We start from the raw sequence: 230,686 nt of genomic DNA, 5'->3' as shown, positions 1-230,686 counted from the left end.
TGGGGCTGCCCGTGCGGCTCGAACTGCATACCTTCGGCCCGCGCGACATCGAGGACCGGGCCACCCGGCGCCGGTGTCTGGAAAACGTCGAGCGGCTGCGCGCAAGCCACGGGCCGCTGGATCTCACCGTGCATGTGCCCCTGCAAAAGGTCGCGCGGGTGACGGAATCCGCGTTCGATGCCGACCAGGTGGAGGACGCCCTGCGCTTCGCGGAAGAGGCGCGGGTCCCGCGCGTGGTGGTTCACCGCTATTGGGGGCTGGTGCAGGGCGGCGCGCCACAGCGCATCGACCGGGCGGAGGCGACCGCCGCCTTCAATGCCGAGATCGCGCGGCTGGCGCGGCTCGCGCCGGACAGTCTGCTGCTCGTTGAAAACGTCGGCCACTATTCGCTGCTGCCGCGCGACGGGACGTCCTATCTCGCCGGGCCGCTCGATCACTTTTTCCCGTGGGAGATCGCGGACTTCCGCGCCTTCGTCGCGGCCGAGGGACTGACCAATGTCGCGCCCTTCGTCGACACCGCCCATGCGACGCTGTCGGCCAATCTCTTCAACTGGCGCCGGGCATATCCTGCGCACACGAAAGACGATCCGCGCTTTGGCGCCGTGCTCGACTCCGATCTCGAGCGCGCCGAGCGGCTTCACCCCTTCGATTTCGTCGACGGCGACATGCCCTGGCTGCACGTCAGCGACAGTATCTTTTATGCCGATCCGGGCCGCGCGGGGCCCGGCATTCCGCTCGACGCGCTGATCAGCGAGGGGCTGGAGGTCGGCGCCGGAAATCTGCCCTGGGCCGACTTTCCCGACCGTCTCGGGCGCGACGCCGACACCTGTCTGGTGCTGGAGGTCGAGCCGGGGGAGGGCGAAAGCCACCGCGCGAACCTTGCGCAGGCGCGGTCGCTCAAGAGGTTGCGCGGGCTGTTCGGCTCCGGCTGAGCGCCGGTCTCACAATCTGCGCGCCTCCGCCCAATGGTCGGGAATCGCGAAAGGTGGCACGCCGGCATCGCCGAGGCCGCGCGCGTTCTGGCAGCCGCAGGCCGGGTCCACCGTTTGCGGGCGGTCGGTCACGTCGAGGCACTCGGCGATGAGGTTCATCTGCATGCGTTCGAACGGCGGGTCGAAGCGCCCGGTCAGCCAGCCGATGGCATAGCCGGCGGCCAGCGTGCCGCTCACCGTGGTGATGTAGCCGACCGTGTCGATCTGCGGGATCTCATGCGCCTCCGGCGGCGGGGCGGCATCGCCGGCCGCCTCGATCAGCGCCTGCCGCTCCTGCGGCGACATCAGCTCCTGACGCATGCGCAGGTCATCCACCATGCCCCGGCAGCGCGGGCAGGGGTCGTCCGGGCGAAAGAGAACCAGCTGGATGATCTGCCCGGTCACGAGGCCGTTCGCGCCCTCGATCAGCCCGCCGCAATCGATGGCGGGCACGAGATAGCGCCGCGCCATGTCGCTCAACGCGAGCCGGCTGGTATGCTGATCGGTGCAGCCGAGCAGAACGTCGGCCCGCGCCACTTCCTCCACGATTGCGCGCTGCGGCAAACGTCCGTCGTAGGCGATGACCTCGATGTCGGGATCGATCCGTTGCACGTGATCGCGGGCAAGCGCAGCCTTCAGCGTCGGCGTTTCGATGTGTTCGGGAAAGCTCGCGTGGGTGCGTTCCAGATTGGACGGGCTGATCAGGTCGGAATCGACGATCACGATCCTGCCGACGCCGGCGCGCGCCAGCATCGGGATGGCGACCGATCCGGTGCCGCCGGCGCCGATGACGACGGCGGTGGAGCGCCGCAGCCGCTGATAGGCCTCGACGCCGAAGGAGCTGGTGAAGCGGGCGACCCGTTCGGGCGGCAGGGGCGGTTCGGCGGGCGGGTCGCCGCCATGCCAGACCGCAAGGCCCGGTTCGCCCTCGATGAAGATGCGGTCGATGTCGTGCCAGCCGCCGTCCGCGCGATGCCGGCCGGCCGCCTGCACCGTACCGTCCGCGCAGACCCCAACGAGAAGTCGCACGGTGGTGGGATCCGGCGTGTCCGCGCCGTCTTCGGCCTCCGGGAGATGGGTGTCGAGCGCGGCGCGGAACCCGGCCGCGTCGGCAAGGCCCAGGACGATGATCTCGGCGGCCGCGCCCGGGTGGTTCTGCGGCAGGCCGAGGGCAAGCGGGCGCAGGGTCCAGATGCGCGCCCCGGCGGTCTCGGTCACGGCGAGCGTCGCGGCAAAGGCGCGCGGCGGCATCTGCGGCAGGGCGTCCGCGCGCAGAGTCTCGGCGTCCCGCCTTGAAAGCCTCAGGATGGTGGTGCGCTCCGGGTGGGTCGTGGTCATCGCCGGGTCCTGTTTCGGGCGCGCCGCGCTCAGCCGCCCATGACGAATTTGCGGGTCACCAGGAAATGCATGCCCGAGCGCACGGTCAGCGCCTCGTCGCCTGCCACCGGCTCATAGGTGCGCGGTCCCGTTTCCCGTTCCACGATGGCGTTTTGCGCCGGGATGCCGGCAAGGGTGGCCAGATCGTCGGCGGTCATTTTTGCCGCGACGCCGGCCGCGCGGTCGAAGCGGCGTCGGTTGATGGTGATTTCCAGTCTGTCGTCCATCGAAGGCACTCCCTTTCAGGTCCGCAGCCGGGGGTCGAGGTCGTCGCGCAGGGCGTCGCCGAAGAGGTTCAGCGCGAAGGCGACGATCAGGATCGCCACGCCCGAGAAGATCGCCGCCCAGGGGGCGAGAAACAGGAAGTTGCGCCCCTCCGACAGCATCATGCCGAGCGAGGGCGTCGGCGGCTGGGTGCCGAGGCCGAGAAAGGAGAGGGAGGCTTCCACCAGGATCGCCGAGGACAGAAGCAGGCTGAACTGCACCAGGATGACGCTGACGAGATTGGGCAATATGTGATGCAGGATGATGCGCAGGTCGGAGGCGCCGATGGAGCGCGCGCTCATCACGAAATCGCTTTCGGCCACCACAAGCGCCGGCCCGCGCAGCAGGCGGGCGAAGATCGGCGTGTAGACGATGGCGATGGCGGCGGCTGTGGGCACGGCGCCCGGACCCATGACGGCGATCACGCCGATGGCGAGCAGCATCACCGGAAAGGCGAAGAGGACATCCATCAGCCGCATGATGATGCGTTCGGGCCAGCCGCGATAATAGGCGGCGATCAGCCCCAGCACGCTGCCGCCGAGAAAGGCGAGGAAGACGGCGCTCGCCGAGATCGAGAGCGAGGAGCGCAGGCCGTAGATGATGCGCGAAAGCACGTCGCGACCGAGCTGGTCGGTGCCGAGCCAATGGGCGGCGGAAGGACCCTTGAGGCGCTGGAGGATGTCCTGCGCGAGCGGATCGTAGGGCGCGATCACCGGCGCCGCCAGGGCGACGAGCGTCAGCGCGACGATCATGCCAAGCGCGATCGAGTAAAGCGACAGCAACGGCCGGCGCCGCTTGTGGCCCCGCGTCCCGGTCGGGCTGGCCGGCGCGCTCATTCGGAGATCCTCGGATCGATGATTGCATAGACGACGTCGACCGCGAAATTGACGAAGACGAAGCTGCAGGTGACGAGCAGGATCGTCGCCTGGATCAGCGGATAGTTGCGCTCCGCGATGGCGCCCAGGATCAGCCGGCCGAGACCGGGAATGGCGAAGACCTGTTCGATGACGATGGCGCCGCCGAGCAAGTACCCGGCCATGATGCCGACGCTGGTGACGAAGGGAATGAGCGCATTGCGCAAGGCGTGACGATAGAGCACGCGGCGCGCCGGCACGCCCTTGGCGCGGGCGGTGCGGATGTAGTCCTGCTGCATCGCCTCGAGCAGTGTGGAACGCAGCAGGCGCGCGAGATTGGCCATGATCGGCAGGCTGAGCGCGAAGGCGGGCAGGATCAGCCGGGCGATGTTGCCGAGCGGGTCCTGCGAGAAGGGCACGTAGCCGAGCATCTGGACGCCCGGCGCGATGGCCGACAGCGTCAGGATCATGATGATGCCGAGCCAGAAGGGCGGGATGGTGAGCCCCACGACAGAGCCGGCCTGCACGAAGGCCTCGCCCCGGCGCCCGCGCAGCCGCGCCATGAGAATCCCCAGCGGGATCGCCAGGATCACCGCCGTGGCGAGCGCCAGCAGCGTCAGTTGCAGGGTCGGCCAGACGTGAGCGGCGATCTCGTCGATCACCGGCTTGCCGGTCCAGATCGAGACGCCGAAGTCGCCGCGCAACACGTCGGACACCCACACGACATACTGTTCGTGGATCGGCAGGTCGAGCCCGAGGCGGGTCCGCACGGCGGCGATGCGCTCCGGCGTCACTTCGGCGTTCGCGCCCAGCATGATCGCCACGGCATCGCCCGGGATCATCCGGATGAAGGCGAAGACGAGCACCGACACGCCGACGATGACGAAGGCGAGATCGATGAGACGTCCGCGAAGCCGTTTGAGAAACATCATGGCCGGCGCACTCGGTTCGACGGGGAAGACCGCCGGCGATTGCCGCCGGCGGCCCCTGCGAGGCGGATCGTCAGTTGTCGAGCGTGACCGACTTCAGCGATCCGAGCGAGCGGTTGGGATAGATCTCGTAGCCCTCCACCGAGGTCCGCATGGCCGTATAGAGCTGGCCGTAGGCAAGGAACAGCGCCGGCCCGTCGCAGGCGAGTGCGGACTGCACCTGCGCATAGATCTCGCGCCGCCCGTCGACGTCGGTCTCCTCGCGGCCCGCGTCGAGCAGCGCGTCGAGCGCGGGATTGGAGTATTTGAACACATTGGTCGAGCCGCCGGTGCGGAACGTGCGGTAGAAATAGTCGTCCGGCTCGATTGTGCCCGAGTTCAGCGAGACGAACATGTCGAACTCGGAATTGCGCCAGTCCTGCACGAACTGGCCGATTTCCGGAATGTCGAGCGTCAGGTTCACGCCGATGGCCGCGAGCTGCTGCTGGATCACCTGGGCCATCGCCTTGGTGTCGTCGCGCGGCAGGACCAGCAGTTCAAGCTCGATGGGCGTCTCGACCCCGGCCTCGGCCAGAAGCGCCTTGGCCTTTTCCGGATCGGAGGAGAAGCAGGCGAGTTCCTCGGTGGGCAGGGCGAAGCCCGTGAGCGCCGGCGACAGCGGCCCGCCCGGCACGCCGGCGCCGAAGAGCGCGGCCTGGACGAGATCGTCGCGGTTGATCGCGTAGTTCAGCGCCTCGCGCACCTTCGGATTGTCGAGCGGCGGGCGGGTGACGTTGAGCCCGGTGAGCGAATAGGCGAGCTCCAGCGTGTCCTGCAGCTTGACGTTCGGCTGCGACTGGAGCTGCAGCGCCGTCACCGCGTCTGTGTTGGGCAGCATGTGGTACTGCCCGCTGGTCAGGCCGACCTGCCGGGTCGCGGCTTCCGGCACGATGTTGAAATTGACGCCCTCCAGCTTCGGCAGGCCGTCCTGCCAGTAGCTGTCGTTGGCCTCCAGCCGGATCGCGACATTGGGCTGCCATTCCACGAAGCGGAAGGCGCCCGTGCCGTCCGGCGCGCGCTGCAGCGTCTCCGTGTCCTCGGCGTATTTCGCGGGAACGATGGCGATGGTCGTCAGCGAGGAGAGGAGCGGCGCGGAGGGGGCCTTCAGCCGGATGACGACGGTGCTGTCGTCCGGTGTCTCGATCGCCTCGACGGCGGCAAGCCGGCTGGCGAGCGGCGAGCCGGTGTCCTCGTCGAGCACGCGGTTGAGGCTCGCCGCCACATCGGCCGAGGTCATCGTCCCGCCGCCGTGGAAGGCGACGCCCTCGCGCAGGGTGAAGGTGTAGGTTGTCTTGTCCTCGGAGATCTCCCAGGCGCTGGCCAGACCCGGCACGATCGCCAGGTCGGCGTCGAGCGCGGTCAGGCCTTCATAGATCGTGCCGTCGATGATCTGGAAGGAGGAAAAGGCGGTCACGATGTGCGGGTCGAGACCGGAGGGCGAGCTGTCCACCGCAACCTCCAGCGGAGCGGCCTGCGCCCCGAGGGAAAGGGTGAGTGCCAGCGCGGTGCCGGACGCGATGAAGGATTTGCGCAACCTGTCCATGAACCCCAAACTCCCCTCTGGATGACAATTCTTGTGGGTCCGCCTTGCCGGTGCCGGACTTCGGCTGATAGGCTAGTCCACCTCAATACCATTTACAAGCGCATTGCCGTTTCACAGGTACCAGTGAATGACAACTTCAATGGGCGACACCGGGTCGATACCGCCGCGAGCGCAAGTCTATCAGACAAACCCGCCGGATGTGACAGGCCGGTTGCAGGCACGTCTTTCGCCTGCACAGGCTGTGGCGGGCGCGTGGGCTTGCCCGTCGGGCCTTGCCGAGCCGCGTCGCCTCCGGGGGATGCCGGCGTGCTGACGATCCGGGATCTATGTCTCGAGGCGGGCGGAAACGTGCTCGTCGACGGGATCGACCTCGCCGTCGGGGAGGGCGAGATGCTCGGTCTCGTCGGGGAATCGGGCTGCGGCAAGACGATCACCGCGCTCTCCGTTCTGGGCCTGCTGCCGAGCCATGCCGTGCGCCTGACGCGCGGACATATCCTCTTCAACGGCCGCGATCTCGCGGGGCTCGGCGAGGACGAGATGAACGCCGTGCGCGGCAACGACATCTCGATGATCTTTCAGGAGCCGATGACCTCGCTCAATCCGGTGATGACCGTGGGCGACCAGATCGGCGAGGGGCTTGCGCTTCACCGCGCTCTCGACGGCGCGGCCCGCGACGCGGAGGTCGACCGCCTGCTCGCGCTGGTCGGGCTGCCGAACGGCCCCGCGCAGCGGCGCAAGTATCCGCATCAACTGTCCGGCGGTCAGCGTCAGCGGGTGATGATCGCCATGGCGCTCGCCTGCGAGCCCGCGCTGCTGATCGCCGATGAACCCACGACCGCGCTCGACGTCACGATCCAGGCGCAGATCCTCGATCTCATCGGCGAGATGCGTGCCCGCTTCGGCATGGCCTGCATTCTGGTGACCCACGACCTCGGCGTGGTGGCCGAGACCTGCGGCGCGGTGGCGGTCATGTATGCCGGGCGCATCGTGGAGCAGGGGCCGGTCGCCGAGGTCTTCCGCACCCCGCGCCATCGCTACACCCAGGCGCTGCTGAGCACCATTCCGGCGGCCAACCGGCCCGGCTCCGCGCTGCCGGCAATCCCCGGCACCGTGCCGCCGCCCGGCGCGCGGCCCCCGGGCTGCGCCTTCGCCGAACGCTGCGCGCATGCGCTTTCGCGCTGCGCCGATGAGAAACCGCCGCGCGAGGTCCATGGCGACCACGTGGCCCTGTGCTGGAACCCGGCCTCATGAGCCCGCTTCTGTCCGTCGTCGATCTGGTCAAGCATTATCCCGCAGGCGGCGCGGGCAAGGTTCTGGCGCTCGACGGCATCAGCTTCGATCTCGCGGAAGGAGAAGTGCTGGGCGTGGTCGGGGAATCGGGCTGCGGCAAGAGCACGCTGGGGCGCACGGTCATGCGCCTCGCCCGGCCGACGTCCGGGCGCATCCTTTATCGCGGCACCGATCTGGCGGGCTTGAAGGGCCGGGCGCTCAAGGCGGCGCGCGCCGACATCCAGATGGTGTTTCAGGATCCCTTCGGATCGCTCAACCCGCGCCACAGCGTGGCCACCATCGTCGGCGAGCCGCTGGTGGTGCATGGACGGCCGGATCGAGAAAAACGCGTGCGCGAGCTGCTCGACCTGGTCGGACTGCCGCAAGCGGCGGCGTCGCGTCTGCCGCATGAATTCTCCGGCGGGCAGCGCCAGCGCATCGCGATCGCCCGGGCGCTCGCCCTGTCGCCGAAGATCATCGTCGCCGACGAGGCCGTGTCCGCGCTCGACGTGTCGATCCAGTCGCAGATCATCAATCTCTTCGCCGATCTGCGCCGCGAGCTGGGCCTGTCGATGATCTTCATCAGCCACGATCTGTCGGTGGTGCGCCATGTGAGCGACCGGATCGCGGTGATGTATTTCGGGAAGTTCGTGGAGACCGCGCCGGCGGAGGATCTCTTCCGCGCGCCACTCCATCCCTACACGCGCGCGCTGATGTCCGCGATCCCCAGGCTTCCGGGCAGCGCAAGCGAGGGCGGCTCCCGGCAACGGATCGTGCTGAAGGGCGATGTGCCCAATCTCGCCCTGCGGCCCGAAGGCTGTCTGTTTCACCCCCGCTGCTACGTGATGCGCGAGATCTGCCGGCACGAGGCGCCGGCCTTGCTGCCGCCGGACGCGGAGCCCGCCACGACGCGGCTCTGCGCCTGCCATTTTCCAGGCGAGGGGCCGCCGGCGGAGGTTGAGACGAGGGACGGTCAAACACCCGCCAGTCAGACACCCGACAGTCAGACGGCGGAGAAGACCTCCGTCTCCTGACGCCGGCCCGCGATCCACACCGCCAGGAGGCCGAGGTCCGCGTCGAGCGCGAGGACATCGGCGCGCGCACCCGGTTGCAGGTGCCCCCGGTCGGCGAGGCCGAGCATGCGGGCGGGCTGAAGCGAGGCCATGCGCAGCACCTCGGGAAGCGACGCGCCGCAGGACGCGGCCATGATGCGGACCGCCGAGGCCATGTCGAGATCGGAGCCGGCGAGCGTGCCGTCGGCGATAGTCAGACGTCCGTCCTTGCGCTCCACGGTACGCCCGTTCAGCTCGAACCGGTCGGCCGGGTGCCCGACGGACGACATGGCATCCGTCACCAGCGTGAGCCGCTTTGGACCGGCGACCCGCACCGCGAGATCGAGCATCATCGGATGAACGTGATGGCCGTCGGGGATGATCCCCAGATGGACATGCGGGGTTTCCAGCGCGGCACCGGCGAGCCCGGGATCGCGGTGGTGCAACCCGCTCATGGCATTAAAAAGATGCGTCACGGACCGCGCCCCGGCGGCAAAGGCGGCCTTCGCCGTGCGGTAATCCGCGTTGCTGTGGCCGAGGCTGACGTGAACCCCGGCGGCGGCCAGATCGCGCATGTCCGAAAGCGCGGCGTTTTCCGGTGCAAGCGTGGCGACGACCGCACCGAGATCGGGGCGCGTCAGCCGCGCCCGGTCGGCGTCCTCCAGCGGCCGGATGAAGCCCGGCGCGTGGACACCGCATTTCTCCAGCGACAGATGCGGGCCCTCGAAGTGAATGCCCACGATGGCCGGATCGCCGTCCGCAATCGCCTCGGCCACGGCTTGCGCGGCCGCCTCGGTCACCTCCCGGGCATCGGTGATGACGGTGGGCAACAGCGTCGTCGTGCCGAACGCCGCGTGCGCCGCCGCGATGGCCCGGAGCCCTGCGCGCGTCGGTGTTTCGTTGAAGAGCACGCCGCCGCCGCCGTTGACCTGCCAGTCGACGAAGCCCGCGCAGAGCAGCGCCGCGCCGGTCTCGATCCGCTCAGCCCCGGCGGGGATCTCCGACAGCGGCACGACGGCGCGCACGCGCTCCCCCTCGATCACGACCGCGCCTTGCGCCTGCATCCGCGCGCCGTCGAAGACCTCTTGCGCGAGAAGCGCCGTGACGCCGCTGCCGTTCGTGTCGCTCATAGCGTTTCCGTGACCTTGTTGAGGAGTTGCGGGGCATCGGGATCGAACCCGCGCACGCCCGCCAGCGTGTCGATGAAGCGATAGAAGGCGGTGATCTGGCTGAGCGGATCGAGCAGCGGATCGGGGGCCGCGATACAGGGAAGCGCGGTAAAGGGAAGCGCGATACGGGGGAGCGCGGTTCCGCTTCGGGCCGCATCGGCGCCGAGCGGATCGACCACGAAGACACGGGCGCCGGCCGCCGCGAGGCGTTCGGCGGTCTGCAGCAGGCCCGGGCGTGCCGCGTCGCGACTGAGGAACACAAGCGCGACCAGTCCGCCGGCGGCAAGCTGGATCGGTCCGTGGATCACCTCGGCGGAACTGTAGCTTTCCGCGTGGATCTGACAGGTTTCCTTGAACTTGAGCGCCGCTTCCTGGGCGATGGCGAAGGCCGGGCCTCGTCCGATGACATAGAGCGAGCGCGCCCCGGCGGCGGCCTCCACCAGCGGCGACCAATCGCAGGAGAGCGCCAAGGACAGGCGCTCGGGAAGGGCGGCCAGCGCCTCCGGCATCTTGGGGTGCTGCGTCCAGGCGCCGACGATCCCGGCCATCGCCGCCAGCGAACAGACGTAGGACTTGGAAGCGGCGACCGCGCGCTCCGGTCCGGCGCAGATATCGATGGCGAGATCCGCGCCTTGCGCCAGCGGCGAGGGGCGGGTGTTGACCAGCGCCAGGGTCAGCGCGCCGGAGGCGCGCGCCATGTCCTGAAAGGCGTTCAAGTCGGGGCTCTTGCCGGATTGCGACACGCTGAGACAGGCCGCGCCGGCGAGCGCCAGGGGACGTTCGTAGACCGAGGCGATGGAGGGGCCGACGGAGGCGACCGGCCGACCTGCCAGCAGCTCGACGAGATACTTGAAATAGGTCGCGGCGTGATCGGACGAGCCGCGCGCGGCGGTCACGAACAATGCGGGATCGAGGTCGCCGAGTGCGGCGCCGGCGCGCGCCAGATCCGGCCCGCCGGTCGCCGCCTGACGGGCGACGCTCTCCGGGATTTCCTCGGTTTCCTGCCGCAGCAGGGTCTTGCGCGGGCCTGATGTCAACGTCATTGCAGAGCGGTTTTCGGTTTGGGAAGCGTCAGCTCGACGACGAAATCGTAGCGGTCGCCCTTGTAGTAGGAGCGGGTGAACTCGACCGTGCGGCCCGACCCGGTGCGCGACAGGCGTTCGATGTAGAGCGCGGTCTCGCCTTCCTCGCCGCCGAGCAACTCCGCCTCGAAGGCCGGCAGGCGGCAGGCATGCATGCGCTGCAGCGCCTTTTCGGGAAGCGCGCCGGCCTCCGCGAGGGCTTCATAGAGGGAATCGCCGATCTTCTCGATGGACGGCAGCAGGCTCGCCGGAACCACGGCGAGTTCCACCGCGAGCGGAAGGTCGTCGGCGAGCCGCAGGCGGTGCAGCCGCAGCACCTTCTCGCCCGGCGACAGGCCGAGCATCATCGCTTCCTGCGTCGAGGGAAGCGCGTAGCTGCGCTGCAGCCAGCGGGCGGAGGGCACATGGCCGAGCGAGACCATGTCCTCGCTGAAGCCGGTCAGGACGCCGAGCGACTGCTCGATGCGCCCCGGCTCCTCGCTCACATAGGTGCCCGATCCATGGCGCTGGTTGAGCAGCCCCTCGCGCACGAGAAGCTCCAGCGCCTTGCGAATGGTGACGCGCGACAGGCTGGTCGCGGCGACAATGGCGCGTTCGGACGGCAGCGCCTCGCCCGGCTTGAGCGTGCCGGTGCGGATCATGTCGCGCAGGCGGTTGGCCAGCTGGATGTAGCGCGGCGTCGGATTGGTCGCGTCGAAGGGCGCCTCGTCGAGGAACAGGCTATCGGTTTCTGTCATCTTTTCGGTTCCGTGGTTCCTGGTGGCCCGGGTGCTGGCGAGAGGCGGCGTCTAAGGGAGGTCTGCCGGCCAGGATGGCGGCGCCGTCGAGCGCGTCGCCGATGGGCGGGGTGAGCTTGCGGCGCAGGTCCGGCGCCAGCCATGTTTCCATCACGCTGCCGAGGCCGCCGAGCAGCGTCAGGCGCGGCGCGCCGCGATCGCGCAGCGCGCGGCAGATGCCGTCGATCTTGGCGGCCGCGTCCTGCATGAGGCGCCGGGCGGCGGTGTCGCCCTCGTCCGCGTGGCGCACCACCGCCGGCGCGAAGGTCGCGTAATCGGTTGCCGTCGCGGTGTCCATCCAGCCGACCACCTTGCGCGGATCCCGGTCGAAATGCTGGAGGATCTCGCCGAGCAGCGCGGTCGGTTCGGCCCGCCCGTCGTGGGCGAGCATCGCGAGGCGGATCGCCCGCAGGCCCAGATAGGCGCCGCTGCCCTCGTCGGAGATCGGAAAGCCGTAGCCGCCGATCTTGATGTCCCGACCGTCCACCCGCGCGATGCCGCAGCTTCCCGTTCCCACGATCACGATGCCGCCGTCGCCGCCGTCATGCGCGCCGAGGCAGGCGATCGCCCCGTCGCTGGCGAAGGCGCGCGACGCGAAGGGATGCGGGCGGGCTTCCAGTCCTTCCAGTGCACCGGCGCGCGACAGGCCGGCCACGCCGATGCCGGCGTGCACGCGCACCCCCTCGGGCAGCCGGTCGGGGGCGGCGATGCCGGCCTCCGCGAAGGCATTGGTGAAGGCGGTCTCGATTGCCGCCCAGGAGGCGTCGATGCCGAAGCGGGTCGCGGCGGGGCCGGCCAGTCCCCGGCCGAGGATCGTGCCGTCGGCCCGCTCCAGCCGGGCGCGGCAGCCGGTGCCGCCGCCGTCCACGGCCATGAAGAGGTCGCCGGACCCGATGTCTTGCGTCATTGGCGCACCCGTTCGATCCGCGCGCCGCAGCGGGTCAATTTGCCCTGAATGTCCTCGTAGCCCCGGTCGAGGTGATAGACGCGATGCACCACCGTCTCGCCCTCGGCGACGAGACCGGCGAGCACGAGCGACATGGACGCCCGCAGGTCGGTCGCCATGACCTGCGTCCCCTGCAGGCGGGGCACGCCGCGCACGGTGGCCGCGGAGCCCGACAGCGTGATGTCCGCGCCCATGCGCTGCAGTTCCGGCACATGCATGAAGCGCTGTTCGAAGATGCCCTCGCGGATCACCGAGGCTCCGTCGGCGAGGCACATCAGGGTCATGAACTGGGCCTGCAGATCGGTGGGAAAGCCCGGGAAGGCCTCCGTCGTCACGTCGACACTGTGCAGCGCGCCGGTGCGTTCGGCGATCAGACCCCGGTCGGAGGGGAAGATCGACAGGCCCGCCGCCTCGAGCAGATGGCAGGCCGCGCCGAGGTGCTCCAGTCGTCCGCCGATCACCTCCACGCGGCCCCCGGTCAGGCCGGCGGCGACCATGTAGCTCGCCGCCTCGATCCGGTCGGGCAGGATCGTGTGGCGGGCCGGGCGCCAGGCGTTCGTGCCCTGCACCAGGATCTTGTGTGTGCCCGCGCCCTCGATGGTGGCGCCCATGGCGGAAAGAAAGGCCGCCGTATCGGCGATCTCCGGCTCGCGGGCGCAGTTGACGATCTCGCTCTCGCCCTTCGCGCTGGCGGCCGCCATCAGCGCGGTGTGCGTCGCGCCGACGGAGGGCGTGGGGAACACGATGCGCGCGCCGGTCAGGCCCTGCGGCGCGGTGACGTCGATCTCCCCGGCCTCGAAGGCGACATCGGCCCCGAGCTTGCGCAGGGCCTCGAGATGCAGATCGACCGGGCGGGTGCCGATGGCGCAGCCTCCGGGGCGCGAGATGCGGGCCTGTCCGAAACGCGCGACCAGCGGCGCGAGCACGAGGAAGGAGGCGCGCATGCGCCGCACGATGTCATAGGCGGTTTCGGACCGTGTCACGCCTTGCGTGGAGAGGGCGAGGCGGCCGTTGCGCAATTCGCCGACCTCGGCGCCGAGGCCGGACAGCAATTCCAGCATCGAGCGGACGTCCGACACCTCGGGCACATTGGCGAGCGACACCGGCCCGCCGCCGAGGATCGAGGCGGCGAGGATCGGAAGCGCGGCGTTCTTCGCTCCGGCGATCTGGACCGAGCCGGAAAAGGGAGAGCCGCCGTGGATGACGAATGTGTCCATCGATGCGTCCGTTGACCCCCTGATGCGGTGCACGTGCGGTGCAAGTGCGGTTCGGTGGCGCGATGCGCTCGCGCGGTCCGGCGGGCAATCCGGCAGGAAGTCCGGGAGTCCGCGTCAGCCTTTGTAATTCCAATTATCGTCCACTTTGGCCTCTTGAGGCAAGGCGGTCCGGGTAATTGGCCATCGACGCTGCCGGCCCATCGTGATCCAATCCGGATGACATGACACGCGTACAACACCAAGAAGCGCCGAATGTGCGGGATTGCACGCGGAGGTTCTTGAAACTGTCGTCGTGAGATTGGTAATATTCTGGTCTTAATTGCAACCTGCAGACTCGGGAGTCCGGATCGATGCAAGGCTCAGGGGCGCCGCGCCCGCAAACGGAATCGCTTGGCGCCGACCACCGCGATCTGGACGACCTGCCGCTGGGCGATCTCGCCGCGACGCTGGTCGACAGTCAGGCGGCGGCCCTGACCGCGATGCGCCACGCGCTGCCGGATGTGGAGCGCGCCATTTCGACCGCGCTCGCGGTACTGCGCGCGCCGGGGGGCCGGCTGATCTATTGCGGGGCGGGGACCTCCGGCCGGGTCGCCCTGCTGGACGCGGTCGAGCTTCACCCCACCTTCAACTGGCCGAAGGACCGGATGCATGTGCTGCTCGCCGGCGGCGTGCAAAGCCTCGGCGAGGCGCAGGAGGGGGCGGAGGACGATGCCGAGGCGGCGGCGCGCGATCTCGCCGCCCTCAAGGTCGGCCGCGATGACGTCGTCATCGGTCTGGCGGCGAGCGGCACGACGCCCTTCGTGCTGCAGGCCATGGCGAGCGCGCGCGCGGCCGGCGCGACCACCATCGGCATCGCCAACAATCCCGGCGCGCCGCTGCTCGGCGCCGTCGATTGTCCGATCCTGCTGGAGACCGGGCCGGAGGTTCTGGCCGGCTCGACCCGACTCACGGCGGGCACGAGCCAGAAGATCTGCCTCAACACCTTCTCCACGGCGGTGATGATGCGGCTCGGCCGGGTCTATCGCGGGCATATGGTCGACATGCGCGCGACGAACGCCAAGCTGCGCAAGCGTGCCCGCGCCATCGTCGCGGACATCGCGGGCTGCGACGAGGACACGGCGCATCGCGCGCTGGAGACCTGCAACGAGGACGTCAAGCAGGCGATCCTGGTGCTCAAGGGCGCGACACCGGACGCGGCCGCCGCGCTGCTGGAGAAAAGTTCCGGAGACCTGCGCCGGGCGGTTTCCGCGCTCGAGGCGTCGGGCTCGTCCTGAGCGAAAGATCGTGGCGTATCAACGGTTGTCAGGACGCTCCTCAGAAAAAAAAGTCCGGGCACGCTGAAACTTTCGCGGCCCGCCTTTCGTGGCTGTGGTCGAAGCGCACGCACACCGCTGTGCGCCGACCCGTTTTGGAAAGGCAGGTTTATGAAAGTTCAGGCTCTTATGACATCGCTGATCGCCCTGGCATGCACCCCGGCCTTCGCCGACACTTCCGCGACCGTCTCCGGCTATGCCCTTGCGAATGACGGCGCGACGCTGGTCGTCATGAGCGACCTCGACAGCCCCGGCGACGTCAAGACCCATGCTCTCGGCGCGCCGCTGAAGGCGATCGCCTGGCGCCCCGTGACCGGCGAACTGCTCGGTTTCGCCGACGGGATGATCGCGCGGATCGATCCGATGACGGGCGAGATGACCGATCTGAAGGCAAGCTTCGCCGACGACACGATGATCGGCGGCGGCAAGACCGTGGCCTTCGACTTCAACAACAAGATCGACGCCGTGCGCGCCGTGACCTCGACCGGCGACAATCTGGTCTATTTCCCCGAAGGCTTCGGCGACAACGACGAGCGCGCGGGCTCCGTGCGCCGCTTCACGAGCCTGGCCTACGCGGAAGACGACCGGATGGCGGACGCGACGCCGATGGTCTTCGCCAACGCCTATACCAATGCGATCAACGGAAAGACGGCGAGCGAGACCTTCCAATACGCGCTCGACGCGGAAACCGATGCGCTGGTCAGCCTTGCCAACAATGCCGGCACCCTGCAAACCGTCGCCATGATCACCGTCGACGGCGCAAAGGTCGATCTCGCGCCGATGGGCGGCTTCGATATCGTTTCGCGCTCGGAAGGCGACAACACAGGGTTCGCCATTCTCCAGCTTGAGGGCGCGCAGACCGCCGGGCTCTATGAAATCGACCTCGACACCGGCGCGGCGACGATGAAGGCCGATCTCGGCATGGGCGGCATCACGGGCTTTGCCGCCTCGCTCGGCAGCTGACGCGGCGGTTCGACCGAAGCGCGGTGCCACGGAATGCGCAGCGGCCCGGGCGGCAAGAGATTGCCGTCCGGGCCGTGCTGTGTCAGGAAACGGGGAGACACCCATTTCTCAAGCGGTCAAGCGAGCGAATGACGAGCCGGGAGGACATCGAGACTCTGATCGGGCAGGTCGCGCTCGGCGACCGGACGGCCTTTGCCTCGCTTTACGATGCCACCAGCGGCAAGCTCTTCGCGATCTGCCTGCGCGTTCTGAAGAACCGGCATGAAGCCGAGGAAGCGCTGCAGGACATCTATCTGCGGATCTGGGACAAGGCCGACCGCTACGCGGTGACCGGACACAGCCCCATGACATGGCTGATCACCGTGGCGCGCAATCTGGCCATCGACCGGCTGCGCGCCAGGGCCTCGGGTCAGGTCGACCTCGACAGCGTCGGCGAGCTGGTCGAGCATCGCCCCGGTCCGGAGGCCGCGAGCATCGCCGCCTCCCAGCAGCGCCGGCTCAGCGCCTGTTTCGAGGAATTGCCGGCCGACCGGGCCGGCGCCGTGCGCGCCGCCTATCTCGACGGCGCCACCTATCAGGCCCTCGCGGATCGCTTCGACGTGCCGCTGAACACCATGCGCACCTGGCTGCGCCGCAGCCTGATCGCCCTGAAGGAGTGCCTTTCGCGATGAGCGACCATCAGGACATGCCGGAGGACGAGGCGCTGGCCGCCGAATACGTCTTTCGCCTGCTGGACGCGGAGGCAAGCCGCGCCTTCGAGGCACGGCTTGCGGCCGAGCCTCGGTTGCGCGCGCTCGTCCACTTCTGGGAGGCGGAAGCCGCCGGTCTCGCCGACGATCTTCCGGAGGTCGCCCCGCCGCCGGCGGTCAAGGCCGGGCTCATGGCAAGGCTCGCGGGCGAGACGCAGCAGGCACCCGTCGCGCGACGCGCGTGGTGGTCATGGCGCTGGGTCGCGCTGCCCTCGCTGGTCGCGGTCGCCGTGGCCGCGTTCCTCGTTTTCGCGCCGATGCTGCGCGGGCCCGCCTTCGACCCGGCGTTCCATGCCACGCTGATCTCCGCCGACGGGGCGGTGCGCATCGAGGCCGGCTACGCGCCGGACGGGAGCCTCTTCAAGGTGATCCCGGAACAGGGCGCGCCGCGGCCGGGCCGCGATTTCGAGCTCTGGGTGATCGGCGAGGGCGCCGACGCACCGGTCTCGCTCGGCGTGATCCCGGTCGATAGGGAAAGCCTGTTCGAGATCAGTCCGGAGATCGCCGCCCTGATCGAGGGCGGAACCCTTGCCGTGTCGGACGAGCCGGAAGGCGGATCGCCGACCGGCGCGCCGACGGGGGAGATCCTGGCGACCGACGCCTTCTTCGATGTCTGATCGCGTCGACGCCTGACGCGATCTCCGGAGGGCCAGGAACTTTTTTGCCGCCGATCTGAAACTTTCTCCCGCGCGTCCCCGTGTCTCCGGTGTTGCCGCACATGGCTGCGGCCGAAAACCCTGACGGAGGACACATGAAAACCCTTTCCAAGCTCGCCACCGCCGCCGTGGCCCTGACGCTCGCCACCGCCGCGCAGGCGGACAACCCGATGGTCGGCGGCGCCGCGATGTTCGAGAGCAAGAACATCGTCGAGAATGCCGTGAATTCGGCCGACCACACGACCCTCGTTGCCGCCGTCAAGGCGGCCGGATTGGTGGACACGCTGCAAAGCCCCGGTCCCTTCACCGTCTTCGCGCCGGTGAACGAGGCCTTCGCCGCTCTGCCCGACGGCACGGTCGACACGCTGCTGAAGCCCGAGAACAAGGAGATGCTGGTCAAGGTGCTGACCGCCCATGTGGTCGCGGGCGACTGGTCCGCCGCCGAGATCGCCCGGCGGGCGCGCAATTCGTCCGACGGTTTCTATCACTTCAAGGCCGTGTCGGGCGATGCCCTGTCGGCCCAGGTCAAGGGCGGCAACGTCTATATCTACGACGAGAGCGGCAATGCCGGTCGCGTGACCATCGCGGATGTCGATCAGTCGAACGGCGTGATCCATGTCGTCGACAGCGTTCTGGTGCCCAAGTAAGCCGCACCCGATCTCCCGGGCGGCCTCCCGCGCACACGCGCGAGGCTGCCCGGGGCTCTTTCTTCCAAGTGCCGAGTGCAGGAGTGTCGTCATGAACCGGAGAACATTCCTCTTGAGCGTCAGCGCGGCGATGATCGCCCGCCCGGTCCGGGCCGCCGAATGCGGCTTCGAGATCTGCCGCAGCGAGGCCGAGTGGCGCGCGCGCCTGAGCGACGCGGCCTTTCGGGTGCTGCGCGAGGAAGAGACCGAGCGCCCCTACACAAGCCCCCTGAACGAGGAGACGCGGCCCGGCGTCTATCATTGCCGCGGCTGCGAGCTTCCCGTCTATGACGCGGCAGCGAAATACGACAGTGGCACGGGCTGGCCGAGTTTCACCAAGAGCCTGCCCGGGGCGGTCGGCACCAAGGAGGATCGCACGCTGCTCTTCCAGGTGCGCACCGAGGTGCATTGCCGGCGCTGCGGCGGTCATCTGGGCCATATATTCGACGACGGGCCGCCGCCGACCGGCAAGCGGCATTGCCTGAACGGGGTGAGCCTCCTCTTCAAGCCGGCGGCATGATCGCCCGCGCCGAACACCTCGCCGGCCGCTGCCTTCTGGCGATACTTTTCGCCGCCGGCGCCCTCCAGAAGGCGCTGGACCCGGCCCCGGCGCAGGACCTGCTGATCGACGCCGGCCTGCCGGCGGCGCTGGCCGCCTGGCTGGTCTGGCCCGCCATGGCGTTCAATGCCGGGGCGGCGGTGATGCTGGTGGCGAACATCCGCCTCCGCCCGCTCGCCCGCGCGCTGGCGCTATACTGCCTCGCGACCAGCTATCTCCATTTCATCCCCTCCGACCCGTGGCAGATGTCCATCCTGGTCAAGAACTGGGCGATCGCCGGCGGCTGCCTGATCCTCTCGGCGGGAGAGGCGGGACGTCGCCCGACATCGAGCCTGAGGGAGCGGCGAGCGCCCCTCGGCGGATTGCATCGCGCGGCACGGAGGCCGCCAAATGACCCGAGGTGACAACGCAATCCGCGTTTTGGTCGCCTTGTCGCCGAGCAGGTGGAACGGGCAGCCAAGCCGGTTTTTGCCAGCTTAAGACTTGATCCGTCTCAGCCGTGTGATGCGATAGCTGTAGGGAGCTATCTCCTCAATCGTCACCATGTCCCCTGCGCGAATGTCATGCAGTTTGAAAAATTCGCCTATCCAGCCACGCTTGCGGAAAAAACGCTTGGTGCAATCAAGATCGGTCATCGCAACCGTTTTTCCTCCCCAGTCCACGGTAATCTCGCGCGATGCTGCCGAGGCGTGGTTCGATCCACCGATTGCGTCGACCGGGAACTTCTCGAAGAATTCCCGAAGATTGATGTAGTTGTTGTCGATACTGCCTTGCGTGATTTTTGTCGTTCCAATGTGGCGATATGTTCGCGCGCGCACTATTGAATCTGATGGCGTCACCGCCGTCGTAGGCTGAGACATAGCTTCCAAACGACCGGTGGTGTCGATAAGATCATGAGGCGCATGGCCTGCGTTTGCCACCGGGGCCTGCCTGGGTGGAGCCGGTACACGAACCGGTTGAACGCCCTCGGCGCGAAGGACAACTTCAGCGGCTGCCCGAGCATCTTCTCCAGCATCGTGATGTTCGAACACGAGGCCAAGATGCTGCTTTAGACTTGCCAGGCCGTGGCCGCCGTTTCCCCGCAACTCAGGCCAAGCGGTGCGTGCGACGTGAACGCTGTCGCGCCAGTTCCATCGCGGGATCGGGAGCCCGTTGTTTCCACAAGCCGCAGCAATCGCACTGCGATCAAAACCCGAGTGTTGGTAGACGATTGCGCCTGACAGCGCATCGCGAAGGACGTTCAGCACCTCGGCAAAGGTCGGAGCGCCCAGAACGGTTTGGGCGTTGATCCCATGCAGGTAAGTGAAAACCCATCGATCCACCAGCGGATCGACATAGGTCACCCAAGTCTCGACGGAGTTGTCGGGGCGCACACAGGCAACGCCGATCTGGCAGATGCTACCGCGATCATTGTTCGCCGTCTCGACGTCCAGTGCAAAGAAACGGAACGGGCCCACGGGAAAGGGTTTGACACGGCTTTGCCGGATGAGTGCGGCTTTCGGTGCCGGTGCCACTGCGGGGCCAACCTTCGATGCAAGGTAGCGAAGGCGTTGCCGTTCGATAGCGGCCAGTTCATTGGCGCCCCACCCTAGGCGGTGCAGCGTGGCCTCGACCAGATCGGCGGGTTCTTCGTAGGGCTGCATCCGGCGCCGATTCCAAGAAATCGCGTGGTCCGGCGCGAGAGCAAGCACCTCTGCCTCCAGGCGCCCGATATCTGCAGTGTCAGGTAGAGGGAGCCAGACAGCGCGACAGTGATCGACGACGAATTCATTGCGTAGCGCCTTTGCGATACCGCCATCGGCCTTGGTTAGCTCATCCTTGCGATCTCGCCACATTCGGCCGGTGTTATACATCTGGGAGAAGTAATGGCTCATGCCCTCCGAACCGGTTCGGTGGCGCTGGTGGATACGCTGGAAAAACGTTTGATCAGTCGAACTGGTCGAGCCGATGTACCGGAGATCGCCAAGGTGATCGACGAGGCCGTAAAGCCCGCGTGCGTCACGCGGGGCCTGTATCGTCGGACGTGGCACTGCTTCGAGTAGGGCGGACAGCAGGTCTTTGGCCGCAAAATGCATAGTTGAATTCCGTAAAAATCAAAACTCAGAGGAGACTCAAGCTGCCTTGTCCGGCAGCAGGCGTCAGTACTCACAATCGCACCGTAGGATGTGGAAGTCCTATTGTCATCAGAGACTTCGTTCAGTTTCCCCAAGGCATGACAGTCCTCGCGACGACATCCCGGATCAGTACCGGCTGCCGTCCTTCCGGAAGAAGCCGCCGCGTCCGTCGGTGCCGTCGCCGATCCAGATCATGTCGATGTCGCTGTAGATCACGCGGTCTCCGGCCTCGCGGCTGCCGATCTCGATCAGCCGCGCCGTTGCCGTGCCGGTGTTCTTGAGGTGGTGGCCGTTCTGCACGCCGGCCTTGAAGCCGAAGAAGTCGCCCGGTCCGAGATCCAGTTCGAAGGCGTCGGTGATCAGCCGGACCTGGCCGTCCAGCACGAACACAAGCTCGTCTTGCAGGGAATGCCAGTGCTTGTGGGACGACAGGCCGCCGGGTTCCAGCTCGAGCAGGTTGGTGCCGAAGGCGGTCAGCCCGAAGGCCTCGCCGAGGCGCTTGCGGACAAGCCCGCGAACGGGGTCGCGAAAGGGTTCGGGATAGGCGGGGTTGCCATGCTCGACCCTGACCGGGACGGGCGGGGCAGGGGCGAAGTCGTCACGCGATCTTCGGTTGTCCGTCACTGTCTCTTTCTCCGCTCCAGACAAGACTACGCTACGAGCGATGTCGGACCGATGTCAGGTCTCCCTTTCCCGGAAGATCCGGGTCTCCGAAAGCAGCCACGCGCAAAACAGGTCGACCGCGTTCTTCTTCAAGGAGTCCTTGCGTCTGATCAGATAGTAGCCGCCGCTCGGAGAGCCGATATCGCAAAGACGTTCGAGACGGCCGCGCAAGACGTCCTCGTGAACCAGTTCCCTCGACGCCAGAACGATTCCCGATCCCGCGCAGGAGGCCTCGATGGCCATTTCGATGGGGAGTTTCTTGCGCCGCCTGGGAAGCTGGTAGCGCGTGACATTGGCGCGGTCGAACCAGTCCAACCAGAACTTCGACCGCTCCTCGAAGATGAGCGTCTGACGCGCGATGTTTTCCGGCGACGGATCGGCGATGCAGCCCGGCGGGCCATAGGGGTGCATCGGTGAATCCGAAAGCAGAAGCGCCTCGTCCTCGAGCCGGCTGCCGGAGTGGCGAATGGCCAGATCCGCCTCGAATTTCTGCAGGTCGACCAGTTCCCGCGACGCAACGATCATCACGTCGATGTCGAGATGCTTTTCCTCGAATTTCCGGATGTTCGGAACCAGCCATTTCAGTCCGAACGCGGGTTCGCAGTTGACCACGATGGAGCAGTAATTGGTCGAACTGACCAGATCGGCCGCCTCGATGATTTCCCGCAAGGCCGGCGTGACGCGCTTGAGAAACTCGCGTCCGGCCAGCGTGAGTTTCATGCCCTGATAGGAGCGCTTGAACAGGGCGACCCCCAGATGCTGCTCCAGCTCGCGGATGTGACGGCCAACGGAGGGGTGACTGACGTTCAACTCCTCGGCCGCGGCGGTGAGGCTGCCGTGCCGGCCGGCCGCGTCGAAGGCGCGAATGGCATTCAATTTCCGCAGGATAGACGTCATGCAGGGCGCCCGTCTGAAACAATTTCCTACAGAGTATAAGGATAATTGTGTTTGCCCAAAGCACAACCTCAGATCAATGTCGCAAGCGTTTTTCAACGCAGAGGAAGGTGCGACATGCCGCCCAAAGGCCTGACACAAGAGCAGCTCGATGCTTACAACGACGACGGGTTCGTCATCGTTCGCGGGCTGTTTTCCGACGAAGAACTGGCGCCGCTGCGCACGGCGATCGACCACGATCCGACCTTCGACGGTTCCGAACAGGGCATTCCGGACTCGATGGGCCGAAAGTGGAACACGTCCGTCTCGACCGTGACCGACAACAGCTACATCGGCTGTCTGCCGCGCCTGAACAAGATGATGAACATCGTCGAGGATGTGCTGGAGGACGAAGGATACTTCTGGCACATGAAGCTGGTGCGCAAGGACAAGGACGCGGGCGGCAAGGTCGACTGGCACCAGGATTACCAGTTCTGGTACGAGACGGCGCTGACCCCGGACCTGGTGTCCTGTTCGGTTGCCGTCGACCGCAATTCGCGGGCCAACAGCTGCGTGCGCATCGCCCGCGGCACCCACAAGCTCGGGCGGATCGACTTCGACCGCGGCAACGTGCTGATGGCCGATGAGGCCCGTGTCAACGAGATCCTGTCGCGCGGGCACGAGGTGGTCGACTGCGAGATGGAGCCCGGCGACGTTCTGGTGTTCCACCCGCTCGCCCTGCATTGCTCCGAGCAGTTCGCGGAAGGGGCCGAGCGGCGCACGGTGGCCCATTGCACCTACAATGCGAAGTCCAACGTGCCGATCGCCGTGCCTGGCCAGGAACACCGCCAGTATCGCAAGACCGAACGTTTGCCGGACAATTATCTGGCGGACGGGCTCTACGATACCGTTTTCGCCGGCCACGAGTTCATGGACAACAAGAAGCTGAACCTCGTGAAGGGCACGATCCTCTATTAGGGCGCGATCCCGACCTGACGGCCTTCTCGCGGCGGCGTCGACCCGGCGCCCCCGTGCCTTCCATGCCGCAAACCATCGAGCCTGCGCGGATCCGTGCCCAGAGTGCGGTCATCGGTGCGGTCATCAGTGCGGTCATCGCGGCCGGTTGTCCGATGCCGCCTCGCGCGGTCGAGCGAAAGGAACTCCGCATGGCGGCTCGCGACAGACTTCAAGCCATCGTCGATCAGCACCTTTGCAGCAATTGCGGGCTTTGCGCGGATGTTCTCGGGCCCGAAAAGGTCCAGATGGCGGTCTCCGACCAAAAGGAACTGCGACCCAGCGCGACCGACGCCTTCGACGACGCGGATTACGAGGTCGTGGAGCGGATCTGTCCCGGACTGCGGGTCGAAGGGCCGCCGGAAGACCTCGCCCGGGAAGCCGACACCAGGACGGACCCGGTCTGGGGGCACTACAAGACCATCGTCCTGGCGCATGCCGGCAAGCCGCTGCATCGCTGGGAAGGCTCGACCGGCGGGGTCCTGACCGGTCTGGCGGCGATGATGCTCGCGACCGGCGAGGTGCGCTTCGTCCTGCATGTGAAGGCGTGCGAAGAGCAGCCGACCTTCGGCGTCTCGACCATGAGTTTCACCGAGGCCGACGTGCTCCAGGCGGCCGGGTCGCGATACGGCCCCGCCGCGCCGCTCACACGCTTGACGGAGGCGCTCGATCTCGGCCAGCCCTTCGCGTTCATCGGCCGTCCCTGCGATCTTTCGGCGCTGGCGAACCTGTCGGACACGGAGCCGAGGATCGCCGAACTGATCCGGTACCGGCTGGCCTTCGTCTGCGGCGGGCCGACCGTGTCCCTGGACATCGACCGGATGGTCAGAAACGCGGGCGTCGATCCCGACGCCCTGGTGTCGATGCGCTACCGCGGCCGCGGCTGTCCGGGACCGACAACGATGGTCACCGGCGACGGGACCGAGGTCAACAAGCGCTATGTGGACTTTCTCGATCCCGACGGCGGCAGCTGGCCGATGCCGTTTCGCTGCAAGATCTGCCCCGACGGGATCGGCGAGATCGCCGACATCGCCGTGTCGGACACCTGGATCGGCGGGGGGCCGGACGCGGAGACCGAAGAGACCGACCCGGGCACCAATGCGCTGATCGTGCGCACGGCGGCGGGGTGCGCGCTGGTCGAGGCGGCGGCGAAGGCCGGCTTTCTGACCCTTGGGGAGGAGGTCGGGCCCAGCGAGCTGAACGCCTATCAGCCGCACCAGCATGACAAGAAATACGCCGCATGGGCCCGGCTGGAAGGCTTGCGCCGCGGCGGGCGGCTGTATCCGAAAACCCGACGGCTCCGGCTGCGCCAGCTGGCCGAGGATATGCCGCGCGCGTTCAACGAGGACCAGGCCTCCGGCACCCTGCGGCGGGCGCAAGCGCTGGTGCCGGAGATCGTTCCGCCTCCAGCGAGCACCTGCCGGCGGCGGTCTTCCGCCGGTGCCTGCGGCGCTTGTGCCGGTGCGGGGGATTGATCGTGGTCCTGACCAGAAAACAGAAGGGCGTGCTGCTGACGTTGCTCGGCGTGATCGCGTTTTCGCCCGACGCGCTGCTCGTCCGGCTGATCCACACGGACGTCTATTCGATGATCATGTTCAAGGGAGGCCTGATGTCGGTGGCGCTCATCCCCTGCATCTGGCTCCTGCATCGCGGGCAACTGCGCAGGATGTGGCAGAGCTTCGGCGGGATCGACGTGGCGTTCGGCGTCATCTTCGCCCTCACCATGTTCGCCTTCGTCTCCTCCCTCGGCATGACCAGCGTCGCCAACGTGCTGGTGATGATCGCCCTGGGGCCGCTGTTCTCGGCCAGTTTCGCCAAGCTGATCCTGGGCGAGCCCGTCTCCTACCGCCTGGCGCTGACCATCATGGCGTGTTTCGTCGGCGTGAGCATCATCGTCAGCAACGAGTTCTGGCGGCAGTTTTCCGGCGCGAACGGTGCCCTCGACCTCGAAAGCCTGCTCGGCTGTCTCGTCGCCATGCTCGCATCGGCCCTGATCGGGCTGAACATGGTCCTGCGGCGGATGTCGCGGATGGAGGACAGCATGCCCGGGCTTGTGCTGGGCGGGATCGTCGCCGCGCTGATGGCGCTGCCCTTCGCGCAGGTCGGCGAGATGAACGCCACCCAGATCGGCTATGCCGTGCTGCTGGGATGCGTGGTGATGCCGCTGGCGAACACCTTCACCTTCATCGGGCCGCGCTACATCTCCGCGCCCGAGGTCTCGGTGCTCTGGCTGCTCGAGGTCGTGCTCGGGCCGCTCTGGGTCTGGCTCGTCCTGCTGGAGCGGCCCAGCCTGGCGACGGTGCTTGGCGGCAGCGTGGTGGTGGCGTCCCTGCTCGTCTACTTCCTCGGGCGTCTTCGACGCGAGACGATCCCTCTCGACAAACGCATGAAAGAAACGGGGTAAGGGCCATGGAACACACGTTTACCCATATCCCCCTGAATGCGGCGCAGGAGCGCATGGCGTTCCTCGATGCGCGGGACCCCAAGCGGACCGATCTGAACATTTCCTGCGCGGTCGAGCTGAACCGGCCGATGACCACCCGCGCGTTGCACGCGGCGCTGACGGACATTCTGCCCGCCTTTCCCTTTCTGAATGTCCGGCTCTCCCGACACGAGGGCCGGCGGGTCTGGCGGCTGTCGCCCGAAAGCCGGATCCTCATTCAGGCGGTGCTGCCGGAGATCGTCTGCCGGACCGAAGCCGATCTGGCCGCCCACTACGCGGCGTTTTCGACCGGCGCCTCGGATCTGGCCAGCCGTCATCCCTGGCGCGTCCAGCTGGTGCGGGTGGAACACCGCCAGTTTCTGCTTTGCAGTTTCCACCACGCCATCTGCGATGGCGACCGCTCGCTGATCCTGTTCCTCGATGCGCTCGCCGGGCTTGGCTCGCGCCCGGACAAGGTCGCCATTCACCCCGAGATCGCGACGCCGGGGGAGGCGAACTGGGCCGCCGTAGCCCGGTTCGCCGCCGATCTGGAAAGCCCGGCCGATCTGCGCGCGGTGTTTGCCGCGTGCGGGGCGGTCGGGTCGCTCAGCCGGGAGGTCGTTCTGCGCGCGGAGGATCGCGACTGGCCGGAGGAACAGGCGGCGGCCGCCGTGATGACCGCGCTGCAGGCGGCCACGGCCAATCTCTTGCGCGACGATCAGATCGTCATCGGCGTGCCGTGCGACGGCGTCGCGCCGGACAGCAATGCCTTCGGCTATTTCGGCACGCCCGGTCTCGGGCTCGTTCCCCCGCTCGACGCCACGCCTGACGACAGCGCCATGCCGGCGAACTGGGCCGTGACGCAGAGCCGGCAGGCGTCGCTGATCGGTGGCATCTCCTATCAGGACATCGTGTCCTCGCCGCACTTTGAAACCGTCGCCAGTCCGGAGCGGCTGTTCGATGTGCTGCTGGTCGAACGCAAGCTCTTCGGCCTGCGAAACGATCTGGTCTCCCGCGCGTTCGAGCCGGTGCCGTCGCGCACGCCGTATCTCTTCACCGTCAATTACTGGTTCGACGCGCCGGGCGATCTGGCGGTGCGGATCGAGACGACCGCCGGGCTGGTGAGCGAGGCGGCGCTGGACGATCTCGCCGATCGCCTGCTGGCGCGTCTCGGCGGCGCCGTGCCGGCACCACGGCTCGAGGTCGCGCAGCTCCGAGATTTCCAGATCGCGGACCCCGGCCCGTCATGCCCCGTTCGCCGGTTTCTCGATCACGCCACGCAGGAACCCGATGCGCCGGCGATCCTGTCGTCTGGCGCGGCGCCGGTCAGCTATGGCGCCGTCGCCGAGCGGGCGGGAACGTTGGCGGCTGCGCTGCGCGCGGCGCTCGGGGAGGGGCCGGCGACGGTCGCCTTCGCCGGGCCACGCCATCGCGACGAGATCATCGCCTTTCTCGCGACGCAGATAGCCGGCGCGTCTTTCCTGCGCCTGGATGAAACGGACCGCGCGCGGCATGCCGCCCAGATCGAGGCCGCCGGCGTCGATCTCCTGATCCGCTCCGCCGCGGACGGGTCTGGCGCGGACGACCCGGCCTGTCCGGCCTGCTTCGAGGCCCGGCCCTGTGAAGTCGCCGGTTTCCGGTTCGGCGTGGCGGAGGCTGCGGCCCACCGTGCCCGGCCCGGCGATGCCTATGTGGTGATGACGTCCGGGTCGACCGGTGAGCCGAAAGCCATCCGCTTTCCCGTGCGCCAGCTGGCCCGGCTGATCGACTGGCACATCGACCGGCTCCCGCAGGGCGAGCGGATGCTGCAACTGTCGTCGCTGATGCATGACGTCGCCTTTCACGAGATCTTCGCCGCCCTGTCGGCGGGGCGGACCCTGGTCTTCGCCGGGCCGGGCCTGAGGCAAAGCCCTTCGGAGCTGATCGCTTTCGTCGACGCGATGGCGGTGGACCGGATCTATCTGCCGACGGTGATGCTGGACGGCGTGGCCCGCGCCGCGCTGGCGCGCGATCATGCCTGTTCCGCGCTGCGCATGGTGATCGTGGCGGGCGGGGCGCTGACGGTGACCCGTCCGATCCGCGACTGGTTCGCGCGAACCGGCGCCGTCCTGGCCAATCACTACGGCATGTCCGAAACGCAGGACATCACCGCGAACATGATGTTCGGCGACCCGGAGAGCTGGCCGGATCGCCCGCATGCCGGCCGGGCGATTGCCGGAACCGAGGTGCGGGTCGTGGGCACGCGCAATCAACCGCTGCCGGCCGGGGTCGTCGGACAGCTGGCGGTCGGCTTCGCGGACATGCCGCAAGAGCGTCGCATGATCCTGGGCGATATCGGCTATGAGGGCGACGATGGCAGCATCCACGTGCTGGGACGCGGGGACCGGGTGATCAAGGTCCGGGGCTTTCGCCTCTCGCTGGAAGCGATCGAGGCGAGCCTGTGCGCGCAAGATACCGTCGACGCGGCTGCGGCCGTTGCCGCGCCGCCCGGTGCGGTGCGGCAGGATCCCTGGGTCTTCGCGACCGGAGCATGGGCCGAGGCCGACAGCCGCGTTCAGGACGAGCTTGTGGAGGGGCTCGTTGCGCGCCTCGGCCCCCAGGCCCGCTGCCGGCTCGTTCCCTTGCCGGAGTTGCCGAGGCTGAAGAACGGCAAGACCGACTATCAACATCTGATGCGGCGCGCCGAAGACCTTGCACGGGCCGCCGCCGAGAGCGTGGACACGGGCGAACCTGCGGCCGCCGGGCAGGGCGGGGACGATGTCCTGAGCGCGGCGATCCGCAAACGTGTGCCCGGGGTGGCCGTGCACGAGGCGAGCCGCCTCGGCGATCTGGGGATCGATTCCCTGGGGTTCATGGAACTGGAGGTCGACCTTGCCCCGCATTTTCCCAGGCTCACCATTGCCGACTTCTTCGCGCATCCGACCGTGGGGGCCCTGCGCCGGCATCTGACCGGGGCCGCACCGGCACCGCGCCAGCGCCCGACCGGGCGCCGGGAGGCCGACGATACCGTCAGCGTCGTCGGCATGGCCGGGCGGTTCCCGGGGGCGGCGGATGTCGACGATCTGTGGCGGGCCCTGACGGCGCGCAGCAGCGCCATCGCTTCGGCCGAAGCGGCGGGCGGCGGGGACGCGTCGCGGTTCTTCGTGCCGAGCTTCGGCCGGCTCGGCGACGTCGACGGCTTCGATCACGAGTTCTTCGGCCTGTCGCCGGCGGAGGCCTACCGCATGGATCCGCAGATGCGGCTGTTCCTGGAGCTGTGCTGGACCGCGATGGAGCAGTCCGGCGATGCCGATTGCGACGCCGACGCGCGGGTCGGCCTTTTCGCCGGGGCCGGGATGAGCACCTATCTGATGAATGAGCTCGAGCCCGCCCGCCGGGCGGCGTCCAGCGACGTCTTTCGCGAAGACAACACCCTGCCGCAACGCCTTGGAAACGACCGCAACTATCTGACCTCGGCGGCCTCCTACCGGTTCGGCTTCACCGGTCCGAGCGTGACGGTGCAGGCCGCCTGCGCCACCTCGCTCGTCGCGGTCCATTATGCCCGTCTGGCGCTCCTGAACGACGAATGCGACATCGCGATTGCCGGCGGCGTGTCGGTGATCTGGCCGGAGCCCGACGGCTACGACTACGTGGAAGGGTCGGTGCGCAGTCCGAACGGGCGGTGCCGCCCCTTCGATGCCGGCGCCGACGGGACGGTTTTCGGCAACGGCGGCGGGCTCGTGGTCCTGAAGCGGACGGCCGATGCCACCAGCTACGGGAACCGCATTCATGCCGAGCTTCTGGGCTCCGCGGTCAATCACGATGGCGGACGCAAGATGAATTTTTCCGCCCCGTCCGTGAACGGGCAGCGCGACGTGGTGACCGGCGCGCTCTCCAGGGCCGGTCTGACCGCGAGCGATCTCGATTTCATCGAGGCCCACGGCACCGGCACGGTGGTCGGCGACGCCATCGAGTGGACCTCCATCGGCGCGAGCCTTGCGGGTCGCAAGGCCGCCACGCCCTGCGTGGTGGGGTCGGTGAAAAGCAACATCGGCCACCTGGACGAAGGCGCCGGTATCGCCGGCTTCATCAAGGCGTGCCTGAGCGTCTCGAACAGGTGCTTCCCCGGAACCTGCCACTTCGAAACCCTGAACCCGACCTTGCGCGCCAACGATCACTTGCAGGTGTCGGCGGAGAACGTGCGCTTCGATGGCGATCTTCCCGTCACCGGGGGCGTGAGCGCCTTCGGCATGGGCGGGACCAACGCCCATGCGATTGTGCGCTCGCCCGGCTCTCCGCAGTCCTGACCCCGCATCCCGGAGGACCCCGAGATGGAGCATTCCGCGCAAACGATCCTGCCGATTTCGGCGCGCTCCCCGGATGCCTTTGCGTCCTACGCCGACCGGCTCGGCGGGTTCCTGCGCTCAGGCCCCGCCCATCGCAGGTCCGATCTGGTCGCCACTTTGGTGCGCGGTCGCAGGCATTTCGCGGAAATGCGAGGCGTCATGCGGCTCGACGGTGCGCGCGACAGCCAGCTGTTTCGCGGCGAGGGGCTGCGCGCGCTCGAGGGGCCCGGCTTCTCGCGCAACCTGATCTGGTGCTTTCCGGGGCAGGGCATGGCGATCGACTGGAGCGTGCTGGCACGCCTGCGCGACAGGGCCGTGTTCGCGCGCCGGTTCGACGAGGTGCTGGCGGGATTCGAGGTCCGGCTCGGCGCCGAACGCTTCGCCGAGAAGGTGGCGGCGTTCCTGCCGGGTGCCGATGGCGCGCCGCTGCGACCCGGGCCCCGTGGCACCGTGTGCGACCAGGTGCTTGTGTTCGCGACACAAGTGTCCCTGGGGGCGCTCTGGCTGGCGCAGGGGTTTCGGCCCGTCGGGGTCGTTGGCCACAGTGTCGGCGAATATGCCGCCGCCGTGTTCTCCGGTCTTCTGACGCTCGAGGAGGCCATCGCCCTGGTGGCCCTGCGCGCCGGCGACATGGATGCCGTTGCGGCCGAAGGGTTCATGTGTCAGGTCCGGGCGGAGCCGGAGCGACTGTCCGAGGTCTTGCCTCGAGGCGGGCTCGAGATCGCCTGCCGCAACGCGCCGGACCAGACGGTGGTGTCCGGGCCCGAAGCCGGCTTCGCGGCGCTTGCGGCGTTTTGCGACGCGGGCGGGGTCCGCTATCGGCGTTTGCAGGTGGCCAATGCCTTTCATTCCGCGCTCATGGCGCCAGCGGCCGAAAGCTTGCGATCCGCCGGCTTCGACCTGGGCGGGCGGGAGCCGGATCTCCCCCTGTTCGAGACCTGCCGAGCCGAGGCAACTCCGGCCGACGGTCTGGCCTACTGGAGCGCGCAATTGCGCGGAACGGTCGATTTCGTCGGGGCCGTGGAGCGGGTCCTGGACGAGATCGACCGTCCGGTGTTCCAGGAACTGGGGCTCGGCAGCGTGCTCGGCGGCTTCGTCTGTGCCATCGCAAAAGCACGGCCCGACGCGGATTGCGGGGTTGTCGGCGGCGTAGCGGAGGGCCGCGATGTCGTGGCGGACACGGTCGCGAACCTTTACTCGACCGGCTATGACGTGCCCTGGTCCGCACTGAACGGCACGGAGGCCGGCGGCATCGTGCCGCTTCCGGGATATCCGTTCCAGCGAAAGGCGGTCGCCGCGCCGCCGCGCTCCGGGCAAGCCGGCCCAGCCTCGCGCGATGCGCTTCCCCCGCTTGGAAAGCTGCCGCCGCGCAAGACCCAGTATTTCGAGATATCGCCCGCCAGTCAGGGCTGGCTCGCCGGTCATCTTGTCGACGATGCCTTCGTGGTGCCAGGGGCCGGGATGCTGGCCATGATGCTGGAGGCCGTCGCCCCGGTCGGCTGCCGGCAGGATCTGCACCTCGGCGATATCGTGTTCGAGGCGCCGATTGCCCTGAAACGCGCGCAGGACGTCGTCCGGATCGGCGTCCAGATCGAGAGCGGACCGTCGCCGCGCGTGGCATTGTACTCCCGGGCCAGGGATGACGCGCGCGCGTGGACGCGAAACGCCACGGCCGTGCTCGCGGAGGCAGGCGCGTGGCCGGATCTGCCCTCGACGCCGCCGGACATGGCGCTCGCGCGGATGCCCGCCGCGGACCCGGCACATGAGCTCTACGCACGCTTTGCCGAACAGGGGCTGGACTACTCGGACCTCTACAAGCGCGTCGAAACGCTGACGCCGAGCGAGGCGGGCGGCCATGCCCGCATCGCGCCCTTCGACGGCGCGGCGGGGCTCGCCCCGCTGGTGACCGCGCTGGATGCCATGCTGCAGGTCGCCGACTGGGCCCAGGGCGAAACGGGGAACGACACCGTGCTCCTTCCCGCCGAGATCGGCGCGCTCTCGCTGGCCTGGCGCGGCGACGCGGCGGCGGCCGGCGAGGTGCGGGCGACGGGCGGGGCGTGTCCCGATGCGCATCTGGTCGACCGGTCCGGCGCTCCGGTCTGTTCCCTGACGGATATCCGGTTTTCCGCCGAGCCGCTTGGCGATGCGCCGCCACCGCCTCTGCTGATCCCGCAGTGGCACGACATCGCACGGCTGCGCGACCGGCGTCCCGCCGGGGAGGTCTTCGCCGACGCGGCATCGGTTGGCGACCGCCTTGCCGCCGATCCTGCTGCCTGTGCGGACATCGATGCCTACTCCGGGCAGATCGCGGAGCTGGAAGCGCTGGTTCTGCGGGGGATGCATCGCCGCGTCGGCGGGCAGGATCTCTCCCGCCTCGCGGCGCAGGCCTTTTCGTTGCCGCAAGCCGCCGATCCCGCGATCGGCCGGCGTCGCCAGCGTGCCTTTGCCGATCTCGCCCGCAGGGCGCTTGCGGCGGGCGACGAGAACGCGCGAGCCGACACGGACAAGGGCCGCGAAGAGCTGCCGCTGGTGGCCCGGGAATACGATCTGGCGATGACGGCGCTCGATCTGATGCAAGACTACCTGAGCGGGGCGATGAGCGGCGAGGAGGTTCTGTTCGGGCAGGGGCGGGCGGAGACGCTGCGCGCCTACTACCAGAGTTCCTTCATCCTGCGGCGCGCGAATGACGCCGTTGCGCGGATCGTCGACCGCCGTGCGGCTTCGATGGAAACGGGACATATCCGCATTCTCGAAGTCGGCGGCGGCACCGGGGCGACCAGCGAGGGCATCCTGTCGCGGCTTCAGCAGCGTACCGGCCTGACCGTCGACTATGTGTTCACCGACGCCAGTCCCGGCCTTTTGCGCGCGGCGCAGGCCCGGTTCGGCCATATCGACGGGTTTCGGACCGAGGCGCTGGACCTGAACGATCCGGCCGCCTGCGACCGGCTGGAGGGACGCTTCGATGTCGTGCTGGGTGTGGACGTGGTCCATGCCACCCGCGACATTCGCGCCACCGTCGACCGGCTCGCGAGACGGACAGCGCCCAACGGGCTGTTTCTGCTGGTCGAGGATACCGAGAAACTCGCCTGGATCGATCTGGCGTTCGGCATGCTCGACGGCTGGTGGGACTATTGCGACGAGCGCGAGGCGCATCCGCTTCTGGGCTTCGATGCCTGGACCGCGTTGTTGGGCGAGCGGTTCGACAAGGTGCGGGGCGTCGATCTGTGCGCCGGCGGCGATCTCCCCGTGGTCGCGCGCGAAGGGCTCTTCGTCTGTTCGGCTCCGGTCGCTGTGGAAGGCGCGCGCCAAACACTGCGCATCGACCGCGCCTTTTTGGACGGTTACGACCGGACCGGTCTCGAACGCCTGCTGGCCGGCTGGATCGACGCGGGCGCACGCGAATTCGTGACGCTGGCGGAGTTCGACCGTCTGGCCGATCCCGGATTGATCGAAACCTATGCCGAGGTCTGTACCGATCTCGTCAAACTGGTCGCCGCGCGCGCGCCGGGGGCCCGGGTCATTCTGTGCGGCTCCCGCGACGCGATGCCGGTTGCCGGCGGTCTGGAGGCGGGACTGGCGCGGGTCGTCGCCAGCGAGGGGCTCGATATCGAGGTGCTGGCCTTGCAGCTGGAGAGCTTCGACGCGGCGACCGTGGCGGCGGGGATCGACGCCTTCCTGCAAAACCGTGGCGGCCATCTGAACGCCCTTGTGACCGGCGGCACGTTGTCGGTGCCGCAGCTGCTGGAGGCCGCGCGCGAGGTCAACGCCGACGGCGCGGGGCCGCGAACCGATGCGCTCGTGGCGTTCGGCGGCGAAAGCGAGATCGCGCTCGCCATCGCCCGACATCAGGTGCGCGCCGGGGTCACGCGCATCGTTCTGGCCGGGCGCGCCCCGCCGCGCCCCTCCACCCGCGCCGCCATCGCAACGCTGCGCGCCATGGGGGCCGAGGCGACCTACCATGAGGCCGATGTGACCGATTTTCAGGCCGTGCGGGCGCTCGCCGCCGGTGTCGAGGCCGACCGCCCGATGGTGGTGAACCTCGCGGGACATCTGAGCGATGCAAGCCTGCAGGACATCCGACCCGGCGATCTGGGCGCCGTCCTGGCGCCCAAGGTGCGGGGGTCCTGGAACATCGTGCGGGCCTTCGCCGGGCGAGCGGCCGAGGTGGTCCTGTTCTCGTCGACGAGCTGCTATCTCGGCAATGGCGGTCAGGCCGCGCATGCCATGGCCTGCGCCTATCTCGAGGAACTGGCCTCCGCCCGTCATCCGGGCGGCCTGAGGGTCAGATCCGTCGCCTGGGGGCCCTGGAAGACCATCGGCATCACGGCACGCATGGGACTGAATAGCCTGCTCGCCAAGGACGGCGAGGCGGCGCTCTCGACCCGCACCGGCCTGACCGCGCTCGACGTTACGGGCCGGCTGGAGGCCGCCGTCTGCGTCGCGGCGGATCTGACATCCCCGAAGCTTCAGAAACGGGACTGGTTCCGCGCGCTTCATCCTCTCGACGTGCCGCCCGAGGCGGGCGCGGGCGCCGGCGCGTCGATGGCGTCGGGCGCGGACGCGATCGGGGACACGCCGGTGACAAGCGTGGTCGCGAAGGTTCTGGGCGTGGATTGCGCGCAGCTGAAGGCGGACGCATCGCTGGACGACAACGGCGTCGATTCCCTGCAGCAGATAGAAATCCGGCTGGAGCTGGAAGAACTGTGCGGCACCCATGTGCCCCTCAAACTGCTCGGTGAGGCGGACACGCTGGCCGGGCTGGAGACCGCCTTCGCCGAGACGGTCCTGAAACGCCCCGCGCCGACAGCGGCGGCCGTCGTGGACGGGCCGGCGGAGCGCCAGACTGCGATTCGGGACGGACGCCCCGCAGTTTTCTTCTTCGAAGGGATCTTCGGCAACGTCGGCGGGGAGGCCGGGCTTGCACAGGCCCTCGGGGAGAGGGGGGAGGTGGTCCCGCTCGCCTCCGGTCGCGATCCGGACGCGGATATTCCGGCATGCGCCCGTCGTCTGGCGGACCGCATCGCGGATCTGTCGCCGGAGGGCGACGTGACCCTTGTCGGCCACTCCTATGGCGTCATGCTGGCCTATTCGGTGGCCGTTGAACTCCGGCAACGGGGGCGCGCCATCGCGCATTTCTACGCCCTCGACGGCCTGATGGTGCCGGCCTTGTCCCGTCACCACGTCGCGCGTCTGGGTGACGACGACTTCGAGGCGCTGCTGAGGGAAAGCCGCGAAGGCTCCGACGGCGGTCTTCTCGACGTCGAGCGCGCCGGGGTCAAGGATCTGCGCCGCGTGTTCCAGACCAACTGCCGGCTTGCGGCATCGCGGCAGACCTGCGGACCGCTCGATTTCCCGGTCACGCTTGTCTTGCCGGAGGAGGACACAGTGACGGGGATCACCGAGGACGTGTTCCGGGACAACCTTCACCGTATCGGCGGAGAAGTCGGCGGCACCGCGCCGCCGCCGCTGCGGGTGCTTCACGGGGCTGGCGACCATTTCTCGATGATCCGCCCCCCGTTCGTCCACGCGACGGGAGAGGCCTTGATCGCCCAGCTTTGCCCCCGCGACTGCCTTCTCGACCCTGGCGCGCCGGCAGACGCGCCCGTCGGCGAGCGCCCGGCCATGGCGTGAGAGGGCGGTGTCACAACGTCAGCGGTTGCGTGGTGCCGCTCGCTTCCAGCTCCCATCGCGCGCTCCAGCCGCCTGCGTCGCGCTCGAGCAGGAGATAGTTGCGCTCGGCGACATATCGGGTGCGCTGGCCGGGAAGCCGCTCCACGCGGATGGGATGCTCGGGCAGGGGGTCCTCGCCCAGCCGGGCGAGCGCGCCGAGCACCCGCGCCCAGGCCTTCGGCGGGGCGCGGTGCGCAATGCCGGAGGCGACCAGCTGGTTCAGGTGCAACCCGTCGCCCAGATCCATCGCAGCGCGCCCGGCGAGATGGATCTCGCCCGAGATCGCCGTGATGTCGTGGCCGTCGCGCCGCGCGAGATCGCGAACGAGGCGCAGCATGCGGCGCCATTCGTCCCGGTGAGCCCGGCTCTGCCATTGGTCGCGCAGATCGTCCTCATACTTCTGCATTCGCGGGATCAGGACCAGAAGCGTCTCAAGGAGCGACAGCCGCGGGCCGAGGAGGGGCACGCTCGACAACAGCAGCGTATGCCCCCGTGTGTCGCGTCGCGCTTCGTTGTCCATCATCGCCCAGCCGCCCGGTCCCATCACGCGGCGCCGTGTCCGCTCGGAGCGCAGGTCGGGCGCGAGGATCCGGAGGTCGGGGCCGTCGACGGTCCAGCCCAGATGCCGTCCTTCGGGGTCCGCGAAGCGTGCCGGCAGATCGCCATCGGCCGCCGCATGCTGAAAGACGAGAAAGCTCTCGCGCGCGACCGCGAACAGCGTCTGGCCGACGGGCGACTCCGTGCGCGACGCGGGCAGCGATCCCCAGCCGTCGCAGATGTCGTGATCGTCCCATTGCATGAGCGAGGGCACCCGCGCCGCGAGCCAGGCGAACTCGGGCGCGCCGTAAATGGCGACATAGCGCTCGAGAAACCGTTCGCGCAGGTGGTGTTCGAGGTCGGCCAGGGCCGCGGGCGCGGGATCGCGGGCAACGCGCTCCGGCCAGTCGCGGCTAAGGTCGTGGCCCTTCGTCACCTCGTCGGCATAGACCTGATCGCCGCCGTGCAACAGAAGCGCACAGGGCCGGCGGCGATGTTCGTCGCCGAGACGCGCCCACATGGCATTGCGCTCCGAGCCCTCGCGCGACAGGTCGCCGATCTCCTCGCCGTTGCAGGAGACATAGGCGATGCGCAGATCGCCCGTCAGATCGCCGGCGACCTCGTAGGTCGTGCCGTTCCAACGGTACTGCGACGGACGGTCCGCCGGCAGCGCGAAGCGCGCGCGCCACACGGTGGCCCGATCGTAATGCGCAAGCGGCGCGGGAGGAACCGGACCGTGCGGTGCATCCAGCGGCGCCACGGCCTCTCCCCTGGCGGCGATGAAAAGCGCCGAAAGATGCATGCGCCCGGCCTCGATATCGTCGAGGATCAGGATCGGGCCGAGCGGAGACGTGATTTGTAACTGCATCGCTATCAGCTATGGCGGCCAGCCGCGCTTTGCAATTGCCGTTTCGGGATTTCCGATCCCGCCTTGGCCGGCGTCGTTGCCGAGGGCAGGCGGAAACCCGCGGCGCCGGGACGCGCCGGCACGCGATCGATCCCGGGTTTTCAGGGTCAGGCCCGATCGACGATCGACACGATCCGGCCGTCCCGGAAACGGAACTCGCTTTCGCCTGTCACCTCAAGCGTGTCGCCGGCCTTCATGCCGTTTGGAAGATCGGTCGCGAGGGTGGCGCGATAGGCGATGCCGACCCTCAAGCCGGGATCGCCGCCATCGACGAGCGGCGTCGATGCGGTGATCGTCTGGCGCCGCGCGGCGAATATGGCCGTCGCCTTCTTCGCCTGCTCGGTGAATGCCGCAAGGCCGACGCACTCATGCGTCATCACGCCGCTGGAGATATTGCGGAAGGTCACGTCACGATGCAGCGACCCGGCCATGCCGTCGATGTCGAAGGCATTGTAGGCCGCGATGTAGCGCCGGATGAGTGCCTCTTGCCCGGACCGGTCCATGGGGCTCCTTCGGGTTTATGCTGCTGAAATCGGCCTCATCGCCGGTCACGAATGCCGCTGGCGCGGGTCATTCGGGCGACGACGACAGATCCTCGCCAAACCGCGCGACAAGCGCGCGAAGCACGACCTGCGGAGCTTCGAGCTGGGGCAGGTGACCGAGACCCGGCAAGGGGGTCAGCGGTGTGCCGACGCATTCCGCGAGCGCCATGCCCCTTTCCAGCGGGATCCAGGGGTCGTCGGTCCCCCAGAGGATCGATGTCGGGCAGCGAAGCGCGCCGTAGTGCGGTTCGATCTCCGCGGTGAAGACCTCGTCCGCCAGCTCGAACTGCCGCCAGAACGCCCTTTGTCCGGCGGGCGTGAGCCAGGGAGCGTCGAGGTGATCACGGTCCTTAGGCGGGATCGCGCGGGCCAGTGCGCTGTCGATATAGGCGCGCACGATGGCCGCGTGGATATGCGGCGGAAGCCCCGAAAAGGCGGAAACATGAGCCTTCACATGTTCGAAGAAGTCGGAGCCCCACGGCCGCATCGCCACGACATTCATCAGGGCAAGGCCGGCATAGTCGCGTCCGTGCAGGAGATGCGCCCGCAGCGCCACCGCGCCGCCGAAATCATGCGCGACCACCATCGGCGCGTCCACCCGCCAGTGATCCAGCATCTCGCCGAAAACCTCGCCCTGCACCGCAAGCGATGGCGGCCGGGCGGGGGAAAGCTCCGAGTGTCCGAAGCCCGGCATGTCGTACCAGTGGACCTTGAACCGCTGCGAAAGGGCAGGGACGAGGCGATGCCACACGAAGGACGACCACGGCCAGCCATGGGCAAGCACAAGCGGCGGCCCATCGCCCGCGCTGCCCCAGGCGACCCGTCCGGCCGACGTCGATGCGGCGCGCTCGAGGGTCCATGTCGCACCGGTGTTCCGGCCTCCGGTCTCCATTCCCGATCTCCGCTTCCCGCGCCGCCCGGCGGCCCCAAGAGGGGCGTGTTCGACCTGCGTCCGGAGAGTCATAACCCGCTTGCCATGGATAGACAAGTCGGTATATTTCGGATCATGCGCAAGACAGCCACGGACCGCCTGACCGCCACCGCCGCCCGCCTGTTTCAGGAGCGCGGCGTGACGCGTGTCGGCATCAACGAGATAATCCGCGAGGCCGATGTCGCGCGGATGTCGCTCTACAACAATTTCAAATCCAAGGAGGATCTGGCGCTGGCGGCCTATGCCGCCGTCTCGAAGGACCGTCTTGCGGCGGTCGATGCCGCCATCGACGCCTCCAGCGGGCCCGAGGCCGCGATCCTCGCCGTCTTCGATCTCGCCGCCGATCTGGCTGGCACATCGTCGTTCCGGGGGTGCGCCTTCATCAACCTCGCCGCGCATGCCGGCGTCGAGGACGCGCGGCTGCTCGATCTGGTTCGGTCCCACAAGCGCACCCTGCGCGGGCGTTTCGAAGACCTGGCCCGCGCCCTGGGCGCCCCCGCGCCGGAGACGACCGGCCGGCAGCTGCTCGCGATGTGGGACGGGGCCCTCGTCGACGCCTTCATCGAGGGCAGTGTCACGCCGATCACGGCCGCACGCGCGGCCGCCGCGAAGATCATCGCGCGCGTCGACTGATGGGGAGGACAGCCGCTCAATGGGCCGTCGTGCTGGGCCTGTCTCTGGGGCCGGCGGTCAGCAACGGCCTGGCCCGCTTCGCCTATGGCCTGGTGCTGCCCGCCATGCAGGCCGATCTTGCCTGGAGCTACACCGAGGCGGGGCTGCTCAACACGGCGAATGCGGCCGGCTATCTGGCGGGTGCCTTCATGGCCTTCGGCATGATCGACCGGGTCGGGGCGCGCAGGCTCTTTGTGCTCGGCATCCTGACGACGCCGCTGACCCTTCTGGGATCGGCGGTGGTCGACAGTCTGGCGCTGCAGTCTCTCTTTCGCATCGCGGCCGGTCTTGCCGGCGCGGCCGTCTTCATTTCCGGGGGCGCGATGGCCGCGATGCTTTTTCGCGACGACCGCAAGGCGAACGCCCTGGCGATCAGCCTCTATTTCGGCGGCGGCGGGTTGGGCATGATCCTGAGCGGCGCGGTCATTCCGGTATTGCTCGACGGGCTCGGCGACGCGGCCTGGGGCTCCGCCTGGCTGTTCCTGGCGGCCTTGTCGGCGATTGCCGTCGCGCCCGCGCTGTGGGCCGCGCGCCGATGCCCGGAGCCCGCGCGCGTGCAGGTCGCGGCGACGTCGCGCCTGCCGCTCCTGCGGATGGCGTTCAGCGTGTCCGGCTACTTCCTCTTCGCGGTCGGGTACATCGTCTATCTGACCTATCTCGCTGCGATGATGCGCGGCGAGGGCGCCTCCGCCGTTCTGGTCGCGGCCACCTGGACGCTCATCGGATTGGGGGTGATCGCGGCGCCTTTTCTCTGGCGGCCGGTTCTGTCGCGCAGCGACGGGGGCGGGGCGCTCGGCCTTGCCTGCCTCGTCACGGCCATCGCGACCCTGCTGCCTCTGGCGCTGGAAAACAGCGCGCCGCTGCTGGTATCCTCGGCCGTCCTGTTCGGGCTTTCCTTCTTCATGGCGCCCACGGCCGTCACCAGTTTCGCGCGAAAGAACCTGCCGGAGGCGTCATGGGGCCGCGCCGTCGCCCTTTATACGACCATATTCGCGCTCGGCCAGATCGTCGGCCCCGCCCTCGCGGGCTGGATCGCCGATGCAACCGGATCGATCGGGCAGGGCATGGCCGCGGCCGGTCTCGTTCTGCTGGCGGGGGCGGCACTCTCGGCGCTCCAGCGCCCGTTTCGGCTCGCCCCGTCGCCTACCGCACCTTAGAAAATCGGCCGCATCCCGCCGGCAACGACACTCGGAAGAACGCCAATGAGCCTCGATGTCCCGTCCGCCGTGACCCTTGTCGCGCCGGTCCTCGCGGCCGCGCTCGTCGCGCAAGCCAGCCCCGGCCCGGCGACCCTGGCCATCTCGCGCGAGGCGATGCTGAACGGGCGCAAAGCCGGTGTCGCACTCGCGCTCGGCGTCACGACCGGATCATGGATCTGGTCCGCCGTCGCGGCGGGCGGGATGAGTGCCGTCGTGCTGTCGCAGGAATGGGCAATCGTCGGGCTGCGGTTCGTGGCCGCCGCCTATCTCGGATGGCTTGCGTTCAGATCCGCCAAGTCGGTGTTCGCGCCCCCCGCGCAAAGGGGCGCGCTGCTGTCATCGACGTCTCCGGGAACGAGCACCTGCTACATGCGTGGCCTGTTGATCCACCTGACCAACCCGAAAGCGGTTCTTTTCTTCGCGGCGCTTTACGCGTTCGGCCTCCCGCTTGGCGCCACCACGGAAGCCGTCCTCGTGATCGCCGGCGCCGTGGCGCTGCAGAGCCTCGTCGTCTTCACAGGTTTCGCGCTCCTGTTCTCCCATCGATGGCTCGCCGAGGGCTACTGGCGGTTTCGGCGCGGCCTCGAGGCCCTTTTCGCGCTCGTTTTCGGGACCGCGGCCCTCGGCTTCCTCTCAAGCGCCCTGCGACCGCTTCTCACCCATGTGCCGTAGCCGGCGGATCGATCCGTGCCCGGCGTTGGCCGGCTCAGGACGGCCCGACGCGTCCACACCGTCAGCCGGCCGCTTTGCGGTTCACTTGTCGAGGCGAGGATGCGGTGCAAACCCGCGAACGGGGTTGCCGCGCATTTGGCTATCCGAAGACAATCCCTGTCGACCAGGGCTTGGAGTGCATCGCCCGCGCAGCGCGATCCGCAACACCTCGCCGATATCACGCATGAGAGGCGCTTCGGCGGTTTTCGCCACCTGAGCCGGATACCCCGGACGTTCCCGTTCGGGCCGATCCAGAGACGGTGGACACGTCAAGACATCACGGCGAAATCCGCATCACGCGATGGAGCGGCTTCAGCGCTGCCCCGCCGAGACAGGCTTGTGAGTTTCAAGACACAACTCTCCTGCGATATGCGCGACCCACATCGAACAAAAAAAGAATTAGAAAGGTGCGACTTCGCTTCTTAAGAGTAGGGAAGGGTGGGGATACTGCTTGCGTCAATACCATCGTCGATCGGCATCGCAACGATGAGGGGGTCGACGGGTGCGCGACGGGTCGCCCACGACGCAATCTCCTTTCGATTGATCCATATCAATGCGGTTTGCAGTCCTTGCACCCGATCGGTCTGCAATATCATTATTTATTGTGATTTGTGGCGGAATGAAATTCCTGTGTCACACACTGATGTGCTCGCGGAGCGAAATTAAATCTTTTGTCGTTTGAGTTGCTTGCTGCCCGCTGCCTAAGCTTGGCCTGGTTTTACAACCGACGAGGGCCAGGACAGTGACCAGAATTGCTCAACAATCGGCGTTCGAGATTGGCGTTGCACCACCAATACCGAACGCCGACGTCGCTGCATCTTTCAAACACATTTGCAAGGACTACAAGCTCGACCGCGTTCTCGTGAACGCGCTGCGCGACATTTCCTTCTCCATTCCAAAGGGTGAGACCACCTTCGTCACGGGGCCCTCGGGCAGTGGCAAGTCCACCTTGTTGAACATTCTCGGTCTGATCGACCGTCCGACGTCGGGCGAACTGTGGGTGTTGGGCGAGAACGTCACCAGGCTGAGCGACGCGCAAGCGGCGGACTTCCGCTCGCGGCACATCGGGTTCATTTTCCAGTCATTCAACCTGATCCCCGTGCTCAGCCTGCGCGAGAACGTCGAGTTTCCGCTGTTGCGCCACAAGATGAGCGCGCGCCAGCGACGGGAGAAGGCGGCCGATTACCTCGGCGCGGTCGGCCTTGGCGACCTGATGGACCGCCGGCCTGGCGAAACCTCGGGGGGGCAGCGTCAGCGCACCGCGATCGCGCGCGCGCTCGTGTCCGAACCCGATCTGATCATCGCCGATGAACCGACGGCAAACCTCGATACCAGGACGTCGCAAGAGATCGTGACGCTCCTCGACCGAATGAAGTCCGAATTCGAGACCTCGGTCGTGATCTGCACCCACGAGACCGATCTGATCACGCCGGAAAGCTGCCGGATCGAACTCATCGACGGCCAGCTTTCCTAATGGACATGTCATCATGATCTGGAGAATCGCTTTTCGAAATCTCATCAAGAACGGCCGCAGATCGGTCATGACCGCGCTCGCGATCGGCGTCGGGGGGCTTGCCGCGCTCTTGTTCGGCGGCTTCGTGACATCGATCTGGTTCGGGGTCCAGACCTCGATGATCCAGCAGCAGGGGCACCTGCAGGTCTATCGCGACGGGTTCCTGGAGTATGGCGCGGCCAATCCGGAAGACTACACGATCATCAATTGGCCGCAGGTGGCGGAGCGCTTGCTCGACGATCCCATGATCCGGGAAAACGTCGATGTGATTACGCCGCGCATCGACCTCGCCGGTGTCGCGGGCAACGCGGTGACCGGGAATTCGAAGACATTCATCGGGCAGGGGGTCTACCCATCCGAGATCGACAGAATGCGTCAATGGGATGGATGGAAGATCGGCCAGCCCGCGCCGGCGACCGGCCTCGATGACACCGACACCGGCAGCGTCATCGTCGGGCTCGGCATGGCCCGTATGCTGGGTGTGTGCAACGCACTCGGCGTCGAGAATTGCCAAGATCGGCCCGAGCCGCCCGCGCAGGCCATCGAAACCCCTGAGGGAACGGATATCGCCGCGCTCGTGTCGGGCGACCGGGAACTTGCGAGCCTGTCGTCGTCCGCAACCAGGCAATCGCCGCTCAACCTGATGGCGGCAAGCACCGAAGGTGCGCCGAACATCGTGCGTGTGGGGATCGACTCGGCCCAGGCCCAGGCAATCCGTGCCATCGACAATGCCTTTGTGCTGATGCACTTCGATCAGGCGCAATCATTGCTTTACGGCGACAGCCCGGAGGCGACCGCCTTGATGCTTCAGGTGGCAAGCCCGGAACGGGTGGACGCGGTCAGAACGCGCGTGGCCCAGATCCTGGACGGCACCGACGGCGACTTGAGCGTCTATCACTTCACCGAAGTGGATCCGACCTTCAACCGCATTTTCGGCATGTTTTCCTTCATCTTCGTGGTCATTTCATTGGTGCTGTCGATCGTCATCATCTTCACGATCGTCAACACCGTGTCGATGACCGTTGTGGAGCGGGTGAAGGAAATCGGCACGATCCGGGCGATCGGCTTTCGCAAAAGCTTCATCAAGAAGCTCTTCTTCGCCGAGAGCGCCCTGACGGGGGTGTTCGGGGCGTTCGTCGCGCTCGTGCTTGCCGTCGGCGTGTCGAGCTTCGTCAATTCGGCCGGTCTGCAATGGACGCCGCCGAGCAATGCGACACCGCTCACCGTTCAATTGATGGTGTTGAAAAACCCCGTCTTCGCCGCGTCCGTGGTGGTGGTTCTGATTGCGCTCGCGGTCCTGGCCACCGTCCTGCCGACTTTCCGTGCCGCGCGCATGAACATCGTGGAAAGCCTGCACCGGTCTTGAGCGTGCCGCGCAGGGAAAGGACCCAGAGATGACTGTCAATCGCCGTGATTTCAACCGCCTCCTTCTGACCGCCGCGGCATCCGCCGGGGCGACGGGGCTTGGCCTTCCCGCCGTCGCCGCGCCCGACGCAACGGCAATCCTGCGAAAATCGGATGAAATCCGAAACCCGCAGAGGTCGTTCGTGGTCGATGTTCACCTGCTGAACTACGAGAACGGCAAGCTCGATGGGCAAACGAAGGTCACCACCCATTCGCGCAAGCACAGTGGGCAGTTCCAGACGCTGGTCTATATCACCGCACCGAGCGTCGATCGCGGCAAGATATTGCTGCGCAACGGCAACATCCTGTGGCTCTACGATCCCTCCTCGCGCGCATCGGTCCGCATTTCCCCGCGCCAAAGACTGTTGGGCAACGCGTCCAACGGCGATGTCGTGAGTTCCAATCTCGTCGGCGACTACAATCCGGTTCTGGAGGGAACGGAAACGATCGCCGACGGAGATCGCAACAACCGTCAGTGCTACCGATTGAAACTGACGTCGGCCAACAGTTCGACGCCCTACAGCGCGATCACCTTTTGGGTCGACGCGCAAACGTCGCAACCGATCAAGGGCAAGTATTACACCAAGAGCGGATCGCTCATCAAAGTCGCGTGGTACCGAGCCTGGAAGTCGCAGATGGGCGCGGTGCGCCCGACCGAAGTGGTGATCGCGGACGCCTTCGATCCGAAAAAGGTGACCTTGATGCGCATGAACGCCTTTCGGCCTCAGGACTTGCCGGAGTCGTGGTTCCGCAAGGAGTGGTTGCCTCGATTTGAACTGCAGGGCAATTCCTGATGACGAAACGCCTTGCGGTCTTGTGTTTCGCGATCGCTCCGATGCTGCTCACGGGCATCGGACCGATGCGTGCGCAGGATTTCGACCTGCCCCCCATGCTGGACGGCGAAAACGCGCCGGCAGCATCCGATACCGGGATCGGGCCCGCGCCGACCGCCGACGAGGATGCCGACGTGGCGACCGTGCCGGACGTGGGGGCAGCGCCGCCGCAGATCGACGACATTCCCCTTCCCGACATCGCGGTCGGTGAAATCCCGCCGATCGAGGACGAGGCGGATGCGGACACGGTGGCTCAACAAGGCGAGGCGGAGAGCGGAGAGGCAGGGCCTCCCATTCTCCCGATCGGGCGGACGTCGTCGCTTCACCTTGAAACGCGCGGGTTCCGCAACGAGGACAGGCAAGGTGAAGACCGCTTCGCCGGGCGGTTTTCCGCCCATTGGTTCGGTCGTGGCACTGTCAGCGACAACCTCAGCATCCTGTTCAATCTGCGCAGCCGTGCCGGCTGGCGCGAAAGCCGCGGCTTTCGGGCAGAAGACGACATCAATCTCGATGTTCAAGAACTCGCCGCGGCGTGGGACACCGGCAACAATCTTCTCCTTGAAGCGGGGCGCATCAACGTGCGCAACGGGGTCGCGCTCGGCTTCAACCCGACCGACTGGTTCAAGGCCGACAGTCTGGTGACCATCGACAGCCAGGATCCCGGGGATCGGCGTGAAGAGCGCCTTGGCACCGTGGTTGTCAGTGCCGCGACAAGCCTTGGCAGCACGCTTGTTCAAGCGGGATTCCGGCCCGACATTTCGGCCGCGCGCGATACGGTGGTCACGGACGCGGACATCGTGGGGCTCAATCTCGACCGCACGAATCCGTCGCCGGCCTTCTATGCGAAACTGTCACCGAACCTGGGCGGGAATATCTCGCTGACGGGCAATGTTCTCGTCGAGAACGGACGTCTTGGCGGGGGCGCGGAAGTCAGTGGCACGCTCGGCAACAATCTCGTGCTCTACGGAGAAGCCTTTATTCAACACCGGCTGAACCTTGCGGCGGAGGCGCTTGAAGACGGCACTGGAAGCGCCGCCTTCCGAAGCCGGATCGGCGCGGCCGATGGCTACGAGACGGCGGGTCAGCTCGCGATCGGCGGCACCTATTCACTGCCGGAAGCGATTGCAAAGACCGAGGATATCTCGCTTTCGCTGGAATATCACTACAATGGCGCCGGATTGACCGGCAGACAACTCTCCGCCCTGGCGGGGGCGGCGGGCGCGGATCGGGCCGCTGCCGGGCGGGTCCGTGCCTTCGCGGCGCGCGCGCAGGAGCCGCTCGCCCGGCATCAGGTCTTCGCCCGGTTCGCCTGGAATGACTTCCTCGGGGACGCGGATTTTTCGGCCATCGCCTATTATGTGCCGGACGACCGCAGTGCCTTGGCGCAAATCGCGGCCAGCTACCCCTACAACGACAACGTCGAAATCAGCCTGCGTGCGTTCTCCGTCTTCGGCAGCGACACCTCCGTCTATGGATCGAATCCGTTGCGGAATTCAATCCAGCTGGCGGTGAAATACACGTTCTGACCGAGGCCGGAGCGCGGGAAAGGCGCGGGAAAGGAAGGCAGACTTTGAAAGTCCTTTTGATCGACGACGATATCGAACTCGGGCAGGTCTTGACGCCAGCGTTGCGCAAGCACGAAATAGTGCTGGTGCAAGCCGAGACACCGCACAAGGGTCTGCAGATGTTGGCCGACGGCGGCGCCGATGTCATGTTGCTCGATATGATCCTTCCGGGAACGGATGGCATGGCCGTATGCGAGCATATCCGTCAGTCCACGGGCGCCCTGCGCAATTTGCCGATTATCGGTCTGTCGGCACGCGCGGATTTGACCGATCGCATCGTCGGTCTGGAGCGGGGGCTGGATGATTACATCGCCAAACCGTTCGACATTCGGGAACTGATTGCACGCGTGCGGGCCATGACCCGCCGACCGGGACGCGGCCAGGCGGCGAAGTCGCCCACAGGCGTCGTCCTCGACGAGCTTTGCATGGTCGCACGGCTTGGTGAGTTCTCCATCAATCTGACGGGCATGGAAGCGCAGATCCTCAAGGCCCTGGAGGAGGCGCGCGGGCACGTCCTGAGCCGCCTTCAGATATTGGAGCGTTTGCGGCGTCCCGAGCACGCGGATCCTGCCCTTATCGACACGGTGATCTACCGTTTGCGCCGCAAGTTCCGAAGATCCGGCTTTACCGGTGACTTCATCGTCACCGAACGCGGTCGCGGTTACCGGCTCGTCGGCGACAGCGCGTAGGTGACACCGTGATGGCACGGCTGAGCAAATGGATCGCATCGCGATCGGTCTTCAGTTTGCTGGTGATCACCACCGTCGCGTCGACGTTGGTGCTCAGCTTCGTGCTGGTTCTCGCGCTCCAACGCGTCGCTGACGAGCATCCCCGTCGCTACCTGGCGCGCGCGGTATTCCATACGCTCGTCGATTTGTCGGCTGAAATGGGCGGGCAGCCGGTTTCCGTGAATGGTGTAACCCTGGTCCAGATGTCGCGCGCCGACGCGGAAGTGTCCGAGTTTCGGGAATTGTTCCGCATGGCGATGGATGATCCCGATGGCATAGCGATCTCGCCCCACAACGATTATTACGCCGCCGGCGGAATCGACGGTGATCGCTTCATCGTCCTGCCGCGCTTTGGCGCTTCGATCTCGACATTCGCGCTTTTTCTCGTTGGCGTCGTGATAAGTGCGATCATCGGCGTGATCCTGTTGATCTACTATTTGATGCGCCGGCTTACGCATCCCTTCGTCGTCCTCTCGGATGGGATCGCGCGGGTGGAAGAGGGGGATCTCAGCTATCAAATCCCGCTCGATCGGACGTTTGGTGAGTTTCGAAATTTCGCAATCGGATTCAATACAATGGTCGCCGAACTGCAACGCATCCATGAGGCGCGGCGCCATATGCTGCTGGCGTTGCCCCATGAACTCCTGACCCCCTTGTCGCGGCTCAAGGTGCGCAAGGACCTGGTCGAGGATGCGTCCCTGCGCGACAAGATCAACAAGGACATTGCGATCGTGGAGGAGATTCTGGCCTCCATCCTGGCGACCGAGAGACGGCATTCCAACGAGGACTCGTCGGAAATCGTGGAGATCGTCCCGTTTGCCCACCAGCAGATCGCCTTGCAGATCGACGATCGCAAGAATATCCGCGTCGAGAACGCCACGGGCTTCGAGTACGCGTTCTTCGATCCCTTCGTTGTGAGCGTGCTGATCAAGAACTTCGTTTCGAATGCCGTGCGCTATGGGGATGGCAATCCGATCGCGGTTCGCTTCGAGGTCGATCGGGAGGATCCCGCCGCATTGTGCATTTCCGTGGAGGATCAGGGGATCGGGATCGCCGAGGATCAGCTCAAGTACCTTACGGAGCCGTTCTGGCGGGTCGATGAGTCCCGTGGGAGGGCGTCGGGTGGATATGGCCTCGGCCTCTATTTGTGTCGAAAGATCACGGAAGGACTCGGCGGGCGCATGATCATTCAAAGCAAACTGGGCGAGGGCACAACCATCTTGGCCATCATTCCCAACGCAATCTGCAGAAAAATCGAGGACATGGCGAATGACACAAGCGACCCTTTCGGAAACGTCGTTCCTTGACTACTGCGCACCGGAAATCACGCGATTTCTGGATAAGCACCTGAAGGACACGGCCGCGGACAAGCGCGCTCAGGCGGTGACGCTCTACTATGCCGTGCGCGACAAGCTGTTCTACGAGATCTATGATGCCGACTTCTCGGAGGAAGGTTTGACGGCGAGCGCGATCTTGCGCAAGGGATCGGGATTGTGCATTCACAAATCGATCGTCTATGCCGCATTGCTCCGGCGTATCGGCGTTCCTTCGCGGCTGTGGTTTACCGATGTTCGCAACCACTTGTGTTCCGAGCGCTTGACGCGATTGATGGGCGACAGCGTGTTCCATTATCACTGTCTGGTGTCGATGGAACTGGATGGCGATTGGATCAAGGCGACGCCGGTGTTCAACAAGCGTCTTTGTCAGCTCTTCCGCATGACGCCGCTGGAATTCGATGGTTACGAAGACAGCCTGCATCATCCGTTCGATGAGAATGGGCATGTGTACATGGAAATCCTCAAGGATCATGGCGAGTTCGACGATGTGCCGCACATGATGATTCTCAATGGCATGCGTGAAAAACATGGCGAATTGTTCGCGACCGCAACCCGGTTTCTCTCCGGCGCGCTGAAGCAGGACGCGCTCGTCGGGGCCCGTTGATCACGCCAACCCGAGAGCCGAGCCCGCGCCTTTGAAGCGCCCCCTGTGAGGGGCGCTTTTCTGTTTGATGCCGGCGAATGACCCGATGTGACGGCGACTGTGTTCACGCGTGGAACGCAACTGCATCACGTGATTTTGCACGTCGGGTATGTCTCATATTTGATCGCACTGAGAACATTATTTTACAAAAAATCAAATTTAAATCAGCTTTCTTATTATACAATTGCCTCAGAAAAAGTAAGAAAATCCGAATAAACGCTTTCATCGCTTTGGCGGAAGTAAAAAGTCAAGCCGAATATGTGATGAAAAGGGGCTTGAGCTCCATCTCTTCGTCCGATTTTCGGATGTCGGATCAATGAAATTCTTTGAGCGCCGGTCGCGAGTCTGAATGAACTTGCCAGGGGATTGGTCCTGATGAAACCTTCCATCGTGATTTCCGCAATTGCAATGGACTTTGCAGATGGGACCAGCCTCCCGCCCGATCTGCAGTCGTCGGACGCGTCCCCTGGCCATTTTTCTTTGTTCCGATTGGATCGAAGCGCGTTCGAGGCACATGATGCAAGGGAACGCCGCCGTCATACGATCGTGTCGTTTCGGTTGTCTCGGCTCGTGACTGAGGTTCTGGCGCGGGGGGGCTTGTCGCGGGATATGGCCGCGGGAGCCGGCACCGGATTGGTGTCAGGCTCGCGATACGGCTGCTCGATCGTGTTCGATATGCATCGCCGGCTTGCCAGACATGGGCCCAAGGGGATCGACGCGGTGCGTTTCGCCCAGGCAACGCACAACTACCCGGTATCCGCCTGCGCGATCGAGTTTGGCTTCAAAGGCCCTTGCACGACTTTGGTGAGTTCCAGGGCGGCCGGGATGGAAGCACTCCAATGCGGCCTCGATTGGCTCAACGACAGCCGGTGCGACCGCGTCATCGTCACCGGTTTCGAGGACTTCGGGTCGCCCATCGACGACCACATCCGTCGCGCGTCCTGGTCCGGGGGACCGGTGCGGGAGGCGATGGTCTGCGTGCTTCTGGAGCGCGCCGATGTCGCGACGGCGCGTGGGGCAAGGGGCCTTGCCGATGTCACCGGGTCGGCTGCGCTCAATCGGGCGCGCGGTCGAGGTGCCGGTCTGGAGAGACGCGTGTTCGGGCGCGACGTTGAGTCCTTCGGCTTTGCCGTCAGTCACACCTCCGAGGAGTTCTGCGATCACGTCACGCCCGCCGCGCGTCTCGATGCCGGCGAGTGCATCGGGGCAAGCGGATTGGTCGAACTGGCGCAACTTCTGACGCGTGACCGGCCTCTGGATGGCGCGACGATCCCGCAGCATTGGATGATCGGCGCCTGCGATCCGGCAACCGGCGGAATTGCCGCCGGAATAAGACTGAATTGAACGATGGAGGCACCGATAAAACCCGCCGTAGCCGTAACCGGACTGGGTGTCGTCGTTCGCGACGCCATTGGTCTTCCCGCGTTCACCGCCTGGTTGATGGGCGGCGGGGGTCTGCCGGATCGGCCGGCCCATTTCGACACCCACGCGTTTCGCGCGCAAAAGGCCTATGCGACACATCCCGACACGGTTCGCGAGGCCCTGGCGCAATATCTGGAAGTCTACGACATCGCCCGCCTGTCCGATGCGGATCTGGAATGTGCCGCACATGGTCTGCGTGCCGGAGCCGAAGCGCTCGAAAACGCGCAGATCCTGGGCCCGAAGGCGGATCAATGCGGGATCGCGCTTGCCACGACCAGCGGCGGCATGATGGACAAGTTCCTCGACACGCTGGCGGATGACGGCGGATCCGAGACCGGGCGCAGCGCATCCTACCTGGAGGCGGCGGTGCCCGCTTCCACGGCGGCCATCATGGCGCGGACATTCGGCCTCAACGGACCGTTCGCGAATTTCTCCTGCGCCTGTGCGAGTTCCTCGCTCGCGATATCCTATGCCTTTTCGCGGATCCGAAGCGGCGACGCGCCGATCATGCTTGTCGGCGGGTCGGATCGCATGCGCGCTGCCGACTATGCCGGCTTCAACGCCCTTCGGGCGATGGATCGCGAGAGTTGTCGCCCCTTCGACAAGGGACGGCGCGGCATGGTCATCGGGGATGGGGCCGCGATGCTGGTCCTGGAGGATGAAGCGCATGCGCGGGAGCGGGGCGTTGAGCCGCTCGCCTATTTGGTGGACGTGGGTCTCAGCATCGATGCCCATCACATCACGCATCCAAGTCCGGACGGTTTGTCCCAGGCCATGCGGCAGGCGCTGCAACGCGCGGCGGTCGAGCCCGACGCGGTGGGGTACGTCAATTGTCACGGAACCGGAACGCCCGTGAATGACAAGGCGGAGACCGAGGCGCTCGACCGGATTTTTCCCGCGCAGGGCAAACGCCCGCTGATCAGTTCCACCAAGGGGGCCACCGGGCATCTTCTCGGCAGCGCCGGGGCGATCGAGGCATTGATCACCGTTCTCGCCCTTCGCACGCGCTCCGCCCCGGCGATGAACACAACCGTGACACCGGAGGACACGGGGTTTCCCATGCCGGGTCCGGACGGCCCGGCGCCGATACATGGGCACTTCGCCATGAGCAATTCGCTCGGGTTTGGCGGGATCAATTGCAGCCTCCTCTTTCAGGCACGGGAGCACGGATCACCATGACACTTGTCCAGCCTCCGCGCGCGCCGCGTCCCCATCGCTCGGAGCTCGTCGCCGACTTGTGCGACGGTCTCGAGCGTTGGCGCGACGAGTTGAACGGCAATTGGATCACGGATGATCAGGCGGGCCGCTTCGACCCGGCCCGGTGGCAGGCGCTTTGCGATGCCGGGCTGACGGCGCTCACCGTGCCTGAGGAGTTCGGGGGGCTTGGCCTGAGCGCAACCGAACTCGCCGAAGTGCTGATGCGTTTCGGCAGACTTTGCCCCGATAGCGGTCTCGGCTTCACGCTCGCAAGCCATCTTTGCAGCACGTGCATTCCGATCGAAAAATTCGCGAGCCGGGACATGCAGGAGCGGCTTCTGCCGGACCTGGCCGCCGGCACGCGGATCGGCGCCCATGCGATCACGGAGCCGGACAGCGGATCCGATGCCTTCGCCATGAAGACAGCGGCGAAGGTTGTGCCGGACGGGTATCTGGTACGCGGCGAGAAATGCTACATTTCCAATGCGCCGATCGCCGATGTTTGTGTCGTTTACGCCATCACGAACCCGAGCAAGGGGGCCCTTGGCGGCTTCAGTGCGCTCCTGGTCGATTGCGCGGCCCCCCAAGTCACGATCGGCAAGCCGCGCAAGAAACACGGGTTGAGAACCGCGCCGATGGCGGACATGCATTTCGATGATGTCCCCGTCGCCGGTGCCGACCGCATTGGGCGCGACGGACAGGGCTTTTCCATTCTCGACTACGTGATGAAGTGGGAAATCGTATGTGTCTTCGCGCTCCAGGTCGGCGAGATGCAGACGCAACTTCAGCGGTGTATCGAGCACGCCAAGACACGACAGCAGTTCGGCAGCGCGATCGGAAGCTATCAGGCCGTTTCCCATAAGATCGCCAACATGCATCTGCGGGTCGAAACGGCCCGCATCTGGCTGACGCGCGCGCTCGGCGCGCTGAGCGGGGGAGGGCGTGCCTCCCTGGACATCGCAACCGCGAAGCTCGCGATTTCCGAGGCCAATGTCGCCAACTCGCTCGACGCGATCACCCTCTTCGGTGGGGCCGGCTACATGGCGGAAACCGGCATCGAGGCCGGGCTGCGAAACGCGGTCGGCGGTCTCATCTACTCCGGGACATCCGACATTCAGCGCAACCGCATCGCCGCAATGCTTGGACTGTGAGGGACCACGTCATGCTCGATCGTGTCATGTCGCCGCACGCCCTCGCGCCACAGGATCTTGCCGACAGGCTGTTGGCCGATCTCGCCGGGGGGGCCGCCGGAACGATTTCGGATTCAACCGAGACCGTTTCATTCGACGGCATCCGACGCGCGGCTCTGCGTATCACAGGGCATCTCGAGCCCCTTGGCACTGGCGCGGTGGCGGTGTGTGCGCAAAAGCACCCCGCGACGATCGCCGCCGTGCTTGGCGTGCTCGCGGCCGGCCGCGCCTATGCCCCCCTCGATCCGACCCATCCGAAAGGCCGCTGGATCGATATTCTCGCCGGTTTGAGGCCCAGCGCCGTCATCGTCGACGCATCGACCCGCGAAAAGCTACAGGGCTGGGCCGCGGAAACAGGAACCCCTCTTCTGGATCTCGGGGAAGCGGAAGACCTGGAGGCCGGCGTCAACGGATGTGCGATGCCGGCCGGCTGTGCCGCCGTCCTGCATACGTCCGGCTCGACCGGGGTTCCGAAACAGGTTCGCATCGGCGCGGATGCGATCGGCACGTTTTGCGAATGGGTCGCCGCGGAGTTCGGCGTGTGTTCCGGTGACGTCCTGCTCAGCCATTCTCCGCTGGCGTTCGACCTTTCCTTCCTGGATATCTTCGTCGGCCTGTCGCGGGGCGCGTCGCTGGTTCTCGCGGACTCCGCGGCGGCGCGCAGTGGCGCACGGCTGTCTGCGATGATCGCCGACCATGGCGTGACGGTCCTTCACGCGACACCGTCCGCGCTCGGCATGATCGTCGATGCCGCCGGTGGACGGGTGTTTCCGAGCGTGCGTTGCGTGCTGTTTGCCGGCGAACCGATGTCGGCGGCGCGTCTGGCCGGGATCGCCCGCGCCTTCCCGAACGCCCGCCTGACGAATATCTACGGTTGCACCGAGACGAACGACACGTTCTTCTACGATGTGCCCAGGGATCACGTGCCCGATCCGCTGCCGCTCGGCCGCCCCTTGCCCTACACGGACCATCTGGTGATGACCCCCGACGCGCGGCGCGTCGAACCGGGCGAGGAAGGAGAGCTTTGGGTTCGGTGTCCTACCATGATGATCGGGTATGCGGACCCCGAGCTGACCAGGCGCGTCAGTGGACAATTCGAGGGCAAGACCTACTACCGGACCGGGGACCGTGTGCGCATGGATGCCGATGGTCTCGTCTATATCCTTGGACGGATCGACAGCGTGCGAAAGGTCAACGGCTATCGTGTCGATCTTGCCGAGATCGAGGCATGTCTCATGCGCCATCCGGGCGTGCGCGAGACCGCGGTTTTCCTCGGCGAAAACGATCAGTTGGCGGCCGTGGTGAGCAGCGACGACCCCGAGGTGAAGAGCCTTGGATTGCGCATGCACGCGATGCAAACCCTTCCCGCCTACGCGATCCCCAAATCGTTCTGTCTGACGTCCGATCCGCTTCCGAAGAATTCCAACGGAAAGATCTGTCGGAAGACCATCGCGGCATCGCCGAATTCGGCCGCCGCTTCCACTGCCTGAAGACAAATCATGGAGGATATGATGAGCCAATTGACGGTCGTGCGGGAATTCATCACCAACGAATTCGCCCCCGACATCAGCCCCGCGGATCTGCCGGAAGACCTTGATCTCATCGAAAGCGGGATCATCGACAGCCTGGGCGTCCTGAGGCTGGTCGCATTTCTCGAGGACGAACTGAGCGTTGCGATCGCCCCCGAGGAACTGGATGTCGATCTGTACAAGTCGCTGAACTCTATCGGATCCCTGCTCTCCGCGAAGAGCTGAGGGCGCAAGCGCACAACGCCGGGAGAGGTGACATGTCCCACGACGCGACCGCTGCTGCGATCGTGGCGGGCGAAACGCCTGACATCGATAGCATGGTCGAGTACTGGAGGGCCACCGACGCCGGGGCGCGTCCAAAACCGGAGACGGTCGCGGTGCTTGCCGCGCTGTCGGCGACACCGTTCACCCATGAACGGGTCGTCGGCTTCGTGCGGTATGTCGAGGAGACGTATCCGCCGATCGATCTCCCCGCGTCGGACGAAGCCGTGAACATTGTCGGGACCGGCGGCGGACCCGCGACCTTCAATATCTCGACAACGGCCGCTTTCGTGGCGGCGGCAGCCGGGGCGAAGGTTCTCAAGTCCGGATCTCCCGCGTTTTCCAGCCGAGCCGGCTCCTTCGATGTGCTCAAAGTCCTGGGCCTTGCCAAGGCGCAGTCGGATGAGGCTTTGGCGGATTGCCTGGAGACAGTGGGCATCGGCTTTGCGCCGGCGACCGGCTACGCGCCGATCTGCCGACGGCTCGCCGTGGCGTCCATGCCGCTTGAGTTCAAGATGATCGGTCGGTTCGTGAATGCGCTCGGTCCGCTCATCTGCCCCTATCGGACGCGCGGCGCCGTGGTCGGCGCTGCAACACCGGTGTTGTTCGACATCATTCGAACCGTCTCGGCGGAGTTCGGCCGGTCCGTGCTCACGGTGCGGGCTGAGTGCGGCATCGACGAATTCGTTTCGATTGGCCCGATGCGCGTCGCCTGGCCGGACGACGCGGCCCCCTCCATCGTCGATCCGGAGGATCTCGGTCTTCGCCGCGGGCGCCTCGATGCGCTCGCCGGGGGAGACGTCGAGCACAACGCACGGGAGCTCAAGGCAATCCTGAACAACGAGGGGGGCGCGCAAGCGACGGAAACCGTCGCGCTCAATGCCGCGGCCGTTCTATGCATGAGCGGTCACGCGGCCGATCTGGGGGAGGGCATCGCGCGGACGCGCGAGGCCATTCGCACCGGTGCCGCCGCCCGAAAACTCGCGGATGCGCAGGCCCGCGCGAGCGAGCGCTCCCGGCGACGGGTCGCGTGATGGTGGACTTCCGGACGGCGCTCGCCGGCGCCAACGCCCCCTTGATCGCGGAGGTGAAGCCATCCTCGCCGAAGGTCGGCGCGCTGTTGGGCGCCATGTCGATCGCCGAGATCGCCCAGGCCTATGCCAGAGCCGGCGCGGCGTGTCTGTCCGTCACGACCGGCACGTGGCACGCCGGATCGATCGACATGATCGCCGACCTGGCGGAAACGGGATTGCCCGTCCTTCGCAAGGACTTCATCGTATCCAACCGCCATTTGAAGGACAGCCTTGACGCCGGCGCGTCCGCCGTGCTCCTGACCTGCGCCTTGCTGCGAACGAAAGACGTGATGCGTCTGGCGGAGCGGGCTCTTGAACTTGGCCTGACGCCCTTCGTGGAGGCGGCGACCGCTGCTGAGCTCGACGGCCTCGACCTTCCCGCCGGCGCGATCCTCGCCATCAACAACCGGAACATTCGGGTGCGCGAAACCGATGATGGGGGCGTTGCGCACAGTCTTGCCCTTTATCCAAAGGCGCGTGCCCTTCATGCGGGCCTCCTGGTCAGCGCGAGCGGGTTTCTTTTCCCGGGGGACGCTGCGCGCGCCCGGCATTGCGGGTTCGACGGGATCCTCGTCGGGACCGCATTGTTGTCGGGCCCGCAGAGCCCCGAACGCATGGCGCGCGCCTTTATGGACGCGATTGCCTTGGATCATCCGGTGGCGGATGCCGCCGGCCCGCGCTGACAAGAGCCGCCGCGCGCATTTTCCGGGCCTTCACTGCGTCCGGTGTGATCGCGTCGAGGTGGCACGGACACGGCCCCCTCGACCTCATTCGTTTTTGTGACTGGCCCGGCGCCAGGTCGCGATGCTCGTCATGGCGCCAACGCCGACCGCCAACAGGCCGCAGCTAAGGGCAAAGGCGAAGACGGCGAAGGGAGTAACCGCTCCGAAACCGTGCAGGAGCGTCGCGAAGGCAACCGCGAAGACCTGGCCGCAGTAGAGCGCGGATGCGACCCAACCGGACTTCGCCTCGCGCCCACCCGGTTCGGCGCGTTCCATCACCATCAGGATGGCGAGCGGCAGGATCAATCCGAATCCACCTCCGATGAGGACGGCCGCCACGGTCGCGATGAGCGGCCCCGTCGCAAGGACCATCATGAGGTTTCCCATTGCCATAACCGCGATGCCTGCAAGGCTTGTGGGCAGGCGTCCGATCCGCTGCGCTGCTCTCGGGGACAGCATGGCGAACGGGGCGCTTGCGAGCGTTCCCGCACCGATGACGAGGGCCGCTTGCGCCGGACCGTCGATCCGGTCATGGAGAAATGGAACCTGTGTCGGAAGAAGATAGAAGCCCCCCATGGCCAGCACGACCAGCGCCAGGAGGGGGAGATCGTGTCCGATGCCGCTCGCCGGGCGTGCGTCGATCGTGCGCCCGGTCGTGGCCCCCCATTCCTCACGCCAGGCAAGCGCGGCGACGGGCAGGGCGAACAGGTAGACGAGGAACGCGAGGCGCCAGTCGACCGTCGCGAGCAGTCCTCCGCAGACGATGAAAACCACACCTGACACGGTGTTGCAGGCGGTTTGCGCCGACATCATCCGCCCGCGCGCCGGCCCGTCATAGAAGCGCAGGATGGCCGCGGTGGCCGCGCATAACACGGCCGCCGTTGCCAGGCCGAGGATCGTGCGCGTGAGGAACAGCCAGGTGTAGCCGGACGCGAGGCCGCCGATCGCACCGACAACGGCCAGTACGACAAGGCTTGCGCAGAGAAAGATCCGTGGTGGGACACGCGATGCCAGATGGCCGATCGCCGGACCCAGGAACAAGATGACGATGGCCGGCAGGATGAGGACGAGACGATCCACACCCTCGCCGGTTCCCATCGAAAGATCGGCGTGCATGCGCCCGAGCGCAGGCGCGATCGCGGCGCCGCTCATGACCGTCATCGCGCCGGCCGCAAGGATCAGCGAACCGCGCAGCGTGGCAGGATCGTCGGCCATCAGGCGGCCTCGCGAACCGTTTCGGCCTTTGCAAGGAGCCGCTGGACCGCAAGGTCGGCGGAGGCAAGGCATCCTTCCATTGTATGGCCTTCGAGGTAATCGCCGGCGATCTCCAGCCCCGAAATGGTCTCGACGCCGCGCAGGAGGTCACGTTTCACCCGCGTGAAGTGGGGCGCGTACCCGCAAATGCCGCCGTCGTGGCGCGTCACACGGCTGAAGACGCGGTTGGCCTGAATGGGAAGACGACGCGAGAACTCACGTTCCGCGATGTCGAGCAAGGTCTCGTCGTCCGCGTCGAGCACCTCCCGCGCCGCCCTGCCGGAGAGCGTGAAGCGCACATGGTAGGGTTGATGCAACCGGTTCGCCGAACAATGACCCAGCGGCGACCCCGGCTCGAACATGATCGAGTGGATGTTGTCGCGAAACACGTCGCGATCGTAGACGGCGTTGATCATGACGAGGGGGTGATAGCGCACCGCGTCGGCCGCGACCCGGGCGTATGCGGGAAGCCGCAAGATCCGTTTGAGAACATGCAGCGGGACACAGGACACCACTCGCGTCGTCGCCACCCGGCTGCAGCCACCCGAACGCGACGTCAGGTCGAGGCCCACCACGCGGCCGTTTTCCACGGCGATGCTTTCGACGCGTTCCCCGAAGCGGATGGATTTGCCTTCGGCGAGTGCGCAATGAAGACGGCCGACACCACCGCGAATGGCGCGATGCTCGCCTTTGCCGAACCCCGACGCGAACAGCATGAGCAACGAGGGATAGAGCTCGTCGGGTTCAGCGGCCCCCATGATGATCGAAAACAGGCGCAATGGGCCGTCACTCAGCGTACGCGTGAAATGGTGATCGATGGTTGCATGGTCCCATTGTCGTTCGATGTCCTCGATGAGGCCCGAGGTGTAGTTCAAACGATCGGCGTTCGCCCGGGCACGCGCCAGGAAGTTGCGCAGCTGCACCGCAGATTTGAGCCCGAGACTGGCCGCCAAACGCAGGTCGCCCGAAAGGGTCTTGCTCTTTTCCAACGCGACCAGCCTGTCCCGCAACACGATATGAAATCCCGGGTGCTGGGGTTCGGAATCTTCAAGACCGAACTCCGACAGGAGCGACGTGAAGCGCTTCCATCCCGTCGAGTAGTTCTTGCCGCCGACCTCGAAGACATGGCCGTTGCGGCGATAACAGCCGGCCCGTCCGCCGATCTCGTCGCTCGCCTCGTGGATGACGGACGGTATTCCGTTCCGCGCGAGATAATGGGCCGTGCCAAGGCCTGCAATTCCGGCGCCGATGATATGTACAGGCTCCACGATCGTTATCCTCGTCCTGTCAGGCGGATTTACGCAGCATCCCGGTGCGTGCGGTGATCAGGCAGCATTCCGCGAAGGGAATGCCGGCCACGGTGAGTGCGGCGGTGCGCGTGGCGCGCCCGCCGGGTGTCGGCGCGAACTGCGAGCGACCGATCACCTGCATCGGCGCGGAGATGTCGCGAACCGGCCGTTCCTGCGCGATATGCACCCCGGTCAAGATATCGCGTATCCGCCCGGGCGCCGGATCCTTCGCATTCAGGTAGCGCTGGACCTGCATGAAGCACTCCAGCAAAAACAGCGGGTGCACCATGCACAGGCTGTCGGCCAGGAGGCAGGCGCCCGAACTCGGCAGGATCTCGGCCGTGATCTCACCCGCGTCGATTTTCGGTTCGCCGATCAGGACATTGTCGGCATTGACCTTGTTGAGGAACTCGCCCCGGCAGGCGGGGATCGCTTGCGAAAGATCCCGATGGCCGGGGAAGGGGACATCGTTTTCGAAGGGGAAGAGATCCACGCTCACATGCGCGCGCGTGATATCGCCTTGCGTCAAGGCCACGTCGATCCGCTTGCGACCTGAACCGGCGCGCGGGCGGGCGGTCAGAGTGATTTCACGATCGAACAACGCGAATTTCTCAAACCGCGCGTTGACGGCGCTGACGAAAGACGGCTGCTCGGCATGCTCCTGGGCGAGTTGAACGGCACCTTCAAGAAGCAGCAGGCCGGGTACGTGGTCGAGTGGGTGATCGAAAAAGAAGGGGTGATCCCGGTCAACGATCAATTCGGCCGTTGACGACACCCCCAGGACGATCCGATCCAACACCTGGTTTCGCGGATCCTGTCGCCGATCCAGTGCCGTCATCGTACCGCCTCCGCGTTGAGCGCCTCGAGCAATGCGCGCGCGGGCGCGACTTGGGCGCCGGTCTCGATCCCTGTTTCCACGGCCGCCGATATGGCGCTGCCGACGATGGCGATATCGCAGCCAAGCTTGAAGGCCTCGGCGACATTCGCCGGTGTCTTGAGGCCGAAACCGAGGGCAATCGGCAGCTGCGTGCGCTGCTTGAGGTTCGCGATCCGCGCGGCGAGATCGGCTGCCGGCATGGTTTGACCGCCCGATCGTCCGTAGGCTGCGACCAGGTAGACAAATGCGGAACTTCGATCCAAGACCTTGTGCACGACCGGTTCGGGCGAATTCACGTAAAGCGTGCCCACGATCGGTATCGTCCCGGCGGCGGCTGAATGAAAATCCGGTGCAAGCCGAGGCGGCAGACCGTGTGGAAGGATGGCCGCCGCGCCGGCCGCGCGGGCCCGCTCGCAAACCGCCGTGAAGCCGGCCGGCAGGAGCGTGTGCGAGCAATCGGCCAACAGGACGATGTCGATGCTTGCGCTGAAGTCGCGAATGAGATCGAACACGGCCGGCAAATCCAGGCCGGCGGCAAGGCCGCGGGCATGCGCCCGGCGCAATGTGGCGCCGTCCGTGAAGGCGTTCGGAAACGGGAGGCACAGTTCGACCATCGCGATGCGCAGCTCGACGCAGGCCGCCAGAAGATCCCGGGTCGTTGCAAGATCCGGATCGCCGGCCATGATCAGCGGACACAATCGATGTGTCCGGGCATCGCGTGCTTGGAGCGCCAGGGTCATGGGCGCTACGCCGTTTGCTTGTACAAGTCGGCAGGCTGACACGCTGTCATCAACAAGCGGGTCTGGCGGCGCGAGATCTTGCCGTTTTGACGCGCGGCGCTGTCTATATCGGCGGTCTCGACGAGGGCTTTTTCGCTGAGCGTCGCGACGCGCTCCGCGTTGAGGCCACCGGCGAGCCAGATGCGATGTCCAGGCAGACGGGCGAGCCACGTGTCTACGATGGTGTCGGGAAGGGCTTTTCCCGTGCTGCCGATCATCGACGAATCCTGGAACCGGTCCGCCAGGAACACATCTGCGCCCGCCTTGGCATAGGCATCGATCCAGCGATCCTCGAGGCATTTCCCGTCATCCGTCAGATGAAGGGTCTTGATCACCGTGAACCCGGCGTCCTTCAAGGTGGCGATGTCCTTGGGCGCATTGAAGCCATGAAGCTGCACATGGCGCACGGGCGTTTGTTTGAGAAGCTCAATCAGTCGTGCAACGGGCTTTCGCACGCAAACGGCCACGGGTGTGATGCGTCGGCACCGCTCAGCCAACGTCTGAAACAGCGCATCGCCCAAGTTGTAGCGGTGGCCTTCGATGCCGGTCCAAAGACCGGCATAGCGCGCGCCCTCGCTCTCCAGGAGCGCGATTTCACGCAACGTCGTTGCGCCGCAGATCTTGATTTCCATCGAACCGATCCGATTTTCCGCTACATTCGTAAAAACATGTAGACGCCTGTTTCTGTCACCCAAAAAATAGCGAAGCCGCTGGAATCTGGATGTCGAGTTTTTTGGAATTGTATTTGCCGGGCGCATCACAAAAGCGGACATAAAATCATACAGCGGAGATCTTTTCGGCGGCGGTGCGCGATCGGGTGCGCATCGACCGCGATATCCCTCCGAAGCGGATATTTCAGCGCCTCATTGAATTGCGACATTGCAAATCCGATGGAACACAACATGAGATTGTGAGTTTTTCAGAAAGGTAATTGTATATTACTTGTTTTTTCTTTTACTCGGCTTTGCGCCAGTCTGCTCCCCGTGATCAACCGCGCATAATGCGTGCATTTGCTGTCATCGGGAGAAATCATATGAAGAGTCCCACGAAAATGCTTTCCATGGCGAGCGGTATGCTTTGCCTGTTCATGGCCGCGCCTGTGTTGGCCGAGCAAGGTCTGGCTGAAGGAAAGACGCCGCTGATGGAACCTGCGGTTCCGACGTCACCGGTGTTGACCGATTGCCGTGAGGTGCTCGAGGGCGTGCAGAATCGCTACAACGGGTATGACAGCTGGCGTATCGTTCACATGAAGATCACCGACGAAACCGGCGCGGTGAAAACACGTCGGATCGCGGCGGCGCACAAGAACTACGGCATCAATCGGCGGCTGCGGTCGATCGTGTTCGATCCCGATGAGTTGCGTGATGTCGAATCCTACGTCCATGACAACTTCGTTCCGGGCATGGCCGACAAGGTCTGGGTCTACCTTCCCTCGGCCGAGAAAGTCGTCGATGTGAAGTCGGAAGATCTCAGCCAACGGCTTTATGGTTCGGATCTGGCGATTGGCGAAATGCTCATTCGCCAGGCGCGCGACTACGATTGCGAAATGCTCGGAACCGGCGTTTACAACGGGTTCCCGGTGTACAAGGTCTATGTGACCCCCCGTACCGAAGCCGAAGTCATTCGCCTTGGTCTGCGCGACGGTGAGCTTTGGGCGGACACCGAGACATTCATGCCGATGTACTCCAGCTTCAACGCCGATGCGCCGAACGAGCAGCGCGTCCTCGAAACGCTCGGTATGCGGTGGGTGAATGGCGTGTTCGCGCCGGAGCGCTATCGCGTGTCCACCATCAAGGAAGGTCGGGTCATCTCGTTTTCGGACTTCACCACCGAAGGCGAGGTCTTCAACGTCGGCCTGCCGGGCGAGTTCTTCGAACTGGAAGACCTGGGCTCCAGCGCGAGCGCCTTCCGTCACTATCGCAGTGACGCCATCACCAACTGATCTTTCCCGCGCCGGGGCGGCGGAGTCTTCCGCCATCCCCCGGCGTGCCAGCCGAAAGGGGTTGAGCCATGCGCGTCTTCGCCGCCATCGAAGCTGCCGTTTCCTGGGTCCTTTGCCTTATCTACAACCACCGGCTGAAGATGTTGCCGCTGGTTCTGCTGGCGTTGGCCGGCTACATCGTCGCGAATTTGCCGAACATCGAAAAGGACGGGCGCGTCGAAGCTTTCATGCACGCCGAAGCCCCCGCGCTGGAAACCTACTATGACATGCGCCGGGAGTTCGGGCAGGACAATCGGCTGATCATCTCGGTCACGGGCCCCGACGTCTTCGACACCGACTTCCTGACGAAATTCTCGGAGTTCCATACGGACATCGCCCACGGTGTGCCGCATGTGGCGGAAATCTTCAGCCCCTACAACATCCCGTTCATCGAGTACGAAGACGGTGGGGTCTATCTGGAGGAACTGGTTCGAAACATGCTGGTGCGGGGGCGCGACCCGCGCGAATTGCGTGATCGGATCGTCGAAACGCCGCTGTATCGCAATTTCATCATATCGGCGGACGGGCAGGCGGTGTCCATCGTCGTGGAGCCGTACCGCTATGCACCGGATGCGTCCGACTGCACTCCCGATCCGGCGAACGGCGTGAGGTGTCCCATCGTCTTCACGCCCCTGTCCGAACGCACCTTGCTCGGCGCGCCGCAATACACCGAAATGACGGCCGCGGCCCGGGACATCGCGGCCGAGTATCAAGGCGAGGGTTTCGACATCAGCATTGCCGGCGCGCCGGTGGTCAGCACGGAAATCGTACGGATGATGGAGCAGGACATGCCGCGGTTCACGCTGGCCTGCCTGATCATCACCGTGATCACCATGCTCGTGCTTCACCGCAGCGTGTTGATCGGATTGGGCGCCTTCGTCAATTTTCTGACGGGGATTCTGACAACGCTGGCAACGGTCTCGGCCGTCGGTGTGGCGGTGACGCCACCGGTTCAACTGCTTATCCCGATGACGCTGGTCGTCGGGCTTTGCACCTACGTGCATTTCACGGCCGCCTTGTTGAAGGCGCGTGCGCGCGAAAGCACGGGCCCCGGTGCCATCCGCCTCGCGGTGTCGAGGAGCAACACGCCGATCCTGTTCACGGCGCTGACCACGGCGGGGGGCCTGACGGGCCTGATTGCATCGCCGCTTGCGCCGATCACGGACCTGGGTCTCTTCGGCCTCGTGTCGGTGGGGGCTTCCTACCTCTTGTCGCTTTTTTGGGTCACGATCATCTTCCGGACCCTGCCAACGCGGTTCCTCGAGCGCCAGCAGGCGGAACCGGGACGTATCGCACGCATCATGGCCGGCCTCGCGGCGGCCAGCGCGGCGCGTCCCTATCGCGTGCTGGCGTGCGCGGCCGCCGTTCTCGTGATCGCGGCCGCCGGCATGACGCGGCTCGATTACTCGCACAACTCCTTGCTGTGGCTACCGGAAAGCAATCCGGCGCGCGTATCGACCGAGGCGATCGATGCCCGCTTCAACGGCACGGTCAACCTGGAAATGGTCATATCGCCAACCGGCCAACGCGACTTCCGCGACGCAGGAATTCTCAAGGCGATCGATGCCACGTCATACGCCGTCTACGATGACGTCGACGTGCCGATCGGACGCCACACGAGCATCATTTCCTTCATCGAGGAGACCAACCAGGCGATCAACGACGGCGATCCGGCCGCACTGCGGCTTCCGGAACAAGAGGCGATCTGGGATCAGATCCTGCTTCTGGAAGGGCAGGGGATCGACGATATGAAGCGCTATGTGAGCATGGACTACAGCACCGGGCGGGTCTCGTTCCAAACGCCATGGCTGGAGGCCAAACTCTATGCCGATGTCGTGGAGACGATCCAGACAGAGTTCCAAGCCGCCCTCGGCGACCAGGCGCGCGTCGAAGCCACGGGGTTGATCGTGCTGCTTGCCCAAACCTCGAAGGCTGTGCTCGACAGCATGTCGCGCAGTTATCTCATCGCATTGATCGTCGTCACCGCCTTCATGGCGATCGCGTTGAGATCCGCCAAGCTTGGGTTGTTGAGCATCGTGCCCAATGTCGTTCCCTTCGTGATGCTTTTGGGGATCATGGGCTTTCTGAGATTGCCGCTCGACACGTTCACGGTGTTGATCGGCGGCATCATCACCGGGTTGATCGTCGATGACACGTTGCACTTCTTTCACGCGCTTCGTCAGCGCATGGACGATCGGCGAAACATCGTCGATGCGGTGCGCGAGGGGGTTCACGAAATCGGTGGCGCCTTGTTTGCAACGACCCTCGTGGTGATGCTGAGCTTCGCGGTTTTTGGCCTGTCGACGATGTCGAACATTCAAACCTTCGGCGCGCTGATGGTGATGGGGGCCGCGATCGCGCTCTTGGCGGAGATGACGATCGGACCGGCGATTCTCGCGCTGTATCACCGCGCGAACCAGCGTGCGGACAAACCCGTCGGGGAGACCGCCTATCGCCCGTCGCAGGCAACGACCTAGAGCATTTCTCGTGAATGCAGATTCACTCAAAATGCTCCAGGTCATTGTCTTTACGCAATTTCGCGGGCGCAAAAGTCTCCAACTTTTGCTGAAATTGCTCTAGCGCATTTCTCGTGAATGCCGATTCACTCAAAATGCTCCAGGTCATTGTCTTTACGCAGTTTCGCGCGCGCAAAAGTCTCCGGCTTGTGCTGAAATTGCTCCAACCGACGGCATGCCGTGCGCGGCGCATTGGTTGCGCGGCAATGGGAGCGGGATCTCGGGGCACCCGATGCAGAAGTCATCGGGGGCCCCGTTCCTACTTGCCGTGTCCTCGATGGAAATGACGTTCCCCGGCAGCCAGTCCCCGCAAGCAGGGCTATTCGGCAGCGGACTTCTCCGTCGGGGTCAACGTGCCGAGTGGAGGCGCCAAGGGGCGATCTCCGCCCGGGCGCGGTCGTTCAACGAACGTCGCGCTCGCCGAATGTCGCACGGCGTGGAATCCCGAGCGCGGGTCCCTGCGTTCGCCCTCGACTTCGACTTCGACCCCGACTGCGCGGCGCGTGCCTTCCCAAACGGACGATTTCAATCCCATGGCCCACAACACGTGGGCGGGGATCGGTCGGGCCCTTGTTGCGAGGGGGTGTTGCGTGGCGGTCAGTTCGCCATATCGGCGATCCGACCGACGAGCGAATAGCCGCGGCCACGCACGGTCCGGATGAAATCCACATCGGATCCCGCGTCCCGGATCTTGTTGCGCAGTCTATAGATGAGCGCGTCGATACTCCGGGTATAGATCACGCAGGACCCGTGAACCCGTTCCAGCAGGTGGTCCCGGCTCAGGATTTCGCAAGGCTGTTCGACGAGGGCGGCGATCAACTCGAACTCCATCGACGTGATCGACAACTTGTTGCCGTTGACGAGCATTTGGGCCCGCTGCGGGTCGATCGTCAGGACATTGTTGTCGAGGTGGAGTTCGATCCGACTGTCGCCGCCAGACCCGTTCGCGGGGGCGGCGGACTGCCCGTTTTGCGGTCTTGGTTCCGATCGGTCCGCCCGCCGCAGCACCGAATTGATCCGCGCAACGAGTTCTCGAGGCTCGAACGGTTTCTTGATGTAGTCGTCGGCGCCGGTCTCAAGACCGACCACCATGTCCGTGAGCTCCGTGCGGGCGGTCACCATGATGATCGAGATGTCTTTATAGGGCTTCCCGCTCGTCCGGATTTCCTGGCACAATTGCAACCCGTTCACGCGCGGGAGCATGATGTCCAGAAGGACGGCATCATAGTGATTTCTGTCGAGTTCGTTCAGCCCTTCATCGGGCGTATGGACCGCGTGCAGTTCGATGCTGTAGGTCGCGAGAACCTCGCGCATGATGTTCGCCAACTCGACATCGTCGTCAACCAAGAGCACTTGAACCATTTCGCCTTCCCGTACCTTCCGTCATGGTCGAGATTGTGCATTAGAAGCAGATAATTGCATTCCTCAAAATATCAATCTAATGTTGTGTTCGCAAGGCGAAATTGTGCAGGGCAAAATAATAAATGAAAGAATAATATATGAAACAATGTGTCTTGAGATGAGGAAGACGAGGTTCCCATAAATATATGCATTAAATATATTAATGAGCAGTGTGTCGTATCGTGAATTACATTTGTAGAAATATGGCCCTCGAAAAATTCACGAGGAGATTATACTCGAGCGAGGGTGTCGAGCCGCGCTTGATTGCGCTGCAGGACGAATACAATCTCAATATCACCCTACTATTGTTCGTCGCGTGGGTGAACCGGGATGGCAACGCGGTCACGCGCGCCGATATCGATGAGCTCTGGTGCGGTCTCATGGCCTGGGACAGCGATGTCATCAAGCCGTTGCGCGCGGTGCGGCGGCGGATGAAGAGCCGTCCCGACCTTGCATTTGGCCCGACCTCGGATGCGCTAAGGGGACGGGTCAAGGCGTGCGAGATCGATGGCGAGTTGATTATGTTGGACGAACTCGATCGCGCGCATGGTCGGCGGGCGCGCTCCGAGGGCGACGCCGGTTGTGGCGCCGGTTTAAGTCTGCGGGGTGCGATCCGGCAGGTCTTCGTGACCACGACGGGTCGAACGCCCGTTCCTCAAGATGCCGAACGCGTGTTGGACCACTTCGCGTCGGTCGTCGAGGCCGTCGCCGCATCCGCCTCGGACTCCTGACGCCAACGCTTCACTTGCGGGAGGCGAAAGTCGAGCAGGTCCAGCGCACGCCCCACGGTTTGCGTCACCAGATCATCGATCGTTCGGGGCTGGGTGTAGAATGCGGGAACCGGCGGCATCACGATGGCGCCGCTTCGGGTAACCTGGTCCATGAGCGCGATATGCCCGGCGTGAAGCGGCGTTTCGCGCAGGAGCAGCACCAGTCGACGGCGTTCCTTGAGGCAGACGTCGGCGGCACGGGTGATCAGATTGTCGTCATAGCAATTCGCGATCCCGCTCATCGTCTTGACGGAACATGGCGCGATCAACATGCCGCTGGACTCGGCGGAACCGGAGGCGAGACTCGCGCCGATGTCGCGATGGCCATGAGCATGGTCGGCGAGCGCGCGGATATCGTCCGCTGAGAACCCCGTCTCCATTTGCGCCGTGCGCAGTCCCGCCGGGGAGACGATGACATGCGTTTCCACGTCGCCGAGCCCCCGAAGCAGTTCAAGGGCCCGGATTCCATATATGGCACCGGAAGCACCCGTCAGGGCGATCGTCACATGGCGCATGAATGAGACTCCCGTCCGCAAGTCCCTCCCGCTATCGGAGGATCATCCGCCTCACGCGGGCTCGTCGAGACGCAGGAAAGACGACAACACGATCGTCGCCGCGAGAAACGCAGCGATCATGCGAACGTGGTTGAGAAGCGTCCAGTCCGTTTGAAACTGGCTCCAGTAAGCCAAATTGTCGGAGATGCTTGCCGACATCGGGGCGAGTTCGCGATTGAGCGGGACATTTCCGGTCGCCGTGACCGCGAAGACGCCGCCCAGATAAACGAGGCATCCGAGCAACATCAACGGCCATCCGCGTTGACGGCGGACGACCGATAGCACGGCGCCCGCGATCGCAAGAGCGAAGGCAACCCAAAACCCGGCGGTGAACAACAGGTTGTGAACCGCGACGTTGATTTCCTGCATTGCAATCATGCCCAGTTCGGCCGGCGCCAGGGATAGGCCCGGCATGACGGTGGATGAAAACGCGAAGAAGAAACCGGCCATCAACGCGAACCACAGCGCGCTCGCCACTGAAATCATTTTCATGTCCAAACCTCCGATACCATCTGTCGGCGATTTTACGGGATCCGATTTGCCGGAAGTGTGAATTTCCTTGCAAATTCATCGCGTAAAATCACAGAGCGATAGGCCTGAAGTATTTGCCGACACGCAATCTGAGCGCCGCGCATCGCCTGCGTGGAAGCTGTAAACATTTCTTCTCATTGGAAATATTTCGAGAAAATTTAAAGATCGGAGCCCAAATCAGGAAATACACGCTCCGATATATTTCAATAATAAAATATTCCCCTATTCCTAGCTTACAAGAACCGTATCGCGGCAATTCTTTATAATAGAACTTTATATTCGATTTTATTTTATCCATGTAGACGTAATTATATATTGCCCAAAATTCAGAAACAGGAAAACAAAAAACATAACGATTTAAAACATAACGAACATCCCATCTGCGGCATAGTCGGATCGACGCCGGGGGCTCCTGGTGATTTTCACCGGGAGAATGCAATGGGAGCGGTCTGATGATTGACGTATTTATCAGGTCGACGGCAATAGACGCCGCGAGCCCGGATATCTTCTCGGCGTATATCCTGGCGACGCAAAAGCTATCTTCCAGCGAGGTTTTTCTACTCGAATCCTGCGCGGGCCCGACCGTCGATTGCCGTGACTCCATTCTCGGGGTGGGATCGCTTGCCACGATCGCCGTTTATCGCGACCGCATTGAAATCGATGCGCCCGCCGATCTGCGCGCGGTCCTGGAGGCGCGGGTCAACGACATTTGCGGCCATCAGCGGCTTGTCGACGGCGTCGGCGCCCTGACCCCTCAAGACGATGTCTGGACCTGGATCAAGGCCATCAACTCCACGTTCGTCGTCACCGGGGGAGAGGAAAACGCATTCAACTTCGGGTTTCTCGCGTGTTTCTCCTATGACGCGGCGCAATTCATAGAGACCCTGCCTCCCAAGATCGAGGGTCCCGATTTTCCGTTGATCTTCTTGCGTCTTTCCCAATCCTTCCTGACCGTATCGAGATCCGGACATGCGCGGGTGACACAGGCCTTCGCATCGGTGTTTCCCGATCCGGCTATCGACGTGGCGCGCGAAATCCTTCCTCGGTTCGCGCTTTCGGATCGTGGTGTGCTTCCCGAAGAGGCCGACGTTCGCTTCTCGATATCGCGCGACGAGTACATGCGGCGCGCTGAGATCGCCCTGGAGCACATTCGCAAGGGAGACATCTATCAGGTCCAGATCGGACACGAGATTCAGGTTCGCTCCGCGCTGGCGCCGCTGACGCTGTATCGGCGTCTGCGTGATCTCAATCCGTCTCCGTATATGTTCCTTTGCGAAATGGCCGGTCATGAGCTGATTGGCGCGAGTCCGGAGAACTACATCCGCCTGGACGACCGACACATTTCCATGCGGCCGATCGCCGGCACGGTCGGCAAGGGGGATCCGGCCGGGCATGGCGCCCGGGTTGAGGAATTGACCTCTTCCCCGAAGGAACGTGCCGAACACACGATGCTGGTCGATCTGTGTCGCAACGACATCGCCCGCGTCGCCGCCGCCAACACGCTCGACGTCAGTTCCATGATGGCGGTCGAGGAGTTTTCTCATCTTTTTCATCTGGTTTCGACGGTGACGGGCGAAATGGCCGCCGATCGCGATGTCGTCGACCTGATCAAGGCGACGTTTCCAGCCGGCACGATGACCGGCGCGCCGAAGATCCGCGCGATGGAGATCATCGAGGAGCTGGAGACGTCACGCCGTGGTGCCTACGCCGGCGCGGTGGGCCTCATGGGGCCCGGCAATTATGCCAATCTCGCCCTTTGCATTCGCATGGCCACCCACAAGGACGGTGTCTACAGCCTGCGCGCCAGTGCCGGGATCGTCGCCGATTCCAAGCCCGAGAACGAGTGGCGTGAAACGATCATCAAGATGAGCGCCATGTACAAGGCGCTTACCGATCAGGAGTTGGCCGCATGAATGTGCTTCTCGTCGATGCCTACGATAGCTTCGTCTATATCATCGAGCAGTATCTGAAGACGCTCGGCCTCGAAACCATGACGCTGCGGTGCGACGATCCGCGCCTCGTCGAGCGCATTCATGGCGGAGATCACGATTTTATCTTGCTGGGCCCCGGGCCGGGGCGCCCGGAGGAGGCGGGATATCCCGACATCATTCGCATGACCGGCGGATCCGTGCCGATCCTTGGCGTGTGTCTGGGCCATCAGGCCATTGGTCTCGCCTTCGGCGCCAAGGTCGTGCGGGCAAGACACATCATGCATGGCAAGACGTGCCGCGTTGCCAACGACGGACGGGGCGTGTTCGCCCACACGGGCCGCCAACCCATGACGGTGTGCCGCTACCATTCGTTGATCGTCGATGCGCAAAGCCTTCCGGCCGACCTGGCGGTGACGGCGACGTCCGCGGACGACGGCTACATCATGGGGCTGCGCCATCGCAGCTTGCCGATCGAGGGCATCCAGTTCCATCCCGAAAGCATCGCGACCGACCAGGGGCTCAACCTCTTCGACAGCTTCGTGCGCAGTTACCTGACCACGACCGTCGAAAGGGTCGCGGTGAACTGACCTTTCGACGCGATCACCACCAGAGCCAAGGAAGACAGAAGCTCATGACCGAAACACGCTACGATCCCGTCGCCTATCCGCTCCAGGACGTTGAGTGGACGACCTGGTCGAAGCCAGGCGCCGAAGGGCGCGTCAAGATCTTCAAGTCGAATGGCAAGCGCATTCGTCTGCTCGAACTGCCACCGGGTTTCGAGGAGGAGAATTGGTGCCTCGCCGGCCACCAGGGCTACGTCCTGAAGGGCAACTTCACCATAATTTTCGACGATCAGACCTTCGATTGTCATCCGAACATGGCGTTTTCAATTCCTGACGGGGTGCGGCATCGCTCGCGCGGCAGCATGGACAGCGAAACCCTCGTGTTCGTCGTCGACGACGTGATCGACTGATCGCGCGCCGGCCATCACCTCACGCTCATCAGACAATCCAGCAAAATTGGAAACCCCATGAACGCGCTGTCCCCGCTCATTCGCCCGAACGATTATGGCTACTTCGGTGACTATGGTGGTCCCATCGAGAACAACCAGTTGCAGATCATCATGAAGGACATCGAAATCGCCTTCAAAGAGGCGATGGAGGACCCGGAGTATCTCGCGGAGATCGACCGCCTTCGCCGGACCTACATCGGACGCCCGAGCCCGATCTATCATGCGCGCCATCTCACGCCCGAGGGCAGTGCGCAGATCTATCTGAAGCGGGAGGACCTCAACCACACCGGCGCGCATAAGATCAACCACTGCATCTGCGAAGTGCTGCTCGCAAAACGCATGGGCAAGAAGAAGGTCCTGGCCGAAACGGGCGCGGGTCAACACGGGGTCGCCCTCGCCACCGCCTGCGCGCTGATGGACATGGAATGCGAGATCCACATGGGTGTCGTGGACATGGAGAAGGAGCGCCCCAACGTCTCGCGCATGAAGATCCTGGGCTGCACGCTCGTCCCCGTGAGTGCGGGAGCGGGCACGCTGAAGGAAGCCGTCGACAGTGCGTTCGGGGCCTTCATGGAGGATCCGGAAAACATCTTCTTCGCCATCGGCTCCGTCGTCGGACCCGCGCCCTATCCGGACATGGTCGCGGTATGCCAGTCCGTGGTCGGACGTGAGGCCCGTGCGCAGTTTCTCGAGACGACCGGCGGGTTGCCGACGGAAATCGCCGCCTGTGTCGGGGGCGGGTCCAATGCGATCGGCCTGTTCAACGGGTTCCTCGATGACGAGAGCGTCGAAATCGTCGGTGTCGAACCAGGTGGCGAGGGGCTCGACGGGAACCGTCATGCCGCAACGCTGGCCTTGGGCAAACCCGGCAGCATCCATGGGTTCCGTTGCTATTACCTGCAGGACGAAGCCGGCAATCCCTCTCCGGTTCATTCCATCGCCTCGGGTCTCGATTACCCCGGTGTCGGGCCCCAGCATTGTCATCTCAAGGACATCGGCCGGGTGCGCTATGAAGTCGCCTCGGATCAGGAGTGTCTCGACGCCTTCCTGGCCCTGTCGCGCAAGGAAGGAATCATCCCGGCGCTGGAAAGCGCGCATGCGGTCGCCTATGCCCTGCGGCGGGCGCCCGAAATGACCCCGGATCAAAGCATCCTGGTCAATCTGTCCGGGCGTGGCGACAAGGACATCGACTTCGCACTCACGCGGCTTTCGCTATGATGGATGCGTTCGCCCGAACGGCGCCGGACCTGCGTTCGGCGCTGGAAATGTTGAAGCGGCATGGCGATACGCCGATTGTCGTGGAAGATCCGCTCGATCCGAACCTCGAGATCGCCCGGCACTATCTGGAGAACTTCGGCACGTCGCCGGCCCATCCCCGCTCCGGTGTCGAGCCGATGGTGCTCTACACCAATCCGACGGGTGCCAGGATGCCCGTGTTGATGGGGGTCTATGGCGCGCGCGGGCGATGCGACCGTTTGCTGGGAGCGGAGCCGGGCGGGATCGCCCGGCGCATTGCCGACGAACTCGAAAACCGCATGCCGGTCGAAACCCTCGCCCATCCCGGGCCGTCGCAAACCTGCACGCTTCCCGGCAAGCTCGACGATCTGCCGGTGCTGACCGTCACCGATCGCGATGCGGGACCCTATCTCACGTCCGGCCTGGTGATCGCGCGCGATCCGGAGTCGGGTGTGGTCAATGCCTCCATTCATCGCATGCGTGTTATCGATGGAGAGCGCCTGACCATCTGGATGCTGCCGGGGCGAGATCTCGACGTGCTGTTCCGCAAGGCGCGGGCCAGGGGCGAAGACCTTCCCATTTCGATCAACATCGGCGTCGCGCCGGCGATCTACCTGACGAGTTCGATCACGAAACCGTTTCTCGGCACCGACGAGAGCGAGCTGGAACTCGCCGGTGCCGTCGCGGGGGCGTCGATCAGGGTGTGTGCGTGCGACACCCAGGATGCATGGTGCCTGGCCGACGCGGAGATCGTTGTTGAAGGCGCGATCACGGCGGCGACGCACGACGAATACGACGATCCCGGCGCGCCCTTCGGAATGCCCGAGTTTCTTGGATACATGGGCATGGGAAAGGCGGAACTGCCGCTGGTGTCGGTGACGAAGGTCACGACCCGCGCGGCGGCCGTCTATCAAACGTTTCTGGGACCGGGAAAGGAACAATCGGAACTCCTCGGGATCCCCACGGAAGCCGGCATGCTCGTGCAGTTGGCGCGTCGGTTGTCTGACACCGCGCGTGTGATTGACGCCCATTACCTTCCCGCGGCCGGGGGACAATTGCTGTTGGCGCTTCGTATCGACAAACAGGTCGAGGACGCCGCCTTTCCCAGGCGTGTTCTGGAAACGGCCATGGAATGTCATGCGCTTCTCAAGGGGGTCCTGCTCGTCGACGCCGATATCGACGTCGCCTCGGAAAGCGATCTCTTCTGGGCCATGGCGACGCGTTTCCAGCCGAGCCGGGACCTGACGGTGCTGAGCGGACAGCGCGGGTTTCCCCTCGATCCCTCCCAGGCGCCAGGATATCTGCCGAACACCGATGCGCCCACCACCGACAAATATCTCATGGATCTCACAGTGCCCGTGTCGGAGCGCGCGAGGTTTCGCCGTGTCTCCGATCTGGTCTAACCGATGAGGCGAGGGGGTTGCATGCGGACGGAAAGAGCGGAACCGACCTTCGAGATCATCACCGGTTCGGCGCGCGCGTTCGGCAACTCCGAACAGGTCGCGGACCATATCGCGAAATTGCTGCGCGACCGGGGCGCACATGCGTCGATCCTGCGGCTTCGCGAATATGACATCGCGCCATGCGGAACCTGCGGCGAATGCAACACAAGAACGGTCGTCTGCGCGCGCGAAGACGACATGCCGATGATCATCGAGCGATTGATCGCGGCCGACGCGATTATCTATATCGCTCCGGTCCATGGTTACGGGCTTGCGCATCCCATGCAAGTCTTCATCGAACGCGCGGGTGTCGGATACCTGCGCTTCAAGCGTCCTCTCGCCAACAAGGTCGCAGGATGCGTGATCACCGGACGTCGTTACGGACATGTCGGTGTGTTCAACCAAATCATGAACAATATCCTGCTCAACCGGATGATCTTGGCCGGTAGCGGCTATCCCACGATCCTGATGGGCGGCACGCCGGGCAAGGCCCTGGAGGACGAAGAGGGGCTGAACTCGGTTCAAAGCCTGGTCGAGCGGATGCTTGGCATGGTCCGATTGCTCGGCAGCGTTCCGACAGCGCAACGCAAAGCTTTCCTGACACCTGAAACGACCAACGAACGCCTGAGCGCGAATGCCGACGCCATTGCGGCGACACGCGACGCGCCCGCGACGACACCCTCAACAACGGAGTGACCGACATGACGATACCGGCCGAACTTGCCGAGATCCGACAGAGGATCGATGCGCTTGACGACATGATCGTGCCCTTGCTCGTCGAGCGGACCGGCCTGGCGCTGCGCGCGAGCGACTACAAAACGACGACGGAGGAAATCAAGGGAGCCGATCGCGTGCGCATGGTGCTCGACAAAGTGGGGGTGCGGGCGGCGAACGCAGGGGGGCATGAGGAGGTCATCCAAAAGATATACACCACCATCATTGCCGAGTTGACCGACCTTCAACTGCGCAAGAAGGGTGTGTGAACCGACCATGAGCCGTTTCAATTATTCGCACCGCCTCGTCTCGACGTTCCCCTTCCTCGCCGTCGCCGTCTTCAAGGTCGAGGGTGTCACGACCGACGCCGATGTCACGTCGTTGGTCGACGGCAATCTCGATGTCGCCCGGGCGCAATTGGAGGCCGCGGGCAATGAAAGCCAGCTTGCGCCGATCCGGGCATGGCGCGCGGCCTACACGGCGACCGGCACCAATCCGACGAAGTACCGCATGGCCGCTGAATCCATCTTGCGGCGACTGCGCACGCGCGGGGGCTTTCCGATGCTGCACCCCCTGGTGACGCTTTGCAATTCGGTGTCGGCACGCTTCGCCATTCCCGTGGCCGCCCTCGATCTTGCACGGATCTCCGGGGATCTGAGCGTTGGCGAGGCACAAGGCGGCGAACCGTACCACGGCTTCGACGGCGTGGAGAGCGCGATGCCGGCCGGGGAGGTGACCTTCAAGGATGGTGCCGGCGTCGCCCATGCCCGCAAGTGGTCGCACAAGCAAAGCGGACGGTCCGCCGTCTCCGCCACCACGACGCGGGCGATGATTGTCGCCGAAGCCGTGCATGAGGGGGCGGCCGACGATCTGTCGCTCCTGGCCGCGCGGTTGCGTGAGGATCTTGTCGCGGCCTGGCCGGGTGCCAGCGTGGGGCACACGCTCTTGACCGGCGAAGATCTCCTGTCCGGTGTCGACATGGCGGCGGTCGCGTCGGCGAACGGGCCCGCGGTCAATGGCGACGCCGGGGGGTGATTGTCGTGAGTGGTGTGAGTGACGTGCCGATTTTTGCACGTGCACCCATGAGTGGCATTATGATAACTTAGGGTTGCCTAATGACCGGCGCCGCCCGTCACCTGACCGGGGCGAGCGCGGGCAGGCATGCCAGCGAACGCCGGGGCCAGTGTGGCAAAAAAGGGGCCAGGCGCCGCGATTGGGCGCACTTTGGAACCCTTTGGGCGCACTTTGGAATTGGACGCCCTTTGGACAGAATGACGGACGAACGACGATGACGATCGAGCAATTTGTACTGTATTGCGTCGCGATATTCGCGGTATCGATCATTCCCGGACCGAGCATGGCGCTGGCCTTTGCGGAAGGAACGAAAGGGGGGGTGAGCGGCAGTCTGCCGGCCGCGCTCGGCAATGTGGCCGCCTCCCTCGGGCAGGGTTTGATCGCCTTCTTGATCTTTCAATCCATCGTTTCACTGGATCCGCAGATCTTGCAGGTCGTGCAAACCGTCGGCGCCGTTTACATCGGTTACATCGGGTTCGTCTTCCTGCGCGATGGAAGTCGCTTCCACATCGAGACTAAACAAGTCGAGCGGACCCCGTCCATGCTGGTGGCCAAGTTTCAGGTCGGCTTCTGGGTTGCGTTCTTCAATCCCAAGGCGATCCTTTTCTTCGCCGCCCTGTTTCCGCAATTCGTCAATTCGAGCGTTGGAACGAACATCGGCGCGATCGGCGCGGTGTTTGTGCCGATTGCCTTCATCGCCTTGATCTGCTTCCTGGCTTACGGCTATCTCGGGCAGATATCGCTGCGGATCTTCGAGCGCAGCCGCCCGGCACGCGCCATCATCCCCGGGCTGGGCGCGTGTCTTGTCGTCATGGCGGTGCTCGGCCTCTACGACGGGCTTACGCAGATCCTTGGTTGATGGCGGCCCCGACGGTCGGCCTGCAACCGGATGGCCCCGCCCGGTGATCCGCGCGGCAGCATCGCGCTGGAACCCGTCCCTGAAATCGGCGGATCCCATCATCGCCTCCTTGCCTCGAACTCAGGGAAGAGGGCGTCCACAAATCCGGGGCTGTCCAGATCGTTGGCTCGACCCGCGCTCCGTCGATCAGCCGGCCGACGTGATGCCGGTCCTCACGGGCGGCCACGGCCTTCCTGAGCGCTCCCTGATTTGCGGTGGGAATGGGCACAACGCGCCGTCGAGGTCAACGGGCGGCGCGGACCGAGGCGCAAAATCGGGTTTGGCGGCAGGTCGCGTAGCACCCGAACGGAACCGGCATCGGAGTCAACGATTGCCGTGTGAATATGTTTAATATATACAAGAACTTGCAAGTCATCCACCAGTTCCGCGCGATCATCGGGTTTGGAGAAGATCGGCCGCGAGAGACCTCTTCGGGGGCACCCGGCACGCAGGACCAGTGCTCAGCCCCTCCCGCATAACCCTTGAAAACCACGGAAGAATCGGGTCGCAGCCGGACCGGGACAACGTTCGAACCCGACGGGGTCGCACGGCGAAAAGCCGCCCGAATCGCTGCGAGGCCCCGACTGGAGCGAAGAGCGACAGCGCGATGTCGGAAAATGGCGGAAGAGGTGGGATTCGAACCCACGAGACGGTTGCCCGCCTGCCGGTTTTCAAGACCGGTGCCTTCAACCACTCGGCCACTCTTCCGATCACGCCCGAGGCCGGATCGCGCCCGGAGCGTGCGTCCGGTTTCGCGTCCGCGCGCCGGCTTGTCAAGCGCGCCGCGCGCATCGGTCGACAAGATCCCGCGCGGCCCCCGTGTCAGGACGCGTCTTTGGACAGGCTGTCGCGGGACAGGCTGTCGCGCGAGGCGGTCAGCTGCTCGATCGCCTTCGCCACATGCAGCGCGCCGATGGCCTCGGCGCCGTCTGCGACGCGGATGCGATGGGCGGTCAGCATCACATCCGCGACGCGATAGCCCTCCGGCGGGGTGAAGCGGTAGCAGGCGAGTTCGATCAGCAGGCCGAGCGGGTCCTCGAAGTAGATCGAATCCATGAACCCGCGATCCTTCGGGCCCGAATGGCGGATGCCACGCGCCGCGAGACGCTCCGCCACCTGGGCGAAGGTCGCCGCGCTGACGTCGAAGGCGACATGGTGCACGCAGCCGATGTCGGTCGGGGTGCGGGTCGGGTCGGGCGTCCGGCTTTCGTCGGTGAAGATGGTGATCAGCCGCCCGTCGCCCGGATCGAAATAGAGATGCGATTCCGCCGGATTGTCGAGATTGGGCTGCTCGAAGACGAAGGGCATGCCGAGAAGCCCCTCCCAGAAGTCGATCGACGTCTGACGGTCGGCGCCGACCAGCGTGATGTGATGAACGCCCTGGGTCGGGATCTTCGGCTCAAGAGAGCGGGGGGAGGAGCGGGGGGAGGACATGACGATCTCCTGCGACGCGGTGGCTTCGGTCCCTCAGTCTACGCGTTTCGTTTGGCCAGGAAACCGGCGAAGAAACCGGGCAGGCATTTAGGGGCAGGAGCAGGGCGGGCAAAGGGAAAACCGCCGATCCGGAAGGTCGAGGCAGGGACCGGATCGGCGGTTCGGGCCGCTTCGGGGCGACCGGCGCCGGGGCAGGCGCCACATCGGCAGTGATAGACGCGATGGCGTCGCGCCGATGTGACGGCGATCACAAAAGCGTCAGCTCCGGCCCTGATCCGCCCGCGCTGCCGATACGTAATGTCGCATATTATCGGGCCTCGATGCCCGGAGAGACCGCTGCCATCGGCGCGTCGCGGGATGCTTTCGGGCATCGCCACGGGCGCTCGATGAGCCGGGACGGACAAACGGAGACACGTCATGAGAACAGGACTTCTCGCCACGGCCACGTTTGCCGCGATCCTGCTTGCGCTTCCTTCGGCAGAGGCGCGTACCCAGCTTTCGAGCGACGAGATCCGCCAGACGGTGGCGGGCAAGCGTATCTACCTCAAGACGCCACTCGGCGGCGAATTCCCGCTCTTCTACCAGCGCAACGGACGCGTCGACGGGTCCGGCGAGGCGGTCGGTCTCGGCCGGTTCATGCAGCCCAACGACGAGGGGCGCTGGTGGGTGCGCGGCAACCGCCTCTGCCAGCAGTGGCAGAGCTGGTACGACGGCAAGCGCTTCTGCTTCACCCTGTCGCGCGGATCGGGAGACACGCTCTACTGGACCCGTGACGACGGCCTGAACGGCCGGGCGCGCATCGGCGACTGATCTCCGGCGATTTCGTTCTGGATCAAGACGCGGGCAGGGGAGCCGCCTGCCCGCGTCGATTGCCGTTTTCCGCCCGCCTCTTGCGCACTTGGGAATGCCGCAGCCCCGCGACGCATCCACGCGCCCGGATGGGCCGGCCGTGGATAAACTGCGGCATATTGACGACACCTGCGAAAAAACGACGCGAAATTCCTGCCCGAAGCTCGACCGCGCTTTCACCTTGCGGTAAGGGGTTCGCGGTACGTTTGTTGCGATGCGCCAAATTGGGGGGCCGCATTACGACAACAACCACGTGTCCCTCCGGCGCGTTGAGGCGTTCTGGCGATGTGTGATGCGGCGCGATCCCGGTCCGGGGTTTGCGCGATAGTCACGCGGCGTCGGGCGTTTGCCGGTTCAAGGTATTGAGTAGGGCGGCAAAATGACGATCGGCTCGACTTCCGCGGCCATTCCCGGGTCCGCGACGCAATCCCCCGATTCCGACACGGCGGGCACTCCCCCTTTCGCGTCCTCGCGACGTCGACGCACCCTGTTGACCCTCGCGGTGTCGGGGCTGTGTCTCGCGGTTGCCGCCTGCGGCTCGTCTCCGAAGCCGCAGAAGAAAGCCAAGTTCAGCGAAGAGAAATACGGCGTCTCGGCAAGCCCGCGCGTCGTGACGGGGAGTAAGCCCGTGCCCAAGGGCGGCGGGCGCTACATGGTCGGCAAGCCCTACAAGGTCGCCGGCAAGTGGTATCGCCCCAAGCATGATCCCGATTACGAATCGGTCGGTCTCGCGTCCTGGTACGGGCCGACGTTCCACGGCCGCATGACCGCCAACGGCGAGATCTTCGATCGCAACGCCCTGACGGCGGCGCATACGACGATGCCGCTTCCTTCCTATGCGCGCGTGAAGAACCTCGAGAACGGGCGTTCCATGATCGTGCGCGTCAACGACCGCGGTCCCTTCCACGGCAACCGGACCATCGACCTGTCCGAGCGCGTCGCGACCATGCTCGATTTCAAGCACAAGGGCGTGGCGAAGGTGAAGGTCGAGTATCTCGGCCGAGCGCGCATGGACGGCAAGGACGAACCCTTCCTGATGGCGTCCTACAGTGGACCGGGTGCGGTCAATCCGGGCGCCACCATGCCGCACACCCAGCTTGCCAAGGCCACGATCCCCGGTGGCGTGATCGGCCCGGTGCCGGTGCCGACCGCGCGCCCCTATGGTGGAACCACGGTCGCGGCGCGCGGCGACTTCGCGCGCGTGGCCAGCGCCGGTGTCGATCCGGGCGCGGTATTCGAGGAAAGCGGCGTTCGCGTGGCAAGCCTGGACGCGCGCGACCAGGCGCCCGGCACGTCCGGTGCGCTCGGGTACGGCGCGCCGGCGACCGGGGACCTGCCGCCGTTCGACGGGGCGACGACCTTCGACCGCGATCCGGCCCTGTCGTCCTATGCGGCCTCGCGCCGCGTGGCGCAGGCGCATGCGGCTTTTGCAGGTGTTTCGGGCGGCAACTCGCTCGCCGAACTGGTCCGCAACCGGCAGTGATCCCGCTTGCGCGGCGGCCCGCACAAGCCGGTATGCGCAGGCGTTTGAAACGGTTATTCTTCGGCGCCGTCACGCACTCGCGGGCGGCGCCGATTTCGTGTCAGGCCGGGACGGCAGGGTCTGAGCAAGACAGCAAGTCCAGAGCAAGACAGCAAGAAAGACCCCGGTGATCATGCCCGGCGGAACACAGAGCCAAGCCGAGACATTCTGGTGGAAGGACCCGGTCGCGCCATGAGGCCCCTCAGCCGTCTTGTTGCCTGCGCGGCGCTGTGCCTTGCCCTGGCATCGGGCGGGCTGCGCGCGCAGGAGCCGCCGTCCGAGCCGCCGCGCCCCTCGCTGCTCTTCGACGTCAGCACGGGCACGCTGCTTGCCAGCGACAGCCCGCGGGTGACGTTTCAGCCCGCCTCGCTCGCCAAGCTGATGACGGCGACGGTGGTGTTCGAGGCGCTGGCGGCGGGGGAGATCGACGACGACACCGCCTTCACCGTCAGCGAACACGCCTGGCGCACCGGCGGAGCGCCCGCGGGCGGCACGACGATGTTCGCGCGGCTGGGCAGCGAGGTCCCGGTTCTCGACCTTCTCAAGGGGCTTCTGGTGCACAACGCCAACGACGCGGCGATCGTGCTGGCGGAAGGTCTTGCGGGCAGCGAGGCGGCTTTCGCCGCGCGTATGAACGCGCTGGCGCAGCGGCTCGGCATGACACACAGCACTTTCGTCAATCCCACGGGCTACGAGGCGGAGGGCGCGCGCACCTCCGCCGCCGACATGGGACGGCTCGCAAGCCACGTGCTGTCCGCGCATGCCGGGCGGTATGCCTTGTTCTCGCTGCCGGATTTTACGTGGAACGGGATCTTTCAGCGCAACAAGAACCCGCTGATCGGCGAGATCGCCGGGCTCGACGGCTTCACCGCCGGGCGCAGCGAGACGAGCGGGTTTCATGGTGTCGGGTCGGTTCTGCGGGACGGGCGCCGCCTCATCGGGGTGGTGGCCGGGCACCCGTCCGCCGATGCACGGCTTGAAGCTTTGCGCGATCTCTTCGACAGTCTGGAGAAGGACTTCGAGGATGTGATCCTGTTCGACGCGGGCGAGCCGCTCGCCGAGGCGCGGGTGTTCGGCGGTGTGCAGGCCACGGTCCCGCTCGTCGCGGACGGACCGGTGGAGGTTCTCCTGCCGCGCGGCTCGAAACGCGACTATCGCCTGCGGGTGGTCTATGACGGCCCGCTCAAGGCGCCGGTCGCGTCGGGCGTGCGCGTGGGCGAATTGCGGGTGCTGCGCGAGCGCGACGTGGTCTATCGGGTGCCGTTGCGCACGGCCGGCGACGTGGCGCCCGGCACGCTGACCGGCCGTGCGGCGGATGCCTTGCGCGAAACCCTGTTCGGGTGGTGGCTCGATGAAAGCTGACGATCCTCTCGCGGCCCGGCGCGACGCAACCGACGGCGCGCCCGCGCGCGGTCGTTTCATCACCTTCGAAGGCGGCGAGGGGGCCGGGAAGTCCACCCAGATCGCCCGGCTGCGCGCCCGGCTGGAGGCGGTCGGCCTGCACGCGGCGGTGACCCGCGAGCCGGGCGGATCGCCCAAGGCGGAAGCGATCCGCGAGCTCCTGCTGTCCGGCAAGGTCAAGCCGCTCGGCGCGGAGATGGAGGCGGTGATGTTCGCCGCCGCGCGCGCCGATCATGTGGATGCGACCATCCGTCCGGTGCTGGAGCGTGGCGACTGGGTGCTGTGCGACCGCTTCGCCGATTCCACCCGGGTCTATCAGGGCGAGGCGGGGGTCGACCCGGCCTTTCTCGACCGGCTTGAGGCGCTGGCGGTCGCCGGCTACCGTCCGGATCTGACGGTTCTGATCGACGTTCCCCCGGAGGTCGGGCTGGCACGCGTTCAGGCCCGCAGCGCCACGCCCGATCATGCGCATCCGGACCGCTTCGAGACCGACACGGGCGAGGTTCACGCCCGGCGCCGCAAGCTGTTTCTGGCGCTCGCCGAGGCCGAGCCCGGCCGCTTCGTCGTCGTGGACGGGCGACAGGATGCGGATGCGGTCGAGGCGGAAATCTGGCGCGCCGTGCGCCGGCGCTTCGCCCGCGATTTCGACCAGGCCGGCCCGGCGACGCCCGATCCGGCGCGCGACCGCTGGGATGTCGGGTGATCATGGCCGTGGAGCGTGTTGACCCGCACGAGATGGAAGCCGATGCGCTGGAGGGCGTGCCGTTGCCGCGCGAGCGCGCGGCGCTGATCGGTCACGGCGCGGCCGAACGCGCGCTGCTCGACGCCTATCGCTCCGGGCGGATGCATCACGCCTGGATTCTCGCCGGGCCCAAGGGCATCGGCAAGTCGACGCTGGCGTTTCGCTTCGCCCGTTTCGTTCTCGCGCATCCCGATCCGACCGTGGACGCCGTCCAGTCGGCGGTCGATCTGTCGGTCGCCCGAGACACCCCGACCTTCGGGCAGGTGGCGTCCGGCGCGCACCCGGGCCTGCTGCACCTGCGCCGTCCCTATGATGCCAAGCGCAAGGCGAAGGACAAGTTCAAGCAGGATCTGACGGTGGACGAGATCCGCAGGGCGGTGCCGTTCTTCGGGTCCACGGGCGCGCAAGGGTCCTGGCGGATCTGCATCGTCGATGCGGCCGACGACATGAACGTCAATGCCGCCAACGCGCTTTTGAAGGTGCTGGAGGAACCGCCGCGCCGCTCGCTGTTTCTGGTGCTGTCGCATGCGCCGGGGCGGCTTCTGCCGACGATCCGCTCCCGCTGCCGGATGCTGCGGACCGACCCGCTGACGCGGGAGGAGGTGCGCGCCGGTCTCCTTGACCTTGGCGTCTCCGACGGCGATCCCGCGCGCGCCGAACGCATCGCGGATCTGGCGGACGGGAGCCTGCGCACCGCCATCACGCTGGCGCGCGGCGAGGCGCTCGATCTCGCCGACCTCTTCCAGTCGCTGGTCGCGCGCCTGCCCGAGCTCGATCCGGCCGCCGTGCATGCCTTTGCCGAGACGGTGGGGCGGCCCGGCGCCGACGAGGGCTGGACGCTGTTTCTCGATCTCATCGGCGATCATCTGCACGCCCGGCTCGCCGATGCGGCGACAACGCCGCTGCATCGCCTTGTCTCCGTCACCGAGGTGTGGGAAAAGACCAGCCGTGCCGCGCGGGAGGCCGACGCCTTCAATCTCGATCGCAAACAGGTCGTGTTGAACGCCTTTCGCGATCTCGCCGCGGCGGCGCGTTCCTGACCCGCCTGACAGCCCTCCGCAGACAGGCACCCGCATGCACCGCGCTCCGGCGTGACCAGCCGATCCATCGGATCGCGCGCCGGACCCCCGTCACCAACGCCGGACCGAACGCCGTTCATGACCGACCGCTCGCCTTTCTTCATCACGACCGCGATTTCCTATCCCAACGGCGCGCCGCATATCGGCCACGCCTATGAGGCGATCGCGACCGACGCGCTGGCCCGCTTTCAGCGGCTCGACGGGCGCGACGTGTTCTTCCTGACCGGCACGGACGAGCACGGACAGAAGATGCTGCAGACCGCGCGCGCGGAAGGCATTCCGGTCCAGGAGCTTGCCGAACGCAACGCCACGCGGTTTCGCGAGATGGCGGCGACGCTCGGCTGTTCGAACGACGATTTCATCCGCACCATCGAACCGCGCCACCACGCGGCCTGCCAGGAAATCTGGCGCCGCATGGCCGCCAATGGCGACATCTACAAGGACAGCTACTCCGGCTGGTACTCGGTGCGCGACGAGGCCTACTATCAGGAAAGCGAGACCGAGCTGCGCGACGACGGCGTGCGCTACGGGCCGCAGGGCTCGCCGGTGGAGTGGGTGGAGGAGGAGAGCTATTTCTTCCGCCTGTCCGCCTATCAGGACCGTCTGCTCGCCCACTACGAGGCCAATCCCGAGTTCATCGGGCCGGACGAGCGGCGCAATGAGGTCGTCAGCTTCGTCAAGCGCGGGCTGAAGGACCTGTCCATCTCGCGCACGACCTTCGACTGGGGCGTGCGCGTGCCCGACGACGAGCGCCACGTGATGTACGTCTGGGTCGACGCGCTCACCAACTACATCACGGCCGCCGGCTTTCCTGACGCGGCGAACCCGCGCTGGAGATACTGGCCGGCGAACCTGCATGTGATCGGCAAGGACATCGTCCGCTTTCACGCCGTCTATTGGCCGGCCTTCCTGATGTCGGCCGGCGTCGAACTGCCGAAGCGCGTCTACGCCCACGGATTCCTGTTCAACAAGGGCGAGAAGATGTCGAAGTCGGTCGGCAACGTCATCGACCCCTTCGCCCTGGTGGAGCACTACGGGCTCGACGCCGTGCGCTATTTCTTCCTGCGCGAGGTGCCCTTCGGCCAGGACGGCAACTACAGCCACGACGCCATCGTCGCGCGCATCAACGCCGATCTCGCCAACGACCTCGGCAATCTGGCGCAGCGCTCGCTGTCGATGATCGGCAAGAACTGCAAGGGCCGGCTTCCCGAGCCGGGCGACTTCACCGACGCCGATCGCGCGATCCTCGATCAGGCCGATGCGATGCTGGAAACGGCGCGCGCCGCCATGGAGACGCAGGCGATCCACCAGATGCTCGCCACCGTGTGGGCCTGCGTCGGCGAGGCGAACCGCTATTTCGCCTCCCAGGAGCCCTGGGCGCTGAAGAAGACCGACCCGAAGCGCATGGAAACCGTGCTCTATGTCACCGCCGAGGTGATCCGTCAGGTGGCGATCCTGGCGCAGGCGGTCATGCCGGAGAGCGCGGGCAAGCTGCTCGACCTGCTGGTCGTGGCGGAGGACGCGCGCGGCTTCGACCGGCTCGGCGAGGCCGGCCGGCTCGCGCCCGGCACGGAGTTGCCCAAGCCCGCCGGCGTGTTTCCGCGCTATGTGGAGGCGGACAAGGAAGGCGAGGGGCGCTAATGCTGGTCGACAGCCACTGCCATCTCGATTTTCCGGATTTCGACGCCGAACGCGACGCAATTATCGCGCGGGCGAAGGACGCCGGCGTCGGGCTCATGGTGACGATCTCCACCCGTGTGGCTCGCTTCGACGGCATCCGCGCGCTCGCCGAGCGGTATGATTGCGTCTATTGCTCGGTGGGCACGCATCCGCACAACGCCGGCGAAGAGGCGGAACGCGCCGTGACGACCGCCGATCTGGTGCGCCTGTCGGCGCATGAGAAGGTCGTCGCCATCGGCGAGGCGGGGCTCGACTATTTCTACGACAAGTCGCCGCGCGAGGCGCAGGCGGAGGGGCTGCGCCGCCATATCGCTGCCGCGCGCGAGACCGGCCTGCCGCTGGTGATCCATTCGCGCGATGCCGACGACGACATGGCGCGGATCCTCACGGAAGAAACGCAGAAGGGCGCGTTTCCCGCGCTGCTGCACTGTTTCTCGTCGGGGCGCGATCTGGCGATGACCGGCATCGAACTCGGGCTCTATGTGTCGTTCTCCGGCATCCTGACGTTCAAGCGCTCCGACGAGTTGCGCGCCATCGCCGCCGATCTGCCCGCCGAGCGTCTGCTTGTGGAGACGGACGCGCCCTATCTTGCCCCGCAGCCCTGGCGCGGCAAGCGCAACGAGCCGGCCTATGTGGCGCATACCAACAAGGTGCTGGCCGAGGCGAGGGGCGTGGACGAGGCGGCCATGGCCGCGCAGACGACCGAAAACTTCTTCCGCCTGTTTTCCAAGGTGCCGAGACCGACCGACGCATGACCCACGGCGACACGCTCGAGTTCACCATTCTGGGCTGCGGCTCCTCCGCCGGCGTTCCGCGCGTCGGCGGGATCTGGGGCGACTGCGACCCGAACGAGCCGAAGAACCGGCGCAAGCGCTGCGCGCTGCTGGTCGAGCGCCACGGGCCGAAAGGCACCACCACGGTGCTCGTCGACGCCGGACCGGACCTGCGCCAGCAGCTGCTCGACGCCAATGTCACCGACCTCGACGGTGTGCTGATGACCCATGCCCATGCCGATCACCTGCATGGCATCGACGATCTGCGCCCGCTCGCCATCACCCATCGCAAGCTGATCGACGTCCATATGGACGTGGCCACCTCGCTCCGCGCGCATGATCTCTTCTACTACGGATTCGCGACGCCGGAGGGCTCCAGCTATCCGCCGATCCTGCGCGACAAGCGCATCCACGCCGGCACGCCCGGCGTCATCGACGGGGCGGGCGGGCCGATCCCGTTCCTGCCGGTCGAGGTCGAGCACGGCGACATCACCGCGCTCGGATTTCGGTTCAACAACGTCGCATATCTTCCTGACGTCAAAGAGATTCCGAAAGCCTCCATCGCGGCGTTCGAGGGTCTCGACACCTGGATCGTCGATGCCTTGCGGCGCACGCAACACCCGAGCCATTTCTCGCTGGACGACGCGTTGGCGTGGGTTGCGCGGATGGCGCCGCGCCGGGCGATCCTGACCAACATGCATGTGGATCTCGACTACCGGACGCTGTGCGCGGAAGCTCCGGAGGGCGTCGTGCCGGCCTATGACGGCCTGCGCTTTTCGGTGCCCATCCAGGACGCGGGCTGACGGGCGCGAGCATGGCGCGCAGCCCGAAACCGCCGACCGAAGACCGGCTCACGAAATCCGCGCTGAGCTATCTGGACCGCTACGGCACCACCACGGCGAACCTGCGGGCGGTCTTGCAGCGCAAGGTCTGGCGGGCCTGCGCGGCGCTCGATCTCGATCCGGCCGAGCATGAGGCGACGATCGACGCGGTGGTGGCCCGCTGCGAACGCGCCGGACTTCTGGACGACGCGCGCTATGCGGAGGCCAGGATTTCCTCCGAGCGGCGCAAGGGGCGGTCCGGGCGCCGGATCGCGGCCGTGCTCGCGGCCAAGGGCGTGCCGACGGACATCGCCGAGCGCCAGATGCGCGACGACGGCGTGAGCGAGTTCGCCGCCGCCTGTACGGCGGCACGCAAGAAGCGGCTCGGGCCGTGGCGCACGACGGACGCCGATCACGCGCGCCGCCAGAAGGAAATGGCAACGCTGTGCCGGGCGGGCTTCGCGCCGTCGCTCGCGCGCCGGATCGTGGAGGCCGAGACGGTCGACGCGCTCGAGGAGGACGCGGACTGACGTCACACGCCGTCGCATGCGACGCCTTGCAAGCGACTGCGCTAAAGACGGCGCCAGAGGTTGAGACAGAATTCGCGTCCTGCTGCCGGATGCTGTCGCCTGACGCTGCCGTCTGGGGCTGTCATCTGGGGCTTCGCCAGGGTCTGCATCAGGGTCTGCATCAGAAAGCACGGCGGAGCACCCGGCCAGACCCGCGTGCAGGCACCTTAAAAAATTCCATAATATATATTATGCGAATTACGGATGCGGGAACCGGCGGTGGGCTGGGTGTGTGTGTTCAAGGCTCTGTTTCTGGAAGCCCGCCTTTTCATAGTGCGCCCTGTCTCTTTGGGGCTGGCTCTTGGTGGCTGGCTCCTGGCCTCGGGCTTCTGGCGCCCTCTCTCAAGCGCTTCGCTCACGGTGCCATGTCGCGGACGCCTACATCTTCCGACTGCACGAGGATTCTCATGTCGTGGACACAATCGCCACCGGATCGGCCGGGCGCGCATATGCGAACCGCACGTCGACCGAGGGACCGGTTCTTCGTCCTCTCCGGCTGCTCGGGTGGCGGCAAGTCGACCCTTCTCGATACGCTTGCCGCGCTCGGGTTCCCGACCGTGCCCGAGCCCGGCCGGCGGATCGTGCAAAGCGAGAGCGATCCGCAGAGCCCTCGGCTGCCGTGGAACGACATGGCCGGTTTCGCCCGCGCGGCTCTTGCCTGCGCCGACGCCGATTATCGGCGCGCCACCGGGCATGAGGGGCCGGTCTTCTTCGATCGCGGTCTCGTGGATGCGGCGGTGGCGCTGTCCGACGCGACCGGCGTGCCCCTTCACGACACTCTCGGCAATCGCCCGCGCTACGCGCGGACCGTGTTTCTGGTGCCGCCCTGGCCGGAAATCCATGTCCGCGACGATCAGCGTCGTCACGGTTTTCGCGCCGCGCGGGCCGAATACCGACGGCTGTCGGCCGCCTACCCCGCCCTTGGCTATCGCGTGATCATCGTCCCGCGCACGACGGTCGCGCGCCGTGTGGCCTTCGTTCTGCGACACGTCGCACGCGCGATGCGTGACCCGGCGGCGTGAGCGCCGTGCTCAGGTGTCCGCGTCCGAAGAGAGAAGATCCCGCAGCGCATCGATCAGCACGCCCGTCGTGGCGCGCAGGTCGTCCAGCCTGATGTGTTCGTCCGCCGCATAGGCGTTCGCGGCGGCAAGCGACGCCGGGCCCGTTCCATAGAGAACCGTGGGAATGCCGGCGGCGGCATAATGGCGCGCATCGCTGAAGAGCGGCGACCCGCCGGTCGGCGCCGCGGTTTCGGGAAACCAGGCAGCGATTTGACGGTGCACCGCGTCGGCGAGCCGTCCGACCCCGGCAAGCGGGCGCAGCGGCTCGGCGAGCAGGATCCGCCGGCATTCGATCTCCAGCCCCTCGTGCGGCGTCACGGCCGCCTCCACCAGCGCGGTGAGATCGGTCTCGACCGCCTCGCCCGCGTCTTCCGGGATCAGCCGCCGGTCGACGCGCAGCATCACGCGGTCCGGCACCACGTTGGTGTTGAGCCCGCCCTGGATCATGCCGACGGTCAGCGCCGGGCGCATCTCGGGATCGAGCCGGCTGCTCGTCCCGGCCAGCCGGTCGCGTTCGTCGTAGAGCGCGCGCAGGATATCGGTCGCGGCCGCCAGCGCGTCGACACCGGTTTCGGGCGCGGCCGCATGGGCCGCGCGCCCGCGCACGATGATCTCCATCTGCAGGCAGCCGTTGTGCGCCGTGGTGACCGCGCGGCTGAAGCCGGAAGCGATGACGAAGTCCGGACGGCTCAGCTCATGACCGAGGATCCACAAGGGACCGAGCGTGCCGCCGGTTTCTTCGTCGCAGGTGAGGTGCAGTTCGATCGCACCGCTCAGCCCATCGGGAGTGTCGATCAGGGCGCGCAGCGCGAAGACATAGGCCGCGATGTCCGACTTGCCGAATACGGTGCCGCGACCGTAGACCGCCCCGCCATGTTCCTGTGCGCCATAGGGATCGACCGACCACCCCTCGCCCGCCGGCACCACATCGCCGTGCGCGTTGAGCGCGATCACCGGACCGTCGTCGGAGAAGCGATGGCGCACGATCAGGTTGGTGACGCTTTTCATGCCGATCTGGCGCACGAAGGGTTCGGCGACCGGATGACGCTCCACCTCGAGACCCAGCTCGCCGAGCGCGCTGGCGGCGGCCTCGGCGAAGGCATCGAGGTCGCCGGGCGGATTTTCGCTTGGAACCTGAACGAGGGTCTTGAGAAAGGCGACTTGCTCGGCAAAGCGCGCGTCAACAGCGGCGGTCATGATCCCTGTCCCTTTCCGGAGTCTGGCGGGAAGACCGCGTGCCGGCCGACCCGTTTGCATCCGCACGAAACCGGGCCGCACATGCCGCCCCGCTCCGTCCCCGGCGTCCGGACGCGCCGGGATATCCCGTTGCCGACGGCGCGCGCCGAAACGGGACGGGGCGCGGCGCGATCCGCAAGGTCCGCGCCGCGCCCCTTCGTGTCATACAGCCGATCCGCTTACTGCGGAAGCTGGTCGTCGATCCCCTGGACGTACCAGTTCATGCCGAGCAGGGCTTCGTCGTCGAGCACTTCGCCCTCCGCCACGGCCAGCGTGCCGTCCTGCTTCGTGATCGGACCGGTGAAGGGATGGAATTCGCCCGAGCGGATCTTTTCCGTCATTTCGGCGGCCTCCCTGGCGATCTCCTCCGGCATGTTGGTGAAGTCCGCCATCACGACCATGTCCTCGGCGAGACCGCCCCAGATGTCCTGGCTTTCCCAGGTCCCGTCGAGCACCGCCTGCACGCGGTCGGTGTAATAGACGCTCCAGTCGTCGATGATCGCGGTGAGCTGCGCCTTGGGGGCGAACTTGCTCATGTCGGACGCCTGGCCGAAGCCGATCGCGCCGCGCTCCTCGGCCACCTGCAGCGGCGCCGGGCTGTCGGTATGCTGGCTGATCACGTCGGCGCCCTGGTCGAGCAGCGCCTTGGCCGCATCCGCTTCCTTGCCCGGATCGTACCAGGAGTTGACCCACACGACCTTGATCTTGAAGTCCGGGTTGACGGACTGCGCGCCGAGCATGAAGGCGTTGATGCCGCGCACGACTTCCGGAATCGGGAACGAGCCGATGTAGCCGGCCGTGCCGGTCTTCGACATCTTCGCCGCGATCTGGCCGATGATGTAGCGGCCCTCGTAGAAGCGGGCGGAATAGGTCGACACATTGTCCGCGCGCTTGTAGCCGGTGGCATGCTCGAACTTCACGTCCGGAAACTTGCGCGCCACCTTCACGGTCGGGTTCATGAAGCCGAAGGAGGTGGTGAAGATGAGGTCGGCGCCGTCGCGGGCCAGACGCTCGATCGCGCGCTCCGCGTCCGGACCTTCCGACACGCTCTCGATGTAGGAGGTCTCGACCTTGTCGCCGAAGGCGGCCTCGATGGCGAGCCGGCCCTCGTTGTGCTGGTAGGACCAACCGTGATCGCTGATCGGGCCGACGTAGATGAAGCCGACCTTGAGCGGATCCTCGGCTTGCGCGCCGGCCGTGCCGAGCGCGAATGCCGCGGCTGCGGCCATGCTGAGCAGTTTTTTCATGCGTGTCTCCTGCGTCCCTGCTTTTGCGTTTTCGGGTTTTCGAGCCCGGTTCCGAGCCCCGGTGCCCGCCCCTTTGTGATTGGCGCGTTGCCTCCCGCGCGCTGCTCCCCGTCCCCCTTATGCGGCCCTGTTTCTATCGGTCCGGAACGAACGGTTGTCCCAGACAGGCCGGGGTGTTTATGCGTGTCAGTATGCGGTTCCGGGAGATGATGACAAGCACCACGATGGTCGCCGCATAGGGCAGCGCGGACAGGAATTGCGAGGGAATCCCGACCCCGTGCGCCTGTGCGTGGAATTGCAGAATGCCCACCGCGCCGAAGAGATAGGCACCGGCCAGCACCCGCCCCGGCCGCCAGGTCGCGAAGACCACGAGCGCCAGCGCGATCCAGCCCCGCCCCGCCGTCATGCCCTCCACCCATTGCGGCGTGTAGGCGAGCGACAGATAGCCCCCGGCAAGCCCGGCGCAGGCCCCGCCGAACAGCACCGCGAGATAGCGCACCTTGCGTACCGAGACGCCGAGCGCATGCGCCGAGGCATGATTGTCGCCGACGGCGCGGATCACCAGTCCGGCCCGCGTGCGAAACAGCACATAGGAGACGCCGACCACCAGCGCGAGCGACAGATAGACGAGAATGTCCTGCCCGAACAGAACCTTGCCGACGACGGGGAGATCGCTCAGAACCGGAATGTCGAGCCCCGTGAGCCACACGCCCGGCTGGCCGATGAAGGCCTCGCCGATCATGCCCGACAGGCCGAGCCCGAGCAGCGTGAGCGCCAGACCGGTCGCGACCTGGTTCGCCACCAGATGCAGCGTCAGAAAGCCGAACAGGAGCGCCATGCCCATGCCCGCCGCCATGGCGACCACCGCCCCGGCATAGGGTGAGCCGGTCGCCTGCGCGCCGGCAAAACCCATCACGGCGCCGACGATCATCATGCCTTCGACGCCGAGGTTCAGCACGCCGGAGCGCTCGACCACCAGTTCCCCGATGGCCGCCAGCAGCAGCGGAGTGGCCGCCGTGATGACGGTCAGGAGGATCGCTTCAAACGCGCCCATGCTCGCCTCCCTTGCCCGGGACGGCGGAGCGCCCGATCCGTATGCGGTAGAGGATCAGCGTGTCGCAGGCCAGAACGTAGAACAGAACCAGCCCCTGGAACACGCGGGTCGTCTTGTCGGAAACCCCGAGCGACACCTGCGCCGCCTCGCCGCCGAGATAGGTCAGCGCCAGCAGGAACCCGGAGAAGAAGATGCCGATCGGGTTGAGCCGCCCCAGGAAGGCGACGATGATCGCGGTGAAGCCGTAGCCCGGCGAAATCACCGGCGTGAGCTGGTTGATCGAGCCCGAGACCTCGCTGATGCCGGCGAGCCCCGCGAGCCCGCCGGCGAGCAGGAAGGCGAACCAGACCATCCTGTTGCGCGAAAAGCCGGCGAAGCGTCCGGCGCGCGGTGCCTGACCGAGCACCCGGATCTCGAAGCCCTTGAGCGTCTTCAGCAGCACGACCGACAGCACCAGCACCGTGACGACGGCGAAGATCGCGCCGACATGCATGCGCCCGTCGGCGAGCGGCGGCAGGATCGCCGCATCGGAAAACAGGCGGCTTTCGGGGAAGTTGAAGCCGTCGGGATCGCGCCAGGGCCCGCGCACCAGCCAGTCGAGCAGAAGCTGGGCGATATAGACCAGCATCAGGCTCGTCAGGATCTCGTTGGTGCCGAAGCGCACCTTCAGGAAGGCCGGGATCGCCGCCCAGGCCATGCCGCCGGCAATTCCCATCAGCAGCATCAGCGGCAGGGTCGCAAATGTCTCGAACCCGGGCAAAAGGATCGGCAGCATCGATCCGGCGAGCGCGCCGGCGGTGAACTGGCCTTCCGCGCCGATGTTCCAGTTGTTGGAGAGAAAGCAGACGGCCAGACCGCAGCCGATCAGGATCAGCGGCGTGGCCTTGACGACGAGCTCCTGCAGCGACCATGACGCGGTCAGCGGATCGATGAAGAAGACGTAGAGCGCGGTCAGCGGGTTCTGGCCGAGCCCGGCGAAGAGGATCGCGCCGGTGATCAGCGTGAGCCCGAGAGCGATGACCGGCGACAAGAGCGCCATGCGCTTGGAGCGTTCCGCGCGGCGTTCCAGCTCAAGCTGCATGCGAGCCGCCTCCCTTTTCGTCGCCCTCGTGCAGGCCGCCCATCAAGAGGCCGATGCGCTCGCGGGTCATCTGTCCCGCGGGAACCGGATCCGACAGGCGTCCGCGCGAGATCACCGCGATGCGGTCGGCGATCTCGAAGATCTCGTCGAGATCCTGACTGATCACCAGCACGGCGGAGCCCTGGCGCGAGAGGTCGATGAGTTCCTGACGGATCAGCGCCGCCGCGCCCGCGTCGACGCCCCAGGTCGGCTGATTGACGACAAGGAGCTTCGGCTTGCGGTCGAGCTCGCGCCCCATCACGAATTTCTGCAGGTTGCCACCCGACAGGGCGCGGGCTTCCGGATCGTCGTGCGACATGCGCACATCGAAATTGGTCTTGATCCGCTGCTCCAGATCGCCGGCAGCCTCGCTCTGGACGAAGCCGTTGCGCACCAGCCCGTCGCCTGTTCCGTGGCGCGTGAGCACGAGGTTTTCCGAGAGTTTCAAACCCGGAACCGCGCCGTGGCCGAGCCGCTCCTCGGGAATGAAGGCGGCCCCTGCCCGCCGCCGCCGCGTGATCCCCGTGCGGCCCAACGGAGCGTCGTCGATGACGACGGTGTCCGCACCCTCGGCGCGCCGCTCGCCCGAGATCAGGTCGAACAACTCGCCCTGCCCGTTGCCGGCGATCCCGGCGATCGCCACCACCTCGCCGGCGCGCACGTCGAGGGAGATATCCTCAAGCGCGGTGGAGAAGGGACCGTCGGCGGGGGCGTTCAGGCGGTTGAGGCGCAGCAGCGCCCGGCCCTCCTCGCGCGCCACGCCGCGTTTCAGGTCGTGCACCGCGCTGCCCACCATCAGCCGCGCGAGCGACCCGGCCGTTTCCTGGCTCGGGTCGCATTCCAGCACCACCTTGCCGTGGCGCATGATCGTGGCGTGATGGCACAGCCGCTTCACCTCCTCCAGCCGGTGGGAGATGTAGAGGATGGCGCAGCCCTCGTCCGCCAGCCGCTCCAGCGTCAGGAAGAGCTGATCGGCCTCCTGCGGGGTGAGCACCGACGTCGGCTCGTCCATGATGATGAGACGAGGTTCCTGCAAGAGACAGCGGACGATCTCGATGCGCTGGCGCACGCCGACGGGAAGGTCGGCGACGATGGCATTGGGCTCGAGCGCCAGACCGTAGTCGCGCGACACGGTCCGGATGCGCTCCGAGAGCTGGCGGAAGGACAGGGTGTCGGGCAGCGCCAGGGCGATGTTCTCGGCGACGGTCAGCGCCTCGAACAGCGAGAAATGCTGAAAGACCATGCCGATGCCGAGGTCGCGCGCGGCGGCCGGACTGTGGACGGTCACCGCCTCGCCGTCCCACAACAGCGTTCCGGAATTGGGCTCCAGCGCGCCGTAGAGGATCTTGACAAGCGTCGACTTGCCCGCGCCGTTCTCGCCGAGCAGCGCGTGGATCTCGCCCGCGCGCAGGGCAAGCGACACGTTGTCGTTGGCCAGCACCTCACCGAAGCGCTTGGAGATGGCGCGCGCCTCCAGAAGGACCTGTCCGCGTCGCTCTCGTGTCGGTGATGGGTCGGGCGGGTTTGCCGTTGTCGTCGGTGTCATGATCTCCCCCGCCTCCTTATCATACGCCGCCGAATGCGCCGGCAAGAGCCCGGTCGCGATTGCTGTGGACAGCCGACGCCGCTTCCCGGCGGATCAGCAGGTCGGCCGCCACCGAAGCGGCGATGACCGGCGGTTCTTTGGACGTGATGCCCCCGACCCCGATGGGCGAGCGGAACCGGGCCAGCGCGTCCCCGCCATGACCGGCCCGGGCCAGCCTTGCGCGCATGCGCGCGGCCTTGGTCGAACTGCCGATCATGCCGACGCCGGCGATCGCCGGATTTGCCAGGGCGCGGTCGGCGATGGCCAGGTCGAGCGCGTGATCATGCGTCATGATCACGACCTCGCTGCCGGCGGGCGCGTCGCGCAGCGCCGAGAGCGGATCGGCAAGCGCGCAAGGCCGGACGGTCGCCGGCATCGCCGGGGGGAAGATCTCGGCACGCGGATCGACCCAGGTCACCCGGAACGGCAGCGGCGCGAGCGCCAGCACCAGCGCCTTGCCGACATGGCCCGCGCCGAACAACAGCAGCGGCGTGCGCGCATCGCCGAAGGTCTCGGTCAGCACCCCGCCCGACAGACGGGCCGTCGGAGCGTCCGTGGCGCGCGGCAGGATCTCGCGCGGTCCGGGCCGCCCATGCGCATCAAGGGTCAGACGGGTCGCGAACCCGCCCGCCTCCGCTGCTCTCGCAAGGCGCGCGATCTCGTCGTGGCGAGCGTGCGAAAAGGTTTCGAACACCAGGCCGATGCGCCCGCCGCAGCATTGGCCGAGATCGGGGCCGAGCGACAGGCGCCGGTGCAGCAGGCGCTCGCCGCCCTCCTCGCGGGCAAGCCGCGCCGCCTCGTGGATCGCGTCATATTCGAGCCGGCCGCCGCCGATGGTCCCGCGAAAGCGCGCGTCGGGCCCGACGATCATCCGCGCCCCGACCTCGCGCGGGGCGGAGCCTTCCACGGAGACGACGGTCACGACCGTGCACACGTCGTGCGCCGTCAGCATCTCGCGCAGGGCCGGCCAGGGGGTCATCCGTCGCCTTCCCCGGCCCTGGCCTTGCGGCTGGCGGTCACCTGCTTCATCTCGCCCACCGCCGAAAGGATCGCCTCCGGCGTGGCCGGCGCGCGCAGGGGCGGAACATGGCCGGGCGCGAGCCCCGCGAGCGCGTCGGTGATCGCGCTGAACACCGAGATCGCCAGCATCACCGGCGGTTCGCCCACCGCCTTGGAGCGATAGACGGTCGGCGAGGGATTTCCCGGCGAGGCATGCAGCGCGACCCGGAAGTCCTCCGGCACGTCGGAAGCGGTGGGGATCTTGTAGGTCGAGGGCGCATGGGTGCGCAGCCGTCCGCTTTCGTCCCACACCAGTTCTTCCGTCGTGAGCCAGCCCATGCCCTGCACGAAGCCGCCCTCGATCTGGCCGATGTCGATGGCAGGATTGAGCGATTTGCCGACGTCGTGGAGAATGTCGACGCGGGTCACCCGCATCTCGCCCGTCATCGTGTCGACGATTACTTCCGAGCAGGCCGCGCCATAGGCGAAATAGTGGAACGGACGCCCGCTGGCGCTCGCCCGGTCCCAGGTGATGGTGGGCGTGGCGTAGAAGCCGGTCGCGGAGAGCTGGATGCGGGCGAGATGCGCCGCCTTGGCAAGCGCGCCGAGCGTGATTTCCGTCTCGCCGATGAAAACCCGATTGTCGCGGAAGTGGATGTCGTCTTCCGCAACGTCATGGCTTTCGGCGGCGAAGGCGACGAGCCGGGCCTTGATCGTTTCCGCCGCGATCTGCGCCGCCATGCCGTTGAGATCCGTGCCCGAAGAGGCCGCCGTCGGTCCGGTGTTCGGCACCTTGCCGGTGTGCGTCGCGGTGATCTTCACCCGGTCGAGCGTCACGCCGAAGACCTCGGCAACGATCTGGGCGACCTTCTGGAAGAGCCCCTGCCCCATCTCCGTGCCGCCGTGGTTCAGATGGATCGAGCCGTCGGTGTAGACATGCACCAGCGCGCCGGCCTGATTGAGATGCTTGAGCGTGAAGGAAATGCCGAATTTCACCGGCGTCAGCGCAAGCCCCTTCTTCAGGATCGGACTTTGCGCGTTGAAGGCGCGGATCTCGTCGCGCCGCGCGCGATAGTCCGACGTGCGCTCCAGCTCGTCGACGATGGCATGCAGCGTGCCGTGTTCCTCCACCCGCATGCCATAGGGCGTGACGTCGCGCCCCTCGGCGTAGAAATTCGCCTTGCGGATGTCGAGCGGGTCCTTGCCGAGGCGGATCGCCAGCGTATCCAGCATGCGTTCGGCGGCCAGCATGCCCTGCGGTCCGCCAAAGCCGCGAAAGGCGGTGTTGGAGCAGGTGTGCGTCTTCAGCCGGCGCGAGTGAATCATCGCGTCCGGGTAGAAATAGCTGGAATCGCTATGGAACATCGCCCGGTCCACGACGCCGAGCGACAGATCCGCCGAATAGCCGCAGCGGGCGTAGAAATTCAGGTCGACCGCCCGGATGCGCCCCTCGCCGTCGTGGCCGAGCGTCCATTCGGCGCGAAATTCGTGCCGCTTGCCGGTCATGATCATGTCGTCGTCGCGGTCGAGACGGAGCTTGCAAGGGTGCCCGGTCGCCTGCGCGGCGAAGGCGGCGAGCGCGGCCCAGTGGTTTGCCTGCGACTCCTTGCCGCCGAAGCCCCCGCCCATGCGCCGCACTTCCACGGTGACGGCGGCGTCGGGAACCCCGAGAACGCGTGCGACGATGTGCTGGGTCTCGCTGGGATGCTGCGAGGAGGTGTGGACGAAGATATCGCCATCCTCGCCGGGCACGGCGAGCGACACCTGCCCCTCCAGATAGAAATGCTCCTGCCCACCGATGTCGAGCGCGCCTTCCAGCCGATGCTCGGCCTGCGCCAGCCCGGTTTCGGGCGATCCCTTTCGGAACTGGTAGTCGGGAAGCACCGTCGTGTCGGCCTGGCGCGCATCCTCGATGGTGAGCACGGGCGGCAGCGGGTCGACCTCGATGCGGGCCTTCCGCGCGGCCCGGCGCGCCGCGTCGCGCGTCGTCGCCACCACGAGGAACAGCGGCTGGCCCCAATAAAGGATTTCCTCCTCGGCGAGCATCGGCTCGTCGGCGAGCGCCGGCGCCACGTCGTTGGCGCCGCGGATCTCCGCGCTGGTCAGCACCGCGACGACGCCCGGGCTTTGCCGCACGGCGTCGAGATCGAGCGACACGATCCGTCCGCGCACGGTGTCGCGGTCCCAGCCCGGCACGCAATGCAGCGTGCCGACGGGCTCGCGAATGTCGTCGACATAGGTCGCGGCGCCGGTCACATGCTTGACCGCGCTGTCGTGCGGGCTCGGCCGACGCACGGCACCGTAGCGGTCGGCATCGCTCAGGGTCGCGGCGGCGGCCGCGACAGGATCGCGGTCAGGCCGCATGGTCCGCCTCCCTGTGCCGCAGGCCTTCAACGCGGGTGCGGGCATCCGGCGTGCCGCCGATCTCCACCAGCGCCTTGGCGAGCAACGCCCGCACCACCTCGCGGCGGTAGTTCTCGCTCGCCCGCATGTCGCCGATGGGCGAGAAATCCTCCGCCAGCGCCTTCAGCGCGCCGCCCCAGCTCGACGGTTGGTCCGGGCGCGCGCCAACGAGCGCCAGTTCCGCCGCGCCGGCCCGTTTCGGCGTCGCCGCCACGCCACCGCAGGCAATGCGCGCCTCGGTGATCACGCCGTCGGCCAGCGTCACGCGGATCGCCAGCAGCACGGCGGTGATGTCCTGGTCGAAGCGCTTGGAGATCTTGAAGGCGCGAAAGGCATGGTTGGGGTCGAGGCGCGGCACATAGAGGCCGGTGACGATCTCGCCCTCCGCCCGGTCCTGCTTGCCGTAGTCGAGAAAGAAGTCCTCCAGCGCAAGCGTGCGCGCGTTCTCGCCGTGGCGCAGTTCCAGCGTCGCGCCGAGCGCGATGAGCGCCGGCGGGCTGTCGCCGATGGGCGAGCCGTTGGCGATGTTGCCGCACACGGTGCCCGAGGCGCGGACCTGTTTGGAGCCGATGCGTCGCCACAACTCGCCGAGGTCGGGATCGATGCGCGCCATATGGTCCTGCGTGTCGGCGAAGCTGGCGCCCGCCCCCATCAGGACGCCGCCGGCGGTTTCCTCCACCGCGTCGAAATCCGCGACCCGGCCGATCCAGACGATCCTGGGAAGCTCGCGCAGCTGCTTGGTGACCCAGAGCCCGACGTCGGTCGCCCCGGCGACGATGGTCGCGTCGGGATGCTCCGCGCACAGGCGCGCCAGCGCGTCGACGGAGGCCGGCGCGGCGAAAAAGCGGGTCTCGTCGCCGATCAGGACGTCGGTCTTGTCATCCAGCGCCTGAAGCGCCGCGACCGTTTCCTCCGCCCGGCGGGAGAAGCGATCCTCGACCGTGTCGAAACAGGCGGTGAGCGCGGCATCGACAATCGGCCGGTAGCCCGTGCAGCGGCACAGATTGCCGGCGAGCCAGTCGGTGACCGTGCGCCGCGAGGGCGTGGCGTCGGGCGAATGGTAGAGCGTGAAGAGGCTCATGACGAAGCCGGGCGTGCAGAAGCCGCATTGCGAGCCGTGGCACGCGACCATCGCCGCCTGCACCGGGTGCAGCCGGTCGTCCTCGGCGAGATCCTCCACCGTGACGAGTTCCGCGCCATCCAGCATGCCGAGGAACTGGATGCAGGAATTCACCGGGCGATAGGTGAGCCGCCCGTTCACCACGCGGCCCAAGGCGACCGTGCAGGCGCCGCAATCGCCCTCCCCGCAGCCTTCCTTGGTGCCGACGAGCCCGCGGCGCAGGCGCAGATAGTCGAGCACCGTTTCGGTCGGCCCGACGTCGGCGAGCTCGACGGTCTCGCCGCGATGCAGAAAGCGGATGCGCGCGCGCATCGCTCAGCTCCCGCGATAGGTGGAATAGCCGAAGGGCGAGAGCAGCAGCGGCACGTGGTAATGGGCCTCCGCCTCGGCGATGCCGAAGCGGATCGGGATCACGTCGAGAAACGGGGGATCGGGCAGTTCGGCGCCACTGGCCCTGAGATAGGCGCCCGCCTCGAAGCGCAGCTCGTAGGTGCCGGGCCAGAAATCGTCGCCGTCCAGAAGCGGCCGGTCGACGCGCCCGTCGGCGTTGGTGGTCGCCGTGACGATCCGCTCGAAGGTATCCGGGGCATCGCCGCGCGCGCGCCACAGGGACAGCGCCAGCCCCTGCGCCGGGCATCCCCGCGCCGTGTCGAGCACATGTGTCGTCAGTCGTCCCATGTCGGACTCCGTTTTCAGTCCATGTTCCCGCGTCGATCCGGCACTTCCGCCATCCGGGTTCGAGTCGCATCGGCCCTTCTTCGCATCGGCCGGGAGGCTCGCCCAGATTGCGGGTGATCGATCTTTGCGCAAGCCTTGAAAGTGTGCACCAGCCGACCTGCCCCCACCAGAACAGATTCGCGGCACCTATGATGCCGTTTCGGCATCGATTTCACTCAAACGTGCTTCAATTGCGGTCAATGCGCTGTCGAAAAAGGCGCGGGCGGCCTGGTTGAGGGCCCGATGCGCCGAGGTCAGCACAGTGAAGCGGTCGCGGTGAAGCGGCGGATCGGCGAGCGGACGGAAGACCAGCGTGCCGTCCGCCAGGTCCCGCTCCAGTCCGACAAGGGTCTGGAAGGCGATCGTGTCGTCCTGCCGGGCGATCGCCTTCATCAGGCGCAGCGAGTTGGTTTCCACGAAGGCGAGCCCTCCCAGAGGATGGCGCGCGAGCACCACGTCGAGGCGCTTGCGCAGCGACAGGCCCGGCGCCGGCAGGCAGAGCGGATAGGCCAGACAGTCGGCGAGGCAGAGGTCCGGCCGCTCCGCCAGCGGGTGATCGGGCCGCATCACCGCGCCGATGGCGAGGTCGCGCTGGAAGGCGGGCACCAGCCGCGGGTCGTCGGGCGGCTCGAAGGTGAAGCCGAGGTCCACCTCCCCGCCGGCGACCGCCTCCGCGACCCGATCCGCCGCGCCCAGGCGCAGCGATACATGAAGTCCCGGATAGGCCCGCCGGAAGGCGGCGACGATGCCGGGCAGAAGCGTCTCGCCGACGCTTTCCACGCTGGCGATCTGCACGCTGCCGCGCCGCATGCCGGTCAGTGCGTCGAGCGCCCCGGCGGTCGCCTCGAAATCCGACAGCGTGCGCAGGGCATGGGCGCGCAGGATCTCGCCCGCCTCCGTCAGCCGCACGCCGCGCGCCTGCCGGTCGAACAGCGCGTGACCGAGGGTGTCTTCCAGCCACAGGATCTGCCGGTTGACCGCGCTCGACGCCACGTTGAGTTCGCGCGCGGCCGCCCGGATCGAGCCGGCCTCGGCCACCGCCGCGAAATAGCGCAGCGCCGGGCCGTGAAGATGTCGCGCGCGATCCATGCTGTCGCTCCTGCGCCGGTGCGACGACCGTCAACGGGCGGACGTTTGCCGCCCGCCCCTTTTTCGCCCGCCGTTCGTCGCCCTGTCCCGTCCTTACGGGATCAGCACCGTCGTGCCGGTGGTCTTGCGCCCCTGAAGATCGGTGTGGGCCGTCACCGCGTCCTTCAGCGCATACTCCTGGTTCACCTGGATCTTCACGTCGCCGGAGCGCACCACATCGAAAAGATCGTTGGCGGTCTCCTCCAGATCCGCGCGCGCGGCGACATAGGTGAAGAGTGTTGGGCGGGTCGCGAAGAGCGAGCCCTTGGGGCCCAGAAGCGCCAGATTGAAGTCCGTGATCGGGCCCGACGACTGGCCGAAGGACACCCAGAGGCCGAGCGGGCGCAAACAGTCGAGCGAGCCGGGATAGGTGTCCTTGCCGACCGAATCATAGACCACGTCGCACAGCTTGCCGCCGGTGATCTCCTTCACCCGCTCGACGAAATCCTCGGTACGGTAGTTGATCACATGCGTGTAGCCGTTGGCGCGGGCAAGCTCCGCCTTTTCCTCAGACCCCACGGTGCCGATCACCGTCGCGCCGAGTTTCGCTGCCCATTGCCCGGCGATCAGCCCGACGCCACCGGCGGCGGCATGGAACAGAAGCGTGGTGTCGGATGTGACATTATAGGTCTTGCGCAGCAGGTAGCGGGCCGTCATGCCCTTGAGCATCATGCCGGCGGCCGTCTTGTCGTCGACGCCGTCGGGAATCACCACAAGCCGGTCGGCGGGCACGAGGCGTTCCTCTGCGTAAGCGCCGAGCGGGCCGACATAGGCGACCCGGTCGCCCGGCCTGACATGCTCGACCCCCTCGCCCACCGCAACGACGACGCCCGCGCCCTCGTTGCCCGGCGTGAAGGGCGTGCCGTTCGGGGCAGGATAAAGCCCGGAGCGGAAGTAGGTGTCGATGAAGTTGAGGCCGATGGCGGTGTGGCGGATATGCGCCTCGCCCGCGCCGGGGGCGCCGACCTCGACCTCTTCCCACTTCATGACCTCGGGGCCGCCCGTTTCATGCACACGGATTGCGTGGACCATCCTGTCTCTCCCTGAATATCACCGTTGACCGGATCATGGAGGTCGACGGTCCCGCCGGCAAGTCCCTGCGCGGGCGTTTGATTTTAAGGCGCTACGAGCCCTTCAGCGCAGGGCGTCGAGAAGCTGCTGCACCGCCGAGACGCAAAGCAGATAGACGCTGGAGAGCGCCAGCATCCACTTCGCCGCCCCCTCCGCGGCCATGCCGTTGGCGATCGCGAGCCCCGCGCCGATGAACCACACCAGCGTGACGGTGAGCGTCAGAATGCGCCAGCGCGCCACCCGGACCGGATGGACGAAGCGGACCGGCGCGAAGGTGAGCGCGCAAAGCGCCAGCACGAAGAGGATCGTGAAGGTTTGCGAGGACGACAGCACCATCAGGCCGAAGACGGCCATGTTCCAGCCCGTCGGGAAACCCTTAAAGGAGCCGTCGGGCTGTTTCATGCCGTTGTCGGCAAAGTAAAGCGCGCCGGTGAAGACGATCAGCCCGCCGCAGATCCAGTTCCACGGCGTCGACAGCATGTCGCTGCCGGCCAGAGCGAAGGCCGGCAGGAAGACATAGGTCGCATAGTCGATGACGAAGTCGAGGGCCGCGCCCGACCATTGCGGCATGCGGTTGGCGATGTCGAAGCGGCGCGCCAGCGGGCCGTCGATCCCGTCGATGACGAGGGCGACGCCGAGCCAGACGAAGAGCATCGCCCAGTCGCCCTGCGCGCCGGCGAGAAGCGCCAGCAGCGCGACCGGTGCGCCGAGCGCGGTCAGCACATGAATGAGAAACAGCGGATGCCCGGCCGTCAGACGGCGCGGCGTGCCCGCATCGAGATCCGCCATGTCACAGTCTCCGCTTCCGCGCGCGCGGCGCCCGAGGCAGCCGTTCGCGCGCCTGTCCTGCCGCGTTCAATCCGTCCCCCGTATGCCCCGGGCGCGCGCCGACCGCAACACGCCTGTCTCGTCCGCAGCGGAGAAATCGGCACGCGGACAGCGTGTCGGGGCGCGTTCAGCCGGCGAGCAGCGCCCGGCCCGCGTCGGACAGGGCCAGCACGAAGCCGCCCCACAGGATCAGGAACACGCCGACGGCACGCGGGATCCACATGCGGAAGACGGTCTTCTCCACGGCCATCAGCAGTCCGAGAACGGCGATCCAGATCACGTTCATCACGCCGACGGCGAACATCACCGTCATCAGCGCCCAGCAGCAGCCGAGGCACAGAAGCCCCTGGATGATCCCGAGCCGGTAGACCTCGAGATAGCTTGCCGGGCGTTTCTCGAGAAAGAAGGGAATCGGCCGCTGGCAGCGCAGCAGGCAGGCGAGCTTCGCCGGCGTGAACTGGTAGAGGCCGGCGGCGACCAGCGTGGTTCCGGCGATCACCATCGTCGCCGGCGACATCATCGGAGACATCATCCGCGCGGCCGTCAGCACGCCTTGCGCGGCAGTGGCGAGCACCGCGTAGCCGACCCAGACCGAGAGATAGCCGAGCGCCAGCACCACGACTGGCGCGACACGGGCGCTACGGGTCGTCATCGGCTGCGGCAGTTCGGCGAAAGCGGCGATCATCGGCGCCGCGCTCGGCAGCATCATCGCGAGCGCCATCATCACCCACATGACAAAGACGAGCCCGGCATCGCCGACGCTCCAGATTTCGGCGTTGGGCATGCCGAAGGTCGAGGCGCCCTCGGGCAGGCAGATCGCAGCCAGCGCGGCGCGCGCCTCCGGCGACAGGCCGGCGAAGATGTTGAACGCGTTGAAGAGCGCCATGCCGGGGCCGAGCTCGCCCATGTCCATCGCCGGCACCATGTCGACCACCATGGCGGCGAGATAGACCCAGCCGAAGAGTGCGGCGACCGCGACCGAGGCGAAGACGACCGCGCGCGGATTGCGCGCAAGGCGACGCAACGCCGACGGGCGGCGGTCGCGCGGCGTCCCCCGTGCCGCCTCTGATTTCGTGTCGGCCTCTATGTCAGTCTGCGTCATGGCGCACTCTTGTTCGCTTGCCGGCCCGTTTGCCGGTCCGTTTGCGGAGCCTCTCCACGCCGCCTACCCGCTTCAAGACAGGAGTGCGATCCGGAAGGTTGCGAATGCGACCTTATGCGCAGTCCGGCCGCTTGCAAATCCGGGGAAGCGCGTCATCTTGAGGTCAAACGAGCGATCAACGAGCGGAGCGAACCATGACCCGGACCTCGACAGCGCGCGATCCGGCCGCGCAGGAGAGCGACCCCAGCCCCAGCCATTCGGTCCCCAGCCATTCGGTCGACGTGGCGGTGGTCGGCGCCGGCCCGTCCGGCATGGCGATGGCGATCCTGCTCGCCCGCGAGGGTTTTTCCACCGCGCTGGTCGCGCCGGCGGCCCCGGCCGATGACGACCGCACCACGGCGCTGCTGGACTCCTCGGTGGAGATGCTGCGCACGCTCGACCTGTGGGATGCCATCGAGCCGCACACCGCGCCGCTCCGGCACATGCGCATCCTGGATGCGACCGGCCGGCTCGTGCGCGCGCCGGAAGTGGTCTTCGACGCGGCGGAGCTCAAGCTCCCGGCCTTCGGCTACAACATCAAGAATCGCGACCTCAACGCCGAACTCGCCGCCGCCTGCGCGGCGGAGCGCGGCCTTCTGCGTCTCGAAGAGCGGCTGCTCGACCTGACGGTCATGCCCGATGGCACTTTTCTGAGCCTCGATGGCGGCGGGCGGGTCGAGGCCCGGCTGGTGATCGGCGCGGACGGGCGCAACTCACCGGTGCGCGCGGCCGCCGGAATCGGGACGCGCGAATGGCGCTACCCGCAGTCGGCGCTGGTGCTCAATCTCGAGCACGCGGTGCCGCACCACAATCATTCGGCGGAGTTCCACACCCGCACCGGCCCCTTCACGCTGGTTCCGCTCAAGGGGCGCATGTCGTCGCTCGTCTGCGTCGTGGAGCCCGAGGAGGCCGAGCGGCTGATGGGGCTGGATGATGCCGCCCTTGCCGAGGATCTGGAGCGGCGCGCCGCCTCGATCTACGGCAAGATGACGGTTGTCGGGAAACGGCAGATCTATCCGCTGGGCGGCGTCACGGCGAAGACGGTCGGCGAAAACCGCTGCGCGCTCGTCGGCGAGGCGGCGCACGTCTTTCCGCCGATCGGCGCGCAGGGCCTCAATCTGGGCCTGCGCGATGTCGCGGCGCTGGGCGAGATCCTGGTCGCGGCGCGCAAGCGCGGCGAGGATATCGGCGCGCCGGGCGTTTTGGCACGCTATGAACGCGCGCGCCGCGCGGACATTGCCTCGCGCACGACGGCCGTGGACCTGCTCAACCGCTCGCTGCTGAGCGATCTGCTGCCCGTCCAGATGCTGCGTGGGCTGGGGCTGTATCTCGCCGGCAAGGTGCCGCCGCTGCGCCGGCTTCTGATGCGCGAGGGCATCGCGCCGATCCTGTCGAGCCCGCGCCTGATGCGCGGCCTCTCCCTGCGCTGACCAGCGTCAGCCGGTGGGCGCTTTTGCCGTTGTGCTGCCGCGAAAGGCGCGGGCGATGGGCAGGACGGTCGCCGGAAGATCGGTGTCGCCGCTTTTCACCGTGAAATCGAAGAGCCCGCGTTCGAGGAAATGCGGGTCGCGCAGGGCGGCGTCCAGCGTCGCGAGCGGCGTGGCGCAACAGTCCGCCGCCGCAAGCAACGGCACCCAGTCGGCGCCCGGGCGGGTTGCGAAGCACGCCGACAGTCCTGCGATGGTGGCGGACGGATCGCGTCGGTCGTCGCGCAAGGGCTCGGGCAGGTCCACGGCGTCGCACAACGCCCGCCAGAACTTCTCCTCCAGCGCGCCGACGGCGATCAAGGTCCCGTCGGCCGCCGCATAAAGCCGGTAGCGCGGCGAGGCGCCGGTCAGCAGATCCGCCCCATTGGCCGGAGCGCGTCCGGTCGCTGACAGATGCGCCTGCGCGAAAAGCGCGAAGGTGAACATCGCATCGGCCATGGCGATGTCGAGGATCTGCCCCTCACCGGTGCGTTCGCGCCGGTAGAGCGCGAGCAGGATGTTGATCACCGCCGGAAAGCTGCCGCCGGCGATGTCGGCGATCTGGGCCGGCGGCAGCACGGGGGCCGAGGGCGTGCCGCAGGACAGGGCGAGCAGCCCGGTGAGCGCGAGATAGTTGATGTCGTGCCCCGCCTCGCCGGCGCGCGGGCCCTCTTGCCCGTAGCCGGTGATCGAGCAATGGATGAGGCGCGGATTGCGCGCGCACATCTCCCGCGCCCCCAGTCGGAGCCGCGCCATGACGCCGGGGCGGAACTGTTCCACCACGATGTCGGCGGTCTCGACACGCGACAGGATTTCCTCGCGCGCGGCCGGGTCCTTGAGGTCGCGTTCGAGGCAGGTCTTGCCCCGGTTGAGCATGGCGTAGAGCGCGCTGACCGGCCCGGCCTTCGGCGGAAAGAAACGCATGTCCTCGCCACCCGGGCGCTCGATCTTGATCACCGTGGCGCCGGCCTCGGCCAGCATCAGCGTCGCAAGCGGTCCGGGCAGCAAGGTGGTGAAGTCGAGAACCGTGACCCCCGACAGCGGTTGCGCGCTCATTCCCGAAATTCCCCCAACGGCCGGGGCCATGTCACCGGATCGGCAGCAGGCCCTCGGTGATCATATACATGAAGGCCGACACCGTGATCGTCGAGGCGATGGTCCCGACCAGGATCGCCGACGACGCGCGCTGGACGTAGACATTGTACTGCTGGGCGATCACGAAGACATTGGCCGCCGGCGGCAGACAGGCCATCAAAACGGCGGTCGCGACCCAGACGGGATCGAAGCCGCCGATCCAGTTGAGCAGCATCAGGATGATGATCGGGTGCACGACGAGCTTCACCGCGAGCACGATGGGCAATTCGATCGGCGTACGGCCCATCGGCTGCAGCGCGACCGTGACGCCCATGGCGAAAAGCGCGCAGGGCGCGGCGGCATTGCTGAGGAAGGTCAGCAGCGTGTCGACCGCCTCGGGCGGGCGGAACTCCACCGCGGCGGCAAGCACGCCCGCGATGGTCGCCAGAATGAAGGGATGGGTGAAGATGCGCCGCAACACGGTCAGCGCCGTCTTGAGCGGCGGCTCGTTTTCGGTCCCGCCGATGGCCATCATCAGCGGCGCCAGCGTGAACAGCAGGATGTTGTCGAAGCAGAAGACCAGCGCGGTCGGCACGGCGGCGGCCGGCCCGAGCACGGCCAGCGTCAGCCCCGGCCCCATGTAGCCGATGTTGGAATAGGATCCGGCCAGCGCCTGGATCGTCGCTTCCGGGATGTTGCCGCGCGAGGCGAACACGCCGACGCAAAACGCCAGTGCAAAGGCGCAATAGGTCGCGAAGGTCGTTGCCGCGACATAGGCGACGTTGGTGAGTTCCTCGATTGGGGTTTGCGCCAGAAGCCGGAAGAACAGCGCCGGCAGCGCGATGTAAATGATGAAGAACTGCATCCAAGCCAGTCCCTCGGCCGGGATCTTCTTCAATTTGCCGGCGGCGATGCCCAGGAAGATGAGCCCGAAAAACGGAAGCGCCAGCGAAATGACTTTTTCCATAGAGCTCTCCAGGGGACGGGAGCGGGCCTTTCGCGGCGGCCGTATTGCCTTCGTCCCGGCGCTTTTGTAATCACCGCAGGCCTAGCGGGTTCCCGCAGGCTGGTCAATGTGATGGTACGGGTCGCGCGGTTCGGGCGGGCTGGCCGGCGGCGGCAGGATGGCACGGCGCGTGACGGGCGACACGACATTGCAACATCGGATCGAGGCGGCGCTGCTGAAAGGCGGCGTGGCACTGCTGCGGCTGCTTCCGCCCGACACGGCGTCGGCTGCGATGGGCAAGCTGTGGCGCTGGATCGCCCCCCTCACCCGCCGCCAAGCGCGCGCGCTCGACAATGTCGCGCGGGCCTTTCCCGACATGGACCGGGGTGCGCGCGAGGCGCTGGTGCGCGACATGTGGGAGAACCTCGGCCGCATCGCCGCCGAAACGCTCCAGCTCGACCGTCTCGTCGCCCGTCCCGAACGCTTCGACTACGACGTCGACGATGTGCGTGCCGCCGTGGGCGACGGCGGCGCGGTGGTGGTCGGGCTGCACACCGGCAACTGGGAAGTGACGGCGCTCGGCGGGATCGCGGCCGGATGGGAGCCGGTGGGCGTCTATCAGGCGCTGAAGAACCCGGCCGCCGACCGGCTCGTCCACGACCTGCGCGCCCGCCTCTATCCCGGCGGGCTGCTGGCCAAGGGGCATCAGACGGCGCGGCGCCTGCTGACGCTGGCGCGTGGTGGCGCGCGCACCGCAATGCTGGCCGATCTGCGCGACCGGCGCGGCGTGATGGTGCCCTTCTTCGGCCGTCCCGCCTCGGCGGGGCTTTACCCCGCGATGATCGCGATCGCCGCCGACGTGCCGCTGATCGCCAGCCGCGTCGTGCGGCTGCCGGGAAACCGCTTCCGCATCGAGGCGCGGGTCGTGGCGTTCGAACGCACCGGCGACCGCCAGGCCGACGCGGAGGCCGCAACGCGCGCCTATCACGCGCTGTTCGAGACCTGGATCCGCGAATATCCGGCGCAATGGATGTGGATCATGCGCAAGTGGAGTTGAAAGCGCGGGCGCGCGCCACGTGCGGTCTATATGCAGTGCAGCAAAATGGCGCTAGTCTGCGCGCCGTTTCATCGACCGGCCGGCCCGGCCGGCGTCCGGAATTTGCGATCGGGAGGATATCTTGAAGACACCGCGGGCTTTCTATCAGCCGTTGGCCATCGGCGCGCCGACCCCCTTGCGCGAGCTGCCGGTGCAGCTTGAGCGCATGATCCATTTCGTTCCGCCGCATGTGGAGAAGATGCGCGCCAAGGTGCCGGATCTGATTTCCAAGGTCGACGTGGTGCTCGGCAATCTCGAGGACGCTATCCCCGCCGACCAGAAGACCGAGGCGCGGCGCGGGTTCATCCAGATGGCCCGCGACAACGACTTCGGCACCACCGGCCTGTGGACGCGGATCAACTGCCTCAACAGCCCCTGGGTGCTCGACGATCTGACCGAGATCGTGACCGAGGTCGGCGACAAGCTCGACGTCGTGATGCTGCCCAAGGTCGAGGGGCCCTGGGACATTCATTACATCGACCAGCTGCTCGCCCAGCTCGAGGCCAAGGCCGGGGTAACGAAGCCCATCCTCGTGCATGCGATTCTCGAGACGGCGGAAGGCGTGAAGAACGTCGAGGCGATCGCCACCGCCTCCCCGCGCATGCACGGCATGAGCCTCGGCCCGGCCGATCTCGCCGCCTCGCGCGGCATGAAGACCACCCGCGTGGGCGGCGGGCACCCGGATTACACGGTGATCTCCGATGCAACCGGGGACGGCGCGGCGCGCACCGCGTTCCAGCAGGACCTGTGGCACTACACGGTCGCCAAGATGGTGGACGCCTGCATGGCGGCCGGGATCAAGGCCTTCTACGGCCCCTTCGGCGATTTCTCCGATGCCGCCGCCTGCGAGGCGCAGTTCCGCAACGCCTTCCTGATGGGCTGCGTCGGCGCCTGGTCGCTGCATCCGAGCCAGATCGACATCGCCAAGCGGGTCTTCAGCCCGGAGCCGTCGGAGGTCGTCTTCGCCAAGAAGATCCTCGACGCCATGCCGGACGGCACGGGGGCCGTGATGATCGACGGCAAGATGCAGGACGACGCGACCTGGAAACAGGCGAAGGTTATCGTCGACCTCGCCCATCTGGTCGCGGCCAAGGACCCGGATCTCGCGGCCGCCTACGGGCTCTGATCCGGCCGGGCGAAAGATCCGGGCATCGGCTCAAGACAGGGTGAGAAGACCGGCGCGCGGAGCCCCTCCGCGCGCCGTCCTGTCTCGCGCGCGCGATCGAGACGGCTTGTCAAGCTTGCGGCGAACGCGTATGCGCAGGGGCAAGGACGAACAGATGATGCAGACGATGCGAACCGCAAAATTCATGATCGGCCAGGTCGTGCGGCATCGGGTATATCCCTTTCGGGGGATCATTTTCGATGTGGACCCGACCTTTTCCAACACCGAGGAGTGGTGGGAGGCGATCCCCGAGGACGTGCGTCCAAGGAAGGATCAGCCCTTCTATCACCTGCTCGCGGAGAACGAGGAAACCGAGTACGTGGCCTACGTCTCGGAACAGAACCTCGTGCCCGACGACACCGGCGAGCCGGTGCGCCATCCCCAGGTCGACGAGATCTTCGAACAGCAGGACGACGGCTCCTATCTGCCGCGCGACGTCGACCTGCACTGACGCCCGGGCCCGACAGGACACACGCAAAACGGCCGCCGGACTGGTCTGTCCGGCGGCCGTTTCGTTTCCGTGTTGAGCCTAGGACGCGCCGGCGTCAGTTGGAGCCGGTGACTTCCTTCTGGCGCTCGATGAGCTTCTGGCGGGCTTCCTCGGCGCGCTTCTGCAGTTCCGACTGCAGCTGCTGCTGGCGCTGCTGGAGGGCGGCCGCGTCGATCGGATCGCCGTCATAGACCTTGGTGAAGCCGGTGAGCGTGAGCTGAAACGGCACCTGCTTGGCCTGCTGGTTGAGCGTCGTGAGAACCAGGTTGGCCCCCGCCTTCATGCTGTTGACGAAGCCTTCGTCGATCACCAGCTCCGAGTAGCAGGCGTTGGGGAAGCAGATCGAGTACTTGGCCTCGCTCTGCTTGCCGCCGTCGACCTGCACGCGCAGGCCCGGCTGAATCAGCATGCCCGGCGGCACGGCGAGCAGCAGCGTCTTGCGCGCCTCGCCCACCGTCTCGCGCACCGCGACCGATGCCAGGAACTGACCCGTATCGGTGCGCAGTTCCTGCGTGACGATACAGATTTCCTTGTTCGACTGGGGATCGGTGTTGCAGATCTTGACCCACGGCGTGTCCGCCGACGGCTCGACGGTCTGCGCGCTCGCGCCCGTCGCGGCGGCGATGCTCATCGCGGCGGCGGCCGAGATGGCCAGCACGCGGTTCTTGAAACTCTCTGCCATAAAAGCGTCCCTACGTCCCTGGTGTCGATCCGGCGCGTGCAGCATGACGGCGCCGCGGGCGCACCGCAAATCCATATGGTGCCAACGTCCCCGTTCGTGTGCGCAACGAATACGGCGAGACATTGGCCTCTCGGTTACGCGGGGCATCTTTACAGCCAAGTCGCGCCGATTTCCATCGGCAACAGGGCCCCGGCGCTCGATTGCGCGCGTTTTGCATCGCCTTCGGCACGGTGCGCGCGGTCCGGACCGGGTGCCGGGGACCCGGATTTTGACGCCTTGTTAACCATACCAAAGTGATTGCACGCTAACACTGGAGCCATGAAGGCAAGGCAGGTCACGATGATTCTCTTCAAGGTGCGCAGGATGCTCGGCGTCGCGATGCTCGCGCTCGCCGCATTCGCCCCGGCTCACGCGGGCGCGGCGGACGAGGTGCCGCCGGCGCATGGGATCGCGATGCATGGCGCCCCCGCGCTGCCCGAGGATTTCTCCCATCTGCCCTACGTCGATCCGGACGCGCCCAAGGGCGGGCGCATCACCTATGGCGTGCAGGGCACCTTCGACAGCCTGAATCAGTTCATCGTGCAGGGCGGCACCACGACGGCGCGCGGCATCCGCGACGCGCGCTTCGGCGCGCTGGTGATCGAAAGCCTGCTCGAGCGCAACATGGACGAGCCCTTCTCGCTTTACGGGCTGCTGGCGGAAAGCGTGCGCATGCCGCCCGAGCGCGACTGGATCGAGTTCACGCTCAATCCGGCCGCGCGCTTTTCCGACGGGGCGCCGGTCACGGTCGAGGACGTGATCTTTTCCTTCGAGATCCTGCGCGACAAGGGACGGCCGCATTTCCGCGCGCGCTATGCCCGGATCGCCGCCATGGAAAAGACCGGCGACCGCTCGGTCCGCTTCGTGCTGGAGGACGGCAGCGACCGGGAACTGCCGCTGTTGCTCGGGCTTTCGCCGATCTTCGCCAAGCACACGATCGACCCCGAGACCTTCGACAAGAGCACCCTCACCCCGCCGGTGGGGTCCGGCCCCTATGTCATCGACGAGGTCGAGCCCGGCGCGCGGATCACCTATCGCCGCAATCCCGACTATTGGGCGAAGGATCTGCCGATCCGCCGCGGGCTCTACAATTTCGACGAAGTGCGCGTCGAATATTTCCGCGACGAGAACACGCTGCAGGAGGCCTTCAAGAAGGGGCTGGTGTCGATCCTCCCCGTCGCCGATCCCGCGCGCTGGGTCACGGGGATGGACTTTCCCGCCGTCACGGCTGGCGACGTCGTCAAGGACACCTTCGCGCTCGGCACGCCCGCCGGCATGCACGGCTTCGTGTTCAACACCCGCCGGGCGGTTTTCTCCGATGTCCGCGTGCGTCGGGCGCTCGCCATGCTGTTCGATTTCACCTGGGTGAATCGCACGCTCTATCACGGGCTCTACGCCCGCACCGGCGGCTATTTCGACAATTCCGAGCTGTCGTCGTTGGGCCGCCCCGCGGACGACGTGGAACGCGCCCTGCTCGCGCCGTGGATCGAGGACATTCCCGCCGACGTTCTGGACGGCAGCTGGCGCCCGACGCAGGCCGACGGATCGGGCCGCGACCGCACGGTGCTGCGCGCGGCGGTCAAGGCGCTTTCCGAGGCCGGCTATCGCATCGACGGGCGCACGATGCAGGGACCCGACGGCGCGCCGCTGTCCTTCGAGATCGTGGTCGCGACCAAGGATCAGGAGCGGCTGGCGCTCGCCTATCGCCGCGCGCTCGCCGCCGTCGGCATCGAGGCCGCCGTGCGCTCGGTCGACGGCGCGCAGTATCAGCGCCGGCGTCAGACCTTCGATTTCGACATGGTGGTCAACACCTGGCCCGTCTCGCTGTCGCCGGGCAACGAGCAGCGCTACCGCTGGGGCAGCGCGGCCGCCGACCAGGATGGCTCCTTCAATTACGCCGGCGTGGCCGAGCCGGCCGTCGACGCGATGATCGACGCCATGCTGGCCGCGCGCGACCGCGAGGCCTTCGTCGCGGCCGTGCGCGCCTTCGACCGCACGCTCATTTCCGGTGCCTATGTGGTGCCGCTGTTCCATCTGCCCGAAAAATGGGTCGCCAGATGGACCGACATCGCCCGCCCGCAGGCGCATCCGATCTTCGGCCCGCGGTTCGAGGCGTGGTGGTCCGCGGGCGAGGCCAATGCGGAGAACGGACAATGATCCTGACCCCGATCAAGACGATTGAAACGCATCAGCAAAGCGGCATCTGGGGCCGTGTCACGCTGGATGCCCTGTTTCGCAAGACGGCGGCCGCGCATCCCGACCGCGTCGCGCTGGTCGATGCGCCAGACCGCGCGGACCTCATGTCAGGCGCCCCGCGCAGCCTGACCTATGCCGAGGCGGACGCCGAGATCTCCCGCCTTGCCGGCTTCTTCTCCGCCGTCGGTCTCGCCCAGGACAGCGTCGTCGGACTGCAAAGCCCCAACACGGTCGATGCGGTGCTCGCCTTTCTCGCGGTGCTGCGCGCCGGTCTGGTGGTCGCGCCGCTGCCGCTGCACTGGCGGCAGAAGAACGTGCTGGAGGCCATGTCGCGCGCCGGCGCGCGGGCGCTCATCGCCGGCGAGAGTTTCGGCGGGCGCAACATCGGACACGAGGCGCGCGACACGGCGGCCGAGATGTTCTCGCTGCGCTTCGTCTTCGGCCTCGGACCCGAGGTGGCCGACGGGCTGATCGAGATCGACGAGGTGCTGCGCGAGGCGCCCGCCGACATGGCGCCGCCGCCCGCCCGGCGCGACCCCAATGCGGCCGATCACGTCGCCTCCCTCACCTGGACCCACAGCACGAGCGGCGAACCGCTGCCCATCGCGCGCAGCCACAACCACTGGATCGCCGCCGGCCTGATGCCCTATCTGGAGCTCGGCCTGCCGCAGGCGCCGCGCATCGTCGTGCCCTATGCGCTCACCGCAATGGCCGGGATCGGCGCGGGCGTCGTGCCGTGGTTGCTGAGCGGCGGAACGCTGCACCTGCACCAGCCGCGCTCCCTGCGCCAGCTCGCGGCCCACGCCGACGCGGTCGAGGCCGACATGGTGCTGGTGCCCGGCACGGTGATGCCCGCGCTCGACCGGCGGATGGAGCACGAGGGGTGCCAGCTCGTGCCCGTCTGGAGCGCCCATGCGCCCGCCGCCGCGCCGCATCAAAGCGCGCGGACGGTGACCGACATCCACATCGCCGACGAATTCGCGATGATCGCCCGGTCGCGCGCGGGCAGCGCCCTGCCGCGTCCCCTGCCGCTTGGCCGCGTGGCCTCCCCGTCGCAGGCGCAAAGCGGACCGGCGCTCGTCGACCTCGCGCTCGACACGGAGGCGCAGCCCAACACGCTGAAGGTGCGCGGGCCCATGGTCGCCGATTCGGCCTGGCCGGCCTGCAAGGTGCGGGTGCCGACCGACAAGGCCGGCTATGTCGACACGCTCATCCCGGTGCGCCATTGCGACGGCGGGCTCGCGGGTTTCGGGCAACCGGGCACGACTGCGGCCGGCCTTCCGGCCCTTCCCTCGCTCGACGCGCTCTTCGGCGCCTTTCCGGGTCTGAAGGAGGCCGCCGCCTTTCTGGTCGAGGACGGCATTCTCGGCGCGAGGCTCTACGCCGCGCTCGTGCCGCAGCGCGGCCTGATGCTCGATGTGGAGGGCTTCTTCGCCTATCTCGACGCGGAATGCGCCGGCCTGGCCGAAATCCCGCATCGGGTCCTCTCGCTTTCCGCCCTGCCGCGCCGGGAAAACGGCACCGTCGACCGCGCCGCGCTCGTCGCGCGCGTCGACCGGGGCCAGGCGGCGGTCGCCTGATCGGCGATGGGTGACGATACGGCGAAAACCGAGACCGGCAGCGCGATCCTTCCCGGCTTTTGCGCCGTCGGGGGAGCGCCCGACGGTCCCTGCGCCTGGCCGGCGCTGCACGAGGCACTCGACACCGTCTGGGGTCCTTCGGGTCGTCTCGATCTGGAAACGGCAGACAGCGTTTCGCGTGAGGAAGACCGCCATCCGGACGTGGCGATCTGGGGTGGTGAAACACATTCCTTGAACCGGCTATCGAAAATACTTAGCCGGGCGCGCAAAAAGGGGCTGGACATACCGCTCCTGATCGCGGGCCCGCTGCCGAACGAGGCATCAGGGCGCTTGCGCCCCGTTGCATATCTTGCACCCGAATGCCCGGCGGAGCGGCTGGCCGAACGTCTTCGCGACGTGGTGCGTGAGGCGGTGCGGCTGGAGGAGGCGCGGTTGCGCCGACGCTGCCTGGGCGGAAGGGGGGCGCGGACGGGGCGACAGGGCGAAGACCCCGGCGCATCGTGCGACCGTCTGTTGGTGGTCGGGCTGAGCGACCGCGTGGCCGGCGCGCTCCGGGCACAGGGACGCGGAATCGATCTTGTCGGCGCGCTGACGGCGGACACGGCGCTGGCGGAACTCGACCGCGGCGGGATCGTCGGGGCGGTGCTCGATGCGCCCGTCTCCCGCATCGAGGATGTTCTGGCGCAAATCCGCCGCGACCCGCGCCACGCGACCCTGCCGGTCCTTGCCATCGCCACAACCGTCGCGTCGGCGGAGAGACTGTGGCTGGCCGGCGCGTCCGATGTCGCGATCGCGGGGCTGGAGCCGGAGGCGCTGGCCGCGCGTCTGCGCCCGCTGCTTCTCGCCGGCGCCCGGCGCAAGCTGACACGGCACGTGCTGGCGCGCGATCGCGCCGCGCATCTCAGCGGCGAAACGGCCGTCCCCCGCGACAGGTTCGACGCCTATCTGGCCGCGCTGACCGGTGTTCTCGCCGCGCGCGGGCAAAGCCCCGTCCAGCGCCCCCTCGCCTCCTTTCATCCCGGACCGATGGCCGCGCATGTCGCCAACGATCCCGATCTGACGGCCGCCATCGGCGACCCGGTGCGTTCCGCCGCCCTCGCGGCATCGCGCGAGGAGGATTTTATTGCTACCGTCGAGGGGCTGGGCGACATCGCCGTCCTGCGCGGGCAGGCTGCGGCGGACCGCCTGTCCCGGCGGATTGCGGGGATCGTCGGCGCGACGAGCTTCGGCTGACGCTTCTCGATCCGCACCGGCCGGATGTGGACGGTCCGGCCGGATGCGGAAAGTCCGGTTGCCGGGCCGGCTTGCACTTGGCGCGTCCGGCGGGCTACATGCGCCCCTATATGGCGCGCGCGACCGCCCCGCACTTTCCGCAGGACCACGCGCGACACGTGGGACAAGGGCAGGACAACGACAAGGATGGCCAGCATGCAGGACAGCGAGCCCATGCACATCGACATCGTCTCCGACGTGATGTGCCCGTGGTGCTACATCGGCAAGCGCCGGCTGGAAAAGGCGCTCGCCAGCGTGCCCGAGATCCCGGTCGCCCTGCGCTGGCTTCCCTTCCAGCTCGATCCCACCCTGCCGCGCGAGGGCAAGGACCGGCAGACCTATCTTTCGGAGAAATTCGGCGGCGCCGAGCGGGCCGAGGCGGTCTATGAGCCCGTGCGCGAGGCCGGCCGGCAGGAGGGTATTCCCTTCGCCTTCGACAAGATCCGGAAATCGCCCAACACGCTCGACTGCCACCGGCTGATCCTGTGGTCGCGCGCCGAGGACGCCCAGACGGAAATGGCCGAACGCCTGTTCCGGCTCTACTTCGTGGAAGGCGCCGATCTGACCGACCGGGCCGTGCTGGTTCAGGCGGCCGAGGACGTCGGCATGATGTCGGATCTGGTCGCGGAGCTGTTGCCGACCGATTCCGACATGGAGAAGATCCAGAAGGATCTCGACCGGGCGCAGGCCATCGGCGTCACCGGCGTCCCCTGCTTCATCATCGACGAGCGCTTCATGGTGATGGGCGCGGAAAAGCCCGAGACGCTCGCCGCCGCGATCAAACACGCGCATGAGACGCGGCCCGGGGATGGTGCGGGGTAAACCCGCCCGCACGACACACTCCGCAAAAAGGCCGTCGGATCGCTCCGACGGCCCTGAGCTTGATCCCAACGGGTAGGAATACGCTTCACGTCATGCAGGGGCGTCATACCGGGCAAGCGTCAGCGCGACCCGGTATCGGCGAGCCGAGAGCCTGGCGATTTCGGAGAGTTTCCCACGCCTGCTCCCTGCCTCCCCGACCCCGGATCCCCGGCTCCGCCTGCGTCCGGGATGACGACCTTTCGAGGCTTTGTCAGCAGTCTGAGGGTCGCCGGATCGCTCCGGCGGCCCTTTCGGTGTTCGTGAGCGTCCGGCGACCTCAGCCGCGCAGGATCGAGCGGCCGGCGTAGCGCGCCTGGGGGCCGAGTTCCTGCTCGATGCGGATGAGCTGGTTGTATTTGGCGAGCCGGTCCGAGCGCGCCAGCGAGCCGGTCTTGATCTGCCCGCAGTTGGTGGCGACGGCGAGATCGGCGATGGTGGCGTCCTCGGTCTCGCCCGAGCGGTGCGACATGACCGCCGTGTAGGCCGCCTTGTGCGCGGTCTCCACCGCGTCGAGCGTTTCCGTGAGCGAGCCGATCTGGTTCACCTTGACGAGGATCGAGTTGGCCACGCCCTTGGCGATGCCCTCGCGCAGGCGCGCGGAGTTGGTGACGAAGAGATCGTCGCCGACGAGCTGGCAGCGGTCGCCGACCGCCTCGGTGAGCGCCTTCCATCCGGCCCAGTCGTCTTCCGCCATGCCGTCCTCGATGGAGATGATCGGATAGCGGGCGACGAAATCGGCGAGATAGGCGGCCATTTCATCCGGACCGAGCGTCTTGCCCTCGCCGGCCAGGTGATACTTGCCGTCCTTGTAGAACTCCGTCGAGGCGGCATCGAGCGCCAGGCAGATGTCGTCGCCCGGCGTGTAGCCGGCCGCCTCGATCGCCTTCATCACGAAGCCGATGGCCTCGTTGGTGGAGCCGATGTTGGGGGCGAAGCCGCCCTCGTCGCCGACGTTGGTGTTGTGGCCGGCGTCCTTCAGGGCCTTCTTCAGGGTGTGGAAGACTTCCGCGCCCATGCGCACGGCCTCGGCGAGCGAGCTCGCGCCGACCGGCATGATCATGAATTCCTGAACGTCGATCGGATTGTCGGCATGCGCGCCGCCGTTGATGATGTTCATCATCGGCACGGGCAGCACGCGCGCGCCGGCGCCGCCGACATAGCGGTAGAGCGACAGGCCGGAGGACTGCGCAGCCGCCTTGGCGGTGGCGAGCGACACGCCGAGGATCGCGTTGGCGCCGAGGCGTGCCTTGTTGGCCGTGCCGTCGAGCGCGATCATCGCCTCGTCGATCTTGAGCTGGTCTTCCGCGTCGAGCCCGCCGATCGCATCGAAGATCTCGCCGTTGACGGCCTCGACGGCCTTCTCGACGCCCTTGCCGAGATAGCGCGCGCCGCCGTCGCGCAGTTCCACCGCCTCGTGGGCGCCGGTCGAGGCGCCCGACGGCACGGCCGCGCGGCCGAAGGAGCCGTCTTCCAGATGCACGTCGACCTCGACGGTCGGATTGCCGCGGCTGTCGAGGATCTCGCGGCCGATGATGTCCACAATGGCGGTCATTCCTGTCTCCTTCTGAAGGTGCCGGCCCGGAGAGGGCGTGCCGCTTGGGGACGAAGGGCACGGGCGCGGCGTCGACGCGGGGTATGCGTCGGCGAAACGGTATGGGCGCGCTTCTAGCCGACGCGGGGCTTCAGGGGAAGAGCGCGCGGTCGCTGTCTCCCCGCGCCGCCCGGCAAAGTCCGCTGTTCGGTCCCGCGCCGCGCGGATCAAAGCGCGACGGGATGCGCCTTGGCGACGTGATCGAACTCACGCAGTTCCTGAAGAAGTTTCGGCAAGTCCTTGAGCGGGATCATATTCGGCCCGTCCGACGAAATCGTATTATCGGGATCCGGGTGCGTTTCGATGAAGACCCCGGCCAGCCCCACGGCCACGGCCGCGCGCGCCAGCACGGAGACCATGTTGCGCTCCCCGCCCGAGGAGCCGCCGCGCCCACCGGGCTGCTGCACGGAATGGGTCGCGTCGAAGACCACCGGCGCGCCGGTCGCCGCCATGATCGGCAGCGCGCGCATGTCCGACACCAGCGTGTTGTAGCCGAAGGAGGCGCCGCGCTCGGTCAGGATCACATTGGGATTGCCCGACTGGACGATCTTGGTGAGCACGTTCTTCATGTCCCAGGGCGCGAGGAACTGCCCCTTCTTGACGTTGATCACCGCGCCGGTCTTCGCGGCGGCGACCAGAAGGTCGGTCTGCCGGCACAGGAACGCCGGGATCTGCAGCACGTCTACCGCTTCGGCGACGGGTGCGCATTGATCGGCGGAATGAATGTCGGTCAGCACCGGCATGTCGAAGCGCTCGCGGATCTCGGCGAACACCGGCAGGGCGTCGGCCATCCCCACACCGCGGCTTGCGTCGAGCGAGGTGCGGTTGGCCTTGTCGAAGGAGGCCTTGAACACCACGCCGATGTCGAGCGCGTCCGCGATCTCCTTCACGGCCGCCGCGCACTCCAGGACGTGGTCGCGGCTTTCCATCTGGCACGGCCCCGCGATCAGCGAGAACGGCTGGGTCTGCGAAAAGGTGACATCGCGCACGCGGACGTCGGAATTGCAGGTGGCGGTCATGGTCAGGCGCTCGATCCAATGCGATGGCGGAGGTCTCTCGGGTCCGTGTGTAGTGCTCGCGGCGCCGCCGCGCAAGCGATGGCGGGCAGGCACGCCCTCCCCTGGCCCGGCGGCCTTGGATTGCCCGAAAATCCGGGCTAGACAGAGATGACAGGCGCGTCGCCCGTTTCGGGTCGGCGTCATCGCGTTTTCAGAACAATCGCCATCGCGTTTCAGACAACGGAAGTCTCCTGAATGACACAGCGGAAAATTCGCAAGGCCGTCCTCCCTGTCGCGGGTCTCGGCACACGCTTTCTGCCCGCCACCAAGGCCGTGCCCAAGGAGATGCTGACCGTCGTCGACCGTCCGATCATCCAGTATGTCGTCGATGAGGCGCGTGCGGCCGGCATCGAGCACATCGTGTTCGTCACCGGGCGCAACAAGCACGTCATCGAGGATCATTTCGACATCGCCTACGAACTCGAGGACACGCTGCGTGCCCGCAAGAAGCAGGGCGCCCTCGATCTTCTCGACGCGATCCGTCCGAGCCCCGGCAGCACCAGCTTCACCCGTCAGCAGGAGCCGCTCGGCCTCGGCCACGCCATCTGGTGCGCGCGCGATCTGGTGGGCAACGAGCCCTTCGCCGTGCTCCTGCCGGACATGGTGATGAAGTCCGATCCCGGGTGCCTGTCGCAGATGGTGTCGGTCTACGAGGAGACGGGCGGCAACGTGGTCTCCGTCGAGGCCGTGCCCGAGGACCAGACGCACAATTACGGGATCGTGGAGGTCGACGGCGATCCGCAGGCCGCGACCTTCTCGATCACCGGCATGGTGGAAAAACCCGCGCCCGGCACGGCACCGAGCAACCTCTTCATCAACGGTCGCTACATCCTGCAGCCGGAGATTTTCACGCTGCTGGAGAACCAGGAGGTCGGCGCCGGCGGCGAGATCCAGTTGACCGACGCGATGCTCGCCTTGATGGCGCGCCAGCGCTTCACCGGCCTGCGGTTCGACGGCGAGACCTACGATTGCGGCTCGAAATCCGGGTTTCTGGCGGCGAATATCGCCTTCGCGCTGGAGAACGAGGAGCTTGCCGGCGAGCTGCGCCCGCTGCTCGGCGATATCCTGAAGCTGTAACGCCCCCGCCTCGCCCCGGGGCGGCCGCCCCTCGCGCGACGCATCAAGCGGACTCGTTCATGAACACTATCCTCGTCACCGGGTCGGCCGGCTTCATCGGCTACCACGTGTGCCAGCGCCTGCTGGCCGACGGCTGGCATGTCGTCGGGCTCGATTGCGTCAGCCCCTATTACGACCCGGCGCTCAAGGAAGCCCGTGTCGCGCGGCTTCGGCGGAACAACCACTTCACCGAGGCGCGCATCCGGCTGGAGGATCGCGCGGCGGTCTTCGCGCTGATGGGGACCCACGCGCCGCAGCGCATCATTCATCTGGCCGCGCAGCCGGGCGTGCGCTATTCGCTCGACGAGCCCCAGGCCTATGTGGATGCCAACGTCACCGGCTTTCTGACCATTCTGGAAGCGGCCCGCCATCATACGGTGGATCACCTGGTCTATGCCTCGACCTCCTCGGTCTACGGGCTGGACGAGGACATGCCGCTCTCGCCGCATCGCGGATCGAACCATCCGGTCTCCCTCTACGCGGCGACGAAGAAGGCCAACGAGGCGATGGCGCACAGCTACGCCCATCTCTTCCAGATTCCGCTGACGGGCCTGCGGTTTTTCACCGTCTACGGCCCCTGGGCGCGGCCCGACATGGCGCTGTTCAAGTTCACCCGCGCGATCCTCGCCGGCGAGCCGGTGGAGATCTATAATCACGGCAAGATGCTACGCGACTTCACCTATATCGACGACATCGTCGAGGGCATCGTGCGCATCGCCGACCGGCCTGCGACCGCAAATCCGGACTGGAACGGCCGGGCTCCCGATCCGGCGACGAGCGCGGCGCCCTATCGGATCTACAACATCGGCAACAGCGAGCCGGTGGAATTGCTCGCCTATGTCGACGCCATCGAAAAGGCCTGCGGCATTCCAGCGAAGCGCAAGATGATGCCGCTCCAGCCCGGCGACGTGCTGGCCACCTGGGCGGATGTGGACGACCTCATCGAATCCACGGGATTTCGCCCGCAAACCCGCGTCGAGGACGGCGTGAAGGCCTTTGTCGACTGGTATCGCGACTTCTACGGCGTGTAGGGTTCCCCGCGATCAGCCGCCGTCACCGGTCTTCGCCTTCTCCGCCTTGGCCGCCGCGAAGCGGGTGCGCAGGCTGGCGCCCATGCCGTCCTTGATGACCTGCCGGGCGCGGCCGAGCGCCAGCGCATCGGCCGGCACGTCCTCGGTGACCACGCCGCCGGCCCCCAGATAGGCGCCGTCGCCGATCGTCAGCGGCGCGACCAGCGTCGAGTTTGAGCCGACGAAGGCGCCCGCGCCAATGTCCGTGTGGTGTTTCAGATAGCCGTCGTAGTTGCAGGTGATGGTGCCGGCGCCGATGTTCGCCTTCGCGCCGATGCGGGCATCGCCGATGTAGGTCAGATGATTGACCTTGGCGCCCGCCTCCACCGTCGCGTTCTTGATTTCCACGAAGTTGCCGACATGGGCCCCCTCCCCGATCCGCGCGCCCGGACGCAGGCGCGCATAGGGGCCGAGCGTCGCCTGGCTCGCGACGTCCGCCGCCTCGAGATGGGAAAAGGCGCGCACGCGCACATTGTCGCCAATCGTGACGCCAGGGCCGAAGACCACATTGGGCTCGATCACCACATCCCGGCCGATGCGCGTGTCATGGGAGAAGAAGACGGTTTCGGGCGCCACCAGCGTGGCACCCTCGGCCATGGCGCGGGCGCGGGCGCGGGTCTGGAATTCCGCCTCGACCCGGGCAAGCTGGGCACGCGTGTTGATGCCCTGGAGCTCATCTTCCTCCGCCGTCTCGACGACCACGGTCAGCCCGAGCGCATGCGCGATCTCCACCGCGTCGGTCAGATAGTACTCGCCCTGCGCGTTGTCGGTTCCGATCCGCGACAGAATGTCGGCGAAGATCCGGCCGTCGAAGGCCATGATGCCGGAGTTGCACAGGCGGACCGCCCGTTCCTCGGGGCTTGCGTCCTTCTCCTCGCGGATCGCGGTGACGCTGCCATTCGTCGTCAGGAGACGGCCATAGCCCGTGGGGGTGTCCGTTTCGAAGCCGAGCACCACAAGGTCCGCCCCCGTCTCCAGACCCGCCGAGACACGGGCAACCGTTTCCGCCGTGATCAGTGGCGTGTCGCCGAAGAGCACCAGCACCTGACGGGGCGCGTCGGCGTAGGCTGGCCCGGCGGCCATGGCCGCATGGGCGGTGCCCAGACGCTCGGTCTGCTCGTGGCATGTCGCCTGCGGGGCGCGGCGCGCGACCTCCGCCTCCAGATCCGCCATGTCGGGGCCGACGACCACGGCGATGCGCTCGATCTCGGCCGCCTTCACCGCCGCGAGCACATGCCCGACGAGCGACAGGTTGCCGACCTCATGCATCACCTTGGGATGCGCGGATTTCATCCGCGTCCCCAGTCCGGCGGCGAGAACGATGGCGAGACGGTCGGCGCTTGGCATGAGAAATCCCTGATGCGTGATGGCAATGGCGGCAGTCATCCGCTCCGCGGGCGGCAACGTCAAGTCCCCCACCCTTCGGACAAGCGAGGTTTTGTCGCAAGGCTTGCGGTTTCTTCGGATAGGTTCGGATTTCTTCAAATAGTATGGTCGGTACCAACCGGGCAGCACCGGCCGCAGCGCGCGCCGGGCCACCCGTCCCCTCACCGACGACAGTCCCACAGACCACCGGACCTTTCATCATGGATGCCGAGCTGACCGCGGCCTCACAGGCCCCCGCTCCCAAACTCGTTCATTTCCCCGTGACCTTCTTCGCCGTGGTCATGGGGCTTGCCGGCCTTGCGCTCGCGACCCATCGCGTGGAGCTCTATTTCGGAGCGCCCGCAACGGCCAGCCTCGTGCTGATCGCCGTCGCCGCGCTGGCGTTTGTCGCGATCGCGGCCCTCTTCGTTCTCAAGGGCCTGCGCCACGCGGACGCGCTCAGGGCTGAATGGAACCATCCGGTGAAGATCGCCTTCTTTCCCGCGATCACCATCGGCGTGCTGCTGATTTCGGCCGGTCTGCTGCCGGTCAGCCAGCCGCTGGCGCATGGTCTTTGGGTGTGCGCGGCCTCGGTGCATCTTGTCGTGACGCTCGGCGTGATCGCCGCCTGGATCAGCCATCGCACCTTCGAGCAGGCGCATTTGACGCCGGCGTGGTTCATTCCGGCGGTCGGCAATGTGCTGGTGCCCATCGCCGGCGTGCGGCTCGGCTATCTCGAGGTGTCGTGGTTCTTCTTCTCCATCGGCATGCTGCTGTGGCTGGTGTTCCTGACGCTGGTGTTCAACCGGCTGATCTTCCACAACCCGCTGCCCGAGCGCCTGCTGCCGACGCTGGTGATCCTGATCGCCCCGCCGTCCGCCGGCTTCGTGGCCTGGCTGCAGATCAACGGCGGCGAGATCGATGGCGTGGCGCGGTTTCTCTACTACTGCGCGCTGATGTTCACGCTGGTGACGCTGACGCAGGTGAAGAAGCTGCTGAAGCTGCCCTTCGCCATGTCGTGGTGGGCCTATTCCTTCCCGGTCGCGGCCTTCGTCATCGCCTCCGCGCTCTTCGCGGATGCGACGGGGGCCGCGTTCCAACGGGTCACCATGCTGGTCGCCTATGCGGTGCTGTGGGGGGTGATCCTGCTGCTGCTGGGAAAGACCTTCGGCGCGATCCGCCGCGACGAGATCTGCCGGCCGGAGGGCTGATCGGTTCGCGCCCGCATTACCAAAGCGTCTTGCGGGCGCGCTCGGGCCATTCGGCGTCATAGGCCGCGCCGCCGACGCGCTCCTCGCTCAAGGTGGCGAGGATGTCGCCGGGCGTGGGCAGCGTCGCCGGGTCCAAATGCGTCGCGCCATCCCAGATCCGCGAGCGCACGATCGCCCGGGCGCACTGGAAATAGACCCGCTCCACGTCGATCACGATGACCGAGCGCGGCCGTTGCCCCTCGACCTCGAAGGAGGCGATCAGCTGCGGATCGACACTGACGGCCGCGCGCCCGTTGACGCGCACCGTGGTGCCGCTGCCGGGAATGAGGAACAGCAGCGCGATGCGCGGGTCGCGCACGATGTTGCGCAGCGTGTCGATGCGGTTGTTGCCGCGCCGGTCCGGCATCGTCAGGCGTCGTGGCGTGTCGATGCGCACGACCGGCCCGCGGTCGCCGCGCGGCGAGCAGTCGAGCCCCTCGGGCCCGGAGGTCGCCACCGCCACGAAGGGCGAGGCCTCGATCAGCCGGGCGTAGTGCTCGCAAACATGATCGATCTCCTTCGCCGTGGAGGCGAGATTGGCCGTTCCATACAGCGCTTCGAGGTCGCTTTCCGAGGTGACGAGGGTCATGCGCAGTCTCCTTCGCTGGTGGCAGACGCAGCTTAGCCGTCTGTCAAACGTTGCCTTGCCCTATCGCCGTCCCATGTCGTTTGCATGACCGCGCTTTTCGACAGGGCCGAAAAGGCCCTGCACCCTGCCGTGTTCCTTGTCTTGCTTGGCCTCGCCTTTGCCGGCGCGCCCCGCGCCGCGCTGTCGCAAACGGCGGTGGATCTGGAGCTGGTGCTGGCGGTCGACGCGTCGGCCAGCGTCGATGCCGGCGAATACGCCTTGCAGATGCGCGGCATCGCGGCGGCTTTCCGCTCCGCCGAGGTGCAGGCAGCCATCGCGGGCGGCCCGCTCGGACGGATCGCGGTGGCGTTGGCCGTCTGGGCCGAGGCGGAGCGCCCGGCCGATCTCTCGCCCTTCGTGCTGATCGAGGCGCCAATGTCGGCAGAACGCTTCGCGCAAATGGCGGAGCGCTGGCCGCGCCGGGTGAACGGCGGCACGGGAATCGGGTCGGGGCTTGCGCATGCCATGCGCCATTTCGACCGCAACGGCTTCGCCGGTGCGCGGCAGGTGGTCGACGTGTCGGGCGACGGGCGCGAAACGCCGCCGCGCGACTATACGGTGCTGATCGACACCGCGCGCGGGATGGCCCTGTCGCGCGGCGTCACCATCAACGGCCTGGCCATTGAGACGGACGACCCCGAGCTTGCCGCCTGGTATCGCGCGCATGTGGCGAGCGGACCTCAGAGCTTCGTCCTCGCCATCGACGATTACGGCGATTTCGCCGAGGCCATGCGCCGCAAGCTCCTGCGCGAGATCGAGGCCCTGCCTCCGGTGTCGCGTCTGGACGCGGCACGCGGGCGGTGAACGCGGGTCACTCGGCCGCCTCGTCCGGGGCCTTCTGCTTGATCACCGGCTCCATCTTTTCCAGCTCGGCCGGCTCAAGATGGCACAGGATCCTGTGCCCCGAGCCGAAGGTGCGCTGCGGCGGCGGCGTGACGTCGCAGGTGCCGGGGATCATGTAGGCGCAGCGGGTGGAGAACGGGCAGCCCTGCGGCGGGTTGGCCGGCGACGGAATCTCGCCCTTCAGCACGATGTGGCGTTTCTCGACCTTCGTGTCGGCAATCGGAACGGCCGCGAGCAAGGCCTCGGTGTAGGGATGATAGGGCGGCGCGAAGATTTCCTCCGTCGTGCCCTGCTCCATGATCTGCCCGAGATACATCACCACGATGCGGTCGGCCAGATAGCGCACCACGGAGAGATCGTGGCTGATGAAGAGCATCGTCGTTCGGTTTTCCCGCTGGATGTCCATCAGCAGTTCCGTCACCGCCGCCTGCACCGACACGTCGAGCGCGGAGACCGGCTCGTCGGCGATCACCACCTTCGGGTTGCCGGCGAAGGCGCGGGCGATGCCGACGCGCTGCTTCTGGCCGCCGGAGAGCTGGCGCGGCTTGCGTTTGGCGAAGTCGCGCGGCAGCTTCACCGTGTCGAGCAGCCGGAAGATGATCTCCTCGACCTCGGCGTCATCCTTGGCAACGCCGAATTTCCGGATCACGCGCCCGATCTGCCCGCCGATGGTGTGCGAGGGATTGAGCGTGTCGAAGGGGTTCTGGAAGATCATCTGCAGCTTGGCGATGGTGGCCTTGTCGCGCTTGTCGACCGGCAGCCCGCCGAGTTCGACATTACCGAGCATCACCTCGCCGTCGGTGGCGTCTTCTAGGCCCATCAGCACCTTGGCGAAGGTCGACTTGCCGCAACCGCTTTCGCCGACGATGGCGACCGTTTCCGCCTCACGGGCCGTGAAACTGAGATTCTGGTTGGCCTTCACCGTCATCGGTTCACCGCCGAAGATCGCGAGCCCGCCCTCGTCGATGAGGTAGTGTTTCGTCATGTCCTCCACGGCGAGCACCGTATCGCCGGCCTCGACCGGCGGCTTCGCCTCGCCCGGCGGCAGGTCGCGGGCCCAGTCGATCTCCTGGAAGCGCTCGCAGCGCACCTTGTGATCGTCGTCACCCGGCACCGAGTGCATCAAGAGCTTGCCGGTGTCGCACACCTTCTCGCGGAAGAAGGTGCAGCGCGGGCCGAAGTTGCAGCCCACGGGCCGCTCGTGCGGCAGCGGCAACTGACCCGGAATGGCGACCAGCGGCTGCGCGTTCTTGTCCGCGCCCGGCAGCGGGATCGAGTTGAACAGGCCGCGCGTATAGGGGTGGCGCATCTCGTCGAAGACATCGTGGATGTCGCCGACCTCCACCGCCTCGCCGGAATACATCACCGTCAGCCGGTCGCAGGTTTCCAGGATCAGGCCCAGATTGTGCGAGATGTAGATCATCGAGGTTCCGAACTCCTCGGAGATCTCGTTGATCAGATCGACGATGCCCGCTTCCACCGTCACGTCGAGCGCGGTCGTGGGCTCGTCGAGCAGCAGCAGGCGCGGATTGGACAGAAGCGCCATGGCGATCACCACGCGCTGCTGCTGGCCGCCGGAGATCTGATGCGGATAGGCGTTGAGGATGCGCTCGGGATCCGGCAGGCGGACCTTGGCGAGCATCTCCTCGGCCCGCGCCAGCGCCTCGGCCTTCGACAGGCCGTCGTGATAGATCGGCACCTCGGCGAGCTGGTCGCCGATCTTCATCGACGGATTGAGCGAGGCCATCGGCTCCTGATAGACCATGGCGATCTTGGAGCCGCGAATGTGGCGCAGCTCCTCGGCGCTCATGGTGCGCATGTCGCGCCCGTCGAACAGGATCTCGCCGCCGACAATCGCGCCGTTCTTGCCCATGTACTGCATGATCGCGAGCGCGACGGTCGACTTGCCGCAGCCGCTTTCCCCGACAATGCCGTGCGCCTCGCCCGGCATGAGCTTGAGGTTGAAGTCCACCACGGCCGGGATCTCGCCCGCGCGCGTGTAGTAGGAGATGCAAAGGTTCCGGCACTCCAGCACCGGCGTCTGATCGCTCATCGACACGCTCCGGTCAGCCGCGCGCGGGCGCGGGCGGTAATCGCCGCCTGCCGCCCGGGGCACGGGTCGTCGTGATATCGCTCGCAAGAGCGCTGAAGGGTCCGTGACTTGCGCGCATGGCCTAGTCCCTCAGGCTCATTTCGCGCAGGCCGTCGGCCATCAGGTTGAAGCCGAGAATGAGGCTCGAGACGGCGAGCGCCGGCACCAGCAGCATGTAGGAGAACTTCCACAGCATCGCCGTCTTGGCGCTTTCGCGGATCATCAGCCCCCAGTCCGGATCGGGCGGCTGCAGGCCGAGCCCGAGGAAGGTCAGCGTGGTGATCGCCACGGTCGTGTAGCCGAGCCGCAGGCAGGCATCGACGATGATCGGCCCGCGCACGTTCGGCAGCAGCTCGAACACCATGATGTAGAGCGGATGCTCGCCGCGCGTCTGTGCCGCGAAGACATAGTCGCGGGTCTTGATGTCCATCGCGAGCCCGCGAACGATGCGCATGATCGCCGGCGCGGAGGCAAAGGTCACCGCGACCACGATGTTGAAGCCCGACGGCCCGAGGTAATTGAGGATCACGATGAACAGCACCATCACCGGGAAGGACAGCAGCACGTTGGCGGCGAAGGAGATCACCTCGTCCCACCAGCCGGCGAGATAGCCCGAGATGAGGCCGAACATGGCGCCGACCACATAGGCCACCATCGTCGCCGTCACGCCCCAGACCAGCACCCGCTGGCAGCCCCAGATCATGCGCGAAAGCATGTCGCGGCCCTTGAAGTCGGTGCCGAGCCAGAAAAAGATGTCCCCCCGCTCGCTGAGCGGCGTGACGAAGGGCGCGATCGGCTTGTTGGGATCGAGCAGCGGCAGGAACGGCGCGGTCACGGCCATCAGCAGCCAGAAGAAGACCAGCGTCAGCCCGATCACGGCCACCCAGCTTTCGCGGAAGGCCCGCACGCCGAGCACATAGAGCAGCAGCGTCGCGGGGATCGCCGGCAGCAGCACCGACGAGGCGTTGTCGCCGAGCGAGCCGGCGAACATCACATAGGCGGTGAGCGGCACCCACATCAAAAGCGCAAGCGCAACGAGCGGCTTGGGTCTGGACAGGCGGTCAAGCAGGGCGGGACCGGCGTCGAGTTCGGTAACGGCCATCGTGTCGTGTCCCCGTCCTCAGGCGAAGCGAATGCGCGGATTCAGGAAGGTGTAGCCGATGTCGGAGATGATCTGCGACATCACGGCCACGGCGACTGCCACCAGCGTGCAGGCCTGCACGACCTCCACGTCCGGGAAGAGCGCCGCCTCCAGCAGAAGCTTGCCGAAGCCGTCGTATTCGAAGAACACCTCGACCACGACGACGCCGGACAGCAGCCAGTTGAGCTGCAGCACGATCAGCGTGAAGGGGGCGATCAGCGCGTTGCGCAGGGCGTGCTTCATGATCACCCGGCGATAGGGAATGCCCTTCAGGATTGCGGTGCGGATGTATTGCGAGGTCATCACCTCCGCCATCGAGGCACGGGTCATGCGCGCCACATAGCCGAAATCGTAGATCACCAGCGTCAGCACCGGCAGCACCAGCTGCTTGAAGTCGAAACCGCTGATCATCGCCGATTTCGCCGGCAGCCAACCGAGACCGAGCGCCAGCACCACGGTGAGCAGGATGGCCGTCGCGATTTCCGGAATGCTGGTGGTGAACACCGATATGAAGGAAATCGAGCGGTCCTGGACCGAGCCCTCCTTCATGCCGGCGAGAATCCCGAGCACCAGCGAGATCGGGATCATGAGGGCGAAGACGAAGAACGCCAGGATGCCCGTGTTGGCCAGCCGGTCCATCAGCAGCGGCGCGACCTCCCGGTTCTTCTCATAGGAAAACCCGAGATCGCCCTGCAGGATATCGCCGAGCCAGTTCACGTAGCGAATGTAAAAGGGGGCATCGAGGCCCTTTTCCGCCAGCCAGGCGTTGTAGCTTTCGTCCGTCAGCGCCGAGACGGCGAAGCCGCCAAGTTCCTGAACGGCGAGCCGCTTCTTGAACTCCGGCGTGTCGAAAATCGCGAACAGCAAAAGCGATGCGACGGCCATGATCAGAACCATCTGAACAAGCCGCCTCAGGATCAGTTTGACCATCGTGCCCACCCGAATAAGGCCCCTCGCCGCCGCGGCGCGACGCCGGGCGGTGCTGACGAAACGACCGGGGAAAGCCCCCGGTCGCCTCTTCTCTCAGTCGTGTCAGGCCTTCCAGACCTTGTTGAACTGATGATACTGGGTCGGGTGCCCCGGATAGCCGTTCACCGACGATTTCACGATGGTGTACACCGGGCGGAAGATCGGCTGCACCATGACGGCATCGTCCTGCAGGATCTTCTCGACCTTCTCCATCAGGGCGCGACGCTTTTCCACGTCGAGGGTCGATTCCGCCTCGTCGAGCGCGGCGTCCCATTCCGGGTTGGCGTAGTTGGTCTCGTTCCACGGCACGCCGGAGCGGTAGCCGAGGGAGAGCACCATGGTGCCGAGCGGACGGTGCGTCCAGGCGGTCGCGCCGAACGGCGTCTTGTCCCAGATTTCCCAGTACTTGGAGGGCGGCATGACATTGACGTTGAGCGTGATGCCGACGTCCTTGAGCTGGTCGCGCATGGCCTCGGCGACCGTCTGGTGCCACGGGCCGTCGGTGTTGCCGACGTCGATGGTCAGCTCCAGCCCGTCCGCGTAGCCCGCCTCGGCGAGCAGCGCCTTGGCGCCCTCCACGTCGCGGGTGAGCTTCGGCAGTTCGAAATACTCGGGATGGATCGGCGCCACATGGTGATTCTCGCCGACGTCGCCGCCTTCCGGATAGACGAGTTCCATGACGCGGTTGTTGTCGATCGCCTTGACGATCGCCTGACGCACACGCTTGTCGTCGAAGGGTTTCTTGTCGACCTGGAAGCGGCAGCACAGCGTCTGCGACGTGCGCGCCGAGACGATCTCGCCATCGAGCGCCTTGGCCAGTTCCATCTGCTCGACGCCGAACTCGTAGATGGAATCCACCTCGCCGGTCGCGAAGGCGGTGAGCTGGTTGTCCTCGTCGAAATTGTAATAGTGGATCTCGTCGAGATAGACCTTGCCGCCCCAGTACTCATGGTTCTCGGCGCGCTTGAGGATGCACTTGTCGCCGACGACATTCTCCACCAGCGTGAACGGACCGGTGCCGATCGGGTTGGCCGAGAACGGCGGCTCGAAGCTGCGGTGCAGCAGCGCGGTCGGGTAGTTGTACATGTCCTCCGGGAAGGACAGCACCGGCTTGGCGAGATTGAAGCGGATGGTGTGATCGTCGATCACCTCGATCGCGCCCTCGCGCATGACCTTCTTGCCGTCCCTTTCCTCCAGCATGGCGGCGATCGAGGACAGGCCGACGTTGGACGAACCGAGGTCGGGGTTCATCCAGCGGTCGAAGTTGAACTTGACGTCCTCGGTCGTGAAGTCGTCGCCATTGTGCCACTTCACGCCCTTGCGCAGATAGAACGTCCAGGTCGTGAGATCGTCGGAGGCTTCCCAGCGCTCCGCCAGCATCGGCCGGGTAACGTTGTCCGGCCCGGTCATCGCCAGATGCTCGAGGATGTGGCGCGTCTGGTTGGACATCTCGACCCAGGAATAGGTCGCCGGGTCCTCCATCTTCTGCACCTGCATGGCGATCTTCAGGATCCCGCCGGACTTCGCGTTGGGGTCGTCCGCCGGGAACGGCATGTTGCCGTGATCGTCGGCAAAGGCCGGGCTCGGAAGGCCGGCCATGGCATAGGCAGCGCCCGCGCCGACGCCGAGAAGGGCGGCGAAACGCACGAACTCGCGGCGGTTCAGCCGGCCCCGCTCCATCTCCCGGCGCGCGTCCTCTACCTTGGGATGCAGCTTGCTCGAAGTGTCTCTGGTCGACATTGGCCCTGTCTATCTCCACCTGTTTCTTCGGTTGTTCCGGCATCCCCGGTGCCGAGGAAAACGACGCCGAGCAAAACGATGCCGAGGAAAACGGTGCCGAGGGAAACCCCGCCCTGCCCCGTGCCGGACGGCGCCCGGCTGCGCCGAACCGGCGCACCCCTCGATCCGCCCTCCATGCGGCCCGGTCGGCCTCGCCCCACGTCGCAGGCAAGACGACTTCCTTCCAGGCACCGGATGCCTTGCGGCGACACGATCGTCTGCGCGATCTCTCCGCCGCGCCTCAGGTTAACATGGAATGCCGCCACTATTGCAAAGCCCGTCGGCAGATTTTTTCAAGACCGGGAAATCCGCGCCCTTCCGCACCAACAAATGACGGGATAATCGCAGCTTGCCGGCCGTGACCGCTGCCGTCGCGGCGAAGTCTAGGTCTCAGCGGCGGTCAGGGGAAATTCTGGCATGCAACGGTTCACGTATTTGCAACGTGAGGGAATGAGTTTCCATTGCTTTGCTACGCAAGCGCATGGCTCGAATTAGACTTCCCGCTCATCTTCGCAACGGCCGTGACCTGCCACGACCGCGCCGCGTTCCCGGCAGGCCGGACAAGCCTCGGCTGCAGGCCCGGGATGCCCCCAAGCCGTTTCGTGCCCGCACGGACGGTGTGACGATGACGGGGTGGCGATGAGAGGTTCGGGGAACCGCCAGCGGTCTTGTGCCGCGCCTGCGGCGGCACGCTCACACGAGCTGTGCGGACTGGGCGGTTTGCGTCGCGGCCATGTCGCGGAAGAAGTCGACCACGTGGCGGGCGAAGGCGTCGGTCGCCTTGCCGGCCTTGCCCGCTTCCTTGAGAATCAGGTGGTACGTCCCGATGTCCGGCAACCCGTGACGCTCGTCGAGGCGCTGGAGCGGCGGCACGATGACGCTGGCGGGAAACGGCGAAACCGCGAGATCGGCGAGCAGCGCCGCCTCCTGCCCCGCGCTGTGGAAGCTTTGATAGGCGATGCGATAGGGATGTTGCGCGGCGTCGAGCGCGCTGCGCGCCGCCTTGCGCCAGGGGCAGCCCGACACGGACAGGGCCAGCGGCAGCGGCTCGCGGCTGTAGGCGACCCCGCCCTCCAGCCCCGCCCAGGCGAGCGGCTCGGTGTAGACGATCTCGCCGCCGCGCGCGGCGTCGCTGTCCGGGCGCGCGGTGTAGAGCACCAGGTCGAGGGTGCGCTCCTTCAGCCCCTTGAGAAGCCGCGGGCTGCCGTCGAGATGCACGTCGACATTCACCCCCGGATGCGAGCGGGCGAACCGGGTCAGGATGTTGGGCAGAAAGCGCGTGCCGAAATCCGATGGCGCGCCGAAACGCACCTCGCCCTCGATTGCCGGCGCACGAAACAGCGACACCGCCTCCTCGTTGAGCATCAGGATGCGCCGCGCGTAACCGAGCAGCGCCTCCCCCGCCCCGGTCAAGCGGACGCTGCGTCCCTCGCGTGCGAACAGGGAAACGCCCAACAGGGTTTCCAGTTTCTTGATCTGCATCGAAACGGCGGAGGGCGTGCGCCCGATCACTTCCGACGCCCTTGAAAAACTTCCCGTTTCGGAGATCACGAGAAAGGTTCGGTAGAGATCCGTCTCGATCAGAGGGGTTCCTTTCCCCGGCAGTTGGTCCATCCCGGCGTCCCCGCGACCTTGAGTTCAATTTCATTGATCTAAAACGTAAGTGCTTTTTGTTTGATTGAAAGGGCGAATGCGCACATATCCCGAGTATCGCAACCGGCACCCCGGTCGCGCGGCCCGAAACCCCAGCCTTGTGGAGAGTGCAATGACCTTTCTGACCAAAGTTCTCGGCAACGCCCTTGGCGTCGCCTCGCGCGTTCATCCCCTTCATGTCGCGGACACCGATTCGCGCACGCTTTCCGATCTCGGCTACCGCGGCGATGCGGCCCATCGCGCGCGCTTCAATGCCGTTCGCTTCGGCGAACCGGGCGCGTCCGACGCTGCCCGTCTCGGCGTGAACGGCCGCTAGCCCGCCAGACGGGCCACGCGAACGCGAAAAGCCGCCGGGGTCTTCCCCGGCGGCTTTTTTGTGCCTGCAACCGGGCCCCTTCCCTCGGTCGAAAGACCTCTCTCAATCGACGGGCCGGCCACGCAGTTTCTTCGTCTGGCCGCGCTGTTTCTTGGACGCGAGCCGTCGCTCCTTCGAGCCACGCGTCGGCCGGGTCGGCCGGCGCGGCTTGGGGCGTTCCAGCGCACGCTCGACAAGCGCGACGAGACGCTCCCGGGCGTCCTCGCGATTGCGCTCCTGCGAGCGGAACCGGTCGGCCTGGATCAGAATGTCGCCGTCGCGGGTCAGGCGCTGGCCGGCGAGCCGCGCAAGCCGCGCCTTGACGTCCTCGGGCAGGGTCTCATTGGCCGCGAGGTGAAAGCGCAATTGCACCGCGCTCGACACCTTGTTGACGTTCTGACCGCCGGGGCCGGACGCCCGGATGAACTCCTCGGACAACTCGCGCGCCGGGATCGTGATGCCGCGCCCGACGACGAGCGCGTCCTGCCATGTGTCCTGGCTCATCGTCCGCCTCTCTGCTGCGTCCCCACCCGGGGTACGCCAGGCGCCCTCGGCGATCAAGACGCGGACGCGGGACCCTTGGGTTCGCCGCGCGTCGGTGCTACCTCCTGCCAACCTGCATTTTCGCCAGCGACAAGGACCGCCATGACCCCGGACCGCGACATCCAGCGCCTGATCGACATCATGACCGCGCTCAGAACGCCGGGCACCGGATGCCCCTGGGATCTGGAGCAGACCTTCGAGACCATCGTGCCCTATACGATCGAGGAAGCCTATGAGGTGGCCGACGCGATCCATCGCGGCGATCCGGTGGATCTACGCGAGGAGCTGGGCGATCTGCTGCTGCAGGTCGTCTATCACGCGCAGATGGCGCGCGAGGCCGGGACCTTCGACTTCGGCGATGTGGTGGAAGGCATCACGGCCAAGATGATCCGCCGGCATCCGCATGTCTTCGGCGACGAGGAGGCGCGATCCGCCGGCATCGCCAAGGGGTCATGGGAGCGGATCAAGAGCCAGGAAAAGGACGCGCGCGCCCGCCAGCGCGCCGCGCTGGGACTGGAGGACGCCCCGCCCGCCTATCTCGACGACGTGCCCTCCGCCTTCCCCGCGCTGACGGAAGCGGAAAAGCTGCAGAAGCGCGCCGCGCGCGTCGGCTTCGACTGGGGCGCGGCCGGCCCGGTGCTCGACAAGATCCGCGAGGAAACGGAGGAACTCGCCGCCGAGATCGGCGCGGCGCCGCAAGCGCTTGAGCGCGACCGGATCGAGGACGAGCTGGGCGATCTGCTCTTCGCCGTGGCGAATCTCGCCCGACATCTGGAGATCGACCCGGAAGCCGCGCTCAAGCGTACCAACAGGAAGTTCCGCAGCCGGTTCGCGGAGATCGAGCGCGCGGCGCAGGAGCGGCGGACGTCGCTCGAGGCGATGAGCCTGGAAGAGATGGAAGCGGCCTGGCAGGCGGCGAAGCGGCCCTCCCGTCCGCAGACGCCGCCCTCGCCGGAGAGACAGGGGGATTGAGAGGCAGAGGGATTAGGAAGCAGGGGGACTAAGAGGAAGGGCGACCGAGCGCCCCGAGACCGGCGCCCTCAGGAGGTGACCGCGTCGCCCACCGGCGTCAGCCGGCCCTTGAACCGCTCCAGAACCTCGCCGCGCCGGCGCTCCGACACGCGGATGCGGAAGCGGCAGCGCATCTCGTCGTCGTCGCGCGCCAGCACGTCCGTGTTGCGATGCAGCCAGGCGATGGCCTCGCCATCCTCGACCGGCAGGGTCACGTCGAAACTGGCGCTTCCGGCCGACAATTCCGCCTCGATGCGCGCGAGCAGGTCGTCCAGTCCCTGACCGTTCTGGGCCGACACGCTGACCGGCCCGTCGCCGCGGCCCGCGCCTTGGTTGGCGGCGAGCAGCGCGGCGCTGCGCTCGCCTGCCAGCAGGTCGATCTTGTTCCACACCTCGATGATCGGCACGTCGCGCTCCGCGCCGAAGCCCAGGATTTCCAGCGTGTCGGAGACGTCCTGCGCCTGCGCCTCGGTATCCTCATGCGCGATGTCGCGCACATGCAGCACGAGGTCCGCCTCCGTCACCTCCTCCAGCGTCGCCCGGAAGGCGGCGATGAGATGGGTCGGCAGGTCGGAGATGAAGCCCACCGTGTCGGAGAGGATGATCTCGCGCCCGTGCGGCAGCGCGACGCGGCGCAGGGTCGGGTCGAGGGTGGCGAACAGCAGGTCCTTGGCGAAGACCTCGGAGCGGGTCAGCCGGTTGAACAGCGTCGATTTTCCGGCGTTGGTGTAGCCGACGAGGGCCACGACGGGCTGCGGCACCTTCTTGCGCTTCTGCCGGTGCAGGTCGCGGGTGCGGCTGACCTGGGCAAGCTCGCGTTCAAGGCGCGTGATCCGCTCCTGGATGAGCCGCCGGTCGGCCTCGATCTGGGTTTCGCCGGGGCCGCCGACGAAGCCGAGGCCGCCGCGCTGGCGTTCCAGGTGGGTCCAGGAGCGCACCAGCCGGCTTTTCTGCCACTTGAGATGCGCCAGCTCGACCTGCAGCGTGCCCTCCGCGGTGCTGGCGCGGGCGCCGAAGATCTCGAGGATCAGGCCCGTGCGGTCGAGCACCTTGCACTTGAGCGCCTTTTCCAGGTTGCGCTGCTGGATCGGCGTCAGCGGATGGTCGACGACGATGAGCTCGAGCTCTTCCGCCCGCACGATGGCGGCCAGATCCTCGACCTTGCCGCTCCCGAAGAGCGTGCCCGGGCGCGGCTGCGCGATGTTGGCGATGCCGGAGGACACGACCTCCAGGTCGATGGCCGCGGCAAGGCCGACCGCTTCCTCCAGCCGGGCCTGCGGAGACCGGCGCGCGGCGGCGCTCTCCCCGGCCGCACGACCGGTGAGCACCGGCACGATCACCGCCGCACGCGCCCCGCGGGCGTCGCGCTTGGCGTCGAAGGCGTGATCGGGTGACGGAGCGTCGTCTCGGGACGGCTTTGGTCTGTTCTGCTTTTTCAATCAGCCCGCCGCTTTTTCGCCCGTCTCGTCGGCCGGCTCGAAGAGCTGGACCGGAGCATTCGGCATGACGGTGGAAATCGCGTGCTTGTAGACGAGCTGGGAGTGCCCGTCGCGGCGCAGAAGCACGCAGAAATTGTCGAACCACGTCACGACGCCCTGCAGCTTGACCCCGTTGATCAGGAAGATCGTCAGCGGGGTTTTCTGCTTGCGAACGTGGTTGAGGAATGTGTCCTGAAGGTTCTGAGCGCGGTCAGCCATGTTTTATTTTTTCCTGCATTCGCATGAGTTTATCGGAAGCGCCGGGTGCAGCACCCTGGGCCCCGCAATCGCCTGCCCGGACGATCGCCCCACCCCTCCAGGTCATGCCGAGGAATGCGATCGCCAGCCACTTCCCGGGTCACTCTATCGCATTCGATTCCGCTTTTCTGCCCGTTTGTTCATCCGCATTCCCTCTCACACGGGTTCGCTTTCGCTGACCTCGTGGAAACGCTGGCGCAGCTCCCGGGAGAGCTCGCCGGGATGACCGTTGCCGACCGGCGTGTCGTCGATGCGCACCACCGGCATCACCAGCGTGGAGGCCGCCGTGATGAAGGCTTCCTTGGCCTGTTTCGCTTCTTCCACGGTGAAGGGGCGCTCGTCAAACGCAAAACCGTGGCGTTCAATCATATCCAGCACAACCTGACGGGTGATGCCCTTCAGGATGCCCTGCTCCGCCGGCCGCGTGACCAGCGTATTGTCCTTGGTGACGATCCAGGCGTTGGTCGATCCGCCCTCGGTCACGAATCCCTGCGTATCGACGAACCAGGCTTCCTTCGCGCCGGCTTCCTTGGCCTTCTGCTTTGCGAGCACATTGGGCAGCAGGCCCACGGTCTTGATGTCCACCCGCTCCCAGCGATTGTCCGGCACGGTGATGACGCCGACGCCGGCCTGCGCGCTGGCATCGCCCGCCCCGGCGGGAACCGAACGCGCGGTGACGACCAGCGCGGGCTTGGTGTCGGGCGAGGGAAACACGTGATCGCGCCGGGCGACGCCGCGCGTCACCTGGAGATAGACGAGCCCGTCGGAAACGTGATTGCGGCGCACGACCTCGCGCATGACCTGGCTGAGCGCGGCGCGCCCCATCGGCATGCGGATCTGCAGCTCACGCAGGGAGCGCTCCAGGCGGTCGAGGTGGCGCCGCTCGTCGACGACGCGTCCGTTCCAGATCTCGCAGACCTCATAGACGCCGTCGGAGAACTGATAACCGCGATCCTCGACATGGACCATGGCCTCGGCGTGGCGCTGGTAGCGACCGTTGACATAGGCGATACGTGACATGCGACTTCCAGGGTTCTCGGTTTGACAGGTGTCTCGGGGGTCCGGCCTCAAGCGGCACAACTTGGCACGGCCGGAGCGGCAACGCGTGCCGCAAAAGGCCGGCGCGGCCCGGTTTCCTCGGGTCGAGGGTGGCGGCGGCCGCACACAACCCTTTTCCCGTATCCGGGGCCTATATCGAACGCAATCAGAAAAATTCCAGACTGACCCGGAACATTTGCTCCACCTGCCGCACGCGTTCGGCGATGGCGAAGAGCACGCAGCGGTCGTGCGCGCGGATGACCGTGCTGCCGTCGGGCGTTATCACCTGCCCGTTTCGGAAGATGGCGCCAACACGGATGCCGTCGGGAAGGTCGATGTCGCGCAAGGGGCGGCCGACGAGCGGCGAGGTCTCCAGCGCTTCCGCCTCGATGACCTCCGCCGCGCCGTTCTGCAGCGCATGCACGCCGCGGATCCGGCCCCGGCGCACGTGTTGCAGGATCTTGGAGATCGTCACCTGCCGGGGATTGACGAAGGCGTCGATCCCCAACGCATGCGCGAAGGTCGGGTAGCCGGGGTTGTTGATCAGCGACAGGTTGCGCTTGCAGCCGAGCTTCTTGGCCATCACGCAGGAGAGGATGTTGACCTCGTCCACGTTGGTCAGCGCGATCAGCGTGTCGGCGTCCTGCACGTCGGCTTCCAGCAGCAGCGACTGGTCGAGCGCGCTGCCGTGCAGGATCACCGTGCGCTTGAGCGTGTCGGCGATGCCGAGCGCGCGCTCGCGCGACTGCTCGACGATCTTGACCTTGGCGGTCGACTGGCGCTGTTCCAGTTCGCGGGCGACGTAATGGCCGATGTTGCCGCCGCCGGCGATGACCACGCGGGTCGCCTCCGCCTCCTCGTGCCCGAAGATCGCCAGCGTCCGGCGCACGTTGTCGCGCCGGGCGATGACGTAGACCAGATCGTCCTCCAGCAACGAATCGGAACTCTTCGGCACGAAGAGATGATTGCCGCGAAACACGCCCGCGACCACGGCGCCGAGATCGGGAAAGAGCTCGGTCAGCTGCCTGAGCGGCGTGTTGACGACCGGGCAATCCTCCTGACAGACGATGCCCACCACCACGACCTGCTCGTCGGCGAAGCGCACGGTCTCCACCGCGCCCGGCAGCGCCAGACGGCGCAGCACCATCTCGCCGACCTCGATCTCCGGCGAGATGATCACGTCGATGGGCATGTTCTCGCGCGAGAACAGATCGCCCCACTGGGGCCGCAGGTAGCTCTGGGCGCGCACGCGCGCGACCTTGGTCGGCACCTTGAAGAGCGAATGCGCCACCTGACAGGCCACCATGTTGACCTCGTCGTAGAGCGTGACGGCGATCAGCATGTCGGCCTGGTCGGCGCCGGCCTGGGCGAGCACGTCCGGATGCGCTCCGTGGCCGACGAAGCCGCGCACGTCGAGCGTGTCGCGGATCGCATTGATCAGCCGCGGCGAGGAATCGATGACCGAGACGTCGTTCTGTTCCGCCGCGAGCTTTTCGGCAATGCCGTAGCCGACCTGCCCCGCGCCGCAAATCACAACTCTCATCGCTTGGCCGTCCTTGGTTGGTGTGTCGAGCCCCGAGCGCGCCCGTCCGGTCGCGGGTCAGGTCAGTCCGAGGGACTTGAGCTTGCGGTGCAGCGCGGAGCGCTCCATCCCGACGAATTCGGCCGTGCGCGAGACGTTGCCGCCGAAGCGCTTGATCTGCGCCTGCAGATAGTCGCGCTCGAACATCTCGCGCGCATCGCGCAGCGGCAGGGCCATCAGATGCTCGCCCCCGCCGTTGGTCGGCAGGCTCGGCACGTCCGCCCCGATCTCGCCCGGCAGCAGATCGGCGGTGATCACGGCTTCCGGATCCGCCCGGGTCAGGATCATCAGCCTTTCGACGTTGTTGCGCAACTGGCGGACATTGCCCGGCCAGTCATGCGCCTGAAGCACGGCCATCGCGTCTTCGCCGATGCGCCGCATGGGCAGGCCGGACGCCACCGAGATCTGCTCCATGAAGAACTGCACCAGCAGCGGAATGTCCTCGCGCCGCTCGGCGAGCGGCGGCACATGCAGCGGCACGACACCGAGCCGGTGGAAAAGATCCTCCCGGAACCGGGCCTCGGCGATCTCCTGCTCCAGGTTGCGGGCGCTCGACGACAGGATGCGGATGTCGACGCTGACCTTGCCGACCCCGCCGACCCGGCTGAAGGTCTGGTCGACCAGCACGCGCAGGATCTTGCTCTGCGTCTCGTGCGGCATGTCGGCGACTTCGTCGATGTAGAGCGTGCCGCCATGCGCCTCTTCCATCGCGCCGACCTTGCGAATGCGCCCGTCCGCGTCCTCGATCCCGAAGAGTTCCTCCTCCATCCGCTCCGGCGTGATGGTGGCGGCGTTGATCACGACGAAGGGGCTTTTCGCGCGCTGCGACATGGCGTGCAGGGTGCGCGCGGTCAGTTCCTTGCCCGAGCCGGAGGGACCGGTGATCAGCACCCGGCTGTTGGTCGGTGCGACACGCTCGATGGTGGTCCGCAACTGGTTGATCGCGCTGCTTTCGCCGAGAAGGTCCGGCGCGTCGGCGCTGCGCTGCTTGAGCTGGCGGATCTCGCGCTTCAGCGACGAGGCTTCCAGGGCGCGCTCGGTGACCAGCACCAGCCGGTCCGTCTTGAACGGCTTTTCGATGTAGTCATAGGCCCCGCGCTTGATCGCGGAGACGGCGGTCTCGATGTTGCCGTGGCCGGAAATGATGATCACCGGCAGGTCGGGATCCTGTTCGCGAATGACGTCGAGCAGGTCGAGCCCGTCGAGCCGGCTGCCCTGCAGCCAGATGTCGAGCACCACGAGCGAGGGCCGGCGCTCCTGGATCGCGGCCAGCGCCGCGTCGCTGTCGGCGGCCGTTCGGGTCGCATAGCCCTCGTCGTCGAGAATACCGGCGATCAGATCGCGAATGTCCGCCTCGTCATCGACTACCAGAATATCATAAGCCATCTGTCGCAACCGTTCGTGATGTCGTGGACGCCGATGCGGCGGGGGAGTCGGAAGACGTTTCGGGGGCCGCGCCGCCCGCGGGGTCGAGCCCGGCGGCGAGGCTGAGCCGCACCGTGGCGCCGGGTCCGCCGCCTTGAGAGAAATCGGGCGGCGCGTCCATCAGCTCGATGCCGCCGCCATGGTCTTCCAGGATCTTCTTGACGATCGCCAGCCCGAGCCCGGTGCCCTTCTCGCGGGTCGTCATATAGGGCTCGAGCAGGCGCTGGCGGTTCTCCTGCGGCAGCCCGATGCCATTGTCGATGATGTCGATGACGATGCGATCGCGCGCCTCGTCGCGCGTCAGCCGGACCTTGATGCGTCCGCTCCCCGCCTTGTCCTCCGGCAGGGCCTCGACCGCCTCGGCCGCGTTCTTCACCACGTTGGTCAGCGCCTGACCGACCAGACGCTGGTCGAAACAGGCCTCGACGGCCTCCTCCGGCACCTCGGTCGAGATCGAGATCTCCGAGTTCGCCACGCTTTGCATGAAGGCGGCCTCGCGCACCGTGTTGCGCAGGTCGCTCACCGTCATCGACGGCTTGGGCATGCGCGCGAAGGACGAGAACTCGTCGACCATGCGGCCGATGTCGCCGACCTGACGGATGATCGTGTCGACGCATTGGTCGAAGACGGCGCGATCTTCCTCGATTCTCTTGCCGTAGCGGCGGCGGATGCGCTCGGCGGAAAGCTGGATCGGGGTCAGCGGGTTCTTGATCTCATGCGCGATGCGCCGGGCGACATCGGCCCAGGCGGAGGTGCGCTGCGCCGTCACCAGATCGGTGATGTCGTCCAGCGTGACCACGAAGCCATGCTCGCTGCGCGTCGACTTCTCGCTGGTCACCCGGACGTTGACGGTGCGCTCGCGCCCCTTGCGGTGCATGGAGACCTGCGCCTCCGCCATGCGGTCGTCGCTGCGCGCCATCGCCGTCTCGATGATCTCGGCGAGTTCCGGGACGGCCTGCGTCAGCGATTCGTCCAGCAACTCGCTCTCGCTGACGTCGAGCAACTCGCGCGCCGAGCGGTTGACGAGCGAGATGCGCCCGCTGTCGTCGATCCCGACCACGGCGGAGGTCACGCCCGAAAGAACCGCCTCGGTAAATCGCCGGCGGCGGTCGATCTGGTCGTTGGCGGCGAGCAGCGCGTCGCGCTGGCCGCGCAATTGCGCCGTCATGTTGTTGAAGGTCGCGCCCAGATTGGCGAGGTCGCCGGCCGACTTGTCGGTTTCCACCTGGACGTAGAGATTGCCCTTCGACACCTGGTCGGCCGCGCCGATCAGTCGGCGGATCGGCGACACCAGCATGTTGGCGAAGCCGAAGCCGATCCACACCGCCGACAGCAGCAGCACCAGCGTCACGCCGGTGTAGACGAGCGCGAAGGCCACCTGCACGCCGAAGCGGCTTTGCTCCATGCGCGTGTACTGATTGGCGCCGTCCTCCGCGAGCCTCAGGTAATCGACCACCCGCTTGTCCATGGCGCGGGTGACATAGAGATACATCTCGTCATAGGCGGAGAGCTTCATCACGCCGCCGACCAGATTGGACACGCCCGGCGCGATGATCACCGGCTCGCCGCCGGCCGCCTGGTCGAAGGCCTCCAGTGGCGGCGGCAGGATGTCGGCGTCCGGATTGACGACGACGCGGGTGATGACGGTCCCGTCGGGCTTCATCAGATAGGCGCCGAGCAGCGCCCGCAAGGTGGTCTGGGTCTGGAAGAACGAATCGAAGCGGGTCGGCTCGAAGTCGTAGACGGCGCGCGCGCGGTCGATGTCACTCGCCATGGCGATGAGATCGCCGCGCAACACCCGCGCGTGCTCCTGAAGATAGGCCTGGGCGACGGTGAGCGCATTGTCGATGATCAGCCGGGTTCGATCCTCGAACCAGCGGTCGAGCCCGCGGTCGAGCGTGATCGTGGCCAGCACGGCAACCAGCAGCGCCGGCACCGCGGCCATCACGCTGAACAGCGTGACGATGCGCCCGTGCAGCCGCGCGGCCGCCCGCCCCCGCCGGCGCGCCTGCCACAGGGAGGCGAATTCCAGAATCACCAGCAGCAGAAGGATGGCGACCAGGACACCGTTCACCACCATCGCAGCCTGCGACACGACGCCGTCCGGCGCGATCGGCGTGACGCCCATCAGCACGAAGAAGGTGGCGGTGATCGAGATCAGCGACACGATGACCAGCACCAGTCCGAGCCGGCGCAGGCGTCGGCCTTTCCGGCCGGGCTCCGTGTTCAGGGCTGAGGCGCTCAATCGATCCGCGATCACTGTGGTGCAACCATTGTCCGAAGCCGGCCCGGGCGGGACCGTCGCGAAAGGCTGCGGCAGCCTTATCACACAATGTTGCCAAATTACGACAGGTCTTGAGGCTTGTGAATGGGCGGCGCCGGCGCGCCGCGCCGCGTCACCGGTCGCGTCACCGGTCACGTCACCGGTTCTGGCGGATCACCTGCACGTCGAGATCGCGGATCTTCTTGCGCAGCGTGTTGCGATTGACGCCGAGCAGTTCCGCCGCCTTGATCTGGTTGCCGCGCGTCGCCGCGAGTGCAGCCCCGATCAACGGATATTCCACCTCGCGCAGGATGCGATGGTAGAGCCCCGGCGGCGGCAGGGCATCGCCGAAAGCCTGGAAGTAGGTGTTGAGGTAGCGCTCCACCGAGGCCGAGAGATCAATGGGCGCGCTGTCCTCGTCTTCCTCGGCGGTCGGCGCCGGCTGGCTGAGTTCCTGATCGATCAGCGCGGCCGAGATCACGTCCTGCGGATAGAGCGCGGAGAGCCGGCGAACCAGGTTTTCCAGTTCGCGCACATTGCCCGGCCAGCGGTAGCGGCGCAGCCGGTCGATGGCCGCCTGCTCGATCTGCTTGGGCGGCAGCCCCTCCTTTTCCGCCAGCGCGAAGAAATGGCGCACCAGATCGGGAATGTCCTCGATGCGCTCGCGCAGCGGCGGAAGGCGGATCGGCACGACGTTCAGCCGGTAATAGAGGTCCTCGCGGAACAGACCCTGATTGATCAGATGGCGCAGATCCTTGTTGGTGGCGGCGACGATGCGCACGTCCGTGCGGATCGGCACGCGGCCGCCGACGGTGGTGTATTCGCCCTGCTGCAGCACGCGCAGGAGCCGGGTCTGGGCCTCCATCGGCATGTCGCCGATCTCGTCGAGAAAGAGCGTGCCGCCGTCGGCCTGCTCGAAGCGACCGGCGGAGCGCTGTTGCGCGCCTGTGAAGGCGCCCTTTTCGTGGCCGAAAAGCTCCGCCTCGATCAGATCGCGCGGAATGGCCGCCATGTTGATCGCCACGAAGGGACCGTTGCGCCGCTTGCCGTAGTCGTGCAGCGCGCGCGCGACCAGTTCCTTGCCGGTGCCCGATTCGCCGTTGATCATCACCGACAGGTCGGTCTGCATCAGCCGGGCGAGCACCCGGTAGATCTCCTGCATGGCCGGCGAGCGTCCGATCAGCGGGATCTGGTCGCCGCCCTCCTCCCGGCTCTCCACCTGCGTGCGCTTGGGCTCCGACAGCGCGCGGCCGACGATGGTGGTGAGTTCCTTCAGGTCGAAGGGCTTGGGCAGATATTCGTAGGCGCCCTTTTCCGACGCGCGGATCGCGGTCATGAAGGTGTTTTGCGCGCTCATCACGATCACCGGCAGATCGGGGCGCATCTTCTTGATGCGCGGCAGAACGTCGAAGGCGTTCTCGTCCGGCATCATCACGTCGGTGACGACGAGGTCGCCGTCGCCGGAACTGACCCACCGCCACAAGGTGGTGGCGTTCGACGTGAGCCGCACCGTGTAGCCGGCCCGCGACAGGGCCTGGTTCAGCACCGTGCGAATGGCCGCGTCGTCGTCGGCAACGAGGATGGTCCCGGTGGGCATGATTGCGGTGTTCCCTGCTTTCAGGTTCCGGCCTGTGTCGCGTAGGCCGGCATCAGGATGCGAAAGACGGTGCGCCCCGGCTGGCTGTCGCATTCGATCACGCCGCCGTGGTCGCCGATGATCTTGGCGACCAGCGCGAGGCCGAGCCCGGAGCCGTTCGCCTTGGTGGTCACGAAGGGGTCGAAGAGATGCGACAGCAGATCGTCGGGAACGCCTGGACCGTTGTCGCGCACGCAGAACTCCAGCGGCAGGCTGACGCGCTCGCGCGAGCCCGGCACCGACAGGCGGATGCCCGGGCGATAGGCGGTGGTCAGCGTGATCTCGCCGCCGGTGACGCCGGCGACGGCCTCCGTCGCGTTCTTGATCAGGTTGAGAAACACCTGCACCAGCTGGTCGCGGTTGGCATGGACCATCGGCAGCGAGGGGTCGTAGTCGACGGCGATCGGCACCTCGCGGGCGAAGCCCGATTGCGCCAGACGCTGCACATGGTCGAGCACCACGTGGATGTTGACCGGCTCGCGCTCGATGGGACGCTCGTCGGAAAACACCTCCATCCGGTCGACCAGCTTCACCACCCGGTCGGCCTCGTCCATGATCAGCCGGGTCAGCGGGCGATCCTCCTCGGCCGCCGAGGCTTCCAGAAGCTGCGCCGCGCCGCGAATGCCCGACAGCGGGTTCTTGATCTCATGCGCCAGCATGGTGGCAAGGCCCGACACGGTGCGCGCCGCCCCGCGCGACGTGAGCTGGCGGTCGATCTTCTCCGCCATGCCGCGCTCCTGCAGCATCAGCATGACGGCGCCCGGCGCATCCGTGACCGGCGAGGCGATGATGTCGACGATCTTCTCCGACCCGATGCGCGGCGTGCTGATGTCGACCTTGTATTCGTTCACCGGCGCGCCGCGATCGCGCACCTGGGCGATCAGCAGCAGCAGCGGACTGCCGAAGGGCACGAAATGCGACAGCGGATGACGGCTGAGCACCTGGAGGCTCGCGCCGAAGAAGCTCTCGGCGGCGGTGTTGGCCTGCGCGATGCATCCCTGCCGGTCGACCAGCATCACCGGATGCGGCAGGGCGTCGAGAATGGCGGTCGAAACGGACCGGGCCTCGCCGGCGCGGGCTGAAGGCGTCATGCCGCCGCCTCCACCGCGCCCTGCGCGACAAAGCGGTGCAGCGTGGACAGGACGAAGCCGGCGTCCGTCGCCGTCAGAACCGCCTTGCGCAGGTCGGCCGGCATCGCGGGCCGCGTGTCGTCGAGATACCAGGCGATGTGCTTGCGGGCGAGCCGCAGGCCCTTCTGCGCGCCATAGTGTCCGAGCATCAACTCCACGTGCTCGCAGACGAGATCGGCCTTCTCCGCGCCGACCGGCGTCGCCGGGGCCCGGGCTCCGGCAAGCTCCGCCGCGATCTGCCCGACGAGCCAGGGCCGGCCGTAGGCGGCGCGGCCGATCATCACCGCGTCGGCGCCGGAGCGCGCCATCATCTCGCGTGCATCTTCCGTGGAGCGGCAGTCGCCGTTGGCGACCAGCGGCACGGAAATCCGCTCGCGCACCGCGCGGATCGCGTCCCAGTCGGCCGAACCCTTGTAGAACTGGCAGCGGGTGCGCCCGTGCACGGTCACCATGCGCACGCCGGCGGCTTCCGCCCGCGCGGCGAGATCGGGCGCGTTCAGGCTGTCATGATCCCAGCCGAGCCGCATCTTGAGCGTGACGGGCACGTCGACGGCCTCGACCGTCGCCTCGATCAGCGTCAGCGCATGATCGAGATCGCGCATCAGCGCGGAGCCGGAATAGCCCGAGGTCACCTTCTTGGCCGGGCAGCCCATGTTGATGTCGATGATGTCGGCGCCGGCGGCCTGCGCCAGACGCGCGCCCTCGCGCATCCACCGCGCCTCGCGGCCGGCGAGCTGCACCACGTGCAAGGCGCCGTCGACGCCCTCGCTGCGCAGGCGCGTCTCCGGGTGGCCGTCGGCCAATTGCTCGCAGGCGACCATTTCCGACACGACCAGCCCGGCGCCGAAGCGATGCGCCAGCCGCCGGAAGGGAACGTCCGTCACGCCCGACATCGGCGCCAGGAAGGCGCGGCCGGCAATCGGGAGGGCGCCGATGCGCAGGTCAGTCCGGATCGCGGCTCGATCTTCTATGCTCATTTGATGTGCACTTTCAATTTTGCCTATAGAATAGACATCACATCGGCGCCCGCAAGAGAGAAATTCCCGCCATCTCCGTCCGCCCGCCCATCGGGCTTGTGAACGGCGCCGGAAGGCGGCAAACCTGCACCGGGATCTTTCGCCGATCCCCGCGCCCGCGCTCACCCCCCAACGCGTCACACAAGAAGACCGCCGCAATGACCGACACAGACCACGCCGACACGCCGCCCTCGCCCATCGTCGCCGCGCTGGTGGTCGCGGCCGGGCGCGGGACGCGGATCGGCGGGGCGGACGGGCCGAAGCAATATCGCAAGATCGGCGGAAAGCCTATCCTTCGCCACACGCTGGAGGCCCTGGCCGCCGCCCCGGACATCGACGTGCTGCAGGTGGTGATACACCCGGACGACCGGCCGCTCTATGACGCCGCCGTCGCCGGCTTCGACGCCCCGGCGGACCTGCGCCCGCCGGTGACGGGCGGGGCGACGCGTCAGCAGTCGGTGCTTGAAGGTCTGCGCGCGCTTTCCGCAGCCGCGCCGGATTTCGTTCTGATCCACGACGCGGCGCGACCATTCGTCACGCGGACGGTGGTTGCGGCCTGTGTCGAGGCCCTTGCCGCCGGTCATCCGGCCGCGATTGCCGCCACCGCCGTCGCCGATACGCTCAAACAGGTGACGCCGGACGGGATGGGGATCGCCGGCACCGTCGACCGCAGCCGATTGCGCGCGGCCCAGACGCCGCAGGGATTTGCCTTCGCCACGATCCTCGCCGCGCACGAGCGGGCCGCAGAGGCCGGCGAAACGGGCCTGACGGACGATGCGGCCGTCGCCGAATGGGCCGGGCATCCGGTCGTCTTCACCGCCGGCGATCCGGCCAATGTCAAGATCACGTCCCCGGAGGATCTGATGCACGCCGGGCGTCACTGTCAGCTGGAGGCCATGGCCGCCCTGTCCGATATCCGCATGGCGAGCGCCTACGACGTGCACGCCTTCGAGCCGGGCGACCACGTGATGCTCGGTGGCATCGCGATCCCGCACACGCGCGGGCTGAAGGGACACTCCGACGCGGATGTCGTGCTGCATGCCCTCACCGATGCCGTTCTCGCCGCCCTGTGCGACGGCGATATCGGCCATCATTTTCCGCCGAGCGACCCGCAATGGCGCGGCGCCTCCTCCGACCGCTTCCTCGCCTTCGCCGCCGACCGGGTGCGGGCCCGCGCCGGCATGATCGCGCATCTGGATGCCACCATCGTCTGCGAGACGCCGAAGATCGGCCCGCATCGCGAGGCCATGCGCGCCCGCATCGCCGGGATCTGCGGCCTTCCGGTCGGGCGCGTGTCGGTCAAGGCCACGACGTCGGAACGGCTCGGTTTCACCGGGCGCCGCGAGGGCATCGCGGCCCTTGCCTCCGCCACCCTGCGTTTGCCATGGTCCGAGGCAGAGATGGACGACGGCACGCAGGACGAGACCCGCTCATGACCGATACCAGCTCCCTGCTTGCGCAGGCCGAGGCCGTTTTGCGCCGCTACACGGAGGCGGGTCTGACCCTCGCCACGGCGGAAAGCTGCACCGGCGGGTTGATCGCCGCGCTGCTAACGGAGCTGTCCGGCGCCTCCGCCGTCGTCGAGCGGGGCTTCGTCACCTATTCGAACGACGCGAAGACCGAGCTCCTCGGCGTGCCGGCCGACATGATCGCCGCCCATGGCGCGGTGAGCCGCGAGGTCGCGATGGCCATGGCCGAAGGCGCGCTCGCCGCCTCGCGGGCCGATGCGGCGGTGTCCGTTACGGGGATCGCCGGGCCCGGCGGCGGCTCACAGGCGAAGCCGGTCGGGCTGGTGCATTTCGGCTTCGCCCGCAAGGGGCGGCCCGTCCGGCACGTCGAGCGGCGCTTCGGCGCGCTTGGACGCGGCGAGATCCGCCAAGCCGCCGTGGCGCAGGCCCTCGAAGGTCTGTTGCATTTGATCGATTGACGTAATCGGGCGTTGTCCACGGGCGACGAAGTTTGCCCGCAAGCAATTGTTTGGAAAGACGAACGAGCGCACATTCCGGGCGTCGAACAGGAGCCATCCATGCCGCGCGCCCGACTGACCGCGATCCTCTGCCTTTGCCTCGCCTCGCCCGCCTGGGCCGGGGACTTCTATGTGATTTCCCGCCAGACCGACGGCACCTTCGTGTCCAGCCACCGCGTGTTCGAGCGCAACTCCGAGTCACTGCACGCGGTGACCCTTTGCGGGCAGCCCTATTTCGCGCGCACAGCAACCGTCGCCTGGATGGGCTATGAGGCCGAGGAAGGCCGCAGCGTCGGTCTGGAGTATAACGAGGGCAACGGCTGGTTCCGCATCTGTCCGGACCCCCAGAAGCAGGTGACGCTGGCCGATATCGGTGTCGAGGGCGAAAACCACGTCGTGATGCGCGCCAGCCAGGCCGCGCTCAACCGCCAGCAGCGCTTTACACATATCCGCAAGGCGTTTCAGGGACTGAAGAATTCCGGCGAGACCACCCCGAGTTTTCACGCGAAGTAGGGCGAGCCCTCACCCGACGGCTTGGTCTCTTGGCGCGTGCTCACCCGACGCCTCTTTCTTTCGGCGCGTGCCTACCCGACGCCTTTTTCTTTTTGGCGCGTGCTCACCCAACGCCGTAGACCCTGTCTGCGCGTGCCTCGAAGGCGTCTGAGAACTTGCGGAAGGCACGGTCGAACATCGCCGACATCAGCGCGCTGAGCGCGCGGCTCTTGAATTCATAGGCAATGAAGAAGCCGACCTCGCTTGTCCCCTCATCCACGGGCGTGAAGGTCCAGCGGTTTTCCAGATGCCGAAACGGCCCGTCGAGATATTCGACCAGGATCTCGTTGCGCGCCGGATCGAGCGTCACCCGGCTGGTGAAGGTCTCGCGAAACAGCTTGTAGGACACTGTCATGTCGGCGACCAGAAGGCTGCGTCCCCCGTCGAGGTCGCGCCGGCCGCGCACATGCAGCGCCTCGCACAGCGGCACGAATTCCGGGTATTTCTCCACATCCGCGACAAGGGCGAACATGTCCTCGGCCGAATGGCCCACCTTATGCGTGGTCTGAAAGGACGGCATTCTCACTCACGTTTTCGCTCGCACACACCGCCGCACCGTCGGCGTCGGGCATGTCAGTCGGGCGTGTCACAGCTCCGGCTCACCGCTTCGAAGGGGCAAGCCTGCCGCGATTCTCCGATCCCGGCACCGTGCACTGCGGCATCTCAACCGTCGAGCCCGGTCCCGAGCTTCGCTGCCCGCGCCTTGCGCAGATCCGCGAAGTCCTCGCCCGCATGATGCGACGAGCGCGTCAGCGGGCTCGCCGACACCTTCAGGAAGCCCTTGGCATAGGCGATCTTCTCGAACGCCTTGAATTCCTCCGGCGTGACGAAGCGCGCCACCGCATGATGCTTGGAACTGGGCTGCAGATACTGGCCGATGGTCAGGAAGTCCACATCGGCCGAACGCAGGTCGTCCATCAACTGCAGCACCTCGTTGCGCTCTTCTCCGAGCCCCACCATGATCCCCGACTTGGTGAACATGGTCGGGTCGATCTCCTTCACCTGCTGCAGAAGTCGGATCGAATGGAAGTAGCGCGCGCCGGGGCGGACCGTCAGATACTTGGACGGCACGGTCTCCAGATTGTGGTTGAAGACGTCGGGGCGGGCGGCCACCACCGTTTCCAGGGCACCGGGCTTGCGCAGGAAATCGGGCGTCAGCACCTCCACCGTCGTGCCCGGAGAGCGGGCGCGAATGGCGTGGATCACGTCGGCGAAATGCTGCGCGCCGCCGTCGTCGAGGTCGTCGCGGTCGACCGACGTGATGACCACATGCTCGAGCCCCATGGTCGCGACCGCCTCGGCCACGCCGCGCGGCTCCTCGGGGTCGACCGGACCGGGCATGCCGGTGCGCACGTTGCAGAAGGCGCAGGCGCGGGTGCAGGTGTCGCCCAGGATCATGAAGCTCGCGTGCTTCTTCGACCAGCATTCGCCGATGTTGGGGCAGCCCGCTTCCTCGCACACGGTGACGAGGTTGTTGCTGCGCACCACCTGCTGCGTCTCGCGATAGACCGGAGACGTCGGCGCCTTGACGCGGATCCAGGCCGGCTTGCGCTGGATCGGATTGTCGGGCCGATGCGCCTTTTCCGGATGGCGAGGCCGCTGTTCGGCGGCAGTGGCGCCTGCGGTCGGCGTCGAAACGGTGTCGAGGATCGTAACCATGGGCCTGTAAGTGTCGTTGTTGCGGGGAAACGTCAAGTTCTCTGTGGCCGGACGTGCCGGGGCACGGCAGGCGGGCACTTTCCGCGCTTCACGCGGTGTTCGGCATGAGCCGTGTCAGATGCGCGACGGCATGACGCGACAGCGCGCGCGACTTGCGCGTCGCCTCGTCCATCTGCACGATCACGCTGCGCGCCCGTGCCGCCTGCACCCCGTCCTGGAAGACGCCCTGCGCGAGCGTCATCGAACTGCGACCGATCCGCTCCACCCGCGTGCCGATCTCCACCGTGCCCGGACAGGTGATCTCCTTGAGGAAATCGAGCTCCAGCCGCGCGATCACGAAGGCGCATCCGGGATCGGCGATGATCCCCTCCCCGCTGCGGAAGATCTCGACCCGCCCGGTTTCCAGGAAGGTCGAGAAGACCGCGTTGTTGACATGGCCCTGCGCATCCGTGTCGGCGTAGCGCAGCTTGTCCGTACTGACGGCGGGATAGGCCTCGAGACGGTCGTCGGGCAAGGGCGTCTGCGCGTCCATGCGTCAAATCTCCAGCGGAAGGGTCGCTCAGCGGAAGAGCTTGCGCCACAGGAACAGGAAGAGGATCGCCCCCAGCGTGGCGACGACGAGTTGGTCGAGAAAGCCGCCGGTCACATTGAGGCGCAGGATCTCGGCGAGCTTGCCGCCGACCAGGGAACCGAGCAGGCCGACCACCAGCGAGCCGATGAACCCGCCCCGGCTGTTGAGCACGCGATGCGCCACCGCGCCGGCGATCAGGCCGATAACGATCCAGAACAACAAGGTCACTTATCCACACACTCCCCTGTCACGGTGGCAATACAGAAGAAATTGCCCCTTCAATTTCCTTTAGGCATTTATTTGTTCTCGGCACATCTTCGCCAATCGAATCAGGCTCCCAGTTGCGCCTCCGAAATATAAGCCGCTCCGTCTTCGGCGTGTGTGCAGTATAATAAAACCAATTATCCGATCCAAAAACGTAAAAATAATACTCGACCTGATCAAAATGACGCATCCTTTTTATAATAGGAGCACTACTTTTAGCGATGCTTTTCGCATCATCAATAAAACCATCACTAATGAACACGTCGATTCGGATAAATTCCTTCTTGCCTCTCATTCCGAAGTCATCGAATTTAAAATCACTCCAAATTTTGGGGCGGCTCACCTCGCATTTCAAATCGTAAACATTCTCCTGCGCCACCATTTTGTTTTTGGCGCGCCAGCCTGGAATTGGCCCCTCGCTGTCCCAAAGCTCTATGCTTTTATCCTGCCCAATCACCCAAAACCTAGTGTTATCATCCGGATACAATATTTTTGTTCGGTTTTTTTGCTGCTTGAATATAACCTCGTCTGGAGTCCCAGAGCCGTCATGAAACCGATGATATACATACTTACGCCCATTCCATTCATATGCCGCTAATTCGCTTTTAAAAATGCCCTGATTAGGAAAATCCCAATAACCGAAAACAGTTGCCTCATCAGGAAAAAGCTTCTTGTCCCGGCCAAACGCTAACCATTCATTTTTCGTGAATCCCGTGATTTTCAAAACAAACTCACTCTGGCCCTCAGACTGCCGGTCCATTCTAGCAAGCGCCCACGCACTATTACTACGACACCCGTCAATCAAGTATCGGATAACTTTCACATTACTATAGTCTCTTTTATTTAATATATAATCAGTAACTTCTTCCAATTGCTCTAAAGAAATGCGGTCCGACAAGCAAACGGAAAGCCATCCATTTTTATCAAAATTTATATCTATAATATTTTCATTCTTGTAACCTGCTTGCACAAAATATATATTGGCAAGAAAGATAATAAAAGCCAAAAATTTCAATCTTAATACATTCATTTTAAACCTCAGAATACTCGCTATTTTATGATTTTCCAATTCGTCGGATCAGGCTCATGCCAGCGCCCGCGCGAGCAGCACGACGACGATCGCCCCCACGGCCGCGACGATCACCTGATTCACGAAGGCGTTGCCGACGTTGACGTTGACGCCCACCAGGCTGAACAGGAAGCCGCCGACGAAGGCGCCGATCAGGCCCGTCAGCAGGTACCGGATCAAACCGCCGCCGCCGATCACGAAGCTCGCCAGCCAGCCGGCGAGAATGCCGATCACGCACCAGATGAGAATATTCTTCACGTCCATAGTCTGTCCCCCGATCTCACAACGTCTTCGAAGCTACGCGATCCAGATAGTCGGGAAGGCGCGTTTCACGATCAATCATGGCCGCGTCGATCTGCTCGACTGTCAAGTTTCGTGCGCCGCGCAAGTCTGCGCCGATGAGTATCGTCCCATCGAGGTTCGCGCCTTCGAAATCGACATCTCTCAAGTCGGCATGAGACATATCCGCACGTGCGAGGTTGGCGCCACGCAGGATTGCACCACGAAGATTCGTCCGGCGAATGAAGGCGCCGCTCAGGTTCACCTTCGGCATCGGCGGCCTTGCGTGTGCGACGGTTTCCTTCATCTCCTGCGCTCCGATAGGTCCCTGAGAATGGCCGCGATCTCCTGAACGTCGACGGGCGGCGGCTCATCCCCGTAATCGTTTTGCCTGTCTCTAATATACGCTGTCAGGAGCTGAATGACAGGCTCGGCCAGATCGTCGAAGTCGAAGCAAAGCTGCCGAAGGGTGAATATCGCACCCAACCGGATTTCCAGCCGATCGTCACCGAGCTGTCCCACAGCCCGATTGAAGAGCTCGGAAACATGCCCGCGACGCGCCAGTTCGGACTGACGCAACTGCGCGTCCGCCTGCCGGTTCGCCGCGGTCACACGCAGCCACGCAAGATAGAGCCCGAAGGTGCCACCGACGACGAGAAACCAGTTTCGAATCTCCTCCGTTCGACTCAGCAACCACTCCAAGCGACGCCCCCCTCCACGACGGATCGTATCCTAGGCGTTCAGCGCCCGGCCATAGGCGTCGAGCACGCTTTCCTTCATCATTTCAGACAGGGTCGGGTGCGGGAAGACCGTGTGCATCAGGTCCTCTTCCGTCGTCTCCAGGTTCATGGCGACCACATAGCCCTGGATGAGTTCGGTGACCTCCGCGCCGATCATATGCGCGCCGAGCAGCTGGCCGGTCCTGGCGTCGAACACCGTCTTGATCAGACCGTTGTCCTCGCCGAGCGCGATGGCCTTGCCGTTGGCGACGAAGGAATAGCGCCCGACCTTCACCTCGTGGCCGGCCTCCTTCGCCTGCGCCTCGGTCATGCCGACGGAAGCGACCTGCGGATGGCAGTAGGTGCAGCCCGGGATCTTGTCCTTTTCCATCGGATGGACGTCGAGCCCGGCGATCTTCTCGATGCAGATCACGCCCTCATGCTCCGCCTTGTGGGCAAGCATCGGCGGGCCGGCGACATCGCCGATGGCATAGAGCCCCGGCACATTGGTGCGCCCGTAGCCGTCGATCACCACGCAGCCGCGCTCCGTCTTCACGCCGAGCGCCTCGAGCCCGAGGTTCTCGATGTTGCCGACGACGCCGACGGCCGAAATCAGCTTCTCCGCCGTGATCTCCTGCGTCTTGCCGTCCTTGGTCTCCACGGTGGCCGTGACGCTGCCCTTGGCCTTCTTGACGCCGGACACCTTGGCCTCGGTGAAGAATGTCATGCCCTGCTTCTCGAAGGCCTTTTTGGCCATGCCCGAGATCTCGGGATCCTCGACCGGCATGATGTTGGGCATCATCTCGACGACCGTCACCTCCGCGCCCATGGTGCGGTAGAAGGAGGCGAACTCGATGCCGATCGCGCCGGAGCCCATGACGATCACCGACTTCGGCATCGTGGGCGGCACCATGGCCTCGAAATAGGTCCAGATCGTCTCCTTGTCCGGCTCGATGCCGGGGATGACGCGCGGGCGCGCGCCGGTCGCGACGATGATGTGCTTGGCGGTGTACGTGCCCTCGCCCTTGGTGCCCTTCGGCGCGGGGTGCTGCGGCTCCACCGCCGGTTTCGACGGTTTGGAGACGACGACCTCGCCGGGCTTGGTCAGCTTCGCCTCGCCCCAGATCACATCGATCTTGTTCTTCTTCATGAGAAAGCCGACGCCGCCGTTGAGCCGGCCAGAGACGCCGCGCGAGCGCTTCACCACCGCCGCCGGGTCGAAGGACACATTGTCCGCCGACAGGCCGTAGTCCTTGGCGTGCTGCATGTAGTGGTAGATCTCGGCGGAGCGCAGCAGGGCCTTGGTCGGGATGCAGCCCCAGTTGAGGCAGATGCCGCCGAGGTGCTCGCGCTCGACGATGGCCGTCTTGAAGCCGAGTTGCGCCGCGCGGATCGCGGTGACATAACCGCCCGGGCCCGAGCCGATGATGAGGACGTCGTAGGACGTTCCGCTCATGAAGTAGTCCTCCAGATCGGGCGGCCGTCTTCGCGAATGCGGCACACGCCCTGCGTACGTGGATGGTCCGGCGCGCCCATCGGCGCGCCGGGCGCGATATCACACGAGCATGCCCATCGGGTTCTCGATCAGCTGCTTGAACGCCTGCAGCAGTTCCGCGCCGAGCGCCCCGTCCACCGCGCGGTGGTCGGTCGACAGCGTCACCGACATGACGGTGGCAATCGCCAGCGCGTCGTCCTTGACGACAGCCCGCTTCTCGCCCGCGCCGACGGCGAGGATCGTGGCATGCGGCGGGTTGATCACCGCTGCGAAGTCCTTGATCCCGAACATGCCGAGATTGGAGACCGACGTGGTGCCGCCCTGGTATTCCTGCGGCTGCAGCTTGCGGTCGCGGGCGCGGGTCGCCAGATCCTTCATCTCGGTGGAGATGGTGGAGAGCGTCTTTTCCTCCGCCCGGCGGATGATCGGCGTGATCAGCCCGCCGTCGATGGCGACCGCGACACCGACATCGGCGTGCTTGTGCAGCAGCATGCCGCCGTCGGTCCAGCTGGCGTTGGCCATGGGCACGGCCTTGAGCGCCAGCGCATGGGCCTTGATCACCATGTCGTTGACCGAGAGCTTGTAGGCTGGCTTGCCGTCCTTGTCCTTCGGCGCGGCGGCGTTCAGCTGGGCGCGCAGCGCCAGCAGCGCGTCGAGCTCGCAATCCACCGTCAGGTAGAAATGCGGCACCGTCTGCTTCGACTCGGTGAGCCGTTTGGCGATCGTCTTGCGCATGCCGTCATGCGGCTGAAGCTCGTAGGAGCCTTCCTCGAAGAGCTTGAGGATCTGCGCATCGGACTGTCCCGCAACCGGGGTCGCCGCGGGCGCGGCGGCCGGCTTCGGCGCTTCGGCGGCGGCCGGAGCCGGCTTGCCGGTGCCTTCGCTCAGCGCCTTGTCGATGTCGCGCTTGACGATACGCCCGTGCGGGCCGCTGCCCGAAAGGGCTGTCAGGTCGAGCCCGTTCTGCGACGCCATGCGCCGGGCAAGCGGCGAGGCGAAGATGCGCCTGCCAGACTGGGTAACCGGGGCCGGGGCTGGTGCCGCGGCGCCTTCGGCCGTTGCCGGTGCGGGGGCGGCCGTTGCCGGTGCGGGGGCGGCCGCCGCCGGCGCTTCGGACGCGACCGGAGCCGTGCCCGCCGCCGGGGCATCGGCCTTCGGGCCGCCGCCGTCGTTCCCGGCTCCACTCTCCGCGCCTTCCAGCGTGGAAGAATCCTCGCCCTCTTCCAGCAGGAGCGCGATCACCTCGTTGACCTTGACCCCCTCGGTGCCCTCGGAGACCAGGATCTTGGCCAATGTGCCCTCGTCGACCGCCTCGACCTCCATCGTGGCCTTGTCGGTCTCGATCTCGGCGATCACGTCGCCGGGCGAAACGGTATCGCCTTCCTTGGCGACCCATTTGGCCAGATTGCCCTCTTCCATGGTCGGCGAGAGGGCCGGCATCAGAATCTTGATCGGCATCGTTCGTTCCCCGCCTCAGGCCGTGTAGGTGACGGCCTTGACCGCCTCGATGACTTCCGGAACGCTCGGCAGCGCGAGCTTTTCCAGGTTCGCCGCATAGGGCATCGGCACGTCCTTGCCGGTCACGCGCAAGATCGGCGCGTCGAGCCAGTCGAAGGCCTTTTCCTGCACCTGGAAGGCGATTTCCGAGGAGACCGAACACATCGGGAAGGCTTCCTCGACCGTCACCAGCCGGCCGGTCTTCTGGACGGAGGCGATCACCGTGTCGATGTCGAGCGGGCGGATCGAGCGCAGGTTCACGACTTCCGCCGAAATCCCCTGCTCCGCGAGCTCCGCCGCCGCCTTCATCGTGTAGGTCATGCCGATGCCCCAGGACACCAGCGTGACGTCGGTACCGGCGCGCTCGATCTTGGCCTTGCCGATCGGCAGCACGAAATCCTCGACATCCGGCAGGTCGAAGCTCTGGCCATAGAGGATCTCGTTTTCCAGGAACACCACCGGGTTGGGGTCGCGGATCGCGGCCTTCAGCAGGCCCTTGGCGTCGGCCGCCGAATAGGGCTGCACCACCTTCAGACCCGGAACATGGGCGTACCACGCGGCATAGTCCTGGCTGTGCTGGGCGCCGACGCGGGCCGCCGCGCCGTTGGCGCCACGGAAGACGATGGGCGCGCCCATCTGACCGCCGGACATGTAGAGCGTCTTGGCGGCGGAGTTGATGATCTGGTCGATGGCCTGCATGGCGAAGTTGAAGGTCATGAACTCGACGATCGGACGCAGGCCCGCCATGGCGGCACCGACCGCCAGACCGGTAAAGCCGTGTTCGGTGATCGGCGTATCGATCACCCGCTTGGGGCCGAATTCGTCCAGCAGGCCCTGCGAGATCTTGTAGGCGCCCTGGTATTCCGCGACTTCCTCGCCCATCAGGAAGACGTCGCCGTCGCGGCGCATTTCCTCGGCCATGGCGTCGCGCAGCGCCTCGCGCACGGTCGACTGAACCATCGCCGTGCCCTCCGGCACGTCCGGCTCGTTCGAAACCTCGATCTTCGCCGGCTGCGCGGCGGGCGCGGCGGGGGTCGCGGCCGGCGCGCTTTCGCTCGCCTCGGCCTTGTTCTCGGCCGGCTTCGGCGCCGGCGCGGCATCGAGCGCGGAGGCGTCTTCATCCTCGCCCAGCAGCATGGCGATCGGCGTGTTGACCTTGACGTTTTCCGTGCCCGCCTCGATCAGGATCTTGCCAAGCGTGCCCTCGTCCACCGCCTCGACTTCCATCGTGGCCTTGTCGGTCTCGATCTCGGCGATGACGTCGCCGGCGGACACGCTGTCGCCTTCCTGCTTCACCCACTTGGCGAGCGTCCCCTCTTCCATGGTCGGCGAGAGGGCCGGCATCAGGATTTCAATCGGCATCGTGTGGTCCCACCCTCAAAGAAGAATATCGGTGTAGAGCTCGGAGGTATCCGGCTCCGGATCGGTCTGCGCGAACTCCGCCGCCTCGGCGACGATCTCGCGCACCTCCTTGTCGATGGCCTTGAGGTCGGCCTCGCTCGCCCATTCCTTTTCCAGAAGGCGGGCGCGCACCTGCTCGATCGGGTCGTGCTCGGTGCGCATCTTCTGCACTTCTTCCTTGGACCGGTACTTGGCCGGATCCGACATGGAGTGGCCACGGTAGCGGTAGGTGATCATCTCGAGAATGTAGGGCCCCTTGCCCGAGCGGCAGTGCTCGAGCGCCTTCTCGCTCGCCGCCATCACGGCACGCACGTCCATGCCGTCGACCTGCTCGCCGGGGATGCCGAAGGAGAGCCCGCGCTGCGACAGGTCGGTGGTCGCCGAGGCGCGCTCGACGCTGGTGCCCATGCCGTAGCGGTTGTTCTCGATCACATAGACCACGGGGAGCTTCCACAGGCTCGCCATGTTGAAGCTCTCGTAGACCTGGCCCTGGTTGGCCGCGCCGTCGCCGAAATAGGTCATCGAGACCGCGCCGTTCTCGCGGTAGCTGTTGGCGAAGGCGAGGCCCGTGCCGAGCGACACCTGCGCGCCGACGATGCCGTGCCCGCCATAGAACTGCTTGTCCTTGGAGAACATGTGCATGGAGCCGCCCTTCCCCTTGGAATAGCCGCCCCGGCGCCCGGTCAGCTCCGCCATGACGCCCTTGGGATCCATGTCCATGGCGAGCATGTGGCCGTGATCGCGGTAGCCGGTGATCATCTGATCCCCGTCCTTCGACGCCATGCGCATGCCGACGACGACCGCTTCCTGACCGATGTAGAGGTGACAGAAACCGCCGATCAGGCCCATGCCGTAGAGCTGGCCGGCCTTTTCCTCGAACCGGCGGATCAGCAGCATGTGCCGGTAGGCGGCAAGCTCCTGCTCCTTGGTGAAATCCACAATCGCGCGGCTCGACTTCGCCGCCCCTCCCCTGGACCGGCCCGTGCTCTTGGCACGCGTGCCCGTGGTCTTTTTCGCCGTTGCAGCCATGACCCTCGTCTCGCTCGAACGCTCCACAAGGGAGCGACGTTTCCCCTAGGATAATCAAGGGGAAGCTACACGATGGCCAACGTCAATGAAAGAACGCGATGCGTCAGTCGAATTCCGGATAAGGCACGGAGTATGAATGCCTTTTCGAAATTAATCTGAATCGAGTTAAATTCATGAGATTAACTCGATATCGATTAATTTTCGCGTCCCCGGCCCGGGCGCAGGATGGCCAGCTCGTTGGGGTGCACGACGTTGAGGTTGGCGCGCGCCCGCTCGTCGATCATGTCCGGGTCCAGGCTTTCGGGCCGCAGCAGCACGACGCGGCGCATCAGCTCCTCGCGCTCGCGCTTCAGCGCGGCATATTCGACCTCGAGCTTGGCATAGCGATGGTCGAGCCGCGCCTTGCCGACGAGACCCAGCTCGCCGTTGAGCGCATGGAACGCGAAATAGGCAACCAGAAGCCCGGCCACCAGCGGGGGCATCAGGCGCTGCCAGGGGGATTTTTTGCGATAACGTGTGGTCTTGACAGACACGGGCGGACGAGACCTGACTGAGTACGAACGGGTCAACCGACGTCATCATCGCGCAACAGCCTTAATGGCTGGTTTCCGGATGGCAGGTTTTCCTCCCCTCCTCCCGGCGCCGGCCTTCCGGGTCCGCGCAGGCCCCGCCGCCCTCCCGCCGCCCGCGATCCCGTCGCGAAACCGCTTCGATCCGCGAAGAACACAGACCCGCGAAGAGCACGATGAAACCGAAGATCCTGACGACCCTGCCCGCGTCGACGCGGGCGGATTTCATGGCCGACATTGTCGCCGGCGTGTCCGTGGCGCTCGTCGCCCTGCCGCTCAGTCTGGCGATCGCCATCGCCTCGGGCGCGACGCCGGCGGCCGGGCTCGTGACGGCCATCGTCGCGGGGTTCCTCATTTCCGCGCTCGGCGGCAGCCGGGTGCAGATCGGCGGGCCGACCGGTGCCTTCATCGTCGTGGTTCAGGGCGTGATCGTCGAGCACGGCTATGACGGGCTGGTGCTCGCGACCCTTCTCGCCGGCCTGATCCTGCTGATCGCCGGCGCCTTGCGCGCCGGGCGGCTCGTCGCCCATGTGCCCGAACCGGTGGTGAGCGGCTTCACCATCGGCATCGCCGTGATCATCGCCGTCAGCCAGTTGCCCGACCTGTTCGGTCTTTCGGGCGCGGATCTGCCGGCCGATGTGCCCGGAAAGCTCGCCGGCCTGATCGGCGCGCTCGGCTCGGTGGAGGTCGCCTCGCTCGGGATCGGCATCGCGACCATGATCGCCATCGTCGTGCTGCGCCGGCTCTTTCCCCGCTTTCCGGGGCTGATCGTGGCGGTTGCGGGCACCTCGGCGGTGGTCGCGCTGGCGGGCCTGCCCGTCGATACGATTGCCTCCCGCTTCGGCGCGTTGCCGGACAGTCTGCCGCTGCCGCGGCTTCCCGAATTCAGCCGGGAGATGGTGATCGACGTGCTGCCCTCGGCCTTCGTCATCGCCTTTCTCGCCGGCATCGAATCGCTGCTCTCGGCGATGGTCGCGGACAAGATGATCGGCGGCCGTCACAGGCCGAACGCGGAGGTGCTGGCGCAGGGCGCGGCCAATGTCGGCTCGGCGCTCTTCGGCGGGCTGCCGGCCACCGGCGCCATCGCGCGCACCGCCACCAACGTGCGCGCCGGCGGACGCACGCCGGTCGCCGGCATCGTCCACGCCGCGACAATCCTCGTTCTGCTGATGGTCGCCGCACCGCTCGTCGGACAGATGGCGATGCCGGCGCTCGCCGGGCTCTTGCTGCTCACCGCCTGGAACATGAGCGAGCCGCAGCGCTGGCGGGCGCATCTCAAGGCCCGCCCCGAGGACAGGGCGCTGATCCTCCTGACGCTTCTCCTGACCGTCTTCGCCGATCTGACGGTGGCGATTGCCGTCGGCGTTGCGGCCGGGCTTGCGATCCGCCTGTGGCGGCGCAAGGTGCCGCCTGCGGACTGGACCACGCCGGATCGCTGAGCGGCCGCCTCGCAGTCCTCAGGCGGCGGCCGTCGTGGCTTCGGCCAGGCGCACCAGCTTCATCAGCACGGCGGCCGTGCCCTTCAACCGCTCTTCCGCGCTCTGCCAGTCGCGGATGAACACCACCTTCTGGTCGGGGCGGATCTTGGCGAGCACGCCCTGTTCGGAGATGTAGCCGACCAGCCCGCCCGGATTGACGAATTCGCCGTTGCGGAAGGCGATGACGATGCCCTTCGGCCCGGCGTCGATCTTTTCCACATTGGCGCGGCGGCACAGCCCCTTGATGAAGACGATCTTGAGAAGGTGTTCCACCTCGTCGGGCAGCGACCCGAAGCGGTCGATGAGTTCCGCGCCGAAGGCGTCGATCTCCTCCGGCGTCGAGAGATCCGCCAGCCGGCGGTAGAGCGACAGGCGCAGCGGCAGGTCGGGCACGTAGCTTTCGGGAATGAGCACCGGCGTGCCCACCTGGATCTGCGGCGACCAGGCTTCCTCCAGCCCCTCCTCGCCGCCGTCCTTGAGCTGGGCGACCGCCTCTTCCAGCATCTGCTGATAGAGCTCGAAGCCGACCTCCTTGATGTGGCCGGACTGTTCCTCGCCGAGCAGGTTGCCCGCGCCACGAATGTCGAGATCGTGGCTGGCGAGCTGGAAGCCCGCGCCCAGACTGTCGAGCGACTGCAAGACCTTCAGCCGACGCTCGGCGGTCGCTGTCAGCGTCTTGTTGGCCGGCACGGTGAACAGCGCATAGGCGCGCGTCTTGGAGCGCCCGACGCGCCCGCGCAGCTGATAGAGCTGCGACAGGCCGAACATGTCGGCGCGATGGACGATCAGCGTGTTGGCGGTGGGCACGTCGAGGCCCGATTCCACGATGGTCGTGGACAGAAGCACGTCGTATTTGCCCTCGTAGAAGGCGTTCATCACGTCGTCCAGCTCGCCGGCGGGCATCTGCCCGTGGGCAACCGCAACCTTCACCTCCGGCACCGCCTCGTCGAGGAAGGCCTTGGTGTCGGCGAGGTCCGAGACGCGCGGGCAGACATAGAAGCTCTGGCCGCCGCGATAGCGCTCGCGCAGCAGCGCCTCGCGCACCACGACGGGATCGAAGGGCGAGATGAAGGTCCTCACCGCCAGCCGGTCGACCGGCGGGGTCGCGATCAGCGACAGCTCCCGCACGCCGGTGAGCGCCAGTTGCAGCGTGCGCGGGATCGGCGTCGCCGACAGGGTCAGCACATGGACTTCGGACTTGAGCTCCTTCAGCCGCTCCTTGTGCTTGACGCCGAAATGCTGCTCCTCGTCGATGATCAGCAGCCCGAGGTCGCGGAACTGGACGTTCTTGCCGAGCAGCGCATGGGTGCCGACGACGATGTCGACGGAGCCGTCGGCAAGCCCCTTCTTGGTGGCCGCCAGTTCCCTGGCCGAGACCAGACGCGAGGCCTGGGCGACGTTGATCGGCAGACCCTGGAAGCGTTCGGCGAAGGTCTTGTAATGCTGGCGCGCGAGCAGGGTCGTCGGCACCACCAGCGCGACCTGGCGCCCCGTCATCGCCGCGACGAAGGCGGCGCGCAGCGCCACTTCCGTCTTGCCGAACCCGACGTCGCCGCAGATCAGCCGGTCCATGGGACGCCCCGACGTCAGATCGTCGAACACCGCATCGATGGCGGCCAGCTGATCCTCGGTCTCGTCATAGGGGAAGCGGGCGGAAAACTCGTCATAGGCCCCTTCCGGCGGGGTGATCGCAGGCGCGGTGCGCAGGGCGCGGGCGGCCGCCGTCTTGATCAGCCCGTCGGCGATCTCGAGGATGCGCTTCTTCATGCGCGCCTTGCGCGCCTGCCAGGCCCCGCCGCCGAGCTTGTCGAGCTGCGCCTCGGTCTCCTCCGAGCCGTAGCGCGTCAAGAGTTCGATGTTCTCAACCGGCAGGAAGAGCTTGTCGCCGCCGGCATACTCCAGCTCGAGGCAATCGTGCGGCGCGCCCACCGCCTCGATGGTGCGCAGGCCGATGAAACGGCCGATACCATGCTCGACGTGAACGACGAGATCGTTCTGCGCGAGGCTCGCGGCCTCGGTGAGGACATTGGCGCCCTTGGCCTTGCGGCGGCGCTGACGCACGAGCCGGTCGCCGAGGATGTCCTGCTCGCAGACGAGGGTCAGCCCGTCGATCTCGAAGCCCTGCTCCACGCCGACCACGGCAAGCGCCGTCATGTCGGAAGGCAGCGCGCGGGCATCCGCGTCATGGGCGACCGGGACGGTGCGGTCCAGCCCGTGATCGGCGAGCACATGCGACAGGCGCTCGCGCGAGCCCTCGCTCCAGCAGGCGACCACGACGCGGTGTCCGTCCTTGCGCCGGGCCCGCACGTGCTGGGCGAGCGCGTCGAAGACGTTGACATCGCCGGCCGCCCGCTCGGCGGCGAAGCTGCGGCCCTGCCGCCCGTCGAGCGCCACCACGCGCTGCCCGCCGCCCGGGGGCACGTCGAAGGGGCTGAGGCGCAGCGAGGTGCCGTCGGCGAGCGCTGCCGTCCATGCGCTTTCGGGCAGATAGAGCGCCTCGGGCGGCAGCGGCTTGTAGGGCACGGAGCCGCCGGCGGCCTTGCTCTCCAGCGCGTCGCGACGCGCCGCGTAATGTTCCGCGATCTGGTCGTGGCGCTCGCGCAGCACGTCGTCGACCTGCGCCGCGAGCACCACCGGCACGCCGGCGGCATAGTCGAAGAGCGTTTCCAGCCGCTCGTGAAACAGCGGCAGCCAGTGTTCCATGCCGGCATAGCGCCGGCCCTCGCTGATCGACTGGTAGAGCACGTCGTCGCGGTCGGCCGCGCCGAAGCGGGCGACATAGCCCTTGCGGAAACGCGAGATCGCGGCCTCGTCGAGCACCGCCTCGCTCATCGCGACCAGATCGAGCCGCTTGATCTGGCGGGTGGTGCGCTGCGTCTCGGTGTCGAAGGCGCGCAGGGACTCCAGCGTGTCGCCGAAGAAATCGAGCCGCACCGGAGCATCCATGCCGGGTGCGTAGATGTCGACGATGCCGCCGCGCACGGCGTATTCGCCGGTGTCGCGCACGGTGGAAGCGCGGGCGAAGCCGTTGACCTCCAGCCAGGCGACCAGGGCCTTGAGATCGACGCGATTGCCGGGCTTGACGTTCCAGGTCTGCGCCGCCGCCCAGTCGCGCGCCGGCAGGCGTTGCAGCGCGGCGTTCGCGGTCGTCATCAGCACGGTGGGGGCGGACAGCGGTTCGTCGCCGGCGAGCCGGGCGAGCGTCGTCAGCCGCCGGGCGACAAGGCCTGCGTTCGGCGACACGCGGTCATAGGGAAGACAGTCCCAGGCGGGCAGGTCGAGCGTGTCGACCTGCGGCGCGAAGTAGCCGAGCGCGTCCTGCACGCTGCGGGCGTGCTGGGCGTCGCGGGCGACGAAGACGAGCGCCAGGCCGGGGGCCGCGTCGGCCAGCAGCCGCGACAGCACAAGCGCTTCCGCGCCATCGGGCACACCGGTGACGACCGCGTTGCCGGCTTGCCCAAGCAGCGTTTCGAGCCCCGTGTCTTTGCGCAATTTATCGTCCTCGCGCGGCCCCCGGGCCGCCTCGTCTCGTGTTGATTGTCGCAGGACCCGCCCTGCGCGACCCGCGGGCGGGATCAGCCGCGCTGCTTGAAGTCGACGATGGCCCGGTAGACGGGCGTGTCGAAATTCGCCGGCACCGGCACCCGTCCGATCATCCAGCTGAAGAGATCCTGATCGGGCACGTCCATGAGCCGCTCCAGCGTCTCCAGCTCCGCCTCGCTCAGGCTGTCGAGATGGGCCGCGGCGAAATTGCCGAGGAGAATGTCCATCTCCTTCATGCCCCGATGCTGGCATCGGTAGAGGATGCGCTTGCGGCGGGGATCGTCGGCGACACCGGGCGCGGCGGCGATTCCGGACGGATTTGCCATGAGCTCGTTCCTCGCTGATCGGCCCCGCGCGGTGGCGACGCCCTGGATTGCATTGCCCGCGCGGTCTTGACAGACCCGGGCGTGTTCGCGGGTTATAGCGGCCTTGCCGCGAAACACAATCCGCGCGCCCGTCCCGTCCGTCGCACCGGTTTGGCAAGACCGGTCGCCCTGCCCGGCCCGTGCCTCATGCGTCCTTCGTTTCTCGATCCCCTGTTCGCCCCCGTCTCGACCCTGCCGGGGATCGGACCGCGCACGGCACGCCACCTCGTCACGCTGCTGGGCGTCGATCCGAGCCGGGAACCGCATGTGATCGACCTGCTGTTCCACCTGCCGAGCGGGGTGATCGACCGCCGCTTGCGCCCCGGCATCGCGCGGGCCCCGGAAGGCGCCATCGTGACGCTGGAGGTGCGCATCGACCGGCATCAGGCACCGCCGCGCGCCTCCCGCGCCCCCTATCGCGTCTTCGCCCATGACGACACGGGCGAAATCGCCCTGGTGTTTTTCCATGCGCATCAGTCGTGGCTGGACAAGACGCTGCCCGTCGGCGCCGACATGATCGTGTCCGGCCGGGTGGAATGGTTCAACGGCCGCCCGCAGATGGTGCATCCGGACCACATGGTGGCGGCCGAGGAGGCCGACACGCTGCCGATGATGGAGCCGGTCTATCCGTTGACGCAAGGGCTCTCCGGCAAGACCCTGCAAAAGGCGCTCGCGGTGGCGCTGGACCACATTCCCGAAATGCCGGAATGGCGCGATGCCGAACAGGCGCGCCGGCTCGACTGGCCCGGCTTTCGCGAGGCGCTGCTCGCCCTGCACCGGCCCGACCCGGACGACCCCGGCGCCGAGCACGCGGCGCGCGCGCGGCTTGCCTATGACGAGTTTCTCGCCAACCAGCTGGCGCTGGCGCTGGTGCGCCGGTCCATGCGCCAGACGCGCGGCATCGCGCGCCGTTTCTCCGGCAGACTCAAGGCGAAGATCCTGGCCGCCCTGCCCTTCGCGCTGACAAAAGGGCAGGCGGACGCGGTCGCCGCGATCGAGGCCGATCTTGCCGCGCCCGAACGCATGCTGCGCCTGTTGCAGGGCGATGTGGGCGCCGGCAAGACGGTGGTCGCGCTGCTCGCCGCCGCGGCGGTGGTGGAATCCGGCGCCCAGGCGGTGATGATGGCGCCGACCGAGATCCTCGCGCGCCAGCACCATGCCTCGCTGGCGCCGCTGTGCGAGGCCGCCGGCATTCGCCTCGCGATCCTGACCGGACGCGACGGCGCGCGGCACAAGCGCGAGACCCGCGCCGCGCTCGAGGCCGGCGAGATCGACATCGTCGTCGGCACGCATGCGCTCTTTCAGGGCGATATCGCGCTGCACGACCTCGGCCTTGCCATCGTCGACGAGCAGCACCGCTTCGGCGTGCACCAGCGTCTGTCGCTGTCGGCCAAGGGCAAGGGCGTCGACATGCTGGTGATGACGGCGACCCCCATCCCGCGCACGCTGGTGCTGACCTTCTTCGGCGACATGGATGTCTCGCGGCTGACCGAAAAGCCCGCCGGGCGGCAGCCGATCAAGACGGTGACCGTCCCGAACGAGCGCATGGAGGAGGTGATCGCCCGGCTGCGCGCCGCGCTCGACGCGGGCAAGAAGGCCTATTGGGTCTGCCCGCTGGTGGAGGAATCCGAGAAATCGGATCTCGCGGCCGCGCAAGCCCGCTTCGAGATGCTGGCCGGGCTGCTGGGGCCGCGCGTCGCGCTCGTCCACGGCCGGCAATCGAGCGAGGAGAAGACGGCTGCGATGAGCGCCTTCAAGGACGGGCCCGTCAGCCTGCTGGTGGCCACGACCGTGATCGAGGTCGGCGTCGACGTGCCCGACGCCACCATCATCGTTATCGAACACGCCGAGCGTTTCGGCCTGTCGCAGCTTCACCAGTTGCGCGGGCGCGTGGGACGGGGCTCGGAAGCCTCCACCTGCCTGCTGCTCTACAAGCCGCCGATCGGCGAAACGGCCCGCGCGCGGCTTGCCATCATGCGCGAGACCAACGACGGCTTTCGCATCGCGGAAGAGGATCTGCGCCTGCGCGGCGAGGGCGAGATCCTCGGCACCCGCCAGTCGGGCACGCCGGGGTTTCGCATCGCCGATACCGGCACGCAGGGCGATCTGCTGGAAACCGCGCGCAACGACGCGCGACTGATCCTGGAAACCGATGCCGAGCTGAAGGGCCCGCGCGGACCCGCGCTGCGCGCCCTGCTCTATCTGTTCTCCCGCGACGAGGCGATCCGGCTGCTGCGGGCCGGATAGGCGCGCGAGCAAAAAACGTCAGTCGACGGCCTCCAGCCGCGCACTGTCGGGTTTTTGGGCAGATGGCGCCTGTTTGAGCGGCAGCGCCTTGTCGAAATCCGGGCTCACCAGGCCGGCCGAAATGACCAGTTTCGCCGCGTCCTCCACCGTCATGTCGAGCTCGATGATGTCGGAGCGCGGCACGTAGAGCAGGAACCCGGAGGTCGGGTTCGGCGTGGTCGGCAGAAAGACGGCCGTCACGTCCTCATTGTGCTCGTAGAGGTGATGCGCCACCTCGCCGCGCGCCTCCGTGGCGATGAAGACGATGGCCCAGAGCCCGGGGCGCGGATACTGGATGATGGCCGCCTTCTTGAAGCTGTTGGAGCGCTCGGCGAGGATCGTCTCGAAGATCTGTTTCAATCCGCTGTAGAGATTGCGGACGACCGGCATGCGGCCGAGCACCAGTTCCCCGTAGGACACCAGCGTGCGCCCGGCGATATTGGCCGTCAGGAAGCCGATGGTGACCAGTCCGACGAAGGCCACGATCAACCCGACGCCCGGCACCGGAAACGGCAGATAGGTGTCGGGATTGTAGATCGCCGGGATCAGGGGTTTCACAAGGCCGTCGATCCATTGCACGATGGACCAGGTGAGATAGGCGGTGATGCCAAGCGGGCCGGCGATGATCAGGCCGGTGAGAAAATAGTTGCGCAGCCGGGTCATGCCGCCCGGCCGCGGGGGCTTGGGGCCCGGACCACCCGGTCCTTCGGCGTCCTCGGATTTCGTATCGCCCGTCATCGTCCTGTCGTACCTTGCCTGTGCGATCGTGGGAATCGCCGTGTTGCGCGAACTTCAAGCAAAACCCACGCCATACAGTGGCGCCGCGCGCCTTTCGTCTCCCCAACGCCCCGGTAATGTAGGTGACGCGCGTGAAAAATGGATAGGCGGGAATGACGGCCCCGATACGACCTTCTCCAGCAAAGCGGCGACATCGTGGCGTGCGGCGCTGGGTCTACGCCGGGCTTGGGCTGTGTCTGGTCGGGATCGGCGTCGTGGGGCTGTTCCTGCCGCTGCTGCCGTCCACGATCTTCTTCATTCTCGCCGCGGCGTTCTTCGCGCGGTCCTCGCCGCGTCTGGAGCGCTGGCTCGTCAATCACCCGCAGGTCGGACCGGCGATCCGGGCGTGGCGGGCCAACGGCGCGATCCCGCGCCGGGGCAAGATGGCGGCGCTAGCGGGCATGGCCAGCGGTTTCGCCGTCTTCTTCGTCGCCGTGCGCCCGGGCTGGACCTCGGCCCTGCTGGTGGCCGGGCTGCTGATCGCCTGCGCGATCTTCGTCGCCACGCGGCCGAGCGGACCGGCCTGACGCCGCCCGATCACTCCACGGTGACGGACTTCGCCAGATTGCGCGGCTGATCGACGTCCGTGCCCATCTGAACCGCCGTGTGATAGGCGAGCATCTGGACGGGCAGCGCGTGGACGATGGGCGCCACGAAATCCGGCACGTCGGCGAGCGCGACGGTCTTCCAGGTGGGCGTGCTGCATTCGGCAAGCCCCTTCTCGTCGGTGATGAGGATGATCTTGCCGCCGCGCGCGGCGACCTCCTGCATGTTCGACATGGTCTTCTCGAACAAGGCGTCATGCGGCGCCAGCACGATGACCGGCACATCCTCGTCGATCAGCGCGATGGGGCCGTGCTTGAGTTCGCCCGCCGCATAGCCTTCCGCGTGAATGTAGGAAATCTCCTTGAGCTTCAGCGCGCCTTCCATCGCCAGCGCAAAGCTCGTGCCGCGTCCGAGGTAGAGCACGTCCTGGGCCCGCGCCAGGGGATGCGCGAGTTCCTCGATCTGCGGCTCCAGCGCCAGGGCGCGGCGCGTGTACATCGGAAGATCGTTGAGCGCGCGCACCAGACCGGCCGCCTGCGCCGCGTCGATCGTCCCGCGCTGCACGCCCGCATGCACCGCGAGGGCGGCGAGAACCGCGAGCTGGCAGGTGAAGGCCTTGGTCGAGGCCACCCCGATCTCGCGCCCGGCGATGGTGGGAAAGACGACATCGGCCTCGCGCGCGATGGTCGATTCCGGCACGTTGACCACCGCGCCGACGCGCACGCCGTTCTCCTTGCAGTAGCGCAAGCCGGCCAGCGTGTCGGCCGTTTCCCCGGACTGGGAGATGAACAGCGCGAAATCGCGCTCCGACACCGGCGCCTCGCGATAGCGGAACTCCGAGGCGATATCGATGTCGACCGGCAGACGGGCGATCTTCTCGAACCAGTATTTCGCCACCAGACCGGCATAGAACGCCGTCCCGCAGGCCGAGATGATCAGCCGGTCAAGCTTCGCGAAGTCGAACTCGGCCCCGTCCGGCAGGCGCGTCGCCATGTGCTCCAGGTCGAGATAGCTCGTCAGCGTGTGGCCGATGACCTCGGGCTGTTCGTGGATCTCCTTGGCCATGAAATGGCGGTAGTTGCCCTTGTCCACCACCTGCGCCATCGCCTGGGAGGTGACGACGGGGCGCTCCACCACGGCGTTGGAACTGTCACGGATGGTGACGCCGGCGCGCGTGAGAACCGCCCAGTCGCCTTCTTCCAGATAGGTGATCTTGTCCGTGAAGGGAGACAGCGCGATCGCATCGGAGCCCAGATACATCTCGCCGTCCCCGTGCCCGACTGCCAGCGGCGAGCCGCGTCGGGCGGCAATCAGCAGATCCGGATGGCCCTCGAAGACGAAGGCAAGCGCGAAGGCGCCCGACAGGCGCGGCAGAACCGCCGCCACGGCATCGGCCGGCGCCATTCCCCCGGTCATCGCCCGCGACACCAGATGCGCGACCACTTCCGTATCGGTTTCGCTGGCAAGCCGGGCGCCGCCCGCTTCCAGCTCCTGACGCAGCTCGAGGTGATTCTCGATGATCCCGTTGTGAACCACCGACACGCCCGGCGCGAGATGCGGATGGGCGTTCGTCTCGGTCGCCGCGCCATGGGTCGCCCAGCGGGTGTGGCCGATGCCGACGGCGCCGCCGATCGGCGCCCGCTCCAGCTTGTCCTGCAGGTTGCGCAGCTTGCCGGCCGCGCGGCAGCGCACCAGACGGTCGCCGTCCAGCGTGACGACGCCGGCCGAATCGTATCCGCGGTATTCCAGCCGCTTCAGCGCATCGACGAGATGATGGGCAACCGCACCCTGTCCGAGAATGCCGACAATTCCACACATGAAAGACCATCTCCGAAATGCTGCGCCCCGGCGCCCCCGGGCCGTTGACGCCTTCTTAGAGTCGGAAAGCTCCGGCGCACAATCAAAACCTGTTTCATTTCATTTCAGACACCGGCCCCCGGTTCTTCCCGCATGCCGCCGGCCTCACCGCGACCGCGGCCCCGGCCTGCGCCGTTGGGGATCGATGCGCCTTGCTTTAAGGCTTGTTAACCCTGTTCGGGCTTTTCTACATAAGGACGAGGCAGGACGGTCGGACCGAACGGCGTGAAACCGCTTGAGCACGATAGAAAGCAGCGCACACGCGCCTTCGCGGACACCGGCTGGATCGTCCTGTGGGGCGGTGTCGCCATGCTGTTCGCCGTCGTCGGCGTGTCCTCGGTCTTTCTGGCCGACGGTGTGTCGCAGCGTCGGGTCGCGACCGTGTTGCCGCCGAACGGCGATGTGACCACCACCGCATCGATTTCTCCCCGCGCGGAAGACGCCATCGAGGTGTTTCCCTCCAGCGGCGGCATCGAAGCCGCCCAGGCCCGTCGCCAGCTCCAGGGTGAGATGGAGGTCCTGCGTCGCGAGGTCGCCGCCCTCAAGCGGACCGTTTCCGTTTTGCGCGAACGCAAGGATCGTCTGGTGGCGGACGGGTCGCCCGGCTCTTCCGGGATCGACGAGACCCGCGTGCCCCGGACGAAGGACGATTTCAACGGACGCGTCGATGCCGCCGTCGAGGCGATCGCGGGCAAGCCGAAGCCGGTGGAAACCATGCCCGCACCCGCACAGACGCAGCCGGCGCGCCACGAGGCGCCGACCCGCGCGGCCGCGCCCTCGGCGCAGGAGCCCGTAACGGAAAGCGGCATTCCCGAAACCCTGCGCCAGCCGGTGCGCATCGTCGCGCTGCCCGGCACACCCGCTCCCGAGGCGGTTGCCTCCATCCCGGAGGAGACCGCCGGCGGCGTTCCCGTGGACGACGCCCCGGCCGAGGCACGCCTCTCCCCGGCGCCGCCGGCCGGCACCATTTCGGGCGCCGCCGGCAGCCGGATCGAGCGCAGCGACTTCGGGTTGGATCTCGGCGTGTTCGCCGATGCGGAAAGCGCCGAGGCGCGCTGGGCCGAGATCCGCGACGGCGATGCCGCCCTGCCGCCGGAGATCGGCATTCGCCAGATCGAGGAGCCGGAAAGCGGCCAGATCCGCCTCATCGCCGGCCCCTTCGCCAATGCCGCCGATGCAGCCATCGCTTGCGTCCAGCTCGCGGTGCGCGATATGACCTGCACACCGGTTCTCTTCCCGCAAGACACCGTCGCCGCGCGTCCGTAGACGGCGTCGACGGGACCGGTCGGGAGCCGGGCCGGTTGCGCGGCGCAAGCCGTCGCGGCTTTTCTCTCCTGTCTTTCCGTCCTGCCTCGAAGGTCCAGCATGTTCGATCCAGGCGATCCCCGACATCGGGCCTTCGCGCTTCTCACCGTCATGCCGCTGTTCTTCTCGTCCAATCTGGTGATCGGCCGGGCGGCGGTGGAAAGCGTCGAGCCCTGGACGCTCGCCTTCCTGCGCTGGCTGCTGGCCTTCGCGATCCTGTTGCCCTTCGCCTATGCCGGTCTCCTGCGCCATCGCGACACGCTGCTGCGGCAATGGGACCTGATCGGCCTGATGGGCCTGCTCGGCATGTGGTTTTGCGGCGCGGGTGTCTATTTCGCGCTGAAATACACCACCGCGACCAATGGGACCCTGATCTACACCTCCTCGCCGGTGCTGATCGTGCTGCTGGAATGGGCATTTCGCGGCCGCGCCGTGGGCCTGCGCGAGGGGCTCGGAATCGCGCTGGCGATCCTCGGCGTGATCACCATCGTCGTGGAGGGCTCGCTCCAGACCCTGCTGTCGCTCAGCCTGAACGGCGGCGATCTGATCTTCGCCATCGCGGCGCTGAGCTGGGCGGTCTACTCGGTGCTGCTGAAGCGCCAGTCCCTGGCCCCGGTTCCGACCCTGTCGCTGTTCGCCGCGCTGGCGCTGGCCGGTGCGGTCACGCTGTTTCCCTTCACCGTCGTCGAGATCGCCGAGACCGGTCGCTTCCCGGTGACCGGATCGGCCTGGCTGTCGATCCTGGGCGTCGCGCTGGTCTCCTCGGTGCTGGCCTTTTCCTGCTTCCAGTACGGGATCAAGGTTGTCGGCCCGGCGACCACGGGGCTCTTCATGTATCTGCTGCCGCCCTATGGCGTGCTGATGGCCGTGGTGTTCCTGGGCGAGACGCTGGCCCTGCACCATCTGGCCGGCTTCGTCCTGATCATGAGCGGGCTCATTCTGGCAACCGCGCCGCGCGCGATCCTGGAGCGGCTGCGCCCCACGCGCCTCCTGAGCAGGCTCGAGCGGCGGAGCGGGCGCGCGGGATACGCGGGAAGCCGAAGCGAAAACGGGCGGCCCGAAAGCCGCCCGTGATCTTCATCCGTGTCTTTGCCCTTGCCGGACTACGGGCGACCGGTCAGCCGAACATGTCGGCGACGATGCCCTCGTACCAGCCGATGGATTCCTCGTAGGTCGCCTTGCGCAATTCGGCATCCTCGCCGGTCTGGCTGATGAAGCCGTCGGTCTTGGCGATCTTTTCCTCCGTCGCCTCGTAGCGGGCGCCGACCTTCACGCCGTCGTCGGTGTCGATCAGGCTCCAGCAGGTGTTGGAGAAACGCGGCGGGAAGGCGCGTGCATCCAGCAGATCGGCGCGGATCGACATGGCGGCCGCCTTGGCCTGACTGTTGGCCGAGAAGCCCGACTTGGGCATGTCGCCGGCGATACAGGCGTCGCCGATCACATGAATGGCCTCGTCCATCGTGCTCTTCAGCGTTGCCGGAACGATCGGGCAGAAGCCGCTGTCGTCGGTGAGGCCCGCGCTTTCCGCGATCATTCCGGCCTTCTGCGCCGGGATGACATTGGCGACATCGGCCTTGAAGCTGTCGAGATCGGTGACGATCTCGCCGCTCGCCGCGTCGACCGACTGGATCTCGCCGAGGATCGACTGCGGCAGCCATTCGACCATCCCGGGATAGTGCTTCTGCCAACCCTCGGTGAAGAGGGCCTGCTTGGAGAAGGTCTCCTTCGGGTCGAGGATGACGATCTTGGCCGTCGGATTGGTCTTCTTGAGCTGATGCGCGACCATCGACACCCGCTCATAGGGCCCCGGCGGGCACCGATAGGGGTTGGGCGGGGCGATCATCACATAGGTACCGCCCTCCGGCATGGCCATGATCTTGTTCTTCAAGAGTGCGGTCTGCGTGCCCGCCTTCCAGGCGTGCGGCATGTGTCCGGACGCCTCGAGCGAATAGCCCGGCACGCTGTCGTAGATGAGATCGATGCCCGGCGCGACCACGAGCCGGTCGTAAGGCACCCGCCCCCCGCCGGCGAGCGCGACCTGCTTCGCGTCCCGGTCGATGCCGGTCGCCCAGTCGTGCACGACATTGACGCCGTAGTCGGAGGCGAGCTTGCCATAGGTGTGGCCGATCGACTCCAGCGTGCGGAAGCCGCCGATGTAGAGATTGGAGAAGAAGCAGGTGTAATAGCTCTTCGACGGCTCGATGAGGGTGACGTCGAGCGCGCCCTCGCTGTCCTTCGCCAGATAGCGCGCGGCGGTGGCGCCGCCCGCGCCGCCGCCGATGACGACCACCTTCGGTCTGCCCTGCCCGTGCACGGCGCGCGAAAACCCGCCCATCACGCCGATGCCGGCTACCGCGCCCACCCCTTGCGTGAAACGGCGCCTTGAAATCCCAGTCATGTCGCGTCCTCCCATCGTGAAGCCTGATGTGTCGTGGGGCCGGCTGCTCCCTTGTTTGCGAAAGCCTACCTGACGGTTTCGAAATAGGCGCCGAGCGCCGCGATCTCGTCATCCGCCAGGCTCGTCGCGATCAGTTGCATGACTTCGTTATCGCGCGCCTTGACCTTGTAGGCGTGCATCACGGTGACGAAGCGCTCCGCCGGCCAGCCCGTGATGGAGGGAATGCCCTTGTCCGCGCCGTCGGCCTGATGACAGGTCACGCATTCGGAGGAGAGATATTCGCCGTAGGCCGCATCGCCGGGAATCGCCAGCACATGGTCCGGCACGACCGGATCTTCATCCGGGGCCACGAGAGGCGCCGTCGGCGGAGCTTCGGGGATGTTGGCCGCGCCGGGCGAATATTGCCGGATGAAGGCGACGAGCGCCCGGCGGTCGTCTGCGTGCCGCAGGCCGCGGTAGTTCATCCTGGTGCCCGGCACGGCCTTTTTCGGGTCTTCCAGATAGGCCGACAGGCCCGCCTCGTCCCACACGAGGCCGGCCTGACCTGCCGCCACCATCGCCTTGGAGTAATTGTAGCCCTCGAGCGTACCCGCGCGGCGTCCGTAGATGTCGTTGAGATAGGGGCCGACCCGATGTTTCGCCTCGAGCCCGACCTGATGACAGGCCTGACACTGACGAAACACCTTGCGTCCCTGCTCCAGCAGGGCGTCGCGCGCTTCGGCCCCGCCGCCGCTCGCGAGCCACGCGACCGCGAACACCGGGCCAAGCGTTCGCCAGATCCCTCGCCGTCGTCCCGAAGATCCGCGCATGCCAGTCCTCCCTGCGCACGACTTTCCGGTGTTTGTCCGCCGTTGTCCAGTGCCTCCCGCAAGGTAAGCCGGGCGCCGTGCAAATCGTCGTCGACCGCGCCCGGTTTGCCTATCAATCGAGAGGCTTAGGGTCTCAATCGACGCTCATTCCGGCGATGTCGCCGTCCTCTTCCGGGGTCACGTCGATGATGCGCGCGCGCATGGTGATGGTGACCTCGTCCTTGCAGTCCGTCATGCAGGGCTCGCGCTCGGACACCAGCGGCGTATCGGGCCGATTGTCATCGATGAAACCGTCCTCGTTCGGCAGCCGGATCGACGCGAAGTTCTCATGCGACAGCTCGAATTCGTCGTCGGTGACCACGTCGTTCATGTAGAGCAGATAGGCGACGATGGCGTAGGTCTGGTCGGGCGTCAGCGACTGGGCGTTGCCGAAGGGCATGGCCCGGTAGATGTAGTCGTAGACGGTCGACAGATACGGCCAGTAGGAGCCGATGGTCTTCACCGGGTGCTCGTTGGCGAGCGTGCCCCAGCCCCCGGCCAGCACCGGCCAGCGGTCCACGCCTTCCGCGAAATCGCCATGGCAGACGGCGCATTGCTCGGCGAAGACCTCCTCGCCCTCCATCACCGTGCCGCGCCCTTGCGGCAAGCCCTGCCCGTCGGGCCGCACGTCGATGTCCCATCCGGCGATCTGCTCCGGCGTCGCTTCGGTCCCGAGCCCGAGCCTGTCGGCGGACGCCGGCGTCGCGAGCAGCGCGGCAAACGCGGCGGCCAGCGTCAGCTTCTCAAGAAATCTCGACATTTTCGACCCCTCCGTCGGCCATCACGTACCAGGTCTGGATCCCGTTGTTGTGGTAGATCGAATTGGTGCCGCGCACGGCCCGCAACTCGTCCTTGGTCGGCTGCACGTAGCCGGTCTCGTCATAGGCGCGCGATTGCAGCAAGAGCTCCGAACCGTCCCAGTCGAACTCGAAATAGAAGCGGTGCAGCGCCTTGGGCAGGCTCGGCCCGTCGATGCGCGCCCGGTGCCAGTTCTTGCCGCCGTCGAGCGTCACATCGACGCGCGTGATGCGCCCGTTGCCCGACCAGGCGAGCCCGGAGAGCACGGTCGGCCCCTTGCCGTGGGTGATCGGCGCCTGGGGGCTGGGATTGGTGATGACGGACTTGGCGTCCATCACCCAGGTGAAGCGCCGCGCCTTGCCGTTTTCCAGAAGGTCCGTGTATTTCGACGTCTCCTCGCGCGCATGCCAGGGCATGTCGCCGACCTCGATGCGGCGGATCCACTTGACCCACATGTTGCCTTCCCAGCCCGGCACCACCAGGCGGGCCGGATAGCCCTGTTCGGGGCGCAGCGCCTCGCCGTTCATCTTGAAGGCGATCATGCAGTCGTCGAGCGCCTTTTCCAGCGGCACCGAGCGGTTCATGCCGGCGGAATCGCCACCTTCGGGCATGATCCAGCGGGCGTTGGTCTTCACCCCCGCCTCGTTGAGGATGTGCTTCAGGAGGACGCCCGTGTACATCACGCAATGGACCATGCCATGCGTGAACTGGCAGCCGTTGAGCTGCGAGCCGCGCCACTCCATGCCGGAGTTTGCGGCGCACTCCAGGAAGTAGATGCGATTCTCGCGCGGGAAGCGCTTGAGATCGTCCATGGTGAAGATCAGCGGCGTGTCGACCAGACCGTTGATCATCAGCCGGTAATCGGTCGGATCGACCTCTGCGACGCCGCCGTGGTGACGCTCGAAGCACAGGCCGTTCGGCGTGATGATGCCGTCGAGCTCATGCAGCGGCGTGAAGTTGATCGAGCTCTCGCGCGAGGCCGTCAGCCACTCCACGGAGCGGCGCACCACATGCGCCTCGTGCTCCGAGGGCATGCCGTAAGGCGCGGCATCGACGCCGGGACCGAGGTAGCGACTCCAGTCGGCGACGTTCGGCGGCAGGTTTTCCGGGTTGCCGCCGCCCGCCCGCGCGATCCCGGCCGTCGCCGCAAGCCCCCCGGCCGCGAGTCCGGCCTTCAGGAGGCCCCTGCGCGACGGGTTGGCGAGCCCCCCTTCGTTCTTCGGTGACTTGGTCATGGTTTCACTCCGGCTCTGACGTGCTCAAATCCATCAAGTTGATTGGTCGAAACGCTCCGGCTCACACCCCGACGACCTTCACGGCGCGGTTCGGCTCGAGTTTCACGGTGCCGCGCGCCGTCAGGTGATCCTCGACGACATCCCAGATGGCGGGGCCTTCGGTGCCCTCGTTGACGCTCGCCCAGCCGGCGACGACATAGGCGCGGTCGGGATCGATGGGCGATCCGTCCTTCAGCAGGGTCATGTCGGAAATGCGGGTCCCGATCGGCTTGGTCGGGTCGATCGTGTAGGCCATGCCGCCGATGCGCACCATGTCGCCGCCCTGCTGGTAGTAGGGGTCGACGTTGAACAGGTTGTCGGCGACGTCCTCCAGGATCTCCTTGATCAGCGCCCCGCTCATTTCCGAGCGATAGGCCTCCGGGTAGGTCATGGAGGTCGCGTTGTGCAGATCCTCGCGGGTGATCGCCTGGCCAGACGGCACCGACGTCCCCCAGCGGAAGCCCGGCGACATGGCGATCTCCGCGTCGCGCTGCTCGATCAGCGCCTCGCAGATGAGATCGTCGAAGGTGCCGTTGAAGTTGCCGCGCCGATAGAGAAGCGATTCCGTCGTCGCGAGTTCGGCGGCGAGGTCCTCCGCGAAAGGCGCGCGGACCTTCTCCACCAGCGCCGTCATCTCCGCATCCGGCGCGATCACGTCGGAGAAGATCGGGATCAGCCTGTAGCGGTAGTCCTTCACCTCCCCGTCGCGCACGTCGAGATCGAGCCGCGAGAGGAACTTGCCGTTCGATCCGGTGGCGATCAGCAGCGTCTTGCCGACCAGAACGGGCTCGGGCAAGGCGTCATGCGTGTGGCCGGTGAGGATGACGTCGATGCCGGACACGCGCCCCGCCAGCTTGCGGTCGACGTCGAAGCCGTTGTGCGACAGCAGCACCACGACCTCCGCCCCGTCGGCGCGCGCCGCGTCGACGTTGGCCTGAACGTCCTCCTCGCGGATCCCGAAGGACCAGTTGGGAAACATCCAGCGCGGGTTCGCGACGGGCGTATAGGGGAAGGCCTGACCGACGACGGCGATGCGCACGCCGCCGCGCTCGAAGATCCGATAGGCGTCGAACACCGCCTCGTCCCATTCGGTGTCGCGGATGTTGCCGCCGAGAAAGGGGAACGCCAGTTCGTCGACCAGTTCCTGCACCCGGTCGCTGCCATAGGTGAACTCCCAGTGCCCCGTCATGGCATCGGGGGCGAGCGCGTTCATGACCTCGATCATGTCCATGCCGCCGGTCTTCAGCGAGGTGTAGCTGCCCTGCCAGGTGTCGCCGCCGTCGAGGAACAGTGTGTTCGCCTCGCGCTCCGCGCGGATCGACTTGAGCACCGTGGCGATCCGGTCGATGCCGCCCATGCGGCCATAGGCCTTCGACAGGGCGTCGAAGTCGACCGGCGTCAGCGCATAGGCCTCCGGCGAGCCGGGCGCGATGTTGTACATCTTCAGGAAATCGGCCCCGGTGACATGCGGCGGCAAGCCGTTGACCTCGCCCACCCCGAGGTTGATCGAGGGCTCGCGGAAATAGACCGGCATCAATTGCGCATGAATGTCGGTCAGATGGACCAGCGTTACATTGCCGAGCGGGCTGAAGCCCAGGATGTCGTCCTGCGTCAGCGCCTGCTGCGCCGCCAGACGTCCCCAGCGGCCAAAGCCGGACCCGCCCGTCAATGCGGCGGTCGCGACCGCCGCCATCAAGAATTCACGCCTCGAAATCATTGCCGCTGTCCATCCCCGTCTGCTGCCATCCGCTCTGCTGCAAGCCCTGCGCCTCACTGTCCCCGCGACGCGCCGCCGGATGCGCCGCGTCGCGGGACACGGCTTTCCCGTTGTCGCGGGCCGCAACCGCCGCGATCCATGCAACCCGCGTGTCGCTGGTGTCCTGTCCGTCGGTCTCGTGTCTTGGGCGGGGCGCGCCTTACCGCACCCCGCATCCCGTGAGCAGGCTCAGTTGCGCACCGCCGGCGTTTCCACCGTCAGCCCCGTGCCGCGCCAGGCCACATACACCTCGAGCGCCAGGAACTCGTCCGACATCGGCTTGTAGGGCTCGGCCCGCACGTCGCGCATGCAGCCCTTGAAGCGGTTGTGCAGCGATACGACGCCCTGGCTCTTCATCCGGTAGGTCGGAAAGCCGTTGCTCTGGCCCTGGCTGAGGAAGTCGGCCCGGATGTGGTTGCCGTAGTTGTCCTCGTGACAATTGGCGCAAGCCATGTCGAGCTGACCGGAGCGCGTGTAGTAGATCTCCTTGCCGCGCTCCCACCAGGCTTCCATCGGACCGTCCGTCTGGATGTCGATGGGCATGCCGCGCGACTGGCTGCGCACATAGGTGACGATCGCCTTTTGCGCGTCGTCGTCGAACTTGTAGGCCGGCGCGCCCATTTCCTCGGTCCGGCACAGGTCGATCTGCATCTCCAGATTGACCGGCTTGCCGAGCGCCTCGTTCCACTTCGGCATCGCCGCGCCGACGCCCTTCATGGACTCCTCCGCGTCGCCATGGCACGAGGCGCAGGATTTGCCGGCCTCCCCCTCGACCGTGTTCCAGATCGCCTCGCCGCGCTCCACCCACAGGAAGCCCGGGTTCTGGAAGTCGTCGAGCTGAATGTCCTGGGTCTCCTCCTTGCGGAACTCAAAGCCCGACAAGACCTCGGTCAGAGGATGGCCTTCCGGCGGCTCCGCCTTGACGGTGAAGACGACGCCGTCGCTCGCTTCCACCCGTTTCTCCTCCGCCGTCGCGCCTCCCGTCATGGCAAGCGCCATCGTGGCGGCTCCGGCTGCAAGCAGCCCCGCATGTTTCCTCATCGGTCGTTCCTCCGGTGCGAACCTTGCGGTTCGTCTGGTTGTTGTGCAGGACGGCTGCGCGGCAGTTCCTGCGTCGCGCCCGCCGTGCCGACGATGGGCGCGACACCCCCGGCCGGCACGCCATCCCGCGACGGGCCGGCCCTCCTCCCGGCCGGTCCGTCAATTCCCACAGGGGGGCGGCAGGGTCCGCTGTCCCGCCGCCGCCGGATCACTCCACGGTGATGTCGGATTCCGTGGAATAAACGGAGCCGTCGTCGTCCACCCAGGTGAACTTGAAGGTTCCCGATTCCGGCACCTTCGCGCTGAACTGGAAGTAAGGGTTCGCCGAGATCGCCGGCTCCAGATCGCAAGAGAACACCGGCTTGCCGTTGAACTCGCAGGTGAACTTGTTGATGATCTGGCGCGGAATGACGTTGCCGTCGCCGTCCTTGCGCTGACCCGACTCCATCTTGTGGGAAATCAGGGTCTTGATGGTGATCACTTCGTCCTTCGATGCCGTCTTCGGCACCTTGACGCGGGGTTTCGACCTGGCCATGAGGCCCTCCTCATCCTGTGAACTTGCGATGCGATGCGCGGGCGTGGCGGATCAGCCGCCGCATCCGCCGATCGTGACCTTCACCGTCTTGCGGTCGATGTAGACCTTTCCGGTCGACGTCCTGGCCAGGGCGATGACATCCTGCGTCTGGGCGAGCCGCATGCGCGTGGTCGCTTCCGCGTAGCCGGACATCGGCGTGAAGTGGAAGGTCGCCACGCCCGGCGACGGGTTGCCGGCCGCCAGCAGCGTCAGATCGGTGACGTGGTCGTCGTCGCTCATCGGGCTGTCGACCGTCACGCTGATCGGCACGGTGTTCCCGTTTTCCGCGATTTCCGGCGCGGTCAGCGACACCATGGCCTGTTCCGGCGTGGCACCGCCGCTGAAGGCGTCGATCGCGGCCTGCACCTTGTCGGTGTCGGCAAGGCCCACGCGCGGCAGCCCGGTCACGGCGACCACGGCCGCCCCGGCTCCGAACGCGAGTGCCTGACGTCGTGTGATTGTCATGTGCTCATCCTCGTTTTGTCCGCACGCTCGCTATGCGCGCCTGCCTTTGCGCCGCACCGGCCTTTCGCGGCCGATGGCCTTGTCGCCGCCTACTCTTTCAAGGTCTTCAGATAGGCGACGACATCCTCGACCTGGTCCGCGGACAGGATCGGCTTGCCGGCGAAGGTGTCCTTCACGCGGAAAAAGCCGCCGTCCCGGTAGAAGGCCGGCATGATCGTACCATCGTAGATTGTCTTTGCGTCGACGACGAGCATGCGCAGGGAGCCCTCGTCCCAGCGGTCCGCGACGCCGTCGAGCGGCGGCCCGACCTCGCCGTGGAACGGCTGGTCCGCAAGGTCGGAAATCGCGTGACAGGCGAGGCAGTTGCCGAGCTTGCGATCGACCACCGCGCGCTTTCCGGCCGCCGGGTCTCCGGGCTTGCCGGTCAGCGACTGCGGGATCGTTCCGTCCACGACTTCATAGGATTTCGTGCCGTCAGCCGCTGCGACCGCGGTTCCCAACAGGACCGCGCAGGCGGCCGCCACGCCCGGGCGAATGGCTTTCATGGGCTTCGTTCCTTCCCTCTGCCGGTCATTGCGGCATCGTTTTTCTTGTGCGGCCGCGACATCGCGACACAGGGGAACGGTAACAGGATCGCCGCCCGTGTTCAATTCACATATTCATTTATGAGAATACGTCATTGGTGGCATGCCGCATGCGCCATCGCCCGGATCAGGCGGCGCCTTAACCGATGACGGCAAGTGCCGGAAATGTCTCGAGAAGCCAGAAGGAGAGCGCGGCCATCTGACCGGTCATGAAGGCCACACCAGTGAGGATGAGGAAAACGCCCATGGCCCGCTCGACGGTCACCATATGGCGCCGGAAGCGCGCCATGAAGCGCATGAACGGCCCGGCGAAGAGCCCGGCGATCAGGAACGGCACGCCGATTCCAAGGGCGTAGGAGCCGAGCAGCACGGCGCCCTGCACCACCGACTCCTCGCTGCCGGCGACGAAGAGAATCGCGGCCAGGATCGGCCCGACGCAGGGCGTCCACCCGAAGGCGAAGGCGAGCCCGATCACATAGGCCCCGACAAGACCCGCCGGCCGGCGATCCACATGCACGCGGGCCTCGCGGTACAGCAGGCCGATGCGGAACAGGCCGAGGAAATGCAGCCCCATCACGATGATCACGGCGCCGGCGATATAGCCAAGCACCTGAATGTGCTGGGTGACGAACTGGCCGATGTAGGACGCACTGGCGCCAAGCGCGATGAAGACGGTCGAAAAGCCCAGAACGAAGGCGAGCGAAGCGAAGAAGACGCGGCGCGGATCGGCGCGCTCGGTGCCCTCCCCGGTCAATTCGTCGAGCGACACGCCGGCGAGGAACCCCAGATAGGGCGGCACCAGCGGCAGAACGCAGGGCGAGACGAAGGAGAGAAGGCCGGCAAGGAACGCGCCGATGAGGGTGACTTCCTGAAACATGCTTCCCGCTTCCGATCCTGTCCGTTTTCCCGCGGCGTGCCCGCACGCCGCCCCGCTTGCGCCCCGATCCCCGGGCCATGCGCCGGCAGAGCGATGCCACGTGGCGCGAGGCTCGCGCAAGGCGCCGAGGCCGGCACCCTTTCGCATTGGGCCACCGCCCGCCGCAGGACACATTGGCGCCCCGCCCGTCCCGTGACAATGTGATCGGGGACACGACACCGTGAGCGCGCCCACAACAATGTGACCCGATGCCTCATAGTCGTATTCTGTTTTTCGCATATGTTCCACCGGGAATGCGCTATTCTGCGTCCGCCTCCTTCAGTCGACCTGCGAGGTCCCATGGTCCGCCTTCGCCCCGCCGCCTTGCGCTTCTCCCTGCCCGTTCTGGTCGTCGCCGTTTTCGCGCTTGTCGGCGCGTCGCCCTTGCGCGCGGAGGACGCCACGCTGGTGATGTTCGAGCAGAAGGCCTGCGAGTGGTGCGCCCGCTGGGATGCCGAGATCGCGCCGATCTATCCCAAGACCGAAGAGGGTCGCCGTGCGCCACTGCGTCGCGTCGACATTCACAACCCCATGCCGCAAGACCTCGCCTGGATGCGCAGGGAGGTCTTCACACCGAGCTTCGCGCTCATCGTCGACGGTCGCGAGGTCGGTCGCATCCGCGGCTATCCGGGCGAGGATTTCTTCTGGGGCCTGCTGGCCGAGATGATCGAAAAGCTCGACGAGGACGTAGACGAAACGTCGGGGGCGGCCCCTCCTCCCGCCGCGCCCGGTTGACGATTTCAGGCAGGGTTCGCTATGGCACAGGCAAAACTCGTTGATCCCGTTCCCGTTGGTCCCGTCGATGATACGATGGCCGGTGCGCGACCAGCGAGCGCGCCACCCGCCGAAACGAAGGAAACGGTCGTGCCCCTGCCGCGCGTACAGGATCTCGAATGCTCGTCCGATCTGGAGAAGATCATCGACCGGGCCAAGACCGCGAGCGACTTCCTCAAGGCGATCGCCCATGAAAGCCGCCTGCTCATTCTTTGCATTCTCGCCGAGGGCGAGAAATCCGTGACCGAGCTCGAGGCGCTGCTCTCGCTGCGCCAGCCGACCGTGTCGCAGCAGCTCGCGCGGCTGCGCATGGACAAGCTCGTCACCACCCGCCGCGAAGGCAAGACCGTGTATTACCGCTTGGCAAACGACGACGCGCGTCGGATTATCGAGCAGGTATACGACGTGTTCTGCCGCGACTGACCGGCGCGCCTTTCAGAAACGGACCGTAGAGTCTCGCGGGCGCACCCCGGCGCGGGCCTGTCTGAGGACGGCCCGACCTGACATCGAATGGCGGCGGAACCCGGACGGCTTGCGTGAGGGAGGCGCGGCCCATGGATCTGAGCACCGCGCAACTCGTCGCGCTGGCCGGCTTTGCCGGCGGCGTCGTCCTCGGCCTCGCCGCCCGCGTCGGGCGTTTCTGCACGCTCGGCGCGCTGGAGGATGCCTTCCTCGGCCACGATACGCGCCGGCTCCGAAGCTGGGCGCTTGCGATCGCGACAGCGATGGTTCTGTCGCAGGCCATGGCGGCGGCCGGCTGGATCGATTTCCGCCATTCCATCTATCTGGCGAGCGGCTTTCCCTGGGTCGGCGCGGTGCTGGGCGGCCTCGCCTTCGGCATCGGCATGGCGCTGGTCGGCACCTGCGGCTATGGCACCCTCGCGCGCATCGGCGGCGGCGACCTGCGCGCCGTGGTCACCTTTCTCGTCATGGGCGTATCGGCCTATATGGCGATGAACGGCATCACCGGCGTTTTGCGTCACGCGCTCATCGACCCGTGGATCGTCTCCTTCGAGGCCAGCGGCGGCATGGCCTTCGACGCCCTGTTCGACGCGGCGACCGGGCTCGACACGGGCCATGCCATCGGCTTCACAGTCGCCGCCGCGCTCGCGGTCTGGGCCTTGCGCGACGCGGCCTTCCGCGCCGAACCGCGCCTCGTGGTCAGCGGTCTCGCGGTCGGGGCGGCGGTGGCCTTCGGCTGGGCCGCGACCGGTCTTGTCGGCAGCGACCCGTTTTCGCCGCAGCGGCTGGAATCCTTTACCTTCGCCCGTCCCCTCGGCGACACGCTGATCTATCTGATGACCTACAGCGGCGCGACGATCACCTTCGGCGTCGGCTCGGTCCTCGGCGTCGTCGCCGGCGCCCTTGCCGGCGCGCTGTTCAAACGGGAGTTCCGCTGGGAAGCCTGCGACGACGTGCGCGAGCTGCGCCGGCACATCGTCGGCGCCTTCCTGATGGGGACCGGCGGCGTGCTCGCCTTCGGCTGCACCATCGGCCAGGGCATCACCGCCGCCTCGACGCTGTCCGTCTCCGCCCCCGTCGTGATGCTCTCCATTGCGCTCGGCAGCCGGATCGGCATGGCCTGGCTCGTGGAAGGCACGCTGCGCGGCCTGTTCGAGCGCTACGCGCTGTCGCGCGAGGGCTGAGGCCGCCCGCGCGCCATGTCCCGCGAGGGCAATGCGCGGGGCCTGCTGCGCGGAGGCATGGGCGCTCCGATCACGCACCGCTGCTCACGCGCGCCCGTATCGTCGACGGCGGAGCAAAAGGCGTCAGCGACGACGAACCACGAGCACCGACATGTCGGCGTGCCGCACGACGCGCGCGGCGTTGGGGCCAAGAAGATAATCCTTCAGCTCCGGACGATGCGACCCGATCACGATCAGGTCGGCGGAGACATTCTCCGCCGAGGCCAAGATCTCCTCATAGATGTTGCCGTGCCCGATCACGGCCTGATGCAGCACGCCCTCGGGCACATTGGCATCGATGAAGGCATGCAGCTCGGCGCGTGTCTTCTCCAGCGCCTCCGATTCGAAATCTCGCGGAAAGAACGAGCCGACGATGCTGCGGCCGAAGTCCGGTACGGCGGTGAAGACATGCAGCGTGCTGTCCGGCGAGGCGATCTCCAGGGCGGAGGCCAGAACCTCCTTCGCCGAGGCCGGATCGCCGAGGTCGACGCAGGCCAGGATATGCTTGAACAGGACGCTCATGCCGTCGTCTCCCCGGTGTCAAGGCGGGTGGCCGACGCGGTCGCGCTGGCGCGCCGCCGTCGCTGGAGAAGATAGATCCCCGCCAGCAGCGCCAGCGCGGGGATGTAGAACAGCTCGCGCGGCGGCTGGTTCGCCGGCACCTCGAGACGGGTGACCGTCTGGTCGAAGTCGAAGCCGGCGGCCTGCGCGGGCGAATCGAAGGTCGCCATGTCGACCACCAGCTTGCCGTCCATCTCGATGGTTTCCAGACCGAAGGCCGCCAGCCGGTCGGCGCCGGTCGCCTCGTCGCCGACCGTGATCATCATCGTGAGCGTGATCGGATCGCCCACCGCGTCGAACCCGTCGACCGTGGCGCGCAGTTCCGTTCCCGGCGCGACCTCGCCGACGACCTGCTCGATCGCCAGCGGGTCGACCTGGCTGTAGGGCGGCACCGCCATGTCCATCCAGAAGCCGGGACGGAACAGCGTGAAGGCGATGAGAATGAGCGCCGCCGATTCCCACAGCCGCGAGCGGGCGATGAAGAAGCCTTGCGCGCCCGCCGTGAACACAAGGATCGCTGCGGTCGCCACGATGAACACCATGACGCCCTCCAGGAAGGTCACGTCGATCAGCAGCAGATCCGTGTTGAAGATGAACAGGAACGGCAGCAGCGCGGTGCGCAGCGAATAGAAGAAGGCCACGAAGCCGGTGCGGATCGGATCGCCGCCGGAGACGGCGGCCGCCGCGAAGGAGGCAAGGCCGACCGGCGGGGTCACATCGGCCATGATGCCGAAATAGAAGACGAAGAGATGCACGGCGATGAGCGGCACGATCAGGCCGTTTTGCTGACCCAGGGCCACGATCACCGGCGCGAGCAGCGACGACACCACGATGTAATTGGCGGTCGTCGGAAGCCCCATCCCGAGGATCAGGCTGAGGATCGCGGTGAACAGCAGGATCAGCAGGATCTGGCCCTGGCTCAGGAACTCGACCAGCGCCGCGAGCACGGAGCCGACGCCGGTCTGCGACACGGCGCCGACGATGATGCCGGCGGCCGCCGTCGCGATGCCGATGCCGATCATGTTGCGGGCGCCGGCGATCAGGCCGTCGATCAGTTCCGACCACCCTTGCGCGACCGTGCCGGTCAGCGCCTCGCCGCGAAAGGCGGCGAACAGCGGGCGCTGGGTGAGCAGGATGAAGATCATCAGCGTCGTCGCCCAGAAGGCGGAGAGCGACGGCGACAGCCGCTCGACCATCAGACACCAGATCAGCACGAAAACGGGCAGCAGGAAATGCAGCCCCGATTTCACCGTCGGCCCCGGATCGGGCAGTTGCACGACCGGCTCGTTGGGATCGTCCATCTCCAGATCGGGATAGGCGGCGCAGAAGCGCAGAAGCGCGACATAGACGACGCCGATGAGCGCGGCGACGACCCAGATCGTGGCGTCGCCGGCCAGCGACTGCAGCACGTCCATCAGGAAGAACAGACCGAAGGCGACGATCACCGACATGCCGATCACCAGCGCGCCGGTCGACAGCACGCGTCCGCGCGTGCCCTCGTCGGTGCGCGCGCGCACCGCCAGCACGAAGGCGATCACGAGGCCGAGCACCAGGAGAACCGCCAGAACGCGCATTTCCGACGTCCCGAGCGCCTGGAACGCCAGGAAGAGATAGTAGATCCCGCTGGCGGCGGCGAGCATCACCGCCATGGTGATGCCGAAGGACAGGAGCGCCCATTTGAAGGGCTTGGGCTCGCCGGCGCGCGGCAGGCCGGACATGCCCTGCTTCAGCGCTTCCAGATGCACGATGTAGACGAGCGCGATGTAGGAGATGACGGCCGGCAGGAAAGCGTGCTTGACGACCTCGAAGTAGGAAATGCCGATGTATTCGACCATCAGAAAGGCGGCCGCGCCCATCACCGGCGGCATGATCTGCCCGTTGACCGAGGACGCCACCTCGACGGCGCCGGCCTTCTCCCGGGCAAAGCCCACCCGGCGCATCATCGGGATCGTGAAGGTGCCGGTGGTGACCACGTTGGCGATGGAGGAGCCGGAGATCAGCCCGGTCATGCCGGAGGCGACGACGGCCGCCTTGGCGGGGCCGCCGCTGAAGTGGCCCATCAGCGAAAAGGCGACCTTGATGAAGTAGTTGCCGGCACCCGCCTTGTCGAGCAGCGCGCCGAACAGCACGAAGAGGAACACAAGGTCGGTCGACACGCCGAGCGCGATGCCGAACACGCCCTCGCTCGACAGCCACTGGTGATAGGCGACCGCGTTGAAGCTCGCGCCCTTCCACGCCAGCATGCCGGGCGCATAGGGGCCGAGGAAGGTGTAGCCGAGGAAGACCATCGCGACGATCATCAGCGGCGGTCCGAGGGAGCGGCGCGTGGCCTCGAGCAGGAAGAGGATACCGAACACGGCGACGAAGACATCCAGCCCGTTCGGATTGTTCGGCCGGTCGGACAGACGCGAGCCGGTGAGCGTGTCGATCAGCTCGGTGTCGAACACGAAGAGATAGAGCGCACAGGCCGTGGCGCCGAGCGCGAGCAGCCAGTCGTAGGCGGGCACGTGGCGGCGCGGCGAGGATCGGAAGGCCGGGAACACGAGGTAGGCCAGGAACATCGCGAAGGCGAGATGGATCGGCCGCGCCTCGCTGCTCGGGAACACGCCCCAGCTGAGGATGTAGGGCAAGGGCGAGGCGATCCAGATCTGGAACAGCGACCAGGCGAGCGCGACCCCGGCGATCAGCAGCGCGACATTGCGGTTCGTCGGATTGCGCCCGCCGGTGTCGACGGAGGACACCAGATCCTCCAGTTCATCGGAGCTGTAGGCCCGATCGCGGTTCTGTTCGGTCATTGCGCATCCCCCCGCGCGCCAGACATCCCGGGCCGGGCCGACGCATGCGCTGTCGGCGGGCAAGGAAACGTCCGTGGATGATCACTGTCCGGAATCCGGCGCTCGAAAGAGCCTGGACGCACCGCGCGCAACTGATCTCGCGCGCGAAGACCCGCCGGTCGGAACGAAAAAGCGGCGCGCGAACCTTGTCCGCGCGCCGCGATGACGGCTTACATCCAGCCGCGTTCCTTGTAGTAGCGCACGGCGCCTTCATGCAGCGGAGCGGAGAGATTGTTGGTGATCATCTGCTCCTCCTTCAGGTTGGCGAAGGCGGGGTGCATCTTCTTGAAGCGGTCGAAATTCTCGAACACCGCCTTGGTAACCTCATAGATCACGTCCGCCGAGGTGTTGGCGGAGCTGACGAAGGTCGCGCCGACGCCGAAGGTCGTCGTGTCGTCCGGCGTCCCGGTGTACATGCCGCCCGGAATGGTCGCCATCGAGTAGAAGTCGTTGTCGGCCGCGAGCTGACGGATGACGTCGTTGTCGACGTCGATCAGCTTGGATTCGCAGGCCGTCGTGGCTTCCTTGATGGTGCCGGCCGGATGGCCGACCGTGAAGACGATGGCGTCGATCTTGTTGTCGCACAGCGCCGCGGCCTGCTCGGCCGACTTGAGCTCGGCGGCGAGCGCGAAGTCGTCGGTCGTCCAGCCCATCTTCTCCATCACGACCTCGAAGGTCGCGCGCGCGCCCGAGCCCGGGTTGCCGAGGTTGACGCGCTTGCCCTTCAGATCGTCGAAGGTCTCGATGCCGGAATCGGCCCGCGCAACGACGGTGAACGGCTCCGGATGCACGGAGAACACCGCGCGCAGCTCTTCGAACTTGCCATCGGGGAACTGGTCCGGCGCGGTGCCGTTGTAGGCGTGATACTGCCAGTCGGACTGCGCAACGCCCATGTCGAGATCGCCGGCGCGGATGCCGTTGATGTTGGACACGGAGCCGCCGGTCGTATGCGTGCACTTGATCTCGTGGTCGGCGGAGCCGCGATTCACGAGCCGGCAGATCGCGCCGCCGACCTGATAGTACACACCGGTCTGACCGCCGGTGCCGATGGTGATGAAGGTCTCCGCCTGAGCCGTGCCGGCGAAAGCGACGCCACCGGCCAGCGCGAGCCCGAGAACCTTGGATTTCAACATGTTCACTGCAATGCCTCCCATTCTTATGGCAGCAGATTGTTGGCAACGGGCGCCTCTCGCCGCCCCCGCCATGGCGGGGGCATGCGCGACGCACGTCCGAAACGTCGGATCGCTGGATATCGAACACGGGAAGCGGACGACACAAACGCCCTGTCCATGTGTCCGGTTTCCGGATGCAACCTCGGTCGTTTCGTATCGTGTGGCGGACGACAGATTGCCGCCCCGATCACCCTGAGGCAACCTGACCGAAGGTTAGACCGGAAAGACCCGCATTTCCAAGCACTTTCGAACGAGCGCGCCGTCGATTGCCGGGGATAGCGGCCCTGCCGCGCGGGTTTCGGACAACCTGTCGCAGAGAGCGTCCGCCTCACCGCGGGGCACAGTTCGACGCGCGGGAGAACACAGGGTGTCATCGAGTGGAAACCGCGAGGAGTGGAAACCGCGAGCGCGCCGGCATCGGCCCGGCATCACGCCGGCAGGCCGGCTGGACCGAACGGGTCGCCGCCATGTCGGTCCGCTGACGCCCGCGCGCTTCAATCGCCGGTGCGGCCGCCGGAGATCACCTCGAGGAAGTGGCGCCGCAACTGGCTTTCGTCGTGCCCTTCGCGCAGCCCCTGCCGCCACTGGTCGATCACAAGCCGCAGCGCGAGCGTTTCCCGGGTGTGCGGAAGATTGGACAGATAGTCGGTGAAAAAGTCGTCGAGCGCGTTGCGGTCCAGCGCATTCTGCGCGATCAGACCGTGGATGAGCGCCATTGTGGCCGCGATATGCCCCTTGAGGAACTCAAAGCCCGCCTCGCCCGCGATGGTGTCGTTCGTCGACGTATCCGACATTCTTCATTCCATTCGTGAGCAGGCCATCCATTCTTCAGGCACCCGACCGGTCTGCGACGGCGCCCGCGACAACGGGCATGGCCTCACAGGCGGTCCGGAGCTTCCCCTCAGCGCGGGCCCTCAAGTGTTAACACTTTTCAGGACCCGCGATGACCCTGACACCCTATAGCAGCATCGAGTCGTCCACAAAGCGTTAATGTCAGACTCCGGGCGTTGCGCACGCAAGCCAGGGCGATCCGCGCCGGGGAAAACCGATCCGGCGTGGGAAATCCCCTGTTGCGACGCGATAGCGGAGACGTTAGACAGACGTCGTGAGTGAGCCGATAGCTCAGTTGGTAGAGCAACTGACTTTTAATCAGTAGGTCCAGGGTTCGAGCCCCTGTCGGCTCACCATCTTCCCAAATCTCCCCAAAATAGATGTCTGCGTCCAGACGCAGTGTTCAGGCGCACTGTCCAGATGACGCTCGGTGCGGCAACGCCGATCGGGCGGTCCCGCCGCTGTGAGCATCGGGCGGGCATGCGATCCGGCCGGGCACGGCGCGCGGTTTCCCTGCAGCAGCTTATCCGGTGACGCCGCCCGGAGCCGGGGGCGCCGATCCCGTGTGCCATTCACCACAGCCCCGGCGACAACGCATCGTTGCTCAGGGTTCTGCCGGTCGGGGGCCTGCCGGTCGGGGGCCCGAGAAACGGGGGCCTGCCCGATCGGCAGCGATGCGCGGCGCGGAGGGACCGCACCGCGCTCGCGATCAGGAGGCCGCCGGCGCCGCGTCCGCGGCGTGCGTGTTGTCGGGCGTCGGCTCCCGTTCGACGTCCGCGCCCTTGTACTCTCCCTTGATCCGCTCGCGCAGGATCTGCATGAAGACGTAGAGCACCGGGATCAACGTCACGCCGAAGACGGTCGCGAAGGCCATCCCGCCGAAGACCGCGAAGCCGATGGCCTGCTGGCTCGCGGCGCCCGCCCCGCTTGCGGTCAGCAGCGGCACGACGCCAAGCAGGAACGACAGCGCCGTCATCATCACCGCCCGGAAGCGCAGATGCGCCGCTTCGCGTCCGGCCGCGATGATCGAGCGCCCGCGCGCGCGTTCCTCCATGGCGAATTCCACGATCAGGATCGCGTTCTTCGCCCCGAGACCGACCAGCATGATCATGCCGATCTGCGTGTAGAGATTGACGTCGCGCCCGGTGACCAGCACCGCGACGAAGGCCCCGAGCAGGGCAACCGTGACCGACATCAGGATCGCCACCGGCATCGACCAGCTTTCATACTGGGCGACGAGGAAGAGGTAGGCGAACAGGATCGCCAGCAACAGGATGAAGATGACGATCGCACCGGCCCCCTGCTGCTGCAGCGCCGTCCCCGTCCACTCGTACGTGTAGCCGGACGGCAGCGCTTCCTGCGCCGCGCGCTCCAGATCCTGCATCACCGCGCCCGTGGACGCGCCGACCTTGGGCTCGGCGTTCACCGAAGCCGCGCGGAACATGTTGTAGCGATTGAGGATCTGGGGCCCGAGGGTGTTCTCCACCTGTATCAGCGTGCGCAGCGGCACCATCTCCCCGGTGGTGGAGCGCACATAAAGCCGCGCAATGTCCTCGGGCCGGTCGCGGAACGCCCCCTCGGCCTGGATCATGACCTTGTAGACGCGGCTGAAGAGGTTGAAGTCGTTGATGTAATAGGACCCGAGATAGGCCTGGAGCGTGAGAAACACGTCGCTGACGTTGACGCCGAGCAGCTTGGCCTTGCTCCGGTCGAGATCGACGAAGAGCTGGGGCACATTCGCGCGGAACGTCGAATAGGCCTGGGCGATGGAGGGCGCCTGATTGGCGGAATAGACGAGGGAGCCGACGCCGGCGGCGAGATCCTGCGGCGTTCCGCCGCCCGTTTGCTGGACCTTCATTTCCACGCCGCCCGTCGTGCCGAGGCCGGGAATCGGCGGCGCGTTGAAGGCGATGATGTTGGCGCCGGGAATGGTCGCGAATTCCGCCCACATCTTGCGCAGGATCGCATTCACGCCGAGGTCCGGTGCCTGGCGGTCGTCCCAGGGATCGAGCTTGACGATGACCATCGCGGTGTTCGGCGCCAGTCCCGAGTTGAGGATCGAGAAGCCGTTCACCGTGATCACGTGGCGAATGCCGTCGATCTCCTCCAGCGGACGTTCCATGGCGTCGGTGATCGCGCTGGTGCGTGGCAGGGCGGCGCCGTCCGGCAACTGGATGTCGACCATCAGATAGCCCTGATCCTCCAGCGGCAGGAAGCCTTGCGGCAGCCGACCGCCGAGCAGGACGATCAGGGCGATGGCGCCCGCAACCGCGGCAAGCCCGAGGAACGAGCGCGGCAGGAGCCGCGACACGATCCCGACATAGCCATTGCGCACCTTGTCGATCATCTTGTCGAAGACGGCGAAGATCCCTTTCGACGGTCCGTTGCGGGGCTTCAGAACGAGACCGCAGAGCGCCGGCGAGAGCGTCAGGGCGTTGATCGACGAGATCACCACGGCAACCGAAATCGTCGTGGCGAACTGCGAATAGAGCTGCCCCGTGATCCCGGGCATGAACATGGTCGGCACGAAGACGGCCAGCAGCACCAGCGTCGTCGCGATCACCGGCGTGGTGATCTGGCCCATGGCCTTGGCCGTCGCCTCCTTGGGCGGCAGCCCCTCCTCCACCATGATGCGCTCGACGTTTTCCACCACGACGATGGCGTCATCGACCACGATGCCGATGGCCAGCACCAGCGCGAACAGCGAGATCGTGTTGAGCGACATGCCCGCGAGCAGCAGCACCGCGAAGGTGCCGATCAGCGACACCGGGATCGCGATGGTCGGAATCACCGTCGCGCGCCAGTTGCCGAGGAACACGAAGACCACCGCCACCACGAGCGTGAAGGTGAGGATCAGGGTCGAGATGACGTCCTGCAGCGACTGTTCCACGAACTCCGTCGTGTTGAAGGGAACGTCATAGGCGATCCCTTCCGGAAAGGCCCGGCTCAGTTCCTCCAGCCGGGAAAGCACGCCTTCAGAGACGGCGAGCGCATTGGCGCCCGGCGCCTGATAGACGGCGAGAACGGTGGCCGGCTGCCCGTTGAAGCGCCCGTTCGCGGCATAGATCTGCGAGCCGAGCTCGACGCGCGCGACGTCGCCGACGCGCACCAGCGCGCCGTTGTCGCCGGTGCGCAGGATGATGCGCTCGAACTCGTCGGGCTGCGTCAGGCGCCCCTGCGCCTTCACCGTGTACTGGAACTGCTGGCCGTCGGGCACCGGCGGAGCGCCGATCTGGCCGGCCGCGACCTGGACGTTCTGGTCGCGGATCGCCGTGATGAAGTCGGTCGGCGTCATGCCGAGGCTCGCCATGCGATCCGGATCGAGCCAGATGCGCATGCCATAGGCGAAATCGGTCAGCACCTCGGCCTTGCCGACACCGGGCACGCGGGCGAGCGCGTCCTTGATGTTGATCGAGGCGTAGTTCGACAGGAACAGTTCGTCGAAGGTGTTGTCCGGCGAGAAGAGCGTCACCACCAGCAGCATGTTGGTGCTGGCCTTCTGCACGGTGACGCCGTTCTTGGTCACCTCCTCGGGCAGCTGGCTGGTGGCCTGGCTGACGCGGTTCTGCACGTTGACCGTGGCGATGTCCGGGTCCGTGCCGACGTCGAAGGTCACATTGAGCGAGTAGCTGCCGTTGTCGGTGCTGTTCGACGACATGTAGATCATGTTGTCGACGCCGTTGACCTGCGCCTCGATCGGGGCGGCGACGGTCTCTTCCAGCACCTGCGCGTTGGCGCCCGTGTAGGTCGCCGAGACGTTGACGACCGGCGGCGTGATGTTGGGAAACTGTTCGACGGGCAGCGCGGCGTAGCCGAGAATGCCGGCGATGGTGATGACGAGCGAAATCACCAGCGCGAACTTCGGCCGGTAGATGAAGATCCGGGAGAACATCGGCCTACTCCGCCGATCCGCCGGCGAGCACCGCGTTCACGGGAACGCCCGGCCTGACCTTCTGAAGTCCCTCGGTGATGACCCTTTCGCCCTCCTGCAGGCCGTCGCGCACGACGTAGCCGGCGTCGACGATCTCGCCGAGCTCGACATAGCGCTGCTCGACCATCTCCTCGTTGCCGATCGCCAGAACGAAGGGGCCGCGCTGGTCGCGCTGGATCGCCGCCTGCGGAATCACCACCTCGCTGGCGCTCTCGCCGGCCTCGATCAGCACGGTGACGAAGGTGCCCGCCACCAGCCGGCCGTCCTCATTGGCGAAGCGGCCGCGCACGGCGATCGTCCCGGTCTGCGGATTGACGTTGTTGTCGATGAAGACGATCTCGCCGTCCTCGTCGTAGCGCTGGCCGTTGGGCAGCAGGAGATGGATGTCCGGCTTCTGATCGGAAGCCCGCACCTCGGCCAGCGGTTCGTTGTTGCCGCCGCGCACCGTATCCAGGTAGTCGCGCTCGCTGATCGAGAAACTGACGTAGACCGGCGCCATGCGCACCAGCCGCGCGATCGGGCCCGCCTCGGGGCCGACCACGTCGCCGACGCTGAAATTCGTTTTTCCAAGCTGGCCGGCGAAGGGCGCGTGGATCTCGGTGTAGCTGAGATTGAGCTCGGCCTGGGTAATCGCCGCCTCGGCCGCGGACACGACCGCATCGGCCTGCTCCTTCGCGGCCAGCGTCGCCTCGTATTTGGCCTTGGAAACGTGGCCCTTCTCGAACAGGTCGCGGTCGCGCTCCAGATCGGCCGCCTTCAGCGCGGCCTCCGCCGCCGCCTTCGCGGCATCGGCCTTGGCGGAGGCGAGCGTGGCCTCATAGGGTGCGCGCTCGATGCGGAAGAGCAGCTGCCCCTCCTTCGCCCGGGCGCCGTCCTCGATCGCCTTGCTCTCCAGGAACCCCGAGACGCGGGCGATCAGATTGACGTCGTCCACCGCCTCGATCTGCCCGACGAACTCGGCCGACTGGCGCACTTCCTGGCGCACCGCGGCGGCGACCGTCACGGACGGCGGCGGCGCGGCGGACTGCGTCGTTTCCTCGGAGGGGTTGCAGCCGGCTAGTGCCAGCGTGGCCAGCACGGCCAGCCCGGAGATCCCCGCGACCGGGAAACGGTGCACCATCGAACGATCCTTCCAGATTTCAGTCTTTCGCCGGGGTTTTCACCCGACAGTCGTTTCACGAACCCGCCGACGTGTCGTGACGCGCCGGATGTCGCGGCAAATGCCCTTCGGACGGTGGCAACGAAACGTTACACAGCGATGTCAGGGAAAAACAAGCGACAATCCATGTCCGCCGCGCGCCGGCACGACCAGCCCCTCGCGCGTCGACAGGCTTTCGATCCCGCTTCGCGCGCAAGCAGACGCGACCGCGTCGCGCGCGCCCGCGCCGAACACCAGCGCCTGGACCCGGGCCTTGCCGTCGCCGAGTGGCTGTGGCTCCTCGCCGAAGAGAGACCGGTAGATCGCGCGCGGCATCAGCCGCACATCGCCGCGCGGCGTCGAGATGGTGATGCCGAGGCTCGTCGCGCGCATCTCGCGCACGCCCGTGAAGGCGGAGTAGAAGATGTGATGATCCGCCGGATCCTCGCAGACGATCACCACGGCGGCGAGATCGCGGACGCCGTTGGCGTGGGCCTGATACTCCGGCGACCAGAAATTTTCCGGGTAGCGGTTGAAGCAGGTGAAGAAGCCGAGCGCGGGGTCGTCGGGGTCGCGGGTGAAGGTCAGATCGAAGCCGACCTTGCGCACCGACCCGTCCGCGCGGCGCTGCTCGCGCTCGAAGGAAAAGGGCTCGAAGACCGCGAGCCCCGCCCGCGCGAAGGCCGCGCGGTCCGCAGCCGGATCCCGGCTTTCCGTCACAAGCATCGACGCGCCTTCTCCGCGCGCGAGAAAGTCGCGATTGTGCGCGCCGAAGGAAAAGACCGTGTCCGAAGGCGCGGGGATATCCGCGTCGGCCCCCACCGTCAGCACCTCGATGAAGAAGCCGTTGAGCTGAACCAGCCGGTTCTCGGTTCCCCAGGGATGCCGGGCCCGGGGCGTGACGGTGAAGCCCAAGCGCTCCAGATGGGCCGCCGCCGCGTCGAGATCGCGCACCGCCCAAACCACATGATCCAGTCCGCGTGCGTGCATCCGATCCCCCTGCCCGCCTGTCCCTGCCACGTTTTCCTTCACGCCGCCTTTGCCGGCGGCCCGAGGCCGGCGCGGCCCTGCGGCTCGAGCCTAGACCAGCCGGCTCTGTTCGACCGCCGCCGCGATGAAGGAGGCGAACAGCGGATGCGGCTCGAAGGGACGCGACTTGAGCTCCGGATGATATTGCACCCCGATGTACCAGGGGTGGTCGGAGATCTCGACGGTTTCCGGCAATTGCCCGTCGGGCGAGGTTCCGGCGAAGCGCAGACCGGCCGCCTCGAGACGGTCCCGATAGGCGATGTTCACCTCGTAGCGGTGGCGGTGGCGCTCGGCGATCTCCTCGCTGCCGTAGATCTCGGCGATGCGCGAGCCGGGCGCGAGCCGGGCCGGATAGGCGCCGAGGCGCATGGTGCCGCCCAGTTCGCCGTCGGCGCGCCGCACCTCCAGCGCGTTGCCGCGCGCCCATTCCGTCATCAGACCGACCACCGGCTCAGGCGTTTCGCCGAATTCGGTCGAATTCGCGTCCGCGATGCCCGCCAGATTGCGGGCCGCCTCGATCACCGCCATCTGCATGCCGAAGCAGATGCCGAAATACGGCACCTTGTGCGTGCGCGCGAAACGTGCGGCCGCGATCTTGCCCTCCGCGCCGCGCTCGCCGAAGCCGCCCGGCACCAGGATGCCATGCACGCTCTCGAGCCAGGGCGAGGGATCTTCCTTCTCGAAGATCTCCGATTCGATCCACTCGATGTTGACGCGCACATGGTTCGCCAGCCCGCCATGCACCAGCGCCTCGATCAGCGACTTGTAGGCATCCTTCAGGACCGTGTACTTGCCGATGATGGCGATGGTCACCTCGCCCTCCGGCGTCGCGACCCGCTCCGAGATGTCGCTCCAGCGCGTCAGGTCCAGCGGGGGCGCCCCTGTCAGGCCGAACGCGGCGAGAACCTGATCGTCGAGCCCTTCCTCGTGGTAGGCGATCGGCACGTCATAGATGGAGGCAACGTCATAAGCGGGAATCACCGCCTCTTCCCGCACGTTGCAGAACAGCGACAGCTTGCGCCGCTCGCCGTCCGGGATCTTGCGGTCGCAGCGCACCATCAGGATGTCGGGCTGGATGCCGATGGAGCGCAGTTCCTTCACCGAGTGCTGGGTCGGCTTGGTCTTGAGCTCGCCCGCCGAGGCGATGAACGGCATCAGCGTAAGATGGATGTAGATCGCCTGGCCGCGCGGCAACTCGTTGCCGAGCTGGCGGATCGCCTCGAAGAACGGCAGCGCCTCGATGTCGCCCACCGTGCCGCCGATCTCGCACAGCACGAAGTCATAGTCCTCGTTGCCGTCGAGCACGAAGGCCTTGATGGCGTCGGTGACATGGGGAATCACCTGGACCGTGCCGCCGAGATAGTCGCCGCGGCGTTCCTTGGCGATGATGTCCTGGTAGATCCGGCCGGTGGTGATGTTGTCCATCCGGTTGGCCGGACGGCCGGTGAAGCGTTCGTAATGCCCGAGATCGAGATCGGTCTCCGCGCCGTCGTCGGTGACGAAGCACTCGCCGTGCTGATACGGGCTCATCGTGCCCGGATCGACGTTGAGGTAGGGGTCGAGCTTGCGGAGCCGGACCCGGTAGCCTCGGGCCTGCAGGAGAGCGCCGAGCGCCGCCGAGGCAAGCCCCTTGCCGAGGGAGGACACCACGCCGCCGGTGATGAAGATGTATCGCGCCATGGATCGATACCATATCGCCACGGGCGTCAATTCGAACGCCCGGGTTAGGTTAACACACAAGAAAATGCCCCGCGAAGGGATCGCGGGGCATGGCTGGAAGAGCGTTTCCCGGCCGCCGCTGCCTGACCGCCGCTACTGGGCGGAGGGCACCTGCGGTCCACTCGGGGCCGGTTCGGGCCGGAGCTGGTCGAGAATGCCGTTGCCCTCGCCGGAGGTCTCGCCGCCGGCGGGCGCCGTCGGCGTGCCCGGCACGGCATCGAGAATCGACGCCGGACGCTCGCCGGTCTTGGCGACGATCGCCAGCGACAGCGACGTCGCGAAGAAGATGACGGCAAGGGCCGCGGTCGCGCGGGTCAGGATGTTGGCGCTGCCCCGCGTCGAGATCCCGCCGCCGCCGCCGCCGATGCCGAGCGCACCGCCCTCGGAACGCTGGAGCAGAACGACGAGGACGAGCGCGAGCACGACCATCAGGTGAATGACGATGAGTACGGTTTCCATCGAGACCCTGGAGTTCGGAACCTTGAGATTGCGCGCCTTCTACACCAACGGCGGCCGGGTTTCCACCCCGGATCGCACGCCGGGGCGGGTCCGGCTCAGCGCGCGGCGGCTGCGATGGCGAGGAAGTCGTCGGCCTTGAGGCTCGCACCGCCCACCAGCGCCCCGTCGACATTGTCCACGCCGAGAAGCTCCGCCGCATTCGCCGGCTTGACCGACCCGCCATACAGAAGACGGATGCGCGCGCCCCCGCGCCCGAAGCGCTCGGTCAGCGCGGCGCGCATGGCGGCATGCACTTCCGCGACATCGTCCACCGTCGGCGTCAGCCCCGTCCCGATCGCCCACACGGGCTCATAGGCGACGACCAGCGTCTCGGCCGTGGCGCCCTCCGGCACGGATCCGGCCAACTGACGGCCGACGACGGCCAGCGCCTCGCCGGCCTTGCGCTCGGCTTCCGTCTCGCCGACGCAGACGATGGCGACAAGCCCCGCCCGCCACGCGGCCTCGGCCTTGGCACGCACTGTTTCGTCGCTCTCGCCGTGGTCCGCGCGGCGCTCCGAATGGCCGACGATGACGAGCGTTGCGCCGGCATCGGCCAGCATTTCCGCAGACACGTCGCCGGTGTGCGCGCCGCTCGCCGCCGCATGGCAATCCTGCCCGCCGAGGCGCACGGGGCTTCCCGAAAGCCGCGCCGCCGCCGGCGCCAGCAGCGTGGCCGGCGGACACAGCGCCAGATCCGCGACGTCCGCGAGCTTGTCCGCGCCGGCCGCAATCGCCGCGGCTTCCTCCAGCGCGGCCGTCAGGCCGTTCATCTTCCAGTTGCCCGCGATCAGCGGCCTTGGGTCCCGTGCCATCCTGTCAAACGTCCTCTGTGCAGGGCGTTTCGACCGACGCCGCGCCGAGCGATCCGGCGTGTCGAAACCAATGTCGCGCCGGTGCTAGCAGAAATTCGCCGGCAATCAAGTCGACACGCCATCCGAGACCCCTTGCCCGCCTTGCTCACGGCCCGTGCCGTCTCTATGATCCGCCCGCTCCGGATGGCCCGGCCCGCACCCTGCGGTCGGGGCGTGTCCGCTTTCGACCGACTGCGAACCAACGGAACCCGCAATGCTCGATACTCTGCGCGCCGGCGCAAAGTCCTGGATTTCCAAAGTCCTGATCGCCCTCCTCGTGCTCAGTTTCGCGCTCTGGGGCATTTCCGGAGACCTGCTCAACGTCGGCGGCGACCAGGTGGCGACCGTTGGCGAGCAGAAGGTCACCATCGCAGCCTTCGACACCGCCTACCGCCGCGAGCTCGACCGCGTGGGCCGCACCATCGGCCGTCCGCTGTCGACCTCGGAGGGCGCGGCACTCGGACTTCCGCAGCAGGTGCTCGGCCGTCTGGTTGCCGAAGCCGCGCTGAACGAAACCGCGCAGGACATGAACCTCGGGCTGTCGGACGAGGAACTCGTGCGCCAGATCCAGTCCTCGCCGATCTTCCAGGCGCCCGGCGGCGGGTTCGACCGCGCCCTGCTGGCCCGCGTGCTCCAGGCCAACGGCCTGACCGAGGATGCCTTCATCGCCGAGCAGCGCCTGCTTCAGGAACGCCTGCAGATCGCCGAGGCCATCGGCGGCGGTGTCGCCACGCCGCAGCCGATGCTGGAGGCCTTCAACCAGCACGCCAAAGAAGCCCGCACGCTGGACTATGTCGTGCTCGACGCCGCGCGCGCCGGTGAGATCCCCGCGCCGGACGCCGACACGCTCACCGCCTATTTCGAGGAAAACCAGGCGAGCTTCCGCGCGCCCGAATACCGGCGCGTCGCCCTGCTCAAGGTGACCCCGGAGACCGTCGCGCGCCCCGACGAGGTGAGCGCGGAAGAGATCCAGCGCGAGTACGACGCCTCGGGCGAGCGCTTCGGCGAGCCGGAGAGCCGCCGGGCCCTGCAAATGACGCTGACGTCGGAGGAGGATGAGGCGGCGGTGCGTCAGGCGCTCGCGGAAGGCCAGTCCTTCGAGGACATTCTGGCCGCCCGCGACCTGACGGTGGCCGATGTCGATCTCGGCTTCCTGACGCGCGAGGATTTCATCGACCCGGCCATCGGCGACACCGTCTATGCGCTTGAGGAAGGCGCGGTTTCGGAGATCGTCGAGGGCCGGTTCTCGCCGGTTCTGATCAAGGTCGAGGAGGTGCGCCCGGCGCGCAAGACGCCGCTCGACGAAGTCGCCGACGACCTGCGCACGGAGATCGCGGAGCGCCTCGCCGAACGCGAGGTTCTGGACCTCTTCGACGAGATCGAGGACGCACGCGCCGCCGGCGCGACGGTTCCCGAGGTCGCCGGACGCTTCAACCTGCCGCTCGAGACGCCCCCGGCCTTCGACATGGGCGGACGCGGCACGGATGGCGACCCGGTCGATCTGCCGGAGGTCGACGACCTGATCTCCGACGTGTTCGAAAGCGATGTGGGCATCGAGGCGGATCCGCTCCAGCTCGGCCGCAGCGGTTTCGTGTGGTTCGAGGTGGCCGAGGTCATTCCGGCGCGCGACCGCACGCTGGACGAGGTCCGCGAGGACGTGATCGCCGCCTGGACGCAGGACCGGCGCGACGCCCGGCTGAGCGAACTGGCCGAGGAAACACTGCAGGCACTCGAAAGCGGCACCGCGCTCGCCGATCTCGCCGAGGAGAACGGCCTCACGGTCGAGACGCAGACCGGCGTTCTGCGCTCCACGCAGAGCGACACCCTGCCGGCCGAGGCGGTCGCAGGCGCCTTCTCCGGCCCGGTCGGCACCACGGGGAGTGCCGCGCGCGCCGACGGGGCCCGCATCGTCTACCGCGTGACCGACGCCACCGCGCCGGCCTTCTTCGCCGAGGACGCGGAGGTCGCGGCGCTTGGCGAGCGGTTGTCCGGCGCGCTGGAGAACTCGATCATCGGCCAATATGTGGCCGAACGCGAGACGGCGCTCGGCGTGAGCGTCAATCAGGCGAACATCAGCCGGGTGCTCGGTCTCAACGGCCGCTAACCGGCGCGCCATCCGAGACCGGACTTTGAGACCGCGTCCCCCGAGCCCTTGAAAGGACGAGCCCCGTGAGCAACCTCAAGAGCCTGATCGGCAAGGTGGCGGACGGAACGCCGCTGTCGCGCGACGAGGCCCGGACGGCCTTCGACATCATCATGTCGGGCGCGGCGACGCCGGCGCAGATCGGCGGTTTCCTGATGGCGCTGCGCGTGCGCGGCGAGACGGTCGACGAGATCGCCGGCGCGGTCGCGACCATGCGCGCCAAGATGCTGCCCGTCGAGGCGCCCGCCCATGCCGTCGACGTGGTCGGCACGGGCGGCGATGCGTCGGGCAGCTACAACATCTCCACCTGCTCCGCCTTCGTGGTCGCCGGCTGCGGCGTGCCGGTGGCCAAGCACGGCAACCGCTCGCTGTCGTCAAAGTCGGGTGCGGCCGATGTGCTCGCCGCGCTCGGCATCGACATCGACATCCCGCCGGCGGCCATCAGCACCTGCATTCGCGAGGCGGGTCTCGGTTTCATGTTCGCGCCCAACCATCATTCGGCGATGAAGCACGTCGGCCCCGCGCGCGCCGAACTTGGCACGCGCACGATCTTCAACCTGCTGGGCCCCCTGTCGAACCCGGCCGGCGTCCGGCGGCAGATGGTCGGCGTCTTCGCCGAACGCTGGGTGGAGCCCATCGCCGAGGTGCTCGCCTCGCTCGGCTCCGAAGCGGCCTGGGTCGTCCACGGGTCCGACGGGCTCGACGAGATCACCACCACGGGACCGACGACGGTCGCGGCGCTGGAAAACGGCGCGGTGCGCGTCTTCCAGATCGCGCCCGGCGACGTGGGTCTGCCGGTGGCCCGGCCCGAGGATCTGAAGGGCGGCGAGGCCGAGGAAAACGCCGAAGCGCTCGCCGCCGTGCTCGACGGCGCGAAGTCCGCCTATCGCGACACGGTGCTGATGAATGCCGGCGCCACCCTCGTCGTCGCCGGTCACGCCGGCGATCTCGCCGAGGGCGTCGCCCAGGCGGCCCGCTCGATCGACACGGGCGCGGCGCGCGCGCGGCTCGACCGGCTGGTCGCCGTTTCCAACGCCAGGGTTCGCGAGGCCGCCGATGACTGACATTCTGGCGAAGATCGAGGCCTACAAGCGCGAGGAGATCGCCGCCGCAAAGGCCGCCGTTCCGCAGGCCGAGATCGAACGCCGCGCGGCGGCCGCCGACGCGCCGCGCGGGTTTCACGCGGCCCTTGAGGCGAAGCGCGCGGACGGTGCCTACGGGCTGATCGCCGAGATCAAGAAGGCCAGCCCCTCCAAGGGCCTGATCCGCCCGGACTTCGACCCGCCGGCGCTCGCCCGCGCCTATGAGGCCGGCGGGGCGGCCTGCCTCTCCGTGCTGACCGACACGCCGTCGTTTCAGGGCGCGCCGGAGTATCTGGCGCAGGCGCGGGCCGCGACGGCCCTGCCGGTGCTGCGCAAGGATTTCCTCTACGATCCCTATCAGGTCTTCGAGGCCCGCGCCTGGGGCGCGGATTGCATCCTGGTGATTCTCGGAGCCGTCGACGATCCATGCGCGGCCGAGCTGGAACGCACCGCCCTCGATCTCGGCATGGATGTGCTGCTGGAAGTCCACGACGCGGACGAGCTTGAGCGCGCCCTGCGCCTCTCCTCGCCGATGATCGGCATCAACAACCGCAATCTGAAGACCTTCGAGACGCGATTGGAAACCAGCGAGACGCTGGCGCCGGGCGTTCCCGAGGGGCGGATGGTCATCGGCGAGTCCGGTCTGTTCACGCCTGCCGACCTGGAGCGCATGGGCCGGGTCGGCATCACCACCTTCCTGATCGGCGAAAGCCTGATGCGCCAGGACGACGTCGCCGGCGCCACCCGGACGCTGCTGGCGCGCGGCGCGGGCAGCGCCGCCGCCGAGTAACCCGTCTGACCTTCGGAGCCGGTTCGATGACCTCGCCCAAGCTCACCCATATCGACGAGACCGGCGCGGCCAGCATGGTCGACGTCTCGACCAAGGACGTCACGACGCGGGAGGCGACCGCGCAAGGATCCGTGCGCATGCGGCCCGAAACGCTGGAGATGATCCGCTCCGGCAATGCGAAGAAGGGCGACGTGATCGCGGCCGCGCGCATCGCCGGCATCATGGCGGCCAAGCGCACCCACGATCTCATTCCCCTGTGTCACCCTCTGGCCCTGTCCAAGGTCACCGTCGATATCGTCGCGGACGACGCACTGCCGGGCCTGAGCGTTACCGCCTATGCCAAGCTCGCCGGCCAGACCGGGGTGGAGATGGAGGCACTGACCGCCTGCTCCGTCGCCTGCCTGACGATCTACGACATGGCGAAGGCCGTCGACCGGGGCATGGTCATCGAGGCCGTGCGCGTCGTCGCCAAGTCCGGCGGCAAGTCCGGCGACTGGGCGCTCGATCCCGAGACCGGGGCGCTCGCGGGCAGCCCCTCGGAGACCGCCGGCTGATGTCGCTGATCTCCGTCGACGAGGCACTGGCGCGGCTGCTCGGCGGGGTCGCGCCGCTGGAGAGCGAGCGCGTGCCGCTCGACCGCGCCAACGGCCGCATTCTGGCGGAGGATCTCGCCGCCACGCGCACGCAACCGCCCTTCCCGGCCTCCGCCATGGACGGCTACGCAGTGCGCGCCGCCGATATCGCCACGGTGCCGGCAATGCTCACCGTGATCGGCGAGGCACCGGCGGGGCATGGATTTTCCGGCACGGTCGGCCCCGGACAGGCGGTGCGCATCTTCACCGGCGCGCCGGTGCCGGAGGGCGCCGACACGATCCTCATTCAGGAAAACGCGACGCGCGAGGGCGACCGGCTGACCGCAACGGAACCGGCGGCCGCCGGCCGCTTCATCCGACCGGCCGGGCTCGATTTTTCCGCCGGCGAGGTGTTGCTGACCGCCGGCACGCGGCTTGGTTTCCGCGATCTGGCGCTTGCCGCCGCCATGAACCACGCGGACCTTCCGGTGCGCCGGCGGCCGCGCGTCGCAATTCTCGCCACGGGCGATGAACTCGTGGAACCGGGTACCGAGCCCGGTCCCGACCAGATCATCGCCTCGAATCACGCCGGCGTCGCAGCCCTTGCGGAAGATTGCGGCGCCGAGGCGCATCAGCTCGGCATCGCCCCCGACCGCAAGGAGGCGCTGGCCGGGAAGATCCGGGCCGCCGATCGGCTCGGCGCCGACATTCTCGTCACCCTCGGTGGCGCCTCGGTCGGCGATCACGACCTGGTGCAGGACGTGCTCGGCGACGAAGGCATGGATCTCGCCTTCTGGCGGATCGCCATGCGGCCGGGCAAGCCGCTGATGGCCGGTCACATCGGCAAGATGCGGGTGCTCGGCCTGCCCGGCAACCCGGTGTCGAGCCTCGTCTGTTCGCTGCTGTTCCTGCGCCCGTTGATCGGCGCGCTGCTCGGCCGCGCGCAAGATCCGCGCCGCGCGGAACAGCTGCCGCTCGCCGTCGACGTCGGCGAAAACGACCGGCGCGAGGACTATCTGCGCGCCGCGATCCGCACCGACGCACAAGGACGCGAGAGCGTCGAGCCCTTCGCGCGGCAGGATTCCTCGATGCTCGCGACCCTTGCCCGCGCCGACGCGCTTGTCGTCCGCCCGCCCCACGCCCCGGCCCTGACCGCCGGGACGCCGGTGCCGGTCCTGCGCCTGCCCGAACACTGAATTCTCCCTTCCGCGCGCCCGCCGCGTCCTGCCGCCACGACAAACGGTTGTGGAACAAGGCAAGAACGGTTAGACTATGTTCATGATTTGTCCGTAGCCTCGAGTCGAGGGCGTTTCGGGCCGGAGCGCAAGCCGGGGCACTTGGACCCGGGCCCGGCCTGCCTGCGACACAAAGGGCCGGATGACGTCTGGACGACGGCCGGTGTGCGGTGCCGCCTTGACAGTTTGTGTCGAGAGGGCCGTTTTCGGCGAGATGGCGAGTGGGGACCCCGGCGGATGCTGACGCGCAAGCAACACGAATTGCTCCTTTTCATCCACGAGCGGCTGAAGGAAACCGGCGTTCCGCCCTCCTTCGACGAGATGAAGGACGCGCTGGACCTGAAGTCCAAGTCGGGCATCCACCGCCTGATCACGGCGCTGGAGGAACGCGGCTTCATCCGCCGCCTGCCGAACCGGGCGCGCGCGCTGGAGATCGTCAAGCTGCCCGAGTCCGTCGCGCCCGGTCTTGCCGCGCCGCGCGGTCAGGGGTTCTCTCCCTCCGTCATCGAGGGCTCGCGCGGCAAGGCGGAGGCGCCGTCCCCGTCGGCCCCGCCGCCCGAGCCGCAGGGAGAGACCGTGTCCATCCCCGTGATGGGGCGAATCGCGGCCGGTGTTCCGATCGAGGCGATCCAGTCGCACAGCCACACGGTGAGCATGCCGGCGGACCTCCTGAGCAGCGGAGAACATTACGCGCTCGAAGTGCGTGGCGATTCGATGATCGACGCCGGCATTCTCGACGGCGACACGGTGGTGATCCGCAAGTCGGACAGCGCCGAGAGCGGCGAAATCGTCGTCGCCCTGATCGACGACGAGGAAGCCACGCTGAAGCGGTTGCGCAAGAAGGGCGCCTCCATCGCGCTCGAAGCGGCCAATCCGGCCTATGAAACGCGGATCTTCGGGCCCGGTCGCGTGCGCATCCAGGGCAAGCTGGTGTCCCTGTTCCGCCGCTACTGAGGGTCACTGCGACAGGGTGCGGCCCGACCCGAACGCCGCCTCGGTCGGGTCCGGCGACCGAGGGACGTCAGAACATGTCTGCCCGGGCCGGTGAAGCGGGGCTGATGTGCGGCGTCCCTGCACGGGCCGGCGACTTGAGCCCGGGTGCCTGCGCCAGGGTTCCTGCGGTCGAGTGGCTGAGTTCGAGTGGCTGGGTTGGGGTGCCTGGGTTGGGGTGTTTGGGGTCGGATACCTTAGCCCGGTTACCTGAACTCCGTGCGCGGCACAGAACGCCAGGGGCGCCAGCCGGCGTAGCTCGGGCGCACGCGGATCGTCGGGACGCCGGGCGCCGGTGCACGCTCTTCCGTCGTGGGCGGCGGATCGGAGACCGGCGGCGCGCGGGAGGCATGCGCTGTGCCAGCGTTTGCGCCGACAGCCACCTCGGTGGCGTTTCGCCTTTCTAAGGCCGCGTCTCCCTCATCCGGCTTTCGCTCAACCAGTATTCGCGCGGCCCCTCCTCTCTCAGGAACTTCTCCGTCCAGTGGCTCTCCATCGGCCAACTCTCCCTTGGGCGTCTCCGGCTGTGTCTCGGCGACCGTCATGAGGATTCCTTCGTCGCGAACCGCCGGGGAAAGACCGATCCGCTCCCCGGGCGGAGCGATCTCGGCGCCCGGACGCTCGGGCTGCCGAGCCGGCAATGTGTCCGCCTCATTCGAGGGAAACGAAGGATGCGACGCGCCGATGTCGGAACCGCCCGCGCGCAATGTCTCAGCCGCCGGCTCGGGTGGCCCGAGGTAGAGGGCAACGGTGCCCGTGCGCGCGAGCCGGGTCGCGTCGAACACCGCGCGCGCGGCGCAGTTCGCGGGTGCCCGCAGTTCGCTGACGATGATGTCGGCCCGCCGGCAATCCTCCGCGAAGGCGGAGGCCTCGCGCACCAGCGAGATCACCAGCGGCCGCACGGTCTCGCGCGGGCGCCGGGCATGCGGCGGGGTGTCGTCGTCTGCGCCGCCGTCTGCGGTGTCACCGGCCCGCCCGCCGTCGCCGCCCCCCGGAATTTGACCCGCGCCGTCGCTTGGGTAGGCGAGGATCACGCAGGCCGTGTCGTCGCAGCGGCGCGTGCGCGCCGACATGCCGCGGTCGCGCAGGCTCTCGCCGTCGACCCCGTCGGCGCGCAGCCACATCTCGCTCAGAAAGCTGCCCGGGCGGCCGCTCACGGTGAGCGCGCCGGTTTCGTCGCGCACGGCGACAACGCGCCCGCTGTCGGAAATCAGCACGTCGGGGCGCACATGCAGCGCCTGAGCCGCCGCCGCCAAACCAAGCGGCACGACGCACAGCCGTCGGTATCCGCGCGGCGCGAGGCACAGGAGCCCGCCCGCCGCCACGACGGCCAGAAGCGTCGCGAGTTGCGAGGGCGCGCCGAGCACCCCGCCGCCTGGCGTTTGCGCGTGCGCCCAGTGGGACACCGCGACGACCCGATCGAGGGCCGCGCCCATCAGGGTGAGCGGCGCCGTCTCGAGCCCGAAGGGCATCAACGCCAGCGCCAGCACGGCCATGGGCATGATCGCGAGGCTCACCACCGGCATCGCGATCAGATTGATCAGCGGTCCGAGCGGCGCGATCCGGTGGAAGTGATGCGCGCCGATGATCCCGGTCGCCGCGCCCGCGATCAGCGAGGTCAGCAGAATGCCGCCGAGCCACTTGCCCGAGAAGAGCACGCCCCGCACCGCAATCCCATGCTCGACCCGCTCCTTCGGCGGCCGCGCCGCCTTGCGCCGCAGCAGTTCCTCATAGGACGCGATCAGCGCGACCACGGCCGCGAACGACATCTGGAATCCGGGTTCGCGCAATGCCTCCGGCGTGACGAGGAGGATCAGCAGGGCCGCCAGCGCCACATTGCGCAGGGAGAGCGCCCGCCGCCCCAGCAGCCGGGCGACCAGCATGAGCGCGATCATCACATAGGCGCGCTGCGTGGCGATCGCCCCGCCGGAGATCGCGAGATAGAAGGTCGCGGCGGCAAGCGCTCCACCGGCCGCCCAGAGGTCGATCCGATGCGCCAACGCCAGACGCGGCGACAGCGCGAGACCGGCCCTGAGAACGAGAAAGACCGCCCCGGAAAACAGTGCCATGTGCAGACCGGAAATCGCAAGAATATGCGCCAGGCCGGCGGTGCGCAGCGCTTCGGTCACCTCGTCCGGGATCGCCGTGCGGTCGCCCACGATGAGTGCCACGGCAAGCCCGCCCGCCGCCCCGGAGCCAAGACTGTCGAACACCCGCTGCGCGATCGCGCCGCGCAGCTGTGCGATTGCGGCCAGCATCGCCAGGCTCACGGGCGGCGGCCCGAGTTCGGCGGGCTCCGGCGCGCCGAAGGCGAAGCCCGTCGCCCCCAGCCGGTCGAAGAAGGCACGCATGGAAAAATCGTAGCCGCCGGGCATGACCGCGCGCGGCGGCGGCATCAGCCGGGCGCGCACACGCACCGCCTCCCCGACGCGCGGCGCCGGATCATCGCCGCGCACGGCGAGGCGCACCCGCACCGGGGTGAGCGCCGCCGGCAGGCGGTCGATCTCGACGACGCTGAGACGCAGGCGATAGCCGCTGTCGCGGCCCTCGACCGCCTCGACGAAGCCGGCCACCTCTGCGCTGCGGGCGTGTTGCAGAACCGGGGCACTCACCAGCGCCGTGCGCAGGCTGGCACAGGCCGCGCCGGTCGCGAGCATCGCGGCCCCGAGGGCCAGAGCGCTTGCCAGACCGGCCCGTCGCCGGCGCAGGGCCGCTGCCCACAGCACAGCGGCCAGAAGCGTCAGCGCAATCGGACTCGGCTCCGCCGGCAGGGCGAAATAGAGCGCAATGCCGAACACGAAGGCGACGACAGCCCAGACGAGCCCGCGCCCATAGGCAAGCTCCGCCTCGACCGCTCGGCGAAATCGACCACCAGCCCCCTCGTCCGCATCGGCATCCGCCGCCGCATCGCGCTCCCGCGCCCGGCGCCGAAAGAAGGCCGCAAGCGGATGCGCGACCCCTCGCGGAGGTCCGCGCGGGCGCGGATCGCGCGCCGTGTCGACCTGCGCGCCGGCATCGCCGTCTGGCCCGCCCCGCTCCTCCGGATCGACAGACCGGCCCGCTCCCATCGCCCCTCGCGTCTCGTCCCTGGTGTGTTGCCGCGAAAAACCGGCGCGGAAAGCGCCGGCGCGCAGCGCGTTCCAGCTTTGGCCCGGGCGCGCGCCTGTGCTACATGAACGCCGATCGCGCGCCGGACAGACAGGGTGCATTGCAACCGACATGCGCGCAAGGCGCGCATGCGCCGAACGGTTGCGCATTCGTGCCGCGCGGCACACCGCTTGTCGTTGTCCGGCCCTTCCGCCAGCTACCTTCGAGGCCCGTTCATGAGCGCTCCCGTCGTCACGCGTTTCGCCCCTTCGCCCACCGGTTTCCTGCACATCGGCGGCGCGCGCACCGCGCTGTTCAACTGGCTGTATGCCCGCCATCACGGCGGCAAGATGCTGCTGCGCATCGAGGACACCGACCGCGAGCGCTCCACGCAGGCCGCCATCGACGCGATCCTCGACGGCCTGTCCTGGCTCGGCCTCGACTGGGACGGCGAGCCGATCTCGCAGTTCGCCCGCGCCGACCGGCATCGTGAAGCCGCCGATCAGCTGATCGCCGCCGGCAAGGCCTATTACTGTTATGCAAGCCAGGAAGAACTGGCCGAAATGCGCGAAACGGCGCGCGCGGAAGGCCGCCCGCCGCGCTACGACGGGCGCTGGCGCGACCGCGATCCGTCCGAGGCCCCGGCCGGCGTGAAGCCGGTGGTGCGCCTCAAGGCACCGCTCGACGGGGAAACCGTGGTCGACGACCAGGTGCAGGGACGTGTGGTGTTTCCCAACAAGGATCTCGACGACCTCGTGCTGCTGCGCTCGGACGGCTCGCCGACCTACATGCTCGCCGTGGTCGTCGACGATCACGACATGGGCGTCACCCACATCGTGCGTGGCGACGACCATCTGACCAACGCCGCCCGCCAGACGCTGATCTATCGGGCGCTCGGCTGGGAGGTGCCCGTGATGGCGCATATCCCGCTCATTCACGGGCCCGACGGGGCGAAACTGTCGAAGCGTCACGGCGCGCTCGGCGCGGAAGCCTATCGCGCCATGGGCTACCTGCCGGCGGCCATGCGCAACTATCTCGCCCGCCTCGGCTGGAGCCACGGCGACGAGGAGGTCTTCTCCACCGACCAGCTGATCGAGTGGTTCGGGCTCGAGGCCATCGGCAAGTCGCCGGCGCGCTTCGACCTTCAGAAACTGCTGAACCTCAACGGCCACTACATGCGCAGCGAGGACGAGGCGGCGCTGATGCGCGATCTCGCCGCCTTCCTGCCGCATGCCGAGGGCGGCGATGCCGTCGCCGCCTGGCTCGCCGATCCCAGCCATAAGGCGATGTTCAAGGCCGCCCTGCCCGGCCTCAAGGAGCGCGCGAAGACACTCGTCGAACTCGTTGAAAGCGCGCGCTATCTCTGGGTCGAGCGCCCGCTCGATCTGGACGAAAAGGCGGTCAAGCTGCTCGAGGCCGAGGGCGCGCGCGCAGCGCTTGCCGGCGTGCATGACAAGCTCGCTGCGCTCGAAAGCTGGACCGCGGAGACCACGGAACAGGCAGTCCGCGCCCATGCCGAGGAGGCCGACCTGAAGCTCGGCAAGGTCGCGCAGCCGCTGCGCGCCGCGCTCACCGGACGCGGAACCTCGCCCGGCATTTTCGACGTTCTGGAGGTGCTCGGCCAGGCGGAATCGCTGGCGCGGATCGCCGATCAGGCACAGGGGTGAGCCGGTCGGGCGGCGCCCGGTCGATATGCCGCAGCGGCACCGGCGAACCGCCGTCTATCGTGTGACGAAAGCGTTAGGGGCGCATGCTTGCGGGGGCCCGGCAAATGGGATACCCAACGTGCGACCTTTCCTCCCGCCCGCGCGGCCGGTCAGCCCCCGCCTTTTTCGGGACGCCACACCGCCGACCGGGCGCCTGTCTTACCATGGGGGTAGCCTGCATGACTGAGAAGACGGCCAAGCTTACGATTGGCGACGAGTCCTGGGACCTGACTGTCCGTCCCGGTTCGATCGGACCGGATGTGATCGACATCGCATCGCTCTACGGACAGACCGGCGCGTTCACCTACGATCCGGGCTTCACGTCGACCGCCTCCTGCGAATCCGGCATCACCTACATCGACGGCGACAAGGGCACGCTGCTGTATCGCGGGTATCCGATCGAGCAACTGGCCGAGCACGGCGACTTCCTGGAAAGCTGCTACCTGCTGCTCTACGGCGAACTCCCGACCAAGGCGCAGAAGGACGACTTCGTCAATCGTGTGACCTATCACACGATGATCCACGAGCAGATGTCGCGCTTCTTCACCGGCTTCCGTCGCGACGCCCACCCGATGGCGATCATGGTCGGCACCGTCGGCGCGCTCTCGGCCTTCTATCACGACAGCACGGACATCTCCGACCCGCATCAGCGCATGGTCGCGAGCCTGCGCATGATCGCCAAGATGCCGACCATCGCGGCGATGGCCTACAAGTATCACGTCGGCCAGCCCTTCGTGTATCCGCGCAACGACCTCGACTATGCGTCGAACTTCCTGCACATGTGCTTCGCGGTGCCTTGCGAGGAGTACAAGGTCAATCCGGTGCTGGCGCGCGCCATGGACCGCATCTTCATCCTGCATGCGGATCACGAGCAGAACGCCTCGACCTCGACGGTGCGTCTCGCCGGGTCCTCGGGCGCCAATCCCTTCGCCTGCATCGCGGCCGGCATCGCCTGCCTGTGGGGTCCGGCGCACGGCGGCGCCAACGAGGCAGCGCTCAACATGCTGGCGGAGATCGGGACCGTCGACAAGATTCCCGAGTATATCGCCCGCGCCAAGGACAAGAACGATCCCTTCCGCCTGATGGGCTTCGGTCACCGGGTCTACAAGAACTACGACCCGCGTGCGCGCATCATGCAGAAGACCACGCATGAGGTGCTCGGCGAGCTCGGCCTCAAGGACGACCCGCTGCTCGAGGTCGCCATGGAGCTGGAGCGCATCGCGTTGAGCGACGAATATTTCGTCGAGAAAAAGCTCTATCCGAACATCGATTTCTACTCCGGCATCACGCTGCGCGCGCTCGGCTTCCCGACCAACATGTTCACCGTGTTGTTCGCGCTGGCGCGCACCGTCGGCTGGATCGCCCAGTGGAAGGAAATGGTGGAAGACCCGTCGCAGAAGATCGGCCGTCCGCGCCAGCTCTACACGGGCGCGGCCGAGCGCGATTACGTGCCGCTGGCACAGCGCCGCTGAGCGAGACCGCCACGTACAAACGCGAAACGGCGCCGGAGCAATCCGGCGCCGTTTTCATTTTGGCCGCGTCGCCTTGATCGCGTATCAGCGGGAGGTCTGTGAAATCCGGTCGTGCGCTCAGCGTGCCGTCTCGAGCACGATACGCGCCGCCTCGCCGGCCTGGCTCCGACCGGTGTCGAGCCGCATCAGATCGTCCAGCCGCTCAAAGGCACTCACCTGGCGTTGCCGCGCCTCGCTGGCCCGCAGGAGCGGCGCCACCGTGTCGGCGAGCGCGCGCGGATTTGCCTCGTCGTCGAGAAACTCCGGAACGACCTTGTCGTCCAGGATGATGTTGGGCAGCACCATGGATTGCGCCGTGACGATGGGCCAGATCCGGTTGATCTCCTTGATCCGGCGATAGAACCAGTCGAGCTTGTAGGCGACCGCCATGGGCACGCCGGAGATCGCGAGTTCCAGCGTCACCGTTCCGGACGCCGCAAGCGCCGCATGCGCCTTTCGAAAGGCCGCCTGCTTGTCGGCCTCGCTCACTACGATCTCGGGCCGGACCGGCCAGAGGCCGGCGAGCTCCGCGATCTGATCCCGCAACCAGGGAACGGCCGGCAGCACCACCTCGAGACCCGGGTGCTCCTCGGCCAGCAGGGCGAGCGCGCCGCCGAAGTCGGCCATCAGGCGCGTGGTTTCGCTGCGGCGACTGCCCGGCAGCACCAGCAGGCACGGCGCCTCGCCTTGCGCCAGGTCGCGCCGCTCGCCGGCGGCCGGGCGCAGGTCGCCGGCCCGCTCGATCAGCGGATGGCCGACGTAGCTGGTCGGCGGCCCGCCAAGACGCGCGTGCGCGGCCGGTTCGAAGGGCAGGATCGCCAGAAGATGGTCCACATAGGCGGCCATCTTGCGGGCACGACCCGGGCGCCAGGCCCACACCGACGGCGACACATAGTCGACGATGGGGATGTGCGGCGCGCGCTTGCGCACCCGCTTGGCCACGTTATGGGTGAAATCGGGGCTGTCGATGATGACCAGCACGTCCGGATCGGCGGCGATCACATCGTCCACCGTCTGATAGACGCGCCGAACGATCAGCGGCAGGCGTTGCAGCACCGCCGAAAGGCCCATCACCGCGATATCCTCCACGGGGAAGATCGATGTCAGGCCCTGTTCAGCCATGCGCGTTCCGCCGACGCCGCGAAAGGTGAGCGGTCCGCCCGCGCGCGCGACCAGCGCCTGCATGAGCCGGGCGCCAAGCTGGTCGCCGGATTCCTCTCCAACGACGATATAGACGCTGCGCGCCCGTTCCACACCGTTGCGGTCATCCGGCATCGCGTGCCACCTCCGGCGATACGTCCACGCCCCACAGCGCGATGCCATGCGCCCGCGCCAGCCGCTCGGTCTCGCCGCGTTCGGCGACGAGCACGCGCCCCGCCTCGATACCGATGCCCGCAAGCCCCGCCTCCGCCGCACCACGGATCGTCGCCGGTCCGATGGTCGGCAGGTCGACCCGAAGGTCCTGCCCCGGCTTCGCGCTCTTGACGAGCACCCCGCCCTTGCCCCGCACGCGACCGCTGGCGCGCACCTCGCGGCAGCGCGCGAGCATGGCGTCGGTGCCTTCCGCGCCTTCCACGGCGATCACCCGTCGCTGGACGGCCACAGCGGCCTGACCGATGTCGAGCCGCCCGAGTTCGCGCACAGCGCGCAGGGCCATATCGAGATCGCCTTGCTGCCCCGCGTCCGGCGCAGCGCCGACAATGGGCCCGCGCTGCGCCAGGAGCCCCGGCGCCACCTCATGCGCCCCGACGATGCGGTAGCCCTCGTCCTCGAACAGGGTGATGATCTTCTTGAGAAGGGAGTCGTCGCCGCCGCCAACCAGCGAGCGCACGATCTTCGGCAAGCGCCGCATCGTCCCGAGATCGCCGACAATGTCGCCGAGTTCCGGGCGCTGCGTCACGCTGCCGATCATCACGACGTCGCGACAGTTCTCGCGCTCCAGCAGCGCGGCGAGCTTGCCGAGATTGCCCCAGCCGAGCCATGTGGGCTCGTGCCCGGAAATCGCCGGATCGGCCTCGTCGCGGATCGCCACGACAACCACGCGGCGCCCCGTTGCCTTGGCCGCCGCGACGACCTCCACCGCAAGGCGTCCGCCCCCGCAGATGATGGCGACCGGCTCCGCCACGGCGCTAGCCGGCCTGCTGCGGCGTGCAGAACCGCCGCTCCGCCTCGGCCAGAATGAAATCCGTGACGCGGCGGACCAGAGCGACATCCGCGTAGCGTTCGGCCACCGTTTCGGCCCGCTGGCGCAGGGTGCCCGTCGCATCCTCGAACAGCGCCTTGTAGGCGTTGCGCAGCGCGTGGATTTCCTCGCGCGAGAAGCCGTGCCGCTTCAGGCCGACGAGATTGAGCCCGTTGAGCCGGGCCCGATTGCCCATCACCATGCCGAAGGGAATGAGATCGTTCTCAAGCCCCGCAAGCCCGCCGACAAAGGCATTGTCGCCGACGCGGGTGAATTGGATCACCGCCGCGCCGCCGCCCATGATGACATTGTCGCCGACCGTGACATGGCCCGCGATCATCACGTTGTTCGACAGGATCACCCCGTTGCCGAGGCGGGAATCGTGGCCGACGTGGGAATTCGCCAGAAAGGCGCAGCGATTGCCGATGACGGTCTCGCTGCCGCCGCCCTCGGTCCCCGGATTGATGGTCACGCCCTCGCGGATCACGCAATCCTCGCCAATCGTCAGCGTCGCCGGCTCGCCCCGATACTTCAGGTCCTGCGCCTGATGGCCGATGGAGGCGAAGGGAAACAGCACCGAGCGGGCTCCGATGGTCGTGGTTCCGGCCACGGCGACATGCGATTTCAGCTCCACGCCGTCGCCCAGAACCACCTCCGGCCCGACGTGGCAGAAGGGGCCGACGACGCACTCGGCGCCAAGCGTCGCCCCGTCCTCCACGACCGCGGAGGGGTGTATACGTGCCGTCATGCCGTTCTGCCTCTTGTGCTTCAGCCCTCGTCGACCAGCATGGCGCTGATCTCCGCCTCGGCAACCTTTGCGCCGTCGACCATGGCCACACCGTCGAACTTCCAGATGTTCGAGCGGTTGCGGATCTTCGTCATCACGTAGCGCACCTGATCGCCCGGCAGAACGGGCTTGCGAAATTTCGCTCTGTCGATCGTCATGAAATAGACGAGCTTCGGCGTCCCCGACTGGCCCCGCGAGTGCACGCACATCGCGCCGGCCGTCTGGGCCATGCCCTCGATCATGAGAACGCCCGGCATCACCGGCTGGTCCGGGAAATGTCCCATGAAATGCGGCTCGTTGGCGGTCACGTTCTTGATGCCGACCCCGCGCCGATCGCCGTCGATCTCCACGATGCGGTCCACCATCAGGAACGGATAGCGGTGCGGAAGCAGCTCCAGGATCCGCATGATGTCCGCACTGTCGAGCACGGTCTTTTCTGTTTCGTTCATTCCGACGTCCCCACGTCCCCAGACACGGCGCAATCAGTCCCGACTGCGCTCGCCCAACCCCCGTTCCGCGAGCTTCTGCAAGGTCTTGACCTCACGGAACCACTCCTTGACCGGACGCGCCGGCACGCCGCCGTAGCGTGCCCCGGCCGGCACATCGCCTTCCACGACGCTGACGGCGGCGATCTGCGCGCCCATGCCGATCGTCACGTGCCCGCGCACGCCACTCTGTCCGCCGATGGCCACATAGTCCTCAAGCGTCGCGCTGCCGGAGATTCCGACCTGCGACACCAGCACGCAATGCCGGCCGACGACGACGTTGTGGCCAATCTGCACCTGATTGTCGATCTTGGTCCCCTCGCCGATCACCGTGTCGCGGTTCGCGCCCCGGTCCACCGTCGTATTGGCCCCGATCTCCACGTCGTCCTGGACGATCACGCGCCCGATCTGCGGCACCTTGAGATGTCCGCCCGGCCCCATCGCGAAGCCGAAGCCGTCCTGCCCGATGCACACGCCCGGATGCAGGATCACGCGGTCGCCAATCAGCGCATGCTGCACGACCGCATTGGCCCCGACGGTGGCCTCGCGCCCGATGCGCACACCGGCGCCGATCACCGCATTCGCCTGGATGCGCGTGCCGCGCCCGATCTCGACCCCGGCGCCGATCACCGCGCCCGCCTCGACCGATGCTCCATCCTCGATCCGCGCAGTCGGATCGACCCGGGCGGCCTCGGAGACTCCTTGCGTTCCCTCGAGCGCCGTGGGACGCATGGCATCCGGATAGAGCCGCCCGAGGATCTGCCCCCAGGCCTTGTAGGGCTGGGCCACCACGATGGCGACAACGGTTTCGGGGATCTTGGCGGCGTGCTTCTTCGCCACGAGACAGGCCGCCGCCCGTGTCGTCTCCAGCGTACCGAGATACTTTGGATTGTCGAAGAAGACGAGCATTCCCGGGCCTGCGTCCTCGAGCGGCGCAACGGCCGAGATCTCGACGTCGCCGCCGCCGGAGGGCAACTCCCCGCCGCACCACGACGCAAGCTCCGAAACCCGGACGGGTGCGAAGGCGGAAAAGAAGCTCGGGTCACTCATGATGGTCTCACAAAACTCATTCGCATCTGGCGCGCATGTCCGCATCTGGGGCGCATGTCATTCGCTCTTCGAGCGCGGCTCGGGCGCTTCGCAGGCGCATCAAGGCCGGACGCCGTGCCTCAGACGCAATTCGGCCGCCGAGGTCCGGCGGCCGGAGTGCGTATCGACACCTTGGTCCAAAGCCGCGCTTGTTCCAGAGCCGCATTTTCCGGAAGGACGCGCCCGAAAGGGCAAGTGACCAGGGCCACCCGAACCAACCTCCCGGACCGCGCCGACGGCGACCATGCCGCCAAGGCTCCGAGCCAAGCCGAAGAGCGCCGGCCGTCCGCCCGCTCGGGGAGACGGCCGGCGCCCGGGATCAGAAGCGGGTGCCGCCACCGAGACGGAACACCTGGGTCCGGTCGCCGGTTTCCTTGATGAGCGGCCAGGCGAAGTCGGCGCGCAGCGGTCCGAAGGGCGACGCCCACTTGACACCGAAGCCGGCGGAGACACGCGGTGCGAACCCGTTGGAGCTCACCGAGCTGGCCGGCTGATTGCCACCGCAGCCATTCGTCGTCTGCACGCAGCGGATAAGCGCGGGCTCCGCGTCCCACAGCGCGCCGAAGTCGGTGAAGACGGCGCCCGACAGGCCGAGTTCGCGCGGCAGACCGAGGATCGGGAACTCGGCTTCCGCGTTCGCATGCACGTACCAACGGCCACCGATCGCATCGCCCGTGCGGGCGTCGCGCGGCCCGATACCCCGCGGCTCGAAGCCGCGCAGCCACTGGTCGCTGTGCTGGAACTGGTCGGCCGCCCGCAGATCCTTGCCCAGGTTGGTGATGTTGCCACCGCCGGCGCGAAGAATGCCGACCACGCCCCACTCGGGAAGGATTTCCTTGTAGGCCCGCGCATCGATGGACGAGGACAGGAACTGCGTGTCGCCGCCGAGCCCCGCGACCTCCTGCGAGAACTTCACGAAGAGGCCGTCGACCGGGTTGGTCTTGCTGTCGCGGGTGTCCCAGATCAGCGAGTAGCCGAGCGCCGAGGTCAGCGTGTCACCGAAGGACGAGCGCCAGGCGTTCGAGGTGTTCAGGCTGACCGCGCTGTATTCCTCTTCCAGGATCCGGTAGATCAGGTTCAACCGGAGATCGTCGTCGCGCAGCGGCAACCCCAGGGCGAGCGAGCCGCCCGTCGTCGTGAGCTCGTAGTTCCGGTAGTCGTTGTTGTCATACGTCTTGCGGAAGACGTCGAACGACAGGGAAACGCGACGCCCCATGAAATAGGGCTCGGTGAAGGCGAACTCGTAGGACGACAGGTCCGAACCGACGCCGATACGGCCGCGCACGAACTGACCCCGACCGAGGAAGTTCTTCTCGGTGATCGTCACGTCGCCAATCACGCCGTCGGACGTCGAGTAGCCGATGCCGAAGCCGACCTCACCCGTCGCCTGCTCGACCACGTTCACATTGACGATGATCCGGTCCGGCGCACTGCCGCGCGCGGTGGTGATGTTGACGGCCTTGAAGAACTGAAGATCCTTCAGACGGCGCTCGGCCTTGTCGATCAGCACGCGGTTGAACGCGTCGCCCTCGACGATGTCGAACTCGCGCCGGATCACATATTCACGCGTGCGGTCGTTGCCGCGGATGTTGATCCGCTCGATGTAGACGCGCGGACCTTCCTCGATGAAGTAGGTCAGCGAGATGGTGCGGTTCTCGTAGTCGCGGCTGGCGCGCGGACGGATCTGCGCGAAGGCGTAGCCCTGCTCCGAGACCGCGAGCGTCATGTCCTCAAGCGTGCGCTCCACGTCGCGCGACGAATAGGTGTCGCCCTCGTGGGTGCGGATCTTGCGACGCAGCGCCTCGGGATCGACGCTCGCCAGCGAGGTCTGCAGGTCGATCTCGCCGTAGCTGTACTGCTCGCCTTCCTCCACGGTGAAGGTCACGTAGAAGACGTTGCTCTCGCGGTCGAGGTCGGCGACCGCCGACACGATGCGGAAATCGGCATAGCCGTGGCGGTAGTAGAACTGGCGCAGCAGCTCCTGATCCGCGTCCAGCCGATCCGGATCGAAGGAATCGGTGGTGCGCAGGAAGCTCAGCAGACCGCTCTGGCGCGTGCGGATGACGTCGCGCAGACGGCCGTCGCTGAACTTGGTGTTGCCGATGAAGGTGATGCGCTCGATGCCGGTGCGGTCGCCCTCGTTGATCTCGAACACCAGGTCCACGCGGTTGTTGGACCGGTCGATGATCTTCGGCTCGACGGTCGCGCGGAAACGACCGGAGCGGCGATAGGCCTCGAGAATGTTCTGGACGTCCGACTGAACCTTGGCGCGCGTCAGCATGGAGCGCTCCTCGGTGCGCACCACGCCGGTCAGCGTCTTGTCGTCGAGGCGACGGTTGCCCTCGAAGGAGATGCGGTTGACCATCGGGTTCTCGGTGACGGTCACAACCAGCGCCCCGCCCTCGCGGGTGATCGCGACGTCGCCGAACAGCCCGGTGGCGAACAGCGTCTTGAGCGATTCGTCGACGTCGGCCGGACCGTAGGGACGGCCCGGACGAATGGTCAGATAGCTCTCGACGGTGGACGCCTCGATGCGGGTGTTACCGCGCACCACGATCCGGCTCACGGTGGCCGCCTGCACCTCGGCGGCGCCGATGCCCGGGAGGGAATCGCCAACCACCGGAGACAGACCGATGACGGCCACGGCGATCAGGATCGTTCTGGTCAGTTTCTGCAAGCACTGCATAAAGACGCTACGCCTTCGTTTTTGTCGTCGCACCGCGTTCGCCCGCATCAACGTTTCGCTAACCATAAAACGGGCGAGCGGGCCCAGATTCTCTAAATCCGTCAGTCGTTTTACAGGCTTTTGCCGTCAACGCAACAGGCCACGCGCGCCCCGGCGCGTTTCGCCCGAAACCGTTGCCGTTGCGACACGCCGCCGCCTCACAGCGAACTGAGGTGCAGGAGGTCGTTCCAGGTCGCGAAGACCATCAGAAACAGCACGATCGCGATGCCGATCCGGAAGCCATACTCCTGCATGCGCTCGCTCAGGGGTTTTCCGCGCACGGCTTCGGCCGCGTAAAACATCAGGTGCCCGCCATCGAGCATGGGGATCGGCAACAGGTTCAAGAGGCCGATGGAGACCGACAGGATCGCCGTGAGATTAAGCAGAGCGGCAAAGCCGAGCGTCGCCACCTGGCCCGAAATCTGCGCCACGCGGATCGGTCCGCCGAGCTGATCGGTGGATTCGCGCCCCGTCAGGATGCCGCCGATGTAGCCGGCCGTCCGCGTGACGACGAACCAGGTCTCCTTGCCGCCCTCGACCACCGCCTCCACGGGGCCGAAAGAACGCACCACCACATCGTCCGGGCTGGCGCTGCGGCTGACGCCCAGCAGGCCGACATTCTGCACGTTGCCGAAGCGGTCGCGCAGTTCCTGGCGGCGCGGCGTCACAGTGAGGTCGAGGATCTGCGATCCGCGCTCCACCTGCATCTCCAGCGGTCTGTCGGCGCTCACCGTCACGATCCGCTGAAGCTGGGAGAACGTCTCGATCTCGACGCCGTCGATGGCCAGAATCAGGTCCCCGGTCTGCAGACCGGCCTCCGCCGCAGCACTGTCGGGGCGCACGTCGTCGACGCGCGGAGAGATCTCGGGGCGCCCCATGAGCCCGAAGAGCAGGGCGAAGATGACGATCGACAACAGAAAATTGGCGAAGGGTCCGGCGGCGACGATTGCCGCCCGGCGGGCGACGCTCTTGGTCTGGAAGGCGCCCGCGCGCTCCTCCTCGCTCATGCGCGCCAAGGCTTCGGTGTCCGGCGCGCTCGCCTCGTTCTCGTCGCCGGCGAACTTGACGTAGCCGCCGAGCGGAATCGCCGACAGCTTCCAGCGGGTGCCATGCCTGTCGTTGCGCCCGAAGAGCTCCGGCCCGAAGCCGACCGAAAAGGCGACGACCCGCACGCCGCACCAGCGCGCCACGAGGAAGTGACCGAGTTCGTGGAAGAACACCACGATCGTCAGCACGAAGAGAAACGGCAAGATGTAGCCGGCGACTGAGCCCAGCAGCGATCCGACGAGGTCCATGTCAACTCCCTGGCGGCCGGCACCGCGGATCGGGCGCCGTCTTCGTGCGTGCAACTAGCGTCGCAAATGGGCCTGAACAAGGCGTTGACCGCGATGCGACCCGGCGACGCGCTACCCCGCCTCCACGACGAGGGTTCGCGCGTGACGGCGCGCGGCGGCATCGACCGCCATCACGTCGTCGAGCGAGGTCGGCGGCGCAAGGTCGCCGGCCTGCGTCATGCGATCCAGCACCCGTTCGATGGTCTGCGCGATCCCGAGAAAGCCGATCTTCCGATCGAGAAAGGCCGCCACGAGCACCTCGTCCGCCGCGTTGAGCGCGGCCGTCGCGCCGGCGCCATTCGCCATCGCGGCACGCGCCAGCCGCAGGGCGGGAAAGCGCTCCGGGTCCGGCGCCTCGAAGGTGAGCGACCCGAGTGCCGCGAGATCGAGACGCGGCGCCACGGTCGCCATACGGCGCGGCCAGGCAAGACAATGGGAAATCGGCGTGCGCATGTCGGGCGCGCCCATCTGGGCGAGCACCGATCCGTCCTTGTAGCGCACCATGCCGTGCACCACCGATTCCGGGTGGACCAGCACGTCGAGCTGCTCGGGCGGCAGCGGAAACAGATGATGCGCCTCGATGATCTCGAAGCCCTTGTTCATCATCGTGGCGCTGTCAATGGAGATGCGCGCGCCCATGCTCCAGTTGGGATGCTTGAGCGCGGCTTCCGGCGTCACGTCGCGCATTTCCGCGAGGCTGAGCCGACGGAACGGACCGCCCGAGGCGGTCAGCGTCAACATCTCGATCTGATCGAAATTGGCGCTCTCCAGCACCTGGAACACCGCGTTGTGTTCCGAATCGACCGGAAGGATCGTGGCGCCGGACCGGCGCGCGGCCGCCATGAAGAGATCGCCGGCGCAGACCAGGCATTCCTTGTTGGCGAGCGCGATGGTCGTCCCGCGCCGCACCGCCTCCAGCGTCGGCGGCAGACCGGCCGCGCCGACGATGGCCGCCACCAGCATGTCGACGGGCCGCGCCGCGGCTTCCGCGACGGCCGTCGCCCCCGCGGCGGCCGTGATCCCGCTCCCGCCGAGCGCGGAGCGCAGCGCGTCGAGCGCGCTTTCGTCCGCCACGACCGCATGCCGCGCGCCGACGCGGATCGCGGCTTCGGCCAGTGCATCGGCCGAGGTGTTGGCCGTCAACGCCTCCACCCGAAAGCGCTCGGGATTGCGCGCCACGATGTCGAGCGTGCTCTGGCCGATCGACCCGCTCGCGCCCAGCACCGTCAGCCGCAAGGGAGGCACGTCCTCGCGGGACGCATCGTTCTCGACCTGGATTGGCGCCCCGTTCACCGCGTCAATACCCTTGCATCGTGACCAGACCGCCGACCGGATCGCCGATCACGCCGCTCGCCACCACAGCGACCAGATAGCCGAGCACGCCGGCCCCGACCACGCCGTCGAGACGGTCCATGACGCCGCCGTGGCCCGGGATCAGCCGACCCGAATCCTTCACCCCGAAGTGGCGCTTGAGCGCGGATTCCAGCAGATCGCCGGCCTGCGAGAACACCGACAGCACCGCAGCCGCGATCAACCAGCCCGCCAGACCCGCGACACCGGTGACGAGCGCCGCAGCAGCGCCGACGCCGAGCGCCGCGCCAAGCCCGCCGAGCGCCCCGCTCCAGGTCTTCTTCGGCGACACGCGGCGCCACAGCTTCGGCCCGCCGAGCGCGCGGCCGACGAAATAGGCGGCGATATCGGTCGCCCACACGATCCCGAAGAGGAAGAGAATCGTCAGAAAACCCGCCTCGCCGGCGCGAAAGGCGATCAGCACGATGCCGGCGGCGCCCGCATAGACGAGGCCGCCGGCGAGCCAGCGCACCGGCTCGTCCGACCGCAGCATCCCGAAGGCGAAGATCGCCGCCGCCCCGCAGCCGAGCAGCGCGAAGGCAATCGCGATGTGGCCGAGCGCGGCCGCGAGCAAGGCGACGACCGCCGCGGCGAAGGCGAACACCAGGCCGGAGCCGGAGCGCGTCGCGCCGACGATCGCCGCCCACTCGCGCAGGAGCAGCAGCGCGCAGGCGCTGGCGCCGAGTACGAACCAGAGATCGCCGAGATAGGTGACGGCGAGGGCGAGCGGTACGAGAAACAGCGCGGACAGCACGCGCAGCCGCAACTCGCTCGGCACCTTGCGCGCCGGCGCACGCCCCCCCGCCCCGGCGATCATCGCGCCACTTTCGCCGACAATCCGCCAAAGCGACGGTCCCGCGCGGCATAGGCGGCGAAGGCGTCGTCCAGCGCTTCCTCGTCGAAATCCGGCCAATGGGTGTCGGGGAAATAGAATTCGGCATAGGCCGCCTGCCACAGCAGGAAATTGGACAGCCGCTGTTCGCCGCTGGTGCGGATGATCAGATCCGGGTCCGGCAGGCACGCGGTGTCGAGATAGCTCTCGATGCGCCGCTCGGTCACATCGCAGGCCGACAGACGCCCGGCGGCGATGTCCTCGCTCATGCGCCGCATGGCCCGCGCCAGCTCATTGCGCGCGCCGTAGTTGAAGGCGACCACCAGTGTCATGCCGGTGTTGTCGCGCGTGAGGGCCTCGCCCTCCTCGATCAGATCGAGGATCTTGCGGTCCAGCCCCTCGCGTTCGCCGATCATCCGGACGCGGACGTTCTGCCGGTGGATCTCGGCGAGGTCACGGCGCACGAAGCGCTCGAGCAGGCCCATCAGGAAGCCGACCTCCGCCGCCGGCCGCTTCCAGTTCTCGGACGAAAAGCTGAACAGGGTGAGGCAGGCGACGCCCCGGTCGGCGCAATGGCGCACGATGCGGCGCAGCGCCGAAACGCCCGCCCGGTGGCCCTCGGTGCGCGGCAGGCCGCGCTTGGCCGCCCACCGCCCGTTGCCATCCATGATCACGGCGACGTGCCGCGGCACCTCGGTGCGCCGATCCGCGTCCAGCTGCGCGGAGACGTCCAGGCCTGCCGTCACCGTCATACCCTGCTCCCTGTCTCGTCGAATGAATCGCGACTATGCGATCAGATTTGGGAGATTTCCTGTTCTTTCTTCGCGAGCATCGCGTCGATCTCGGCGATCATCTCGTCCGTCATCTTCTGGACCCGCTCGGCCGAGACCCGGCTGTCGTCCTCGCTGATGTCGCCGTCCTTCTCCAGCTTCTTCAGCGTGTCCATGCCGTCGCGGCGCACGTGACGCACGGCGACCTTCGACTGCTCGGCGTATTTATGCGCGATCTTGATGAGATCCTTGCGCCGCTCCTCGTTGAGCTCGGGGATCGGCAGACGCAGCGTGGTGCCGTCGACCACCGGGTTGAGGCCGAGGTTCGATTCGCGGATCGCCTTCTCGACAAGGCTCACCATCGACTTGTCCCAGACCTGAACCGAGATCATGCGCGGCTCCGGCACGCTCACCGTGGCCACCTGGTTGACCGGCATCTGCGATCCGTAAGCCTCGACCGTGATCGGGTCGAGCATGCTCGACGACGCGCGGCCGGTGCGCAGACCGGCGAGATCGGTCTTCAGCACGCCGAGCGCACCCTGCATGCGGCGCTCCAGGTCCGCGTAATCGACATCCTGATCTGCCATCGTATCCTCTCGTATGGGTTACGGCCGCGGACACGGCTCACTTGTCTTGCGTCTTATTTCCATGACGGATCGGTCGAACGCAAGCGCTTCCGCACCTCGGCGCGACATCAACGCCCCGAAACGCACCTCAACGCGCGTCGCGCGCCCGCGCAACCGCCGCGCGGCCGCCGGTTTTGGGCCCGCCGCGCCGCGCGCGTCCGCTCGGGTGCTCAGTCGGAAATGACGGTGTAGCGGCCGACGCCGTTCATCGTGTCGACCAGCGCGCCGGGCGTGCGAATCGAAAAGACGATGACGGGGATCGCATTGTCGCGGGCGAGCGCGATGGCGGTGGCGTCCATCACCTTGAGGTCGCGCCCCAACACCTCGCGCGGGGTGAGCGTGTCGTAGCGCTCCGCGTCCGGCACCTTCTTGGGGTCGTCGGAATAGACGCCGTCCACACTCGTGCCCTTGAGGAATGCGTCGCAGCGCATCTCGGCGGCGCGCAGGGCGGCGCCGCTGTCCGTGGTGAAGAAGGGATTTCCCGTGCCGCCGGCGAAGACGATCACGTCGCCGTCTTCCATGTAGCGCTCGGCGCTGCGCTGCGTGAAGGTCTCGCAGATCGAGGGCACCGGCACGGCGGACAGAACGCGGGCCGGAACCCCGAGCCGGCGCAGCGCATCGGCCAGCGTGAGCGAGTTCATCACCGTGGCCAGCATGCCCATATGGTCGCCGGTCACGCGGTTGCCGCCCTTGGCGGCCACGGCAACGCCGCGAAAGATGTTGCCACCGCCGACGACGACGCCGACCTGGGCCCCGAGACTGACAGCCTCGGCGATTTCCTTCGCAACCCGCCCGACGGTCTCCGGATCGATCCCGAAATCCTGCGATCCCATCAGGGCCTCGCCGGAGAGTTTCACAAGCACGCGGCGCCAGCGAAGTTGTCTGCTCATTCCTTGTCTCGCCGTCCTGACTGCCCTTGGAAGGGGCGTGACATCGCGCGGGCGCAACCGCCCCTTGCACGCGCACCACCCCACAGAAGAAAGGCGCCGGACTGTCCGGCGCCTTCCTGATCGGATCGGCTTAGCTGCCCGCCGCCGCCGCGACTTCCGCGGCGAAGTCGGTTTCCTCTTTCTCGATCCCCTCGCCCAGGGCGAAGCGAACGAAACCGGTGAGCTTCACCGGGCTGCCGAGATCCTTGGCGAAGGCCTCGATCGCCTGCTCGACCGTGTTGTCCGGGTCGATGACGAAGGCCTGCTTCACCAGCGTCACTTCCTCGTAGAACTTGCGCAGGCGGCCTTCCACCATCTTCTCGATGATGTTTTCCGGCTTGCCGGACTCGCGCGCCTGCTCGGAGAAGATCTGACGCTCGCGGTCGATCACGGCGGGATCGAGCGAATCGACGTCGAGCGAAAGCGGGTTGGTCGCCGCCACATGCATCGCGATCTTGCGACCGAAGGCCGACACCTGCTCGGCGTCGCCATCGGACTCAAGCGCGACGAGCACGCCGATCTTGCCCATGCCGTCGGCGATCGCGCCGTGCACGTAGGACGCCACCGCGCCCTTGTCCACGCTCAGCACCGCCGCACGGCGCAGCGACATGTTCTCGCCGATGGTGGCGATCGCGTCCTTGATCTCGTCGCCGACCGTCTTGTCGCTGCCCGGGAACGCGGCCGCGGCCAGCGCGTCCACGTCGCCGCCGACACCGAGCGCGGCCTTCGCCGTGCCGGCGATGAGCGCCTGGAAGGCCTCGTTGCGCGCCACGAAGTCGGTTTCGGAATTCAGCTCGATCACGGCCGCACGCGGACCGTCGGTCGCGACACCCACAAGGCCCTCGGCCGCGACGCGGTCGGCCTTCTTGGCGGCCTTGGCGAGACCCTTGGTCCGCAGCCAGTCCTGCGCCGCCTCCATGTCGCCGTCGGTCTCCTTGAGAGCGGCCTTGCAGTCCATCATGCCCGCGCCGGTCTTTTCGCGGAGCTCCTTCACCATCGCTGCGGTAATGCTCATTGATCGCCTCGTTGACGGGTTGTCACCCCGGCAGGTTTAGCCGAGGCCTCACTTAAGATTGATGACAGATAAGAGTCCGATCCCTTTGCCGCCCGGCGCGCGCACGCCCGCCGGGCAACAGGATCGGGATCAGCCCGCCTGGGCCGGAGCCTCTTCCGCCGCTTCGGCCGGAGCCGGCTCGGCCGGCGCGGCCTCTTCGCCCGCCTCGGCCTCGAGCGCCGGCTCCACCGGCGCTTCCTCGGAAGCGCCGACATCGACGCCCATGCCGCCCTGCGCACGCGAGATGCCGTCGATCGCGGCGCGCGCGATCAGGTCGCAATACAGGCTGATCGCACGACCCGCATCGTCATTGCCCGGAACCGGGAAGTCGATGCCGTCGGGATCGCAGTTGCTGTCGACGATCGCGGCGACCGGGATGCCGAGCCGCTTGGCTTCCTGGATGGCGATCGCCTCGCGGTTCGTGTCGATCACGAACAGCAGGTCCGGCAGGCCACCCATGTCCTTGATGCCGCCCAGGTTCCGCTCGAGCTTCTCGCGCTCGCGGTCCATGAACAGGCGCTCCTTCTTGGTGAGACCGGCGGGGCTCGCCAGCGTCTCTTCCAGACGGCGCAGGCGCTGGATCGACTGGGAGATGGTCTTCCAGTTGGTCAGCATGCCGCCCAGCCAGCGGGCGTTGACGTGGTACTGGGCCGAGCGGCGCGCGCCTTCGGCGACCGATTCCTGCGCCTGGCGCTTGGTGCCGACAAGCAGAACGCGGCCGCCGGCGGCAACCGTATCCGACACCGTCTTCAGCGCCTGGTGCAGCATCGGCACCGTCTGCGCGAGATCGAGAATGTGGATGTTGTTGCGCACGCCGAAGATGTACTGCCCCATCTTGGGGTTCCAGCGGTGCTTCTGGTGGCCGAAGTGGACGCCGGCTTCCAGCAGCTGGCGCATCGTGAATTCGGGCAGGGCCATGGCCTTGCAACTCCTTGGTTTTTCCGGTTGTACCTCCGCAGGACGTGGCAGCGCACAAGCGCCGGCACCGGATGGACCCCGTTCGAGAACGAAAACCGACCCTGCGTGTGGAATGCGCGCGTTATAGTCGCCGTCGCCGGCCAATTCAAGCCCGGCAATGCGCGGTCGAGGGCGCGGTCATGCCGGTGTCAACAGCCCAGTCGCGCGCCACCGCCCCCCAACCCCGCTTCCGCTACGGCAGAAACGACGCCGTCCGGACCTCAAGACCCAGCCCGACCCCGATCGCTCCCGGCCGCTCAGCGACACTGAAATGAGGGGCGGCAATGATCCGGCACCAGCGCGCGTGCTGGCCGTCCCGCGCCCCCACTCCGGCATTTTCGCGGCAGGCGGCCTCAGGCGAGCTGAACGTCGATGACGCCGCGGATCGCCTTCATCGCGCCGGCGATCTGCGGCGTCAGGCGATACCCGCCCGGCAGCGCCACCTCGATCTCGCGCGAACCGTCCTCGGCCAGCACGATCACGCTCACCTCGCCGTCGCCCCGGTCGCGCAAATGACCGGCCAGCCGGCGCGCCGCGTCGCGGTCGCGCAGGAAGACGGTCAGGCTCTGCTGCACGCGCGCGGCCGCATCCTCCAGCGACTTCACCGACTGGATGCGCAGGCTCGGCTCATCGTCCCGCATGTCGGCACCGACGTGCAGAATCACCGATTTGCCCGGCTCCACGGCGTCGCGGAACTGATGCAACGTCTCGGAGAAAAGCAGCGCCTCATATTGCCCGGACGGATCCGACAGGCGCACGATGCCCATACGGTTGCCCGAGCGCGTCTTGCGCTCCTGACGCGCCAGCACCGTGCCGGCGAGCTTGCCCGCGCTCACGCCGCGTTTCACGTCCTGGGCGAACTCGTTCCACATGCGGATGCGCATGCGCTCCAGCAGCGGGCGGTAGGCGTCGAGGGGATGGGAGGACAGATAGAAGCCGATGGCGGACTGCTCGCGCTGCAATTCGTCCTCCGGCAGCCAGGCGGGAACATCGGGAAGATCGACCCGCTCGCCGTCCTCGCTGCCGCCGAACATGTCGTTCTGGCCGCTGAGCGCCTGTTCCTCGGTGCGCTGCGCGACGCCGACGATGCGATCGATTCCCGCCGCCAGACGCGCGCGATTCGGCTCCAGCGTGTCGAAGGCGCCGGCGTGGATCAGATTCTCCAGCGTCCGCTTGTTGAGCTGGCGCGCGCTGATGCGGCTCGCGAAATCGCCGACGCTCTTGTAGGGCCGGTCGCCGCGCATCTCGATGATGTGTTCGACCGCGTGCTCCCCCACGCCCTTGATCGCGCCCATGGCGTAGCGGATCTTGCCGTCCTCCACCGTGAAGTGCACGCCGGAGTGATTGACCGAGGGCGGCAGCACCTCGATCCCCATCCGCCGGGCCTCGACGCAGAAGTCGCTCAGCTTGTCGGTGTTGCCCAGATCGAGCGTCATGGAGGCGGCCATGAACTCGACCGGGTGGTTCGCCTTGAGCCAGGCCGTCTGGTAGGACACCAGCGCGTAGGCGGCGGCGTGCGACTTGTTGAAGCCGTAGTTGGCGAATTTGGCCACCAGGTCGAAGATCGTGCCCGCCTGGCCCTTGTCGATGCCGCGCTCCACCGCGCCATCGACGAAGCGGGCGCGCTGGATCTCCATCTCCGAGGCGATCTTCTTGCCCATGGCGCGGCGCAGCAGGTCGGCTTCGCCGAGCGAGTAGCCCGACAGCACCTGCGCGATCTGCATCACCTGCTCCTGATAGACGATGATGCCGTTGGTCTCGGTCAGGATCGGCTCGAGCAGCGGGTGGAGATAGTCCGGCTCCTGCTCGCCGTGCTTCACCGCGTTGTAGACGGGGATGTTGTCCATCGGACCGGGGCGATAAAGCGCCACCAGCGCGATGATGTCCTCGAAGCGGTCGGGCTTCATGCCGGCGATGGCCCGGCGCATGCCCTGGCTTTCCAGCTGGAACACGCCGACCGTCTCGCCCGCCGCCAGCAGCCGGTAGGTCGCCGGATCGTCCATCGGCAGGCCGGCCATGTCGACCGAGACGCCCTTCTGCGCGATCAGCGCCACCGCCGTGTCGATGACCGTCAGCGTCTTGAGGCCGAGGAAGTCGAACTTCACCAGACCGGCCTGTTCCACCCACTTCATGTTGAAC

The 230,686-nt window shown here is 66.8% G+C and carries 200 protein-coding genes, 2 tRNA genes and 1 pseudogene (2 of these 203 cut by a window edge); 89 read left to right on the top strand and 114 right to left on the bottom strand.

Going from position 1 to position 230,686, the window contains the following annotated elements; genetic code table 11:
- A protein-coding gene (locus ABL312_RS07200; RefSeq protein WP_349360708.1) for a hypothetical protein crosses the window boundary here: on the top strand, window positions 1–932 show its 3' portion. Its footprint begins 76 nt before the window's first position; 932 of the gene's 1,008 nt are visible here — the last part of the coding sequence; its start codon lies off the left edge, out of view; it ends in the stop codon at window positions 930–932.
- A 9-nt stretch (window positions 933–941) separates the two neighbouring features.
- On the opposite strand, the gene ABL312_RS07195 is transcribed toward ABL312_RS07200, so the two are convergent.
- The 5 genes from ABL312_RS07195 to ABL312_RS07175 form a co-directional block, all read right to left on the bottom strand.
- Window positions 942–2,309 carry a ThiF family adenylyltransferase gene (locus ABL312_RS07195; protein ID WP_349360707.1) on the bottom strand — a complete coding sequence of 456 codons (1,368 nt, stop codon included), beginning with the start codon at window positions 2,307–2,309 and terminating at the stop codon, window positions 942–944.
- Between the two features lie 29 nt (window positions 2,310–2,338).
- The gene (locus ABL312_RS07190; RefSeq protein ID WP_349360706.1) at window positions 2,339–2,575 is read right to left on the bottom strand and encodes a hypothetical protein; all 237 of its coding nucleotides are present in this window, start codon (window positions 2,573–2,575) and stop codon (window positions 2,339–2,341) included.
- A 15-nt stretch (window positions 2,576–2,590) separates the two neighbouring features.
- Window positions 2,591–3,448 (bottom strand): ABC transporter permease, encoded by an 858-nt coding sequence (locus ABL312_RS07185; protein ID WP_349360705.1) that lies wholly within the window; start codon window positions 3,446–3,448, stop codon window positions 2,591–2,593.
- Complete coding sequence (locus ABL312_RS07180; protein ID WP_349360704.1) at window positions 3,445–4,398, bottom strand: ABC transporter permease; 954 nt, start codon at window positions 4,396–4,398, stop codon at window positions 3,445–3,447. Before ABL312_RS07180 ends, ABL312_RS07185 begins: the two co-directional genes overlap by 4 nt.
- A gap of 70 nt (window positions 4,399–4,468) precedes the next feature.
- Window positions 4,469–5,977, bottom strand: coding sequence for an ABC transporter substrate-binding protein (locus ABL312_RS07175; protein WP_349360703.1), 1,509 nt, complete (start codon window positions 5,975–5,977; stop codon window positions 4,469–4,471).
- A gap of 306 nt (window positions 5,978–6,283) precedes the next feature.
- Here ABL312_RS07175 and ABL312_RS07170 point away from each other — a divergent pair, with 306 nt between their 5' ends.
- On the top strand, window positions 6,284–7,228 hold the full coding sequence (locus ABL312_RS07170) for an ABC transporter ATP-binding protein (RefSeq protein WP_349360702.1): 945 nt from the start codon (window positions 6,284–6,286) through the stop codon (window positions 7,226–7,228).
- On the top strand, window positions 7,225–8,280 hold the full coding sequence (locus ABL312_RS07165; protein ID WP_349360701.1) for an oligopeptide/dipeptide ABC transporter ATP-binding protein: 1,056 nt from the start codon (window positions 7,225–7,227) through the stop codon (window positions 8,278–8,280). The genes ABL312_RS07170 and ABL312_RS07165 overlap by 4 nt, the downstream gene beginning before the upstream one ends.
- On the opposite strand, the gene nagA is transcribed toward ABL312_RS07165, so the two are convergent.
- The 5 genes from nagA to murA are packed head-to-tail and all read right to left on the bottom strand — an operon-like array spanning window position 8,250 to window position 13,488.
- Entirely contained in the window at window positions 8,250–9,428 is a 1,179-nt protein-coding gene (gene nagA, locus ABL312_RS07160) for an N-acetylglucosamine-6-phosphate deacetylase (protein WP_349360700.1), read from the bottom strand. The genes ABL312_RS07165 and nagA overlap by 31 nt on opposite strands.
- On the bottom strand, window positions 9,425–10,510 hold the full coding sequence (locus ABL312_RS07155) for an SIS domain-containing protein (RefSeq protein WP_349360699.1): 1,086 nt from the start codon (window positions 10,508–10,510) through the stop codon (window positions 9,425–9,427). The genes nagA and ABL312_RS07155 overlap by 4 nt, the downstream gene beginning before the upstream one ends.
- Window positions 10,507–11,286 carry a GntR family transcriptional regulator gene (locus ABL312_RS07150; protein WP_349360698.1) on the bottom strand — a complete coding sequence of 260 codons (780 nt, stop codon included), beginning with the start codon at window positions 11,284–11,286 and terminating at the stop codon, window positions 10,507–10,509. The genes ABL312_RS07155 and ABL312_RS07150 overlap by 4 nt, the downstream gene beginning before the upstream one ends.
- Window positions 11,270–12,232 (bottom strand): BadF/BadG/BcrA/BcrD ATPase family protein, encoded by a 963-nt coding sequence (locus ABL312_RS07145; RefSeq protein ID WP_349360697.1) that lies wholly within the window; start codon window positions 12,230–12,232, stop codon window positions 11,270–11,272. Before ABL312_RS07145 ends, ABL312_RS07150 begins: the two co-directional genes overlap by 17 nt.
- Window positions 12,229–13,488 carry a UDP-N-acetylglucosamine 1-carboxyvinyltransferase gene (murA, locus tag ABL312_RS07140; protein WP_349360696.1) on the bottom strand — a complete coding sequence of 420 codons (1,260 nt, stop codon included), beginning with the start codon at window positions 13,486–13,488 and terminating at the stop codon, window positions 12,229–12,231. Before murA ends, ABL312_RS07145 begins: the two co-directional genes overlap by 4 nt.
- Window positions 13,489–13,838: 350 nt before the next feature.
- On the opposite strand from murA, the gene ABL312_RS07135 reads away from it, so the two are divergent.
- The 7 genes from ABL312_RS07135 (at window position 13,839) to ABL312_RS07105 (ending at window position 18,818) form a co-directional block, all read left to right on the top strand.
- Complete coding sequence (locus ABL312_RS07135; RefSeq protein WP_349360695.1) at window positions 13,839–14,762, top strand: N-acetylmuramic acid 6-phosphate etherase; 924 nt, start codon at window positions 13,839–13,841, stop codon at window positions 14,760–14,762.
- Between the two features lie 168 nt (window positions 14,763–14,930).
- Window positions 14,931–15,764 (top strand): DUF4394 domain-containing protein, encoded by an 834-nt coding sequence (locus ABL312_RS07130; protein WP_349360694.1) that lies wholly within the window; start codon window positions 14,931–14,933, stop codon window positions 15,762–15,764.
- Between the two features lie 128 nt (window positions 15,765–15,892).
- Window positions 15,893–16,435, top strand: a complete 543-nt coding sequence (locus ABL312_RS07125; protein WP_349360693.1) for a sigma-70 family RNA polymerase sigma factor — start codon at window positions 15,893–15,895, stop codon at window positions 16,433–16,435.
- Window positions 16,432–17,130, top strand: a complete 699-nt coding sequence (locus ABL312_RS07120; RefSeq protein ID WP_349360692.1) for an anti-sigma factor domain-containing protein — start codon at window positions 16,432–16,434, stop codon at window positions 17,128–17,130. Before ABL312_RS07125 ends, ABL312_RS07120 begins: the two co-directional genes overlap by 4 nt.
- 134 nt (window positions 17,131–17,264) lie before the next feature.
- Window positions 17,265–17,816, top strand: coding sequence for a fasciclin domain-containing protein (locus tag ABL312_RS07115; protein ID WP_349360691.1), 552 nt, complete (start codon window positions 17,265–17,267; stop codon window positions 17,814–17,816).
- 91 nt (window positions 17,817–17,907) lie between these two features.
- Window positions 17,908–18,375, top strand: coding sequence for a peptide-methionine (R)-S-oxide reductase MsrB (msrB, locus tag ABL312_RS07110; RefSeq protein ID WP_349360690.1), 468 nt, complete (start codon window positions 17,908–17,910; stop codon window positions 18,373–18,375).
- Window positions 18,372–18,818, top strand: coding sequence for a DoxX family protein (locus ABL312_RS07105; RefSeq protein WP_349360689.1), 447 nt, complete (start codon window positions 18,372–18,374; stop codon window positions 18,816–18,818). Before msrB ends, ABL312_RS07105 begins: the two co-directional genes overlap by 4 nt.
- Before the next feature lie 72 nt (window positions 18,819–18,890).
- Here the strand turns inward: ABL312_RS07105 and ABL312_RS07100 are convergent, their stop codons facing one another.
- The 3 genes from ABL312_RS07100 to ABL312_RS07090 all read right to left on the bottom strand — a co-directional run bounded on the left by ABL312_RS07100 (window position 18,891) and on the right by ABL312_RS07090 (window position 22,088).
- Window positions 18,891–20,489 carry an exonuclease domain-containing protein gene (locus ABL312_RS07100; RefSeq protein ID WP_349360688.1) on the bottom strand — a complete coding sequence of 533 codons (1,599 nt, stop codon included), beginning with the start codon at window positions 20,487–20,489 and terminating at the stop codon, window positions 18,891–18,893.
- A 165-nt stretch (window positions 20,490–20,654) separates the two neighbouring features.
- On the bottom strand, window positions 20,655–21,152 hold the full coding sequence (locus ABL312_RS07095; protein ID WP_349360687.1) for a cupin domain-containing protein: 498 nt from the start codon (window positions 21,150–21,152) through the stop codon (window positions 20,655–20,657).
- 54 nt (window positions 21,153–21,206) lie between these two features.
- Window positions 21,207–22,088, bottom strand: coding sequence for a LysR family transcriptional regulator (locus ABL312_RS07090; protein WP_349360686.1), 882 nt, complete (start codon window positions 22,086–22,088; stop codon window positions 21,207–21,209).
- 114 nt (window positions 22,089–22,202) lie between these two features.
- On the opposite strand from ABL312_RS07090, the gene ABL312_RS07085 reads away from it, so the two are divergent.
- From ABL312_RS07085 to ABL312_RS07065, 5 genes are all read left to right on the top strand, one after another.
- Entirely contained in the window at window positions 22,203–23,042 is an 840-nt protein-coding gene (locus ABL312_RS07085; protein ID WP_349360685.1) for a phytanoyl-CoA dioxygenase family protein, read from the top strand.
- A gap of 284 nt (window positions 23,043–23,326) precedes the next feature.
- Window positions 23,327–24,553, top strand: a complete 1,227-nt coding sequence (locus tag ABL312_RS07080; protein ID WP_349360684.1) for a Coenzyme F420 hydrogenase/dehydrogenase, beta subunit C-terminal domain — start codon at window positions 23,327–23,329, stop codon at window positions 24,551–24,553.
- A 2-nt stretch (window positions 24,554–24,555) separates the two neighbouring features.
- Complete coding sequence (locus ABL312_RS07075; protein WP_349360683.1) at window positions 24,556–25,482, top strand: DMT family transporter; 927 nt, start codon at window positions 24,556–24,558, stop codon at window positions 25,480–25,482.
- 5 nt (window positions 25,483–25,487) lie between these two features.
- Entirely contained in the window at window positions 25,488–29,786 is a 4,299-nt protein-coding gene (locus ABL312_RS07070; RefSeq protein WP_349360682.1) for a beta-ketoacyl synthase N-terminal-like domain-containing protein, read from the top strand.
- Window positions 29,787–29,810: 24 nt separating this feature from the next.
- Window positions 29,811–35,456 carry a KR domain-containing protein gene (locus tag ABL312_RS07065; RefSeq protein WP_349360681.1) on the top strand — a complete coding sequence of 1,882 codons (5,646 nt, stop codon included), beginning with the start codon at window positions 29,811–29,813 and terminating at the stop codon, window positions 35,454–35,456.
- 10 nt (window positions 35,457–35,466) lie between these two features.
- Here the strand turns inward: ABL312_RS07065 and ABL312_RS07060 are convergent, their stop codons facing one another.
- The 3 genes from ABL312_RS07060 to ABL312_RS07050 all read right to left on the bottom strand — a co-directional run bounded on the left by ABL312_RS07060 (window position 35,467) and on the right by ABL312_RS07050 (window position 38,373).
- Window positions 35,467–36,900 (bottom strand): alkaline phosphatase D family protein, encoded by a 1,434-nt coding sequence (locus ABL312_RS07060; RefSeq protein WP_349360680.1) that lies wholly within the window; start codon window positions 36,898–36,900, stop codon window positions 35,467–35,469.
- A 146-nt stretch (window positions 36,901–37,046) separates the two neighbouring features.
- Complete coding sequence (locus ABL312_RS07055; protein ID WP_349360679.1) at window positions 37,047–37,442, bottom strand: nuclear transport factor 2 family protein; 396 nt, start codon at window positions 37,440–37,442, stop codon at window positions 37,047–37,049.
- A 67-nt stretch (window positions 37,443–37,509) separates the two neighbouring features.
- On the bottom strand, window positions 37,510–38,373 hold the full coding sequence (locus ABL312_RS07050) for an alpha/beta hydrolase (protein ID WP_349360678.1): 864 nt from the start codon (window positions 38,371–38,373) through the stop codon (window positions 37,510–37,512).
- Between the two features lie 45 nt (window positions 38,374–38,418).
- Here ABL312_RS07050 and ABL312_RS07045 point away from each other — a divergent pair, with 45 nt between their 5' ends.
- The 18 genes and pseudogenes from ABL312_RS07045 to ABL312_RS06960 all read left to right on the top strand — a co-directional run bounded on the left by ABL312_RS07045 (window position 38,419) and on the right by ABL312_RS06960 (window position 56,372).
- On the top strand, window positions 38,419–39,045 hold the full coding sequence (locus tag ABL312_RS07045) for a TetR/AcrR family transcriptional regulator (RefSeq protein ID WP_349360677.1): 627 nt from the start codon (window positions 38,419–38,421) through the stop codon (window positions 39,043–39,045).
- Entirely contained in the window at window positions 39,045–40,241 is a 1,197-nt protein-coding gene (locus ABL312_RS07040) for a YbfB/YjiJ family MFS transporter (protein ID WP_349360676.1), read from the top strand. The genes ABL312_RS07045 and ABL312_RS07040 overlap by 1 nt, the downstream gene beginning before the upstream one ends.
- A 69-nt stretch (window positions 40,242–40,310) precedes the next feature.
- A complete protein-coding gene (locus tag ABL312_RS07035) occupies window positions 40,311–40,955 on the top strand; it encodes a LysE family transporter (protein WP_349360675.1) in 645 nt (214 codons plus the stop codon).
- A 77-nt stretch (window positions 40,956–41,032) separates the two neighbouring features.
- Window positions 41,033–41,143 (top strand): annotated as a pseudogene (locus tag ABL312_RS07030) (IS3 family transposase); the annotation flags it as partial.
- A 593-nt stretch (window positions 41,144–41,736) separates the two neighbouring features.
- Window positions 41,737–42,468: an ABC transporter ATP-binding protein gene (locus tag ABL312_RS07025; RefSeq protein WP_349360674.1), complete on the top strand. Its 732-nt coding sequence runs from the start codon at window positions 41,737–41,739 to the stop codon at window positions 42,466–42,468.
- 13 nt (window positions 42,469–42,481) lie between these two features.
- A complete protein-coding gene (locus ABL312_RS07020) occupies window positions 42,482–43,873 on the top strand; it encodes an FtsX-like permease family protein (protein WP_349360673.1) in 1,392 nt (463 codons plus the stop codon).
- A 28-nt stretch (window positions 43,874–43,901) separates the two neighbouring features.
- Window positions 43,902–44,705 (top strand): outer membrane lipoprotein-sorting protein, encoded by an 804-nt coding sequence (locus tag ABL312_RS07015; protein WP_349360671.1) that lies wholly within the window; start codon window positions 43,902–43,904, stop codon window positions 44,703–44,705.
- Window positions 44,705–46,270 (top strand): hypothetical protein, encoded by a 1,566-nt coding sequence (locus tag ABL312_RS07010; protein WP_349360670.1) that lies wholly within the window; start codon window positions 44,705–44,707, stop codon window positions 46,268–46,270. Before ABL312_RS07015 ends, ABL312_RS07010 begins: the two co-directional genes overlap by 1 nt.
- 56 nt (window positions 46,271–46,326) lie before the next feature.
- Window positions 46,327–46,998, top strand: coding sequence for a response regulator transcription factor (locus tag ABL312_RS07005; RefSeq protein ID WP_349360669.1), 672 nt, complete (start codon window positions 46,327–46,329; stop codon window positions 46,996–46,998).
- An 11-nt stretch (window positions 46,999–47,009) separates the two neighbouring features.
- On the top strand, window positions 47,010–48,344 hold the full coding sequence (locus ABL312_RS07000) for an ATP-binding protein (protein WP_349360668.1): 1,335 nt from the start codon (window positions 47,010–47,012) through the stop codon (window positions 48,342–48,344).
- Entirely contained in the window at window positions 48,307–48,978 is a 672-nt protein-coding gene (locus ABL312_RS06995) for a transglutaminase family protein (RefSeq protein ID WP_349360667.1), read from the top strand. Before ABL312_RS07000 ends, ABL312_RS06995 begins: the two co-directional genes overlap by 38 nt.
- 414 nt (window positions 48,979–49,392) lie before the next feature.
- Window positions 49,393–50,361 (top strand): beta-ketoacyl synthase N-terminal-like domain-containing protein, encoded by a 969-nt coding sequence (locus ABL312_RS06990; protein WP_349360666.1) that lies wholly within the window; start codon window positions 49,393–49,395, stop codon window positions 50,359–50,361.
- Window positions 50,362–50,364: 3 nt separating this feature from the next.
- Window positions 50,365–51,618 (top strand): beta-ketoacyl-[acyl-carrier-protein] synthase family protein, encoded by a 1,254-nt coding sequence (locus ABL312_RS06985; RefSeq protein WP_349360665.1) that lies wholly within the window; start codon window positions 50,365–50,367, stop codon window positions 51,616–51,618.
- The gene (locus ABL312_RS06980; RefSeq protein ID WP_349360664.1) at window positions 51,615–52,787 is read left to right on the top strand and encodes an acyl-CoA dehydrogenase family protein; all 1,173 of its coding nucleotides are present in this window, start codon (window positions 51,615–51,617) and stop codon (window positions 52,785–52,787) included. Before ABL312_RS06985 ends, ABL312_RS06980 begins: the two co-directional genes overlap by 4 nt.
- A gap of 11 nt (window positions 52,788–52,798) precedes the next feature.
- Window positions 52,799–54,316 carry an AMP-binding protein gene (locus ABL312_RS06975; protein WP_349360663.1) on the top strand — a complete coding sequence of 506 codons (1,518 nt, stop codon included), beginning with the start codon at window positions 52,799–52,801 and terminating at the stop codon, window positions 54,314–54,316.
- Window positions 54,317–54,325: 9 nt separating this feature from the next.
- Window positions 54,326–54,580 (top strand): acyl carrier protein, encoded by a 255-nt coding sequence (locus ABL312_RS06970; protein ID WP_349360662.1) that lies wholly within the window; start codon window positions 54,326–54,328, stop codon window positions 54,578–54,580.
- Between the two features lie 32 nt (window positions 54,581–54,612).
- Window positions 54,613–55,650, top strand: a complete 1,038-nt coding sequence (gene trpD, locus ABL312_RS06965) for an anthranilate phosphoribosyltransferase (protein ID WP_349360661.1) — start codon at window positions 54,613–54,615, stop codon at window positions 55,648–55,650.
- A gap of 41 nt (window positions 55,651–55,691) precedes the next feature.
- Entirely contained in the window at window positions 55,692–56,372 is a 681-nt protein-coding gene (locus ABL312_RS06960; protein ID WP_349360660.1) for a hypothetical protein, read from the top strand.
- Between the two features lie 84 nt (window positions 56,373–56,456).
- Here the strand turns inward: ABL312_RS06960 and ABL312_RS06955 are convergent, their stop codons facing one another.
- Genes ABL312_RS06955 through ABL312_RS06935 form a run of 5 tightly spaced genes read right to left on the bottom strand, consistent with a single transcriptional unit; the run spans window position 56,457 to window position 61,242 of the window.
- Window positions 56,457–57,626, bottom strand: a complete 1,170-nt coding sequence (locus tag ABL312_RS06955) for an MFS transporter (RefSeq protein WP_349360659.1) — start codon at window positions 57,624–57,626, stop codon at window positions 56,457–56,459.
- Window positions 57,626–58,933, bottom strand: a complete 1,308-nt coding sequence (locus ABL312_RS06950) for an NAD(P)/FAD-dependent oxidoreductase (RefSeq protein ID WP_349360658.1) — start codon at window positions 58,931–58,933, stop codon at window positions 57,626–57,628. Before ABL312_RS06950 ends, ABL312_RS06955 begins: the two co-directional genes overlap by 1 nt.
- Before the next feature lie 19 nt (window positions 58,934–58,952).
- On the bottom strand, window positions 58,953–59,792 hold the full coding sequence (locus tag ABL312_RS06945; RefSeq protein WP_349360657.1) for an AfsA-related hotdog domain-containing protein: 840 nt from the start codon (window positions 59,790–59,792) through the stop codon (window positions 58,953–58,955).
- The gene (trpA, locus tag ABL312_RS06940; protein ID WP_349360656.1) at window positions 59,789–60,571 is read right to left on the bottom strand and encodes a tryptophan synthase subunit alpha; all 783 of its coding nucleotides are present in this window, start codon (window positions 60,569–60,571) and stop codon (window positions 59,789–59,791) included. Before trpA ends, ABL312_RS06945 begins: the two co-directional genes overlap by 4 nt.
- A gap of 5 nt (window positions 60,572–60,576) precedes the next feature.
- Entirely contained in the window at window positions 60,577–61,242 is a 666-nt protein-coding gene (locus tag ABL312_RS06935) for a hypothetical protein (protein WP_349360655.1), read from the bottom strand.
- Between the two features lie 401 nt (window positions 61,243–61,643).
- Between ABL312_RS06935 and ABL312_RS06930 the strand changes: the two genes are divergently transcribed.
- Together ABL312_RS06930 and ABL312_RS06925 are read left to right on the top strand one after the other, a co-directional pair.
- A complete protein-coding gene (locus ABL312_RS06930) occupies window positions 61,644–62,552 on the top strand; it encodes an outer membrane lipoprotein-sorting protein (RefSeq protein ID WP_349360654.1) in 909 nt (302 codons plus the stop codon).
- A gap of 68 nt (window positions 62,553–62,620) precedes the next feature.
- Window positions 62,621–65,068 (top strand): MMPL family transporter, encoded by a 2,448-nt coding sequence (locus ABL312_RS06925; protein ID WP_349360653.1) that lies wholly within the window; start codon window positions 62,621–62,623, stop codon window positions 65,066–65,068.
- A 636-nt stretch (window positions 65,069–65,704) separates the two neighbouring features.
- On the opposite strand, the gene ABL312_RS06920 is transcribed toward ABL312_RS06925, so the two are convergent.
- On the bottom strand, window positions 65,705–66,469 hold the full coding sequence (locus ABL312_RS06920) for a response regulator transcription factor (protein ID WP_349360652.1): 765 nt from the start codon (window positions 66,467–66,469) through the stop codon (window positions 65,705–65,707).
- A gap of 299 nt (window positions 66,470–66,768) precedes the next feature.
- On the opposite strand from ABL312_RS06920, the gene ABL312_RS06915 reads away from it, so the two are divergent.
- Window positions 66,769–67,239, top strand: a complete 471-nt coding sequence (locus ABL312_RS06915; protein WP_349360651.1) for a TIGR02444 family protein — start codon at window positions 66,769–66,771, stop codon at window positions 67,237–67,239.
- Here ABL312_RS06915 and ABL312_RS06910 read toward each other — a convergent pair.
- Window positions 67,164–67,793, bottom strand: coding sequence for a UbiX family flavin prenyltransferase (locus tag ABL312_RS06910; protein ID WP_349360650.1), 630 nt, complete (start codon window positions 67,791–67,793; stop codon window positions 67,164–67,166). The two genes, ABL312_RS06915 and ABL312_RS06910, sit on opposite strands and share 76 nt — an antisense overlap.
- 51 nt (window positions 67,794–67,844) lie before the next feature.
- Window positions 67,845–68,324: an anthrone oxygenase family protein gene (locus tag ABL312_RS06905; RefSeq protein ID WP_349360649.1), complete on the bottom strand. Its 480-nt coding sequence runs from the start codon at window positions 68,322–68,324 to the stop codon at window positions 67,845–67,847.
- Between the two features lie 491 nt (window positions 68,325–68,815).
- Here ABL312_RS06905 and ABL312_RS06900 point away from each other — a divergent pair, with 491 nt between their 5' ends.
- The 9 genes from ABL312_RS06900 to ABL312_RS06860 all read left to right on the top strand — a co-directional run bounded on the left by ABL312_RS06900 (window position 68,816) and on the right by ABL312_RS06860 (window position 76,631).
- The gene (locus ABL312_RS06900) at window positions 68,816–70,276 is read left to right on the top strand and encodes an anthranilate synthase component I family protein (protein WP_349360648.1); all 1,461 of its coding nucleotides are present in this window, start codon (window positions 68,816–68,818) and stop codon (window positions 70,274–70,276) included.
- Window positions 70,273–70,881 (top strand): aminodeoxychorismate/anthranilate synthase component II, encoded by a 609-nt coding sequence (locus tag ABL312_RS06895; protein WP_349360647.1) that lies wholly within the window; start codon window positions 70,273–70,275, stop codon window positions 70,879–70,881. The genes ABL312_RS06900 and ABL312_RS06895 overlap by 4 nt, the downstream gene beginning before the upstream one ends.
- Window positions 70,882–70,925: 44 nt before the next feature.
- Window positions 70,926–71,267 (top strand): hypothetical protein, encoded by a 342-nt coding sequence (locus tag ABL312_RS06890; RefSeq protein ID WP_349360646.1) that lies wholly within the window; start codon window positions 70,926–70,928, stop codon window positions 71,265–71,267.
- A 57-nt stretch (window positions 71,268–71,324) separates the two neighbouring features.
- Window positions 71,325–72,524, top strand: a complete 1,200-nt coding sequence (trpB, locus tag ABL312_RS06885; protein WP_349360645.1) for a tryptophan synthase subunit beta — start codon at window positions 71,325–71,327, stop codon at window positions 72,522–72,524.
- On the top strand, window positions 72,521–73,945 hold the full coding sequence (locus ABL312_RS06880; protein ID WP_349360644.1) for a UbiD family decarboxylase: 1,425 nt from the start codon (window positions 72,521–72,523) through the stop codon (window positions 73,943–73,945). The genes trpB and ABL312_RS06880 overlap by 4 nt, the downstream gene beginning before the upstream one ends.
- Window positions 73,946–73,966: 21 nt before the next feature.
- Window positions 73,967–74,680 carry a flavodoxin family protein gene (locus ABL312_RS06875; RefSeq protein WP_349360643.1) on the top strand — a complete coding sequence of 238 codons (714 nt, stop codon included), beginning with the start codon at window positions 73,967–73,969 and terminating at the stop codon, window positions 74,678–74,680.
- 5 nt (window positions 74,681–74,685) lie between these two features.
- Window positions 74,686–74,967 (top strand): chorismate mutase, encoded by a 282-nt coding sequence (locus ABL312_RS06870; RefSeq protein WP_349360642.1) that lies wholly within the window; start codon window positions 74,686–74,688, stop codon window positions 74,965–74,967.
- 7 nt (window positions 74,968–74,974) lie between these two features.
- Entirely contained in the window at window positions 74,975–75,733 is a 759-nt protein-coding gene (locus ABL312_RS06865) for a phenylalanine--tRNA ligase beta subunit-related protein (RefSeq protein WP_349360640.1), read from the top strand.
- A gap of 253 nt (window positions 75,734–75,986) precedes the next feature.
- The gene (locus tag ABL312_RS06860; protein ID WP_349360639.1) at window positions 75,987–76,631 is read left to right on the top strand and encodes a LysE family translocator; all 645 of its coding nucleotides are present in this window, start codon (window positions 75,987–75,989) and stop codon (window positions 76,629–76,631) included.
- 657 nt (window positions 76,632–77,288) lie between these two features.
- Here ABL312_RS06860 and ABL312_RS06855 read toward each other — a convergent pair.
- Window positions 77,289–77,378 (bottom strand) — tRNA-Ser (locus ABL312_RS06855).
- Between the two features lie 114 nt (window positions 77,379–77,492).
- Complete coding sequence (locus ABL312_RS06850) at window positions 77,493–78,104, bottom strand: VOC family protein (protein ID WP_349360637.1); 612 nt, start codon at window positions 78,102–78,104, stop codon at window positions 77,493–77,495.
- Between the two features lie 417 nt (window positions 78,105–78,521).
- On the opposite strand from ABL312_RS06850, the gene ABL312_RS06845 reads away from it, so the two are divergent.
- The 10 genes from ABL312_RS06845 to ABL312_RS06800 all read left to right on the top strand — a co-directional run bounded on the left by ABL312_RS06845 (window position 78,522) and on the right by ABL312_RS06800 (window position 88,562).
- The gene (locus ABL312_RS06845; protein ID WP_349360636.1) at window positions 78,522–78,914 is read left to right on the top strand and encodes a hypothetical protein; all 393 of its coding nucleotides are present in this window, start codon (window positions 78,522–78,524) and stop codon (window positions 78,912–78,914) included.
- 529 nt (window positions 78,915–79,443) lie between these two features.
- Complete coding sequence (locus ABL312_RS06840; RefSeq protein WP_349360635.1) at window positions 79,444–80,436, top strand: septal ring lytic transglycosylase RlpA family protein; 993 nt, start codon at window positions 79,444–79,446, stop codon at window positions 80,434–80,436.
- Between the two features lie 231 nt (window positions 80,437–80,667).
- Window positions 80,668–81,837 (top strand): D-alanyl-D-alanine carboxypeptidase family protein, encoded by a 1,170-nt coding sequence (locus ABL312_RS06835; protein WP_349360634.1) that lies wholly within the window; start codon window positions 80,668–80,670, stop codon window positions 81,835–81,837.
- Window positions 81,827–82,579 carry a dTMP kinase gene (tmk, locus tag ABL312_RS06830; protein ID WP_349360633.1) on the top strand — a complete coding sequence of 251 codons (753 nt, stop codon included), beginning with the start codon at window positions 81,827–81,829 and terminating at the stop codon, window positions 82,577–82,579. Before ABL312_RS06835 ends, tmk begins: the two co-directional genes overlap by 11 nt.
- Before the next feature lie 2 nt (window positions 82,580–82,581).
- Complete coding sequence (locus ABL312_RS06825) at window positions 82,582–83,658, top strand: DNA polymerase III subunit delta' (protein WP_349360632.1); 1,077 nt, start codon at window positions 82,582–82,584, stop codon at window positions 83,656–83,658.
- A 117-nt stretch (window positions 83,659–83,775) separates the two neighbouring features.
- Window positions 83,776–85,338, top strand: a complete 1,563-nt coding sequence (gene metG / locus ABL312_RS06820) for a methionine--tRNA ligase (protein WP_349360631.1) — start codon at window positions 83,776–83,778, stop codon at window positions 85,336–85,338.
- Window positions 85,338–86,132 (top strand): TatD family hydrolase, encoded by a 795-nt coding sequence (locus ABL312_RS06815; RefSeq protein ID WP_349360629.1) that lies wholly within the window; start codon window positions 85,338–85,340, stop codon window positions 86,130–86,132. Before metG ends, ABL312_RS06815 begins: the two co-directional genes overlap by 1 nt.
- Window positions 86,129–86,953 (top strand): MBL fold metallo-hydrolase, encoded by an 825-nt coding sequence (locus tag ABL312_RS06810; protein ID WP_349360628.1) that lies wholly within the window; start codon window positions 86,129–86,131, stop codon window positions 86,951–86,953. Before ABL312_RS06815 ends, ABL312_RS06810 begins: the two co-directional genes overlap by 4 nt.
- Before the next feature lie 11 nt (window positions 86,954–86,964).
- A complete protein-coding gene (locus ABL312_RS06805; protein WP_349360627.1) occupies window positions 86,965–87,501 on the top strand; it encodes a regulatory protein RecX in 537 nt (178 codons plus the stop codon).
- A gap of 488 nt (window positions 87,502–87,989) precedes the next feature.
- A complete protein-coding gene (locus ABL312_RS06800) occupies window positions 87,990–88,562 on the top strand; it encodes an AAA family ATPase (RefSeq protein ID WP_349360626.1) in 573 nt (190 codons plus the stop codon).
- Window positions 88,563–88,571: 9 nt separating this feature from the next.
- Here ABL312_RS06800 and ABL312_RS06795 read toward each other — a convergent pair whose 3' ends face one another.
- The 13 genes from ABL312_RS06795 to ABL312_RS06735 all read right to left on the bottom strand — a co-directional run bounded on the left by ABL312_RS06795 (window position 88,572) and on the right by ABL312_RS06735 (window position 104,211).
- Window positions 88,572–89,798 (bottom strand): M20/M25/M40 family metallo-hydrolase, encoded by a 1,227-nt coding sequence (locus ABL312_RS06795; protein WP_349360625.1) that lies wholly within the window; start codon window positions 89,796–89,798, stop codon window positions 88,572–88,574.
- Window positions 89,799–90,016: 218 nt separating this feature from the next.
- The gene (locus tag ABL312_RS06790) at window positions 90,017–91,084 is read right to left on the bottom strand and encodes a BMP family ABC transporter substrate-binding protein (protein ID WP_349360624.1); all 1,068 of its coding nucleotides are present in this window, start codon (window positions 91,082–91,084) and stop codon (window positions 90,017–90,019) included.
- Window positions 91,085–91,217: 133 nt separating this feature from the next.
- Window positions 91,218–92,138 carry an ABC transporter permease gene (locus tag ABL312_RS06785; protein WP_349360623.1) on the bottom strand — a complete coding sequence of 307 codons (921 nt, stop codon included), beginning with the start codon at window positions 92,136–92,138 and terminating at the stop codon, window positions 91,218–91,220.
- Window positions 92,125–93,219, bottom strand: coding sequence for an ABC transporter permease (locus ABL312_RS06780; protein WP_349360622.1), 1,095 nt, complete (start codon window positions 93,217–93,219; stop codon window positions 92,125–92,127). The genes ABL312_RS06785 and ABL312_RS06780 overlap by 14 nt, the downstream gene beginning before the upstream one ends.
- Window positions 93,209–94,804, bottom strand: coding sequence for an ABC transporter ATP-binding protein (locus ABL312_RS06775; RefSeq protein WP_349360621.1), 1,596 nt, complete (start codon window positions 94,802–94,804; stop codon window positions 93,209–93,211). Before ABL312_RS06775 ends, ABL312_RS06780 begins: the two co-directional genes overlap by 11 nt.
- Window positions 94,805–94,823: 19 nt before the next feature.
- Window positions 94,824–95,822 carry a xanthine dehydrogenase accessory protein XdhC gene (gene xdhC / locus ABL312_RS06770; RefSeq protein ID WP_349360620.1) on the bottom strand — a complete coding sequence of 333 codons (999 nt, stop codon included), beginning with the start codon at window positions 95,820–95,822 and terminating at the stop codon, window positions 94,824–94,826.
- Window positions 95,819–98,206 carry a xanthine dehydrogenase molybdopterin binding subunit gene (xdhB, locus tag ABL312_RS06765; protein ID WP_349360619.1) on the bottom strand — a complete coding sequence of 796 codons (2,388 nt, stop codon included), beginning with the start codon at window positions 98,204–98,206 and terminating at the stop codon, window positions 95,819–95,821. Before xdhB ends, xdhC begins: the two co-directional genes overlap by 4 nt.
- Complete coding sequence (xdhA, locus tag ABL312_RS06760; protein WP_349360618.1) at window positions 98,196–99,677, bottom strand: xanthine dehydrogenase small subunit; 1,482 nt, start codon at window positions 99,675–99,677, stop codon at window positions 98,196–98,198. The genes xdhB and xdhA overlap by 11 nt, the downstream gene beginning before the upstream one ends.
- A 3-nt stretch (window positions 99,678–99,680) precedes the next feature.
- Window positions 99,681–100,043 (bottom strand): hydroxyisourate hydrolase, encoded by a 363-nt coding sequence (uraH, locus tag ABL312_RS06755; protein ID WP_349360617.1) that lies wholly within the window; start codon window positions 100,041–100,043, stop codon window positions 99,681–99,683.
- A gap of 186 nt (window positions 100,044–100,229) precedes the next feature.
- A complete protein-coding gene (locus ABL312_RS06750; protein WP_349360616.1) occupies window positions 100,230–101,171 on the bottom strand; it encodes a LysR family transcriptional regulator in 942 nt (313 codons plus the stop codon).
- Between the two features lie 93 nt (window positions 101,172–101,264).
- Entirely contained in the window at window positions 101,265–102,242 is a 978-nt protein-coding gene (locus tag ABL312_RS06745) for a quinone oxidoreductase (protein ID WP_349360615.1), read from the bottom strand.
- Between the two features lie 102 nt (window positions 102,243–102,344).
- Window positions 102,345–103,070: a CDP-alcohol phosphatidyltransferase family protein gene (locus ABL312_RS06740; protein WP_349360614.1), complete on the bottom strand. Its 726-nt coding sequence runs from the start codon at window positions 103,068–103,070 to the stop codon at window positions 102,345–102,347.
- Window positions 103,071–103,236: 166 nt separating this feature from the next.
- Window positions 103,237–104,211, bottom strand: a complete 975-nt coding sequence (locus ABL312_RS06735) for a DUF2182 domain-containing protein (protein WP_349360613.1) — start codon at window positions 104,209–104,211, stop codon at window positions 103,237–103,239.
- A 194-nt stretch (window positions 104,212–104,405) separates the two neighbouring features.
- Here ABL312_RS06735 and ABL312_RS06730 point away from each other — a divergent pair, with 194 nt between their 5' ends.
- Window positions 104,406–105,680: a UbiH/UbiF family hydroxylase gene (locus ABL312_RS06730; protein WP_349360612.1), complete on the top strand. Its 1,275-nt coding sequence runs from the start codon at window positions 104,406–104,408 to the stop codon at window positions 105,678–105,680.
- 6 nt (window positions 105,681–105,686) lie between these two features.
- Here ABL312_RS06730 and ABL312_RS06725 read toward each other — a convergent pair whose 3' ends face one another.
- Both ABL312_RS06725 and ABL312_RS06720 read right to left on the bottom strand, forming a co-directional pair.
- Window positions 105,687–106,772, bottom strand: coding sequence for a CoA transferase (locus tag ABL312_RS06725; protein WP_349360611.1), 1,086 nt, complete (start codon window positions 106,770–106,772; stop codon window positions 105,687–105,689).
- 31 nt (window positions 106,773–106,803) lie between these two features.
- Complete coding sequence (locus tag ABL312_RS06720; RefSeq protein ID WP_349360610.1) at window positions 106,804–107,757, bottom strand: AEC family transporter; 954 nt, start codon at window positions 107,755–107,757, stop codon at window positions 106,804–106,806.
- A 169-nt stretch (window positions 107,758–107,926) separates the two neighbouring features.
- On the opposite strand from ABL312_RS06720, the gene ABL312_RS06715 reads away from it, so the two are divergent.
- From ABL312_RS06715 to hspQ, 3 genes are all read left to right on the top strand, one after another.
- A complete protein-coding gene (locus tag ABL312_RS06715) occupies window positions 107,927–108,793 on the top strand; it encodes a lauroyl acyltransferase (protein ID WP_349360609.1) in 867 nt (288 codons plus the stop codon).
- 121 nt (window positions 108,794–108,914) lie between these two features.
- On the top strand, window positions 108,915–109,958 hold the full coding sequence (locus ABL312_RS06710; RefSeq protein ID WP_349360608.1) for a CoA ester lyase: 1,044 nt from the start codon (window positions 108,915–108,917) through the stop codon (window positions 109,956–109,958).
- 154 nt (window positions 109,959–110,112) lie between these two features.
- The gene (gene hspQ / locus ABL312_RS06705; protein ID WP_349360607.1) at window positions 110,113–110,448 is read left to right on the top strand and encodes a heat shock protein HspQ; all 336 of its coding nucleotides are present in this window, start codon (window positions 110,113–110,115) and stop codon (window positions 110,446–110,448) included.
- Between the two features lie 94 nt (window positions 110,449–110,542).
- Here hspQ and ABL312_RS06700 read toward each other — a convergent pair whose 3' ends face one another.
- A complete protein-coding gene (locus ABL312_RS06700; protein ID WP_349360606.1) occupies window positions 110,543–111,169 on the bottom strand; it encodes an invasion associated locus B family protein in 627 nt (208 codons plus the stop codon).
- Window positions 111,170–111,508: 339 nt separating this feature from the next.
- Between ABL312_RS06700 and ABL312_RS06695 the strand changes: the two genes are divergently transcribed.
- The 4 genes from ABL312_RS06695 to ABL312_RS06680 all read left to right on the top strand — a co-directional run bounded on the left by ABL312_RS06695 (window position 111,509) and on the right by ABL312_RS06680 (window position 117,078).
- The gene (locus ABL312_RS06695) at window positions 111,509–113,365 is read left to right on the top strand and encodes an extracellular solute-binding protein (protein WP_349360605.1); all 1,857 of its coding nucleotides are present in this window, start codon (window positions 111,509–111,511) and stop codon (window positions 113,363–113,365) included.
- Window positions 113,362–114,984 (top strand): class I adenylate-forming enzyme family protein, encoded by a 1,623-nt coding sequence (locus tag ABL312_RS06690; protein ID WP_349360604.1) that lies wholly within the window; start codon window positions 113,362–113,364, stop codon window positions 114,982–114,984. The genes ABL312_RS06695 and ABL312_RS06690 overlap by 4 nt, the downstream gene beginning before the upstream one ends.
- Before the next feature lie 6 nt (window positions 114,985–114,990).
- Window positions 114,991–116,217 carry a hypothetical protein gene (locus ABL312_RS06685; RefSeq protein WP_349360603.1) on the top strand — a complete coding sequence of 409 codons (1,227 nt, stop codon included), beginning with the start codon at window positions 114,991–114,993 and terminating at the stop codon, window positions 116,215–116,217.
- Window positions 116,218–116,403: 186 nt separating this feature from the next.
- Window positions 116,404–117,078 (top strand): DsbA family oxidoreductase, encoded by a 675-nt coding sequence (locus tag ABL312_RS06680; RefSeq protein ID WP_374730184.1) that lies wholly within the window; start codon window positions 116,404–116,406, stop codon window positions 117,076–117,078.
- Between the two features lie 316 nt (window positions 117,079–117,394).
- On the opposite strand, the gene eno is transcribed toward ABL312_RS06680, so the two are convergent.
- Both eno and kdsA read right to left on the bottom strand, forming a co-directional pair.
- Window positions 117,395–118,669, bottom strand: a complete 1,275-nt coding sequence (eno, locus tag ABL312_RS06675) for a phosphopyruvate hydratase (RefSeq protein ID WP_349360602.1) — start codon at window positions 118,667–118,669, stop codon at window positions 117,395–117,397.
- Window positions 118,670–118,875: 206 nt separating this feature from the next.
- Window positions 118,876–119,727, bottom strand: a complete 852-nt coding sequence (gene kdsA, locus ABL312_RS06670; protein WP_349360600.1) for a 3-deoxy-8-phosphooctulonate synthase — start codon at window positions 119,725–119,727, stop codon at window positions 118,876–118,878.
- A gap of 234 nt (window positions 119,728–119,961) precedes the next feature.
- Between kdsA and galU the strand changes: the two genes are divergently transcribed.
- Together galU and ABL312_RS06660 are read left to right on the top strand one after the other, a co-directional pair.
- Window positions 119,962–120,843 carry a UTP--glucose-1-phosphate uridylyltransferase GalU gene (galU, locus tag ABL312_RS06665; RefSeq protein WP_349360599.1) on the top strand — a complete coding sequence of 294 codons (882 nt, stop codon included), beginning with the start codon at window positions 119,962–119,964 and terminating at the stop codon, window positions 120,841–120,843.
- Between the two features lie 59 nt (window positions 120,844–120,902).
- The gene (locus ABL312_RS06660) at window positions 120,903–121,913 is read left to right on the top strand and encodes an NAD-dependent epimerase (RefSeq protein WP_349360598.1); all 1,011 of its coding nucleotides are present in this window, start codon (window positions 120,903–120,905) and stop codon (window positions 121,911–121,913) included.
- Between the two features lie 12 nt (window positions 121,914–121,925).
- Here the strand turns inward: ABL312_RS06660 and glmU are convergent, their stop codons facing one another.
- A complete protein-coding gene (gene glmU / locus ABL312_RS06655; protein ID WP_349360597.1) occupies window positions 121,926–123,299 on the bottom strand; it encodes a bifunctional UDP-N-acetylglucosamine diphosphorylase/glucosamine-1-phosphate N-acetyltransferase GlmU in 1,374 nt (457 codons plus the stop codon).
- Window positions 123,300–123,538: 239 nt separating this feature from the next.
- On the opposite strand from glmU, the gene ABL312_RS06650 reads away from it, so the two are divergent.
- On the top strand, window positions 123,539–124,528 hold the full coding sequence (locus ABL312_RS06650) for an SLAC1 anion channel family protein (protein WP_349360596.1): 990 nt from the start codon (window positions 123,539–123,541) through the stop codon (window positions 124,526–124,528).
- A 16-nt stretch (window positions 124,529–124,544) separates the two neighbouring features.
- Here ABL312_RS06650 and ABL312_RS06645 read toward each other — a convergent pair whose 3' ends face one another.
- Window positions 124,545–125,156, bottom strand: a complete 612-nt coding sequence (locus ABL312_RS06645; protein WP_349360595.1) for a pyridoxamine 5'-phosphate oxidase family protein — start codon at window positions 125,154–125,156, stop codon at window positions 124,545–124,547.
- A gap of 84 nt (window positions 125,157–125,240) precedes the next feature.
- Here ABL312_RS06645 and ABL312_RS06640 point away from each other — a divergent pair, with 84 nt between their 5' ends.
- On the top strand, window positions 125,241–125,999 hold the full coding sequence (locus tag ABL312_RS06640) for a DUF1194 domain-containing protein (RefSeq protein WP_349360594.1): 759 nt from the start codon (window positions 125,241–125,243) through the stop codon (window positions 125,997–125,999).
- Between the two features lie 7 nt (window positions 126,000–126,006).
- Here ABL312_RS06640 and ABL312_RS06635 read toward each other — a convergent pair whose 3' ends face one another.
- The 5 genes from ABL312_RS06635 to ABL312_RS06615 form a co-directional block, all read right to left on the bottom strand.
- Window positions 126,007–128,091, bottom strand: a complete 2,085-nt coding sequence (locus ABL312_RS06635) for an ABC transporter ATP-binding protein (protein ID WP_349360593.1) — start codon at window positions 128,089–128,091, stop codon at window positions 126,007–126,009.
- Between the two features lie 121 nt (window positions 128,092–128,212).
- Window positions 128,213–129,232 (bottom strand): ABC transporter permease, encoded by a 1,020-nt coding sequence (locus ABL312_RS06630; protein WP_349360592.1) that lies wholly within the window; start codon window positions 129,230–129,232, stop codon window positions 128,213–128,215.
- A gap of 18 nt (window positions 129,233–129,250) precedes the next feature.
- The gene (locus ABL312_RS06625) at window positions 129,251–130,201 is read right to left on the bottom strand and encodes an ABC transporter permease (protein WP_349360591.1); all 951 of its coding nucleotides are present in this window, start codon (window positions 130,199–130,201) and stop codon (window positions 129,251–129,253) included.
- Between the two features lie 102 nt (window positions 130,202–130,303).
- The gene (locus ABL312_RS06620; protein WP_349360590.1) at window positions 130,304–131,980 is read right to left on the bottom strand and encodes an ABC transporter substrate-binding protein; all 1,677 of its coding nucleotides are present in this window, start codon (window positions 131,978–131,980) and stop codon (window positions 130,304–130,306) included.
- Between the two features lie 732 nt (window positions 131,981–132,712).
- Entirely contained in the window at window positions 132,713–133,633 is a 921-nt protein-coding gene (locus ABL312_RS06615) for a LysR substrate-binding domain-containing protein (RefSeq protein ID WP_349360589.1), read from the bottom strand.
- A gap of 151 nt (window positions 133,634–133,784) precedes the next feature.
- Here ABL312_RS06615 and ABL312_RS06610 point away from each other — a divergent pair, with 151 nt between their 5' ends.
- On the top strand, window positions 133,785–133,988 hold the full coding sequence (locus ABL312_RS06610) for a hypothetical protein (RefSeq protein ID WP_349360588.1): 204 nt from the start codon (window positions 133,785–133,787) through the stop codon (window positions 133,986–133,988).
- 102 nt (window positions 133,989–134,090) lie between these two features.
- Here the strand turns inward: ABL312_RS06610 and arfB are convergent, their stop codons facing one another.
- Window positions 134,091–134,531, bottom strand: coding sequence for an alternative ribosome rescue aminoacyl-tRNA hydrolase ArfB (gene arfB, locus ABL312_RS06605; RefSeq protein ID WP_349360587.1), 441 nt, complete (start codon window positions 134,529–134,531; stop codon window positions 134,091–134,093).
- A 141-nt stretch (window positions 134,532–134,672) separates the two neighbouring features.
- Here arfB and mazG point away from each other — a divergent pair, with 141 nt between their 5' ends.
- A complete protein-coding gene (gene mazG / locus ABL312_RS06600) occupies window positions 134,673–135,542 on the top strand; it encodes a nucleoside triphosphate pyrophosphohydrolase (RefSeq protein WP_349360586.1) in 870 nt (289 codons plus the stop codon).
- A gap of 68 nt (window positions 135,543–135,610) precedes the next feature.
- Here the strand turns inward: mazG and hflX are convergent, their stop codons facing one another.
- The 9 genes from hflX to dusB all read right to left on the bottom strand — a co-directional run bounded on the left by hflX (window position 135,611) and on the right by dusB (window position 147,368).
- Entirely contained in the window at window positions 135,611–137,020 is a 1,410-nt protein-coding gene (gene hflX, locus ABL312_RS06595) for a GTPase HflX (RefSeq protein ID WP_374730183.1), read from the bottom strand.
- Window positions 137,021–137,278: an RNA chaperone Hfq gene (gene hfq, locus ABL312_RS06590; RefSeq protein WP_349360585.1), complete on the bottom strand. Its 258-nt coding sequence runs from the start codon at window positions 137,276–137,278 to the stop codon at window positions 137,021–137,023.
- Between the two features lie 195 nt (window positions 137,279–137,473).
- The gene (locus tag ABL312_RS06585) at window positions 137,474–138,337 is read right to left on the bottom strand and encodes a D-amino-acid transaminase (protein ID WP_349360583.1); all 864 of its coding nucleotides are present in this window, start codon (window positions 138,335–138,337) and stop codon (window positions 137,474–137,476) included.
- A gap of 184 nt (window positions 138,338–138,521) precedes the next feature.
- The gene (gene trkA / locus ABL312_RS06580) at window positions 138,522–139,898 is read right to left on the bottom strand and encodes a Trk system potassium transporter TrkA (RefSeq protein ID WP_349360582.1); all 1,377 of its coding nucleotides are present in this window, start codon (window positions 139,896–139,898) and stop codon (window positions 138,522–138,524) included.
- Between the two features lie 57 nt (window positions 139,899–139,955).
- Entirely contained in the window at window positions 139,956–141,323 is a 1,368-nt protein-coding gene (locus tag ABL312_RS06575) for a sigma-54 dependent transcriptional regulator (RefSeq protein WP_349360581.1), read from the bottom strand.
- A complete protein-coding gene (locus ABL312_RS06570; protein WP_349360580.1) occupies window positions 141,313–143,607 on the bottom strand; it encodes a PAS domain-containing sensor histidine kinase in 2,295 nt (764 codons plus the stop codon). The genes ABL312_RS06575 and ABL312_RS06570 overlap by 11 nt, the downstream gene beginning before the upstream one ends.
- A gap of 175 nt (window positions 143,608–143,782) precedes the next feature.
- Entirely contained in the window at window positions 143,783–145,222 is a 1,440-nt protein-coding gene (gene ntrC, locus ABL312_RS06565; RefSeq protein WP_349360579.1) for a nitrogen regulation protein NR(I), read from the bottom strand.
- Window positions 145,223–145,242: 20 nt separating this feature from the next.
- Window positions 145,243–146,352, bottom strand: a complete 1,110-nt coding sequence (locus tag ABL312_RS06560) for a nitrogen regulation protein NR(II) (protein ID WP_349360578.1) — start codon at window positions 146,350–146,352, stop codon at window positions 145,243–145,245.
- Window positions 146,349–147,368, bottom strand: coding sequence for a tRNA dihydrouridine synthase DusB (dusB, locus tag ABL312_RS06555; RefSeq protein WP_374730182.1), 1,020 nt, complete (start codon window positions 147,366–147,368; stop codon window positions 146,349–146,351). The genes ABL312_RS06560 and dusB overlap by 4 nt, the downstream gene beginning before the upstream one ends.
- 197 nt (window positions 147,369–147,565) lie before the next feature.
- Here dusB and ABL312_RS06550 point away from each other — a divergent pair, with 197 nt between their 5' ends.
- The 3 genes from ABL312_RS06550 (at window position 147,566) to ABL312_RS06540 (ending at window position 149,886) form a co-directional block, all read left to right on the top strand.
- Window positions 147,566–148,843 (top strand): bifunctional 2-C-methyl-D-erythritol 4-phosphate cytidylyltransferase/2-C-methyl-D-erythritol 2,4-cyclodiphosphate synthase, encoded by a 1,278-nt coding sequence (locus ABL312_RS06550; protein ID WP_349360577.1) that lies wholly within the window; start codon window positions 147,566–147,568, stop codon window positions 148,841–148,843.
- Window positions 148,840–149,334, top strand: coding sequence for a CinA family protein (locus tag ABL312_RS06545; RefSeq protein ID WP_349360576.1), 495 nt, complete (start codon window positions 148,840–148,842; stop codon window positions 149,332–149,334). The genes ABL312_RS06550 and ABL312_RS06545 overlap by 4 nt, the downstream gene beginning before the upstream one ends.
- Window positions 149,335–149,433: 99 nt before the next feature.
- Window positions 149,434–149,886 carry a hypothetical protein gene (locus ABL312_RS06540; protein WP_349360575.1) on the top strand — a complete coding sequence of 151 codons (453 nt, stop codon included), beginning with the start codon at window positions 149,434–149,436 and terminating at the stop codon, window positions 149,884–149,886.
- Between the two features lie 103 nt (window positions 149,887–149,989).
- On the opposite strand, the gene ABL312_RS06535 is transcribed toward ABL312_RS06540, so the two are convergent.
- The 13 genes from ABL312_RS06535 to ABL312_RS06475 form a co-directional block, all read right to left on the bottom strand.
- The gene (locus ABL312_RS06535; protein WP_349360574.1) at window positions 149,990–150,445 is read right to left on the bottom strand and encodes a type II toxin-antitoxin system RatA family toxin; all 456 of its coding nucleotides are present in this window, start codon (window positions 150,443–150,445) and stop codon (window positions 149,990–149,992) included.
- 143 nt (window positions 150,446–150,588) lie between these two features.
- Window positions 150,589–151,584, bottom strand: coding sequence for a lipoyl synthase (gene lipA, locus ABL312_RS06530; protein ID WP_349360573.1), 996 nt, complete (start codon window positions 151,582–151,584; stop codon window positions 150,589–150,591).
- Window positions 151,585–151,672: 88 nt separating this feature from the next.
- Window positions 151,673–152,116: a thioesterase family protein gene (locus tag ABL312_RS06525; protein WP_349360572.1), complete on the bottom strand. Its 444-nt coding sequence runs from the start codon at window positions 152,114–152,116 to the stop codon at window positions 151,673–151,675.
- A gap of 27 nt (window positions 152,117–152,143) precedes the next feature.
- Window positions 152,144–152,383 (bottom strand): GlsB/YeaQ/YmgE family stress response membrane protein, encoded by a 240-nt coding sequence (locus ABL312_RS06520; RefSeq protein WP_349360571.1) that lies wholly within the window; start codon window positions 152,381–152,383, stop codon window positions 152,144–152,146.
- 19 nt (window positions 152,384–152,402) lie between these two features.
- The gene (locus tag ABL312_RS06515) at window positions 152,403–153,449 is read right to left on the bottom strand and encodes a hypothetical protein (RefSeq protein ID WP_349360570.1); all 1,047 of its coding nucleotides are present in this window, start codon (window positions 153,447–153,449) and stop codon (window positions 152,403–152,405) included.
- A 54-nt stretch (window positions 153,450–153,503) separates the two neighbouring features.
- A complete protein-coding gene (locus tag ABL312_RS06510; protein WP_349360569.1) occupies window positions 153,504–153,752 on the bottom strand; it encodes a GlsB/YeaQ/YmgE family stress response membrane protein in 249 nt (82 codons plus the stop codon).
- Between the two features lie 16 nt (window positions 153,753–153,768).
- Window positions 153,769–154,074 (bottom strand): pentapeptide repeat-containing protein, encoded by a 306-nt coding sequence (locus ABL312_RS06505; RefSeq protein WP_349360568.1) that lies wholly within the window; start codon window positions 154,072–154,074, stop codon window positions 153,769–153,771.
- A complete protein-coding gene (locus ABL312_RS06500; protein ID WP_349360566.1) occupies window positions 154,071–154,469 on the bottom strand; it encodes a hypothetical protein in 399 nt (132 codons plus the stop codon). Before ABL312_RS06500 ends, ABL312_RS06505 begins: the two co-directional genes overlap by 4 nt.
- A gap of 30 nt (window positions 154,470–154,499) precedes the next feature.
- Window positions 154,500–155,942: a dihydrolipoyl dehydrogenase gene (gene lpdA / locus ABL312_RS06495; protein ID WP_349360565.1), complete on the bottom strand. Its 1,443-nt coding sequence runs from the start codon at window positions 155,940–155,942 to the stop codon at window positions 154,500–154,502.
- A 99-nt stretch (window positions 155,943–156,041) separates the two neighbouring features.
- Window positions 156,042–157,439: a pyruvate dehydrogenase complex dihydrolipoamide acetyltransferase gene (locus ABL312_RS06490; RefSeq protein ID WP_349360564.1), complete on the bottom strand. Its 1,398-nt coding sequence runs from the start codon at window positions 157,437–157,439 to the stop codon at window positions 156,042–156,044.
- Window positions 157,440–157,454: 15 nt separating this feature from the next.
- Complete coding sequence (locus tag ABL312_RS06485) at window positions 157,455–158,840, bottom strand: pyruvate dehydrogenase complex E1 component subunit beta (protein WP_349360563.1); 1,386 nt, start codon at window positions 158,838–158,840, stop codon at window positions 157,455–157,457.
- A 15-nt stretch (window positions 158,841–158,855) separates the two neighbouring features.
- A complete protein-coding gene (gene pdhA / locus ABL312_RS06480; protein ID WP_349360562.1) occupies window positions 158,856–159,908 on the bottom strand; it encodes a pyruvate dehydrogenase (acetyl-transferring) E1 component subunit alpha in 1,053 nt (350 codons plus the stop codon).
- Between the two features lie 194 nt (window positions 159,909–160,102).
- On the bottom strand, window positions 160,103–160,390 hold the full coding sequence (locus ABL312_RS06475) for a septum formation initiator family protein (RefSeq protein WP_349360561.1): 288 nt from the start codon (window positions 160,388–160,390) through the stop codon (window positions 160,103–160,105).
- 263 nt (window positions 160,391–160,653) lie between these two features.
- Between ABL312_RS06475 and ABL312_RS06470 the strand changes: the two genes are divergently transcribed.
- Window positions 160,654–161,916: a SulP family inorganic anion transporter gene (locus tag ABL312_RS06470; RefSeq protein ID WP_349360560.1), complete on the top strand. Its 1,263-nt coding sequence runs from the start codon at window positions 160,654–160,656 to the stop codon at window positions 161,914–161,916.
- 18 nt (window positions 161,917–161,934) lie between these two features.
- Here the strand turns inward: ABL312_RS06470 and mfd are convergent, their stop codons facing one another.
- On the bottom strand, window positions 161,935–165,447 hold the full coding sequence (gene mfd / locus ABL312_RS06465; protein ID WP_349360559.1) for a transcription-repair coupling factor: 3,513 nt from the start codon (window positions 165,445–165,447) through the stop codon (window positions 161,935–161,937).
- Window positions 165,448–165,530: 83 nt separating this feature from the next.
- On the bottom strand, window positions 165,531–165,824 hold the full coding sequence (locus ABL312_RS06460; protein ID WP_349360558.1) for a succinate dehydrogenase assembly factor 2: 294 nt from the start codon (window positions 165,822–165,824) through the stop codon (window positions 165,531–165,533).
- A 186-nt stretch (window positions 165,825–166,010) separates the two neighbouring features.
- Between ABL312_RS06460 and recG the strand changes: the two genes are divergently transcribed.
- Window positions 166,011–168,110 carry an ATP-dependent DNA helicase RecG gene (recG, locus tag ABL312_RS06455; RefSeq protein WP_349360557.1) on the top strand — a complete coding sequence of 700 codons (2,100 nt, stop codon included), beginning with the start codon at window positions 166,011–166,013 and terminating at the stop codon, window positions 168,108–168,110.
- 18 nt (window positions 168,111–168,128) lie between these two features.
- Here recG and ABL312_RS06450 read toward each other — a convergent pair whose 3' ends face one another.
- On the bottom strand, window positions 168,129–168,812 hold the full coding sequence (locus tag ABL312_RS06450; RefSeq protein WP_349360556.1) for a DUF502 domain-containing protein: 684 nt from the start codon (window positions 168,810–168,812) through the stop codon (window positions 168,129–168,131).
- A 275-nt stretch (window positions 168,813–169,087) separates the two neighbouring features.
- Between ABL312_RS06450 and ABL312_RS06445 the strand changes: the two genes are divergently transcribed.
- The gene (locus tag ABL312_RS06445) at window positions 169,088–169,453 is read left to right on the top strand and encodes a YbaN family protein (protein ID WP_349360555.1); all 366 of its coding nucleotides are present in this window, start codon (window positions 169,088–169,090) and stop codon (window positions 169,451–169,453) included.
- Window positions 169,454–169,463: 10 nt separating this feature from the next.
- Here the strand turns inward: ABL312_RS06445 and glmS are convergent, their stop codons facing one another.
- Window positions 169,464–171,290 (bottom strand): glutamine--fructose-6-phosphate transaminase (isomerizing), encoded by a 1,827-nt coding sequence (glmS, locus tag ABL312_RS06440; protein WP_349360554.1) that lies wholly within the window; start codon window positions 171,288–171,290, stop codon window positions 169,464–169,466.
- Window positions 171,291–171,554: 264 nt separating this feature from the next.
- Between glmS and ABL312_RS06435 the strand changes: the two genes are divergently transcribed.
- Window positions 171,555–172,595, top strand: a complete 1,041-nt coding sequence (locus ABL312_RS06435) for an SPOR domain-containing protein (RefSeq protein WP_349360553.1) — start codon at window positions 171,555–171,557, stop codon at window positions 172,593–172,595.
- Window positions 172,596–172,694: 99 nt separating this feature from the next.
- On the top strand, window positions 172,695–173,708 hold the full coding sequence (locus ABL312_RS06430; RefSeq protein WP_349360552.1) for a DMT family transporter: 1,014 nt from the start codon (window positions 172,695–172,697) through the stop codon (window positions 173,706–173,708).
- A 43-nt stretch (window positions 173,709–173,751) separates the two neighbouring features.
- Here the strand turns inward: ABL312_RS06430 and ABL312_RS06425 are convergent, their stop codons facing one another.
- The 10 genes from ABL312_RS06425 to ABL312_RS06380 all read right to left on the bottom strand — a co-directional run bounded on the left by ABL312_RS06425 (window position 173,752) and on the right by ABL312_RS06380 (window position 183,249).
- Complete coding sequence (locus ABL312_RS06425) at window positions 173,752–175,032, bottom strand: FCSD flavin-binding domain-containing protein (protein ID WP_349360551.1); 1,281 nt, start codon at window positions 175,030–175,032, stop codon at window positions 173,752–173,754.
- Between the two features lie 65 nt (window positions 175,033–175,097).
- Window positions 175,098–175,841, bottom strand: a complete 744-nt coding sequence (locus ABL312_RS06420) for a c-type cytochrome (RefSeq protein ID WP_349360550.1) — start codon at window positions 175,839–175,841, stop codon at window positions 175,098–175,100.
- 133 nt (window positions 175,842–175,974) lie between these two features.
- Window positions 175,975–176,640: a cytochrome c gene (locus ABL312_RS06415; protein WP_349360549.1), complete on the bottom strand. Its 666-nt coding sequence runs from the start codon at window positions 176,638–176,640 to the stop codon at window positions 175,975–175,977.
- Complete coding sequence (soxC, locus tag ABL312_RS06410; RefSeq protein WP_349360548.1) at window positions 176,624–177,913, bottom strand: sulfite dehydrogenase; 1,290 nt, start codon at window positions 177,911–177,913, stop codon at window positions 176,624–176,626. Before soxC ends, ABL312_RS06415 begins: the two co-directional genes overlap by 17 nt.
- A gap of 61 nt (window positions 177,914–177,974) precedes the next feature.
- Window positions 177,975–179,669: a thiosulfohydrolase SoxB gene (gene soxB / locus ABL312_RS06405; protein ID WP_349360547.1), complete on the bottom strand. Its 1,695-nt coding sequence runs from the start codon at window positions 179,667–179,669 to the stop codon at window positions 177,975–177,977.
- A 228-nt stretch (window positions 179,670–179,897) separates the two neighbouring features.
- Complete coding sequence (gene soxA, locus ABL312_RS06400; protein WP_349360546.1) at window positions 179,898–180,749, bottom strand: sulfur oxidation c-type cytochrome SoxA; 852 nt, start codon at window positions 180,747–180,749, stop codon at window positions 179,898–179,900.
- Between the two features lie 208 nt (window positions 180,750–180,957).
- Complete coding sequence (soxZ, locus tag ABL312_RS06395; RefSeq protein WP_349360545.1) at window positions 180,958–181,284, bottom strand: thiosulfate oxidation carrier complex protein SoxZ; 327 nt, start codon at window positions 181,282–181,284, stop codon at window positions 180,958–180,960.
- Between the two features lie 51 nt (window positions 181,285–181,335).
- On the bottom strand, window positions 181,336–181,788 hold the full coding sequence (gene soxY / locus ABL312_RS06390; RefSeq protein WP_349360544.1) for a thiosulfate oxidation carrier protein SoxY: 453 nt from the start codon (window positions 181,786–181,788) through the stop codon (window positions 181,336–181,338).
- 89 nt (window positions 181,789–181,877) lie between these two features.
- Window positions 181,878–182,333 (bottom strand): sulfur oxidation c-type cytochrome SoxX, encoded by a 456-nt coding sequence (soxX, locus tag ABL312_RS06385; RefSeq protein WP_349360543.1) that lies wholly within the window; start codon window positions 182,331–182,333, stop codon window positions 181,878–181,880.
- A 178-nt stretch (window positions 182,334–182,511) separates the two neighbouring features.
- A complete protein-coding gene (locus tag ABL312_RS06380) occupies window positions 182,512–183,249 on the bottom strand; it encodes a cytochrome c biogenesis protein CcdA (protein ID WP_349360542.1) in 738 nt (245 codons plus the stop codon).
- 339 nt (window positions 183,250–183,588) lie between these two features.
- Here ABL312_RS06380 and ABL312_RS06375 point away from each other — a divergent pair, with 339 nt between their 5' ends.
- The 3 genes from ABL312_RS06375 (at window position 183,589) to ABL312_RS06365 (ending at window position 185,708) form a co-directional block, all read left to right on the top strand.
- Window positions 183,589–184,023, top strand: coding sequence for a transcriptional regulator (locus ABL312_RS06375; RefSeq protein ID WP_349360541.1), 435 nt, complete (start codon window positions 183,589–183,591; stop codon window positions 184,021–184,023).
- A gap of 129 nt (window positions 184,024–184,152) precedes the next feature.
- Window positions 184,153–184,485: a metalloregulator ArsR/SmtB family transcription factor gene (locus ABL312_RS06370; protein WP_349361355.1), complete on the top strand. Its 333-nt coding sequence runs from the start codon at window positions 184,153–184,155 to the stop codon at window positions 184,483–184,485.
- 131 nt (window positions 184,486–184,616) lie between these two features.
- Window positions 184,617–185,708 (top strand): YeeE/YedE family protein, encoded by a 1,092-nt coding sequence (locus ABL312_RS06365; protein ID WP_349360539.1) that lies wholly within the window; start codon window positions 184,617–184,619, stop codon window positions 185,706–185,708.
- 123 nt (window positions 185,709–185,831) lie between these two features.
- Here ABL312_RS06365 and ABL312_RS06360 read toward each other — a convergent pair whose 3' ends face one another.
- The 4 genes from ABL312_RS06360 to ABL312_RS06345 form a co-directional block, all read right to left on the bottom strand.
- The gene (locus tag ABL312_RS06360) at window positions 185,832–186,269 is read right to left on the bottom strand and encodes a universal stress protein (RefSeq protein ID WP_349360538.1); all 438 of its coding nucleotides are present in this window, start codon (window positions 186,267–186,269) and stop codon (window positions 185,832–185,834) included.
- Window positions 186,266–189,103 (bottom strand): TRAP transporter permease, encoded by a 2,838-nt coding sequence (locus ABL312_RS06355; protein ID WP_349360537.1) that lies wholly within the window; start codon window positions 189,101–189,103, stop codon window positions 186,266–186,268. The genes ABL312_RS06360 and ABL312_RS06355 overlap by 4 nt, the downstream gene beginning before the upstream one ends.
- 209 nt (window positions 189,104–189,312) lie before the next feature.
- A complete protein-coding gene (locus ABL312_RS06350; protein ID WP_349361354.1) occupies window positions 189,313–190,275 on the bottom strand; it encodes a TAXI family TRAP transporter solute-binding subunit in 963 nt (320 codons plus the stop codon).
- A 533-nt stretch (window positions 190,276–190,808) separates the two neighbouring features.
- On the bottom strand, window positions 190,809–191,108 hold the full coding sequence (locus tag ABL312_RS06345; protein ID WP_349360536.1) for a hypothetical protein: 300 nt from the start codon (window positions 191,106–191,108) through the stop codon (window positions 190,809–190,811).
- 317 nt (window positions 191,109–191,425) lie between these two features.
- Between ABL312_RS06345 and ABL312_RS06340 the strand changes: the two genes are divergently transcribed.
- Window positions 191,426–191,501: transfer RNA gene (locus ABL312_RS06340), tRNA-Lys, on the top strand.
- A 353-nt stretch (window positions 191,502–191,854) separates the two neighbouring features.
- Here ABL312_RS06340 and ABL312_RS06335 read toward each other — a convergent pair.
- From ABL312_RS06335 to tpiA, 6 genes are all read right to left on the bottom strand, one after another.
- Window positions 191,855–195,037 (bottom strand): multidrug efflux RND transporter permease subunit, encoded by a 3,183-nt coding sequence (locus tag ABL312_RS06335; protein ID WP_349360535.1) that lies wholly within the window; start codon window positions 195,035–195,037, stop codon window positions 191,855–191,857.
- A gap of 4 nt (window positions 195,038–195,041) precedes the next feature.
- On the bottom strand, window positions 195,042–196,196 hold the full coding sequence (locus ABL312_RS06330) for an efflux RND transporter periplasmic adaptor subunit (protein ID WP_349360534.1): 1,155 nt from the start codon (window positions 196,194–196,196) through the stop codon (window positions 195,042–195,044).
- Between the two features lie 141 nt (window positions 196,197–196,337).
- Window positions 196,338–197,204: a VOC family protein gene (locus ABL312_RS06325; RefSeq protein WP_349360533.1), complete on the bottom strand. Its 867-nt coding sequence runs from the start codon at window positions 197,202–197,204 to the stop codon at window positions 196,338–196,340.
- A 90-nt stretch (window positions 197,205–197,294) separates the two neighbouring features.
- The gene (locus ABL312_RS06320; RefSeq protein ID WP_349360532.1) at window positions 197,295–198,923 is read right to left on the bottom strand and encodes a CTP synthase; all 1,629 of its coding nucleotides are present in this window, start codon (window positions 198,921–198,923) and stop codon (window positions 197,295–197,297) included.
- A gap of 132 nt (window positions 198,924–199,055) precedes the next feature.
- Window positions 199,056–199,421, bottom strand: coding sequence for a preprotein translocase subunit SecG (gene secG, locus ABL312_RS06315; protein WP_374730181.1), 366 nt, complete (start codon window positions 199,419–199,421; stop codon window positions 199,056–199,058).
- A 95-nt stretch (window positions 199,422–199,516) separates the two neighbouring features.
- Window positions 199,517–200,272, bottom strand: a complete 756-nt coding sequence (gene tpiA, locus ABL312_RS06310; protein ID WP_349360531.1) for a triose-phosphate isomerase — start codon at window positions 200,270–200,272, stop codon at window positions 199,517–199,519.
- A 253-nt stretch (window positions 200,273–200,525) separates the two neighbouring features.
- On the opposite strand from tpiA, the gene ABL312_RS06305 reads away from it, so the two are divergent.
- The 6 genes from ABL312_RS06305 (at window position 200,526) to lexA (ending at window position 207,087) form a co-directional block, all read left to right on the top strand.
- Entirely contained in the window at window positions 200,526–202,415 is a 1,890-nt protein-coding gene (locus tag ABL312_RS06305; RefSeq protein WP_349360530.1) for a SurA N-terminal domain-containing protein, read from the top strand.
- A gap of 65 nt (window positions 202,416–202,480) precedes the next feature.
- Window positions 202,481–203,518: an anthranilate phosphoribosyltransferase gene (trpD, locus tag ABL312_RS06300; RefSeq protein WP_349360528.1), complete on the top strand. Its 1,038-nt coding sequence runs from the start codon at window positions 202,481–202,483 to the stop codon at window positions 203,516–203,518.
- Window positions 203,511–204,326 (top strand): indole-3-glycerol phosphate synthase TrpC, encoded by an 816-nt coding sequence (gene trpC, locus ABL312_RS06295; protein WP_349360527.1) that lies wholly within the window; start codon window positions 203,511–203,513, stop codon window positions 204,324–204,326. Before trpD (ABL312_RS06300) ends, trpC begins: the two co-directional genes overlap by 8 nt.
- A gap of 26 nt (window positions 204,327–204,352) precedes the next feature.
- Window positions 204,353–204,880 carry a cyclic pyranopterin monophosphate synthase MoaC gene (moaC, locus tag ABL312_RS06290; RefSeq protein WP_349360525.1) on the top strand — a complete coding sequence of 176 codons (528 nt, stop codon included), beginning with the start codon at window positions 204,353–204,355 and terminating at the stop codon, window positions 204,878–204,880.
- A complete protein-coding gene (glp, locus tag ABL312_RS06285; protein ID WP_349360524.1) occupies window positions 204,880–206,094 on the top strand; it encodes a gephyrin-like molybdotransferase Glp in 1,215 nt (404 codons plus the stop codon). The genes moaC and glp overlap by 1 nt, the downstream gene beginning before the upstream one ends.
- 276 nt (window positions 206,095–206,370) lie before the next feature.
- The gene (gene lexA, locus ABL312_RS06280) at window positions 206,371–207,087 is read left to right on the top strand and encodes a transcriptional repressor LexA (protein ID WP_349360523.1); all 717 of its coding nucleotides are present in this window, start codon (window positions 206,371–206,373) and stop codon (window positions 207,085–207,087) included.
- A 242-nt stretch (window positions 207,088–207,329) separates the two neighbouring features.
- Here the strand turns inward: lexA and ABL312_RS06275 are convergent, their stop codons facing one another.
- Window positions 207,330–210,191 carry a ComEC/Rec2 family competence protein gene (locus ABL312_RS06275; RefSeq protein ID WP_349360522.1) on the bottom strand — a complete coding sequence of 954 codons (2,862 nt, stop codon included), beginning with the start codon at window positions 210,189–210,191 and terminating at the stop codon, window positions 207,330–207,332.
- Between the two features lie 255 nt (window positions 210,192–210,446).
- Between ABL312_RS06275 and gltX the strand changes: the two genes are divergently transcribed.
- Entirely contained in the window at window positions 210,447–211,877 is a 1,431-nt protein-coding gene (gene gltX, locus ABL312_RS06270) for a glutamate--tRNA ligase (RefSeq protein ID WP_349360521.1), read from the top strand.
- 218 nt (window positions 211,878–212,095) lie between these two features.
- Window positions 212,096–213,388 carry a citrate synthase gene (gltA, locus tag ABL312_RS06265; RefSeq protein ID WP_349360520.1) on the top strand — a complete coding sequence of 431 codons (1,293 nt, stop codon included), beginning with the start codon at window positions 212,096–212,098 and terminating at the stop codon, window positions 213,386–213,388.
- Window positions 213,389–213,505: 117 nt separating this feature from the next.
- Here the strand turns inward: gltA and lpxB are convergent, their stop codons facing one another.
- The 15 genes from lpxB to dnaE form a co-directional block, all read right to left on the bottom strand.
- Window positions 213,506–214,702: a lipid-A-disaccharide synthase gene (gene lpxB, locus ABL312_RS06260; RefSeq protein WP_349360519.1), complete on the bottom strand. Its 1,197-nt coding sequence runs from the start codon at window positions 214,700–214,702 to the stop codon at window positions 213,506–213,508.
- Window positions 214,692–215,552 carry a UDP-2,3-diacylglucosamine diphosphatase LpxI domain-containing protein gene (locus tag ABL312_RS06255; protein ID WP_349360518.1) on the bottom strand — a complete coding sequence of 287 codons (861 nt, stop codon included), beginning with the start codon at window positions 215,550–215,552 and terminating at the stop codon, window positions 214,692–214,694. Before ABL312_RS06255 ends, lpxB begins: the two co-directional genes overlap by 11 nt.
- A 4-nt stretch (window positions 215,553–215,556) precedes the next feature.
- Window positions 215,557–216,357 carry an acyl-ACP--UDP-N-acetylglucosamine O-acyltransferase gene (gene lpxA / locus ABL312_RS06250; protein WP_349360517.1) on the bottom strand — a complete coding sequence of 267 codons (801 nt, stop codon included), beginning with the start codon at window positions 216,355–216,357 and terminating at the stop codon, window positions 215,557–215,559.
- 20 nt (window positions 216,358–216,377) lie between these two features.
- Entirely contained in the window at window positions 216,378–216,845 is a 468-nt protein-coding gene (gene fabZ, locus ABL312_RS06245; protein ID WP_349360516.1) for a 3-hydroxyacyl-ACP dehydratase FabZ, read from the bottom strand.
- A 33-nt stretch (window positions 216,846–216,878) separates the two neighbouring features.
- Window positions 216,879–217,931 (bottom strand): UDP-3-O-(3-hydroxymyristoyl)glucosamine N-acyltransferase, encoded by a 1,053-nt coding sequence (gene lpxD / locus ABL312_RS06240; RefSeq protein WP_349360515.1) that lies wholly within the window; start codon window positions 217,929–217,931, stop codon window positions 216,879–216,881.
- Window positions 217,932–218,289: 358 nt separating this feature from the next.
- Window positions 218,290–220,656, bottom strand: coding sequence for an outer membrane protein assembly factor BamA (bamA, locus tag ABL312_RS06235; RefSeq protein WP_349360514.1), 2,367 nt, complete (start codon window positions 220,654–220,656; stop codon window positions 218,290–218,292).
- Between the two features lie 197 nt (window positions 220,657–220,853).
- Window positions 220,854–221,990, bottom strand: a complete 1,137-nt coding sequence (gene rseP / locus ABL312_RS06230; RefSeq protein WP_349360513.1) for an RIP metalloprotease RseP — start codon at window positions 221,988–221,990, stop codon at window positions 220,854–220,856.
- Window positions 221,991–222,101: 111 nt separating this feature from the next.
- Window positions 222,102–223,322 carry a 1-deoxy-D-xylulose-5-phosphate reductoisomerase gene (locus ABL312_RS06225; RefSeq protein ID WP_349360512.1) on the bottom strand — a complete coding sequence of 407 codons (1,221 nt, stop codon included), beginning with the start codon at window positions 223,320–223,322 and terminating at the stop codon, window positions 222,102–222,104.
- A 4-nt stretch (window positions 223,323–223,326) separates the two neighbouring features.
- Window positions 223,327–224,196, bottom strand: a complete 870-nt coding sequence (locus ABL312_RS06220; protein WP_349360511.1) for a phosphatidate cytidylyltransferase — start codon at window positions 224,194–224,196, stop codon at window positions 223,327–223,329.
- Window positions 224,193–224,963, bottom strand: coding sequence for an isoprenyl transferase (locus tag ABL312_RS06215; protein WP_349360510.1), 771 nt, complete (start codon window positions 224,961–224,963; stop codon window positions 224,193–224,195). Before ABL312_RS06215 ends, ABL312_RS06220 begins: the two co-directional genes overlap by 4 nt.
- Before the next feature lie 41 nt (window positions 224,964–225,004).
- Window positions 225,005–225,568: a ribosome recycling factor gene (gene frr / locus ABL312_RS06210; RefSeq protein WP_349360509.1), complete on the bottom strand. Its 564-nt coding sequence runs from the start codon at window positions 225,566–225,568 to the stop codon at window positions 225,005–225,007.
- A 209-nt stretch (window positions 225,569–225,777) separates the two neighbouring features.
- The gene (pyrH, locus tag ABL312_RS06205) at window positions 225,778–226,497 is read right to left on the bottom strand and encodes a UMP kinase (RefSeq protein ID WP_349360508.1); all 720 of its coding nucleotides are present in this window, start codon (window positions 226,495–226,497) and stop codon (window positions 225,778–225,780) included.
- 130 nt (window positions 226,498–226,627) lie between these two features.
- Window positions 226,628–227,551 (bottom strand): translation elongation factor Ts, encoded by a 924-nt coding sequence (gene tsf, locus ABL312_RS06200; RefSeq protein ID WP_349360507.1) that lies wholly within the window; start codon window positions 227,549–227,551, stop codon window positions 226,628–226,630.
- A 129-nt stretch (window positions 227,552–227,680) separates the two neighbouring features.
- On the bottom strand, window positions 227,681–228,508 hold the full coding sequence (rpsB, locus tag ABL312_RS06195; protein ID WP_349360506.1) for a 30S ribosomal protein S2: 828 nt from the start codon (window positions 228,506–228,508) through the stop codon (window positions 227,681–227,683).
- A gap of 392 nt (window positions 228,509–228,900) precedes the next feature.
- On the bottom strand, window positions 228,901–230,686 hold the 3' portion of the coding sequence (gene dnaE, locus ABL312_RS06190) for a DNA polymerase III subunit alpha (protein ID WP_349360505.1). It continues 1,655 nt past the right edge of the window; 1,786 of the gene's 3,441 nt are visible here — the last part of the coding sequence; its start codon lies beyond the right edge, outside the window; the stop codon is at window positions 228,901–228,903.

Origin of the sequence: Stappia sp. (genome assembly GCF_040110915.1) — a bacterium.
Classification (GTDB): Bacteria; Pseudomonadota; Alphaproteobacteria; order Rhizobiales; family Stappiaceae; genus Stappia.
Note: the sequence above shows the minus strand (reverse complement) of the source record. Positions and strands in the feature narration are given on the sequence as shown.

Coding starts and splice junctions, on each gene's coding strand:
- ABL312_RS06680 (WP_374730184.1), top strand. CDS start 116,404: ATGGCCAGCATGCAGGACAGCGAGCCCATGCACATCGACATCGTCTCC.
- metG (WP_349360631.1), top strand. CDS start 83,776: ATGACCGACCGCTCGCCTTTCTTCATCACGACCGCGATTTCCTATCCC.
- ABL312_RS06380 (WP_349360542.1), bottom strand. CDS start 183,249: ATGTTTCAGGAAGTCACCCTCATCGGCGCGTTCCTTGCCGGCCTTCTC.
- glmU (WP_349360597.1), bottom strand. CDS start 123,299: ATGCCAAGCGCCGACCGTCTCGCCATCGTTCTCGCCGCCGGACTGGGG.
- ABL312_RS07050 (WP_349360678.1), bottom strand. CDS start 38,373: ATGGAGACCGGAGGCCGGAACACCGGTGCGACATGGACCCTCGAGCGC.
- ABL312_RS06505 (WP_349360568.1), bottom strand. CDS start 154,074: ATGAAGGAAACCGTCGCACACGCAAGGCCGCCGATGCCGAAGGTGAAC.
- ABL312_RS06610 (WP_349360588.1), top strand. CDS start 133,785: ATGACCTTTCTGACCAAAGTTCTCGGCAACGCCCTTGGCGTCGCCTCG.
- ABL312_RS06375 (WP_349360541.1), top strand. CDS start 183,589: ATGGTCCGCCTTCGCCCCGCCGCCTTGCGCTTCTCCCTGCCCGTTCTG.
- soxZ (WP_349360545.1), bottom strand. CDS start 181,284: ATGGCCAGGTCGAAACCCCGCGTCAAGGTGCCGAAGACGGCATCGAAG.
- galU (WP_349360599.1), top strand. CDS start 119,962: ATGACACAGCGGAAAATTCGCAAGGCCGTCCTCCCTGTCGCGGGTCTC.
- ABL312_RS06860 (WP_349360639.1), top strand. CDS start 75,987: ATGACGATCGAGCAATTTGTACTGTATTGCGTCGCGATATTCGCGGTA.
- ABL312_RS06975 (WP_349360663.1), top strand. CDS start 52,799: ATGCTCGATCGTGTCATGTCGCCGCACGCCCTCGCGCCACAGGATCTT.
- ABL312_RS06825 (WP_349360632.1), top strand. CDS start 82,582: ATGGCCGTGGAGCGTGTTGACCCGCACGAGATGGAAGCCGATGCGCTG.
- ABL312_RS07190 (WP_349360706.1), bottom strand. CDS start 2,575: ATGGACGACAGACTGGAAATCACCATCAACCGACGCCGCTTCGACCGC.
- ABL312_RS07135 (WP_349360695.1), top strand. CDS start 13,839: ATGCAAGGCTCAGGGGCGCCGCGCCCGCAAACGGAATCGCTTGGCGCC.
- xdhB (WP_349360619.1), bottom strand. CDS start 98,206: ATGCGGCCTGACCGCGATCCTGTCGCGGCCGCCGCCGCGACCCTGAGC.
- fabZ (WP_349360516.1), bottom strand. CDS start 216,845: ATGAACGAAACAGAAAAGACCGTGCTCGACAGTGCGGACATCATGCGG.
- eno (WP_349360602.1), bottom strand. CDS start 118,669: ATGACCGCCATTGTGGACATCATCGGCCGCGAGATCCTCGACAGCCGC.
- ABL312_RS06640 (WP_349360594.1), top strand. CDS start 125,241: ATGACCGCGCTTTTCGACAGGGCCGAAAAGGCCCTGCACCCTGCCGTG.
- soxC (WP_349360548.1), bottom strand. CDS start 177,913: ATGACCAAGTCACCGAAGAACGAAGGGGGGCTCGCCAACCCGTCGCGC.
- trpB (WP_349360645.1), top strand. CDS start 71,325: ATGAACGCGCTGTCCCCGCTCATTCGCCCGAACGATTATGGCTACTTC.
- xdhA (WP_349360618.1), bottom strand. CDS start 99,677: ATGCGCGCGCGCATCCGCTTTCTGCATCGCGGCGAGACCGTCGAGCTC.
- tpiA (WP_349360531.1), bottom strand. CDS start 200,272: ATGGCACGGGACCCAAGGCCGCTGATCGCGGGCAACTGGAAGATGAAC.
- ABL312_RS07010 (WP_349360670.1), top strand. CDS start 44,705: ATGACGAAACGCCTTGCGGTCTTGTGTTTCGCGATCGCTCCGATGCTG.
- ABL312_RS06540 (WP_349360575.1), top strand. CDS start 149,434: ATGCCGCGCGCCCGACTGACCGCGATCCTCTGCCTTTGCCTCGCCTCG.
- ABL312_RS06330 (WP_349360534.1), bottom strand. CDS start 196,196: ATGGTGCACCGTTTCCCGGTCGCGGGGATCTCCGGGCTGGCCGTGCTG.
- ABL312_RS06575 (WP_349360581.1), bottom strand. CDS start 141,323: ATGGCTTATGATATTCTGGTAGTCGATGACGAGGCGGACATTCGCGAT.
- ABL312_RS06725 (WP_349360611.1), bottom strand. CDS start 106,772: ATGAGCGCGCAACCGCTGTCGGGGGTCACGGTTCTCGACTTCACCACC.
- trpC (WP_349360527.1), top strand. CDS start 203,511: ATGACTGACATTCTGGCGAAGATCGAGGCCTACAAGCGCGAGGAGATC.
- trpD (WP_349360661.1), top strand. CDS start 54,613: ATGTCCCACGACGCGACCGCTGCTGCGATCGTGGCGGGCGAAACGCCT.
- ABL312_RS07015 (WP_349360671.1), top strand. CDS start 43,902: ATGACTGTCAATCGCCGTGATTTCAACCGCCTCCTTCTGACCGCCGCG.
- dusB (WP_374730182.1), bottom strand. CDS start 147,368: ATGAGCATAGAAGATCGAGCCGCGATCCGGACTGACCTGCGCATCGGC.
- ABL312_RS07085 (WP_349360685.1), top strand. CDS start 22,203: ATGCCGCCCAAAGGCCTGACACAAGAGCAGCTCGATGCTTACAACGAC.
- ABL312_RS06275 (WP_349360522.1), bottom strand. CDS start 210,191: ATGGGAGCGGGCCGGTCTGTCGATCCGGAGGAGCGGGGCGGGCCAGAC.
- ABL312_RS06800 (WP_349360626.1), top strand. CDS start 87,990: ATGCGAACCGCACGTCGACCGAGGGACCGGTTCTTCGTCCTCTCCGGC.
- ABL312_RS06730 (WP_349360612.1), top strand. CDS start 104,406: ATGACCCGGACCTCGACAGCGCGCGATCCGGCCGCGCAGGAGAGCGAC.
- soxB (WP_349360547.1), bottom strand. CDS start 179,669: ATGATTTCGAGGCGTGAATTCTTGATGGCGGCGGTCGCGACCGCCGCA.
- ABL312_RS06215 (WP_349360510.1), bottom strand. CDS start 224,963: ATGACGGTGACGGCAGGCCTGGACGTCTCCGCGCAGCTGGACGCGGAT.
- ABL312_RS06560 (WP_349360578.1), bottom strand. CDS start 146,352: ATGACGCCTTCAGCCCGCGCCGGCGAGGCCCGGTCCGTTTCGACCGCC.
- ABL312_RS07175 (WP_349360703.1), bottom strand. CDS start 5,977: ATGGACAGGTTGCGCAAATCCTTCATCGCGTCCGGCACCGCGCTGGCA.
- recG (WP_349360557.1), top strand. CDS start 166,011: ATGCGTCCTTCGTTTCTCGATCCCCTGTTCGCCCCCGTCTCGACCCTG.
- ABL312_RS06775 (WP_349360621.1), bottom strand. CDS start 94,804: ATGACACCGACGACAACGGCAAACCCGCCCGACCCATCACCGACACGA.
- ABL312_RS06325 (WP_349360533.1), bottom strand. CDS start 197,204: ATGCACGCACGCGGACTGGATCATGTGGTTTGGGCGGTGCGCGATCTC.
- lpdA (WP_349360565.1), bottom strand. CDS start 155,942: ATGAGCGGAACGTCCTACGACGTCCTCATCATCGGCTCGGGCCCGGGC.
- ABL312_RS06880 (WP_349360644.1), top strand. CDS start 72,521: ATGATGGATGCGTTCGCCCGAACGGCGCCGGACCTGCGTTCGGCGCTG.
- ABL312_RS06795 (WP_349360625.1), bottom strand. CDS start 89,798: ATGACCGCCGCTGTTGACGCGCGCTTTGCCGAGCAAGTCGCCTTTCTC.
- ABL312_RS06355 (WP_349360537.1), bottom strand. CDS start 189,103: ATGACCGAACAGAACCGCGATCGGGCCTACAGCTCCGATGAACTGGAG.
- ABL312_RS06535 (WP_349360574.1), bottom strand. CDS start 150,445: ATGCCGTCCTTTCAGACCACGCATAAGGTGGGCCATTCGGCCGAGGAC.
- glp (WP_349360524.1), top strand. CDS start 204,880: ATGTCGCTGATCTCCGTCGACGAGGCACTGGCGCGGCTGCTCGGCGGG.
- ABL312_RS06870 (WP_349360642.1), top strand. CDS start 74,686: ATGACGATACCGGCCGAACTTGCCGAGATCCGACAGAGGATCGATGCG.
- ABL312_RS06305 (WP_349360530.1), top strand. CDS start 200,526: ATGCTCGATACTCTGCGCGCCGGCGCAAAGTCCTGGATTTCCAAAGTC.
- ABL312_RS07120 (WP_349360692.1), top strand. CDS start 16,432: ATGAGCGACCATCAGGACATGCCGGAGGACGAGGCGCTGGCCGCCGAA.
- ABL312_RS06470 (WP_349360560.1), top strand. CDS start 160,654: ATGAAACCGAAGATCCTGACGACCCTGCCCGCGTCGACGCGGGCGGAT.
- xdhC (WP_349360620.1), bottom strand. CDS start 95,822: ATGACCCCCTGGCCGGCCCTGCGCGAGATGCTGACGGCGCACGACGTG.
- ABL312_RS07105 (WP_349360689.1), top strand. CDS start 18,372: ATGATCGCCCGCGCCGAACACCTCGCCGGCCGCTGCCTTCTGGCGATA.
- ABL312_RS07125 (WP_349360693.1), top strand. CDS start 15,893: ATGACGAGCCGGGAGGACATCGAGACTCTGATCGGGCAGGTCGCGCTC.
- ntrC (WP_349360579.1), bottom strand. CDS start 145,222: ATGCCCACCGGGACCATCCTCGTTGCCGACGACGACGCGGCCATTCGC.
- ABL312_RS07150 (WP_349360698.1), bottom strand. CDS start 11,286: ATGACAGAAACCGATAGCCTGTTCCTCGACGAGGCGCCCTTCGACGCG.
- ABL312_RS07020 (WP_349360673.1), top strand. CDS start 42,482: ATGATCTGGAGAATCGCTTTTCGAAATCTCATCAAGAACGGCCGCAGA.
- ABL312_RS06460 (WP_349360558.1), bottom strand. CDS start 165,824: ATGGCAAATCCGTCCGGAATCGCCGCCGCGCCCGGTGTCGCCGACGAT.
- ABL312_RS06660 (WP_349360598.1), top strand. CDS start 120,903: ATGAACACTATCCTCGTCACCGGGTCGGCCGGCTTCATCGGCTACCAC.
- ABL312_RS06985 (WP_349360665.1), top strand. CDS start 50,365: ATGGAGGCACCGATAAAACCCGCCGTAGCCGTAACCGGACTGGGTGTC.
- ABL312_RS06425 (WP_349360551.1), bottom strand. CDS start 175,032: ATGACTGGGATTTCAAGGCGCCGTTTCACGCAAGGGGTGGGCGCGGTA.
- ABL312_RS06925 (WP_349360653.1), top strand. CDS start 62,621: ATGCGCGTCTTCGCCGCCATCGAAGCTGCCGTTTCCTGGGTCCTTTGC.
- ABL312_RS06895 (WP_349360647.1), top strand. CDS start 70,273: ATGAATGTGCTTCTCGTCGATGCCTACGATAGCTTCGTCTATATCATC.
- ABL312_RS06920 (WP_349360652.1), bottom strand. CDS start 66,469: ATGGTTCAAGTGCTCTTGGTTGACGACGATGTCGAGTTGGCGAACATC.
- ABL312_RS06790 (WP_349360624.1), bottom strand. CDS start 91,084: ATGAAAAAACTGCTCAGCATGGCCGCAGCCGCGGCATTCGCGCTCGGC.
- lexA (WP_349360523.1), top strand. CDS start 206,371: ATGCTGACGCGCAAGCAACACGAATTGCTCCTTTTCATCCACGAGCGG.
- gltX (WP_349360521.1), top strand. CDS start 210,447: ATGAGCGCTCCCGTCGTCACGCGTTTCGCCCCTTCGCCCACCGGTTTC.
- ABL312_RS06475 (WP_349360561.1), bottom strand. CDS start 160,390: ATGCCCCCGCTGGTGGCCGGGCTTCTGGTTGCCTATTTCGCGTTCCAT.
- ABL312_RS07080 (WP_349360684.1), top strand. CDS start 23,327: ATGGCGGTCTCCGACCAAAAGGAACTGCGACCCAGCGCGACCGACGCC.
- msrB (WP_349360690.1), top strand. CDS start 17,908: ATGAACCGGAGAACATTCCTCTTGAGCGTCAGCGCGGCGATGATCGCC.
- ABL312_RS06805 (WP_349360627.1), top strand. CDS start 86,965: ATGGCGCGCAGCCCGAAACCGCCGACCGAAGACCGGCTCACGAAATCC.
- ABL312_RS06320 (WP_349360532.1), bottom strand. CDS start 198,923: ATGGCGCGATACATCTTCATCACCGGCGGCGTGGTGTCCTCCCTCGGC.
- soxY (WP_349360544.1), bottom strand. CDS start 181,788: ATGACAATCACACGACGTCAGGCACTCGCGTTCGGAGCCGGGGCGGCC.
- ABL312_RS06720 (WP_349360610.1), bottom strand. CDS start 107,757: ATGGAAAAAGTCATTTCGCTGGCGCTTCCGTTTTTCGGGCTCATCTTC.
- ABL312_RS06420 (WP_349360550.1), bottom strand. CDS start 175,841: ATGCGCGGATCTTCGGGACGACGGCGAGGGATCTGGCGAACGCTTGGC.
- nagA (WP_349360700.1), bottom strand. CDS start 9,428: ATGAGCGACACGAACGGCAGCGGCGTCACGGCGCTTCTCGCGCAAGAG.
- trkA (WP_349360582.1), bottom strand. CDS start 139,898: ATGAGAGTTGTGATTTGCGGCGCGGGGCAGGTCGGCTACGGCATTGCC.
- ABL312_RS06620 (WP_349360590.1), bottom strand. CDS start 131,980: ATGTCGACCAGAGACACTTCGAGCAAGCTGCATCCCAAGGTAGAGGAC.
- ABL312_RS06550 (WP_349360577.1), top strand. CDS start 147,566: ATGACCGACACAGACCACGCCGACACGCCGCCCTCGCCCATCGTCGCC.
- ABL312_RS06905 (WP_349360649.1), bottom strand. CDS start 68,324: ATGAAAATGATTTCAGTGGCGAGCGCGCTGTGGTTCGCGTTGATGGCC.
- ABL312_RS06865 (WP_349360640.1), top strand. CDS start 74,975: ATGAGCCGTTTCAATTATTCGCACCGCCTCGTCTCGACGTTCCCCTTC.
- ABL312_RS06845 (WP_349360636.1), top strand. CDS start 78,522: ATGAGAACAGGACTTCTCGCCACGGCCACGTTTGCCGCGATCCTGCTT.
- ABL312_RS06980 (WP_349360664.1), top strand. CDS start 51,615: ATGACACTTGTCCAGCCTCCGCGCGCGCCGCGTCCCCATCGCTCGGAG.
- ABL312_RS06415 (WP_349360549.1), bottom strand. CDS start 176,640: ATGTCGAGATTTCTTGAGAAGCTGACGCTGGCCGCCGCGTTTGCCGCG.
- murA (WP_349360696.1), bottom strand. CDS start 13,488: ATGGACACATTCGTCATCCACGGCGGCTCTCCCTTTTCCGGCTCGGTC.
- kdsA (WP_349360600.1), bottom strand. CDS start 119,727: ATGACCGCCACCTGCAATTCCGACGTCCGCGTGCGCGATGTCACCTTT.
- ABL312_RS06685 (WP_349360603.1), top strand. CDS start 114,991: ATGGGTGACGATACGGCGAAAACCGAGACCGGCAGCGCGATCCTTCCC.
- ABL312_RS06615 (WP_349360589.1), bottom strand. CDS start 133,633: ATGGACCAACTGCCGGGGAAAGGAACCCCTCTGATCGAGACGGATCTC.
- lpxB (WP_349360519.1), bottom strand. CDS start 214,702: ATGCCGGATGACCGCAACGGTGTGGAACGGGCGCGCAGCGTCTATATC.
- ABL312_RS07040 (WP_349360676.1), top strand. CDS start 39,045: ATGGGGAGGACAGCCGCTCAATGGGCCGTCGTGCTGGGCCTGTCTCTG.
- ABL312_RS06525 (WP_349360572.1), bottom strand. CDS start 152,116: ATGGACGCGCAGACGCCCTTGCCCGACGACCGTCTCGAGGCCTATCCC.
- ABL312_RS06815 (WP_349360629.1), top strand. CDS start 85,338: ATGCTGGTCGACAGCCACTGCCATCTCGATTTTCCGGATTTCGACGCC.
- ABL312_RS07155 (WP_349360699.1), bottom strand. CDS start 10,510: ATGACGTTGACATCAGGCCCGCGCAAGACCCTGCTGCGGCAGGAAACC.
- soxX (WP_349360543.1), bottom strand. CDS start 182,333: ATGAAAGCCATTCGCCCGGGCGTGGCGGCCGCCTGCGCGGTCCTGTTG.
- ABL312_RS06810 (WP_349360628.1), top strand. CDS start 86,129: ATGACCCACGGCGACACGCTCGAGTTCACCATTCTGGGCTGCGGCTCC.
- ABL312_RS07060 (WP_349360680.1), bottom strand. CDS start 36,900: ATGCAGTTACAAATCACGTCTCCGCTCGGCCCGATCCTGATCCTCGAC.
- ABL312_RS07100 (WP_349360688.1), bottom strand. CDS start 20,489: ATGCATTTTGCGGCCAAAGACCTGCTGTCCGCCCTACTCGAAGCAGTG.
- ABL312_RS07090 (WP_349360686.1), bottom strand. CDS start 22,088: ATGACGTCTATCCTGCGGAAATTGAATGCCATTCGCGCCTTCGACGCG.
- ABL312_RS06695 (WP_349360605.1), top strand. CDS start 111,509: ATGATTCTCTTCAAGGTGCGCAGGATGCTCGGCGTCGCGATGCTCGCG.
- ABL312_RS06995 (WP_349360667.1), top strand. CDS start 48,307: ATGACACAAGCGACCCTTTCGGAAACGTCGTTCCTTGACTACTGCGCA.
- tmk (WP_349360633.1), top strand. CDS start 81,827: ATGAAAGCTGACGATCCTCTCGCGGCCCGGCGCGACGCAACCGACGGC.
- ABL312_RS06850 (WP_349360637.1), bottom strand. CDS start 78,104: ATGTCCTCCCCCCGCTCCTCCCCCCGCTCTCTTGAGCCGAAGATCCCG.
- ABL312_RS06735 (WP_349360613.1), bottom strand. CDS start 104,211: ATGACGCAGACTGACATAGAGGCCGACACGAAATCAGAGGCGGCACGG.
- ABL312_RS07130 (WP_349360694.1), top strand. CDS start 14,931: ATGACATCGCTGATCGCCCTGGCATGCACCCCGGCCTTCGCCGACACT.
- ABL312_RS06490 (WP_349360564.1), bottom strand. CDS start 157,439: ATGCCGATCAAGATTCTGATGCCGGCCCTCTCGCCGACCATGGAAGAG.
- ABL312_RS06875 (WP_349360643.1), top strand. CDS start 73,967: ATGCGGACGGAAAGAGCGGAACCGACCTTCGAGATCATCACCGGTTCG.
- ABL312_RS06585 (WP_349360583.1), bottom strand. CDS start 138,337: ATGTCACGTATCGCCTATGTCAACGGTCGCTACCAGCGCCACGCCGAG.
- rpsB (WP_349360506.1), bottom strand. CDS start 228,508: ATGGCCCTGCCCGAATTCACGATGCGCCAGCTGCTGGAAGCCGGCGTC.
- pyrH (WP_349360508.1), bottom strand. CDS start 226,497: ATGAGCAGACAACTTCGCTGGCGCCGCGTGCTTGTGAAACTCTCCGGC.
- ABL312_RS06430 (WP_349360552.1), top strand. CDS start 172,695: ATGTTCGATCCAGGCGATCCCCGACATCGGGCCTTCGCGCTTCTCACC.
- ABL312_RS06750 (WP_349360616.1), bottom strand. CDS start 101,171: ATGGATCGCGCGCGACATCTTCACGGCCCGGCGCTGCGCTATTTCGCG.
- ABL312_RS06700 (WP_349360606.1), bottom strand. CDS start 111,169: ATGGCAGAGAGTTTCAAGAACCGCGTGCTGGCCATCTCGGCCGCCGCC.
- ABL312_RS06935 (WP_349360655.1), bottom strand. CDS start 61,242: ATGGAAATCAAGATCTGCGGCGCAACGACGTTGCGTGAAATCGCGCTC.
- moaC (WP_349360525.1), top strand. CDS start 204,353: ATGACCTCGCCCAAGCTCACCCATATCGACGAGACCGGCGCGGCCAGC.
- ABL312_RS06740 (WP_349360614.1), bottom strand. CDS start 103,070: ATGGCGGATCTCGATGCGGGCACGCCGCGCCGTCTGACGGCCGGGCAT.
- ABL312_RS07055 (WP_349360679.1), bottom strand. CDS start 37,442: ATGGACCGGTCCGGGCAAGAGGCACTCATCCGGCGCTACATCGCGGCC.
- ABL312_RS06645 (WP_349360595.1), bottom strand. CDS start 125,156: ATGACCCTCGTCACCTCGGAAAGCGACCTCGAAGCGCTGTATGGAACG.
- ABL312_RS06785 (WP_349360623.1), bottom strand. CDS start 92,138: ATGGGCGCGTTTGAAGCGATCCTCCTGACCGTCATCACGGCGGCCACT.
- ABL312_RS06970 (WP_349360662.1), top strand. CDS start 54,326: ATGGAGGATATGATGAGCCAATTGACGGTCGTGCGGGAATTCATCACC.
- ABL312_RS07000 (WP_349360668.1), top strand. CDS start 47,010: ATGGCACGGCTGAGCAAATGGATCGCATCGCGATCGGTCTTCAGTTTG.
- ABL312_RS06945 (WP_349360657.1), bottom strand. CDS start 59,792: ATGACGGCACTGGATCGGCGACAGGATCCGCGAAACCAGGTGTTGGAT.
- ABL312_RS07195 (WP_349360707.1), bottom strand. CDS start 2,309: ATGACCACGACCCACCCGGAGCGCACCACCATCCTGAGGCTTTCAAGG.
- ABL312_RS06650 (WP_349360596.1), top strand. CDS start 123,539: ATGGATGCCGAGCTGACCGCGGCCTCACAGGCCCCCGCTCCCAAACTC.
- bamA (WP_349360514.1), bottom strand. CDS start 220,656: ATGCAGTGCTTGCAGAAACTGACCAGAACGATCCTGATCGCCGTGGCC.
- trpA (WP_349360656.1), bottom strand. CDS start 60,571: ATGACCCTGGCGCTCCAAGCACGCGATGCCCGGACACATCGATTGTGT.
- ABL312_RS06690 (WP_349360604.1), top strand. CDS start 113,362: ATGATCCTGACCCCGATCAAGACGATTGAAACGCATCAGCAAAGCGGC.
- ABL312_RS07070 (WP_349360682.1), top strand. CDS start 25,488: ATGGAACACACGTTTACCCATATCCCCCTGAATGCGGCGCAGGAGCGC.
- ABL312_RS06835 (WP_349360634.1), top strand. CDS start 80,668: ATGAGGCCCCTCAGCCGTCTTGTTGCCTGCGCGGCGCTGTGCCTTGCC.
- ABL312_RS06335 (WP_349360535.1), bottom strand. CDS start 195,037: ATGTTCTCCCGGATCTTCATCTACCGGCCGAAGTTCGCGCTGGTGATT.
- ABL312_RS06220 (WP_349360511.1), bottom strand. CDS start 224,196: ATGATCGCCGGGGCGGGGGGGCGTGCGCCGGCGCGCAAGGTGCCGAGC.
- pdhA (WP_349360562.1), bottom strand. CDS start 159,908: ATGGCTGCAACGGCGAAAAAGACCACGGGCACGCGTGCCAAGAGCACG.
- rseP (WP_349360513.1), bottom strand. CDS start 221,990: ATGGACCTCGTCGGATCGCTGCTGGGCTCAGTCGCCGGCTACATCTTG.
- ABL312_RS06625 (WP_349360591.1), bottom strand. CDS start 130,201: ATGGTCAAACTGATCCTGAGGCGGCTTGTTCAGATGGTTCTGATCATG.
- ABL312_RS06990 (WP_349360666.1), top strand. CDS start 49,393: ATGAAACCTTCCATCGTGATTTCCGCAATTGCAATGGACTTTGCAGAT.
- ABL312_RS06900 (WP_349360648.1), top strand. CDS start 68,816: ATGATTGACGTATTTATCAGGTCGACGGCAATAGACGCCGCGAGCCCG.
- lipA (WP_349360573.1), bottom strand. CDS start 151,584: ATGGTTACGATCCTCGACACCGTTTCGACGCCGACCGCAGGCGCCACT.
- ABL312_RS06360 (WP_349360538.1), bottom strand. CDS start 186,269: ATGAGCGTCCTGTTCAAGCATATCCTGGCCTGCGTCGACCTCGGCGAT.
- mazG (WP_349360586.1), top strand. CDS start 134,673: ATGACCCCGGACCGCGACATCCAGCGCCTGATCGACATCATGACCGCG.
- ABL312_RS07145 (WP_349360697.1), bottom strand. CDS start 12,232: ATGACGCAAGACATCGGGTCCGGCGACCTCTTCATGGCCGTGGACGGC.
- frr (WP_349360509.1), bottom strand. CDS start 225,568: ATGGCAGATCAGGATGTCGATTACGCGGACCTGGAGCGCCGCATGCAG.
- ABL312_RS06485 (WP_349360563.1), bottom strand. CDS start 158,840: ATGCCGATTGAAATCCTGATGCCGGCCCTCTCGCCGACCATGGAAGAG.
- ABL312_RS07115 (WP_349360691.1), top strand. CDS start 17,265: ATGAAAACCCTTTCCAAGCTCGCCACCGCCGCCGTGGCCCTGACGCTC.
- ABL312_RS06780 (WP_349360622.1), bottom strand. CDS start 93,219: ATGCAGCTTGAGCTGGAACGCCGCGCGGAACGCTCCAAGCGCATGGCG.
- ABL312_RS06910 (WP_349360650.1), bottom strand. CDS start 67,793: ATGCGCCATGTGACGATCGCCCTGACGGGTGCTTCCGGTGCCATATAT.
- arfB (WP_349360587.1), bottom strand. CDS start 134,531: ATGAGCCAGGACACATGGCAGGACGCGCTCGTCGTCGGGCGCGGCATC.
- uraH (WP_349360617.1), bottom strand. CDS start 100,043: ATGGGACGACTGACGACACATGTGCTCGACACGGCGCGGGGATGCCCG.
- lpxA (WP_349360517.1), bottom strand. CDS start 216,357: ATGACGGCACGTATACACCCCTCCGCGGTCGTGGAGGACGGGGCGACG.
- ABL312_RS06630 (WP_349360592.1), bottom strand. CDS start 129,232: ATGGCCGTTACCGAACTCGACGCCGGTCCCGCCCTGCTTGACCGCCTG.
- ABL312_RS06930 (WP_349360654.1), top strand. CDS start 61,644: ATGAAGAGTCCCACGAAAATGCTTTCCATGGCGAGCGGTATGCTTTGC.
- ABL312_RS06345 (WP_349360536.1), bottom strand. CDS start 191,108: ATGTCGGATACGTCGACGAACGACACCATCGCGGGCGAGGCGGGCTTT.
- secG (WP_374730181.1), bottom strand. CDS start 199,421: ATGGAAACCGTACTCATCGTCATTCACCTGATGGTCGTGCTCGCGCTC.
- gltA (WP_349360520.1), top strand. CDS start 212,096: ATGACTGAGAAGACGGCCAAGCTTACGATTGGCGACGAGTCCTGGGAC.
- ABL312_RS06955 (WP_349360659.1), bottom strand. CDS start 57,626: ATGGCCGACGATCCTGCCACGCTGCGCGGTTCGCTGATCCTTGCGGCC.
- ABL312_RS06510 (WP_349360569.1), bottom strand. CDS start 153,752: ATGGACGTGAAGAATATTCTCATCTGGTGCGTGATCGGCATTCTCGCC.
- ABL312_RS06450 (WP_349360556.1), bottom strand. CDS start 168,812: ATGACCCGGCTGCGCAACTATTTTCTCACCGGCCTGATCATCGCCGGC.
- ABL312_RS06745 (WP_349360615.1), bottom strand. CDS start 102,242: ATGGTCCACGCAATCCGTGTGCATGAAACGGGCGGCCCCGAGGTCATG.
- ABL312_RS07185 (WP_349360705.1), bottom strand. CDS start 3,448: ATGAGCGCGCCGGCCAGCCCGACCGGGACGCGGGGCCACAAGCGGCGC.
- ABL312_RS06635 (WP_349360593.1), bottom strand. CDS start 128,091: ATGAGCGATCAGACGCCGGTGCTGGAGTGCCGGAACCTTTGCATCTCC.
- ABL312_RS06350 (WP_349361354.1), bottom strand. CDS start 190,275: ATGTTGAAATCCAAGGTTCTCGGGCTCGCGCTGGCCGGTGGCGTCGCT.
- ABL312_RS06545 (WP_349360576.1), top strand. CDS start 148,840: ATGACCGATACCAGCTCCCTGCTTGCGCAGGCCGAGGCCGTTTTGCGC.
- ABL312_RS07065 (WP_349360681.1), top strand. CDS start 29,811: ATGGAGCATTCCGCGCAAACGATCCTGCCGATTTCGGCGCGCTCCCCG.
- glmS (WP_349360554.1), bottom strand. CDS start 171,290: ATGTGTGGAATTGTCGGCATTCTCGGACAGGGTGCGGTTGCCCATCAT.
- ABL312_RS06365 (WP_349360539.1), top strand. CDS start 184,617: ATGGATCTGAGCACCGCGCAACTCGTCGCGCTGGCCGGCTTTGCCGGC.
- lpxD (WP_349360515.1), bottom strand. CDS start 217,931: ATGAGTGACCCGAGCTTCTTTTCCGCCTTCGCACCCGTCCGGGTTTCG.
- ABL312_RS07165 (WP_349360701.1), top strand. CDS start 7,225: ATGAGCCCGCTTCTGTCCGTCGTCGATCTGGTCAAGCATTATCCCGCA.
- ABL312_RS06890 (WP_349360646.1), top strand. CDS start 70,926: ATGACCGAAACACGCTACGATCCCGTCGCCTATCCGCTCCAGGACGTT.
- hfq (WP_349360585.1), bottom strand. CDS start 137,278: ATGGCTGACCGCGCTCAGAACCTTCAGGACACATTCCTCAACCACGTT.
- tsf (WP_349360507.1), bottom strand. CDS start 227,551: ATGAGCATTACCGCAGCGATGGTGAAGGAGCTCCGCGAAAAGACCGGC.
- soxA (WP_349360546.1), bottom strand. CDS start 180,749: ATGAGGAAACATGCGGGGCTGCTTGCAGCCGGAGCCGCCACGATGGCG.
- ABL312_RS06515 (WP_349360570.1), bottom strand. CDS start 153,449: ATGAATGTATTAAGATTGAAATTTTTGGCTTTTATTATCTTTCTTGCC.
- ABL312_RS07180 (WP_349360704.1), bottom strand. CDS start 4,398: ATGATGTTTCTCAAACGGCTTCGCGGACGTCTCATCGATCTCGCCTTC.
- hspQ (WP_349360607.1), top strand. CDS start 110,113: ATGATGCAGACGATGCGAACCGCAAAATTCATGATCGGCCAGGTCGTG.